222 protein-coding genes and 4 tRNA genes (1 of these 226 running past the window's edge) are annotated in these 225665 nt (G+C 66.1%); 151 read left to right on the top strand and 75 right to left on the bottom strand.

What is annotated here, in order from left to right; all coding sequences use genetic code 11:
• The first annotated feature begins 256 nt into the window (after positions 1-256).
• The 8 genes from AC5RUO_RS03720 to AC5RUO_RS03755 all read left to right on the top strand — a co-directional run bounded on the left by AC5RUO_RS03720 (position 257) and on the right by AC5RUO_RS03755 (position 8763).
• A complete protein-coding gene (locus AC5RUO_RS03720; RefSeq protein WP_494102851.1) occupies positions 257-1534 on the top strand; it encodes an ABC transporter substrate-binding protein in 1278 nt (425 codons plus the stop codon).
• A gap of 67 nt (positions 1535-1601) precedes the next feature.
• Positions 1602-2489 carry a carbohydrate ABC transporter permease gene (locus AC5RUO_RS03725; RefSeq protein ID WP_494010243.1) on the top strand — a complete coding sequence of 296 codons (888 nt, stop codon included), beginning with the start codon at positions 1602-1604 and terminating at the stop codon, positions 2487-2489.
• Positions 2489-3439, top strand: coding sequence for a carbohydrate ABC transporter permease (locus AC5RUO_RS03730; protein ID WP_494010244.1), 951 nt, complete (start codon positions 2489-2491; stop codon positions 3437-3439). The genes AC5RUO_RS03725 and AC5RUO_RS03730 overlap by 1 nt, the downstream gene beginning before the upstream one ends.
• 66 nt (positions 3440-3505) lie before the next feature.
• Positions 3506-4558: a LacI family DNA-binding transcriptional regulator gene (locus AC5RUO_RS03735; protein WP_494102852.1), complete on the top strand. Its 1053-nt coding sequence runs from the start codon at positions 3506-3508 to the stop codon at positions 4556-4558.
• A 39-nt stretch (positions 4559-4597) separates the two neighbouring features.
• Positions 4598-6181 carry a glycoside hydrolase family 32 protein gene (locus tag AC5RUO_RS03740; protein WP_494102853.1) on the top strand — a complete coding sequence of 528 codons (1584 nt, stop codon included), beginning with the start codon at positions 4598-4600 and terminating at the stop codon, positions 6179-6181.
• A gap of 35 nt (positions 6182-6216) precedes the next feature.
• The gene (locus tag AC5RUO_RS03745) at positions 6217-7158 is read left to right on the top strand and encodes a carbohydrate kinase family protein (protein WP_494102854.1); all 942 of its coding nucleotides are present in this window, start codon (positions 6217-6219) and stop codon (positions 7156-7158) included.
• A gap of 26 nt (positions 7159-7184) precedes the next feature.
• Positions 7185-8525, top strand: coding sequence for a NosD domain-containing protein (locus tag AC5RUO_RS03750; RefSeq protein ID WP_494010248.1), 1341 nt, complete (start codon positions 7185-7187; stop codon positions 8523-8525).
• Positions 8526-8625: 100 nt separating this feature from the next.
• Complete coding sequence (locus AC5RUO_RS03755; protein WP_494010249.1) at positions 8626-8763, top strand: hypothetical protein; 138 nt, start codon at positions 8626-8628, stop codon at positions 8761-8763.
• An 11-nt stretch (positions 8764-8774) separates the two neighbouring features.
• Here the strand turns inward: AC5RUO_RS03755 and AC5RUO_RS03760 are convergent, their stop codons facing one another.
• The 4 genes from AC5RUO_RS03760 to AC5RUO_RS03775 all read right to left on the bottom strand — a co-directional run bounded on the left by AC5RUO_RS03760 (position 8775) and on the right by AC5RUO_RS03775 (position 11078).
• Positions 8775-8942 carry a hypothetical protein gene (locus AC5RUO_RS03760; protein ID WP_494010250.1) on the bottom strand — a complete coding sequence of 56 codons (168 nt, stop codon included), beginning with the start codon at positions 8940-8942 and terminating at the stop codon, positions 8775-8777.
• Between the two features lie 92 nt (positions 8943-9034).
• Complete coding sequence (locus AC5RUO_RS03765; protein ID WP_494102855.1) at positions 9035-9784, bottom strand: ANTAR domain-containing protein; 750 nt, start codon at positions 9782-9784, stop codon at positions 9035-9037.
• 97 nt (positions 9785-9881) lie between these two features.
• The gene (locus AC5RUO_RS03770; RefSeq protein ID WP_494102856.1) at positions 9882-10646 is read right to left on the bottom strand and encodes an SDR family oxidoreductase; all 765 of its coding nucleotides are present in this window, start codon (positions 10644-10646) and stop codon (positions 9882-9884) included.
• 42 nt (positions 10647-10688) lie between these two features.
• The gene (locus tag AC5RUO_RS03775; RefSeq protein WP_494010253.1) at positions 10689-11078 is read right to left on the bottom strand and encodes an Hpt domain-containing protein; all 390 of its coding nucleotides are present in this window, start codon (positions 11076-11078) and stop codon (positions 10689-10691) included.
• A 309-nt stretch (positions 11079-11387) separates the two neighbouring features.
• Between AC5RUO_RS03775 and AC5RUO_RS03780 the strand changes: the two genes are divergently transcribed.
• Positions 11388-12806 (top strand): MFS transporter, encoded by a 1419-nt coding sequence (locus AC5RUO_RS03780; protein WP_494051358.1) that lies wholly within the window; start codon positions 11388-11390, stop codon positions 12804-12806.
• 228 nt (positions 12807-13034) lie between these two features.
• The gene (locus AC5RUO_RS03785; RefSeq protein WP_494010254.1) at positions 13035-13394 is read left to right on the top strand and encodes a VOC family protein; all 360 of its coding nucleotides are present in this window, start codon (positions 13035-13037) and stop codon (positions 13392-13394) included.
• Between the two features lie 39 nt (positions 13395-13433).
• Here the strand turns inward: AC5RUO_RS03785 and AC5RUO_RS03790 are convergent, their stop codons facing one another.
• From AC5RUO_RS03790 to aztA, 6 genes are all read right to left on the bottom strand, one after another.
• On the bottom strand, positions 13434-16007 hold the full coding sequence (locus AC5RUO_RS03790; protein WP_494010255.1) for an AMP-binding protein: 2574 nt from the start codon (positions 16005-16007) through the stop codon (positions 13434-13436).
• A gap of 41 nt (positions 16008-16048) precedes the next feature.
• Positions 16049-17215 carry an ABC transporter ATP-binding protein gene (locus AC5RUO_RS03795; protein ID WP_494102857.1) on the bottom strand — a complete coding sequence of 389 codons (1167 nt, stop codon included), beginning with the start codon at positions 17213-17215 and terminating at the stop codon, positions 16049-16051.
• A complete protein-coding gene (locus AC5RUO_RS03800; RefSeq protein WP_494102858.1) occupies positions 17212-18903 on the bottom strand; it encodes an ABC transporter permease in 1692 nt (563 codons plus the stop codon). The genes AC5RUO_RS03795 and AC5RUO_RS03800 overlap by 4 nt, the downstream gene beginning before the upstream one ends.
• The gene (locus tag AC5RUO_RS03805) at positions 18900-19922 is read right to left on the bottom strand and encodes an extracellular solute-binding protein (protein ID WP_494102859.1); all 1023 of its coding nucleotides are present in this window, start codon (positions 19920-19922) and stop codon (positions 18900-18902) included. Before AC5RUO_RS03805 ends, AC5RUO_RS03800 begins: the two co-directional genes overlap by 4 nt.
• A gap of 136 nt (positions 19923-20058) precedes the next feature.
• Positions 20059-22629: an Ig-like domain-containing protein gene (locus AC5RUO_RS03810; protein ID WP_494102860.1), complete on the bottom strand. Its 2571-nt coding sequence runs from the start codon at positions 22627-22629 to the stop codon at positions 20059-20061.
• 482 nt (positions 22630-23111) lie between these two features.
• On the bottom strand, positions 23112-23759 hold the full coding sequence (gene aztA, locus AC5RUO_RS03815) for a zinc ABC transporter ATP-binding protein AztA (protein WP_494102861.1): 648 nt from the start codon (positions 23757-23759) through the stop codon (positions 23112-23114).
• 57 nt (positions 23760-23816) lie between these two features.
• Between aztA and aztB the strand changes: the two genes are divergently transcribed.
• The 5 genes from aztB to AC5RUO_RS03840 all read left to right on the top strand — a co-directional run bounded on the left by aztB (position 23817) and on the right by AC5RUO_RS03840 (position 28805).
• The gene (gene aztB / locus AC5RUO_RS03820; RefSeq protein WP_494102862.1) at positions 23817-24716 is read left to right on the top strand and encodes a zinc ABC transporter permease AztB; all 900 of its coding nucleotides are present in this window, start codon (positions 23817-23819) and stop codon (positions 24714-24716) included.
• Entirely contained in the window at positions 24697-25908 is a 1212-nt protein-coding gene (locus AC5RUO_RS03825) for a hypothetical protein (protein WP_494102863.1), read from the top strand. The genes aztB and AC5RUO_RS03825 overlap by 20 nt, the downstream gene beginning before the upstream one ends.
• Positions 25905-26828, top strand: coding sequence for a zinc ABC transporter substrate-binding protein AztC (gene aztC / locus AC5RUO_RS03830; protein WP_494102864.1), 924 nt, complete (start codon positions 25905-25907; stop codon positions 26826-26828). The genes AC5RUO_RS03825 and aztC overlap by 4 nt, the downstream gene beginning before the upstream one ends.
• Positions 26829-26862: 34 nt before the next feature.
• On the top strand, positions 26863-28077 hold the full coding sequence (gene aztD, locus AC5RUO_RS03835; protein WP_494102865.1) for a zinc metallochaperone AztD: 1215 nt from the start codon (positions 26863-26865) through the stop codon (positions 28075-28077).
• A gap of 188 nt (positions 28078-28265) precedes the next feature.
• Positions 28266-28805: a dihydrofolate reductase family protein gene (locus AC5RUO_RS03840; RefSeq protein WP_494010265.1), complete on the top strand. Its 540-nt coding sequence runs from the start codon at positions 28266-28268 to the stop codon at positions 28803-28805.
• A gap of 44 nt (positions 28806-28849) precedes the next feature.
• Here AC5RUO_RS03840 and AC5RUO_RS03845 read toward each other — a convergent pair whose 3' ends face one another.
• Both AC5RUO_RS03845 and AC5RUO_RS03850 read right to left on the bottom strand, forming a co-directional pair.
• Entirely contained in the window at positions 28850-29482 is a 633-nt protein-coding gene (locus AC5RUO_RS03845) for a cation diffusion facilitator family transporter (protein WP_494103373.1), read from the bottom strand.
• Positions 29479-29805, bottom strand: a complete 327-nt coding sequence (locus AC5RUO_RS03850) for an ArsR/SmtB family transcription factor (protein ID WP_494103374.1) — start codon at positions 29803-29805, stop codon at positions 29479-29481. Before AC5RUO_RS03850 ends, AC5RUO_RS03845 begins: the two co-directional genes overlap by 4 nt.
• Positions 29806-29958: 153 nt before the next feature.
• Between AC5RUO_RS03850 and AC5RUO_RS03855 the strand changes: the two genes are divergently transcribed.
• Both AC5RUO_RS03855 and AC5RUO_RS03860 read left to right on the top strand, forming a co-directional pair.
• On the top strand, positions 29959-30795 hold the full coding sequence (locus AC5RUO_RS03855) for an alpha/beta fold hydrolase (protein WP_494010267.1): 837 nt from the start codon (positions 29959-29961) through the stop codon (positions 30793-30795).
• On the top strand, positions 30792-32576 hold the full coding sequence (locus AC5RUO_RS03860) for a sensor domain-containing protein (protein ID WP_494102866.1): 1785 nt from the start codon (positions 30792-30794) through the stop codon (positions 32574-32576). Before AC5RUO_RS03855 ends, AC5RUO_RS03860 begins: the two co-directional genes overlap by 4 nt.
• Before the next feature lie 195 nt (positions 32577-32771).
• Here the strand turns inward: AC5RUO_RS03860 and AC5RUO_RS03865 are convergent, their stop codons facing one another.
• Positions 32772-33302 (bottom strand): hypothetical protein, encoded by a 531-nt coding sequence (locus tag AC5RUO_RS03865; RefSeq protein WP_494010269.1) that lies wholly within the window; start codon positions 33300-33302, stop codon positions 32772-32774.
• Positions 33303-33308: 6 nt separating this feature from the next.
• On the opposite strand from AC5RUO_RS03865, the gene AC5RUO_RS03870 reads away from it, so the two are divergent.
• Entirely contained in the window at positions 33309-35201 is a 1893-nt protein-coding gene (locus tag AC5RUO_RS03870) for a hypothetical protein (protein WP_494102867.1), read from the top strand.
• Here the strand turns inward: AC5RUO_RS03870 and AC5RUO_RS03875 are convergent.
• Positions 35123-35467, bottom strand: coding sequence for a hypothetical protein (locus tag AC5RUO_RS03875; RefSeq protein ID WP_494010271.1), 345 nt, complete (start codon positions 35465-35467; stop codon positions 35123-35125). The genes AC5RUO_RS03870 and AC5RUO_RS03875 overlap by 79 nt on opposite strands.
• Positions 35468-35621: 154 nt before the next feature.
• On the opposite strand from AC5RUO_RS03875, the gene AC5RUO_RS03880 reads away from it, so the two are divergent.
• The 8 genes from AC5RUO_RS03880 to AC5RUO_RS03915 all read left to right on the top strand — a co-directional run bounded on the left by AC5RUO_RS03880 (position 35622) and on the right by AC5RUO_RS03915 (position 42835).
• Entirely contained in the window at positions 35622-36839 is a 1218-nt protein-coding gene (locus tag AC5RUO_RS03880) for an MFS transporter (protein ID WP_494102868.1), read from the top strand.
• Between the two features lie 85 nt (positions 36840-36924).
• Positions 36925-37629, top strand: coding sequence for an esterase/lipase family protein (locus AC5RUO_RS03885; protein ID WP_494010273.1), 705 nt, complete (start codon positions 36925-36927; stop codon positions 37627-37629).
• The gene (locus AC5RUO_RS03890; protein WP_494102869.1) at positions 37626-38537 is read left to right on the top strand and encodes an LssY C-terminal domain-containing protein; all 912 of its coding nucleotides are present in this window, start codon (positions 37626-37628) and stop codon (positions 38535-38537) included. The genes AC5RUO_RS03885 and AC5RUO_RS03890 overlap by 4 nt, the downstream gene beginning before the upstream one ends.
• Positions 38538-38677: 140 nt before the next feature.
• On the top strand, positions 38678-39217 hold the full coding sequence (locus tag AC5RUO_RS03895; RefSeq protein ID WP_494010275.1) for an alternate-type signal peptide domain-containing protein: 540 nt from the start codon (positions 38678-38680) through the stop codon (positions 39215-39217).
• Positions 39218-39285: 68 nt separating this feature from the next.
• Positions 39286-39894, top strand: coding sequence for a SipW-dependent-type signal peptide-containing protein (locus AC5RUO_RS03900; RefSeq protein WP_494102870.1), 609 nt, complete (start codon positions 39286-39288; stop codon positions 39892-39894).
• Positions 39884-40531 (top strand): signal peptidase I, encoded by a 648-nt coding sequence (locus AC5RUO_RS03905; protein ID WP_494102871.1) that lies wholly within the window; start codon positions 39884-39886, stop codon positions 40529-40531. The genes AC5RUO_RS03900 and AC5RUO_RS03905 overlap by 11 nt, the downstream gene beginning before the upstream one ends.
• On the top strand, positions 40531-41028 hold the full coding sequence (locus tag AC5RUO_RS03910) for a hypothetical protein (RefSeq protein ID WP_494102872.1): 498 nt from the start codon (positions 40531-40533) through the stop codon (positions 41026-41028). Before AC5RUO_RS03905 ends, AC5RUO_RS03910 begins: the two co-directional genes overlap by 1 nt.
• Before the next feature lie 673 nt (positions 41029-41701).
• Positions 41702-42835, top strand: a complete 1134-nt coding sequence (locus tag AC5RUO_RS03915; RefSeq protein ID WP_494102873.1) for a glutamate--cysteine ligase — start codon at positions 41702-41704, stop codon at positions 42833-42835.
• A 9-nt stretch (positions 42836-42844) separates the two neighbouring features.
• On the opposite strand, the gene AC5RUO_RS03920 is transcribed toward AC5RUO_RS03915, so the two are convergent.
• From AC5RUO_RS03920 to AC5RUO_RS03930, 3 genes are all read right to left on the bottom strand, one after another.
• Positions 42845-43750: a phosphatase PAP2 family protein gene (locus tag AC5RUO_RS03920; RefSeq protein WP_494051125.1), complete on the bottom strand. Its 906-nt coding sequence runs from the start codon at positions 43748-43750 to the stop codon at positions 42845-42847.
• 103 nt (positions 43751-43853) lie between these two features.
• On the bottom strand, positions 43854-44360 hold the full coding sequence (locus AC5RUO_RS03925; protein WP_494010280.1) for an SRPBCC family protein: 507 nt from the start codon (positions 44358-44360) through the stop codon (positions 43854-43856).
• A gap of 15 nt (positions 44361-44375) precedes the next feature.
• Complete coding sequence (locus AC5RUO_RS03930) at positions 44376-44711, bottom strand: ArsR/SmtB family transcription factor (protein ID WP_494010281.1); 336 nt, start codon at positions 44709-44711, stop codon at positions 44376-44378.
• 97 nt (positions 44712-44808) lie between these two features.
• On the opposite strand from AC5RUO_RS03930, the gene AC5RUO_RS03935 reads away from it, so the two are divergent.
• From AC5RUO_RS03935 to menD, 3 genes are all read left to right on the top strand, one after another.
• Positions 44809-45819: an o-succinylbenzoate synthase gene (locus AC5RUO_RS03935; RefSeq protein ID WP_494102874.1), complete on the top strand. Its 1011-nt coding sequence runs from the start codon at positions 44809-44811 to the stop codon at positions 45817-45819.
• A 232-nt stretch (positions 45820-46051) separates the two neighbouring features.
• On the top strand, positions 46052-48127 hold the full coding sequence (locus tag AC5RUO_RS03940; protein ID WP_494102875.1) for a PhoX family protein: 2076 nt from the start codon (positions 46052-46054) through the stop codon (positions 48125-48127).
• A 177-nt stretch (positions 48128-48304) separates the two neighbouring features.
• Positions 48305-50011, top strand: a complete 1707-nt coding sequence (gene menD, locus AC5RUO_RS03945; protein WP_494102876.1) for a 2-succinyl-5-enolpyruvyl-6-hydroxy-3-cyclohexene-1-carboxylic-acid synthase — start codon at positions 48305-48307, stop codon at positions 50009-50011.
• Between the two features lie 24 nt (positions 50012-50035).
• On the opposite strand, the gene AC5RUO_RS03950 is transcribed toward menD, so the two are convergent.
• The 6 genes from AC5RUO_RS03950 to AC5RUO_RS03975 all read right to left on the bottom strand — a co-directional run bounded on the left by AC5RUO_RS03950 (position 50036) and on the right by AC5RUO_RS03975 (position 56485).
• The gene (locus tag AC5RUO_RS03950) at positions 50036-50884 is read right to left on the bottom strand and encodes a VOC family protein (protein WP_494010285.1); all 849 of its coding nucleotides are present in this window, start codon (positions 50882-50884) and stop codon (positions 50036-50038) included.
• Entirely contained in the window at positions 50881-52095 is a 1215-nt protein-coding gene (locus AC5RUO_RS03955) for an aminotransferase class I/II-fold pyridoxal phosphate-dependent enzyme (RefSeq protein ID WP_494102877.1), read from the bottom strand. Before AC5RUO_RS03955 ends, AC5RUO_RS03950 begins: the two co-directional genes overlap by 4 nt.
• A 251-nt stretch (positions 52096-52346) precedes the next feature.
• Entirely contained in the window at positions 52347-53150 is an 804-nt protein-coding gene (locus tag AC5RUO_RS03960; protein ID WP_494010287.1) for an amino acid ABC transporter ATP-binding protein, read from the bottom strand.
• 12 nt (positions 53151-53162) lie between these two features.
• Positions 53163-53954, bottom strand: a complete 792-nt coding sequence (locus tag AC5RUO_RS03965) for an amino acid ABC transporter permease (RefSeq protein WP_494010288.1) — start codon at positions 53952-53954, stop codon at positions 53163-53165.
• 139 nt (positions 53955-54093) lie between these two features.
• Positions 54094-54897 carry an ABC transporter substrate-binding protein gene (locus tag AC5RUO_RS03970; protein WP_133345603.1) on the bottom strand — a complete coding sequence of 268 codons (804 nt, stop codon included), beginning with the start codon at positions 54895-54897 and terminating at the stop codon, positions 54094-54096.
• A gap of 181 nt (positions 54898-55078) precedes the next feature.
• The gene (locus AC5RUO_RS03975) at positions 55079-56485 is read right to left on the bottom strand and encodes an isochorismate synthase (RefSeq protein WP_494102878.1); all 1407 of its coding nucleotides are present in this window, start codon (positions 56483-56485) and stop codon (positions 55079-55081) included.
• A 127-nt stretch (positions 56486-56612) separates the two neighbouring features.
• On the opposite strand from AC5RUO_RS03975, the gene AC5RUO_RS03980 reads away from it, so the two are divergent.
• From AC5RUO_RS03980 to AC5RUO_RS03995, 4 genes are all read left to right on the top strand, one after another.
• The gene (locus AC5RUO_RS03980; protein WP_494010373.1) at positions 56613-57389 is read left to right on the top strand and encodes a demethylmenaquinone methyltransferase; all 777 of its coding nucleotides are present in this window, start codon (positions 56613-56615) and stop codon (positions 57387-57389) included.
• Between the two features lie 5 nt (positions 57390-57394).
• Positions 57395-58738: a geranylgeranyl reductase family protein gene (locus tag AC5RUO_RS03985; protein ID WP_494010290.1), complete on the top strand. Its 1344-nt coding sequence runs from the start codon at positions 57395-57397 to the stop codon at positions 58736-58738.
• Complete coding sequence (locus AC5RUO_RS03990) at positions 58735-59835, top strand: polyprenyl synthetase family protein (RefSeq protein ID WP_494010291.1); 1101 nt, start codon at positions 58735-58737, stop codon at positions 59833-59835. The genes AC5RUO_RS03985 and AC5RUO_RS03990 overlap by 4 nt, the downstream gene beginning before the upstream one ends.
• 415 nt (positions 59836-60250) lie before the next feature.
• The gene (locus AC5RUO_RS03995) at positions 60251-61072 is read left to right on the top strand and encodes an endonuclease domain-containing protein (RefSeq protein WP_494010292.1); all 822 of its coding nucleotides are present in this window, start codon (positions 60251-60253) and stop codon (positions 61070-61072) included.
• A gap of 111 nt (positions 61073-61183) precedes the next feature.
• Here the strand turns inward: AC5RUO_RS03995 and AC5RUO_RS04000 are convergent, their stop codons facing one another.
• Positions 61184-61615, bottom strand: coding sequence for a hypothetical protein (locus tag AC5RUO_RS04000; protein WP_494010293.1), 432 nt, complete (start codon positions 61613-61615; stop codon positions 61184-61186).
• Between the two features lie 13 nt (positions 61616-61628).
• The gene (locus AC5RUO_RS04005) at positions 61629-62297 is read right to left on the bottom strand and encodes a trimeric intracellular cation channel family protein (protein ID WP_494010294.1); all 669 of its coding nucleotides are present in this window, start codon (positions 62295-62297) and stop codon (positions 61629-61631) included.
• A gap of 61 nt (positions 62298-62358) precedes the next feature.
• Here AC5RUO_RS04005 and AC5RUO_RS04010 point away from each other — a divergent pair, with 61 nt between their 5' ends.
• The 12 genes from AC5RUO_RS04010 (at position 62359) to AC5RUO_RS04065 (ending at position 76504) form a co-directional block, all read left to right on the top strand.
• A complete protein-coding gene (locus AC5RUO_RS04010) occupies positions 62359-63240 on the top strand; it encodes a sirohydrochlorin chelatase (protein WP_494102879.1) in 882 nt (293 codons plus the stop codon).
• Between the two features lie 54 nt (positions 63241-63294).
• Positions 63295-65040: a nitrite/sulfite reductase gene (locus AC5RUO_RS04015; protein ID WP_494010296.1), complete on the top strand. Its 1746-nt coding sequence runs from the start codon at positions 63295-63297 to the stop codon at positions 65038-65040.
• A gap of 56 nt (positions 65041-65096) precedes the next feature.
• On the top strand, positions 65097-65828 hold the full coding sequence (locus AC5RUO_RS04020; RefSeq protein WP_494010374.1) for a phosphoadenylyl-sulfate reductase: 732 nt from the start codon (positions 65097-65099) through the stop codon (positions 65826-65828).
• Complete coding sequence (gene cysD / locus AC5RUO_RS04025) at positions 65825-66772, top strand: sulfate adenylyltransferase subunit CysD (protein ID WP_494102880.1); 948 nt, start codon at positions 65825-65827, stop codon at positions 66770-66772. Before AC5RUO_RS04020 ends, cysD begins: the two co-directional genes overlap by 4 nt.
• On the top strand, positions 66772-68175 hold the full coding sequence (locus tag AC5RUO_RS04030; RefSeq protein ID WP_494102881.1) for a sulfate adenylyltransferase subunit 1: 1404 nt from the start codon (positions 66772-66774) through the stop codon (positions 68173-68175). Before cysD ends, AC5RUO_RS04030 begins: the two co-directional genes overlap by 1 nt.
• 107 nt (positions 68176-68282) lie before the next feature.
• Positions 68283-69449: an RtcB family protein gene (locus AC5RUO_RS04035; RefSeq protein ID WP_494102882.1), complete on the top strand. Its 1167-nt coding sequence runs from the start codon at positions 68283-68285 to the stop codon at positions 69447-69449.
• Positions 69450-69579: 130 nt separating this feature from the next.
• The gene (locus tag AC5RUO_RS04040) at positions 69580-70707 is read left to right on the top strand and encodes an ABC transporter substrate-binding protein (RefSeq protein ID WP_494103375.1); all 1128 of its coding nucleotides are present in this window, start codon (positions 69580-69582) and stop codon (positions 70705-70707) included.
• Between the two features lie 26 nt (positions 70708-70733).
• Positions 70734-71459 (top strand): ABC transporter ATP-binding protein, encoded by a 726-nt coding sequence (locus AC5RUO_RS04045; protein ID WP_494010299.1) that lies wholly within the window; start codon positions 70734-70736, stop codon positions 71457-71459.
• Positions 71449-72429: an ABC transporter permease gene (locus AC5RUO_RS04050; protein ID WP_494010300.1), complete on the top strand. Its 981-nt coding sequence runs from the start codon at positions 71449-71451 to the stop codon at positions 72427-72429. The genes AC5RUO_RS04045 and AC5RUO_RS04050 overlap by 11 nt, the downstream gene beginning before the upstream one ends.
• Before the next feature lie 133 nt (positions 72430-72562).
• Entirely contained in the window at positions 72563-73504 is a 942-nt protein-coding gene (locus AC5RUO_RS04055) for a PLP-dependent cysteine synthase family protein (protein WP_494010301.1), read from the top strand.
• Positions 73505-73756: 252 nt separating this feature from the next.
• A complete protein-coding gene (gene cobA, locus AC5RUO_RS04060; RefSeq protein WP_494102883.1) occupies positions 73757-75016 on the top strand; it encodes a uroporphyrinogen-III C-methyltransferase in 1260 nt (419 codons plus the stop codon).
• Positions 75017-75037: 21 nt separating this feature from the next.
• Positions 75038-76504 (top strand): FAD-dependent oxidoreductase, encoded by a 1467-nt coding sequence (locus AC5RUO_RS04065; RefSeq protein WP_494010303.1) that lies wholly within the window; start codon positions 75038-75040, stop codon positions 76502-76504.
• 78 nt (positions 76505-76582) lie between these two features.
• Here the strand turns inward: AC5RUO_RS04065 and AC5RUO_RS04070 are convergent, their stop codons facing one another.
• The 3 genes from AC5RUO_RS04070 to AC5RUO_RS04080 are packed head-to-tail and all read right to left on the bottom strand — an operon-like array spanning position 76583 to position 78965.
• Entirely contained in the window at positions 76583-77815 is a 1233-nt protein-coding gene (locus AC5RUO_RS04070; RefSeq protein ID WP_494102884.1) for an SRPBCC family protein, read from the bottom strand.
• A gap of 28 nt (positions 77816-77843) precedes the next feature.
• On the bottom strand, positions 77844-78671 hold the full coding sequence (locus AC5RUO_RS04075) for a DUF1206 domain-containing protein (protein WP_494010305.1): 828 nt from the start codon (positions 78669-78671) through the stop codon (positions 77844-77846).
• 3 nt (positions 78672-78674) lie between these two features.
• Entirely contained in the window at positions 78675-78965 is a 291-nt protein-coding gene (locus tag AC5RUO_RS04080) for a hypothetical protein (RefSeq protein ID WP_494010306.1), read from the bottom strand.
• A gap of 156 nt (positions 78966-79121) precedes the next feature.
• Here AC5RUO_RS04080 and AC5RUO_RS04085 point away from each other — a divergent pair, with 156 nt between their 5' ends.
• Positions 79122-79658 (top strand): hypothetical protein, encoded by a 537-nt coding sequence (locus AC5RUO_RS04085; RefSeq protein ID WP_494010307.1) that lies wholly within the window; start codon positions 79122-79124, stop codon positions 79656-79658.
• A 161-nt stretch (positions 79659-79819) separates the two neighbouring features.
• Here AC5RUO_RS04085 and AC5RUO_RS04090 read toward each other — a convergent pair whose 3' ends face one another.
• The 3 genes from AC5RUO_RS04090 to AC5RUO_RS04100 all read right to left on the bottom strand — a co-directional run bounded on the left by AC5RUO_RS04090 (position 79820) and on the right by AC5RUO_RS04100 (position 83168).
• Positions 79820-80944: an AI-2E family transporter gene (locus tag AC5RUO_RS04090; protein WP_494010376.1), complete on the bottom strand. Its 1125-nt coding sequence runs from the start codon at positions 80942-80944 to the stop codon at positions 79820-79822.
• A gap of 208 nt (positions 80945-81152) precedes the next feature.
• Positions 81153-81833 (bottom strand): FadR/GntR family transcriptional regulator, encoded by a 681-nt coding sequence (locus tag AC5RUO_RS04095; protein ID WP_494010308.1) that lies wholly within the window; start codon positions 81831-81833, stop codon positions 81153-81155.
• 6 nt (positions 81834-81839) lie between these two features.
• Positions 81840-83168, bottom strand: coding sequence for an MFS transporter (locus AC5RUO_RS04100; RefSeq protein WP_494102885.1), 1329 nt, complete (start codon positions 83166-83168; stop codon positions 81840-81842).
• Between the two features lie 142 nt (positions 83169-83310).
• Here AC5RUO_RS04100 and AC5RUO_RS04105 point away from each other — a divergent pair, with 142 nt between their 5' ends.
• A complete protein-coding gene (locus AC5RUO_RS04105; protein WP_494102886.1) occupies positions 83311-84894 on the top strand; it encodes a CYTH and CHAD domain-containing protein in 1584 nt (527 codons plus the stop codon).
• 15 nt (positions 84895-84909) lie between these two features.
• Here the strand turns inward: AC5RUO_RS04105 and AC5RUO_RS04110 are convergent, their stop codons facing one another.
• Entirely contained in the window at positions 84910-86346 is a 1437-nt protein-coding gene (locus AC5RUO_RS04110; RefSeq protein ID WP_494010311.1) for a PucR family transcriptional regulator, read from the bottom strand.
• Between the two features lie 156 nt (positions 86347-86502).
• Here AC5RUO_RS04110 and AC5RUO_RS04115 point away from each other — a divergent pair, with 156 nt between their 5' ends.
• Both AC5RUO_RS04115 and gabT read left to right on the top strand, forming a co-directional pair.
• A complete protein-coding gene (locus AC5RUO_RS04115; protein WP_494010312.1) occupies positions 86503-87933 on the top strand; it encodes an aminobutyraldehyde dehydrogenase in 1431 nt (476 codons plus the stop codon).
• Positions 87934-88014: 81 nt separating this feature from the next.
• Positions 88015-89385 (top strand): 4-aminobutyrate--2-oxoglutarate transaminase, encoded by a 1371-nt coding sequence (gabT, locus tag AC5RUO_RS04120; protein ID WP_494010313.1) that lies wholly within the window; start codon positions 88015-88017, stop codon positions 89383-89385.
• Between the two features lie 83 nt (positions 89386-89468).
• Here gabT and rarD read toward each other — a convergent pair whose 3' ends face one another.
• The gene (gene rarD, locus AC5RUO_RS04125; RefSeq protein WP_494010314.1) at positions 89469-90518 is read right to left on the bottom strand and encodes an EamA family transporter RarD; all 1050 of its coding nucleotides are present in this window, start codon (positions 90516-90518) and stop codon (positions 89469-89471) included.
• A 104-nt stretch (positions 90519-90622) separates the two neighbouring features.
• Between rarD and AC5RUO_RS04130 the strand changes: the two genes are divergently transcribed.
• From AC5RUO_RS04130 to AC5RUO_RS04165, 8 genes are all read left to right on the top strand, one after another.
• Entirely contained in the window at positions 90623-91621 is a 999-nt protein-coding gene (locus AC5RUO_RS04130) for a DNA topoisomerase IB (RefSeq protein WP_494102887.1), read from the top strand.
• An 81-nt stretch (positions 91622-91702) separates the two neighbouring features.
• Positions 91703-93133, top strand: a complete 1431-nt coding sequence (locus tag AC5RUO_RS04135) for an FAD-dependent oxidoreductase (RefSeq protein WP_494010316.1) — start codon at positions 91703-91705, stop codon at positions 93131-93133.
• A gap of 160 nt (positions 93134-93293) precedes the next feature.
• The gene (locus tag AC5RUO_RS04140) at positions 93294-94631 is read left to right on the top strand and encodes a helix-turn-helix domain-containing protein (protein ID WP_494102888.1); all 1338 of its coding nucleotides are present in this window, start codon (positions 93294-93296) and stop codon (positions 94629-94631) included.
• A 270-nt stretch (positions 94632-94901) separates the two neighbouring features.
• On the top strand, positions 94902-96425 hold the full coding sequence (gene exaC / locus AC5RUO_RS04145; protein ID WP_494102889.1) for an acetaldehyde dehydrogenase ExaC: 1524 nt from the start codon (positions 94902-94904) through the stop codon (positions 96423-96425).
• A 39-nt stretch (positions 96426-96464) separates the two neighbouring features.
• Positions 96465-97487 (top strand): alcohol dehydrogenase AdhP, encoded by a 1023-nt coding sequence (gene adhP, locus AC5RUO_RS04150; protein ID WP_494102890.1) that lies wholly within the window; start codon positions 96465-96467, stop codon positions 97485-97487.
• Positions 97487-97894 (top strand): DUF779 domain-containing protein, encoded by a 408-nt coding sequence (locus tag AC5RUO_RS04155; protein ID WP_494010320.1) that lies wholly within the window; start codon positions 97487-97489, stop codon positions 97892-97894. The genes adhP and AC5RUO_RS04155 overlap by 1 nt, the downstream gene beginning before the upstream one ends.
• A 174-nt stretch (positions 97895-98068) precedes the next feature.
• Positions 98069-99634, top strand: a complete 1566-nt coding sequence (locus AC5RUO_RS04160; protein ID WP_494102891.1) for an amino acid permease — start codon at positions 98069-98071, stop codon at positions 99632-99634.
• A gap of 88 nt (positions 99635-99722) precedes the next feature.
• On the top strand, positions 99723-100325 hold the full coding sequence (locus AC5RUO_RS04165; RefSeq protein ID WP_494010322.1) for a TetR/AcrR family transcriptional regulator: 603 nt from the start codon (positions 99723-99725) through the stop codon (positions 100323-100325).
• 50 nt (positions 100326-100375) lie between these two features.
• Here the strand turns inward: AC5RUO_RS04165 and AC5RUO_RS04170 are convergent, their stop codons facing one another.
• The 3 genes from AC5RUO_RS04170 to AC5RUO_RS04180 all read right to left on the bottom strand — a co-directional run bounded on the left by AC5RUO_RS04170 (position 100376) and on the right by AC5RUO_RS04180 (position 103111).
• On the bottom strand, positions 100376-101011 hold the full coding sequence (locus AC5RUO_RS04170; RefSeq protein ID WP_494102892.1) for a DUF2461 domain-containing protein: 636 nt from the start codon (positions 101009-101011) through the stop codon (positions 100376-100378).
• A gap of 125 nt (positions 101012-101136) precedes the next feature.
• Positions 101137-102618, bottom strand: a complete 1482-nt coding sequence (locus AC5RUO_RS04175) for a catalase (RefSeq protein ID WP_494010324.1) — start codon at positions 102616-102618, stop codon at positions 101137-101139.
• A gap of 7 nt (positions 102619-102625) precedes the next feature.
• Positions 102626-103111, bottom strand: a complete 486-nt coding sequence (locus tag AC5RUO_RS04180) for a Fur family transcriptional regulator (protein ID WP_494010325.1) — start codon at positions 103109-103111, stop codon at positions 102626-102628.
• 131 nt (positions 103112-103242) lie between these two features.
• Between AC5RUO_RS04180 and htpX the strand changes: the two genes are divergently transcribed.
• Entirely contained in the window at positions 103243-104112 is an 870-nt protein-coding gene (gene htpX / locus AC5RUO_RS04185; protein WP_494103376.1) for a zinc metalloprotease HtpX, read from the top strand.
• 139 nt (positions 104113-104251) lie between these two features.
• On the opposite strand, the gene AC5RUO_RS04190 is transcribed toward htpX, so the two are convergent.
• Positions 104252-104743 (bottom strand): YajQ family cyclic di-GMP-binding protein, encoded by a 492-nt coding sequence (locus AC5RUO_RS04190; protein ID WP_009357171.1) that lies wholly within the window; start codon positions 104741-104743, stop codon positions 104252-104254.
• 190 nt (positions 104744-104933) lie between these two features.
• On the opposite strand from AC5RUO_RS04190, the gene AC5RUO_RS04195 reads away from it, so the two are divergent.
• Both AC5RUO_RS04195 and AC5RUO_RS04200 read left to right on the top strand, forming a co-directional pair.
• The gene (locus AC5RUO_RS04195; protein ID WP_494102893.1) at positions 104934-105188 is read left to right on the top strand and encodes a hypothetical protein; all 255 of its coding nucleotides are present in this window, start codon (positions 104934-104936) and stop codon (positions 105186-105188) included.
• Between the two features lie 170 nt (positions 105189-105358).
• Positions 105359-105440: transfer RNA gene (locus tag AC5RUO_RS04200), tRNA-Tyr, on the top strand.
• 66 nt (positions 105441-105506) lie between these two features.
• On the opposite strand, the gene AC5RUO_RS04205 is transcribed toward AC5RUO_RS04200, so the two are convergent.
• Positions 105507-106160 carry a hypothetical protein gene (locus tag AC5RUO_RS04205; protein ID WP_494102894.1) on the bottom strand — a complete coding sequence of 218 codons (654 nt, stop codon included), beginning with the start codon at positions 106158-106160 and terminating at the stop codon, positions 105507-105509.
• A gap of 130 nt (positions 106161-106290) precedes the next feature.
• Between AC5RUO_RS04205 and AC5RUO_RS04210 the strand changes: the two genes are divergently transcribed.
• Together AC5RUO_RS04210 and AC5RUO_RS04215 are read left to right on the top strand one after the other, a co-directional pair.
• On the top strand, positions 106291-108921 hold the full coding sequence (locus AC5RUO_RS04210; protein WP_494102895.1) for an Ig-like domain-containing protein: 2631 nt from the start codon (positions 106291-106293) through the stop codon (positions 108919-108921).
• Between the two features lie 252 nt (positions 108922-109173).
• Complete coding sequence (locus AC5RUO_RS04215; RefSeq protein ID WP_494102896.1) at positions 109174-109599, top strand: CBS domain-containing protein; 426 nt, start codon at positions 109174-109176, stop codon at positions 109597-109599.
• Between the two features lie 81 nt (positions 109600-109680).
• Here the strand turns inward: AC5RUO_RS04215 and AC5RUO_RS04220 are convergent, their stop codons facing one another.
• Together AC5RUO_RS04220 and AC5RUO_RS04225 are read right to left on the bottom strand one after the other, a co-directional pair.
• The gene (locus AC5RUO_RS04220) at positions 109681-110694 is read right to left on the bottom strand and encodes a LysM peptidoglycan-binding domain-containing protein (protein WP_494102897.1); all 1014 of its coding nucleotides are present in this window, start codon (positions 110692-110694) and stop codon (positions 109681-109683) included.
• Between the two features lie 351 nt (positions 110695-111045).
• Positions 111046-111780, bottom strand: a complete 735-nt coding sequence (locus tag AC5RUO_RS04225) for an ion channel (RefSeq protein ID WP_494102898.1) — start codon at positions 111778-111780, stop codon at positions 111046-111048.
• Between the two features lie 69 nt (positions 111781-111849).
• Here AC5RUO_RS04225 and AC5RUO_RS04230 point away from each other — a divergent pair, with 69 nt between their 5' ends.
• Together AC5RUO_RS04230 and AC5RUO_RS04235 are read left to right on the top strand one after the other, a co-directional pair.
• The gene (locus AC5RUO_RS04230) at positions 111850-112401 is read left to right on the top strand and encodes an acyl-CoA thioesterase (RefSeq protein ID WP_494010332.1); all 552 of its coding nucleotides are present in this window, start codon (positions 111850-111852) and stop codon (positions 112399-112401) included.
• A gap of 126 nt (positions 112402-112527) precedes the next feature.
• Entirely contained in the window at positions 112528-112953 is a 426-nt protein-coding gene (locus AC5RUO_RS04235) for a thioredoxin family protein (protein WP_494102899.1), read from the top strand.
• 63 nt (positions 112954-113016) lie between these two features.
• Here the strand turns inward: AC5RUO_RS04235 and AC5RUO_RS04240 are convergent, their stop codons facing one another.
• Positions 113017-113295 carry a putative quinol monooxygenase gene (locus AC5RUO_RS04240; RefSeq protein ID WP_009357160.1) on the bottom strand — a complete coding sequence of 93 codons (279 nt, stop codon included), beginning with the start codon at positions 113293-113295 and terminating at the stop codon, positions 113017-113019.
• A 93-nt stretch (positions 113296-113388) separates the two neighbouring features.
• Between AC5RUO_RS04240 and AC5RUO_RS04245 the strand changes: the two genes are divergently transcribed.
• Entirely contained in the window at positions 113389-115068 is a 1680-nt protein-coding gene (locus AC5RUO_RS04245; protein WP_494102900.1) for an AMP-binding protein, read from the top strand.
• 16 nt (positions 115069-115084) lie between these two features.
• Here AC5RUO_RS04245 and AC5RUO_RS04250 read toward each other — a convergent pair whose 3' ends face one another.
• The 3 genes from AC5RUO_RS04250 to AC5RUO_RS04260 all read right to left on the bottom strand — a co-directional run bounded on the left by AC5RUO_RS04250 (position 115085) and on the right by AC5RUO_RS04260 (position 117998).
• A complete protein-coding gene (locus AC5RUO_RS04250; RefSeq protein WP_494103377.1) occupies positions 115085-115885 on the bottom strand; it encodes an ABC transporter permease in 801 nt (266 codons plus the stop codon).
• Between the two features lie 20 nt (positions 115886-115905).
• Entirely contained in the window at positions 115906-116874 is a 969-nt protein-coding gene (locus AC5RUO_RS04255) for an ATP-binding cassette domain-containing protein (protein WP_494102901.1), read from the bottom strand.
• Between the two features lie 116 nt (positions 116875-116990).
• Positions 116991-117998, bottom strand: coding sequence for a DNA-3-methyladenine glycosylase family protein (locus tag AC5RUO_RS04260; protein WP_494102902.1), 1008 nt, complete (start codon positions 117996-117998; stop codon positions 116991-116993).
• Positions 117999-118167: 169 nt separating this feature from the next.
• Here AC5RUO_RS04260 and AC5RUO_RS04265 point away from each other — a divergent pair, with 169 nt between their 5' ends.
• The 10 genes from AC5RUO_RS04265 (at position 118168) to AC5RUO_RS04310 (ending at position 128310) form a co-directional block, all read left to right on the top strand.
• Positions 118168-118605 (top strand): VOC family protein, encoded by a 438-nt coding sequence (locus AC5RUO_RS04265; RefSeq protein WP_494010337.1) that lies wholly within the window; start codon positions 118168-118170, stop codon positions 118603-118605.
• A gap of 29 nt (positions 118606-118634) precedes the next feature.
• Positions 118635-119012 (top strand): DUF1304 family protein, encoded by a 378-nt coding sequence (locus tag AC5RUO_RS04270; protein ID WP_494010338.1) that lies wholly within the window; start codon positions 118635-118637, stop codon positions 119010-119012.
• A 34-nt stretch (positions 119013-119046) separates the two neighbouring features.
• Positions 119047-120432 carry a cystathionine beta-synthase gene (locus AC5RUO_RS04275; RefSeq protein WP_494102903.1) on the top strand — a complete coding sequence of 462 codons (1386 nt, stop codon included), beginning with the start codon at positions 119047-119049 and terminating at the stop codon, positions 120430-120432.
• Between the two features lie 9 nt (positions 120433-120441).
• Positions 120442-121605 carry a cystathionine gamma-synthase gene (locus AC5RUO_RS04280; protein WP_494010340.1) on the top strand — a complete coding sequence of 388 codons (1164 nt, stop codon included), beginning with the start codon at positions 120442-120444 and terminating at the stop codon, positions 121603-121605.
• A 45-nt stretch (positions 121606-121650) separates the two neighbouring features.
• A complete protein-coding gene (locus tag AC5RUO_RS04285) occupies positions 121651-122160 on the top strand; it encodes a winged helix-turn-helix transcriptional regulator (protein ID WP_494010341.1) in 510 nt (169 codons plus the stop codon).
• Positions 122157-123503 carry an MFS transporter gene (locus AC5RUO_RS04290; RefSeq protein ID WP_494102904.1) on the top strand — a complete coding sequence of 449 codons (1347 nt, stop codon included), beginning with the start codon at positions 122157-122159 and terminating at the stop codon, positions 123501-123503. The genes AC5RUO_RS04285 and AC5RUO_RS04290 overlap by 4 nt, the downstream gene beginning before the upstream one ends.
• A gap of 25 nt (positions 123504-123528) precedes the next feature.
• Positions 123529-124299, top strand: a complete 771-nt coding sequence (locus tag AC5RUO_RS04295) for an SDR family oxidoreductase (protein WP_494010343.1) — start codon at positions 123529-123531, stop codon at positions 124297-124299.
• 106 nt (positions 124300-124405) lie between these two features.
• Entirely contained in the window at positions 124406-125206 is an 801-nt protein-coding gene (locus AC5RUO_RS04300) for a carbon-nitrogen hydrolase family protein (protein ID WP_494010344.1), read from the top strand.
• A 108-nt stretch (positions 125207-125314) separates the two neighbouring features.
• Positions 125315-126130: a gamma-glutamyl-gamma-aminobutyrate hydrolase family protein gene (locus tag AC5RUO_RS04305; RefSeq protein WP_494102905.1), complete on the top strand. Its 816-nt coding sequence runs from the start codon at positions 125315-125317 to the stop codon at positions 126128-126130.
• Between the two features lie 401 nt (positions 126131-126531).
• Positions 126532-128310, top strand: a complete 1779-nt coding sequence (locus AC5RUO_RS04310) for an N-acetylglutaminylglutamine amidotransferase (protein ID WP_494010346.1) — start codon at positions 126532-126534, stop codon at positions 128308-128310.
• 80 nt (positions 128311-128390) lie between these two features.
• Here AC5RUO_RS04310 and AC5RUO_RS04315 read toward each other — a convergent pair whose 3' ends face one another.
• The 3 genes from AC5RUO_RS04315 to AC5RUO_RS04325 are packed head-to-tail and all read right to left on the bottom strand — an operon-like array spanning position 128391 to position 131747.
• The gene (locus AC5RUO_RS04315; RefSeq protein WP_494102906.1) at positions 128391-129911 is read right to left on the bottom strand and encodes an APC family permease; all 1521 of its coding nucleotides are present in this window, start codon (positions 129909-129911) and stop codon (positions 128391-128393) included.
• A gap of 13 nt (positions 129912-129924) precedes the next feature.
• A complete protein-coding gene (locus AC5RUO_RS04320) occupies positions 129925-131136 on the bottom strand; it encodes a glutathionylspermidine synthase family protein (protein ID WP_494102907.1) in 1212 nt (403 codons plus the stop codon).
• 2 nt (positions 131137-131138) lie between these two features.
• Complete coding sequence (locus tag AC5RUO_RS04325; protein WP_494102908.1) at positions 131139-131747, bottom strand: Tat pathway signal protein; 609 nt, start codon at positions 131745-131747, stop codon at positions 131139-131141.
• A 159-nt stretch (positions 131748-131906) separates the two neighbouring features.
• Between AC5RUO_RS04325 and AC5RUO_RS04330 the strand changes: the two genes are divergently transcribed.
• The 4 genes from AC5RUO_RS04330 (at position 131907) to AC5RUO_RS04345 (ending at position 135626) form a co-directional block, all read left to right on the top strand.
• Entirely contained in the window at positions 131907-132563 is a 657-nt protein-coding gene (locus AC5RUO_RS04330; RefSeq protein ID WP_494102909.1) for an MOSC domain-containing protein, read from the top strand.
• 407 nt (positions 132564-132970) lie between these two features.
• Positions 132971-135055 carry a DEAD/DEAH box helicase gene (locus tag AC5RUO_RS04335; protein ID WP_494010351.1) on the top strand — a complete coding sequence of 695 codons (2085 nt, stop codon included), beginning with the start codon at positions 132971-132973 and terminating at the stop codon, positions 135053-135055.
• 365 nt (positions 135056-135420) lie between these two features.
• Positions 135421-135492 (top strand) — tRNA-Thr (locus AC5RUO_RS04340).
• Positions 135493-135552: 60 nt separating this feature from the next.
• Positions 135553-135626, top strand: a tRNA-Met gene (locus AC5RUO_RS04345).
• A 62-nt stretch (positions 135627-135688) separates the two neighbouring features.
• Here the strand turns inward: AC5RUO_RS04345 and AC5RUO_RS04350 are convergent.
• Together AC5RUO_RS04350 and AC5RUO_RS04355 are read right to left on the bottom strand one after the other, a co-directional pair.
• Complete coding sequence (locus AC5RUO_RS04350) at positions 135689-136486, bottom strand: IclR family transcriptional regulator (protein ID WP_494102910.1); 798 nt, start codon at positions 136484-136486, stop codon at positions 135689-135691.
• Between the two features lie 75 nt (positions 136487-136561).
• Positions 136562-136771, bottom strand: coding sequence for a hypothetical protein (locus AC5RUO_RS04355; RefSeq protein WP_494102911.1), 210 nt, complete (start codon positions 136769-136771; stop codon positions 136562-136564).
• Between AC5RUO_RS04355 and AC5RUO_RS04360 the strand changes: the two genes are divergently transcribed.
• The 4 genes from AC5RUO_RS04360 (at position 136758) to AC5RUO_RS04375 (ending at position 140164) form a co-directional block, all read left to right on the top strand.
• Complete coding sequence (locus AC5RUO_RS04360) at positions 136758-137957, top strand: YjiH family protein (protein ID WP_494102912.1); 1200 nt, start codon at positions 136758-136760, stop codon at positions 137955-137957. The two genes, AC5RUO_RS04355 and AC5RUO_RS04360, sit on opposite strands and share 14 nt — an antisense overlap.
• A gap of 126 nt (positions 137958-138083) precedes the next feature.
• A complete protein-coding gene (gene yidC / locus AC5RUO_RS04365) occupies positions 138084-138875 on the top strand; it encodes a membrane protein insertase YidC (RefSeq protein ID WP_494102913.1) in 792 nt (263 codons plus the stop codon).
• Positions 138876-138936: 61 nt separating this feature from the next.
• Positions 138937-139494, top strand: a complete 558-nt coding sequence (locus tag AC5RUO_RS04370) for a dihydrofolate reductase family protein (protein WP_494008977.1) — start codon at positions 138937-138939, stop codon at positions 139492-139494.
• Between the two features lie 16 nt (positions 139495-139510).
• Complete coding sequence (locus AC5RUO_RS04375; RefSeq protein WP_494102914.1) at positions 139511-140164, top strand: SDR family oxidoreductase; 654 nt, start codon at positions 139511-139513, stop codon at positions 140162-140164.
• Here the strand turns inward: AC5RUO_RS04375 and AC5RUO_RS04380 are convergent.
• The gene (locus AC5RUO_RS04380) at positions 140161-141363 is read right to left on the bottom strand and encodes an ROK family transcriptional regulator (protein WP_494008975.1); all 1203 of its coding nucleotides are present in this window, start codon (positions 141361-141363) and stop codon (positions 140161-140163) included. The genes AC5RUO_RS04375 and AC5RUO_RS04380 overlap by 4 nt on opposite strands.
• Before the next feature lie 225 nt (positions 141364-141588).
• On the opposite strand from AC5RUO_RS04380, the gene AC5RUO_RS04385 reads away from it, so the two are divergent.
• The 9 genes from AC5RUO_RS04385 (at position 141589) to AC5RUO_RS04425 (ending at position 149943) form a co-directional block, all read left to right on the top strand.
• Positions 141589-143301 carry a glycoside hydrolase family 13 protein gene (locus AC5RUO_RS04385; RefSeq protein ID WP_494008974.1) on the top strand — a complete coding sequence of 571 codons (1713 nt, stop codon included), beginning with the start codon at positions 141589-141591 and terminating at the stop codon, positions 143299-143301.
• 46 nt (positions 143302-143347) lie between these two features.
• Positions 143348-144289 carry an aldo/keto reductase gene (locus tag AC5RUO_RS04390; protein ID WP_494008973.1) on the top strand — a complete coding sequence of 314 codons (942 nt, stop codon included), beginning with the start codon at positions 143348-143350 and terminating at the stop codon, positions 144287-144289.
• A gap of 163 nt (positions 144290-144452) precedes the next feature.
• Positions 144453-145316 (top strand): HpcH/HpaI aldolase/citrate lyase family protein, encoded by an 864-nt coding sequence (locus tag AC5RUO_RS04395; protein ID WP_494008972.1) that lies wholly within the window; start codon positions 144453-144455, stop codon positions 145314-145316.
• Entirely contained in the window at positions 145316-146287 is a 972-nt protein-coding gene (locus AC5RUO_RS04400) for a DUF2797 domain-containing protein (protein ID WP_494008971.1), read from the top strand. The genes AC5RUO_RS04395 and AC5RUO_RS04400 overlap by 1 nt, the downstream gene beginning before the upstream one ends.
• Before the next feature lie 32 nt (positions 146288-146319).
• Positions 146320-146544 carry a DUF3188 domain-containing protein gene (locus tag AC5RUO_RS04405; protein WP_133345727.1) on the top strand — a complete coding sequence of 75 codons (225 nt, stop codon included), beginning with the start codon at positions 146320-146322 and terminating at the stop codon, positions 146542-146544.
• Positions 146545-146612: 68 nt separating this feature from the next.
• A complete protein-coding gene (locus AC5RUO_RS04410; protein WP_494008970.1) occupies positions 146613-147074 on the top strand; it encodes an FAS1-like dehydratase domain-containing protein in 462 nt (153 codons plus the stop codon).
• A gap of 2 nt (positions 147075-147076) precedes the next feature.
• Complete coding sequence (locus AC5RUO_RS04415; RefSeq protein ID WP_494008969.1) at positions 147077-147514, top strand: MaoC family dehydratase; 438 nt, start codon at positions 147077-147079, stop codon at positions 147512-147514.
• Between the two features lie 9 nt (positions 147515-147523).
• Complete coding sequence (locus tag AC5RUO_RS04420; RefSeq protein WP_494008968.1) at positions 147524-148807, top strand: MFS transporter; 1284 nt, start codon at positions 147524-147526, stop codon at positions 148805-148807.
• A 68-nt stretch (positions 148808-148875) separates the two neighbouring features.
• Positions 148876-149943: a UDP-N-acetylmuramate dehydrogenase gene (locus AC5RUO_RS04425; protein ID WP_494102915.1), complete on the top strand. Its 1068-nt coding sequence runs from the start codon at positions 148876-148878 to the stop codon at positions 149941-149943.
• Here AC5RUO_RS04425 and AC5RUO_RS04430 read toward each other — a convergent pair.
• Positions 149924-150409, bottom strand: coding sequence for a hypothetical protein (locus AC5RUO_RS04430; protein WP_494102916.1), 486 nt, complete (start codon positions 150407-150409; stop codon positions 149924-149926). The two genes, AC5RUO_RS04425 and AC5RUO_RS04430, sit on opposite strands and share 20 nt — an antisense overlap.
• A 54-nt stretch (positions 150410-150463) precedes the next feature.
• Here AC5RUO_RS04430 and AC5RUO_RS04435 point away from each other — a divergent pair, with 54 nt between their 5' ends.
• Positions 150464-151576 (top strand): winged helix DNA-binding domain-containing protein, encoded by a 1113-nt coding sequence (locus AC5RUO_RS04435; RefSeq protein WP_494008965.1) that lies wholly within the window; start codon positions 150464-150466, stop codon positions 151574-151576.
• A gap of 234 nt (positions 151577-151810) precedes the next feature.
• Here the strand turns inward: AC5RUO_RS04435 and asd are convergent, their stop codons facing one another.
• From asd to AC5RUO_RS04490, 11 genes are all read right to left on the bottom strand, one after another.
• Positions 151811-152941 carry an aspartate-semialdehyde dehydrogenase gene (asd, locus tag AC5RUO_RS04440; RefSeq protein WP_494008964.1) on the bottom strand — a complete coding sequence of 377 codons (1131 nt, stop codon included), beginning with the start codon at positions 152939-152941 and terminating at the stop codon, positions 151811-151813.
• Positions 152942-153076: 135 nt separating this feature from the next.
• The gene (locus tag AC5RUO_RS04445; RefSeq protein WP_494102917.1) at positions 153077-153511 is read right to left on the bottom strand and encodes a hypothetical protein; all 435 of its coding nucleotides are present in this window, start codon (positions 153509-153511) and stop codon (positions 153077-153079) included.
• 1 nt (position 153512) lies between these two features.
• Complete coding sequence (locus tag AC5RUO_RS04450) at positions 153513-154175, bottom strand: hypothetical protein (RefSeq protein WP_494008962.1); 663 nt, start codon at positions 154173-154175, stop codon at positions 153513-153515.
• Between the two features lie 19 nt (positions 154176-154194).
• Entirely contained in the window at positions 154195-155157 is a 963-nt protein-coding gene (locus AC5RUO_RS04455; protein WP_494102918.1) for a hypothetical protein, read from the bottom strand.
• Between the two features lie 123 nt (positions 155158-155280).
• Positions 155281-155499, bottom strand: a complete 219-nt coding sequence (locus AC5RUO_RS04460; protein ID WP_138133130.1) for an NF038396 family protein — start codon at positions 155497-155499, stop codon at positions 155281-155283.
• Between the two features lie 4 nt (positions 155500-155503).
• Positions 155504-156088 carry a dihydrofolate reductase gene (locus AC5RUO_RS04465; RefSeq protein ID WP_494008960.1) on the bottom strand — a complete coding sequence of 195 codons (585 nt, stop codon included), beginning with the start codon at positions 156086-156088 and terminating at the stop codon, positions 155504-155506.
• Positions 156085-156888 (bottom strand): thymidylate synthase, encoded by an 804-nt coding sequence (locus AC5RUO_RS04470; RefSeq protein ID WP_494102919.1) that lies wholly within the window; start codon positions 156886-156888, stop codon positions 156085-156087. The genes AC5RUO_RS04465 and AC5RUO_RS04470 overlap by 4 nt, the downstream gene beginning before the upstream one ends.
• Positions 156889-156937: 49 nt before the next feature.
• Positions 156938-157906 (bottom strand): NUDIX hydrolase, encoded by a 969-nt coding sequence (locus AC5RUO_RS04475; protein WP_494102920.1) that lies wholly within the window; start codon positions 157904-157906, stop codon positions 156938-156940.
• A gap of 11 nt (positions 157907-157917) precedes the next feature.
• Positions 157918-160167, bottom strand: a complete 2250-nt coding sequence (locus tag AC5RUO_RS04480) for an RNA degradosome polyphosphate kinase (RefSeq protein ID WP_494008957.1) — start codon at positions 160165-160167, stop codon at positions 157918-157920.
• Positions 160168-160297: 130 nt separating this feature from the next.
• Positions 160298-161269 (bottom strand): mycothiol synthase, encoded by a 972-nt coding sequence (mshD, locus tag AC5RUO_RS04485; RefSeq protein WP_494008956.1) that lies wholly within the window; start codon positions 161267-161269, stop codon positions 160298-160300.
• A 32-nt stretch (positions 161270-161301) separates the two neighbouring features.
• Positions 161302-162000, bottom strand: a complete 699-nt coding sequence (locus tag AC5RUO_RS04490) for a winged helix-turn-helix transcriptional regulator (protein ID WP_494008955.1) — start codon at positions 161998-162000, stop codon at positions 161302-161304.
• A gap of 333 nt (positions 162001-162333) precedes the next feature.
• Here AC5RUO_RS04490 and AC5RUO_RS04495 point away from each other — a divergent pair, with 333 nt between their 5' ends.
• From AC5RUO_RS04495 to AC5RUO_RS04520, 6 genes are all read left to right on the top strand, one after another.
• Positions 162334-163101, top strand: coding sequence for a permease (locus AC5RUO_RS04495; protein WP_494102921.1), 768 nt, complete (start codon positions 162334-162336; stop codon positions 163099-163101).
• Between the two features lie 172 nt (positions 163102-163273).
• On the top strand, positions 163274-163882 hold the full coding sequence (locus tag AC5RUO_RS04500; protein ID WP_494008953.1) for a nitrobindin family protein: 609 nt from the start codon (positions 163274-163276) through the stop codon (positions 163880-163882).
• A 16-nt stretch (positions 163883-163898) separates the two neighbouring features.
• Positions 163899-164621 carry a flavodoxin family protein gene (locus AC5RUO_RS04505; RefSeq protein WP_494102922.1) on the top strand — a complete coding sequence of 241 codons (723 nt, stop codon included), beginning with the start codon at positions 163899-163901 and terminating at the stop codon, positions 164619-164621.
• A 22-nt stretch (positions 164622-164643) separates the two neighbouring features.
• Complete coding sequence (gene ygfZ, locus AC5RUO_RS04510; protein WP_494102923.1) at positions 164644-165726, top strand: CAF17-like 4Fe-4S cluster assembly/insertion protein YgfZ; 1083 nt, start codon at positions 164644-164646, stop codon at positions 165724-165726.
• Complete coding sequence (locus tag AC5RUO_RS04515; RefSeq protein WP_494051014.1) at positions 165726-166130, top strand: ankyrin repeat domain-containing protein; 405 nt, start codon at positions 165726-165728, stop codon at positions 166128-166130. Before ygfZ ends, AC5RUO_RS04515 begins: the two co-directional genes overlap by 1 nt.
• 45 nt (positions 166131-166175) lie before the next feature.
• A complete protein-coding gene (locus AC5RUO_RS04520) occupies positions 166176-167693 on the top strand; it encodes a DHA2 family efflux MFS transporter permease subunit (protein WP_494102924.1) in 1518 nt (505 codons plus the stop codon).
• On the opposite strand, the gene AC5RUO_RS04525 is transcribed toward AC5RUO_RS04520, so the two are convergent.
• The 5 genes from AC5RUO_RS04525 to AC5RUO_RS04545 all read right to left on the bottom strand — a co-directional run bounded on the left by AC5RUO_RS04525 (position 167655) and on the right by AC5RUO_RS04545 (position 171738).
• Positions 167655-168371, bottom strand: a complete 717-nt coding sequence (locus tag AC5RUO_RS04525; protein ID WP_494102925.1) for a GNAT family N-acetyltransferase — start codon at positions 168369-168371, stop codon at positions 167655-167657. The genes AC5RUO_RS04520 and AC5RUO_RS04525 overlap by 39 nt on opposite strands.
• Positions 168372-168416: 45 nt before the next feature.
• Positions 168417-169442, bottom strand: coding sequence for an ATP-dependent 6-phosphofructokinase (locus AC5RUO_RS04530; protein WP_494102926.1), 1026 nt, complete (start codon positions 169440-169442; stop codon positions 168417-168419).
• Positions 169443-169604: 162 nt separating this feature from the next.
• Complete coding sequence (locus AC5RUO_RS04535; RefSeq protein WP_009358328.1) at positions 169605-169862, bottom strand: PspC domain-containing protein; 258 nt, start codon at positions 169860-169862, stop codon at positions 169605-169607.
• Positions 169863-169865: 3 nt separating this feature from the next.
• Positions 169866-170162, bottom strand: a complete 297-nt coding sequence (locus AC5RUO_RS04540) for a hypothetical protein (protein WP_494051010.1) — start codon at positions 170160-170162, stop codon at positions 169866-169868.
• Position 170163: 1 nt separating this feature from the next.
• Positions 170164-171738, bottom strand: a complete 1575-nt coding sequence (locus AC5RUO_RS04545; RefSeq protein WP_494102927.1) for a PspC domain-containing protein — start codon at positions 171736-171738, stop codon at positions 170164-170166.
• 124 nt (positions 171739-171862) lie between these two features.
• On the opposite strand from AC5RUO_RS04545, the gene AC5RUO_RS04550 reads away from it, so the two are divergent.
• Both AC5RUO_RS04550 and AC5RUO_RS04555 read left to right on the top strand, forming a co-directional pair.
• Positions 171863-173281, top strand: coding sequence for an ATP-binding protein (locus AC5RUO_RS04550; protein WP_494102928.1), 1419 nt, complete (start codon positions 171863-171865; stop codon positions 173279-173281).
• Entirely contained in the window at positions 173278-173958 is a 681-nt protein-coding gene (locus AC5RUO_RS04555) for a LuxR C-terminal-related transcriptional regulator (protein WP_494008942.1), read from the top strand. The genes AC5RUO_RS04550 and AC5RUO_RS04555 overlap by 4 nt, the downstream gene beginning before the upstream one ends.
• Before the next feature lie 179 nt (positions 173959-174137).
• Here AC5RUO_RS04555 and AC5RUO_RS04560 read toward each other — a convergent pair whose 3' ends face one another.
• The gene (locus AC5RUO_RS04560; RefSeq protein ID WP_494008941.1) at positions 174138-175355 is read right to left on the bottom strand and encodes a pyridoxal phosphate-dependent aminotransferase; all 1218 of its coding nucleotides are present in this window, start codon (positions 175353-175355) and stop codon (positions 174138-174140) included.
• Positions 175356-175631: 276 nt separating this feature from the next.
• On the opposite strand from AC5RUO_RS04560, the gene AC5RUO_RS04565 reads away from it, so the two are divergent.
• From AC5RUO_RS04565 to rplL, 9 genes are all read left to right on the top strand, one after another.
• A tRNA-Trp gene (locus AC5RUO_RS04565) sits at positions 175632-175704 on the top strand.
• A gap of 83 nt (positions 175705-175787) precedes the next feature.
• A complete protein-coding gene (secE, locus tag AC5RUO_RS04570) occupies positions 175788-176072 on the top strand; it encodes a preprotein translocase subunit SecE (RefSeq protein WP_494008940.1) in 285 nt (94 codons plus the stop codon).
• A 115-nt stretch (positions 176073-176187) separates the two neighbouring features.
• Positions 176188-176991: a transcription termination/antitermination protein NusG gene (gene nusG, locus AC5RUO_RS04575; RefSeq protein WP_009358321.1), complete on the top strand. Its 804-nt coding sequence runs from the start codon at positions 176188-176190 to the stop codon at positions 176989-176991.
• A 128-nt stretch (positions 176992-177119) separates the two neighbouring features.
• Positions 177120-177551, top strand: coding sequence for a 50S ribosomal protein L11 (rplK, locus tag AC5RUO_RS04580; RefSeq protein ID WP_003803853.1), 432 nt, complete (start codon positions 177120-177122; stop codon positions 177549-177551).
• A 180-nt stretch (positions 177552-177731) separates the two neighbouring features.
• Positions 177732-178439 (top strand): 50S ribosomal protein L1, encoded by a 708-nt coding sequence (gene rplA, locus AC5RUO_RS04585; RefSeq protein WP_009358320.1) that lies wholly within the window; start codon positions 177732-177734, stop codon positions 178437-178439.
• 138 nt (positions 178440-178577) lie between these two features.
• Positions 178578-179675, top strand: a complete 1098-nt coding sequence (locus tag AC5RUO_RS04590) for a GNAT family N-acetyltransferase (protein ID WP_494102929.1) — start codon at positions 178578-178580, stop codon at positions 179673-179675.
• Positions 179676-179683: 8 nt separating this feature from the next.
• A complete protein-coding gene (locus tag AC5RUO_RS04595) occupies positions 179684-180802 on the top strand; it encodes a GNAT family N-acetyltransferase (protein ID WP_494008938.1) in 1119 nt (372 codons plus the stop codon).
• A 329-nt stretch (positions 180803-181131) separates the two neighbouring features.
• A complete protein-coding gene (gene rplJ, locus AC5RUO_RS04600) occupies positions 181132-181713 on the top strand; it encodes a 50S ribosomal protein L10 (RefSeq protein WP_494008937.1) in 582 nt (193 codons plus the stop codon).
• Positions 181714-181791: 78 nt separating this feature from the next.
• Positions 181792-182169: a 50S ribosomal protein L7/L12 gene (gene rplL / locus AC5RUO_RS04605; protein WP_009358316.1), complete on the top strand. Its 378-nt coding sequence runs from the start codon at positions 181792-181794 to the stop codon at positions 182167-182169.
• Between the two features lie 54 nt (positions 182170-182223).
• On the opposite strand, the gene AC5RUO_RS04610 is transcribed toward rplL, so the two are convergent.
• Together AC5RUO_RS04610 and AC5RUO_RS04615 are read right to left on the bottom strand one after the other, a co-directional pair.
• Positions 182224-182721 (bottom strand): aminoacyl-tRNA deacylase, encoded by a 498-nt coding sequence (locus tag AC5RUO_RS04610; RefSeq protein WP_494102930.1) that lies wholly within the window; start codon positions 182719-182721, stop codon positions 182224-182226.
• Entirely contained in the window at positions 182721-183920 is a 1200-nt protein-coding gene (locus AC5RUO_RS04615; protein WP_494102931.1) for an acetyl-CoA C-acetyltransferase, read from the bottom strand. Before AC5RUO_RS04615 ends, AC5RUO_RS04610 begins: the two co-directional genes overlap by 1 nt.
• A gap of 229 nt (positions 183921-184149) precedes the next feature.
• On the opposite strand from AC5RUO_RS04615, the gene AC5RUO_RS04620 reads away from it, so the two are divergent.
• From AC5RUO_RS04620 to AC5RUO_RS04660, 9 genes are all read left to right on the top strand, one after another.
• Positions 184150-184605, top strand: coding sequence for a hypothetical protein (locus AC5RUO_RS04620; protein WP_494102932.1), 456 nt, complete (start codon positions 184150-184152; stop codon positions 184603-184605).
• A 307-nt stretch (positions 184606-184912) separates the two neighbouring features.
• On the top strand, positions 184913-188422 hold the full coding sequence (gene rpoB / locus AC5RUO_RS04625) for a DNA-directed RNA polymerase subunit beta (RefSeq protein ID WP_133345782.1): 3510 nt from the start codon (positions 184913-184915) through the stop codon (positions 188420-188422).
• Positions 188423-188520: 98 nt separating this feature from the next.
• Positions 188521-192420 carry a DNA-directed RNA polymerase subunit beta' gene (locus AC5RUO_RS04630; protein WP_407709806.1) on the top strand — a complete coding sequence of 1300 codons (3900 nt, stop codon included), beginning with the start codon at positions 188521-188523 and terminating at the stop codon, positions 192418-192420.
• A gap of 376 nt (positions 192421-192796) precedes the next feature.
• Positions 192797-193171: a 30S ribosomal protein S12 gene (rpsL, locus tag AC5RUO_RS04635; RefSeq protein ID WP_009358312.1), complete on the top strand. Its 375-nt coding sequence runs from the start codon at positions 192797-192799 to the stop codon at positions 193169-193171.
• Between the two features lies 1 nt (position 193172).
• On the top strand, positions 193173-193643 hold the full coding sequence (gene rpsG / locus AC5RUO_RS04640) for a 30S ribosomal protein S7 (protein WP_003803829.1): 471 nt from the start codon (positions 193173-193175) through the stop codon (positions 193641-193643).
• 69 nt (positions 193644-193712) lie between these two features.
• On the top strand, positions 193713-195827 hold the full coding sequence (gene fusA, locus AC5RUO_RS04645) for an elongation factor G (RefSeq protein WP_494008932.1): 2115 nt from the start codon (positions 193713-193715) through the stop codon (positions 195825-195827).
• 247 nt (positions 195828-196074) lie between these two features.
• Positions 196075-197265, top strand: coding sequence for an elongation factor Tu (tuf, locus tag AC5RUO_RS04650; RefSeq protein WP_009358310.1), 1191 nt, complete (start codon positions 196075-196077; stop codon positions 197263-197265).
• A gap of 151 nt (positions 197266-197416) precedes the next feature.
• Positions 197417-201451: a hypothetical protein gene (locus tag AC5RUO_RS04655; RefSeq protein ID WP_494102933.1), complete on the top strand. Its 4035-nt coding sequence runs from the start codon at positions 197417-197419 to the stop codon at positions 201449-201451.
• A gap of 29 nt (positions 201452-201480) precedes the next feature.
• A complete protein-coding gene (locus AC5RUO_RS04660; protein WP_494008929.1) occupies positions 201481-201606 on the top strand; it encodes a hypothetical protein in 126 nt (41 codons plus the stop codon).
• Between the two features lie 51 nt (positions 201607-201657).
• Here AC5RUO_RS04660 and AC5RUO_RS04665 read toward each other — a convergent pair whose 3' ends face one another.
• Positions 201658-203097 carry a GH1 family beta-glucosidase gene (locus AC5RUO_RS04665; protein WP_494008928.1) on the bottom strand — a complete coding sequence of 480 codons (1440 nt, stop codon included), beginning with the start codon at positions 203095-203097 and terminating at the stop codon, positions 201658-201660.
• A 402-nt stretch (positions 203098-203499) separates the two neighbouring features.
• Between AC5RUO_RS04665 and rpsJ the strand changes: the two genes are divergently transcribed.
• The 23 genes from rpsJ (at position 203500) to map (ending at position 216628) form a co-directional block, all read left to right on the top strand.
• Positions 203500-203808: a 30S ribosomal protein S10 gene (rpsJ, locus tag AC5RUO_RS04670; RefSeq protein ID WP_003803825.1), complete on the top strand. Its 309-nt coding sequence runs from the start codon at positions 203500-203502 to the stop codon at positions 203806-203808.
• A gap of 17 nt (positions 203809-203825) precedes the next feature.
• The gene (gene rplC, locus AC5RUO_RS04675) at positions 203826-204476 is read left to right on the top strand and encodes a 50S ribosomal protein L3 (protein ID WP_354175172.1); all 651 of its coding nucleotides are present in this window, start codon (positions 203826-203828) and stop codon (positions 204474-204476) included.
• Between the two features lie 4 nt (positions 204477-204480).
• Complete coding sequence (gene rplD / locus AC5RUO_RS04680; protein WP_133345792.1) at positions 204481-205101, top strand: 50S ribosomal protein L4; 621 nt, start codon at positions 204481-204483, stop codon at positions 205099-205101.
• On the top strand, positions 205098-205403 hold the full coding sequence (gene rplW / locus AC5RUO_RS04685; RefSeq protein ID WP_009358306.1) for a 50S ribosomal protein L23: 306 nt from the start codon (positions 205098-205100) through the stop codon (positions 205401-205403). The genes rplD and rplW overlap by 4 nt, the downstream gene beginning before the upstream one ends.
• 29 nt (positions 205404-205432) lie before the next feature.
• Positions 205433-206272 (top strand): 50S ribosomal protein L2, encoded by an 840-nt coding sequence (gene rplB, locus AC5RUO_RS04690; RefSeq protein ID WP_009358305.1) that lies wholly within the window; start codon positions 205433-205435, stop codon positions 206270-206272.
• 12 nt (positions 206273-206284) lie between these two features.
• The gene (gene rpsS, locus AC5RUO_RS04695; RefSeq protein WP_003803803.1) at positions 206285-206566 is read left to right on the top strand and encodes a 30S ribosomal protein S19; all 282 of its coding nucleotides are present in this window, start codon (positions 206285-206287) and stop codon (positions 206564-206566) included.
• A gap of 38 nt (positions 206567-206604) precedes the next feature.
• Positions 206605-206970 carry a 50S ribosomal protein L22 gene (rplV, locus tag AC5RUO_RS04700; protein ID WP_009358304.1) on the top strand — a complete coding sequence of 122 codons (366 nt, stop codon included), beginning with the start codon at positions 206605-206607 and terminating at the stop codon, positions 206968-206970.
• Complete coding sequence (gene rpsC / locus AC5RUO_RS04705; RefSeq protein ID WP_009358303.1) at positions 206971-207804, top strand: 30S ribosomal protein S3; 834 nt, start codon at positions 206971-206973, stop codon at positions 207802-207804. It abuts the gene before it with no gap.
• Positions 207805-208221 (top strand): 50S ribosomal protein L16, encoded by a 417-nt coding sequence (gene rplP, locus AC5RUO_RS04710; protein WP_009358302.1) that lies wholly within the window; start codon positions 207805-207807, stop codon positions 208219-208221.
• A 2-nt stretch (positions 208222-208223) separates the two neighbouring features.
• The gene (gene rpmC / locus AC5RUO_RS04715; RefSeq protein ID WP_009358301.1) at positions 208224-208553 is read left to right on the top strand and encodes a 50S ribosomal protein L29; all 330 of its coding nucleotides are present in this window, start codon (positions 208224-208226) and stop codon (positions 208551-208553) included.
• The gene (gene rpsQ, locus AC5RUO_RS04720) at positions 208550-208855 is read left to right on the top strand and encodes a 30S ribosomal protein S17 (RefSeq protein WP_009358300.1); all 306 of its coding nucleotides are present in this window, start codon (positions 208550-208552) and stop codon (positions 208853-208855) included. Before rpmC ends, rpsQ begins: the two co-directional genes overlap by 4 nt.
• Before the next feature lie 638 nt (positions 208856-209493).
• Positions 209494-209862 carry a 50S ribosomal protein L14 gene (gene rplN / locus AC5RUO_RS04725; RefSeq protein WP_009358299.1) on the top strand — a complete coding sequence of 123 codons (369 nt, stop codon included), beginning with the start codon at positions 209494-209496 and terminating at the stop codon, positions 209860-209862.
• Positions 209863-209865: 3 nt separating this feature from the next.
• Entirely contained in the window at positions 209866-210228 is a 363-nt protein-coding gene (gene rplX / locus AC5RUO_RS04730; RefSeq protein WP_009358298.1) for a 50S ribosomal protein L24, read from the top strand.
• Positions 210228-210809 (top strand): 50S ribosomal protein L5, encoded by a 582-nt coding sequence (gene rplE, locus AC5RUO_RS04735; RefSeq protein WP_009358297.1) that lies wholly within the window; start codon positions 210228-210230, stop codon positions 210807-210809. The genes rplX and rplE overlap by 1 nt, the downstream gene beginning before the upstream one ends.
• Positions 210810-210889: 80 nt before the next feature.
• Positions 210890-211288: a 30S ribosomal protein S8 gene (rpsH, locus tag AC5RUO_RS04740; RefSeq protein WP_043454616.1), complete on the top strand. Its 399-nt coding sequence runs from the start codon at positions 210890-210892 to the stop codon at positions 211286-211288.
• An 18-nt stretch (positions 211289-211306) separates the two neighbouring features.
• On the top strand, positions 211307-211843 hold the full coding sequence (gene rplF / locus AC5RUO_RS04745) for a 50S ribosomal protein L6 (protein WP_009358294.1): 537 nt from the start codon (positions 211307-211309) through the stop codon (positions 211841-211843).
• A gap of 2 nt (positions 211844-211845) precedes the next feature.
• The gene (rplR, locus tag AC5RUO_RS04750) at positions 211846-212229 is read left to right on the top strand and encodes a 50S ribosomal protein L18 (RefSeq protein ID WP_133345794.1); all 384 of its coding nucleotides are present in this window, start codon (positions 211846-211848) and stop codon (positions 212227-212229) included.
• Positions 212226-212942, top strand: coding sequence for a 30S ribosomal protein S5 (rpsE, locus tag AC5RUO_RS04755; RefSeq protein WP_133345796.1), 717 nt, complete (start codon positions 212226-212228; stop codon positions 212940-212942). Before rplR ends, rpsE begins: the two co-directional genes overlap by 4 nt.
• A gap of 2 nt (positions 212943-212944) precedes the next feature.
• The gene (rpmD, locus tag AC5RUO_RS04760; protein ID WP_009358731.1) at positions 212945-213151 is read left to right on the top strand and encodes a 50S ribosomal protein L30; all 207 of its coding nucleotides are present in this window, start codon (positions 212945-212947) and stop codon (positions 213149-213151) included.
• On the top strand, positions 213152-213628 hold the full coding sequence (gene rplO, locus AC5RUO_RS04765; RefSeq protein ID WP_009358730.1) for a 50S ribosomal protein L15: 477 nt from the start codon (positions 213152-213154) through the stop codon (positions 213626-213628).
• Between the two features lie 216 nt (positions 213629-213844).
• Positions 213845-215155, top strand: coding sequence for a preprotein translocase subunit SecY (gene secY, locus AC5RUO_RS04770; RefSeq protein ID WP_494008926.1), 1311 nt, complete (start codon positions 213845-213847; stop codon positions 215153-215155).
• Positions 215156-215160: 5 nt separating this feature from the next.
• On the top strand, positions 215161-215730 hold the full coding sequence (locus AC5RUO_RS04775; protein ID WP_494009004.1) for an adenylate kinase: 570 nt from the start codon (positions 215161-215163) through the stop codon (positions 215728-215730).
• A 70-nt stretch (positions 215731-215800) separates the two neighbouring features.
• Positions 215801-216628, top strand: coding sequence for a type I methionyl aminopeptidase (map, locus tag AC5RUO_RS04780; protein ID WP_494008925.1), 828 nt, complete (start codon positions 215801-215803; stop codon positions 216626-216628).
• Positions 216629-216684: 56 nt separating this feature from the next.
• Here the strand turns inward: map and AC5RUO_RS04785 are convergent, their stop codons facing one another.
• Entirely contained in the window at positions 216685-216927 is a 243-nt protein-coding gene (locus AC5RUO_RS04785; protein WP_494102934.1) for a helix-turn-helix domain-containing protein, read from the bottom strand.
• Positions 216927-217418 carry a DUF2975 domain-containing protein gene (locus AC5RUO_RS04790; protein ID WP_494102935.1) on the bottom strand — a complete coding sequence of 164 codons (492 nt, stop codon included), beginning with the start codon at positions 217416-217418 and terminating at the stop codon, positions 216927-216929. The genes AC5RUO_RS04785 and AC5RUO_RS04790 overlap by 1 nt, the downstream gene beginning before the upstream one ends.
• Positions 217419-217525: 107 nt before the next feature.
• Between AC5RUO_RS04790 and AC5RUO_RS04795 the strand changes: the two genes are divergently transcribed.
• From AC5RUO_RS04795 to AC5RUO_RS04830, 8 genes are all read left to right on the top strand, one after another.
• Positions 217526-218452, top strand: a complete 927-nt coding sequence (locus tag AC5RUO_RS04795; RefSeq protein ID WP_494102936.1) for a P1 family peptidase — start codon at positions 217526-217528, stop codon at positions 218450-218452.
• A gap of 177 nt (positions 218453-218629) precedes the next feature.
• Positions 218630-218851, top strand: a complete 222-nt coding sequence (gene infA, locus AC5RUO_RS04800; RefSeq protein WP_009358723.1) for a translation initiation factor IF-1 — start codon at positions 218630-218632, stop codon at positions 218849-218851.
• Between the two features lie 69 nt (positions 218852-218920).
• Positions 218921-219034 (top strand): 50S ribosomal protein L36, encoded by a 114-nt coding sequence (gene rpmJ, locus AC5RUO_RS04805; protein WP_009358722.1) that lies wholly within the window; start codon positions 218921-218923, stop codon positions 219032-219034.
• A 183-nt stretch (positions 219035-219217) separates the two neighbouring features.
• A complete protein-coding gene (gene rpsM, locus AC5RUO_RS04810; protein ID WP_003803743.1) occupies positions 219218-219592 on the top strand; it encodes a 30S ribosomal protein S13 in 375 nt (124 codons plus the stop codon).
• 54 nt (positions 219593-219646) lie between these two features.
• Positions 219647-220048, top strand: a complete 402-nt coding sequence (rpsK, locus tag AC5RUO_RS04815) for a 30S ribosomal protein S11 (RefSeq protein WP_009358720.1) — start codon at positions 219647-219649, stop codon at positions 220046-220048.
• Positions 220049-220177: 129 nt separating this feature from the next.
• Positions 220178-221188, top strand: a complete 1011-nt coding sequence (locus AC5RUO_RS04820; RefSeq protein ID WP_009358719.1) for a DNA-directed RNA polymerase subunit alpha — start codon at positions 220178-220180, stop codon at positions 221186-221188.
• A 68-nt stretch (positions 221189-221256) separates the two neighbouring features.
• The gene (gene rplQ, locus AC5RUO_RS04825; protein WP_494008921.1) at positions 221257-221832 is read left to right on the top strand and encodes a 50S ribosomal protein L17; all 576 of its coding nucleotides are present in this window, start codon (positions 221257-221259) and stop codon (positions 221830-221832) included.
• Positions 221833-221864: 32 nt separating this feature from the next.
• Entirely contained in the window at positions 221865-222755 is an 891-nt protein-coding gene (locus AC5RUO_RS04830; protein ID WP_494008920.1) for a tRNA pseudouridine synthase A, read from the top strand.
• A gap of 7 nt (positions 222756-222762) precedes the next feature.
• On the opposite strand, the gene AC5RUO_RS04835 is transcribed toward AC5RUO_RS04830, so the two are convergent.
• On the bottom strand, positions 222763-224430 hold the full coding sequence (locus tag AC5RUO_RS04835; RefSeq protein ID WP_494102937.1) for a sensor histidine kinase: 1668 nt from the start codon (positions 224428-224430) through the stop codon (positions 222763-222765).
• Positions 224431-224686: 256 nt separating this feature from the next.
• Between AC5RUO_RS04835 and AC5RUO_RS04840 the strand changes: the two genes are divergently transcribed.
• Positions 224687-225475, top strand: a complete 789-nt coding sequence (locus AC5RUO_RS04840; RefSeq protein WP_494102938.1) for a response regulator transcription factor — start codon at positions 224687-224689, stop codon at positions 225473-225475.
• Here the strand turns inward: AC5RUO_RS04840 and AC5RUO_RS04845 are convergent.
• A protein-coding gene (locus AC5RUO_RS04845; protein ID WP_494102939.1) for an Hpt domain-containing protein crosses the window boundary here: on the bottom strand, positions 225472-225665 show its 3' portion. Its footprint extends 271 nt past the window's final position; the window shows 194 of its 465 coding nt (coding positions 272-465); its start codon lies beyond the right edge, outside the window; it ends in the stop codon at positions 225472-225474. The genes AC5RUO_RS04840 and AC5RUO_RS04845 overlap by 4 nt on opposite strands.

The following is a 225665-nucleotide window of genomic DNA, read 5'->3' on the forward strand; positions in this document are numbered from 1 at the left end:
GAAGAGGCTCCCGCTCCTAAAGGGACGGAAATCTTCATGCGGGTGCCAAAACGATTGGGCGTCCGGATACCTCGAGGCTAGGAGGGCGGATCAACAGCTGTCAACGCCAAAATTTTTTTCGATTTTTGGCAAAACGGTGACCCTTGACACCCGAATGTTCCGCGTTCTATGGTGAGTGCCAAGTCGTTTTGGCAAAACGATTTTTCAGACCGAGTCACTCTCACCATTCCGTTCAAGAGAAAGTGAGTCGACAGCGATGTCCACTCGTAAATTCATCAGCAGGCTCGCCATCGGCGGCATCTGCACCGCCGTCGCACTGGCCGCCTCGGCATGCGGCGCAGGGGGCCCGGCCACGTCTACCGGAAGCGCCGGCACCAACACCGTCAACGTCCTGGTCGAAGCCGGCGGCCACGCCGAACTGACCGGCGTCGCCCAGCAGTGCAAGCAGGACGCCGGCGTAGACGTCAACTTCGTCGAACTGCCGTACGACGGCATGTTCAACCGCCTTTCCAGCGAATTCTCCTCCGGCAACGTCTCCTTCGACGTGGCCGCCCTGGACTCCGTGTGGCTGCCCAGCTTCAAGGACGCGCTCCAGCCCATTGACGAGATCTTCACCGACGAGGCCAAGAAGGACATCTTCCCGGCCCTGGTCAAGGAAGCCAATGTGGACGGGCACTTCGTTGGCCTGCCCGCCTGGACCAACGCCGAAATCATCCTGTACCGCAAGGACCTTTTCGAGGACGCCAAGAACAAGGCAGATTTCCAGGCCAAGTACGGCTACGAACTGGCGGCCCCCACCACGTGGAAGCAGTACCAGGACATTTCCGAGTTCTTCACCAAGGACGGCATGTACGGCACGGACGTCAAGGGTGGCGTGGAAACCGAATGGCTGGCCCACGTCCTGCAGGCCGGCTCGCCCATGGTCCTGGACGGCGACAAGGTGGTCATCGACAACGCCGCCCACAAGGAAGCCCTGGACTTCTACGTGGGCCTGGCCAAATACGCTCCCTCCGGCGCGGCCCAGGTGGACTGGGCCGCAGCGCAGAACCTGTTCAACCAGGGCCAGACCGCCATGACCCGGTTCTGGGCCCACGCGTACCGGCAGATCCCCAAGGACTCCCCGGTGGCGGGCAAGGTGGGCGCAGCCCCCATGATCGCCGGATCCGCCGGCGTCGGCGGCGTTCCCGGCCCCTGGTACCTCACGGTCCCGAAGGCGACCAAGAACACCGAGGCAGCCAAGAAGTTCGTGAAGTGCGCCTACGACTACAACGACAAGGGCATCGAATCCAGCCTGGGCCTGGCCTCCCGCATCTCCGCGTTCGAGAAGTACCAGGACAAGGAAGGCTACGAGAGCTTCAAGCCGCTGATCGAAACCCTCAACGGTGAAGCCACCGCCACACGCCCGGCCACCGAGAAGTGGCAGCAGATCGTGGACACCGTCCTGGTGCCCATGCTGCAGAAGGCCGTGGCCGGCGGCGACTCCGCCGCCCTCCTCACCGACGCCAAGAAGCAGATCGAGGACCTCCTCAAGTAAGACCCCCGCGGCCGGCACTTGCACACACCGGTGCCGGCCGCGGCCCCAACCAGCGGAAGAGAAAACCGTGCGCATCTCCGACCGCCGCTTCGCATTGTTCCTGATGACACCAGCGGCGCTGTTCCTGGCAATATTCGTGGCCTTCCCGCTGTTCCGCCTGGTGGCGGACAGCTTCTTCAAAATCTCCCCGATCGCCGGCGGCCCCCGCGACTTCGTGGGCCTGGACAACTACTTCCGCGCCTTCGCATCGGAGGCCTTCACGGGAGCGGGCTGGCGGACCCTGGCCTACACCCTGGTGGTGGTCACCCTCGAGTTCGCCCTCGGCCTGGGCATGGCCCTGCTGTTCACTATGCTGGGCCGCAGCTCCCAGATCTGGCGGACGGTGTTCATGTACCCGCTCATGATCGCCCCGATCGTGGCAGGCCTGCTCTGGAAGTTCCTGATGATCGACAACTTCGGCCTCATCGGAACGCTCCTGCACCAGGCCGGTATCCTGGACAACCCCAACCAAATCGGCTGGCTGTCCGACCCCGGCATCGTGCTCTATTCGGTGGCCATCCCGGACATCTGGCTGACCACCTCGTTCATGTGCCTGGTGCTCTTCGCCGGACTGCAGAACATCCCCGGCGACCTCATCGAAGCCGCACGGCTGGACGGTGCCCGGGCGCCGGCCCTGCTGTTCCGGATTATCCTTCCGCTGCTGCGGCCGGTCATCGCCGTCGCACTGGTGGTCCGCGGCATCGACGCGGCCAGGGCCTTTGACACCATCCTCATCCAAACCAACGGCGGCCCGCAGTCCGCCTCGGAAACCATGAGCCTGCTGATCTACCGCACCATGATCCGCTTCGGCGATCCGGGCCTGGCCAGCGCCATGGGCACCATCTACCTGCTGGCGATGCTGGCCGTCGCGTTCGTCGCGGTGTCCACCATCTGGCGGCCAGGAAAGGACAACTGATGCGCGTCGCCGAAAAAACCACGCACGACGGCGGGACCCCGGCCAGGGCGGCTGCGGCACCTTCCGCAGCACCCGCCGTCGTCCGTCCCCGCAAGCGCCGCGGCGTTAACCGGGAAGGGCTGGAGGCCGGCCGGCGCAGCACCCGCACCCTGCTGTGGGTCCTCCTCGCGGCCGCCATGGTGCTCTACGGATTCCCGTTCCTGTACCTGCTGTTCACGTCCTTCAAAACCCCGATCGACACCATTGCGGTGCCGCCCACCATCCTTCCGCGGGAGTGGACGCTGGAGAACTACGCCAACGCGCTGGGCCGCAGCGGCGTGCCGGCGTCGTTCATCAACAGCATCCAGACGGCCATCATCAGCACCGTGCTCTCCCTGGTTCTGGCGGTTCCCGCCGCCTACGGCATCACCCGGTACAAGACGCTCAGCGGCCGGATTTTCATCATGGCCGCCCTGGTGACGCGCATGGTCCCGCCGGTGGCAATCGGCATTCCGCTGGCCTCCATGATGGGATCCGTGGGCCTGGCCGACACACCCATCGCGCTGTCCATCGCCCACACCACCATCTCCCTGCCGCTCTCCATCTGGCTAATGTCCAGCTTCTTCGAAGCGGTCCCGAAAGACCTGGAGGAGGCGGCAACCGTGGACGGGTGCAGCAGGCTCGGCGCGCTGTGGCGGGTGGTCATCCCGGTGGTCTCCGGCGGCATCGCCGTCACGGCGATCTTCGCCTTCCTGGCCTCCTGGAACGAGTTCCTCTTCGCCCTCCTGATGACGGCCATCCGCTCGCAGACAACGCCCGTGGTAATCGCGAATTTCCAGACCCAGTTCGGCCTGGACTGGGGATCCATGACGGCCCTGGCCGCCGTCTACTCCATCCCGGTCATCCTGCTGACGCTCCTCCTGCAGCGCAAGATCGTGGCGGGCATGACGCTCGGCGCCGTCAAGGGCTAGCCAGGGGAACCGACATTCGTCGGTAGCCTACTCATACCGGACAAACCATAAGGACGTGGGACACAGATGAGCAACAAGAACATCGGCATCAAGGACGTGGCCGTCGCCGCCGGCGTTTCCGTGACAACTGTCTCCCACGTGCTCAACGACGTTTCCTACGCCCGGATCAGCCCCGAAACCAGGGACAAGGTCAAGTCCGCCGCCGAGCAGCTCGGCTACGGCCCCAACCGCCTGGCCCAGGCCCTGCGCACGCAGCGGACCGGCATGCTGGGCCTGGTGAGCGAGGATATTGCCACGACGCCCCACGCCGGCCGCATCATCCTTGGCGCCGACGAGGCCGCGAAGGCCCGGGGGTACGGCCTCATGATCATCAACACCTCCGGCTCGGCGAGCCTCGAATCCCGGCAGGCCGACGTCGAAGCCCTCCTGGAACGCCGGGTGGACGGCATCCTCTACGCCACCATGTACCACCGCAACGTTGAGCTGCCGGCCAACCTCGGCAGCGTGCCCTCCGTGCTGGTGGACTCGGTGGCCAAAGGCGGAAACATCACAGCCGTGATCCCGGACGAGGACGGTGGTGCACGCGCCGCCGTGGGCGCGCTCCTCGAAGCGGGCCACACCCGGGTGGGCTTCATCAACAACACTGACGATGTCCCCGCCACCCGCCAGCGGCTCCAGGCCTTCCGGGCCATGCTGACCGAAGCAGGGCTCGACGGCGACGCGGCACCTGTCGAGTCCGAGGTTTCCGAAGTGCACGGCGGCTACGAGGCGGCCCGGCGGATCCTGGCACGCAAGGACCGCGCCGACATGCCTACGGCACTGTTCTGCTACAACGACCGGATGGCGATGGGAGCCTACCGCGCCGCCGCCGAGCTGGGACTCAGCATCCCCGGCGACCTTTCGGTAGTCGGCTTCGATGACCAGGAACTGATCGCCGCCAACCTCCACCCGGGCCTCACCACCGTGGCCCTGCCCCACTACGAGATGGGTGCCTGGGCCACCGAGCACCTGATTGACGCCGTCGAAGGGAAGACAGACCTGACCCTCATGGCATTCCACCCGACCATCCTGGGCTGCCCGCTGGTGCGTCGCGATTCCATCGCGGCTCCCCGGCCCTAGCAGCCAGCCCCTTCCACTTTCCAAGAGGACCGCACCAACATGTCCACCTTCCTTGATGCCGCACGCCCGGAAACACCTCCGGCCGGGACCGCCAGGTTCCGTCCCGCCATCCACTTCACGGCCCGGGACACCTGGCTGAACGACCCCAACGGCCTGGTCTTCCACGACGGCCTCTACCACCTCTTCTTCCAGAACAACCCGTATGGCAACGTGTGGGGGAACATGTCCTGGGGCCACGCCACCTCCCGTGACCTGCTCCACTGGACGGAACACCCCGTGGCTATTGCCTGCGACGAAACCGAGGACATCTACTCCGGCAGCGTGGTGGTGGACCACGGAAACACGTCCGGCTTCGGCACCGCGGACGCACCTGCCATCGTGGCCATCTACACCAGCGCCTACAAGGCCGCGTCCGAACACTCCGGCACACAGGCGCAGTCCCTGGCCTACAGCACCGACGCCGGCATGACGTGGCAGAAGTACGGCGGAAATCCTGTCCTCACCCGGAACTCCGCGCACTTCCGCGACCCCAAAGTCTTCCGCTACGCGGGCGGGCAAGGCCCCTGCTGGATCATGGTGGCCGTCGAAGCGCAGCACCAGAAGGTGGTCTTCTACCGTTCGGACGACCTCAAGACCTGGGACTTCCTCAGCCACTTTGGCCCCATGAACGCAGACCAGGGCGAATGGGAATGCCCCGATCTCTTTCCCCTTGCCGTGGACGGGGACCAGGACAACGTCAAATGGGTCCTGATCGTCAACGTCAACCCGGGTGCGGTGGCGGGAGGTTCCGGAGGCCAGTACTTCGTGGGCCAGTTCGACGGCGCCCGGTTCGTCCCGGACTCCTCTTCAGTTGCGGCGCCGGCCGGGGTCAGCGCCCTGGGTGATTCCGCCGCAGCCGCTGCCGCCCTGCAGCAATGCCTGTGGCTGGACTGGGGGCGCGACTGCTATGCCTCCGTCTCCTTCAGCAACATCCCCGATGGGCGGCGCATCATCATCGGCTGGATGAACAACTGGGACTACGCCAACCAGCTGCCCACCGCCCCCTGGCGGTCCTCGATGACCCTGGCCCGCGAAGTGCGCCTGTCTGCAGCCAGCGGCTCCGCCCGCCTGGTGCAGCAGCCTGTCCTGCCCGGCCACCCTGCCGTAGGGGGGCGGCCCGCAGTCGCGGAGCAGATCATCGCGGAAGCGTTCGAACTGCAGGACTCGGTCCTGCGGCTGCCGGCTGCGGCACCTGGCAGCGCCCAGGTTATCGAGGCGGAGATCCTGCCCGGCAGAGCTGAGCACGTGGCCTTCCATCTGTTCGCCAGCGTGGACGGAAGCGCGGGCACGGTGCTGGGCTACAACGCCGCCACCGGCCGGCTCGTCCTGGACCGCCGCCGGTCAGGGGACACGGGCTTCCACGAAAAGTTTTCGTCCGTGGAGTCAGCGCCGCTGGTCCTGGAGGACGGCGTGCTCAAGCTGCAGATCGTCGTCGACCATTGCTCGGTGGAGGTCTTTGCGCAGGGCGGGGCGGTGGTCCTGACCGACCTTATCTTCCCTGACGCCGGAAGCCAGGAGAACTGGCTGGCGGCCGGGGGAGGCCCGGCAACAGTCCGGAAACTCACGGTCTCAACCCTTGCCTGACGGCAGGATGGGCAATCCAGGAAAGGTCCGAAGAAATGTACACGAACGATGACCCCCAACCGGGCCTTGACGTCGTAGTAGTCGGTGAAGCCCTTGTGGACATCGTCGTCTCGTCCGCGGGCACCGTGGAGCACCCCGGCGGGTCACCGGCAAACGTGGCCTACGGGCTCGGGCGGCTGGGTGCCGCCACCGGGTTGCTGACCTCGATCGGTGACGACCCGCGCGGCGCGGCCATCGAGCAGCACCTGCACAGCGCCGGCGTCGAACTCCTGCCCGGTTCCAAGGGGCCAGGCCGCCGGACCGCCACGGCGACGGCGACCCTGGCGTCCGACGGGTCGGCGCGCTATGACTTCGACATCCGCTGGGACCTTCCGCGGATCGCCCCGGCGACGCTGCCCAAAGTCCTGCACACCGGCTCCATCGCCACCTTCCTGGCCCCGGGGGCGGCTGCGGTCAGGGAACTTCTTGAGCAGTCACACCGGCGCTGCATGGTCACCTACGATCCCAACATCCGACCTGCCCTGCTCGGCAGCCACTTCGAGGCGAAGACCATCTTCGAGGAACTCGTCCCGTTCACGGAGGTGGTCAAACTCAGCGACGAGGACGCACTGTGGCTCTACCCGCGGCTGTCCCTGGAGGACATCTCACAGCGCATCCTGGACCTGGGGGCAGGGCTCGTCGCCGTCACCAGCGGAGCTGACGGATCCCTGCTCACCACGGCAGGCGCGCAGGTGGCCGTACCCCCGGTCGCTGCGGAAGTGGCGGACACCATCGGCGCCGGCGACTCCTATATGTCAGCCCTGGTCTACGGACTCCTCATGCGCGGGGCGGACGGGCTGGCGCCGTCCGTGCTGGAGTCGCTGGGCCGGATGGCCTCCAGGGCAGCGGCCATCACGGTCAGCCGCCCCGGCGCCAACCCGCCGACGGCGGAGGAACTGCAGGCCGGGCTCCCGGCGCATCAAACGGTGGCACCATGAAAGACAGGACACAAAGGGAAGAGCCCATGCCAAGCAACAACTACTACGACGTAACCACGTGGCCGGTCGGCAATCCGGCCAAGGACGTGGGTGAAGTCATCAACAGCATCATCGCCGACATCAAGGAACGGCAGGCCGCCGCCGACGTGAATGACGGCGGCAAGCCGGGCGCGGTGATCTACCTTCCGCCGGGGGACTACCACCTTCGCACCCAGGTGCTGGTCGACGTCAGCTTCCTCCGGATCGAGGGTTCGGGGCACGGCTTCACGTCGTCGAGCATCCGCTTCAACGTGCCCGACGACGAATGGCCGGACCTGCACGAGCTGTGGCCCGGCGGAAGCCGGATCATCGTGGACCTCCCGCCGGCCGAAGACGGGGAGGAAGCCAAGGGCGCCGCCTTCTACATCGAGCGGAGCGGAAGCCCGCGGATCAGCTCAGTGGAGTTCTCCAACTTCTGCATCGACGGGCTGCACTTCACCCCGGACGGCTCGGAGCTGCATGCGGAAAACACCTACGTCAACGGCAAGACCGGCATCTATGCCGCGAGTGCCAACGACTCTTTCCGCGTCACCGGCATGGGGTTCGTCTACCTGGAGCACGCCCTCACCATCTACCACGCGGACGCGCTGTCCATCCACGACAACTTCATTGCCGAATGCGGAAGCTGCATTGAACTGCGGGGCTGGGGACAGGCCTCAAAGATCACGGACAACCTGGTGGGGGCCGGCTTCAAGGGCCACTCGATCTACGCCGAAAACCACGGCGGGCTCCTGATCACCGCGAACAACGTCTTCCCCCGGGGCGCGAGCAGCGTCCACTTCAAAGGGGTCACCCGTTCCAGCGTCACCAACAACCGCCTGCATTCCTTCTACCCGGGGATGGTGCTCCTCGAGGACAACAGCTCGGAAAACCTCGTGGCCACGAACCACTTCCTCCGCGACCACGAGCCCTGGACCCCATTCCTGGGAGTGGACAACGGACTGGACGACTCCACCGGGCTCATCAGCATCAGCGGCAGCAACAACTCCGTGGTGGGCAACCACTTCTCCGAGGTCATCGACTCGGAGAGCATCCGGCCGGCGGGTGCCACGCCTGTCATCATCCGGCTGGCCACGGGGGCAGGCAACTTTGTCTCCACCAACCATGTGGTGGCCATGGACGTCTCCGCCAAGTCGAGTGACTCCTGCTTCGCCGCCCAGGTGGACGCCCTGCTGACAACCGAAGCGTCCGAGGGCCTCGCCGTCACAACCGTCATGGTCGATCCCGCATCAGCCCGGAACACCGTCCTTGATTCCGGAAGCGACGCCCAGGTTGTCCTGGACAAAACCGCCAACGCCTTCAGGGCCACCCCGACGATCGGTTTGTAGGAGGGGAAGCCCGCAGGATGCGGGAAGTACGTAGTGGGGTTTAGTAAAACGAGTAGGCATTACGCGGGTGCCGGCCCCGGGGGCTGCATAGATTCGGGGCATGGCAGAGGTAATTAATCGCAAGCACGGGCGCCGCAGGATGGCCACAGAAGCCAAGCGGGGCGTCCCACCCTACGTCGTCGTGAACGCCGTCCTGGTGGTCGGCCTGGCCATCGCCATTTTCGTGCTGACCCGCTAGGCCGGCGGCCGTTAGCGGGGGATGCGGCGTCCCCTGGACCGGCGCAGGAGCAGCAGGAGAACTGCGACAATCAGCAGTACCGGGGCAACTCCCAGGAGGAATCGCAGTGTTTCGACTGCCAGCCCCAGGATGAAACAGATCCCGGCGAGAATGAAGATCCCAACCGCCAAATTCTTCATCCGTCCACCTTCCGGTTGCAGTGATTGGAACAGCCTACGCGGTTGTCCGGCGATGCTGCCACGGGGCTCGGGCACGCATAAGAGGTCTGGCCCTAGGCCAGCGCCGGGGGCTCGAACCGTGTTGCCGGCGAGCCGCCGCCCAGGGCTTTGAGGATGTTCTCGGCCACGGTGCGGACCTTCAGGTTCCGCTGCCGGGACACCCCGGCGAGCTTACTGAATGCCTCCGTGTAGGAGCATCGCGTCTGGCCCATGACAACCCCGCACGCCACGTCGATGGAGGTGCGGCTTTCCAGCACGGCTTTCAGGTTGTCGCCGGCGGACCGGATGCTGCGCACCTCCAAGGCCAGCTGCATGCTCTGCGACGCCACCCCGGCGAACCTGGTGGCCTCGCTGACCATGTCCGGGGTGAAGTCGAAACCTTCCGGCCCCAGGAACACCAGGGTGCAGGAAACGCGCGCCCCCACGTCCACCGGCACCGCCAGTGCAGCGCCGTAGCCGGACGCAACCAGCCGCCGTCGGTATGCATCCCACCGCTGGGAGGAACCGTCCGCTGCCACCTGCACCGGCCCCGCGTCGGCCTGCATCATGGGCCCGTCACCGTACCGCTCCTCGGAGGATGCCAGGCACTCCGCCGGGCCTGTGCTCCCTGCCGTCACCGGCGGCGTTCCCGCACGGTGCAGGGTGGCGGCGCAGTCCACGCCGGCCGAACCGCTGAGCGCCGCCGCGGCAGCCTCGGCCAGCCGCTGCACTGAATCGAGGTCCGTCTCGGCGCCGGTGACCAGGTCCAACAGAAGACCGGCGTGTCCCGTCCGCTTGCCTCCGGATACCGCCTGTACCGCCATGCTTCTTCCCCCACTCAACGTCAGGTCCCGCCCGCCGCAGCAGGCTTTAGACGAATCTAGGGGGACGCCCCAAGACAGGGCACGAGTAGTGGGTACTCTACTTTTCCTGCCGGTACTTGCCGCTACTTGCTTCCAGCCATTCCAGGAAGGTCTGGCGTCCGACGGCGGCGCCCGGCGCCGGGATCAGCGCACCGCTGCGCATGGCCTTTCCCATGGGGCCGGGAAGCGGGACTTCCACCACCTTTTTCCGCTGGCCGGTCCTGTCCAGGTACGAGCGGACCAGGCCGTCGAGCTCCTCCAGCCGCGGGCCGCCCAGATCCCTGATGCGACCCCGCGGCCCAGCCTCGGCCGCTGCCAGAAGGGCCTCGGCCACTTCGCGGGCGGCCACCGGCTGGGTGAACATCTTGGGCACCAGCACCACAGGACCGGCGGAGGCCGTCTTCACCACGCGCGGCACGAACTCGTGGAACTGGGTGGACCGCAGCAGGGTCCATGGCACGTCGCCGTGCCGGACAGTGTCCTCCTGCACCAGCTTGCCTGCGTACAGGCCTGAGGTGGCCTTGTCGATGCCCACGATCGAGAGCACCACCTGGTGCTTCACGCCGGCCTTCTTCTCCGCGGCCAGCAGGTTCTGCGAGGCGTTGGTGAAAAAGTCCACGGCCTTTTTGGTGGCCGTGCTGTTGATTCCGGACACGTCGATCACCGTGTCCACGCCCCGAAGCGCCTCATCCAGCCCGCGGGCGCTGACCAGGTCCACCCCTTCCGCACGGCTCAAGCTGGCCACGTCATGGCCGTGCTCCCTGGCGAGCTCCACCACGTGGCGCCCGACCGTACCGGTTCCCCCTGCAACGGCAATCCTCATAGGAAAAATCCTATGCCCGCGGGGTGCCTCTTGCCGTCCATGTCAGAACTGCGCACGGAGGGCATACATGGTCTGTTTGCTGCACTGCATGATCCGCCGCAGGTGGGCTGCCGCCAGGTGGGGGAGCTCAACGCCGGGATCGGCGCGGGAGGAGTCCTGGCGCAGCCCCTTTTCGAGGTTCAACGCCAGGCCGGCCAGGCGTTCGGCGCCCACCATCTGGCTGGAGGTTTTCAGGCTGAGCACTGCATCCATCGCGCCGCGCAGGTCCCCGGTGGTCAGTGTCAGCCGCAAGCGATCGGTCCTTACGGGCAGTTCCTTGATGTAGTTCTCCACGAAGACCCGCCAGATGCTCTCGTCGTCGTCCAGTTCGGCGCGCAGCCGTTGGAGTACGGACGGGTCAAGGAGGGGCCGGGGGAGGTTTTCGTCCTGCATCGGCAGTTGTCCCTTCACCAGGAGCGAGTGGCCCTCCTCCCCGTCATGAAGAAGAACCGCTGACTGCCCCCAGGCCTAGAAAGGACGCTACGGCCATGCCGTACGCAGGACACGAGTAGTGGGTACTCGAATTTTCCGTCCGGCCGGAGCTGCACCTCATGGAAGCCGTGTCCAATTTATTGGGGGCTTTTCCCCGTGTGCCGCCGGTTCCTTCTCACTACACTGGGACGCATGACTGAGCAGGAACCGGCCGGGGGCCGTGCTGCAGTTACTCCCGACGGCGGGGCAGGCTTTTCGGACGACCCCGCCATGGCTCACGCGGTGGACGGGGAAGGCGAGGCCGCGCGCCTCGCCGATCCAGGCGCCGTCGATACCTCTGTGCGGACTCCGAAGCAACGGTCCCGCACATTCCTGGGGATCCTGGTCAACACGGGGGTCGCCAACATCACCACCAGCTACCTGTGGTTCGCCCTGACGTTCTGGGTGTACCTGGAGACCCGCAACGTGATCGCCACCGGTGTGGTGGGCGGTGCGTACATGTTGCTGATTGCGCTCTCCAGCATCAGCTTTGGCACTTTCGTGGACCGGTACCGCAAGCTGGCCGTGATGCGCTTCGCCGCCGTCTTCACGCTGCTGATGTTCGTACTGTCCGGCGTGATGTTCCTGCTGACACCCGAAGCCCAGCTGCTGGACCTGGGGCAGCCCTGGTTCTGGCTCTTCACCATGATCATCCTGGTGGGCGCCGTGGTGGAGAACCTGCGCAACATTGCCCTGTCCACAACCGTCACCATCCTCATCGAACCGGACCGGCGCGCCAACGCGAATGGGATGGTGGGCATGGTGCAGGGGCTGATGTTCCTGGTCACCTCGGTGCTGTCCGGGCTGTCGGTGGGGCTGCTGGGCATGGGCTGGACCATCGCCGTCGCCGTCGTCCTCACGGCGCTCGCCTTCGCGCACCTGCTCACCCTGCACATGCCCGAGGAAGTGCGGGCGGCTGCCACGGATGCCCAGGGCGGCTTCGACCTCCGGGGCGCCCTCGCCGCAGTCCTGGCCATTGGCGGGCTGTTCGCGCTGATCCTGTTCTCCACGTTCAACAACTTCATCGGCGGCGTGTACATGGCCCTGATGGACCCGTACGGCCTGGAGATGTTCCCCGTGGAGCTGTGGGGCATCTTCCTGGCGGTTGGCTCCAGCGGGTTCCTGGTGGGCGGGGCACTGATCGGCAAGTTCGGGCTCGGCGCCAACCCGCTGCGGACCCTGCTCTTCGCCGTCGTGGCGATGGGGTTCCTCGGCGCGGTGTTCACCCTGCGCGAGTGGGCCTGGCTGTACGTTCTGGGCATCTGGCTGTATCTGACCCTGGTGCCCGTGGTGGAGGCGGCCGAGCAGACGGTCATCCAGCAGGTGGTGCCGCTGCCCAAGCAGGGCCGGGTGTTCGGCTTCGCCATGGCGTTCGAGTCGGCGGCAGCGCCCATCACCGCGTTCCTGATCGCGCCGATCGCCCAGTTCTGGATCATCCCGTACGCGCGGTCCACCGAAGGGGCGGCCCAGTTGGCACCGCTGCTGGGCGAGGGCACGTCACGCGGCATCGCCCTGGTGTTCCTGGTGGCCGGGATCATCATGGTCATCGCAGCCGTGCTGGCCTTCTTCACCCCGGTCTACCGGCGGGTCTCGGCCGAGTATGCCGAGGCGGCCGAGGAGGCCAAGGCATCCGAGCCCGCTGAGGGCTGAGGCCTCACCTTTCCAGCGAGGGACGACGCCGTGCCCCGGGCCGCCGTCGTACTTCCTGGTTCTCCGTCCTGGGGCACATTGGCTGCCTGCCGCCGGTGTTGAGATCTTGATGCCCGGCGTGTCCGTGTCAATGTGCCCCACTTTCGCCCGAAATTCTCCCCGCCACTGTCCGGCATGCCACGAAAGGACTAGGGTTCTTGCTCCAGCATGCAAACAGAGGAGGCACACATGTCCGGTGAACCTGTGTTCTTTGAAATCGGCGTGGAGGACGCCGAGCGGGGCAAGCGATTCTACGGGGAACTTTTTGGCTGGGACCTGAGCCCGGGACCGTCCGGTAACGGCTTCTCCATCCATAAGGCCGGAATCCCAGGGGGCATCCATGGCGGCGACCCCGGTGCGTCGCCTTACCTGTTCTTCCAGGTGGACAACCTGGACGCGGCGCTCGCACGGGTGCGGGAACTTGGCGGCTCCGTGGACGACACCGACCTGGGCGACAGCGACAGCAGCGCCGCGGAGTACGGCAGGTTCAAGCTGTGCAAGGACGATCAGGGCTCGGCCTTTGGCCTGCACGAACCGCCGGCAACGTGAGCGCGGGATTGGGCGGAAACGCCCGGATGTGAGCGGGCGTCAGGGACTGGTCCGGGGGAGGGCGAGCCGGCCCCCGGCCCGGGTCCTTACCGCAGTCCAGGCCCCAGGCACCCACCGGCAGAGCGCCCAGTAGCCCACCCCGAACACCAGGGATCCGGCCACCGCCAGCACCTGGCTGACCGGAAGCAGCACCGGGTAGACCAGCCAGTGGGTGAGGTAGATGTAGAGCGAGGCCGCGGCCAGCCACCCCGTCACCCGGCGGAGCAGGGCCGGCACCGGCAGCACCGGCACCCACGCGAGCAGCAGGATCCCGGCGGCCACGGTGACCTCCCGCACGGTGCTGTTGAAGAACCCGGGCAGGGTCAGCACGGTGATCAGGGATACCGTCAGCCGGTGGAGGTTGGTGCGGGCGCGTGCCAGGGCCCAGCCCAACGCGAAGATCCAGAACACGGGCGGGGGCTTGGGCAGGCCGGGATCCACCAGGTCGTACCGGCTCAGCAGCGCAACGGCCACCAGGCCCAGCGCGAAAAGGAACGGCGCCCGGCGCTCCCACCGGTCCACCCAGGGGATGGCCATCAGCGCTCCCACCGCCAGCAGGATGTACACCAGCAGTTCCACGAACCAGAAGTGCCACTGGGTGGTCACCTGCTCCGGGCCCACCATGGCGTTCAGCAGGAAGATGTTCGCCACGGTGTAGTGGTCTGTTAGCAGGTATGCCACCGCGATGAACAGCACGGACGGCCCCACGATGCGGGCCAGCCCGCGGAACTGGCGCCGCAGCCGCGGGACGCGCTCCTCGGCCAGTTGGAACCGGGCGAAGTTGTAGCCGGCCACTGCGAAGAGCAGGTGCGCTGTCTGGAAGGTGAACAGCTCCACATGCGTGGCCACCACGCACACGATGGCCGCCGCCCGGACCACCAGTGAAGTCTCCAGGAACGACAGGAAGCGCCTCTTGTTCCGTGCCGGGCGCCGGCGTTCCAGCTCCTTGACGGGCAGCAGATGCCAGTCGGAGGGCAGCTTCCCCAGCACGCCTTCCAGCCGGACGGAGACCGCCACGTAGGAGAGCGAGTCGCCGTCGAGGGAGACGAACGTGTCGTCATCTGCCACGCTGTCGCACTCCAGGGCGTCCATGAAGATCTGCCGGATGTCGGCCTGGCCCTCCGGTGCCGCCCCGGGAACGGCCGCCCTTGAAACAGTCGCGGCGGGCCGGGTGCTGTCCGGAACAAGGCTGGTCACAGGCACGCCCAGGGAGCGGACCGCCGGGTAGTCGATCTTGCCGGTCGCCAGGCGCGGGAGCTGCTCCACGGGGTGGACCACGACGGCGGCGCGCGGCAGCCCCAGGCTGCCGGCCAGGACTTTGGCGAGCATGCCGCCGTCGTGCTCGCCTTCCACGGCGGCGACGAGCAGGTCATCGGTGCCGGCCGCGGCCGCGGTGATGCCCATCCCGGCGAGGATCCGCTCCACCTGCCCCAGGTCCACGCGCAGGCCAACGATTTTCACGAACCGGCTGCGCCGGCCCACCACCTGGTAGAGGCCGTTCTCCTGCTGGCGGGCCAGGTCGCCGGTCCGCAGTTCGTGGATTTCCCGGCCAAGGGCCAGGTCCGCAGGGGACTCGGCGTAGCCGAGCATGACGTTGGGGCCCGTGTAGACCAGTTCCCCGTCCGCCAGGTCCTCCACGGGGTCGATCCGGAACGTGCCGCCCGGCACCGGGACGCCGATGGTCTCCGCGTGGTCCGCTGCCAGGTCCGGGGGCAGGTAGGCCATCCGGGCGGTGGCTTCGGTGGCCCCGTACATGACGAAGAGGTCCCAGCCGCGGCGCTGCCCGGTCTCGGCCCAGGACCGGACCTTCTCGGGCGCCAGCCGCCCGCCGGCCTGGGTGACGTAGCGCAGCCGCGGCAGCTCCTTGTCCGCGAACCCTACCCGCTCCAGGAGGTCGAACGTGTAGGGAACGGCGGCGAAGGAGGTGGCGTGCTGGTCCCGGAACAGGTCCCAGAAGCAGGGGTCCACCACGGAAAGGTCGGTGAGAACCAGCCCCGCCCCGCGGATCAGGTGGCTGTTGACCACGGACAGACCGTAGCAGTAGTGCAGGGGGAGCGTGGTGGCGGCACGGTCGTCCGAGCCGATGTGCAGGTACTCGGCGATCGCCTCGGCGTTCGCTGAGAGGTTGGTGTGCGAGAGCCGGACCAGTTTCGGCGAACCCGTTGAACCTGAGGTGCTGAGCAGCAGCGCCAGGTCCGGGTGCAGGTCATGCCGGGTGCCGGTCCGACGCTCCTGGAGCATGGGCGTGCCGTCGCCGCCGCCGGGCCACAGCAGCGCGTCGGGGTCGTAGGCGTTGACCAGGGAGGCCAGGGCCTCGGGCTTGTCGGCCGGGGCCAGCAGGAGCGGATGGCCGCCCGAGAGTGCGGCAAGGTAGCCCACCAGGGAGTCCAGGTCGTTGCCGGCGGCCAGCACCACCAGCCGGCGTTCAGTTCCCAGCCTGGCAGCAGTCTGGTCCACCAGGGCTGCAAGCTCGCTGTAGGTTACGGTGCCGTCAGCGGTGAGGACCGCCGGGCGGCCGCCGTGCCGGGCGAGGTCGGTGAACGCGACCCGGGCGAGTTCGGGCTGCGCGGTCACAGCGCAGCCCTGCTGGGGTGAAGAGACATGGAAGGGCCTAACTAAGCTGCAGGCTCGGATGAGCGCTGCCGAAGGGAACTGCCGGGAGGCGGGGAGGTAACGGCGGTGTCACCGAGCAGCAGCGTGGGCGTGGTGCCCGCCGCCACCGTCACGGCAACAGCTGTGCCCACCGGATGGCGGACGCTGTGCGGCTGCCAGGACCGCAGGGTCCGCCCGGAGGCCAGCGTCACGTAGTGCAGCACGAACGCGCCGTGGTACTCGACGGCGGACACCCGGGCCGGGGAGGCCGGATCGGGGAGCAGCGCCACCTCGTGTGGCCGCAGGACCACGTCAACATCGGCATCGGCATCGGCCCACCCGGGGACCGTGGAGACGACGCCGATCTCACAGGTCAGCAGGGCTCGGTGCACCTTGGCCGGGAGGAAATCGGCGTCGCCCATGAACGAGGCGACAAAGCGGGTGGCCGGCTGTTCAAACACCTTTTCCGGAGTGTCCGCCTGCTCGATGACGCCGCCGCGCATCACCACCACCCGGGTTCCCACGGACAGCGCCTCGGTCTGGTCATGGGTCACCAGGACGCCGGTGGTGCCGGCTTCCTTGAGCGTTGCCACGGTGTCCCGGCGGACCTGGGCCCGCAGGGATTCGTCCAGGCTGGAGAACGGCTCGTCGAGGAGTACGACGGCGGGCCGCGGGGCCAGGGCGCGGGCCAGCGCCACGCGCTGCTGCTCGCCGCCGGAAAGTTCGTGCGGGTAGCGGTCCGCCAGGTGGGAGAGCCGGACGAGGTCCAGTACTTCGCCGGTCCGGGCCCGGCGCTCGCCGCGGCCCAGCCGGTCCAGGCCGAACTCGACGTTCCCGGCCACGGTCATGTGGGGGAACAGGGCGTAATCCTGGAACACCAGGCCCACCCGGCGTTGCTCCGGGTAGACAAACCGGCGCCGGTCGGCAACCACGTCACCGGCGACCCGGATGGTGCCCGCGTTCGGGCGTTCGAGGCCCGCGGCGAGGCGGAGCGTGGTCGACTTGCCGCAGCCCGACGGGCCGATCAGGGTCACCAGTTCGCCGGCCGGGATTGACAGGCCCAGCGACTCCACGCCCACGGCCGAGCCGTAGTGCTTGCTGACGCCTTCAAACACCAGCGCAGCGGGAGCCCCGCCGTCGTTCTCGGTACGCGGTGCCTTCTGCGCCCTGATACTCGCACGGATGGTCATGGGCGGGCCTTTCGGTCAATCTCAGCCCGGCGGGCCTGCCTGACAAGGACGAGGACGGGGAGGACGGCGGCCGCGACAATGACCAGCGCGGGCAGCGAGGCCTTCTCCCAGAAGTTTTCACGCGCCAGCTCATAGACCCAGACGGAGGCTGTGGTGAAGCCGAAAGGGCGCAGGAGCAGCACGATGGGCAGTTCTTTGACGGCGTCGATCGCCACCAGCATCAGGGCGACGGCAATTCCGGAGCGGGCCAGCGGGAAGTGCACGCGCGCCAGGATGCGGCGCGGGCCGGCGCCGAGGCTGAGGGCGGAGGAGGTGATGGTTGCCGGGATCTTCGTGAAGCTGGCGTCCACGGCCTGGTAGGCAGGGGCGAGGAACCGGATCACGTAGGCGTAGAGGATGCCCAGCACGGAGCCCGTCACGAGCAGTCCGGTGCCGCCGGGAACGCCAGCGCCCTCCAGGGCCGTATCCAGCGAGGCGAAGGAGATGAGCACGCCGATGCCCACCACGGCGCCGGGGACTGCGTAGCCGAACGTGGTCACCTGTGCCGCGGAGGAGGCGAAGCGTCCACCGTTCAGGCGCACTCCGTGTCCCACCGTCATCGCCAGGACAACGCAGGCCGCGGCGGTGACCGCGGCGACCAGGAGCGTGTTGATGATGTACTCGCCGAAACGGGGATCTGCCAGGAACCCAGGGTTCTTGGCCGCTCCGCCAACGGCCCAGGCCAGGAGCTGGATGACGGGGATCAGGAAACCGGTGCTGACCGCTGCCGTGCAGAGGGCCGCGGCTGCCCAGCCGCGGCCTCCCTCGAGCCGCTTGGGCTGCAGGCCCTGCCCGCGGCCGCCCTGCCGGTGGTAGCGGGCCCGGCCGCGCAGCGCCCGCTCGGCAGCCAGGACCGCGACGGCGAACAGCAGGACCAGGACCGCCAGCTGCGTGGCCGCATGGAAGTTGAAGGTGCCCTTCCAGACCAGGTAGACGCCCACGGAGACGGTCTGGACGTTGAAGTACTGCACCGTGGCGAAGTCCGTCAGCGTTTCCATCATCACCAGGGACATGCCGGCGGCCAGCGACGGCCGGGCCAGCGGGAGCAGGACCCGGCGCAGCGTCCTGGCCTGCCCGGCGCCGAGGGTGCGGGCCGCGTCATAGGTGCCGGGGGAGTGCTCCAGGAGCGCCGTGCGCGCCAGCAGGTAAACGTAGGGGTAGAGGGACAGCGACATCACCAGCACCGCGCCCGGAAGGGATCGGACTTCGGGCACCCAGATGTCCGCGCCCAGGAAGCCGCGGAGGGCCGACTGTACCGGTCCGGACACGTCGAAGACGGACAGGAATACGAAGCCCAGGATGTAGGCGGGCACGGCCAGCGGCAGGACCAGCAGCCAGACAAATACATTGCGCAGCGGGAAACGGTAGGCGGTCACCAGCCAGGCCAGGCCGCCACCCACCAGCAGCGATCCCGCGGCCACGCCGCCCATCAGGAGCAGGGTGGTGGCCACCATGCCGGCAAGCCCGCGCGGGGGCGCGGTGCTGCCCAGGCTGCCGAGGCCGTCGAGGACCACGGCGAGTACGGGGGTGGCAACCACGGCGGCCACCAGGGCCACCAGGGCGGACCACGCCGGGCGGCCGGCACCGGCCGTCCGGCCGGGACGGCGCTTCGGCGCCCTCGACTGCGCGAGGACCGCCGTTTCGGTCATTTGTATCCGGCCTCGGCGAGCAGGTCGACTGCTTCGGCGTTGAGGTCGCCGTAGGCTTCAGCGTTCAGCGGCATCCGCTTGAACTCGCCGAATCCTGCGATGACCGGTTCGGGCTTGGCCGCGGGGTTGACGGGGAACTCGTGGTTGGCGTCCACGAACGCGTTCTGTCCCTTGGTGGCGAGCCATTCGATGAGCCGCTGGGCGTCCTCGGCGTTGTCCGAACCCGCGACGAGGCCGGCGCCGGAAATGTTGACGTGGGTGCCTGCGCCCTGCTGGCTGGCCCAGTGGAGGTCCACCTTGAAGTCCGGCTTCTCCTCCAGAGTGCGGGCCAGGTAGTAGTGGTTGTTGATGCCCACGTCACAGGTTCCGGCGTCGATGGCTTCCAGCAGCAGGACGTCGTTGCTCATGATCTGCACCTCGTTGGCCACCCAGCCCTTGGCGATCTCCAGGGCGTTTTCACGGCCGTGCAGGTCGATCAGGCTGGCCACCAGCGACTGGGTGTAGGACGAAGTGGAATCGCGCATGCACAGCCGTCCCTTCCACTTGGGATCGGCGAGGCCGGCGTAGGTGTCCGTGGCGTCGAACTCGGCGGGATCCACGTTGTCCGGGTTGTAGGTGACGGTGCGGGCCCGCATGGCCAGGCCGAACCACCGGCCCTGCGGGTCGCGGAGGTCCCCGGGGACGGCCTCGTTGAGCGCGGCGGAGTCGACGGCGGCGAGCTCGTCCTGGCGGGCGGCGTTCCACAGGTTGCCGGCGTCCACGGTCATGAATACGTCCGCCGGGCTGTCCTCGCCCTCGGCCTTGAGCCGCTCCAGGAGCTCTGCGTCATCGCCGGTGATGAACTCCACGGAAATGCCGGTCTCGTCGGTGAAGTCGCCGAATGCGCCCTCGAGGTCATAGTGGCGGGCGGAGTAGATCTGGAGATCGGCGGGCTGCCCGCCGATGATGCCGCAGCCTGTCAGGGCGGCCGCGACGGCGGCAAAGCTTGCGGTGGCTGCGATCAGGCGTCGAATGGGCACGGAGGGGAGCTCTTCTCACATGGGGGCGGGTTTCCCGCAAGGTAATTTAGCAAGGTAAGGCTATCTTAATTCGGCGTTTCACCTTGAAATTATTAACTTGCGGGACCCTCCGTGCTGCTTGGAGCCTCCCTAGCGCTTACCGCCAGGCAATGTGGTAACCGCTCGGGCCCACATGGATGACGCCACCCTGGTAGTCCTGGGCCACGCTTCCGTCATTGCCTGTGGCGTATTCACCACTTGTGGGGTAGCCGAGGCGGCCTGACTCGTACCCTGTGGAGGCCCAGATGGTGCGGATGGCCCCGACGGAGATCTGGGCCCCGGTCTTCGCTGACCAGATGATGGCGCCGCCCTGGTAATTCTGGAAGACCCCGCCATCCTTGAGGCCGCCTATATCGTCGGTGACCGGGTAGCCGAGCCTGCCGTTTTCGAAGCCTGTGGCCGCCCACCGGTCGCGGATTGCCCCAATGGAGATGTGGGCACCTGTTGTCGGCGAGTAGATGATGGCGCCCCGTTCGTAGTTCTGGAAGACCCCGCCGTCCTTGAGGCCGCCAATTTCGTCGGTGACAGGGTAGCCGAGCCTGCCGTTTTCGAATCCTGTGGACGCCCACTTCTCGCGGATTGCGCCGATGGAGATGTGGGCCCCTGCCGTCGGCGAGTAGATGATGCTGCCGCGCTGGTAGTTCTGGAAGGCCCCGCCGTCCTTGAGGCCGCCTACGACGTCGCTGACCGGGTAGCCCAGCGCGCCGTTCTCAAACCCTGTGGACGCCCACTTCTCTCGGATTGGCCCGACAGAGATGTGGGCCCCGGTTGCCGGCGAGTAGATGATCGAGCCGCCCTGGTAGTTCTGGAACACCCCGCCGTCCTTGAGCCCGCCTATTTCGTCAGTAATCGGGTAGCCGAGCCTGCCATTCTCGAATCCTGTAGACGCCCACAAGGCACGGATCGCGCCCAGGGTGACATGCGCCCCTGATGCGGGCGAGTACATGATGCAGCCGCGTTCAAAGCACTGGTATCCGCCGTTGTCCTTGAGGCCGTAAACCTCAGGTGTGGTGGCTGCTCCGAGGGCGCCGTTCAGCGACTCCGCCTTGGCTGCAATGGCGGACTGCACGGGCTGGGCTGCGGCCGTGGTGAAAGTCCACGTCCTGTCCGCCGCCAGCGCGTTGCCGGCGGCATCCTTCACACCGCTGCTGCCACCCTTGATTGTCGCCGTGTATTGAGTGTTTGCTGCCAGGTCAGCACCGGGGTCCAACGTAGCTACCCTGTCGGCGCTGCTGTACGTCACAGTGGCCGGCACCGCCGTCGTGCCCGCATGCAATAAGAACGTGCTCGACGAAATCGTCGACGCGTCCATGCCCTCCGAGAACGTCGCCGTCACATTCGCCGAAACCGCCACGCCGGTGGCACCGGCAGCGGGAGCCGTCGTCGTCACCGTCGGAGGCGTGGTGTCAGTGCTGCCGCCGCCGCCCCCGGTGGGGTCAAAGTAGTGCCAGTACCGGCTTGTGGCATTCACATCGGCGAGCACCAGCAGGCCGCTGTTGGCAGTTCCCCAGGCCGCGCTGTTGACGTTCTGCTTGGTCGAGGTCACGTTGTGCACATACTGGTCGGCATCCACGATGCGGGCCGTCTTCTCAGTAGTAAAGCTGATGCTGTCCAGCGGCGAGGACTTCTCGTAGATCGCGCCGCCCGTGGTGGAGCACACCCCGGCGTCCAGGACGCCACTGGGCTTCGGGTAGGTGGCGAAGGTGCGGACCTTTTGCGCGTGTTCATCGATCAGCACGATGACCCGGTTGGGACATTCGGAGACCGTCGCAATTGTGTGTGCGCTCCAGGTCGTGCCGTTCAACGCCAGCAGCTGGATCAACGGCTGGGACGCGGACGTGTTGGACGTTTTTATGGCAGCAAACACTCTTCCGCCCGCGGACGCATCCAGCCATTTCAGGTAGATGTGGTCGTCACCGCTTCGCAGCCCGGACACGGCTGCTACAGGAGCGGTCCACTCTGAGTCCGCCGCTCCATCCAGGTGGTAGCTCCAGTAGACGCCGTCGGTGGCATCCCCGATTTGCCGGCTCCACATCAGGCCCATCTTGTTTCCGTCGAACGCGATCAAAGCCGAGGTGTCGTCCACGGAAACGTTGCCGAACGCCGACGGATGCGCGAAGGGGGTTCCCCACGTGGCGCCGTCTGTGCCGGTGGCGTTGAGGTAGATCTGGTTGCCCTGCTGCCAGGTGGCCCATACCCGTCCGGTTGAATCCTTGTCGATGCTCAGGAGTTCAACTTTGGAGTTGTTGATTTGCGTGGAACCCAGCAGCGTGTACTTGTCTGCGCCCGGGTCGTAGCTGTAGCGGCGCATGTTCGTGGGAAATCCCGGCTCCGCCGGCAGCCCGTCGTTTACGAACCGGTAGCTGGCGACGTACAGGGTTTTCCCGTCCCACAGCACGTCATGATGCGTATTTGCCCGCGTTTCGGTCATCACTCCGGTGCTGGCCCACGAGCTCGTCGCCGGATCGAACCGGAAGATCTCGAAATCCGAGGTGGCAGCGTTCCACAGGTTCCCCCACCAGGTCCCGTCGTTGAACCACAGGGAACTGTTGGCCCGCTTTGTACCCGTCGGCGTTCCCGTTCCCGAATGCGAGGGACCTTCAACCCCCACATCCCCCGTTTCAGCACTCGCCGGAACGGGTGCCACCAGGACGCCGCCCAGGACCACCAGGAGCGCTGTGAGTAACGTGTAGAGCCGCAGATCCGGGACCCGGCGCCGGCGATGACCGGCCGGACGATCGACTCCCCGCCTTACCTGGCGCCAGGAAGTCCTGGAGCCTCTGCCACCCATGTTCCTGCGAATAAATTGAAAGTCCATCAATTTTGCTCCCAAGCCTAGAACTGCCACCGCCGATTTCCAGTTCGTACAGTGTCATTGCCCAGGGCGTCCGAAACAATCCCGGCCTTTCCCTGCTCGATGCCCCTATATCGCCCTGAACAGGCAAAACGCTGGTGCACGGTTCAGAAGACTCGCCAAACCTTGCGTGCACCTTGACCGTTTCTTGAGGAGCAGGGGCGACAGTATTGGCACGCCGTGTAGCAGTGTGCGGCACTGCCCGGCCAGCCGGGCTGGGGGGACAGTCAACGGGAATCATCCCGAGGTCTCAAAACGTCCGCCGGCGCCTCCCCCGGGGCGTCGGCGGATACTTCTTAACGGCCTTGGCCCGCCTGCGAATCCGCGGCGACCCGGCCGCCGTCGAGCATCACCACCCGGTCCGCCCTGCCGATGTCCCCGGCGTCGTGGCTCGATTCCAGCACGGTCACTCCGCGCCGCAGCTCATCCTGGACAGCCGTGCGGATCAGCCCGTGCGCCCTGCTGTCCAGTCCCGCCGTCGGCTCATCCAGGATCAGGATGCCGGACTCCTGCGCCAGCCCCTGCGCAATCAGGGTCCGTTGCCGCTGCCCGCCGGAGAGCTCCTGCAGCTGCCGGCCTGCCAGGTCCGTAATTCCCATCCGTTCCATGGCGTCGAAAACCTTTTGCCGGTCCGTCCGCAGCAGGGGGAGCAGTCCGCGCCGGTGCGGCCACCGTCCCATCTCCACTGCCTGGCGGACGGTGCACGGCATGGACTCAGGCGTCCTGGTGTGCTGGATGACGAACGCCGGACGGGCGGCGGCCTGCACCGTGCCCCGCCCAGGCTTGAGGACCCCGGCCGCCAGGGCCAGCAGCGTTGACTTCCCGGATCCATTCCGGCCTGTCAGGACCATGTGGGTTCCCGGCGCGAGGGCCAGCGACACGTCCTCCAGCACCTGCCTGTCGGGGTACGCAAACCCCACTCCGCTGAGTGTCAGCGTCTGCACGGCGCCGCCTTTCGTTATTGCGAATGAGTCTCATTTAATACTGTACGATGAACCGCGATGGAATGGTTACTTGATCCCCTGAATGCCTCATTCGTGCAGCGCGCCCTGCTGGGCGGCGGCCTGGTGGCGGTGGTGTGCGCCGTCGTCGGAACCTGGGTGGTAGTACGCGGCATGGCGTTCCTGGGCGATGCCATGTCCCACGGACTGCTGCCCGGCATCGCCATCGCGGCGCTGGTGGGCGGAAACCTGATCGCGGGCGCGGCCCTCAGCGCGGCGGCGACGGCGGCCGGCGTCTCCGCCATTACCCGGAACCGGCGCATTTCACAGGACACCGCCATCGGCCTGCTGTTCGTCATCATGCTCTCCGCGGGGGTGATCATCGTGTCCGCCTCCGGCTCCTTTGCCGTGGACCTCACCGGGACTTTGTTCGGCGACGTCCTGGCCGTCGGAACGGACGACATCCTGGTGCTCGCCGTCGTCGGCCTTGTGGTCCTGGCGCTCGCGGCCGTGTTCCACCGGGCCTTCCTGGCGGCGGCGTTCAACCCGCAGAAGGCCGCCAGCCTGGGGCTGCGTCCCCGGTTGACCCACTTCGTGCTGCTTTGCCTGGTCACCCTGGCCGTCGCCTCGTCCTTCCAGGTGGTGGGCACGCTGTTGGTGTTCGGGCTGCTCATCGCCCCGCCCGCGGCCGCGCTGGTTTGGGCCACGTCCATCAGGACCGTGATGATCCTCGGCTCCCTCATTGGCGCCGCCAGTGTTGTGGCTGGCCTCTGGATCTCCTGGTACGCATCCACAGCCGCCGGCGCCACCATCGCCCTGGTGGCCGCCCTGTCCTACTTCGTCTCCGCCCTGACCCGCGCCGCAGTCCGCCGCAGGCCCGGCACCGGGCCTGCGCCCGCCGTCGAACCAGTCCCCTCGCTAGAAATGGAACCGCTTCCCCGTGCCCCGCACCACGCCTAAACTGTCCGCCCTCCTGCTCGGCCTTCCACTGCTGCTGTCCGCGTGCGCCCCGACCGGCGCCGAACCGCAGCCGGACGAAACCGCCACCCCGCACGGCTACGTCGCCGGGGCGCAGGAGAACCCCGAGCCGCAGACCGGCCTGCTCACCTTCAACCGGGAAACGGGGGAGGGGCAGTTGCTATCCCTCCTCACCGGGGACACGTCCCCCGCCGGCACCTCCGGCCCCATCGGCGCCGCTTACCAGGACGGCCGCTACGCCCTGCTCACCGGGGCGGCTGACGTCCAGGTGTTCGATACCGGTGCCTGGACTGTGGACCACGGCGAGCACAAGCACTACTACAGCGCCGAACCCGGCCTGGTGGGGACGGCCGCGGTGCCGCGCGCCGGCGCCGTGGCCGGGGACGGGAAGGCCATCGCCGTCTTCTCCAAGTCCGGCGGCTACGCGTCAGTGTTCAGGCACAAGGACCTCGACGCCGGGACCGTTCTGGAGTCCGCGCGGATCACCAGCTCCCCGCACGACGGACTGGTGGTGCCGTACGAGGGGCACTTCCTGGCATCCGTTGCGTCCGGCCCTTCCGCTGCGGCCGGCGGGGTGGAGGTCCGCGACGGAGAGGACCGCACAGTCCTGCCGGCGCAGGACTGCCCGGGCCTTTCCGGGCACGCCGCCACCAGGGTGGGCATGGTCTTCGCCTGCACGGACGGTGCCCTGCTGGTCACCGAGGATGACGGCGCCTTCGCCGCCGAAAAGATCCCTTATCCCGACACTGGCGCGGGCCATTCGGCGGCGGCAAACCTCGGGAACCGTCCCGGCTCCAACGAGCTCGCCGGGCCCGCGGGGGAGGACGGCGTCTGGCACCTTGACGTGTCCAAGCGGATCTGGACCCACCTGGTTACTCCGGTCCCGGTCGCCGCTGCGGCGGCCGTCGGGGACGCGAAACGGGTGCTGGCTGTTGGTGTGGACGGCTCACTCATCAACTTGAACCCCGGCACCGGCGAGGTGGCCGCCCAGGTGCCGCTGCTCGAGGCGCCAGCCGGGAATGGGATTCCGCAGCTGCGGATCGACGCCTCGCGCGCCTACGTCAGCGACCCCGCCCGCCGGCTTGTCCATGAGATTGACTACGCGGACGGGCTCCGTGTTGCGCGGACCTTCGAGGTGCCTGCCGCGGACTTGATGCTGGAGACCGGGCTGTGAGGCGCGTTGTCCTGGCGCGGCTGGCCGGCGCACTGGTGGTGCTGGGCCTGGCGCTGAGCGGATGCTCCGCCGTCGCCGCCGAACGGGCCACAGTGGTGGTCACCACCAACATCCTGGGCGACATCACCCGCAACCTGGTGGGGGACCAAGCCGAGGTGGTGGTGCTCATGGAGGCCAATGCTGATCCGCACTCCTTCGGCATCTCGGCCAGGCAGGCCGCGGTGATCGAGAACGCGGACCTGATCGTCCACAACGGCGGCGGGCTGGAGGAGGGGATCCTCAACCACGTGGAGGCAGCCGCCGCGGAAGGCGTGCCGACGGTCGCGGCGATGGACGCCGTCGAACCCCTGGCATTCACGCACGGTGACGACGGCGGCGGCGACGCGGAGGACCCGCACTTCTGGACTGACCCCGCCCGGGTGGCGGAGGCCGCCGAAGCCATCGCCGGCAGCGTGCTGGAACATGTCGACGGCGTGGACCCGGACGCCGTGCGCGCTCACACAGGCTCCTACGTGCAAAAGCTCGGCGAGCTCGAAGCGTCCATGGAGGCCAGTTTCGCCGCAATCGAGCCGGCCAAGCGGAAGCTCATCACCAACCACCACGTGTTCGGCTACCTGGCCGCGCGGTTTGGTTTTGAGGTGATCGGCGCGGTCATCCCCAGCGGCACCACGCTCGCCTCGCCCAGCTCAGCGGACCTCAACGACCTGACCGGCAAGATCCGCTCCGCCGGCGTGGTGGCCATTTTCGCCGACTCCTCCCAGCCGGAGCGGCTGGCCCAGGTCCTCGCCGCCGAAGCCGGCCAGGACATCGCCGTGGTCCCGCTGTTCACCGAATCGCTGGGGGCCGAAGGGTCCGCCGGGACCACCTACCTGGACATGATGCGCGCCAACACCGAAAGCATCACCCAAGCATTGTCGTAAGTCCCACCCGCACCCCTGACGAAAAGGAAACTCCATGCAACACCCCACCCCGCCCGTACGCCTGCTCGCTGCACTGGCCGCCGCCGGCCTGATGCTCACCGGCTGCGCCGGAGCCAGCCCGGCCGTTAGCACATCATCCACCGCCTCCGCTGCCGCAACGGTTGACGCGGCCACCCCGCGGATTGTCACCACGTACGACGGCGGCGTCCAGGTCCTGGATCCCGAAACCTTCGAGGTGCTCGGCGACTTTCCCATCGAGGGCTTCAACCGGATCAACCCGGCCGGCGACGGGCGCCACGTCATCATCTCCACGGCCAAGGGCTTCGAAGTCCTGGACACCGGCGTCTGGTCCGACGGCGGCAAGCACTTCGCCCAGGGCCCGGCCATGACGGACATCGAGTTCCCCACCAGCAAGCCCGGACATGTGGTCCGGCACGAGGGCAAGACCATCCTGTTCAGCGACGGCACCGGCGAGGTGACCGTGTTCGAATCCGACGATCTTGCCTCGGGACAGCCGGAGGTTGAAACCCACCGGGCGGAAGAAGCCCACCACGGGGTCGCCGTCGAACTCTCCAACGGCGAACTGGTCCTCACACTCGGGAACGACGAGGAACGCCCCGGCATCGTGGTGCTGGACGGGGACGGCAAGGAGATCGCGCGGAATGAGGACTGCCCGGGCGTCCACGGCGAAGCAACCGCGGCCGGCGAAGCTGTGGTGATCGGCTGCCAGACCGGCGTCCTCATCTACGCCGACGGCGCCATCACCAAGCTGGACAGCCCCACCGAGTACGGCCGGATCGGCAACCAGGCCGGCTCGGACGAGTCTCCGGTGACCCTGGGCGACTACAAGCAGGACAAGGACGCGGAACTGGAGCGGCCCGAGCAGATCTCGCTGATCAACACCGAAACCAAGTCCTTGACGCTGGTTGACCTCGGAACCAGCTACAGCTTCCGCTCCCTGGCCCGCGGTCCGCACGGCGAGGCCCTGGTGCTCGGCACGGACGGTGCCCTGCACGTGATCGACCCGGAAACGGCGAAGGTGACCAACAGCTTCCCGGTCATCCCGGCCTGGGAGGAGCCCTTGAAGTGGCAGGAGCCTCGGCCCACGATTTTCGTCAACGGCCACACGGCGTTCATCACGGACCCGAAGACCAACAGCATCCACGCCGTGGACGTCGAGTCCGGCAAGGTCATTGGAACCGGCACGCTGGAGGACACCCCGAACGAACTGACGGGCGTCACCGGCTGACCCCTGCGACGCTCTCTCACCTTTCGCGCCTAAACCCGTGACGCCCTCTCACTTTGATTTCAGTCTCCTGGAGCAAAGTTGAGCAGGCGTTGGCCTGAAGACGCAGGCAGGGGAGCCGGCGGAGTATCACAACGCCGCAATGCTTGTCCTCTTGACCGTGAAGGCAGCAGTGCCTAGCGTCTGCAGATGTGACCATTGTGTTCGGCGGAATGGCAGCCAGCCTCGACGGGTACATCCGCTCGGCCAGCGGCAACCTGTCGTGGCTGAATGACGCCATGTCGAAGACTGAGGACTATGGTTTCGCGGCCACGGAGCAGCGCACAGGCGCCTACGTCATGGGCGCCAACACTTACCGTGAGGTGGCCGGCATGGGCGTCGGAGGCTCCGCCGTTCCCAGCTATGTGGTCACGCACGACGAAACCCTTGCCACACCCAAGAACACACACCTGTTCAGTGGCGACCCGGGCGACCTGGTGGCGCAGCTGAAGGCGACGCTTCCGGCGGACAAGGATATTTGTGTCTATGGTGGCGGGCAGCTTGTAACCGAGTTCATCGAGGCCGGGCTGCTGGATGAGCTGGGGATTGCGGTCATCCCGGTCATCCTGGGCGGCGGCGTCCCGTTCTTCGGCAGCCTCGGCCAATGGACAAGGCTGGAACTGGCGGAGTGCCGGCCTTATCCCTCGGGCATCGTGCTGCTGAACTACCGCCTGCGGACCGGCGCCGTCTGAGGGCCGGAGGTGCCACAAGTGAGCGGGCGTATCCAGAAGGCAGGTCAGGCGCAGCCCGCGCAGCAGGCCTCGCCCCGCCACGCGTTGATGCCCTCCCGGGCGGCGATGCCGGCGATGGCCAGGGCCGCCACGGAATCGGCCCACCACCAACCGAGCGTGCTGTTCAGGACCAGGCCCACCAGGAGGACGGCCGAGAGATAGGTGCACAGCAGTGTCTGCTTGGAGTCGGCAACAGCCGTCCTGGATCCCAGCTCGCGGCCGGCCCGGCGCTGCAGCCAGGACAGCACCGGCATCACGGCCAGGCTCAAGGCGGCGATGACGAGTCCCGGCGTCGAATGCTCAGCTGGTTCGCCGCTGAGCAGGGCCCGGACGGCATCGAAGGAGACGAACGCGGCGAGGGCAAAGAAGGACAGCGCGATGATCCGCAGGGTCAGGTGCTCGCGGCGTTCCGGGTCCTTCGAGGCGAACTGCCAGGAAAGTGCGACGGCGGACGCCACCTCCATCACGGAATCCAGCCCAAACCCGATCAGCGCCGCAGAGCCTGCGATGCCGCCGGCCCACAGCGCAACGGCGGCCTCAACGGTGTTGTAGGTGATGGTGGCCGCCGCGAGGAACCGGATGTGCCGGGTGAGGACCGCGCGCCGGGCGGGTGCCGGTGACAGCTGGAGGCCAATCATGATGTGCACGTCCCGTCCGGGGCGCAGCAGGCCGGATCAACAGCCAGCACCACGCCCAGCAGGTCGCGGATGGCGTGGCCCAGCCGGCCGTCTGCCAGTTCGTACCTGGTCCTTCGCCCGTCCGGGGCCGCCACCACCAGGCCGCAGCCGCGCAGGCAGGTCAGGTGGTTGGACATGCTTTGGCGGGATACGCCCAGTGATTCGGCGAGGTCGGAAGGGTAGGCGGGGCCGTCTGCCAGTGCCAGCAGGATCCGGGCCCGGGTGGGGTCGGACACCGCGTACCCGAAGCGCGCCAGGACCGGTGCATGCGTCAGCGTTTCCACGCTCATGAATGTACAGTGAAGAATGTATTCAGGTCCAGCTGTATCCAGAGCGGGTGCTGCACCTTGGGCAATTGTGGCCGATTCACGTTCTGCCGCCGCTACTATCTGAGGTAGGAAATCACCCTGCTTACTAACCCTGGGGGGCCGGTACGGATGGTCACAGCAGCAACCGAGGCAGCTTCGCGGCTGATCCGCCGGAACAACATCACAGTCTCCGGGCGCGCTGACGGGCCCGTGATGATGTTCGCCCACGGCTACGGCTGTGACCAGGACATGTGGCGGCGGCTGCTGCCCTACTTCGCCGATGACTACCGGCTGGTGCTCTTCGACCATGTGGGAGCGGGCCGCTCCGATGTGGACGCCTATGACCGGGACAAATACGGGACCCTGGACGGCTATGCCGAAGACCTGCTGGAAATCTGCGCCGCCCTGGACCTGCAGGACGTCATCCTGGTGGCCCACAGTGTGAGCGCCATGATCGCGCTGATCGCCGCCGTCCGGGAACCGGGCAGGTTCTCCCGGCTGGTCCTGGTGGCCCCGTCGCCCCGCTACACCAACGACGCCGCCGACGGGTACGTGGGCGGGTTTTCCGAGGAGGACATCGAGGGCCTGCTCGCCTCGCTGGACAGCAACTATGTCGCCTGGGCCGAAGCCCTCGCGCCGATGGCCATGGGCAACCCGGACGCCCCGGAGCTTGCGGAGGAACTCCGGAGCAGCTTCTGCCGCACCAACCCCTCGATCGCGCGGCATTTCGCCAGGGTCACCTTCCTCTCCGACAGCCGGCCGCTGCTGGACAAGGCCGGCTGCGAGTGCCTGATCCTGCAATGTTCCGATGACCTGCTCGCACCGCAGGAGGTGGGCGCCTACGTGCACCGGCACCTAGGGCAGAGCACACTGGTGCAACTGACGGCAACGGGCCACTGCCCGCATGTCAGTGCGCCCGAGGACACGGCCCGCGCCATCCTGAGCTATCTTGAGTCCCGCCCGTGACGGACGCCCCAGGCCCGCCCGCGGGCCACGACGAAACGCCGAACGACTTTGAGGCGCTGTTCCACCAGGCGCCGTGCGGATACCTGGTAGCGGACGATGGCGGCAGCATCATCGCGGTCAACGACACCTTTGTGCGGTGGACTGGTTTCGCCCGTCCCGACCTTCTCGGCCGCAGGCTGCAGGACCTCATGCCCGTGGGTGACCAGATCCTCTACTCAACCCACTGCATACCGCAGCTCGGCATCAACGGCTCAGTTTCGGAAATTGCGGTGGAGATCATCGACGCCGGCGGCGAACGCCGCGCCGCGCTGCTCTCGGCGCAGCGGATTCCCGGCTCCGGGCAGGAGCCCGCCAGTGTCCGCGTCATCATCTTCAGCGCCCATGAACGCAGGATGTTCGAAAAGGAACTGGTCGCCGCCCTCCGGGCCGCAGAGGAATCGGAGGCCAGACGGGGACAGGCGGAGAAGGAGCTGCAGCGGCTCGCCCTGCACGACTCCCTGACCGGACTGCCCAACCGCGCAGGGCTGAGAATGGCGCTCGAGCCTTTCCTGGACGGCAGGGCCAAGGCGACGCTGGCCGTCCTGTTTTTGGACCTGGACCACTTCAAAGCCGTCAACGACAGCCTGGGGCACTCGGCGGGGGATGAGCTGCTGGTGGCCGTGGCGGAGCGGCTGCGGGCCGCGGTTTCGGGAACGGGCAGCATTGCCCGGCTCTCCGGTGACGAATTCCTGGTGGTGCGGACCGCCGTCGACACCCCGGAGGCCGTGGCACTGGCCGCCGGCCTGCTGGATGTCCTTCGCGCGCCAATGCAGATTGAGGGCCTGGAAATCGTAACTTCCGCCAGCATCGGGATTGCGGTGGCGGACAACGCGGATGAAACGCTGGAAGACCTGATCCGTCGCGCGGACATCGCCATGTACCGGGCCAAGGAACGGGGGCGCGGCCGGTGGGTGCTGCACGAGCCCGCCGAAACGGATCCAACCGTGGACCGCCTCCGCGCACTGGGCGAACTGCGCCGAGGTATCAGGGACGGCGCCCTCCGGGTCCATTACCAGCCCCAAATTGACCTGCGGACCGGCACCGCCAGCGGCGTGGAGGCCATGGTCCGGTGGCAGCACCCTACGCGCGGGCTGCTGCCGCCGTCGGAATTCATCACCATGGCCGAGGAATCAGGGCTGGTGCGCCCCCTGGGTGCCTGGGTGCTGAACGAGACGCTGAAGCAGGCGGCAGCCTTGCGGCAGGACCCTCGGAACGCGGGCCTGGAATTCGCCGTCAACCTTTCCGCCCGGCAGCTGAACGATCCCGAACTGGTGGACGAAGTAAAGGGCGCCCTTCAGCTCTGGACGCTGGATCCGGCGCTCCTGCAGCTGGAAATTACGGAAACAGCCCTGATGTCCGATCCGGCGGCCGCGCTTGAGTCGCTGACTGCCCTGAAGAACTTGGGCGTCGGCCTGGCTGTTGACGACTTTGGTACGGGCTATTCGAGCCTGACGTACCTGAAGAAGTTCCCCATCAACGAACTGAAGATCGACATGTCCTTCATCGCGGGACTCGGCTCGGACTCCGGTGACTCCGCCATCGTGGGCAGCTGCATCGACCTGGCCCACGCCGTGGGCATCCGTGCCGTTGCCGAAGGCGTGGAAACGTCCGGGCAGGAGCAGGCACTGAGGGCCATGGGCTGTGACCTTGCGCAGGGGTATCTGTATGCCCGCCCGCTGCCGGCCCCGCTCCTGGAGGAATGGCTGCAAGCCAACCGGGGCGGCCGGCCGGTCAGTGCCTGATCATCCCTTCTGGTCTCGGGCGGCCGGACATCAGGAGGGAAAAGTAAAGTTCACTATTTCGCCCTGCCCGGCACGGCTACCCGGATAGGCGGGTACAACCGTGGTGGAGGGCAGGGCGAAAGACTGTAAATCGAAGGTTGAGGTGGCAGGCTCTGGGGCCCCGTACTGGGCGCTGGGAGTTGCCTTGGCGGTGGCCTATGCGGCCATTGCGGCTGCCGGAACGGCGGCCTTCCTGCGCGGCGCCAGCACGCTGATGGTGCACGGCGCCTGCTGCGGATCGATCAGGGTTGGAAGATGATGCGTCTCCGATGAGGTCCGAAGCATCTCAAGCGCCGCGTCATCAACACGGGCATGTGAGATATCCAGTTCCAGATCCAGGCCTTCCCGAAGGGAATTGGCCCGCTTTGCCACTACGTAAAGGGCGTTGACGCTATGGACGGTGATATGCCCCTTTGCAATCACCTTGGCTCGTGCTTGGTCGAGATCGATACGGACAACAATGTTGAGCTTTGAGTTCAAAATGTAAAGCCTTCCCCGGCATTGGCTGCGACGCTGCAGCTTCTTGCTATGGCCGTTTGCATCAGCCTCATCCAGAGTAGGGGCAGAATGTGACGCACGCAACATGAGGATGTTTATTACATCGATTGTTGTTTCATGACGCAGAGTTCCGCCGGTGGCGCCGCGCCAGCTTCGAAGTTTCCTTCCCGCCGGGTGCAGGTCCATCATTAGCCCATGGGCAAGCGCGCAAGCGACGGCCTGGGGGACGCGAACACGGATAACAGCGGCGGTGCCGGCGAACATGCCCGGAACCGCCCGGACCACGCGGTGGTGTTTGTCCACGGCATGGGCCGGGCCCTGAAAGGCGGGACGCTGCAGGAGTGGGCCCAGCCGCTGATGCTCAGCCTCCACGATCTTTCCCTGGACATGGCGCCGAACGCCCCGCACCCGCACCTGGTAATCACCAAAGCCAACGCAGTGGGCGATGCACCCGAGGTATGGGTGAAGGTGCTGCGCGGCTATGCCGGCGCAAAGCCGGACTACCTTACGGTGCTCATGACCGAGGCGTCCTGGGGCAGGGACTTTGAACCGGCGTCGGCCGCGTCCACGTACTCCTGGGCCCTGCGCACCGCACTGCGGGTGTACAAAAGGTCCCTGCAGCTGATCAGGTGGAACCTCTATCCGGGCCGGCGGCGGGCCAGCCTCGCATGGCTGGGTGCCCGGCTGCGGCAGGCGATCCTGACCTTCCTGGCGGCGTGTGCCGGGTTCTTCATCCTGCTGGCCGTGCTGGTGGTGCTGCTGCTGACCATCGTCCTGGCCTGGATTCCCGGGCCGGGCCGGTGGATCGGCAAGATCGTCTCCCTGTTCGCCGAATTCCTGGGCGATCCCCAGGTGTGGAAGCGCAAGCCCCTGCAGGCTGCCGCGATGCGGCAGCGGGTGGTGGACACGCTGCAGCGCTGGGACCACGACGGCGGGACGCAGGTGACGGTGGTGGCGCACAGCCAGGGTGCCGCGATCACCGGGCAGGTCCTGTTCCAGAACCAGGCGCGGGCCACAAACTTCGTCAGTGTGGGCAGCGGGCTCGACCTGCTGGGGTACGCCCAGTGGGGCGGCGGAACGGGGGAGGACCCGGTGACCGACTGGCTGGCGAACCCGGACCGGCCCCGGTGGATCAATGTCTGGGGCAAGTTCGACTTCGTTCCGGCAGGCCCCATTTCAACCCACGCCAACGGCAGACTGCCCGTCTTCGGCAAGATCTATGCCCGGGACACCGCGGGCGACGGCGGCCCCGGCCCGGAGGAGCATCCCGTCTATAACCGGTCCGCCCTGATCTATGACCACATCGTCTACTCCAGCAACAGGGTGGAGGTGCTGGATCCGCTGGCACGGCTGATCCTGGACCCGCCCTCCGACCCTCACGGCCTTGCCTTGCGGGGGCTCGACGGCGACCGGCGCCTCCGTCCGCACCGCGTCATGGTCAAGAGCCTGGGCGTAACGCGGCTTCTCTCGGTACTCACCGCAGCGCTCAGCGCCCCGGCGGCCCTGGCCTGGCTGGGCTCCCAGGGGTGGGCGAGGAACCTGGTGCAATGCGGCCCGCCCGGGGCCGGCCAGGACCCATGGTGGTCCTCCTGGCTGTGTTCCGGCCCTTCCTACCACTGGGGGCACTGGCAGAACTGGGGCGTGCTGGCGGTGACCACGGCCGTGTTCGCCGGTGTACTGGTGGGACTCCTGAACGGGCCGGTGTGGGGAGTGCTGCACAACCGGCTCCAGCGCAGGCGGAAACCGTCCGTCCGGCAATCAAGCGACCCCGCGCGCAACCGGCCGGCAAACCCATGGTGGTACGTCGCCTGGTACCTGCTGATTGTGACCGTGGTGGCGGTGGCCGTGCCGTTCATCCTCGCCTGGCCGGACCTGCCGTGGGTCCTGGTGGTGGTGCTGGTTGTCGCACTCTGGGCGCTGTGCTTCACGCGCACCAGCATCAGCGGGCTGCCGGCACGGACATCAGATTTTCGGGCGCAGGGTTCCCCGGCCGCGGGTTTACGGCAGGGTCAGCCGACTACCTCGGGAAGCCTGCCGGTTAACTCCGCCACCGGCGCTGAAGACCAGCGCTCGCGTTCGGGCTCGTAGGAGATCACCACGGAGGCGTCGCTGGCGCGGGCCTCGTCCATGGCGAGCAGCAGGGCGTCCTCCATGTGGCGGGCGTACTCCAGCCGCTCAGCCAGGCTGCCCTGAAGTTCGGCGTCGTCGATCAGGACGTGGCCTTTCCCGTCCACGACGACTTTCAGGGAGTACCCCTGGTCCTCGTGGAGTGATCCCCGGGTGGATGAAATTTCGGTGACTCTTGCTGCCCGGACCAGCCCGTTGCCGAGCGTTCGGATCCACACTTCACCCATCAGATGACCTCCCCTTGGCTATGGGCGCGGATCAGCGCCCCATAAGGCGAACGCTACTCCTGTACAGGCCGTTTGTGACCCCCGAATTTTGGTCGATGTGGGGGAAACGGCAGCGGGGAAATTTGCATAGCGGCGCCGCCATAGGATGAATCCGATGACTTCCCCGGACGACCCCCAGCCCTTCAGCCTTCGCAGCATTGCGGTTGCCGCTTTCGGGCCAACGCTCCTCTTCGGGATCGGGCAGGGGGCCATCCTTCCGGTGGTGGCGTTGACGGCCCGGGACCTCGGCGCATCCGTTGCCATCGCAGCCCTGATTGTCACCCTGATGGGGCTCGGTTCATGGCTTTTCAACCTGCCCGCCTCCCTGCTGACCCTCAAATTCGGTGAGCGATGGTCCATCGTGGGTGCCGCCGTCGCCGCCGCTGCGGCAATGGCCGCAGGCGGGTTGTCCTACGTGGTGCCCAGCGGGCTGTGGCTGCTCGCGGCGGCGATGGCCGTCGTCGGCATGTCCGGCAGCGTCTTTGGCCTGGCACGGCAGAAGTACCTCACCGAGGCGGTGCCCGTGGAATTCCGCGCGCGGGCGCTGTCCACCCTGGGCGGGGTCAACCGGATCGGTGTGTTCATAGGCCCGTTCCTGGGCGCAGCCGTGATGCAGTTCGCCGGCATCGGCGGCGCGTACTGGGTGGGCGTGGTGGCGATGGCGGCCGCGGCGCTGCTGTCCCTCACCATCCCGGACCTGGCCGCGGCGGAAACGCACGACGGCGCGACGGCTGGCCCCCAGCCCACGCTCCGCAGCATGGCGGTATCCCACGCGGGGGTCTTCCTTTCGCTGGGCGTGGGCATCCTGCTGCTGAGCGCGCTGCGTTCCTCCCGGCAGGTGGTGATCCCGCTGTGGGCGGACCACCTGGGCATGGACGCCACCTCCGCCTCCTTGATCTACGGGCTGTCCGGGGCCATCGACATGCTGGTGTTCTACCCGGCAGGCAAGCTCATGGACCGCAGGGGCCGGCAGTTCGTAGCCGTCCCGTCAACCCTGCTCATGGGCATGGCGCTGCTGCTGATTCCGCTCACCGGATCCTTCGTGGGGCTGCTGCTCGCGGCGCTGCTGATCGGTTTCGGCAACGGCATCAGCTCCGGACTGGTGATGACCCTTGGCGCCGACTTCTCACCCGACCGCGGCAGGGGCCAGTTCCTGGGGTTGTGGCGATTCATGGCTGACGCCGGCTCCACCAGCGGGCCAGTGCTCCTGTCCGGGGTGACGGCCCTGGCCTCGCTGGGCGCCGGAATCTCGGCCACGGGCATCCTGGGGTTCGCGGCGGCAGCCGTGTTCGCCGTCGTGATTCCCCGCCTGAAGCACCGCCGCAACTACTGACTTGCCCTATCACTTGAGGTGGCTAAAACGCCGGTTTAGGGACCAGAAGTGATAGCACAGCGGAAGAGGCGGTTATCCTCGACAGATGGGTGAAACGGGGATTCCCACGCGAATCAGTGGGCTGCAGAAGGGCCTGTGGTGGCTGCAGGACTACGTGTATGCGGCGGTGTGCCAGGTTGAGGGCATGCTGTCCCGCGTGCAGCCGGGCTCGTTCCACCAGGGGCACCGCAGTCCTGTGGTGATCATCCCTGGCGTGTACGAGAACTGGCAGTTCATGCTGCCCCTCATCCAGTCCGTCCACGACGCCGGCCATCCCGTCCACGTAGTCACGGTGCTGCAGCGGAACAAGCTGAAGGTGCCGGCGGCGGCCAGGCTGGTGGCGCAGCACATCGAGGAGGCCGGGCTGCGGGACGCCGCCATCGTGGCCCACAGCAAGGGCGGGCTGATCGGGAAGTACGCCATGCTCAACCTGGACCCGGAGCAGCGGATCTCCCGGATGATCACCGTGTGCACGCCCTTCTCCGGCTCCACCTACGCGCGCTACATGCTGCTGCCCAGCCTGCGGATCTTCTCGCCGCGCAACGCCCTGACCCTGGAGCTGGCCCGCGAGGAAACCATCAACAGCCGGATCACGTCCATCTACGGACCCTTCGACCCCCACATCCCGGAGGGCAGCATCCTGCCGGGTGCCACCAACATCGAGCTGCCCACGGCCGGGCACTTCCGCATCCTTGGGGATTCGGAGACGGCCCGGATCATCGTGGAGCAATTGACCCCCGACGAGCCGTGAGTTCTGTGGAAAGGAATTACGACGCCGGGCGGCCGGCTCCGCAGGAGCCTGACCATTCGCGTGCGGAGACTTCGAGCGAGCGGCGGCAGAGCCGCTGGGCCACGGTGCTGGCGGTGCTGCAGCGGCTCCTGTACCTGCTGGTGACCATCGCCGTCGGATGGGCCGTGTGGTTCTTCCTGCTCTCGCGGCTGTCCCGCGGTCCCGAACAGGCATGGGTATTCCTGCCGGTGTGGCTGATCCTGGCCTACGCCCTGCTGCCGCGCATCCACAAGATCCTCAGCAGCCTCTACATTCCGGACTACTTCATCGGCCGGACCAGGACCGGCGACGGCGTGCTGGGCGACCCCGTGAACCTGGCGGTGGTGGGGACCGGGGACGAGCTGCGGCGGGCGATGCGTTCCGCCGGCTGGGTGGAAGCGGACCCCATCACGCCGGCTACGGCCTGGCGCACCCTGACGTCCACCGTGCTGGGGCGCAGCTACCCGGAAGCGCCGGTCAGTTCCCTGTACGTGTTCGGCAACCGGCAGGACCTGGCGTTCCAGCGCGAGATCGACGGCAACCCGCGCAAGCGCCACCACGTCCGGTTCTGGAAGTGCCCGGAGGGCTGGATGCTGCCCGGCGGAATTCCTGTCGATTTCGTGGGTGCCGGCACCTATGACCGGAGCGTGGGACTGTCCCTCTTCACGTTCCAGATCACGCACAAGATCGCCGACCGCACGGACGAGGAACGGGACTTCATCATCGAGACGCTTCAGGCCGCCCGCGCCGTGGAGTCGGTCCACGTCATCCTCAACTACTCCACGGGTTACCACCACCGCAACGGCGGCGGCGACGCCATCCGCACGGACGGGCACCTGCCCATCATCGACCTCTATGAGCCGGGTCATCCAGGGGCCGGTGAACGGTAAAAGCGCAGGTCAGAGGCGATTTTAATTTTTCAGATAACTTGAGCCTTCTTTGACCCTTTGACCCCATAGGTCCTGAGTTTCGCCATGCAGAGTGGTCCCCAGCTAGACAACACGCACATCAAAGTCTGAGGGGACACGTCATGAAGAACAGCACTCTGATCAAGGGCACCGCAGCCATCGCCGTGGGTGCAGCACTGCTGCTGGGCGGCGGCGGAACGCTCGCTAACTGGAATGCTTCCGCCACGGCTACTCCCGGCACCATCGTGGCCGGTGACCTGAACGTCGAAAACACCACCGCCGGCGTGTGGAAGGACCGCAACAACGCCACAATCAACATCGCCACCTACAAGGTGGTTCCGGGTGACAAGCTCACCTTCACACAGGACCTGGCGGTGACACTCAAAGGAAACAAAATGGCCGCTGAGATCGACACCACTGGCATCAGCGAAACCAGTGGTTTCAGCGCCACGAATGTTGCTGTTTCGGAGCCCGAGCTGACGGTGGGCGGCGTCGGCGTCGCCAACCCGCTGGTTGCCTCAGCCGGAACTCAGACGGTCACCGCCACTATCACCTTCGAGTTCCTGTCCAGCACCGCGGGCCGGGCGGACGTAAACGCCACTTACAACTTCAACAACGTCGGATTCACCCTGACGCAGGTCACTCAGTCCGGCCTCTCCTAACCAACACGGCGGGTGGCTGAGCAGCCACCCGCCCGCAGGACCAGGAAAGAGGACCAGGAGGAAAATAAATGCGCACCAAGCGCTCACTGCAGGCGGCGGTGATCATCGCCGCGGCAGTGCTCCTGGGACTCTTGACCGTGCAGGGCACGTACGCCCTCTGGAGCGCCAGCGCGTCGGCCGCCCCCGGGACTGTTGCCTCGGCGTCGTTCGATGTGGCGCTCAGTGCAGTTCCGTCCGGACAGGTCACGAACATGACGCTGGCCACCGGGCAGTCGGCAAACCTGGCCATCACCCCGGCGGCCACCCTCTCGCCTGGAACCTCGGTGTACGGGGGCGTGGCAGTCACCAACAACACCAACGCCGGCGGTACCTTCAACACCACCGTCACTGTAGGGCAGCCGGTCGTGGCGAATGCGTCCGGCGGAAACCTGGCCCAGTACGTGACAGTCAGCGCCAAGGCCGCGGCCACCAGCGCGGAGTGCGGCGCCACCGGCAGCTATGCGCCGGTGGGCTCCGCGGGACTTGTTTCGCCGGCTGTCGCCAAAGGCGGGTCCACCGTCTTCTGCTTCCAGGCCAGCCTCAGCGCGGCCGCCCCCACCACCGTGAAAGGACAAGCAGTGAACATCACCCTTCCGCTCACCGCCCGTCAGTTGTGCGGGGTGCCCGGTGGCTGCTGACCTGACAGAACGCACCGTCGTCGGCCACACCCCGGATGGGGAGGACACGCATCCCGCGGAACTGCCGCTGACGGAAGCGGCACCGGGCCGGGGCAGGCGCGCCGGTACGTGGACCGCCGTCAGGCGCATCGCCAGCATGTCCGCCATGATGACTGCGTTGTTCGCCGCGCTGGTCCTGATCGTGCTGCCGGTGGCAACGGGCTCGCAGCCCTACACAGTGCTCACCAACTCCATGGCGCCCAAGTTCCCACCGGGCACGTTCCTGGTGATGAAGCCGGTTGCCTTTGACCAGATCCGGTACGGCGACGTGGTGACGTTCCAGCTGCACTCGGGACGGCCGGAGGTGGAAACGCACCGGGTGGTCGGTTTCGGCGCCACGCAGAACGGGGAGAAGGCGCTCATCACCCGGGGCGACAACAACGGCGTGAACGATCCTGAACCCGTCAGGGATATCCAGGTCAAGGGCAAGCTGTTCTACGCAGTCCCGTTCGTCGGCTTCGTGGCCAACGCGCTGGGAAACTCCGACCGCGGCACCTGGAGCACCATCGCTGCCATCGGCCTCATCGGCTACGGCGCCGTCACGGTCTTTACGTCCGTCCGCAAGTCCCGCAAGTCCCGCATGGCTGGGGCATCGTGATGGGCAAGTTCCGGGACCTCCCGGGTGCCGGGGCCGCCGTCGGCGCCTTCGCACTGACGGTGACGCTGGGCGTGGGCGGCGCGTCGGCGTCGGCCCTTTGGCAGCAAAGCGCGACGGCGACCATGACCGTGAGTGCCGCAGCCACCTGGCCCGGCGATGTCCTCACCGGCTTCACGTGCACCAACAACAACAACCGGACCCACGCCACCCTGACCGCCACCGGGACGAAAACGCCTGCCTCCCTTACCTACGCGGCCCTGCAGGCCGACGGCAGTTACGGTCCCTCGTACAACCAGTCCGTGACGTTGGGAGCGTCCAGCACCATCAGCCTGGACATCACGTCGCCGATCGTGGTCGTGAACCGTTCCACGGCACGGCTGACCATTCGCGTGACTGCCACCTACAGCGACCAGTCAACGGGCAGTGCCACGGCGGTGGTCGACCTGGAACAAGGCAACAACAGCAATAAGGTCACCTGCGTGTCCACGGCACTGTAGGCACCGCGCCAGCTCGGCGGAAGCAGGCGCCGCTATGTCCCCCCACATAGTGGCGCCAGCTCCTGCCGAGCTGGTGTGCGTTGCGTTCAGCGGGGATCCGCAGCGGAAGGGCGGCCGCCGCCAATTCGCCGGAGCCCTGCAGGATCGCTGTTCCGATACAGCGAATGCGCAGCGTTCCAGCGAATTGGGGGCCGCGGGGCGCTCAACAGCTGGGAGCGGCGAGGAAAAGTGGGGTTCGGAGCGCAAGAGGTGCGGGCCGGAACCGGGTACCTGGCGGCGCCCACTTCAAGACGCCGCCAGGAGAGTGATGGCTTGCAGGAGAGCCATCCGGCCGGGGCCTTTCGGCCTGGCAAGAGCAACTATTCAGTGTGTGGATCAATAAAGGGCCCTCGGGGCCATCAAGAAACGGTCAAATTCCCCACAGGAATTGCCGGTGCCGGACGGACCCCGCGCATCCAGGCCCGGCCGTCGTCGGACGTTCATGGAAACTTAAGCTGCCCGCCACCTTCCGGCCCGCCTGCAGCCATGGGTAGTGTGTGACGATGCTGCGAGGCTAAGCAGACGCCCGCCGGACCGACGGCGAGGAGCGCCGTGGCTTACTTTTCCGGGATGGTTGTGCATTAGGAATGGGACGGATGCCGGTTATGGATACCTGCACGTTTGAAGGCGCGCGATGACGCGCCGGCTGGGTGTTGAGGAAGAGTTCCTGATTGTCGACGACGGCGGCAACCCCGTGCCGCTGGGTGCGGTCCTTGACCAGCTCAGCGATTTCCCCCGCCTCACCAGCGAGATGAAGCAGGAGCAGATCGAAACCTGCACCCTGCCGCGCATCAGCCTTGCCGAGCTGGCCCACGACATCACGGACGGCAGGAAGAGCGCGGACGCCGCGGCCAGGCGCGTGGGCGCGCGGGCCGGTGCGCTGGCAACCTCGCCAGTGCCCGTGCAGTCCACCCTGGCGCCGGGGGAGCGCTGCTCCCGGCTGATGGAGAAGTTCGGGCTCACCGCGGTGGAGCAACTGACCGGCGGCTGCCACGTGCATGTGGAGATCGAGTCGGAGGAGGAGGGCGTGGCCATGCTGGACCGCATCCGGATCTGGCTGCCCGTCCTGCTGGCCATCAGCGCCAATTCGCCCTACTGGCAAGGGACGGACACGAGCTACGCGAGCTACCGTTCCCAGGCCTGGAGCCGGTGGCCCACCACAGGGCCTGCCGAGATTTTCGGTTCCGCCGCCGCCTACCGGCACGAGCTGGAACAGATTCTCAGCTCAGGGGTCCCGCTGGACCAGGCCAACCTCTACTTCGACGCGCGGCTGAGCCACAAGCATCCCACCGTGGAAGTTCGGGTGGCGGACGTGTGCCTGTTTGCCGACGACGCCGTCCTCATGGGAGCCCTGGTGCGGGGCCTGGTGGAGACGGCGGCACGGCAGTGGCGGGAGGGGATCATGCCGGTGCCGGCCTCGGCCACGCAGTTGCGGCTTGCGTCCTGGCAGGCCAGCCGCTACGGGTTGGACGGCAATTTGGCGGACCCCTTCACCGGTACGCCGAAGGGCGCCTTCGAGGTGGTGGTATCCCTCCTGGACCACCTCCGCCCGGTCCTGGAGGAGCAGGGTGAATTCACTGTTGTGGAGTCTTTGCTGTTCCAGGTCTTGCACCGGGGGACCGGTGCCGCAGTGCAGCGGAACTCCTACGCAGGGGCCCTGAACCTGCGCACAGTGGTGGCCGACGCCGTCACCGCCACCTGTTTGCCCGCCACGGCGCCACCGGAATCTGGAAGGGCGGCTGCGTTGAACCGCGGCCTGGTGCTGTAACGGTTCCTACTAGCGGCGCGGGGAGCCCCGGCGTCGTGCCGCGAAGGCGAACAGCGAGGTGGTGGCCACCGTGGCCAGGTACCCCGCTATGACAATCAGCGAGATCCCGGCCCAGAAGTAGTTGGTGGTGCTGGCCTCCTGCCAGGGGCTCGGCGCGATCCGGATCAGCGAGTATATGGCCACGGCCGCCGAGGCCAGTCCGAGCAGAACCGGCAGCGTCAGCCAGATCCGGGCCGAGCCGATGTGCCCGCCGAAACCGTCCCAGGCGTTCCAGGCGCCCCGCCGCACGATGAGCCAGCCGGCAGGGATCATGAACGCGCCCACCAGCAGGAACGCCGCCACCACGTCCGCGGGCCGGTGCCACTGGTTGATCAGCGTCGAAACCCCGGAGGCTATGGCGAACGTGCCGCCCACAAAACCGGCCATCGGTCGCCAGCGCGGGGACGCCATCAGGAACACCGCGGCCGCCGCCGAGGCCGCCAGCGTGGTGTGGCCGGACGGGAGGGAGTTAATGTCCAGCGTCACCACGCCCTTGTCCGGCCGGGCCGGCAGCAGGGCCTTGAGCACCTGGGTGGCCACGTTGGCGCCGATGCACGCAGCCACCGCGATCCCGGCCTCCGCCCAGCGCTTGCGGATCACGGTCACAAACAGCACCACGACGGCGGCCATCACCAGCGAGATGGTGGGCAGCAGATCCAGGAACCTGGTGCTCGCCTTGCCTGCCGGGCCATGGAGTTCCACGGCCTCCACCAAAGCGGACTCGTCGATGAACTGCCCCGTTGTGGTCTGGACAAAGTAGTAGTAGGTGGCGACCAGCCCGGCCACGCAGGCCAGGGTTGCCAGCATGAACAGGAATCCCGAGCCCGGAGCTGGTCGGGATGCGGTCCTGATGCCTGCCTGCCGTGAAATTGTCATCGGCTTAAGGGTGTCACAGAAAGCTGGGAGACCGCTTGGACTTGACGGGCGTGCCGCCGCCCCGGGGAGGGCCGGGCCTCTGCCCCGGGGGAGGCAGCCGACGTCAGGCGGGGGCCGCTGCCAGCTCTTCGATGATCTCGAACTGCTCGCGGACGCCGCCCTCCATGCCGGACTGGGCAATCATGTCGCGGACCTCCCTGCTGCCCGCGTTGGTGCGGATGCTGACCGTGGTGCCGCCGCCGTCGGCCTCCTCGAAGGTGACGGTGTTCACCACGGCCCCTTCCTCGCTGTCCGGTGCCGCCTCCGGCATCTCCATCACCTCGGTGTGCACGATCCGCTCGTTGGGGACGATCTCCCGGTACGTGCCGTGGAAGGCGACTTCGAACCCGCCGTGGGCCACCATGACATACCGCCATGTACCGCCCACCCGGAAATCCATGTCCGCGACGGTCATCTCGCCCCGGCGCCCGGGCCACCACTTCCGGACCAGCTCGGGGGTGGTCCAGGCCCGGTATACCAGGTGCCTGGGCGCGTTGACCGTGCGGGTGATCAGGATTTCCTCGTCGCTGGGGAACGTGACGTCCATGGTGCTGCTGCCTGTTTCTGCCACTGTCCTGCTCCTTATCTAGCTGTCCTGCTGTTTCAGTTCGTCAAGCACGTCCTCAAGCAGGTCGAACCGCTCCGCCCAGAGGTGCTCATAGCCCGCCACCCACGCGTAGATGGGCTTCAAGGCCTCTGCGTTGAGCGAGTAGATGCGCTGCCTGCCCTCGTCCCGAACGTGCACGGCGCCCACTTCGCGGAGGACCCGGAGGTGCCTGGACACGTGCGGCTGGGCAAGATCAAGCCGGTCCACAAGTTCACCTACCGTGCGCTCGCCGGCTGCCAGGGCGTCCAGGATTTCCCGGCGCCGCGGTTCGGCTACCGCATTGAAGGCGTCCTCTGTGGTAGCTGCGCGTGCCATGGAGCAATCATATATCCATATTGATATGTTTTGAAGACCCCTTACCAAGCCGTCGCCGTTCCGCGGGAGGGTTTCCACCGACGGTAGGGTGAATGCCATGCCTGCCAGCGCCTCGCCTCTGCCGGACCTGCCCCCGCTGCAAGACCTTTTGGCCAGCGCGCACGTGGTCAGCCTGCCCATGCGGGTGAAGTTCCGCGGCATCCTGGAGCGCGAATCGCTGCTGCTGCGGGGCCCGGCCGGGTGGGGGGAGTTCTGCCCGTTCCCCGAGTACGGCGATGCCGAGGCCTCCCGCTGGCTTGCCTCCGCCATCGAGGCCGCCTGGCTCGGGTTCCCCGTACCGCTGCGGACTGCCATCCCGGTGAACGCCACCGTGCCGGCTGTTCCCCCTGAACTGGTGGCAGGGGTGCTGGCCCGGTTCGGGCGGGTGGACGCCGTCAAGGTCAAGGTGGCCGAGCGGGGCCAGGCCCTCGACGACGACGTAGCGCGCCTCGCCGCCGTACGGGCCGCCCTGCCGGATGCCGCCCTGCGCGTGGACGCCAACGGCGGTTGGGACGTGCCCACGGCCGTCAAGGCACTCACCCGGCTGTCCGCCGTCGGGCTCGAATACGCCGAGCAGCCCGTGCCCACCATCGAGGGCCTCGCGGAAGTGCGCACGCAGCTGCGTGCGGCCGGCATCCCTGTGCTTATCGCCGCCGACGAAAGCGTCCGCAAGGAGGACGACCCGCTGCGTGTGGCCCGGGCCGGCGCCGCCGACCTGGTGGTGGTCAAGGTGGCGCCCCTCGGGGGAGTGCGGCGTGCCCTGGACATCGTGGCGCAGGCCGGCTTGCCTGCCGTCGTCAGCTCCGCGCTGGACACCTCGGTGGGCATCAGTGCAGGCCTGGCCCTGGCCGCGGCGCTGCCGGATCTGCCCTACGCGTGCGGGCTGGGGACGGTGTCCCTGTTTGAATCGGACGTCACCCTGGACCCCCTGACGGCCGACGGCGGCGCCATCCGCCTGCGCGGGGTCACGGCCGACCCCGGGCTGCTGGAGCGGTATGCGGCCTCCCCGGAGCGGCGGGACTGGTGGCTTGCCAGGCTGCGCCGTGTCCACGCCGTCCTCGCCGCCTGAGACCCTCTCTCACTTCCCGCGGCTTCCCCAGGGACGCCCGCTCACTTGTGGCGGCTTTCCCCGGGACGCTCTCTCACTTGTGGCGGCTTTCCCCGGGACGCCCGCTCGCTTCCGCAGACGTTCCTGCAGGTCACATGCGGTTAATCTTGGCTTCACCTGTCTGATGTTTCCCCGTAGAAAGCACCTGACAGGGTGGCACGGACCCCAGAGGAACATTTTGGAAGGCACCCTCATGTCTGAAACGCCCACCCGCAAATTCACGCTGCTGCCGATGCTCGGCCATACCAAGGGCAAGCGCAGTGCCGTCACCTGCGCCCTGAAGTGCGACAACGCCTGCGCCGGCGATGTCTGCAACACCAGCTCCAACAGCTACTTCCGCGACATTGCCTCCGCCACCATGTCCCGCCGCGCCGCCCTGGGCTTCGGCGCCGCCGGTGCGCTCGCCGTCGTCCTCGGTTCAGCAGTGACCTCGCCTGACTCCGCCTCCGCCACGGGCCTGTCCAAGGCAGCGAAGGAAGGCTTCGGCAAGTCCAAGCTCCAGTTCACCGCCATCCCGTCCATTGACGCCATGGTTGACGCGGTCACCGTTCCCGAAGGCTTCACCTGGCAGCCGGTCATCCGCTGGGGCGACCCCATGTTCAACGACGCGCCGGAGTTCGACCTGGCCAACCAGACGGCGGCGGCGCAGGAGAAGCAGTTCGGTTACAACAACGACTACACGGACATCCTGGAGATCCCGGGCAGCAAGGGCCGCCGCGCGGTGCTGTTCTCCAACCACGAGTACACCAACGACGCCATCATGTTCCCGCCCACCATGCCGGCAGACCAGATGCGCGCTGTGGGGGCAGCTGCGCACGGCCTGTCCGTGGTGGAGCTGGAGCGCCAGAACAAGAACAAGCCGTGGACCTACGTCAAGGGTGCGGAACTGAACCGCCGTTTCCTGAACTCCACGGTGTACGAGCTCACGGGGCCGGCCGCAGGTTCACCCCTGGTTAAGACCGTGGAAGACCCTGCCGGCCGCTTCATCAAGGGCACGCTGGGCAACTGCGCCGGCGGCACCACCCCGTGGGGCACCATCCTGTCCGGTGAGGAAAACTTCCAGGGCTACTTCGTGGGCAACGGCACGTCCGCCGGCGACAGGCGCTACGGCATCACGTCCAAGCCCACCGCCCGCCGGTGGGAGCTGGACGAACCGCGCTGGGACACCCGCAACCCCGGCTACGAGAATGAAGCCAACCGCTTCGGCTACATCGTGGAGGTGGACCCGTTCGACCCCACCTCCACCCCGAAGAAGCACTCCATGCTGGGCCGCTTCAAGCACGAGGGCGCCAACGTCATCATCGCGAAGTCCGGGCACGTGGTGGCCTACTCCGGCGACGATGAGCGCTTCGATTACCTGTACAAGTTCGTCTCGAAGGACAAGTACCGCGAGGGCGACCGCAAGCACAACATGACCCTCCTGTCCGCCGGCAGCCTCTACGTGGCCAAGTTCACCGGAAACTCGCCCGCCGCCGAAATCACCGGCACCGGTGCGGTTCCCTCGGACGGTGCCTTCGACGGCACGGGCGAGTGGCTGCCGCTGGTGCTTGACGGCAAGTCCGCCGTGCCCGGCATGTCCGTGGAAGAGGTCCTGGTGTACACCCGCCTGGCCGCCGACAAGGTTGGACCCACCAAAATGGACCGCGCCGAGGACGTGGAACCAAGCCTGCACACGGGCAAGGTCTACGTGGCCTGCACCAACAACTCCAACCGCGGCACCGGCACGAACGAGGGCGCCACGGAGGTGAACCCGCGAAACCAGAACCGCGACGGCCACATTGTGGAGATCACCGAAACCGGCGACCAGACCTCCACCACCTTCACCTGGAACCTGCTGATGGTCTGTGGCGACCCTGCCCAGGGCGACGTCACCTACTTCTCCGGCTTCCCGGTGGACAAGGTTTCGCCCATCTCCTGCCCGGACAACCTGGCGTTCGACTCCGTTGGCAACCTCTGGATCTCCACTGACGGCGCCCCCTCCGGCATCGGCCGGGCGGACGGCCTGTTCAAGGTCACGCTGGAGGGCGCCGAGCGCGGCAAGGTTGAACAGTTCCTTGCCGTCCCGCGCGACGCCGAGACCTGCGGCCCCATCATCCACGACGAGGAGCGCACCGTGTTCGTCGCCGTGCAGCACCCGGGCGAGGACGGAACCTTCGAGAACCAGGTGTCCTTCTTCCCCGACTACGTTGCGGCAGGCACGACGCCGGCCCCAGGCCAGGCGCGCGCCCCGCGTCCGTCCGTGATCCAGGTGTTCCGCATCCGCGACTGACCCTTCTGACGCTCTCTCACTTACGGCGCCTTTTGGATCAACGCTCTCTCACTGTCTGTCTGCTGGGGCGGCGGACAGTGAGAGAGCGTACCCCTTTAAGCCGCGGTAGGTGAGAGAGGGTTTGGGTTGTGGCCGCGGTAGGTGAGAGAGCGTCCGGGGGGGTGGCAGACTGGACCAGTGCCTTCTGAGAACCTCCTGACGTCCCTCGCCGCTGCCCGGATCATTGTCAATACCTTGCTCGACGGCGGGGTGCGGCACGTGGTGGTTTCGCCCGGTTCCCGGTCGGCCCCCCTGGCGTATGCGCTGGCCGAGGCGTCCGCAGCGGGCCGGGTGGAACTGCTGGTCAGGATCGACGAGCGTGCCGCCGGGTTCACGGCCCTGGGCCTTGCCCTGTCCACCGGTTCCCCGGCCGCCGTGCTGACCACGTCCGGAACCGCCGTCGGAAACCTGCTGCCAGCCGTGATGGAGGCCAACCACGCCGCCGTCCCGCTGATTGTCTTGTCCGCGGACAGGCCGGACGAACTCCGCGGAACAGGCGCCAACCAGACCACCGTCCAGCCGGACCTCTTCGGCGAACAGGTCCGGTTCGCTGCCGACATCCCCGCGGGCAGCAACCCCGAACGCGCCATCCAGACCGGGCTTTCCGCGGCGACAGGCGCCTTCGCCGAGATCCCGCCAGGGCCGGTGCAGCTCAACCTCGCATTCCGGGATCCGCTGGTCCCATCTCCGGAAGAGGGGCTCCCGACGGCGGTGGAGCGGCAGCGCTACCGGATCGGAACAGAGCCGCTGGTCATGAACCTGCCGCCGGTGGCGGATGAGCTGCCGGAGCGGCGGACCGTTGTCCTGGCCGGGCACGACGCCGGACCGGTGGCCGAGGCGTTCGCCCGCGCCCACAACCTGCCGCTGCTCGCCGAGCCGTCGTCCAACTCCCGGTTCGGCCCCAACGCCGTGGGCCCGTACCGGCTGCTGCTGGAACATTTCGGGCCGGATTCAAGGCAGCCCATCGAGCGGGTGGTGCTGTTCGGCCGGCCCACCCTCTCCCGCCCCGTCGCCGCACTGCTGGCCCGCGCCGACGTGCAGTCAGCCCTGTACCAGCCCGTTCCGGTGGCCTGGTACGAGCCCGGTCGCCGCACCGAACTGCCGCTGGAGAACCTGTCCGACCTCGCCGACTTTGCCGGCCGCGGCACCTCCGCCTGGCTGGACACCTGGCTGCTCGCCGGGTCCGCCGCACAACACGCCCTGGACGGCGTTTTGGCCGCGGAGGCTGCGGCCACCGGTCCTTCCGTGGGGGCGTTGGTGTGGCGCCACGCCCGCGGGCAGCTGCTGCTGGGGTCGTCCAACGGCATCCGCGACGTGGACCTCGCCGGCCTGCCCGCGCCGGAGCCGGCCGCCACCGTCTACGCCAACCGGGGCCTGGCCGGGATCGACGGCACCATCTCCACCGCCACGGGCATCGCGCTGGGCGGGCGGCAGGAAACCACTGTCCTGCTCGGTGACGTCACCTTCCTGCACGACGCCGGCGGCCTCCTCCTCGGCGCGGGGGAAGAGCAGCCGGATCTGCGGATGGTGGTCCTCAACGATGCCGGCGGCGCCATCTTCGGGCTGCTCGAGCACGGCGCGGTGGAGGAAGGCGGGAAGTACGGAGACGCCGTCGAACGCCTCTTCGGCACCCCGCATTCGGTGGACATCGCGGCACTCGCCGCGGCGTACGGCGTGGGGCATTCGTTGATCAGCACGACGGCGGGACTCGCCGAGGCACTCGCCCGGCCGGTGTCCGGACGCACCATCGTGGAAGTGCGCACCGACCGTCATTCCCTGCGGCAGCTGCACGCGCGGATCAAGGACGCCGTCGCGGCCGCTGTCGGGGGAGTGCTGGTGCCGTAGGCCGTAGGTCCCCCGCCGGACCGGTCAGCCCGTGGGCGGCGTGAACTGGCTGGCGGTGAAGACCGCCCCCTGCGGGTCCCGGATCACGGCCTCAAGGGTCCAACCGGTGTCGTCCTGCCGAAGGACCTGGGCACCGAGCCGTTCGGCGTCGAGGGCTGTCCGGTCCCGGTCGGCGACAGCGAACGTGACATGCCAGTGCGGCATCCGGTCGGGTCCAATCGGGACGATCCAGGCGACAGCGTCCGCAAATCCGGGAGGAGCTGCGAACTCGGACTGCCGCGCCCTGATCTCCGGATCCACCGTCTTTTCAAGGTGCTCGCCGTACCCGGGCACGCGGACCATCAATCCGAAGTCGGCGTCGTCTGCTCCGAAGCCCACCCTGTCCACCTGCCAGCCGAACGCGCCCTGGTAAAAGCCGACGGCGGCCTCCGGGTTGCGCGTGTGGAGGTCGCTGAAGTTCCAGGTCCCGGGCTGGTTGACGGCGTGTGCCCCACCTTGCCGCTTCGGCTGCCAGAGGCGGAATTCGACGCCCTCCGGATCAGTTAGCGCCGCGCTGCGGCCGTCCTCTCCCGCGTTTGTTGCCGGTGCCCGCAGCCCGGCACCGGCAGCGACCAGCCGATCCACTGCGGCATCTGCGTCCTCGACCGCGATGTAGGTGCTCCAGGCCGTTGTATCTTCGCGGCCGCTGGCGATCCCTGCCACGTCCGCGCCGTCCAGCTGGGCCACCAGGTAGCGGTCCGTCCCGCCTCCCGGAGCTGCCTCCCGAAACGTCCAGCCGAAGAGTCCGGCATAGAAGGTAGCTGCCGCGTCGATTCCAGGCTGGGTCGTGTCGATCCAGCACGGCACCCCTGGAGGGTACGCCCGTCCGTTCATGTTCCGCTCCTGCTTTCCTTGATCGCTGCTTCGAATGTGGGCAGGCTCCGCTCGATCATGTCCTCGTTGGCTGTCAGGGACATCCGGAAGAACCCGGGCGTCTCGAACAGCGTGCCAGGGAAAACGAAGACGTCGCGGCGGGCGAGGGATTCGGTGAAGGTTTCGTCGTCCGGGCCGGGGGTGCTGACGAACAGGTAGAACGTGCCCTCCGGCGGCTGCATGCGGTAGCCCATGCTGCCTAGCGCGTCCACCAGGCGGTCCCTGCGCCGCTCCAGCTGGCCGACGTCGATGGAGAACTTCTCCAGCTCGGGAAGCGCGTGCTGCAGCAGCGCATTCGGGTACACCCAGCCCATCGCCACCTGCAGGCCGCTGATGGCCGGTGCCATCTCTTCCCGGTGCGGCATGGCCGGGGGCAGGGCCAGGTACCCCACCCGCTGGCCGGGGGAGAGGTGGGTCTTGCCGTAGGAGTAGGCCAGCAGCGTGTACGGGTAGTACTCCGCCGGGCTGTGGAACCGCGCGCCGCCGAACACAATCCGGTTGTAGGCCTCGTCCGAGATGAGGTAGATGCGCCGCCCAATCCTCGCAGACGCAGTTTCCAGCAGGTCGGCGAGCCGGAGCAGCAGTTCCGGGGGATAGATCCGGCCGGTGGGGTTGTTGGGAGAATTGACGATCACAACCCGCGTCCGCGCCGTGATGGCCGCTTCGATGGCGGCGAGGTCAAGATCGAACGTGGCAGTGTCGACCTTCACCTTCACCGGTATCAGCCCGGCTTCGAGGATCAGCGGCTCGTACAGGAACCACGGCGGCAGGCTGTAGACCACCTCGTCGCCGGGATCCGCCACGGTCTTCAGCGCCAGGGCGATCGCGGCGAACCCGCCGGTGGTAAGGAAGATGTCCTCTGTCCTGAAGGGCACGTCCAGCAGCCGTTCAAGGGACTGTGCGGCCGCCTCCTGCGCAGTCGCCACGTTGGTTTTATAGGCAAACCATTGATCATTGCGGGGAACCAGGGCATCCCGCAAAGTGTTGACGTAGCGGTCCGGCGGCATCTGGTGGGGGTTGCCGAACGTGAAGTCGCAGACGGTGCGCTGGTCCTGTCCCCGGCTAAGGTACCGCCGGATGAAGGAGTCAACCCGCTGGAACGATGCTACCGATGCCAGCCGTGCAGCGCGTTCGGATACTGCCGCCGGCGGTGGTGTGGCTTGGGGATTCATATCTGCGCTCCTGGATGCGCCGCCGGGTGGGACGGCGGCCGGACGGGCAGCGCGCTGCTGAGCCAGGGCTGTGGTGGGACCTATTGTGTGCCCCGGCACCGCGGAAGTAAATGCCCGCACAGAAGGCGCGTGCCGCCGTCGTACACCTCCTTCAAATACGGGCCGCAGAGTGCCCTGTAACGCACAAAATCCCCGGCGCTGCGGAAAGATACATAGCGCCGGGGAGTGTGCGTAGCGAAAGCGGGGAGGGCCTACTCCTCGATGTCGATGTGTGTCGGATCGAGCACGCGGCGCAGGAACTCCTTGGTGCGGGGCTGGGTGGGGGAGCTGATGACCTGCTCGGCCGCGCCTTCCTCCACCACAACGCCGCCGTCCATGAACACTACGCGGTCGGCCACTTCCCGGGCGAAGCCCATTTCGTGGGTCACCACCAGCATGGTCATGCCCTCCTTGGCCAGGTTCCGCATGACGGAGAGGACATCGCCCACCGTCTCGGGGTCCAGGGCGGACGTGGGCTCGTCGAAGAGCATTAACTCGGGGTCCATGCTGAGCGCGCGGGCGATGGCCACACGCTGCTGCTGGCCGCCGGAGAGCTGGTCGGGGAAACGGTCCGACAGGTGCCCGAGTCCCACGCGCTCCAGGTTGTGCATGGAGACCTTGTCCGCCTCGGCCTGGGAGCGCTTGAGGACCTTGGTCTGGGCGATGGAGCAGTTGCGCTTGGCGTCCAGATGCGGGAACAGGTTGAACTGCTGGAACACCATGCCCACCTTGCGGCGCATCTTGTCGATGTCCACGTCCGGGTCGGTTGCCTCGAAGCCTCCTACCTGGATGGTGCCCTGGTTGGGCTGCTCCAGCAGGTTGACGCAGCGGAGGAGGGTTGATTTGCCCGAGCCGGAGGGCCCGATCAGGCACACCACTTCACCCGGAGCCACGTCCAGACTGATGCCTTTCAGGACCTCGTTGGCTCCGTAGGACTTGCGCAGGTCTTTGATCGCTACGCCGGCGGCGTGGATGGTACTGGTGCTGCCGCTGGAGGAATGTACGACGTCGTTCATTGTCTTCCCTGCCTATCGCTTGGTCCGCGCGGAGCGGCTTTCGAACTTCCGGGCCAGGAGGCTCAGGGGGATGGTGATGACCAGGTAGAAGGCACCGGCTACCAGGAGCGGCGTCAGGCCTGCGCCCAGGCTGGAGATGCCGTCGCGGCCGAACTTGGTGAGCTCGTACTGCGAGGCGGTCAGGCCCAGGACGTAGATCAGTGAGGAGTCCTTGGTCAGCAGGATGATCTCGTTGGTCAGCGGCGGCAGGACGATCTTGAACGCCTGCGGGATCACGATGGTCACCATGGCGCGCCACTGCGGCATGCCGAGGGAACGGGCGGCTTCGAGCTGGCCCTTGGGGACAGCCTGCAGACCGGCCCGGAGGGTTTCGGCGATGTATGCCGATGCAACCATGCCAAGCGAGATCATCACGATCACCGTGACGTTCCACGAAACGCCGAAGGCCAGCGGAACACCGTAACCGAAGGCGATGAACACGAGCAGGGCGGGGATGCCGCGGAAGAACTCGATGTAGCCCGTGGCGATCCAGCGGTACAGCGGGAAGCTGGAAAGCTTCATCAGGGCCAGCAGCAGGCCGCCGGAGAGTCCCACGATGAAGCCCAGGAAGGTGTAAATCAGGGTGTTGACCAGGCCGGTGATGAAGATGCCCGGGAACATCGGTCCGATCTTGGCGAAGTTGAAGACGCTGTTGCCGATGGTCTCCCAGTCGGTGGCCAGGATCAGCGCGGCGACGGCCACAACAAAGATTCCGGCCTGGACGTACAGGCTTACTCTGGCGCGTTGACGTGCTGTCATTGCCATTGCCATGGGTTGCTCACATTCGTTATGCGTGGCAGAGGCCCCGGACGGACTGCGTACAGCTTGTCCGGGGCCCCGGCTGCGTGGTTCTCAGGGCTGGAAAGGATCCAAGGCTACGGACGCCTTGGGCCCATGCTCTGGTTTACTTGGCGGTCTCGCCGAACCAGGTGGTCTTGAACTTCTCCAGTGAGCCGTCCTCTTCCAGGCGCTCAAGGGTGCCGTTGACCTTCTCCAGCATGGCGGTATTGCCCTTCTTGACGGAGATGCCCAGCTGTTCGCCGGTGGCGAAGTCTTCAACGCTCTTGAACTTGGGGTCGTCCTTGATTGCGTAGCCCAGGACGGACTGGTTGCCCAGTGCGGCATCGATGGTGCCGGCCTGGAGTGCCTGGACCAGGAGGCCGGTGTCCTCGAACTGCTGCGCCTCAAGGCCCTGTTCCTGTGCGTAGTCGGCGCCGGTTGTTGCCTGCTGGACGCCCACCTTCTTGCCCTTGGCGTCGTCCAGGCTGCTGATGCCGGAGTCCTCGCTGGCAACGAGGGCCAGGTCGTCATCCAGGTAAGGGGTGGAGAAGTCCATGACGGACTTGCGGGTGTCCGTGATGGAGATCGAGGAGATGCCCAGGTCGCACTGGGTCAGGGCGGTGCCGGTTTCGATTGCTTCGAAGGAGCTGTCCACGATGCTGAGTTCAGCGCCGAGGTCCTTGGCAACTTCCTTGGCGATGTCGATGTCGTAGCCGACCGTCTGGCCGTCCTTCTCGAACTCGAATGGCTCGTAGGGGATGTCGGAGCAGACCGTGAGCTTGCCTGCGTTGATCAGCTGGATGCCGCCTTCGGACGCGGCGGGCGTGGAACTGCCGCCACCGCACGCCGTGAGGGTAAGGGCGCCGACGGCGAAGACTGCTGCTGCCTTGGCGGTGATCTTGGCCGTGGCCAGGGACTTGAGCTGCATGTTTCTTTACCTTTTGTTGCAGGGGTATGCGGTTCTAAATCGGTTCATAGTGTAGCCCCGATTATGAGATGTGCATCACAGGAAACTTAGTTTCACTATTGGATAACTAAATCACACCAGAAATCAAGCGTGTCGGGCGGTGACTTGTCTCCTATTCCAGACTCGGGGCTTGAAGGCCAGCTCAGGTGCTGATGCCGAGGGACTCCAGCATCGGGCGGAACTTGGCCCACGTTTCAGCCAGCTCGGCCTCCGGCTGGGAGCCGTCCACGATGCCGCACCCGGCATACAGCCGCACGGTGTCCGGCGCCTCGATCACGGCACCGCGGAGGGCAATGCCCCACTCGCCGTTGCCTGCCGCGTCCAGCCAGCCCACCGGACCCGCGTAGGGTCCGCGGTCCAGGTGCTCCAGCTTGCGGATCAGCGCGCCCGCCACCTGCGTGGGCGTTCCGCAGACGGCGGCGGTGGGGTGCAGTGCGTTGATCAGTGCCAGGCAGGTGGGGACGTGGCCTTCCACCTCGGTGAGTTCGGCTTTGACGTCGGAAGCCAGGTGCCAGACGTTGGGCAGCTCGAGGATGAAGGGCTCATCGTGCGCGTTCATGGCCTCCGAGAACGGCGCCAGCTGTTTGGTGAGAGACTGGATGGCAATCTCGTGCTCGTGCCGCTGCTTCTCGGAGCCGGCCAGCACCCGGGTGGCGTAATCCATCGGCAGGCCGTCCTCGCCGTGCGCGTCGCGCCGGTCCAGCGTTCCAGCCAGCACGCGCGCCTGGGCTGTCCGGCCCTCCACCTGGATGAGCATCTCGGGGGTGGCGCCCACCAGCCCGTCCACGCCGTAGGTCCAGCATTCGCGGTACCGCGCGGCCAGTTCCCGGAGCACCTGCGCCGCGTTCACGCCGGTGGGGATGGTTGCCACCACGTCGCGGGCCAGCACCAGTTTCTCCAGCGCCCCGGTGCGGATTTCAGCAACCCCTGCGGATACCGCGTCCATCCAGTCTTCCTCGCTCAGTGACCCGGTGTGGAGTGTAGCGCCGGCGGCCAGGGGGAGGGGGCGGACGACGGCGGCGCCCGCCCGGGCGGGAAGGGGACCCTGCTGCGGGTCCGCGGCGGAGTCCGCTGCCGCTGTCGTGATGGTTGCGCTGGCGAAAGCTGCGGACGGAGAGCCGTTGCCAAGCCAGCGGTCCAGGGCGGCGAGGGCGCTCTGTTCGGTGAGCTCGCCGTCGTCGAGCGTCAGCTGGGTGACCCAGACCTTGCTGTCCCGCACGCCCACCACGACTTCCGGCACGATCAGCCGGGACTCGTGCGCGGAGGTCTTGGAGAAGGCGAAGGACCCGAAAGCCACCGGGCCGGTGCCGGGCAGCTCCACGTGGTCGGTGACGTCGGCTTCGATCACCAGGTGCCGCCACCAGATATCGGCCTCGAGGAACCGTTCCGGGCCGGTGGCCGTGAAGCGGGCGATCTCGCCGAAGCCCGCCAGGCCGGCCTCACGGCGGGTCCAGCAAAGGACATCGTCCCGCACCAGAAACGAAGGCAGCCCCCCGGGGAATGCGGTGCCATCCAGGGGGACTGTCAGGGTGCGGATCGTGCTCGTCATGATGAGACAACACTACTCCCGACCGCAAAGCCGGCTTCAGGGGAGGGATCTTAGGGCATCCCGGGAAGGGCCGGGAGTCAAAGGGCTGGTGGTCCGGGGCCTGCCGAACATTTGAGACAATGACATGGTGAACCGAGCATCCTTGGACAAGCGTCCGGACGAAGTAGCCACCATGTTTGACGACGTCGCACCGAAGTACGACGTCGTCAACGATGTCCTGTCCATGGGGCAGACCCGCCGCTGGCGCAAGGTTGTGGTGGAAGCGATGGAAGTGTCCAAGAACCAGCGCGTCCTGGATCTGGCTGCCGGAACCGGCACGTCCAGCGAGCCATATGCCGATGCAGGCATAGATGTAGTGGCATGCGACTTCTCCCTCGGAATGCTCAAGGTGGGCAAGCGCCGCCGCCCCGACATCAACTTCATCGCCGGCGACGCCACCAACCTGCCGTTCGCTGACGACACGTTTGATGCCACCACCATTTCGTTCGGACTCCGCAACGTGAACGAGCCCAAGAAGGCACTGCAGGAGATGCTCCGCGTCACCAAACCGGGTGGCCGCCTGGTCATTGCCGAGTTCTCCCAGCCCGTGGTTCCGCTCTGGCGCACCATGTACACCGAATACCTCATGCGCGCGCTTCCGGCCATCGCCGTAAAGGTTGCCTCCAACCCGGACGCCTACGTCTACCTTGCCGAGTCCATCCGCGCCTGGCCGGACCAGGACCACCTGGCAGCCTGGCTGCAGGACGCCGGCTGGGAAAACGTCACCTACCGCAACCTCACGGGCGGGATCGTGGCGGTGCACCGCGCCTTCAAGGCGGTTGACAAAACGCCCGGCGACGCGGCTGCCGCCATCGCCGCGCACAAGGGTCCGGTGGCCAAGCTCCGCCGCAACATCACCCGCTGACCCGCGTGAAGGTACTGATTGTCGGCGCGGGTCCCGCCGGATCCACCGCTGCTTATTACCTCGCCAGGGCCGGGCTCGAGGTCACGGTCCTGGAGAAGACCAGCTTCCCGCGCGAAAAGGTTTGCGGCGACGGGCTGACCCCGCGTGCCGTCCGGGAGATCCAGAAGCTCGGCCTGCCGCACCCGGAAAACGACGGCTGGCGCCGCAACAAGGGCCTGCGCCTGATCGCTGGGGGGCGGACCATCGAGCTGCCGTGGCCCGAGGTGTCCGACTTCCCCCAGTACGGGTTGATCCGCACCCGGCTGGGCTTCGACGAGGAACTGGCCCGGCACGCCCAGGCCGCGGGTGCCACCATCCTTGAGCGGCACAGCGTCACCGACGCCCTGCATGCGGAGGATGGCCGCGTGACAGGGGTCCGCGCAGCGCTCCTGGACGAGTCCGGACGCAAGACGGGGGAGACGCGCGACTTTCCTGCCGACGTCGTACTCGCCGCGGACGGCAACTCGACGCGCACTGCTGTGTCCCTCGGGATCCAAAAACGTGACGACCGGCCCCTCGGCGTGGCGGTCCGCACCTACTTCACCTCCCCGCGCACGGACGACGACTGGATGGAAGGCTGGCTGGAGCTTCCCGGCCGCGAGGGCAAGCTGCTGCCCGGCTACGGCTGGGTGTTCGGCGTCGGCGACGGAACGTCCAACGTTGGGCTGGGCATCCTGAACTCCTCGAAGGAATTCGGCAAGCTCGACTACAAGCAGGTGCTCCGCGAATGGACTGCCGGCATGCCCGCCCACTGGGGCTTCACGCCGGAAAACCAGGTGGGCGACATCCGCGGCGCTGCCCTGCCCATGGGCTTCAACCGCACCCCGCACTACTCACCCGGCCTGCTCCTGCTCGGAGACGCCGGCGGCATGGTGTCCCCGTTCAACGGCGAGGGCATCTCCTACGCGATGGAATCCGCGCGCTTCGCCGCCGAGTTCATCATCGATGCGTCCGCCCGCCTGGCCTCCTCGGGCGGAACGTACGACGCCGACAGTCATCTGGCGCGCTACGCGGACTACGTGCGGGGCCAGTGGGGCTCGCACTTCACCCTGGGCCGGGTGTTCGCCGCGCTGATCGGGAAGCCGGCCGTCATGAAGCTCGCGCTGGGCACCGGAATGCCCATCCCGGTGCTGATGCGGTTCGTGGTGCGGCTGCTGGCCAACCTGACGCACCCCACCGCAAAGGGCTTTGAGGACAGGGTGATCCGGGTCCTGGAGTCGCTCGTCCCGGCCACATCCAATACATTGACGCCCACCCCGGCAGTCTCCAACCAGCGGTATCCGCAACAAAAAGTTAGGGTTAACCCGTGACCAAACCCGCAGAGCACAGCTGGACCCACGCCGGACACGGCATGACCGACGCTGAACCAAGCCTCAACACCAGCGCCATTGCCACCGGACTCCAGCTCCCCGCGGGATTCGCCGCCATCGCCGAAGATGCAGAACTGGGCCCGGCCATCACCAACAACCTGGCCAAGGTGGAGAAGAAGCTCCGCGAGGCCATTGCCAACTCGGACCCGCTGGCTGACGCAACGTCGCGCCACCTGGTGGAGGCCGGCGGCAAGCGCATCCGGCCGCTGCTCACCCTGCTGTGCGCCCACCTGGGCGATGCCTCCTTGCCTGCAGTGGTGCAGGCCGCCGTCGTGGTGGAACTGACCCACCTGGCAACGCTGTACCACGACGACGTCATGGACTCCGCTCCGTTCCGCCGGGGCGCACCCACGGCTCACGAGGTCTGGGGCAACTCGGTGGCGGTCCTTACCGGCGACCTGATTTTCGCCCGTGCCTCCATCCTGGTGTCCGAGCTGGGCTCGCGCGCGCTGGGCATCCAGGCCCGCACCTTCGAGCGGCTCTGCCTCGGGCAGCTGCATGAAACCGTGGGCCCGCGGCCGGACGAGGATCCGGTGGAGCACTACCTCTCGGTGATCGCGGACAAGACCGGCTCGCTTGTTGCTGCTTCCGGGCAGCTCGGTGCCATCTTCTCCGGCGCCGACGAGGCTTATGAAAAGGTGCTGGTGGAATACGGCGAGAAGGTGGGTGTGGCCTTCCAGCTCGCGGACGATGTCATCGATGTCACCGGGGTGAAGGTCAAGTCTGGCAAATCGCCCGGAACGGACCTCCGCGAAGGGGTTCCCACCCTGCCCGTGCTGCTCCTGCGGAAGGCTGCCGAGGACGGCGACCAGTCCGCCGTCGAACTGCTCAAGCTGGTGGACGGGGACCTGAGCTCGGACGAGGCGCTGGCCGACGCCGTTGCCGGGCTGCGCGCGCACCCCGTGACGGCCGAGTCCTGGGTGGTGGCCCGTAGCTGGGCCAACGAGGCGATCGCCGCGCTGGCACCGCTGCCCGAGGGCGTGGTCAAGGAATCGCTGTCCAACTTCGCGCTGGCTGTGGTGGACCGCGCCAGCTAGTTCTCAAAGCAGAAGCCCGGCTCCCCCCAGGCGCCGGGCTTCTGTTGTTTGTGGCGCCGCCAGCCCACAATCCGGCAGCGCCAGTTAAACGGGACAGCCCCGGCCCGCTGCAACTTGCATTGCTTTGAACCGGGACTATCTCTCCGTTCGCATCAGACCCGCCGGAGGCGTTTAGCGGATCCGGAAACAGTCTATGACAGATCTGTCACAAAAGGCAACCTACTTGTTAAAACAGGTGTCACACCTTTTCTGCGCCTGGATTCCCCACCTTCGGCAGCAGTAAGCGGAAATGTGTCGGCGGGATTCGGGGACACACCGGTACGCCTGGTCAAAGTTGGGGAGATTCTGCGGAACCTTGTGCACATAACCGTTCCCGAACCTGTCGCCACCGCGGGATATTGAGTGAGCTGGGCCCATGGACCTTCTCCGATTCCTGCAGTACGCCGGATCTGTGAGCCGTACTTCCACCCTCCTACGGGCAGGATTCAAGGACCGTGACGTCCGCAATGCGGTGGCTGGCGGCGAGATTCTCCGACTACGGCACGGCGTTGTGGCGCTGCCGGGTGCTGCTCCCGATATGACGGCAGCTGTTATGGGCAATGGGCTGCTGACGTGTGCCTCAGCTGCCAGCCACCGGCAACTCTGGCTGCTGCATGAGCCCAGGGCATTCCACCTGCTGTGCAAGCACGCGGGTCCCCGTGGGGCTGTGGTCCACCGGGAGTCCCTGGTGCCCGCCAAGGGGCCCAAACCGGTGGCCAGTACCACCGATGTCTTGATCCACAGCCTGCGGTGCCTTCCCGCTGTGGAGGCTGCAGTTATGGTGGAAAGCGCGCTGCGGCAAGGGGTGACCACCCTGGCTTACCTGCGTGAGCGGTTGCCCGGTAACCGGAATGGCTGTGCCAGGAGCGTGCTGGACCTGGTGGACGGGACGGCCGACTCGGCTATCGAGGTGGTGGCCCGGCTACTCTTTCGCAGGGAAGGAATCCACACTGAGACCCAGGTTGAGCTGCCCGGGATTGGGATCGTGGATTTCCTCCTGGAAGGATTCCTGATCGTCGAGATCGACGGCGGCACGCACCTGGAGCCGCGGCAGGTGAAGAAGGACAGGATCAGGAATAACGCGAGCACCCTCACCGGCTACGCGGTGCTCCGGTACGGCTACGCGGACGTCGTCTACAACCCGCAAAAGATCACTGATGAGGTGTGGCAGGTGCTGCGGGGCAGGGTAGTGCGCTGAGATTCCCCAGGTTTGTGCGGCCAGATCCCGGACACTCCCGCTAAATTCGGGGACACGCCGTCGGACTGCTCCAGAGGTGGGGAAACTCAGCGCCGAACCAGGAGAGAAACCCTAGTCCTCGTGCTCGTCGTCCTCGAAGGCCCACTCGAACATGTCGAACACGAACTCGGAGAAGGTGCCCTCTTCGGACTTCCACTGGCCGCGGGCGTTGTTGCGGCGGTACACGATGGGGTCCGGGACGGTGAGGTCGCCCACGCGGAAGCCCCAGGTGTACTCCTCGTCCTCGTCCTCGAGGAACATGAGGAAACCCTCGTCGTCCACCTCGAGCTCGTCCGGGTCCCAGAAGTAGTGGTAGGCCTCCATGAGGTCCTCGCAGCCGCCCACCGCCAGGTAGAACTCGCGCAGGACCAGCGGAATCTGGAACTGGTGCTCGGCCAGGGCCTTGTCCAGTTCCTCCTCGGACAGCCCGTCCGCTTCCTGCCATTCATCCTCGAGATACTTCGGAACAAGCGCGCGGAACTTCTCGAGGAACATGTCAGTCATGCTCATATCCTAGCTAATGGCCGCCCCGCGATTCGCCGCCGGTGGAGCCATTGCGCTGCCACCCCCGCACAGCCAGCGGAACGTACCAGTAGCGGCGCCATGCAATGACCCGGAAGGCAAAAACCACAGCCGCCACAAAGAATGCGGTCACGGTATTGAACAAGCCCGACACCCACAGTAGGGAAGTCAGCGCCGCTCCGCTGAATGCCGGCAACGCGTACAGCTCCCGGGCGTTGAACAGCTGGGGCACCTCGTTCGCGGTGATATCGCGCAGCAGCCCGCCGCCCACGGCGGTGGCCACGCCCAGCAGGACGGCCGCGTACGGGTTCATGCCGAAGGAGAGTGCCTTCAAGGTGCCCGTGATGCAGAACAAAGCCAGCCCGCCGGCGTCGAACAGGACCAGCAGTGAGGTGAAGCGCTGGACGCTGGAGAAGAGGAAGTACACCAGGACTGTGGCCAGCAGCGGCGGCACCAGGTAGGCGGGGTTGGTGAAGGGGGCCGGCACGATGTTGAGGATGATGTCGCGGATAACGCCGCCGCCCAGGGCCACGAGCGAGGCCAGGAGGAGCGAGCCCAGGATGTCGAACCGCTTCCGCGCCGCCAGCAGGGACCCCGAGACCGCGAAGAAAAAGACACCGGCCAGGTCCAGCCAAACCAGGGCGATGTCAAAAGCGAATGTCATGGAGCGTCCCGGCAATTCAAAGTGGTTCGGACAGGGCGGCTCCAACGTTACGCTAGCCCCTATGAACAGCCCCATCATGATCGCCTGCGCCCATGGGACGTCCAACGCACAGGGAGCGGCGGACGTCAACGCGCTGCGTGCCGCCATCGCTGAACTCCGCCCCGGCCTGGACGTTCGGGAAGCGTACGTGGACGTCCAGCAGCCCGATCTGGTGGATGTGGTGGCGGGACTGCCGGCGGGGGAGTCCGCCGTCGTGGTGCCCTTGCTGCTAAGCGTCGGCTACCACGTGAAGGTGGACATTGCGCGCGCTGTGAAGAGCCGGCCGGGAAGTGCCGCCGCCGCGCCCCTGGGCCCGGATCCGCGCCTCGCGGCGCTGCTTGACCAGCGGCTGCGCGAAGCAGGCGTCACGGACAACGACGTGGTAGTGCTCGCCGCCGCCGGCTCGTCCAACCCGAACGCGGCCAAGAGCGTGGAGGAGCTGCTGGGGCAGTTGCGGCAGCTGCGATCCAACCGGATGGTGGCCGCCTACGGTGCCTCTGCCAAGCCGTCCGTGCCCGACGCCGTCGCAATGCTTCGCGAGGAGCTGGCAGGAGGTGCCGGGGCGGGGGAGTCCGCGGGAGGTGTCGACGTCGGCGGGCGGGTGGTGATTGCCTCCTACCTCCTGGCGCCGGGCTACTTCCACGACCAGCTGGCCAAAGCCGGGGCCGACCTGGTGACCGAGCCGCTGCTGCCGTCCCCCGTGCTCGCCGAAATCGCCTTGGAGCGGTACGACGCCGCCGTCGCGAAGGCCCAAAATTCAGCCGCCGCTGCACCCGCGGCTGCACCCGCCGGGGCGCCCGCCGGGGCGCCCTCGGACCCCCGGCGAACAGCGGAATCCGATGCACAGCAGGATGGCTTCTTCAAGGCCGTCCGGCGTTTCGTGACGAAATATTTCCCTAGGTGACTTAGCGTTTCCGGGCCTTTGTGACGCCATTCCGGGGGGACCTACAGTCGATGCATGACTGATACAGCTCTAGCCGGAGCGTCCGCGGACTCCGCTTCCACCAAGCGCCCCGCCCGCGCGTCCCGTCCCGCTGCAAAGCCGCACGGGCAGTGGAAAGTTGACGGCAAAACGCCCCTGAACGCCAACGAAACCTGGAAACAGGAAGACGACGGCCTCAACGTGCGCGAGCGTATCGAAACCATCTACGCCAAGGAAGGCTTCGACGCCATCCCCGGCCAGGACCTGCACGGCCGCTTCCGCTGGTGGGGCCTCTACACCCAGCGCAAGCCCGGGATCGACGGCGGCAAGACCGCAACCCTTGAACCGCACGAGCTCGAAGACAAGTACTTCATGCTCCGCGTGAGGATCGACGGCGGCGCGCTCACCACCGAGCAGCTGCGTGTCATCGGCCAGATCTCCGTGGACTTCGCCCGCGATTCGGCCGACCTCACCGACCGCCAGAACATCCAGCTGCACTGGATCCGCGTGGAGGACATCCCCGAGATCTGGAACCGGCTGGAGGCTGTGGGCCTGTCCACCACCGAGGCCTGCGGCGACGTGCCCCGCGTCATCCTGGGTTCGCCCGTGGCCGGCATCGCCAAGGATGAAATCATCGACCCCACCCCGCTCATCGAGGAGCTGGGGGAGCGGTTCATTGGCAACCCGCTCCTGTCCAACCTGCCGCGCAAGTACAAGTCCGCCATCACGGGCCACCCCAGCCAGGACGTTGTCCACGAGATCAACGACTTCGCGCTGGTGGGCGTCCGCCACCCGGAACTGGGCGTCGGCTACGACCTCTGGGCCGGCGGCGCGCTGTCCACCAACCCGATGCTCGGCAAGCGCCTGGGCGCGTTCGTGAAGCCCGAGCAGGCCGCAGACGTGTGGCTCGGCGTCACCAGCATCTTCCGCGACTACGGTTACCGGCGCATGCGCACCAAGGCCCGCCTGAAGTTCCTGATGGCCGACTGGGGTCCGGAGAAGTTCCGCCAGATCCTGGAGGACGAATACCTCGGCTACAAGCTGGCCGACGGTCCGGCCGCGCCCAAGCCCACCACGCCCGGCGACCATGTTGGCGTGCACGAGCAGAAGGACGGCAAGTTCTTCATCGGCGCCACCCCCGTGGCCGGCCGCCTGTCCGGCGCTGCGCTGGTCAAGCTGGCGGACACCCTTGAGGCCCGCGGGTCCTACCGGCTGCGCACCACCCCGCACCAGAAGCTCGTTGTCCTGGATGTCGAGAAGGACCACGTGGAGCCGCTGGTGGCCGAGCTGGACGCCCTGGGCCTCTCTGCCCGCCCGTCCGTGTTCCGCCGTGGCACCATCGCCTGCACCGGCATCGAGTACTGCAAGCTGGCCATCGTGGAGACCAAGCACACCGCCGCCACCGCGGTCGCCGAGCTGGAGCGCCGCCTGGCGGACCTCGCCGAGTCCGGTGAACTGCCGCAGGCGCTGTCCCTGCACATCAACGGCTGCCCCAACTCCTGCGCGCGCATCCAGACGGCGGACATCGGCCTCAAGGGCATGATGCTTCCCACGCCCGACGGCGATCCCTCCCCGGGGTTCCAGGTCCACCTGGGCGGCGGGCTGGCCAACAACAACCGCGAGGAAGCCGGCCTGGGCCGGACCGTCCGCGGCCTGAAGGTGTACGTCGACGACCTGCCGGACTACGTGGAGCGCGTTGTCCGCACGTTCGTGGCCCAGCGCTCCGAAGGCCAGACCTTCGCAGAGTGGGCCCACGCGGCAGACGAGGAGGCACTCCAGTGAGTAAGCATGCACTTGGTGTAGATCCGGTGGCTGCGCCGGCAGAGGCCTCCGCCGAGGTGGACGCCACCGTGGCGGCAGCAGCCCCCAAGCTTCGTTCCAAGGAAGAGCTGAAGGCCCTCGCCGAAGCCGGTGCCGCCGAACTCGGCTGGGATGCCCCCGCCCGCGATGTCATCGCCTGGGTTGAACGCAACTTCGAGATGCCGGCGGTCGCCGTCGCCTGCTCCATGGCCGACGCCGTCCTGCCCGCCCTGGTCGCGGACCAGATGCCCGGCGTCGACGTCCTGTTCCTGGAGACCGGCTACCACTTCCCGGAAACCTACGCCACGCGTGACGAGGTGGCAGCGAACCTCCGCGTCAACGTGGTGGACGTGCTCCCGGAGAACACGGTGGAGCAGCAGGACCGGCTCCTGGGCAAGGACCTGTTCGCCCGTGACGCCGCCCAGTGCTGCGCCCTCCGCAAGGTGGCGCCGCTGCAGCGCACCCTGGCCGGCTACGAACTGTGGTTCACCGGTGTCCGCCGCGACGAAGCCCCCACCCGGACCAACACGCCGCTGGTGGGCTGGGACGACAAGAACGGCCTGGTCAAGGTCAACCCGATGGCCGCGTGGACGTTCGACCAGCTGGTCCAGTACTCCGACGACAACCTCCTGCCCGTCAACCCGCTCCTGTCCCAGGGCTACCCGTCCATCGGATGCCAGCCCTGCACCCGCAAGGTGGCTCCCGGCGAGGACCCCCGCGCCGGCCGCTGGGCAGGAACCAACAAGACAGAATGCGGACTACACGTATGAGCACTTCACTGACCGAGGAGACCACCCAGGTGACTGACGCCGCCGTTTCCACGCGCCTCTCCAGCCTGGACACCCTCGAATCCGAGGCCATCCACATCATCCGCGAGGTTGTTGCCGAGTTCGAGAAGCCCGCGCTGCTGTTCTCCGGCGGCAAGGACTCGGTGGTGATGCTGCACCTGGCCACCAAGGCATTCTGGCCGGGCAAGGTCCCGTTCCCCGTGCTGCACGTGGACACCGGCCACAACTTCCCCGAGGTCATCGATTTCCGCGACCGGACCGTTGAGCGCCTGGGCCTGAAGCTCGTGGTGGGCTCCGTGCAGGAGTTCATCGACCGCGGCGAACTGGCAGAGCGCGCCGACGGCACCCGCAACCCGCTGCAGACCGTCCCGCTGCTGGACGCCATCCAGCAGAACAAGTTCGACGCCGTGTTCGGCGGCGGCCGCCGTGACGAGGACAAGGCCCGCGCCAAGGAGCGCATCCTCAGCCTCCGTGACGAGTTCGGCCAGTGGGACCCCCGTAACCAGCGCCCCGAGCTGTGGAACCTGTACAACGGCCGCCACACCGTGGGCCAGCACGTCCGTGCGTTCCCCATCAGCAACTGGACCGAACTGGACATCTGGCGCTACATCGAGCGCGAAAACATCGAGCTTCCCGCCCTGTACTACGCCCACGAGCGAGAGGTCTTCGCCCGCGACGGCATGTGGCGCGCAGTGGGCGAGGTCTCCCAGCCGCTGCCGCACGAGGAAGTCATTACCAAGACCGTCCGTTACCGCACGGTGGGAGACATGTCCTGCACCGGCGCCGTCGAGTCCAACGCCTTCACCGTGGCCGACGTCGTGGTTGAAGTCGCCGCCTCCACCCTGACCGAACGTGGCGCCACCCGCGCAGATGACCGCATCTCCGAGGCTGCCATGGAAGACCGCAAGAAGGACGGGTACTTCTAATGAGCACCGATATTTTGGCTGCCGACCTCGAGACGGCCCTGCCCACCACTTTGTTCCGGTTCGCCACCGCAGGATCGGTCGACGACGGCAAGTCCACCCTGGTGGGCCGCCTCCTGCACGATTCCAAGGCCATCCTGGCTGATCAGCTCGACGCCGTTGCCCGCACCTCCGCGGACCGCGGCTTCGGCGGGGACAAGGGCGGCATCGACCTGGCCCTGCTGACCGACGGTCTGCGTGCCGAGCGCGAGCAGGGCATCACCATCGACGTGGCCTACCGCTACTTCGCCACCGACCGCCGCAGCTTCATCCTGGCCGACTGCCCCGGGCACGTGCAGTACACCAAGAACACGGTGACCGGCGCGTCCACGGCGGACGCCGTCGTCGTGCTCATCGACGCACGCAAGGGCGTCCTGGAGCAGACCCGCCGGCACCTGTCCGTGCTGCAGCTGCTGCGCGTGGCGCACGTGATCGTGGCCGTGAACAAAATTGACCTGGTGGACTTCAGCGAGTCCGTGTTCCGTGACATCGAGGCGGACGTGCAGCAGGTGGGCCGCGAACTGGGCCTCGGCTCCGACGGAATCAGCGACCTGCTGGTCATCCCCGTGTCCGCCCTCGACGGCGACAACGTGGTGGACCGTTCCGAGCGCACCCCCTGGTACACGGGTCCGGCGCTGCTGGAGGTCCTGGAGACCCTCCCGGCCGCCGACGAACTTGAGAGCCACCTGGAGAGCTTCCGCTTCCCGGTGCAGCTGGTCATCCGGCCGCAGGGCGCCCTGGCACCCAACGCCGTCGCTGCCGGCCTGGACGTGGAGGCCTACCGCGACTACCGCGCGTACGCCGGCCAGATCACCGAAGGCTCGGTCAAGGTGGGGGACAAGGTCTCCGTCCTGACCCCCGGCCAGGACCCGCGCACCACCACCGTGGTGGGCATCGACTTCGCCGGCTCCTCGCTGGAGGAAGCCGCCGCCCCGCAGTCCGTCGCCATCCGCCTGGCCGAGGAGTTCGACGTCGCACGCGGTGACACCATCGCTGCTGCCGGCACCGTCCGCGAAGCCTCCGCAGACCTGTACTCGGCCCTATGCTGGCTGTCCCCGAAGCCGTTGCGCGAAGGCCAGAAGGTCCTGGTGAAGCACGGCACCCGCACCGTGCAGGCCCTTGTCCGCAACGTCTCGGGAAAGCTGGACCTCGCGTCTTTCAAGCTGGAGCCGGCCTCAAGCCTGGAACTTAACGACATCGGGCACGCGCAGCTCCGGCTCGCCGCGCCGCTGCCGCTTGAGAACTACCTGCACCACCGCCGCACCGGCGCGTTCCTGGTGATCGACCCGCTGGACGGCAACACGTTGGCCGCCGGCCTGGTCAAGGACCACCCGGGCGACCACGAGGACGAGCGCTACAGCATCTAGCTTCCGCCTTCGAAACCGCGGCTTGTTCGCAAATCCGAACCTTCAAGGGACGGAGATGCGAATAAGCCGCGGTTTTGTCGTCCTGTATTCCGGGTAGGAGGCGGAGCATGGAAACCATCAGCCCGAAGCTTCTGAACTGGGCCTCGATCCTGGACAGCCAAACCCGCGAGCAGGCCGTGAAGACAGCCAGCCTGCCGTTCATCTACCCGCACCTGGCGCTGATGCCCGACGCGCACCTGGGCAAGGGCGCCACGGTCGGTTCGGTCATTCCCACACTGCGCGCCATCATCCCGGCCGCGGTAGGAGTGGACATCGGCTGCGGCATGATTGCCGTCCGCACCCAGTACTCGGTCAAGGATCTTCCAAAGGACCTCAAGCGGATCCGGGAGGACATCGAGCGCGTCATTCCGCTCTCCGCCGGGCACAACAACAAGAAGGTGCTGCCCACCGCGGAACCCCGGATCGCGGAGCTGAAGGCACTGGCAGCGAAGGCCGGCTTCAGCCCCGCGCAGTACGTCGACAAGTGGGACCTGCAGCTGGGCTCCCTGGGCTCCGGCAACCACTTCATCGAGATCTGTGCCGATGAGAACCAGGCCGTCTGGCTGTTCCTGCACTCCGGTTCCCGGGGAATCGGCAACAAGATCGCCCAGCACCACATCGGCGTGGCGCAGCATGTCAGCCGGAAGAACCAGGTCTACCTGCCGGACCCGGACCTCGCGTATCTGGACGAGGGCACGCCGCAGTTCGAGAGGTACATTGCCGAGCTGCGCTGGGCCCAGCACTTCGCGCTGCTGAACCGCGAGGAAATGATGGACCGCGTCAGTGCCCAGTTCGGCCGCTGGGTGGGCGGCCAGGTGCAGGAGCGCGAGCGGATCAACTGCCACCACAACTTCACCCAGCAGGAGACCCACTACGGCAAGCCGGTCTGGGTCTCCCGCAAAGGCGCCATCAAAGCCGAGCCCGGCGATCCCGGGCTCATCCCCGGATCCATGGGCACGGCGTCGTACGTGGTGGAGGGCCTGGGCAACCCGGCGTCGCTGAACTCTTCCCCGCACGGCGCGGGCCGGGAATACTCGCGCAACGCCGCCCGCAAGGCATTCAGCCTGGAGGAACTCAAACGGGCCATGCGCGGCATCGAATTCCGTGCGTCAGAGGCATTCATCGACGAAATTCCCGCGGCATACAAGCCGATCGACCAGGTGATGCAGGACGCCGCGGACCTCGTGACCGTGCGGCACAAGCTGCGGCAGCTGGTCAACGTGAAGGGCCACTGAACCGCGCAATCCCGGTGCCACCGCGTCCGAATGTGACGCTAGATGAACGTGCGTGACCCCCCGTTTAGGCTTCGTTGAACGCGAATATGTCACTCCCTATGGTGAAACAATGACTAGTTCCAAGCCCGGGATGACCCGCATCGTGGCAGGCGAAAGCGCGGTACCCAAGCGCAAGCGTGCCATCGAGGCCGTCCTGGCCATCGGACTGGTCCTGCTCCTCGCCGTCGGTGCGGTGGTCGCGTCCACCGTCTCGCGCAACTCTGAGGCGCAGGCCGTTGCCCCCACCCCCGCCGCCGAGCTGAAGCTCGGTTACTTCGGCAACGTCACGCACGCCCCGGCGCTGGTGGGGATCAAGGAAGGCCTCCTGGCCGAATCGCTGGGCAGCACCAGCCTCAGCACCGAGACCTTTAACGCGGGCCCGGCAGCCATCGAGGCATTGAACGCCGGCGCCATCGACGCCGCCTACATTGGACCCAACCCCGCCATCAACTCCTTCGTCAAGAGCCAGGGCGAATCCGTCCGGGTCATCGCCGGTGCTGCGGCAGGCGGTGCCCAGCTGGTGGTCAAGCCGGAGATCAACTCCGCTGCCGACCTTAAGGGCAAGACCATCGCGTCCCCGCAGCTTGGCGGTACCCAGGACGTGGCCCTCCGCGCCTGGCTCGCCCACCAGGGCTACAAGACCAACGTGGACGGCAGCGGCGACGTGGCCATCAACCCGACCGAAAACGCCCAGACGCTCAAGCTGTTCCAGGACGGAAAGCTCGACGGCGCGTGGTTGCCTGAGCCGTGGGCGTCACGCCTGGTGCTTCAGGCCGGAGCCAAGGTGCTTGTTGACGAGAAGGACCTGTGGGACGGCACCGGGACCGGCAAGCCGGGCGAGTTCCCCACCACCATCCTGATCGTGAACCAGAAGTTCGCGGCCGAACACCCGGACACCGTGAAGGCCCTCCTCGCCGGCCACGCGAAGTCGGTGGCATGGCTGAACGAGGCCCCCGCGGACCGGAAAGCAGCGGTCATCAACTCAGCCCTGCAGGAATCCGCCGGCGCCGCACTGGCCGACGACGTGCTGGCCCGGTCCCTGGCCAACATCACCTTCACCCTTGACCCGCTGGCAGGTGCCTACCCCCGGCTCCTGCAGGACGGCGTCGATGCCGGCACCACGAAGCAGGCAGACATCAGCGGGCTCTTCGACCTCCGGGCACTCAATGAAGTCGCCGGCACCAGCAAGATTTCAGCGGCCGGCCTCGGCCAGGACTGACCAACCAACTACCTAAGGACGGCACCATGCCAGTCGTACTGGAACACCTGGGCAAGCGCTTCGGCGACGGCGCCCCGGTACTGGACGACGTCAACGCCAACATCGAAAAGGGCGAGTTCGTTGCCCTCCTCGGTGCCTCCGGCTGCGGCAAGTCCACCCTGCTGAACATCATTGCGGGGCTGGAGGCGCCGTCGTCGGGCGCCCTGGAAGTACCCAGCGACGGTGCAGCCTTCATGTTCCAGGACGCAGCACTCTTCCCCTGGCTCACGGCCCGCGAAAACATTGAGCTGGCGCTGAAGCTGCGCGGCGTGGGCAAGGCGGAGCGGCGCACCAAGGCCCAGGAGCTCCTGGAACTGGTGCACCTCGGCGCCGCCGGCGACAAGCGTCCGCACGAGCTGTCCGGCGGCATGCGCCAGCGCGTGTCCCTGGCCCGATCGCTCGCCCAGGACCGGCAGCTGCTGCTCATGGATGAGCCGTTCGCCGCCCTTGATGCGATCACCCGCGACCTCCTCCACGACGAGCTGGAGCGCATCTGGAAGGAAACCGGGCGCACGATTGTCTTCGTCACCCACAACGTCCGTGAAGCCGTGCGGCTGGGCCAGCGCGTACTGCTGCTGTCCTCCCGCCCCGGCCGCGTGGTCCAGGAGTGGGCCGTCACCGAGGAACACCGAACCGACGCCGGGCTCGCCGGCCAGCTGACCGGGGTCATCACCGCCCGGCTGCGGGAGGAGATTCGCCGCCATGCCAAGTAACCCCACCCCCCTCGAGGACAGGGCCCCGGTGGTTGAGCCTCTCGAAACCAGGGCGGCAACCGGCGCTGCACCAGCCCCTCACGTGCATGCCGCTTTGACGCGGACTTCGACGGGGAATGAGGACCTTCGGGAGCTTGAGTCCGGGCTGGACTCGCTGCAGTCCGACGCCGAGCGCAAACACCGGATCGACTGGAGCCGGATCCTGCTGCCCATCGCCGCCCTGGTGGTCCTGGTGCTCATCTGGCAGTTCTACGTCTCGCTTGGGGTCAAGCGCCGCGACCTGGTGCCCGGGCCGCTGGACGTTGTGGCCCAGATGGGCCTTCTCTGGAATGAAGGCAAGCTGCAGGAAGCCATGTGGACCTCGCTGCAGCGCGGCGTGGTGGGTTTCATCATCTCCGTCGCCATCGCCACACCGGTGGGCCTGCTGCTCGCCCAGGTGGCACCACTGCGCCGGGCTTTCGGCCCCCTGATCTCCGGCCTGCAGGTGCTGCCGTCCGTCGCCTGGGTGCCTGCGGCCATCATCTGGTTCGGCCTGACGGACGCCACCGTCTACTTCGTGGTATTCATGGGCGCCATCCCGTCCATCATCAACGGACTCATCTCCGGGGTGGACCAGATCCCGCCGCAGTACCGCCGCGTCGGCACCGTCCTGGGAGCGTCACGGCTGCAGATGGCACTTCAGGTCATCCTCCCGGCCGCCCTTCCGGGATACCTCGGCGGACTGAAACAGGGCTGGGCCTTCTCCTGGCGCTCACTCATGGCCGCCGAAATCATCGCCGTGGGCGGCACCATCGGCTTCGGCCTGGGCTCGCTGCTGGACCAGGGCCGCATCCTGTCGGACATGTCTGTAGTGATGTCGGCCATCCTGCTGATCCTGGCCGTCGGCATCCTCATCGAACTGCTGGTGTTCGCCCCCATCGAGAAGAAGCTCCTGCGCAGCCGCGGCCTCCTCGCCGGCAGCACACGCTAGCCCCTACCCACCTTCTGCAGAGCCCGACGGCGACCTCCCGCCGTCGGGCTCTGCTGTGCTTCCCTTCCCGACAGGTATACCTTGTTCCTTACCGGACCGCTCCGGCCGGAGGCGCTCAGCGTGAGGCGGATACATGGAACACGGACTGGAACCGGGTCAAGGAATACTGGCGGGCATCGGTTCCACCCCGCTGATCGAACTGCGGAAAGTGGTGCCGCCGGGGTCAGCGCGTGTGCTCGCAAAACTGGAGTATGCGAACCCCACCGGGAGCATGAAGGACCGAATGGCTGTGGCTGCGATCAGCGCCGCCGAAGCCCGGGGCGACATCAGCCCGGGCGATACGGTTGTTGAGTACACCGCCGGAACAACAGGCATCTCGCTCGCCTTGGCCTGTGCGGCCAAGGGCTACCGGCTGCATGTCGTTTTCTCAGACGCTTTCAGCGACGAGAAACGCCGCACCATGGAGGCCCTGGGGGCAACGGTTGAGGACGTACCAAGTGACCAGGGCCGCATCACCGAATCCTTGATCAGGGCCATGATCGCCCGCGCAGGCGAGCTGAGCGCGCAGCCGGGCTACTGGGCCTGCGACCAGCTCAACAACCACGACGCCGTGACCGGATATCTGGCCTTGGGCGAGGAAATCTGGCAGCAATCGCACGGTCTCGTGGATGCCTTAGTACAGTCTGTCGGAACTGCCCACTCCATACACGGCGCTGCGCGCGCCCTGCGCCGCCACCTGCCAACGCTTAGGGTCGTGGCCGTCGAGCCGGCTGAGTCGTCCGTACTTTCCGGAGGCCCTACCGGCTCCCACCGGATTGAAGGAATCGGAATCGGCTTCCTGCCGCCGCTGTGGGAACCCGAGGAGGTGGACTCCATAGAGCCGGTCAATTCCGAGGATGCGATGGCGATGAGCCGCCGCCTTGCGCGGGAGGAAGGCATCTTCGCCGGTACCTCCTCGGGAGGAAATGTTGTTGCCGCGCTGCGCGTCGCCGAACAGCTTGGCCCGGACGCAACTGTGGTCACCATCATGGTTGACTCCGGGTTCCGGTATCTCAGCACTGGGCTGTACGGATAGAAGCGCGGCGCCGGTACCTGCAGCGGCTGATCCGGGAGCGCGGCCGATTCCTCACTACGGTCAGCAGCCGAAACGGGGGACTATGACACGGACGCACCGGCTTTCATGGCGAGCACCGCCGCATTCCCCGCCAAAGTGCCCCGCTATGGAGCACGACGGCGGCCCGCCGGGTTTGTGACGCAGCGTTACCTTGCGTGAACTGGTGTTGCTCGGCCTTTGTGGGCGATTGTGACGCGGCCCTACCGTTGATTCATGGCAATTCAGGATATCTACCCCACGGCGCTGCGGCTCCTCGGCCGTCCCGTGTTGGTGGTGGGCGGCGGCCCGGTGGCTGCCCGCCGCGCCAAGGGCCTGCTCGACGCCGGTGCCGTGGTCACCGTGGTGGCTCCCGTTGCCTCTCCCGCGCTCCAGGACATGGCCGACGCCGGCCTGCTCACCTGGGCAGCGCGCCCCTATGACTCCAAAGACGTCGACGGCGTCTGGTTCGTCCAGACGGCCACCGGCGATGCCGCCGTGGACGCCTTGGTATCGGCCGACGCCGAGGCGCAGCGCATCTGGTGCGTCAACGCCTCGGATCACGAAGCCTCCGCGGCCTGGACGCCCGCCGTCGCCGAGGTGGATGACGTCAAGATCGCCGTGAACGCCGGGGGAGACCCGCGCCGCGCCATGGCCGTCCGCGATGCCGTGGCCACCGCCCTGGAAACCGGTGACCTTCCGCTGCGCCGCCGGCGTCCTGCGGCCACCGGCTCGGTTGCCCTCGTGGGCGGCGGTCCCGGCGATACCGGCCTCATCACCGTCCGTGGCCGCCGCCTCCTGGGCCAGGCCGACGTGGTGGTTGCCGACCGCCTCGGCCCCCGCGAACTCCTCAACGAACTGGCCCCTGACGTCCGCGTCATCGAGGTCGGCAAGACGCCCGGCCACCACCCCGTGCCGCAGGCCGAAATCAACCGGATCCTCGTGGACGAGGCCCTGCAGGGCCACCGCGTGGTCCGGCTCAAGGGCGGCGACCCCTACGTGTTGGGCCGCGGCGGCGAGGAAGCCGAGTACTGCCGCCGGCACGGCGTCGAGGTCGAGGTCGTTTCCGGCGTAACCTCAGCGATCTCAGTCCCCGCCGCCGCGGGCATCCCGGTGACCCACCGCGGCCTGGCCAAGGGCTTCAGCGTGGTCACGGGCCACGAGGAACTGTCAGAGGTTCCCGCTCGCGCCGACCACACCATCGTCCTGCTCATGGGCGTAGGCCAGCTCCGCGAATCGGCGTCCGCGCTGGGCGAAGCCGGCCTGCCCGCCGGCACCCCCGTTGGTATTGTGGAGAACGGATACCTGCCGGACCAGCGCGTGACAATCGGCACGCTTGGTTCCATAGCTGACCAGGCCGAGGCCGCCGGCGTCGCGAATCCCGCAGTGATTGTCATCGGTGACGTGGTGCGCGTGAGCCCTTTCGCGCCGTCGCACTTCAAAACCGCTGACTACAGCACCACCACCCCGAACAAGCCCCGAGTCCTCACCTCCTAGCCGAACAAAAGGAACACAGCCGTGTCATCAAGCACCTCCGTAGGTTCTGCCGAACGTCCGCTGCGCGTTGCCGTCGTGGGCTCCGGCCCCGCCGGCGTCTACGCCGCGGACATCCTCACCAAGAGCGAAGCCGTCAAGAGCGGCGAGCTGACCGTGAGCATCGACCTCTTTGACCGCTACCCGGCACCCTACGGCCTGATCCGCTACGGCGTGGCCCCGGACCACCCCCGCATCAAGGGCATCGTCAATGCCCTGCACAAAGTCCTGGACCGCGGTGACATCCGCTTCTTCGGCAACGTGGACTACGGCACGGACCTCACCATCGAGGACCTGCGCACCCACTACGACGCCGTCATCTTCGCCACCGGCGCCATTAAGGACGCGGACCTGAACATTCCCGGCATCGAGCTTGACGGTTCCTTTGGCGGCGCGGACTTCGTCTCCTGGTACGACGGCCACCCGGACGTCCCGCGCGAATGGCCGCTGGACGCCAAGGAAATCGCCGTCCTCGGTAACGGGAACGTGGCCCTGGACGTGGCCCGCGTCCTGTCCAAGCACGCCGACGACCTGCTCAGCACCGAGATCCCGGACAACGTCTACGCCGGCTTGAAGAATTCGCCCGTCACCGACGTGCACGTCTTCGGCCGCCGCGGCCCCGCCCAGGTCAAGTTCACCCCGCTGGAGCTGCGCGAACTCTCCCACTCCAAGGACGTGGACATCATCCTGTACCCGGAGGACTTCGAGTTCGACGAGGAATCGGACCGCCAGATCCAGACCAACAACCAGACCAAGACCATGGTGGGCACGCTCACCAACTGGATTGCCGAGCAGCCCGAGGACCTCTCCGAGCTCAAGGCCTCCCGCCGCCTGCACCTGCACTTCCTGCACAGCCCTGTGGAGATCTACGACGACGCCGAGACCCCGGGCAAGGTTGCCGGCATCAAGTTCGAGCGCACCGAACTGGACGGAACGGGCAACGCCCGCGGCACCGGCGAGTTCGTGGACTACCCGGTCCAGGCCGTGTACCGTGCCATCGGCTACTTCGGCTCCGCGCTGCCGGACGTGGAGTTCGACCACAAGAAGGGCGTTGTCACGAACGACGGCGGCCGCGTCCTGGATGCCGACGGCCAGCACGTGCCGGGCCTCTACGCCACCGGCTGGATCAAGCGCGGACCGGTGGGCCTGATCGGCCACACCAAGGGCGACGCCCTCGAGACCGTGACCTACCTGCTGGAAGACCGCGAGAACCTTCCGGTTGCCAGCGTGCCTGCCGAGGACGCCGTCGTTGACCTCCTTGACGCCCGCGGCGTGAAGTTCACCAGCTGGGAAGGCTGGCTGGCACTGGACGCCCACGAGCTCGCCCTGGGCGCCGCTGCCACCGAGGCCGGCGGCTCGCACGGCGTCGAGGTCAAGCGTGAGCGCATCAAGGTGGTGCCGCGCGAGGACATGGTGGAGATCTCCCGCGACGGCGTTGCCGCCCAGGTCTGACACACCACCAAAGCGAGGTCATCCCGCGCCGGCCCGGAAGGGTTCCCGGCGCGGGATGGCCCCTTTTTGGTTAAGCCGTTACCGCCCCGCGCCGCCGGCCGCCATGAGCTCAAGGCGCCGGAGGGTTTCGCGGTTCCGGATGCCGATCATGGCGTCCCGCAGGAACTTGGGCATGAGCTTGCCGGGTCCCTTGATGGCGTCCTCGACGATGGTCACCTGGCACTGGTTGCCCCGCTCCTCGAGGGTGATCACCACCTTGGCCTCACCCATCGGCCAACCGCGAGCCACGAGCTCCAGCAACCGGCCGGGCTCGGAGTTCACCACCTTGCTGCTGTCGTTGATGACGAACGGCCAGGCACCCACGGAGTGGTGAAGCTGGGCGCCGGTCCGGGGCCATGCGTCATCCACTGCCCGGATCCTGGAGGCTCCCACCACCCATCCGGAATACAGCCAGCCATCGGAGAGGACGCGCCATACGTCGCTTGCGGGGGAGTTGAAGAGCTGGGACACGGTGGACATGGTCTTCCTTCCTTCTGCGGTGCCGGCGTGGTTGTTGCCAGGACGCCCGACGGCGGCGGGTGCCTTGCGCTGCGCGGTGCGGTAGGAGCGCTCGCGCAGCCGCCTGGTCCAAGCGTAAATCTGCGCCCCCGGCGGCGGGTTTTCCAGCGGGTTGAAGCGCAGGTTGGTGTCGCCGGGCGGGGCGCCTGCATGGAGCCGGAGCTCGCCGCACTGGCGCCAGCGTCCCATCGGCCTTGCCCAGAACAAGCCCAGCACCCATTCACCCGAGGACAGCGAACCCGGCGGCAGGCTGATGGTGCGCAGGCCGAGCAGCACCGGGCCTTTCCGGCCCCGGTACGGCATGAGCGTGGTCATGGTGGCGCCGTCAACGTCGAGCCGGGGCTGCAGGAGGAACCGGCCGGGGACGCGCCAGCCGGTGGAGGCGAACAGGACGTCCGCGCTGCCGCCGGGCACTCCACCGGGCACCCCACCATGGGAAGGCCGGGCCCGGACAGCCAGCCCCAGGACGTCCGGCAGTGCCTGCGGAAGGCCGACTGACCGGGAAAACCTCGCCTCCACCGCGTCAGTGCCCGGAGAATCCAACCAGTCGAGGCCGCTTGGTTCGAAGGGATTGCCGGTCCGGTTCAGCTCGCCGGTCAGGCCCAGGCCTTTCGGGTGGATCGGCCGGCCGGGACGCACCACCTTGAGCAGCCGGAACAGGCCGGCAAAGGACTGCCCCGTCGCTTCGGTGAAGGGCGCACCCAGGCCGCGGGCGCCGTCGTCGGCCGTCTGGTCCGTTGTCAGGTGCGTCATGTTTCCTTCCTACCCAAAACCGCGGAAACTACATGCGGCCGAAACGGGAGCGGATCAAGGCAAAGATGCCGTAGGCGATGAAGCCGGCTCCGATCGCAACCAGCAGGGTGGGGCCGAAGGGGTGGTCGCGGAGCGCCTTGAGGCTGCCGTCCAGCCCGGTGGATTCCGCGGGGCGGTGCTTGGCGGCGGCAATGACGAACAGGAGTCCGGTGAGGTTGAGGGCGGCGCCTTTGGCGATGTGCCCGATCACGCCGAGGCTGTCGATCAGCCGGCCGCGGCGCGTCCCATCGAAGTGGAAGAGCTCCTCCTTGAACCCGCGCCGCGCGCCCTTGAACACGAAGTAGATGCCGATCCCGATGATCGTCAGGCCCAGGGCCACCAGCACCCAGAGGCCCAGCGGGTTGGCCATCAGCGAGGCGCTGAAATCCCGGGCACTGTCCCCGGAGTCCCCGCGCAGCCCCAGGGCGAAGCCGGCGAAGCTGAGCCCCACGCTGCCGTAGGCGATGGCCAGGAATCCGGACGAAATCAGCTTGGCCAAGCGCTCCTTGCGCGGCTTGCCCCGCATCCGGAGCGTGGCCTCGCTGGCCTGCCACAGCGACAGTCCCGCGCAGGCGGCAACGCAGGCCCACATCACAACCGGGCCCCACGGGTTGGCCGCGAGCTGCTCAATGGCACCGGTGGCATCCGCTTCACCCGGCTGCCCGAAGGCCACGGCGACGGCGATGCCCCCGACAATGACGTGGAGCAAGGCCATGACAGCGAACCCGGTGCGCGCCAGGACATCCAGGGCCTTGTGGTTGGAAGCCTCCTCGACGGCGTCCGCCGCCTGGCTCAGCGTAGATTCCCCGTCCGACATGGATCAGCCGTTCATGGGCCCTTCGGCACGCAGCTTCTCCGCGCCCGGTCCCTCCACGTGGATGGTGCAGCGGACCACCAGCCGGCCGGGGGCGTTGCCCAGCTCCACCAGGGAATCGTCGCCACTCAACACAGTGAACACTTCCGAACCTGCAACGGCGCTGACGCCCTTGGCTTCCGCCGTCTCCCGCGCGTTGCGCAGGGCCTCGCGCTGGAGCCCGTCCACGTAGGTGCGGTCATCTTCCCGCGCCGGGTCCCCGAAGGCCCAGCCGAACAATGTTCCTGTGTTTCCCATGGCGACGATATTACGCGTTCCCGTGGCTGAAAGACGGGCTTTCGTAACATTAGTAAGTGTGCTTACCATAGGCGGACCATGACCTTGAGGGGACACGGAAATCGAAGTCCGCAGCAGCGGCATCCCGAAACCAGTTCAACGTTAGGAATGCACATCATGGCAGGAAATCTCATTGCCCGGTCGGTACACGATCTGACGGCAGCGGCGTGGTTCGGCGGTTCCCTGATGGGTGCCATCGGCCTCAACGGTGCAGCCGCGGAAGCCAGGGACCCCTCCGAACGGACCCGGCTCTCAAGCGCCGGCTGGATGAAGTGGGCGCCGATCCAGACGGCGGCGTTCGCCTCGCACTTGGTGGCTGACCTCGCCATCGCCTGGGAGAACAAGGGCCGCATCGCCAAGCAGGAAGGCGTGGCGCGGGACACCGCAATCAAGACGGCGGTGACGGTGGCCGGCGCGGCGGTAACCCTGTACTCGGGCATCCTGGGCAAGAAGGTGGAAAAGCTCGCCGACGAGGGCTCCGAGGGTGCCACCGAGCCACGGGCGGGTGCCTCGGAGGAACTGCAGGCGGCCCAGCAGCAGCTCAAGGCGCTCCAGTGGGTCATCCCCGCCTTCGCTGGTCTGGTGATCATCCTTGGCGCCAAGCACGGTGAGATGCAGCGTCCCAAGAACGTGTTTGTGGGTCTGCGCTCCTAGCCGTCTTTCGCTACCCGGGCGGCGGCAAGGCGGAACATACGACGGCGGTCCGGCACCTGGCCGGACCGCCGTCGTGCGTCTGCCTGCTGGAGTTTTTGTCCAGATATGGAGGCCAAAACGCACTTCAAGTCCCCATATCTGGACGAAAACTCCAAGGGTTACTAGACCGGTTTGGTTCCCGCCGCCGGCAGGTCCGGATTCATGTCCTCGAGGTTCGGGTCCTCGGCCGTCCACACCTGGATGATGGCCCATACGACGGCGGCCAGCGGGACGGACAGCACCGCACCCACGATTCCTGCAAGGATTGTGCCAGCGGTCAGTGCCATCAGGATGACCAGCGCATGAAGCTTCAGGGCGTTGCCCATGACGATGGGCTGCAGCAGGTCGCCCTCCAGCTGGTTGACCGCGATGACCACCGCCACCACGATCAGCGCCACCACAGGGCCGTTCGCCACCAGGGCCACCAGGGCGGCCAGGATCCCGGCCACGGTGGCACCCACCAGCGGAATGAAGGCGCCGATGAACACGATGATCGCCAGCGGGAACGCCAGCGGAACCTGCATGATCAACAGGGCGGCGCCGATGGCCACCGTGTCCACGAGCGCCACGATGGCGGTGCCGCGGACATAGCCGCCCAGGACCTCAAGGGTGCGGCGGCCCACCCGGCGCAGCTTGGCTTCGCGCTGCCCGCTGAAGGGGCGGAGCAGGAAGTTCCAGATCTTGGCGCCGTCCTTGAGGAAGAAAAACAGGATGACCACCATCAGGGCGGACCCGGCGAGGAATTCCGTGACCACGGAGAGTCCGGTGATCGCGCCGGAACGGGCCTGGCTGCTGGTGGCGAAGTCAATGATGCCCTGCCGCGCCTGGTTCAGTTGCTCCTGGTCAATGGGGATGGGGCCGGTGCGGAGGAAGTTCTCCAGCTCGTCCAGGCCGGACGAGGCCTGGGCTGCCAGCTCGCCCCACTGGTTCCGGACCGAGAAGTAGATCACCGTGAAAACGCCGCCCAGCAGCAGGAGGAGCCCGATGAAGGCGATGCCGGTGGCCAGCCCGCCCCGCATTCCGCGGCGCCGGAGCATGTTGACGAACGGACCGATGGCCGCGGCCAGGATCAGTGCGATCAGGATCGGGATCACCAGGAGCTTGATCTGCATCAGGGCATAGACGGACACCACGGCCACCGTCAGGATCAGCAGGATCTGGGCGGACCGGATGCCCACGCGTCCCAGTCCGTCGGCCCACAAGGCGCCGGCCGGCTTGGTTTCGCCCTGTTTCCCGCCCCGCTGCAGGTCGGACTTTCCAAGGGGTTGACCCTGCCGGGGTGCACCTTCCGCGGGCACGGCCTCCGTGCCCGGTTTCGACTGTTTGGACTCGTTGCCCAGCTCGTGTTCGGTCAGGCGTGTTGATCGCGCCACGGGAACTCCTCATCATCGGCCGCGCCCGCCCGCGGGCGGGGCAGGCTTACTACCTACGTCAGATAGTAAGCCTACTGACTGACTAGGCGCCGAGCCACTCTGCGCAGGAGTTCAGGTTTCTGTTGACGGTGGCGACGGCGGCCTCTTCGTCGTGCCGTTCGATAGCCTCCAGCAGGACTTCGTGGCCCTCCAGCGGCAGCCCCTCGAATCCCGGCCGGGCCTGCTGAGTCAGGAGATCCCGGTGGAGCGCGGGCCCGAAACTGATGTAGAGCTCGTGCAGCAGGGGGTTGCCGGAGGCCTGCGCCACCCGTTCATGGAAGCCCCAGTCGGCACGCGCCCAGGTGTCGTAGTCGCCGGCGTGCCAGGCCTGGTCCCGGGTGGCGAGCAGCCCGCGCAGGGCCGTTACGTCGTCGGCGGTGGCGTTCCGGGCCGCGAGCCGCGCCGCCTGCGTGTCCAGCCCCAGCCGGACCTCCAGGATGTGCTGCTCGGTGTGGTCCTGGTACATCCGGCGGGCGGCGCCGGAGATTTCGCTGGTGGCGCGGACATAGGTGCCGTCGCCGCGGCGGACCTCCAGCATGCCGCTGTGGGCCAGGGCCTTGACGGCCTCGCGCAGGGTGCCGCGGGAAACGCCCAATCCGGCGATCAGCTCGGTTTCGGACGGGATGCGCTGGTTCAGGGGCCACTCGCCGGAGTGCACCATGGACCGCAGCTTGGCGGTCACTTCGTCGGCCAGGGGCGCGCGGGTGGAGGGGCTCAGTGCCATGGCGTCCTACTTTATCTTCTGCTTGCCGGTCATTGCCGGGCCGGTGATCAGGTGCGCCACCACAACCTGGACCAGCGCCAGGGCCAGGAGCAGCGAGAGGGGCAGGGTCCAGCTGCCGGTTGCGCCGTGCAGCAGCCCCATGCCGAAGGGGCCCACGGTCGCCAGCAGGTAGCCGGTGGACTGGGCCAGGGTGGACAGCGCAGTGGTCTCGGCGGTGCTCGAGCCGCTGCGGCTGATCATCACCATCACCAGCGGGAAGATGCCCAGGCCGAAGCCGACCAGGATCGCCGAGACGAAGGCAAGCTGCACGGGCAGAGCCAGGAGTGCTACGAGGCCCAGGACCATGACGATGCTGACCAGGTAGAACGCCGGGCGCAGCATCCTGGGCCGGGAACCGATGGCGATCAGGGCCATGCCGGCCGGTACCGAAACGAGCTGCATCAGCCCGAACATCAGGCCGCTGTCCGTCGCGCTGAGGCCCAGGGTGGTGAGCATATAGGGGTACCAGCTCATCAGGGCGTACGCGAGCAGGGCCTGGAGGGTGAAGATTGCCGTGAGGAGCAGGCCCTTGCGGGTGCGCAGCAGCGGCCAGGGTGTTACCGGCCCGCCGGTGGCACGGCGGCTGTTGCGGTGGGCGTGCAGCGCCACCGGCAGGAAGCCCAGGAAAGCAGCGACGGCGGTGATCCCGATAGCTCCGACGGCGGCGGACGGTGAGCCGAGGGACTGCGCCAGCGGGACCACCGCCACGGAGGTGACGGTTGCCCCGGTGGTCATGGTCACCGTGTACAGGCCTGTCATCAGCGAGGTCCGGGAAGCAAAGTGTTCGCGGATGAAGGACGGCATGGCCACGTTGCAGACCGCCAGCCCGGACATGCCGAGCACGCTACCGGCCAGCAGCATCCCGGTGGCCGGAATGCCGCGCAGCAGGAGCCCGCCGGCGAGCATGGCCAGGGCCAGGAGGATGGCCTTCTCCACGCCCAGCCGCCCGGTCAGCCAGGACGTTCCGGCGCCGGCCAAGGCAAAGCAGAGGGTGGGGATGGACGGAATGACGGCCGCCACCAGCGCGCCGTATCCGAGTACCGCCTGCAGGTCGTGGAGCAGGGCCGACGCCCCGGTGATGCCCGCGCGCAGGTTCAGTCCGATCAGCACCAGCGCTATGACGCCGAAGACGACGGCGGAGCGTGGCCGGGCCTGGACGGCTGCCACCGGCGACGCCGCAACAGACGGCGCAGCCGCCGTGGCCGGAACAGAAGCCGCAGCGCGGGCAGGGGCCGGCGCGGCAGGAGCGGAGCAGGGCGTGGACGCGAGGGCGGAAGGGGGTGGAGTTGCGGACATACGTCCAGACTAAACGTTAGACGTTTGATGTCTAGGGTTTTGTGGGCAAGCTCTCCCGGCCGCGCACCGGCAGGTCATAGACTGCCTAAGCCGGGTGCGAACCACCCGGACTACGCAATGCAGCGGATGTGGAAGGACGGCTGTGGAGGCTTCCCAAGGACTCGAGGTCGAGAAGAAATACGACGTCGGCAAGGACGCCACGGTGCCGCCGCTGGATGGCCTGCCGGGTGTGGCGCGCGTGGACGAGCCGCATACCGCCAAGCTGGAAGCCGTGTACTTCGACACCGCTGACCACACGCTGGCCTCCCGCCGCATCACCCTCCGCCGCCGGACCGGCGGAAGCGATGCAGGCTGGCACCTGAAGCTGCCGCCCGAAGCAGCCGGGACCGGGGACACCGAACCCCAGCAGCGCCGCGAGCTGCACGCCCCGCTGGGCCAGGCCGACGTCGTGCCCGACACCCTCCTGGACCGGGTCCAGGCATACCTCCGCGGAGCCGAACTGGTTCCGGTGGTGAAGCTGCGCACCAGGCGGACAACCCACGCCCTCTACGGGGACGACGGCGTCCACCTGGCCGACCTGGCGGACGACCGGGTCACGGCGGAACGGCTGCCGGGTCCGGACGGAACTGATGGCGGGCACAAACAGCAGTGGCGGGAATGGGAGCTGGAACTCGTCAACGGCGACGCCAGCCTCTTCGCCCCCGCCGAGCAGCTGCTGGTGGGGGCCGGAGCCCGCCCGGCGGCCCACGCCTCGAAGCTGGCCAAGGCGCTTGGCGCACCGGCCGGGGACCAGGACGAAGCCGATGCCGCCCCCGACGAAGCCATCCCCGCCCTGCCGGCCGGCAAGAAGTCGCCGGCTGCCGCCGTCGTCACCGTTTATGCTGCAGCCCAAATCAAGGAGCTCCTTGCCCAGGACGCCGCCATCAGGCTCGAAGAGCCGGAGGCAGTGCATGACATGCGCTCCGCCACGCGCCGGCTCCGCTCCGTCCTGGCTGCCTACCGCAAGCTGTACAGGGCATTGCCTCTACGCCGGTTGCGGGACGAACTCAAATGGCTGGGCCAGCTCCTGGGCGAGCCGCGGGACGCCGAGGTATTGCAGGCCAGGCTCCGCGGGCACCTTGATGACCTGGGGCAGGGCCCCGGCCCTGACGCTGCCCGGGACCGGGTGGAGCGCCAGACCGGTGCTACCTACGACGCGGGATACCGCCGGCTCCAGGAGGCCCTGCGCACGGACCGCTACTTCCGGCTGCTGGACAGCCTGGAGGAGTTCCGGGACAACCCGCCCGTCCGCGCGGAAACGGTGGCGCCCGGACGCCGTGCGGCTGCCAATGCGGTGGACAGGGCGGCGAAAAAGCTCCGGCGCTCCCACCGGGCGGCCGTCCGCGCCCGCCGCGGTACAGACCATGAGAACGCCCTCCACCGGGTGCGCAAGGATGCCAAAAAGCTCCGGCATGTGGCGGAGTCCGCCGCCCTGGTCAAAGGGAAGCGGGCCCGCAAGGTGGCGAAGGCAGCCCACCGGCAACAGAAGATCCTGGGCGACTACCACGATGCGGTGGTGGCCCGCGACCTGCTGGCGGGCCTGGGCTCGGACCGGGACCGGCTGCCCGTCAGTGAAACCTACGCCGCCCTGTTGCAGCGGCAGGAGGAACTGATGGCCGCCGCCGAGGCCAAGTACCGGAAGGCCCGCAAGAAGTCCCGGGACCTGCTGCGGCGCGGGGTCATCTGAGGCGGGGGAAGCCGCCTATTTGCCCTGCCGCGCGGACAGCCGGGCCACAGCCAGCGCCAGCCACAGCTGCACCCGGTCCGGGGTCACAGCGGGATCGTATCCGGTCAGCTCGGTGATCTGGGCCAGCCGGTACCGGACCGTGTTGCGGTGCAGCGTCAGCTGCTCGGCGACGGCGGCCACCGAACCGTTGTTGTTCAGGTAGCTTTCCAGCGTGGTCATCAGCTCCGCGCCATGGGCGGCGTCGAACGCCCGGAGCGGGTTCAGGGACTCATGCGCCATGTCAGCCAGCGGCACGTCCTCACTGGCCAGCAGCAGCGAGGTCAGGCTCAACCTCTCCGGCTCATTGACCGGCAGGCCGTGGCTCGCCGCATCCCGCGCCTCGAAATAGCTCCAACGCAAGCCGTTCGGCTTGGTGTAGGCCCCACCGATGCCGATGGTGGCGTGGATGCCCGCCTCCGCCAGATGGTCGCTGAGCTTCCGCGCCAAAGCCGGCGCCGCCGCGCCGTCGTCATTGACCACTAGTACCAGGTCCTTGCCCACGACGGCGGCCACCGAGTTCTCGAGTTCCCGCGGCACCGCGGTGCTGCCCAAGGCCTTGTTGTGCGCGGCGGAGACCGCCAGCAGCACCACGTTCTTCCGGGTGCTGTTGATGCCCACGCCGGCCAGGCGGCGTTGGGCCTCGCTCGTCTCCAGGGCGCCGTGGATGACGTCCTCGAGCACCTGGCCGCACAGGGCGCGCTGGGCCTGGCGCTGCTTGACCATGTTGTTCAGCTCCACGCTGATCAGGTTCTGGGCGTAACCGATGATGCCGGAGTCCTCGAACGGCTGCCGGACCCAGAGGGTGCAGGCGTCCCGCCGGCCGGTGGGGATCGGATAGGTGGACCAGGAATCCGCGGACGGGGCTGCGCTGCTGCTGTTGTACAGCTGCGCCGTGAACTGGGTCAGCGCGATATCGGTGCGCAGCATGCTGCCCAGCTGCTTGAGGAGTTCGGCCAGCCCGCCGCCGGTGAGCAGGGCGCGGGCCAGGACCTGGTGGCCCGCGATCAGGCGCTCCAGCTTGGCGTAGTGGTCCGCGGACTGGGCATCGGCCACGAGTTTGGTGATGGCGATGAAGGGCGTCTCGTAGGGGACTTCCACCACGGGCAGGGCCCACCGGTTGGCCTCGGCCAGCAACGCCGGCGGCACCGCCTCATGCGAAAGCCCGACGCCGAACCCAATGCCCACCGCGCCCGCCCGCTGCACCTGGCGGACAAAGCGCCGCTGCTCCGGCGCGGACTTCAGCCGCAGGCCGGTAGTCAGGATCAGCTCGCCGCCGTTGAGGAACCGCTGCGGGTCCTCCAGCTCCGTGACCGCCACCCAGTTGATGTCCTGGTGCCAGGTGGTCTCGGCGACTCCCGCCTTGGACAGCTTGAGGGAGTTCACGCCCAGCAGGGCAGCGAGGGAAATGGCCATGGATCAAGGATAAACGCCTGCTGGACAACCGCACTAAACACCGCGCGGAAGGGTGTGCAGGTGGCTATTCACTGCGCTGGGGTGCTGGCATAGGCTCAAACCAGTTCCATCCATCCGCCTGTCGCTGATGGCCGCTCAGAGAAGAGGTTGCACACCGTGGTCCAAACCTTGCAGAACTTCATTAACGGTGAGTTCGTCACGCCCGCCGGCACCGGCCGGCTGGACATCATCAACCCCACAAACGGGGAAGTGGTGGCGCAGTCACCCATCTCGGTGCAGGCCGACGTGGACGCCGCCATGGCCGCTGCGCAGGACGCTTTCAAAACCTGGAAGCACGTCACCCCGGGCCAGCGGCAGCTCATGCTGCTCAAGCTGGCTGACGCCGTCGAGGCCAACAGCGACGAACTGGTTGAAGCCCAGCACCGCAACACCGGCCAGGTGCGCTCGCTGATCGCTTCCGAGGAAGTGGCCGCCGGTGCCGACCAGCTCCGCTTCTTCGCCGGCGCGGCCCGCATCCTTGAGGGCAAGTCAGCCGGCGAGTACTTCGAGGGCCACACCTCCTACGTCCGCCGCGAACCCATCGGCGTGGTGGCCCAGGTGGCCCCCTGGAACTACCCGTTCCTGATGGCCATCTGGAAGATCGGGCCCGCGCTGGCCGCCGGCAACACCGTTGTCCTCAAGCCCTCGGACACCACCCCGGAATCCACCCTGGTCCTGGCCCGCCTCGCCAAGGACATCTTCCCCGCCGGCGTCCTGAACGTCATCCTGGGCACGGGTGAAACCGGCGCCATGATGGTAGACCACCAGGTCCCCGGCCTGGTGTCCATCACCGGTTCCGTCCGGGCAGGCATCGCCGTGGCCTCCGGCGCGGCCAAGAGCCTCAAGCGCGCCCACCTGGAGCTCGGCGGCAAGGCTCCGGCCATCGTCTTCAAGGACGCCGACATCAAGAAGAGCGCCGCCGCCATCGCCGAATTCGCCTTCTTCAATGCCGGCCAGGACTGCACCGCCATCACCCGCGTGCTGGTGGAGGATTCGGTGCACGACGACGTCGTGGCCGCCATGGTGGAACACACCCGGACCCTGCACACCGGTTCGCAGAACGATGAAGACAACTACTTCGGCCCGCTGAACAACGTCAACCACTTCAACGCCGTGACGTCCGTGGTGGAAAACCTTCCCGCCAACTGCCGGATCGAAACCGGCGGCCACCGGGCGGGGGAGAAGGGCTACTTCTTCGAGCCCACCATCATCACCGGCGCCAAGCAGACGGACGACGTGGTCCAGAAGGAGACCTTCGGCCCCGTCATCACCGTGCAGAAGTTCAGCACCGAGGAAGAAGCCGTTGAACTGGCCAACGGCGTGGAATACGCCCTGGCCTCCAGCGTCTGGACCAGCAACCACGGCACCGCCATGCGCCTCAGCCGCGACCTGGACTTCGGCGCCGTCTGGATCAACACGCACATCCTCCTCACCGCCGAAATGCCCCACGGCGGCTTCAAGCAGTCCGGTTACGGCAAGGACCTCTCCATGTACGGCGTGGAGGACTACACACGCATCAAGCACGTCATGAGCGCACTCGACGCCTAGTCCCCACCGGCCCCCTAACCTCGCTTCGCTTCGGCCAGGGAACCCTGCCGGCGTGGGCCCATTAGTAAAGAAAGAACCCCAATGACCGCAACAGCATCAGAAATCACCTACCGGCTGGAGCAGAAGCGCAGCGTCCAGGCCGACTTCCCCGGCCCCAAGTCCGCTGCCCTGGCCGAACGCCGCAAGTCCGTGGTGGCTGCAGGCGTCGCCTCCGGCGTTCCGGTATACGTTGCCGACGCGGACGGCGGCATCATCAAGGACGTGGACGGCAACTCGTTCATCGACCTCGGCTCGGGCATTGCCGTGACCAGCGTGGGCGCGTCCGATCCCGCCGTCGTCGGTGCCGTCAAGGAAGCCGTGGAGCACTTCACCCACACCTGCTTCATGGTGACCCCCTACGAAGGCTATGTGGCTGTCGCCGAGCAGCTGAACCGGCTCACCCCCGGCGACCACGAAAAGCGCACCGTGCTCTTCAACTCCGGTGCCGAAGCCGTGGAGAACGCCATCAAGGTGGCACGCCTCGCCACCGGGCGCGACGCCGTCGTTGCCTTCGACCACGCCTACCACGGGCGCACCAACCTCACCATGGCGCTGACCGCCAAGGCCATGCCGTACAAGACCAACTTCGGCCCGTTCGCGCCCGAGGTCTACCGCATGCCCATGAGCTACCCGTACCGCGAGGAAAACCCCGCCATCACGGGCGCCGAGGCAGCCAAGCGCGCCATCACCATGATTGAGAAGCAGATCGGCGGGGACCAGGTTGCCGCGATCATCATCGAACCGATCCAGGGCGAGGGCGGCTTCATCGTCCCGGCTGAGGGCTTCCTCCCGGCGCTGGCCGCCTGGGCCAAGGAAAAGGGCATCGTCTTCATCGCGGACGAGGTGCAGTCCGGGTTCTGCCGCACCGGCGAATGGTTCGCCGTCAACCACGAGGGCATCGTCCCGGACATCATGACCATGGCCAAGGGCATCGCCGGCGGCATGCCGCTGTCCGCCATCACCGGCCGCGCCGACCTGCTCGACGCCGTCCACCCCGGCGGCCTTGGCGGCACCTACGGCGGCAACCCGGTGGCCTGCGCGGCAGCGCTGGCTTCCATCGGTTCAATGGAGGAGTACGACCTGGCCGGCCGCGCCCGCCACATCGAATCCCTCGCCACCGGCCGCCTCCGCGAGCTGCAGGCTGAACTTGCCGACGCCGGAACCGCCGTGATCGGTGACGTCCGCGGCCGCGGCGCCATGCTGGCCATCGAACTGGTCCAGGCCGGTTCGAAGGAACCCAACCCGGAGCTGACCAAGGCGGTTGCCGCCGCCTGCCTCAAGGAAGGCGTCATCATCCTCACCTGCGGCACCTACGGCAACGTCATCCGGCTGCTCCCGCCGTTGGTCATCGCCGACGAGCTCCTGAACGACGGCCTGGACGTCCTGGCCGCCGCCATCAAGGCGAACGCTTAACCGGAACGACTCCCTCCGGCAACGCCGGGAAGGCGGGCCCAGTTCTTGTGAACCGGGCCCGCCTTCCTTGGTTAATGGTGCGCCTACGCCGCGGTGCGGAGGGCGGCCTTGCGGGCCACGGAATTCCTGCGGGCGTTGCGCAGCATGTCTACCGTCAGCACCAGAAGGGCCAGCCACACCACACCGAAACCGATCCAGCGTTCCAGGGTCATGGCCTCGCGGAACACCAGCAGCGCCACGATGAACTGCAGCAGCGGAGCAAAATACTGCAGCAGGCCGATGGTGGTCATCGGCAACCGCCGGGCGGAAGCGCCGAAGAAGAGCAGCGGGACGGCGGTGATCACGCCGGAAGCCAGCAGCAGCCAGAAGTGGCCGGGACCCTGGGTAGTGAGGGTGGCCGCCCCGGCCACGCCGAGGTAGACCATCGTCGCCGCTGCGACCGGTGCCAGCACCATCGTCTCCACGCTGAGGCTGGTCACAGCGTCCACCCTGGAGCCCACGCGCTTCTTCACGAAGCCGTAGAGGCCGAAGCTGAAGGCCAGCGTGAGGGCAATCCACGGCAGCTTGCCGTAGGAGTAGGTAAGCACCCCCACCGCCACGAAACCGATGCCCACGGCGGCCCACTGCAGCGGGCGCAGCCTCTCCTTGAGGACCAGGACGCCCAGGAGGACCGAGACCAGCGGATTGATGAAGTACCCCAGCGAGGTTTCCACGGCCTGGTTGGTGGTCACGCCGTAGGTATAGGTCAGCCAGTTGACGGCGATGAGGAGTGCCGCGAGGGCCAGGCTGCCAAAGACTGCCCGGTTCCGGAAAGCCGCGATGAGGGCCGGCCAGGCGCGTGTGACGGTGATCAGCAGGGCGCAGAACAGCAGCGACCACACCACCCGGTTGGCAACGATTTCGACGGCGCCGGCCGGCTGGAGCACGAAGAAGTACAGGGGGAGCAGCCCCCACAGCCCGTAGGCGCCGACGCCAAAGAGGATTCCCGCCGTCGTGTCTTTGTCCACTGCCTTCGGTGGCCCCGGAGGAGTGCGCCCTCCTGGCCCCGTCGAAGCGCGCCGGGCCGGGGATGTGGCGGCGGGGGCGGAGAGGCTGGCGGACTGGGCTCCATCGGGGATTGGCACGACACCCATAACACCAGCCTCCGGCGAGGTATTCCAAGCATTCGGGCGGGAAAACCCAAAATAGTCAGTAGGCTTGCTTTTATGACTTGTGCCGAACTGCCGGAGTCCGCCCCATGAGGCTCCGGCGCAGCAACGCCTCGGGCCGGGGCTACCGGCGGATACCGGCAGGAAAAGGGTTCAGCTACCGGGACCTGAACGGCTCCACCGTGCCCGCTGGCCCGGTTCGGGAACGGCTGGAGAGCATCGGGATTCCCCCGGCCTGGACCGACGTCTGGATCGCCCCGTTCGAAAACGGGCACATCCAGGCCACCGGCGTGGACGCCGTGGGCAGGCGCCAGTACATCTACCATCCCGAGTGGCGCGCGCGGAAGGACCGGCTGAAGTTTGACCGGTCCCTTCAGCTGGCGGAGTCGCTGCCGACCGCCCGACGCCGGGTGACCATGGACCTGCGCAGCGAAGGATTCACCCATGACCGCGTCCTGGCCGGGGCGTTCCGCATGCTGGACAGCGGCTCCCTGAGGGTGGGGTCCGAGCGGTACACGAACGAAAACGGCAGCCGCGGCCTGGCGACCCTCCTGTGCGCGCACGTCCAGGTACGGAAGGACCGCATTCTGCTCCGGTTCCCCGGAAAAAGCGGCAAGGACTGGGAATCCGAAATGCGGGACCCGGACCTTGCCGTCCTGCTGCGCCTGCTCAAGCGCCGGGGACCCAACGCCAGGCTCCTGGCCTACAAGATCGGCCGGACCTGGCACCCGGTGACGAGCGCTGAGATCAACGCCTACGTGAAGGAACGGACGGGCTCGGACTTCACGGCCAAGGACTTCCGGACCCTGCGCGGTACTGTTGCGGCAGCCGTCAGCCTCGCCCGCACCGGCCCCCAGCGGACTGTTGCCAAGCGGAAGCGGGCCATCAGCCGCGCCATGATGGACGCCGCCGAAGTACTGGGGAACACGCCGTCGATCGCCCGGAAGAGCTATGTTGACCCGCGCGTGGTGGACCACTACAACGACGGCGAAACCATTGATCCCAAGCGGACGGATTCCGCGGAGGCGGAGCTCCGGGCACTGCTTTACCGCGAAGGCAAGTTGGTCCCGCTGGCCAAAAGCGGCTGAGGCCTAGAATAAGGAACTGTGCGCTACTTCAACCGGCGCATCCTCATTGTGCAATGACGGACCAGTTCAGAAGGGCTCCAGGTGTCCAACTCCAGCGAATCAGCTTCCACCCGTCCACTCCGCGTCGCCATTGTGGGCGCAGGACCGGCAGGAGTCTACGCTGCGGACATCCTCACCAAGTCCAGCGGAGTCAAGGACGGGGACTTCGAGGTGAGCATCGACCTTTTCGAGGCCTACCCCGCACCCTACGGTCTGATCCGGTACGGCGTTGCCCCGGACCATCCCCGGATCAAGGGCATCGTCAACGCCCTGCACAAGGTCCTGGACCGCGGCGACATCCGGTTCCTGGGCAACGTCACATACGGCCGGGACCTGACCCTGCATGATTTCCGGGCCTTCTACGACGCCGTGATCTTCTCCACCGGTGCGGTCAAGGATGCGGACCTGAACATTCCGGGGATTGAGCTGCAGGGCTCCTTCGGCGGCGCCGACTTCGTCTCCTGGTACGACGGGCACCCGGACGTTCCCCGTGAGTGGCCGCTGGATGCCAGAGAGATCGCCGTGATCGGCAACGGGAATGTGGCCCTGGACGTGGCCCGCATGCTGGTCAAGCATCCGGAGGAACTGCTCAGCACCGAAATCCCGGACAACGTCTATAAGGGGCTGAAGTCCTCTCCGGTGACTGACGTCCACGTGTTCGGCCGCCGCGGCCCTGCCCAGGTGAAGTTCACCCCGCTGGAACTACGCGAGCTCAGCCACATGAATGACGTGGACATTGTGCTCTACCCGGAGGATTTCGAGTTCGACGAGGCCTCCGACGAAGCCATCCGCAGCAACAACCAGATCAAGACCATGGTGAACACCCTCACCAACTGGCTGGTGGAAGAGCACGCCGAGTCCGAGAACCCGTCCTCCCGGCGCCTGCACCTGCACTTCCTGCACAGCCCGGTGGAAGTGCTCGACGACGGCACGGGCAAGGTGGGCGGCATCAAGTTCGAGCGGATGCAGCTTGACGGCACGGGCAACGCCAAGGGCACGGGCGAGTACATCGAATACCCTGTGCAGGCCGTGTACCGGGCCATCGGCTACCACGGTTCGGCCCTGGACGAGCTGGAGTACGACGCCAAGCGCGGCGTCATCCCCAACGAGGGCGGCCGGGTCCTGGACGCGGACGGCAAGCCGGTTCCGGGCATCTACGCCACCGGCTGGATCAAGCGCGGACCGGTGGGCCTCATCGGCCACACCAAGGGCGACGCCCTGGAGACCATCGGCTTCCTCCTCGAGGACCGGCTCACCCTGCCGCCGGCCGAGAACCCGGACCCGCAGGCCATCATCGACCTGCTTGAAGAGCGCGGCATCGAGTACACCACGTGGGAGGGCTGGATCAAGCTCGATGCCCATGAGGCTGCCCTCGGTGCCGAATGGGTGGCCAACGAAGCCGAAGAGGCTGTTCTGCGCGAACGGATCAAGGTGGTCCCGCGCGAGGAGATGATCCGCATCTCCCGCACCTAACCCCCAAGAGTTTTTGTCCAGATAAAGCGACTTCCGTGCCCCGGAGGTCGCCATATCTGGACAAAAACTCTTGACCCGTGCTGGGCGCGCGGGGGTTAGAATTGCGACCACCCCTTGGCCGGCGTCATGAGGCCGTGCCCGCAGGCAGTACAGGAGTTCGATGCAGAACCTGATCCAGCCCGGCCCGCTGCAGCTCAGCGCTTTGGCCGCCCACGAACAGCTCGACGGCGGCGCCCTCCAGGACCCCAACGGCCTGCGCAGCCTGATCCGTGAGTCGTGGCAGCGGTCCGCAGGCTTCAAGGCGAACCCCGACAATCCCGCTGCCCCGCTGGCCATGGACCGCGAGGAGCTGGAGGACTACCGGAGCCAGCACCCGCTGGCGGCCATCATGCCGGTGATTAGTAAACTCCTGGTCCAGCCCAGCCACGACAGCGGCCTGCTGGTGGCGGTGGGTGACGAGGTGGGCCGGCTTCTGTGGGTGGAGGGTGACCCTGTCCTGCAGCGCCGCGCCGAGGGAATGATGTTCGTGGCCGGTGCCGACTGGTCCGAGGCCTCCGTGGGCACCAGTGCACCGGGCACCGCCCTGGCACTGGGCCGGGGGATCCAGATTGCCGGGGCCGAGCACTACCAGCGGGCGGTCCACCCGTGGAGCTGCACCGCCGTCCCGTTCCACGACCCCGATTCCGGCGCGGTCCTGGGCGTCGTGGACATCACCGGGACAGACACCGCCGTTGCGCCGCACACCCTGTCCCTTGTGGAAGCAACGGTTGCCGCTGCCCAGGCGCAGCTGCGCGTCGAGCGGCTGCAGCTTGCCGCCGATCTCGCCGGTAGGCCCGCAGGACGCCGGTCCACAGCTTCCGCGTCCCGCGCACCCCGCGCTGGAGGCAAGGAAGGCAGCCTGTACAGGAACAGCCTCCAGCTGCTGGGACGCGACCAGGCGCTGCTCAGCCTTGAGGGCAAGACGGTGGTCCTGTCTGCCCGGCACAGCGAGATTCTTGCATTGCTCAGCACGCACCCTGACGGGCTCACAGCGGAGGAACTCAGCGTCCTGCTCTATCCCGGTGACGGCTCCACCATCACGCTCCGCGCCGAGATGGTCCGCCTGCGGAAGGTCCTCCAGCAGCTACATCCGGATGCCGTCCCCGGTTCCCGGCCCTACCGCCTTTCCCTTGACTTGGTGCCGGACAGCGGCCAGGTGTTGAGCTGCCTGCAGCGCGGCGCCCACCGCATCGCCCTGGAGATCTATCGCGGTGCCGTCCTTCCGCGGTCGGAAGCGCCCGGCATTATCGAACTGCGGAACAGGGTCTCGTCCCTGCTGCGGGAAGCGGTCCTGACCGATGGGAGCGCCGAGTCCCTCCTGAAGTACGCGGACCTTCCCGAGGCAAGGGACGACGTCGGCGTCCGCCGTGCCGCGCTCCGCCTCCTTCCCGCCCGCTCACCCAAGCGGGCCGCCGTCGTCGCGGACCTGGAAAGGCTGGAAGCCGAACTCCGCGCCTAGTCCCCACCCGCTCCCTAACCTCGCAAGTCCACCCGCTCCCTAACCTCGCAAGTCCGCCCGGCGCCCTGCCCTCGCAAGCTCGGGCTGGGGCCCTCGCCGGGCGGCTCCACGGCCAGGGAACCCGGCGGGCGTGGGCCCACGTACGACTAGCTCTATCTAGTGACCTGTGACACAGGGTTGCAACCTGGCTGCAACCTGCGTGCTCCTACGCTGGCTCCAACGGCAAGCGCCCGAACCGGGCCGCCTTCTGCACAGCAAAGGAGCTAGCAAATGACCGTTTACGCACAGCCCGGAACCGAGGGCTCGAAGGTCACCTTCAAGGACCGCTACGAGAACTGGATCGGCGGCGAGTGGGTTGCCCCCGTCAAGGGCCAGTACTTCGAGAACATCACGCCGGTGACGGGAAAGGCCTTCTGCGAGGTGGCCCGCGGCACTGCCGAGGACATCGACCTCGCCCTTGATGCGGCCCACAAGGCAGCCCCGTCCTGGGGCAAGACCTCCGTGGCGGAGCGGGCCGCGATCCTCAACAAGATCGCCGACCGCATTGACGAGAACCTGGAGATGCTCGCCGTCGCCGAAACGTGGGACAACGGCAAGCCCGTCCGCGAGACACTCAACGCCGACCTTCCGCTCGCCTCGGACCACTTCCGCTACTTCGCCTCCGCCGTCCGAGCCCAGGAGGGCACCCTTTCCCAGCTGGACGACGACACCACCGCCTACCACTTCCACGAGCCGCTCGGCGTCGTGGGCCAGATCATCCCCTGGAACTTCCCCATCCTGATGGCAGTGTGGAAGCTGGCACCGGCACTCGCCGCCGGCAACGCCGTCGTCCTCAAGCCCGCCGAGCAAACGCCGTCGTCCATCCTGGTGCTGATGGAACTCATCGGTGACCTGCTGCCCGCGGGCGTGGTCAACGTGGTCAACGGCTTCGGCGTCGAGGCCGGCAAGCCGCTGGCCTCCAGCCCGCGGATCCGCAAGATCGCGTTCACCGGGGAGACCACCACGGGCCGCCTGATCAGCAAGTACGCCAGCCAGAACCTGATCCCCGTCACGCTCGAACTCGGCGGCAAGAGCCCCAACATCTTCTTCAACGACGTCGCGCAGGAAAACGACGCCTTCTACGACAAGGCCCAGGAAGGCTTCGCGCTGTTTGCCTTCAACCAGGGCGAGGTGTGCACCTGCCCGTCCCGCGCCCTGGTCCAGGAGGACATCTACGACTCCTTCATGGCCGACGCCGTGGCCCGGGTGGAGAAGATGGTGCAGGGCGATCCGCTGGACACCGACACGCAGGTGGGCGCCCAGGCCTCCAACGACCAATTGGAGAAGATCCTCTCCTACATCGACATCGGCAAGCAGGAAGGCGCCAAGGTGCTCACCGGCGGCGGACGTGCCGAACTGCCCGGTGATTTGGCCGGCGGCTACTACGTCCAGCCCACCGTGTTCGAGGGCCACAACAGGATGCGGATCTTCCAGGAGGAAATCTTCGGGCCCGTTGTCTCGGTGACGAAGTTCAGCGACTACAACGACGCCATGGGCATCGCCAACGACACCCTCTACGGCCTGGGCGCCGGCGTGTGGTCCCGCAACGGCAACATCGCCTACCGGGCCGGGCGCGAAATCCAGGCCGGCCGCGTCTGGGTCAACAACTACCACGCCTACCCGGCGGGCGCCGCGTTCGGCGGCTACAAGTCCTCGGGCATCGGGCGCGAGAACCACGCCATGATGCTGGACCACTACCAGCAGACCAAGAACCTGCTGGTCAGCTACAACGAGAACAAGCTCGGCTTCTTCTAAACGCTCCACTTCCGCTACAACGACGCAAGGATTTCGCCAATGACGACGACAATGCAAGCAGCAGTAGTAAACGAATTCGGCCAGGACCTCCAGGTCCAGGACATCGCCGTTCCCACCCCCGGCCCGGGGGAGGCACTGGTCAAGGTGCTCACCACCGGCGTCTGTCACACGGACCTCCACGCCGCCGAGGGTGACTGGCCGGTCAAGCCCGCGCCGCCCTTCGTTCCCGGCCACGAGGGCGTGGGCGAAGTAGTGGCCCTCGGCGAGGGCGTCACCAACCTCGCCGTGGGCGACCTGGTGGGCAACGCCTGGCTGTGGTCCGCCTGCGGCGACTGCCAGTACTGCCGCACCGGCTGGGAAACCCTGTGCGAAGCACAGAAGAACGGCGGCTACAGCGTGGACGGCTCCTTCGGCGAATACATGCTGGTGGACTCGCGCTTTGCCGCCCGCATACCGGCGGGCTCCGACCCCGTCGAGGTGGCACCGGTGCTCTGCGCCGGCGTCACGGTCTACAAAGGCCTGAAGATGACCGAAGCCAAGCCCGGCCAGTGGGTCACCATCTCGGGCATCGGCGGCCTGGGCCACATTGCCGTCCAGTACGCCGTGGCGATGGGACTGCGGGTGGCCGCCGTCGACATCGCCGATGACAAGCTGGCCCTCGCCAAGGCCCACGGCGCTGAACTGGCCGTCAACGCCCTGCACGAGGACCCCGTTGAAGTGATCCAGCGCGAAACCGGAGGTTGCCATGGAGTCCTGGTCACTGCGGTGCACCCGTCAGCATTCGGCCAGGCCATCGGCATGGCCCGCCGCGGCGGCACCATCGTATTCAACGGCCTGCCGCCGGGAGACTTTCCGGCACCGATCTTCGAGATTGTGCTCAAGGGCCTCACCGTGCGCGGTTCCATAGTGGGCACCCGGCAGGATATGGAGGAGGCGCTGGACTTCTACGCCCAGGGCAAGATCCATCCCACGGTCTCGGTCCGGGAGCTTTCCGAGGTCAACGCGGTGTTCGACGAGATGAAGCACGCCAAGATCGACGGCCGCGTGGTCCTGAGGTTCTGATGGCACCGGACCGGCTCCATGCCGCAGTGACACTGCCCGGGGAGGACTTCTCCCGGGTGGCGCTGACCCCGGCGGCCGCGGACCTGCTCCGCTCGCTGTGGCTCCGGCACGGGCCGCTCATGTTCCACCAGTCCGGAGGGTGCTGCGACGGGTCATCGCCCATGTGCTATCCCGTGGGCGACTTCCTGACCGGTGACTCCGACGTCCTGCTGGGGCTGTTTGACCTGTCCGGCGGGGTGGAACCACGGCCGCTGGAGTTCTGGATGTCCCGGGAGCAGTTCAACTACTGGAGCCACACCCACCTGACCGTTGACGTGGTCAACGGCCGGGGGAGCGGCTTCTCGGTGGAGGCGCCCGAGGGCAAACGCTTCCTGATCCGGTCCACCCTGATGGGCTGGCCTTGCTAGCTAGTTCGGTCTAAAAGCACTTGGGGCTCTTCATCGGAAGGGCCCCAAGTGCTTTTACGGAACAAAGTTCGGTAAAACCAGCGTCTCAGCATTCGGAACAATTGGGACCGTCCAGTGGATGGACACTATCGTGGATAAGTCTGTTTCCATCCGAAATCAGGATTGTGATCCCCTATGAACCTTCTCCGGACCAAATCCATCGAGCAGTCGATAGCCGACGCCGATGAGCCCGGACGCAAGCTCAAGCGCTCCCTCAGCACCTGGGACCTCATGATCATGGGCGTCGCCGTTGCTGTCGGCGCCGGTATCTTCTCGGTGGGCGCCAAGGCCGCAGCCAACTTCTCCGGCCCCGCCGTCACCGTGTCCTTCGCCGTCGCCGCCATCACCTGCGCGCTGGCGATCATGTGCTACGCCGAATTCGCCACCGCCATCCCGGTGGCGGGCTCCGCCTACGTCTTCACCTACGCCACTATGGGCGAACTCCTTGCCTGGATCATCGGCTGGAACCTGATCCTGGAGCTCTTCACCGCCGCTGCCGTGATCGCCAAATACTGGGGCATCTACCTCAGCAAGGTGTTCGCCCTCATGGGGGCAAACATTCCGCCGGCCGTCTCGCTGGGCGGCGTGGACCTCTACTGGGGCGCGTTCCTCATCGTTGCCGTCTTCACGGTGCTGCTGGTGCTCGGCACCAAGCTGTCCGCCCGGGTGGGAAACATTTTCACGCTCATTAAGATCGGCGTCGTCCTGTTCGTGATCGTGGTGGGTTTCACCTATGTGAAGTTCGAAAACTACGCCCCGTTCATTCCCGCGGCCGAGCCCACGGGCGGCACCGGTGCCGCCGACGTCCTGAAGCAGTCGTTCTTCGGGTTCCTCACGGGCGCGGCCCCGGCCCAGTATGGCACCTTGGGGATCTTCGCCGGCGCAGCCCTGGTGTTCTTCGCCTTCATCGGTTTTGACGTGGTGGCCACCTCCGCCGAGGAAGTGAAGAACCCGCAGAAGACCCTGCCGCGCGGCATCTTCGGCGGACTGGCCCTGGTGACCCTGCTCTACATCCTGGTGTCGCTGGCGCTGACCGGCATGGTCTCCTACACCCAGCTGGCCGAGGCGGAAAACCCCACCCTCACCACCGCGTTCGAAGCCGTGGGCGACACCTCCGCCGCGAAAATCATCGCGTTCGGTTCCCTGGTGGGCCTGACCACCGTGATCATGGTGCTGCTGATGGGCCTGTCCCGCGTGGTCCTGGCCATGAGCCGCGACGGACTCCTGCCCCGGGCGCTGTCCAAGACCAGCGAGAAGCGCGCGACGCCGGTCCGCCTCCAGGTCATCTGCGGCGCCGCGGTTGCCCTGGTGGCCGGGCTGACCAACGTGGACCTGCTCGAGGAAATGATCAACATCGGCACCCTGTCCGCCTTCGTTGTGGTCAGCCTGGGCATCCTGGTGCTGCGCAAGAAGCGGCCGGACCTGAAGCCCGCCTTCCGCGTCCCGTTCGGCAAGGTCCTTCCGGTCGTTTCCGCAGTGCTCTGCCTCTACCTGATGACCAACCTGGCCGTGGAGACCTGGATCTTCTTCGCCATCTGGCTGGCCATCGGCATGGCGATCTACTTTGCCTACGGCCAGCGCCACTCGCGCCTCAACGAACGCTTCGGCGCAGCCAGCAGCGCCGTCAACGGCGCGGCTTTATCAGGTAGCGATGCGGACCAGCGCGACTCCGATAACGAAGACGAGTACTCGCGGGCCTGAGAGCCCTGATGATGCCCGCCCGGGCCGGCCCCGGGCGGGCATTTCCATGCCCGGCTTCCGGAACGGCGCCGGCTCGTAGGATGGATTCATGGCACGCCCGACACGAACCGAACGAAAAGCCGAGCTGCTGGGCGCCATCCTCGACTACCTGATGGACAAGACCCTGGCGGAGCTGACCTTCCGGAGCCTCGCGGAAGGGCTGGGCATGAGTGCCTACGTGCTGGTCTACCACTTTGGAAACCGGGAGCAGCTGATCAATGACATCGTGGTGTCCATCGAATCCCGCCTGGACAGGATGCGGAACACCGATGTCGGGGACATCGACCGCGCAGCCTGGCGGGAGTTCCTGCTTGAGTCCTGGCAGTGGACCATGGCCCAGCGGAACCGCCACCTGACCCGGCTCGAATTCGAGGCCACCGCCCAGGACATCGTGGCGGCAGAACCCCGCGGAACCTCGCAGGAACACTTCCGGATGCTCCACCACAAGACCCGCGACTGGCTGGTGGTGCAGGGCATCCCCGAGGAATACGCGGACACCGACGCCCGGCTCTTCACCTCAACCTTTTACGGGCTGCAGTTCGACTTCGTGGTCATGAATGAGCCGGAGGCGGCCACCAAGGCTTTCGAACTGATGCTCTCGGTCTTTTTCAACAACCTCGAGACCCGCCTGGCCGCAGCGCATGAAGCCTGACCAGGTCAGCCCACCGCAGCCCAGCGAAAATCCGGAACAGTCGCCGGCTGCTACGGGGCGGCGTGGCGGCCCACCCAGTCAACCAACGGGCGCAGCTGGTCCCACAGCCCGGAGATTTCGCCGACTGCGGCAGGAGTTTCCAGCCAGGCAGGCTGGCCCAGGTCTACGCTCGCCGCAAGTGACTTGTGCTTAAGGAGTTCGGCCCGCGGGTGGTCGCGGCCATAGCCCCGCGGCACCGTCTTGAGTTTCTCTCCCTCCACCGCGAAGCCCGCGGTGGCCACGGCGTCCACAATATGCCGCAGCGACTCGCCCGTGCCCGAGGCGTCCACCGCGTTCCGGTACCTCACCAGCTGGGCAGGGGAGTGGGAGTGGTAGCCGCCGCCCACCAGCAGGCCCTCCGCGCTGACCTGGAGGTAATAGCCCACGCCTTCCTGCACGGAGGCGAACGCGCCCTGGGCCGTTTTGTAGGGGGACTTGTCCAGTGAGAACCGGATGTCCCGGTTGGGGCGGAACAGCCGGCCAGGCCCGAACCGGGGCTCCAGTTCCGCCAGGAGCGAGGCGAGCGGATCACGGACCAGTGACTGGTAGCTGTCCTTGTGCTCCAGCCACCACTCCCGGTTGTTGTTCTCCTGCAGGTCGGCATAGAACCCGAAAGCGGCGGCAGTTATGCCCTGGAAAGTTTTCATACAGCGATCCTAGGGAGCGCCCAGGCCGGCGGGCCAGAGATCCTGCTGCTATGTGGACAGAGCAAAAAACCACCCCGCCACGGACATCCGTGACGGGGTGGTTTCAATGCTCAGCGAGCGGAGAATCAGCCGATCTTGTTGGCTGCCTCAGCGTCGGAGAGGGGTGCTGCGCCGAGGTTGGCGCGCAGCTTGGCGCCGAGTTCGGCGTCAACGTTGGTCCAGTACTGGATGGCGCGTTCCTTGATGTCGGAGCGCTTGACGCCGCCCACCGCGCCGGTGATGGTCTCGAGGAAGCGGGCCTTGGCAGCTTCGTCGTAGACCTCGCGGTACAGGGTGCCGGCCTGGACGAAGTCGCCGTCCTCGGCGTGCAGGGAGTGCGCGGCGAGGGTCAGTTCGCCGTCGTTCTCCCAGCCGCCTGCCGGGTTCTGCGGTTCAAGTGCAGCCGGGCCACCGAAGGTGTTCGGGGCGTAAACCGGAACGGACGGGGCGTTGAACAGGTAGCGTCCGGCGCCGTCCTGGCTGTAGTTGTTGACCTGGCTCTTGGGCTGGTTCACCGGGATCTGGGCGTGGTTGGTGCCCACGCGGTAGCGGTGTGCGTCCGCGTAGGAGAAGATGCGGGCCTGCAGCATCTTGTCCGGGGAGGCGGCGATGCCCGGCACGAAGTTCGACGGCGCGAAGGTGGCCTGCTCGATCTGCGCGAAGTAGTTCTCCGGGTTCCGGTTCAGCTCCATGGTGCCCACCTTGATCAGCGGGTAGTCGGCGTGCGGCCAGACCTTGGTCAGGTCGAACGGGTTGAAGCGGTAGGTCTTGGCGTCCTCGTAGGGCATGACCTGGACGTGCAGGTCCCAGGAGGGCAGGTTGCCGGCTTCGATGTTCTCGTGCAGGTCGCGGATGTAGAAGTCCGCGTCCGAACCGGCCAGTGCTTCGGCCTGCTCGGACGTCATGTTCTTCACGCCCTGGTTGGAGTGGAAGTGGTACTTGACCCAGAACCGCTCGCCTTCGGCGTTGATCCACTGGTAGGTGTGCGAGCCGTAGCCCTGCATTTCGCGCCAGGAGGCGGGCAGGCCGCGGTCACCCATCAGCCAGGTGACCTGGTGGGCAGACTCGGGGGACAGGGTCCAGAAGTCCCACTGCATGTCAGCGTCGCGCAGGTGCGTGCCGGGAAGGCGCTTCTGGGAGTGGATGAAGTCCGGGAACTTGATGCCGTCGCGGATGAAGAACACCGGGGTGTTGTTTCCGACGAGGTCGTAGTTGCCCTCGGAGGTGTAGAACTTCACGGCGAAACCGCGGGGGTCGCGCCAGGTGTCCGGGGAGCCGTTCTCGCCGGCCACGGAGGAGAAGCGGATCAGCATCTCGGTCTCGACGCCCGGCTGCAGGAACGCGGCCTTGGTGTACTTCGAGACATCCTCGGTGGTCTTGAACGTGCCGAATGCACCGCCGCCCTTGGCGTGCACCACACGCTCCGGAACCCGCTCGCGGTTGAACTGGGCGAGCTTTTCCACCAGGTAGTGGTCAGTCAGGATGATGGCACCATCGGCACCAACTGACTTGGAGTGCGCGTCGGATGTGACGGGGGCACCAGACTGGGTTGTCGAAACGACAGTCATTATTCTCCTATTTCTCTGTTACTTGCGAGGGACGATTGGAAGGAAGTTGTTGGGACTGCTGGCAGTCCTGGCAGATGCCCTGGTACATGACGTCTGCGATCTGGATGGTCATCGGCTTGGCGTTCTCATCCCAGTGGGGCGTCAGGCACGGCGCGTGCCCGACGGCGCAATCCACGTCCTCCACGCGGCCGCAACTGATGCAGATGGCGTGGTGGTGGTTGTCGCCTACCCGGGTTTCGTACAGCGCGGGGGAGTGCGGGGGTTCGAAACGCCGCAGCATGTGCAGGTCGGTGAGGTCCCCAAGGACCACGTAAACGGACTGCGCGGTCAGCTCGGGGAGTTCTGCCCGGGCAGCAGCAAGGATGCTTTCCGCAGGGGAGTGGGGGTGGCGTTCGACGGCGGCCAGCACGGCAAGCCGCTGCTTGGTCACCCGGCGGCCGTGGGCGCGCAGGGCTCCAGCCCAGTCCTCGTGGCCGTCGTAGTGCTCCGTCATGGCTCCATTGAAGCACTTATTATGAATATCTCACAATAAGGATTGGCTAACCTCGGAAAAGGGGGCTGGAACTATGGGGCCGGCCGCCCAGTTCCTAAGCTGTAACAGCGAAAAGACAGAGGGGAATGGACGTGCATCGGCATCACAATGGACTTAAGACTGCGGCGCTGTTCGGCGTGCTCTGGGCCGTGCTTCTCGGCCTGGGCGCCCTGATTGGTGCGAGCATGCGCAGTTCCGCGCCTATTTGGATCATGGCGCTGGTGGGCGTCGGCACCACGGCCTATGGCTATTGGAACAGCGACAAAATTGCCATCCGGTCCATGGCCGCCTATCCCGTCAGCGAGGGGCAGGCGCCACAGCTTTACCAGATAGTCCGGGAGCTGTCCGCGCGGGCCGGCCAGCCCATGCCGCGCATCTACATCTCACCCACCACGAACCCGAACGCCTTCGCCACCGGGCGCAACCCCCAGAACGCGGCCGTCTGCTGCACGGAGGGGATCCTGCAGCTCCTGGACGCGCGGGAGCTCCGCGGCGTCCTGGGCCACGAGCTCATGCACGTCTACAACCGGGACATCCTCACTTCGTCCGTGGCGGCCGCCGTCGCCGGTGTCATCACCTCGGTGGGCCAGATGCTGCTGTTCTTCGGCGGCAGCGACCGCCGCAACGCCAACCCGCTGGCAATGATCGCCATGGCCCTGCTGGCACCGTTCGCGGCGTCGCTGATCCAGATGGCCATCTCGCGCACCAGGGAGTACGACGCCGACGAGGACGGCTCGCAGCTCACCGGCGATCCGCTGGCGCTCGCCTCAGCCCTGGCCAAGATCGAGCGGGGCGTCAGCATCGCACCGCTGCCGCAGGACCAGCGCTTGGTTAACGCATCCCACCTGATGATCGCCAACCCGTTCCGGGGCGGCGCGATGACCAGGCTGTTCGCCACCCACCCGCCCATGCGGGACCGGATTGCGCGGCTGGAGCGGATGGCCAGCCGCCCGCTGCGGTAGCCGGGTGCCGCCGTCGGGCCCTGGACGCCGTAGCTGTTCCCGACACGCAAAGAGGCCGCGGACCCCATCTTCCGGGTGCGCCGGCCTCTTTCCGTAGCGGCAGGTATATTGCGCGTCGAAGGACGACGGCGAACCGCCGTCAGCTGCGGAAGTTCACGAACTGCAGGTCGGCTTCGTCGAAGTCCTTCAGCAGTGCCATGGTGGCCTGCAAGTCGTCGCGGGACTTGGACGAGACGCGGAGCTCGTCGCCCTGGATCTGGGACTTGACCGACTTGGGCCCTTCGTCGCGGATGAGCTTGTTGATCTTCTTTGCCAGGTCCTGGGCGATGCCTTCCTTGATGGAGGCTTCAAGGCGGTACTCCTTGCCGGAGGCGTATGGCTCGCCGCTGTCCAGGGACTTCAGCGAGATGCCGCGCTTGATCAGCTTGGACTGGAACACATCCAAGACGGCCTTGACTCGTTCTTCCGAGTTGGCCTTCATGAGGATTTTTTCGCCGCTGAAGTCGATCTCGGCGCCAACGCCTTTGAAGTCGTAGCGCTGGGCGATTTCCTTTTGGGACTGGTTTAGGGCGTTGGCGACTTCCTGCTTGTCCACCTTGCTTACGACGTCGAACGTTGACTCGCCTGCCATGACTCTCCTTCTAAGGGTGGGAGCCCTGCGCACAATCAGGGCTTGGGATCACTGCCTTCAAGCCTAGTACGGATGCACCGCGCGGCGGACTGGAGGATTCACAGTTCCCTGTCAGCGGACGTCAGGAGGGAACCAAGGAGCGCGGTGGAAGGTTGTACCTGTTGGACAGCAGCTCGAAAGGGAAATACCAATGCACCGCAAAGCCGTCTCGTACGTCACGAGAACCACCACAGCCGTAGCCGGGGCGGTGGCAACGGCGGCAACATCGGTGGCTGCGGCTGCCGTGGCCGCGTCCGTCATCTTCAGCCCGGTAGCCGATGCCTCTTCCCGGTTGGAAGGAGTCCACGCGGATCTGCAGCGGGCGGTGCAGCTGAACCAGATCACCGAGGAACAGGCCGAAAAGTTCGAGGCGAAACTTGCCGGGAGGATCCTGGGCGAGGCGTGATTGCTCCCCCAAATTCCGCGAAGTACAGGGGTTTGAACGCCTGGCTGGGGCTCGATTCGATTCTTCGGCAGAAGTTCTGTAAAGTTGTCTTGCCCGCGGTTACTGGAAGCGGAACGGCCCGGAAACGGACGTTCTGAAGACTGCAGCCGGGGTCTTCTTTTGAGAAGTTCGGCAGATTACCCGAGCGGCCAAAGGGGGCTGACTGTAAATCAGCTGGCAACGCCTACGGGGGTTCGAATCCCTCATCTGCCACAACGGACCCGTCCGGATCTTGTACGAGATCCGGGCGGGTCTTTTTTATGCTCCGGTCCCCGGGAGTCAGGACGCCGGCGTGGCCTCCAGTTCAACTTCCATGCCGAAGGGCTGCACGGTAACCCGCACGAACTCGGAGGGCAGATGGGCGTCGTGCGCCGCCAGAACAATCCTGGACTGCTCAGCCACACCCACGTTGTTGTTCGAGTTGGCGCTGTGCAGGTCGGTAGCCTCGCGCTTGAGCCTGCTGGCCGCAGCCTCCTCTACGGCGCTGCCATCGCCCATCTTCCAGCCGAAATCGTAGCTGTAGGTCGGCCCCCAACTGTGGATTACGTCGGCAACACTGGAGAACGTGACCTGGCGTCCTTTTGTATCAAAGGCGCTGACCGCGTACAGGTTGACGGGTTCAGTCCCTCTGCGGTTGTCAACATCCACTACAAGATATGAAACGGGGGCCGCGCCGGCCTTGACCCGGTAAGCCTCGATTGCGGCGATCCCAGTGTCAGCGGCAGTCGCGGGCAGCAAGAAGTTGATCTCGGCACCAGATCCAGTGGTGACCCGGTAGGGACGGGCCGCAAGAGCCGTCGGGGATGATGGCGCCGAAGGCGAGGCAGCCGCTTCGGTGGCCGCTCCCGAGGAGGGACCATCCGGGGTGGGTGGGGGCGAGGTGCAGGAGGCAAGCGTCAGGAGGAGAACCGGTATCAGGCAGAAAGGCTTCATGATGTCCCCGAAGAGAAAATGGTAGCCACACTCTATGTCACACCTTGCTGCCAAGCCACTGCTTGCAAGCGACTCTGGTAGGGGTTCGAGGAGTGGAAAATTAGGGGGGTTACGTAGCCGCGGTTAGGGATTGCTTTCCATTTTGGAGCGCCTGAGACTGGACGAACTTGAGGATTATTTGACATTCCGGGGAGCAATCATGATGTACCCTTCGTCCTTTTCCATGAGCGGCTTCGGTGATGGCCGCAGGACCAAGCAGGCCGGCGCGAAGCAGGATGATCGACGCAGAACAACTCTCCGCCCAGGCAGGTTTCGAGCCCTGAGATTCCATGGATTGCTGACAGCGCTGCTGCTCGCCGTTGCTGCCCTGGTGGTGCCGGTTCCGGCATCGGCGGCGACGGGTGATGTGGGGGTGGAGGGTCCATCGCATTCCGGGACGGGAACGCCGACTGGGACGAAGCGGTCCACGAGCGGCTTATGGTTCCACGACGGGATCTGGTGGGGGAACATGTGGGACACGGCAAGCTCGGATTTTGAGATTTTCCGGTTCAACCCTTCAACGAGCTCGTGGGCCAGTACGGGTGTGACGACGGAAACGCGTGCGAGCACCCATCACGACGTGCTCTGGGACGGAACCACCCTGCATGTGGCGAGCTACCGGTTCGTCAACGACGGCGTAGCGGCTGAACCGAACTACCCGACGACGCTGCGCCGCTACAGCTACAACTCGAGCACCAAGACGTATACCAGCCTGGGCTCATCTCAAATCAACAACTACCGCGTCGAAGCCCTGTCCATCGACAAAGACTCCACAGGCCGGGTGTGGGCCACGTGGCAGCAGGGGAACCGGATCTACCTGAATGTCACTGCAACGGATGGCAAGACGTGGGGGACACCGTTCCCGCATCCTGCATCGTTGAGCAACGTGTCCATTGACGACACGTCGGCTGTGATTGCATTCGGCGGAAACAAGATCGGCGTGATGTGGAGCCGCCAGGTCGGGGACTCTACCGATGGCATGTACTGGAGCTATCGCGCTGATGGAGCGGCGAACACAACTTGGTCCACTCCGGTCGCGGCGGTTTCGGGACAGCGCAGCGGTGATGACCATATGAACCTTAAGTGGCTGGATTCTTCGTCTGACAAGGTTTTCGCCGCCATCAAGACCTCGTTTACGTCTTCGTCCCAGCCGCTGATCCAATTGTTGGCTTTGAACGTTTCGACGGCGGCGTGGTCGGCGCACACGATCGCTACCGTGGCGGAGTGCCCCAACCGGGTGATTGTTTTGATTGATGAAGCCGCCCAGAGGCTGCGTACATTCGCCACGTATCCGAAGCCGAGCGGCACGACAAACGCCGGTGCCTGCACCAGTTCGGGGGGAGCGATTTACGAGAAGTCCACCCCGTTGGACACCATCAGCTTCACCACCACAAAGACGGCCCGGATTGTGGATGCGGACCAGTATGTCCACAACGTCACATCAACCAAGCAGAACCTCAACAGTTCTGCACGCGGCACGGCGAACAGCGGCCTACTGTTGCTCGCCGATGTGAACTCCACCAGCCGGTACTGGCACTTTTACGAGGGCAGCAGCGGCAGTGGCGGGACTACGGACACGACCCCTCCGACTGTGACAAGTACTTCTCCGGCTGCCGGAGCGACCGGTGTGGCAACAACGGCGAATGTGACGGGCACGTTCTCAGAGCCGATGAGCGGGTCATCGGTGACATCCTCCACGTTCACGCTGACGCCGGCGGCGTCAGCGGCTGTGTCGTTGGATAGCACCGGCAAGATTGCCACATTAAACCCTGGTGCGGACCTTGCAGCCGGTACGGTCTACACGGCCACGATCAAGGGCGGCGCCAGTGGAGTCAAGGATGCCGCCGGTAACGCGCTTGCGTCGGACAAGACGTGGACGTTCACCACGGCTCCCGCGGGCACTGCTGATACAACGGCGCCGACTGTGACGAGCACTTCTCCGGCTGACACTGCCACAGGCGTGGCAGTTACGTCGAACGTGACGGCGACCTTCTCGGAAGCGATGAACGGATCGACGGTTACGCCGTCATTCACGTTGAAGAATGGCACCAACGCGGTGTCGGCCAATGTGGTTCTGGACAGCACGGGCAAAGTCGCGACCCTGGATCCTACGGCCGATCTGGCAGCCGGCACGACCTACACCGCGACGATCTCCACCGGAGCGAAGGACCTTGCCGGCAACGCCCTAGCATCGGCCAAGACCTGGACCTTCACCACGGCTGCCGCGAGCGGCGGCACGTCCCAGACCGTCACACTCCAGGCCACGGCTGACACCTACGTTTCCAGTGGGACGCCCACGACAAACTACGCCGCGAGCACGATACTGGGCTCCGACACCAGCCCCGTAGAGGTCGCTTACTTTAAGTTCGACCTGACAGGGCTTGCTGGGAAGACACTGGAGAGTGCCACACTGCAGCTGCGCAGCGCCGGCAGTGGGTCCACGGGTACGCAGAACGTCAAGCTGGTCACTGACGACAATTGGACTGAAACGGGGATCACGTATAACGTCCGTCCGGCTCTCGGATCCGGCGTCGGCACACTCGGCCCAACAGCGACCAACACGAACTACAGCATTACGCTCACGGTCGGCGCTCTGGCCGGTGAGCTCGGCCAACAGCTCTCTCTAGGTATGGACGCCAACAGCAGCGACGGCCTGGATCTCAACTCCAAGGAAGCGTCCAGCGGCGCATACGCACCCAAGCTGGTGCTCACGTACAGGTAGGCCAGGTTTGCTGAGAAGCCTCCGGAACCACCAGGTTCCGGAGGCTTTTTCGTGCCCGCGAAATGTCCCCGCACCATAGTCAATTCCCCCTGAAACGATGAGGGGAGTAGTCCCTCCGCGGGGGACAACCGGGCAGCTCCGTACATACAAAATCCGCCATCGACACCTGCACCGGCCCGGCGTAGGCTGGCGATATCGGCGCTGGTGCCCCGATGCCTTGCGTCGATAAATCCATCGATGAAGGAGGATTCAATGAGTGCTGTACGTGAATTCATGACCACGGATGCACGATGTATTACCGAAGACCAGACCCTGGTGGACGCAGCCCGGATGATGATGGACCTTGACTGCGGCTCGCTGCCGATTTGCGGTGATGACGGCAAGTTGAAGGGCATGATCACCGACCGCGACATTGTGCTCAAGTGCGTCGCCGCCGGGCGCAACCCGGCCGACATGATGGCCCGTGAACTGGAAACCGGAACGCCCTACTGGGTAGATGCCGACGCCAACGTGGACGAAGCCATCGACATGATGGAACGGCACCAGGTTCGGCGTCTGCCGGTGATCTCCGACCACAGGATGGTCGGCATCATCAGCCAAGGCGACATCGCCCGCAACTACTCGGAACAGCGGGTTGGCGAACTGGTGGAGCACATTTCAGAGCGGCACCACGTGTAGCGCCAACGCGGCAGCAACCTGCCCCTTGTCCGCGGATCCAGCCCTTGAGGGTCCGGACCCGCGGACAAACTTTTGAAAAGGTCAGTTCAGCGCGATCAGGAGCATCTGGCTGGTCCCCGGGATGCAGGTCTGCAGGATGGCGCGGGGGAAGCCGCCGAAGACATTCAGCACGTCGTTGGTGGTGCCCGGGTTGGGGACCTGGCCCCTGGCCGTCACCGTGTAAGTGCCGTAGCCGGGGATGCTCACGGTTTCGCCTACTCCGATCCCGGAGAAACGTGCCCAGCCGCCGCAGTAATCATGCTCGGTGATGAAGAGTGAGTACGCATCGCCGGGGGTGTAGTGGATGGGGCCGATGCAGGCGTCCACCATTGCCTGGCCACCGGCGCCGGCCACATAGATGGTCCGGACTGGAGGTGCTGCGGGAACCAAGGCAGGAGCGGGTGCCGCAGCAGGAGCAGGTGCAGGAGCCGGAGCCGGCGCCGCGGCGGGGACGGCCTCGGGTGCGGCGGCCGCCGGGGCTGCCACCGGCGGGCCGGTCAGGACGAGAGTCTGGCCCGGGACGATGATGCTGTACGGGCTCAGCCCGTTCGCGGCGAGCATGGCATTCGTGTCCACTCCATGCCTGGCTGCGATGCTCCCAACCGTGTCGCCGGCCACCACCGTATAAAGATTTTGGTCTGCGGGGGCGGGCGCAGGTTCCGGTGCGGGCGGCGGTGCCGGTTCGACAGCCGCAGGTTCCGCGGGGGTCGCTTCTGCTGGTGCAGGTTCTGCAGGAGCGGGTGCTTCGGCCGCCGGGGCTGCCTCTGCCGGGACGGCAGCAGCAGGTTCCTGGCTCGCAGCATCCACTGCGGGGGCAGCGCCCTCCGCGGGTGCCACCGCGCCGGCAACCTGGCCGGACGCCGTCGTACTTTCGGTCAGGGAAGCGGGCGCCGCGAGGGCTCCAACGCCCACGGCTGCAACCACGGCGGCTGTGGCCATGCCCGCCCACAACCGGTTGCTGATGGCCGGACGGACTGCAACAAGGTCGGTTCGGGGTTCGTCGGTGGCGAAGCTTCTGCTCTCGGCTTCGGGGTTGGTGAGGTAAGGCTGGTTCATGGGTGGCCCATCCGGAGTCGGTCCCGGCCAGGCACGCAGGAACAGCGGCAGGCGGGACGGATCGAGGTGCAGCGCTCCGACGGCTCCGGTGTGTAACCGGGCCGCAAGCAGCGCGGGATGGAGGCGTCCGCATACCCAGAAAATACGGAGGCTCCGCGAGGAAGCGGACACCCCCTGGAAGCCAACCCGGGGGCCCCGCCAGCGCGTATTTGGTCCTAGGAATCCCGAGTCTAGGAAGTGCGTACAGGTCCTGGCACCAGTAGGAAATACCCGAATTTTCGGGGCCGGTACTTGCCGGCGGCGGCGCTGCTACGCAAAGCGGCGGGTGCCCGATACTTGCTCGGTGAGCGCCTAGAGCGTGCGCTGCTCCTTGAGTTCCGCAACCTCCCGGCGGAGCGCGGCAATCTCTGCCACCAGCTCCGCCACTTCAACCCGGACCGGCTCCTCCACTGCCTCGGCCACGGTCTCGGCGGTATCCTCCACGCGCTGGACCAGCCACGAGGCGATGGACGCGGTCACCACGCCAAGGACGGCAATGCCGCTCATCATGAGGGCGGCTGCCACCAGCCGGCCGATGGGGGTCACCGGATACATGTCCCCGTAACCCACCGTGGTGATGGTTGTGATTCCCCACCACAGCGCATCGCCAAAAGTGACAATCTTGGCATCCGGCGCGGACTGTTCCACATCGAGGACAGCGAGCGCGCCGACGAAAACCAGCAGGGCGGCAGAACCGGCAACGTACGTGACCACGCGGCCCCTCAGGGTCTCGCCGATGGTCCGGTGCAGGACGGACAACAGTGTCACAAGCCGCAGCAGGCGCAAGGGACGGAAGAGCGGCAGGGCCACTATAAGGAGCTCGTGCAGGTTCCGGACGAACCAGTTCCACCGGTCCCGGGCGAGCCACAGGTTTGCCGCATAGTCCACGACGAAGATCCCCCAGGTGGCCCACATGACGGCCTCCAGCCAGATGGCTCCGCCGCCTTCGACCCGCCCGATGACCTGCCAAGCATAGGCCGCCAGGAACACGAGCGCGGTTGCCATCAGCGGCCACTCCGCCAGGTCCCGGTAGCGTTGTTGGGTCATGGACGAAATCCTAGCTCGCCGTCGGCACCCGGTCCCGGCCCCTATGTTACCCACGGGTAGCATAGGGGGATGCACCTGCTCCTGAGAACCCTCCTCCTGCTGTTCACCTCCGTCCGCCGGCAGCCGATCACCGTGTGGGACAGCTCTTCGCTGCCGCTGCGGGTGCTCCCAACAGACATCGATATCGCCATGCACGTCAACAACGGCATGTACCTGTCCCTCATGGACTTGGGCCGGTTCGACCTGATGGTGCGCAGCGGCGTGTGGAAGCACATGCGCCGCCGCGGCTGGGGCCCCGTTGTGGCCGCCGAAACCATCAGCTTCCGGAAGTCGCTGCAGCTGTGGCAGCGGTACAGCATTGAAACGCGCATTATCGGGCTGGATGCCAAAGCCGTCTACTTCGAGCAGCGTATGGTGGCCGACGGCGAAATTTACGCGCGTGCGTACATCGCCACCCGCCTGGTCACCAAGGCCGGGCCGGTGGGTCTGGAGGAGATCCTGCGCGAATTCGGCGCACCACCTGCGGACCTGGTCCTGCCGGACTGGCTCCACGATTGGCGTGCAGCCAGTGCCCTGCCCGGCAGCCGTACACCCGCCCCGCATCTTTGGGCCAGGGGCTGATCCCCCAGACTAGGTGCCCCGGTGCTGCATGAATATGATCGCGTTCCGGGTTATTCCCGATGACGCGGGGAGCGAACAGGGGCCCTTGGCCGGGACTTTGGTGGCGATCGCGCGTAGCGTGGACACATGGCTACCCTTGACATCACAGGTGAACAGTTCGCGTCAACCATTGAGGGCAACGATATTGTCCTGGTCGATTTCTGGGCTGAATGGTGCGGGCCCTGCAAGCAGTTCGGCCCCACGTACTCGGCTGTTTCCGAGAACCACCCGGATGTCCTCTTCACGAAGGTGGACACGGAGGCCGAGCAGCAGCTGGCCGCCGAGGCCGGCATCACGTCCATCCCCACCCTGATGGCCTTCCGCGAAAAGGTGCTGGTGTTCTCGCAGCCCGGCGCCCTGAACGCCCAGCAGCTCGAACAGGTGGTGGACGCGGTGAAGGCGCTGGACATGGAGGAAGTCCACGCCCACGTGGCACGCCAGCGGGAAGAGGCCGCGGCTGCGGCCAGCAAGCCGGCGGGCCCCCAGGACGGTTCCCAGATCCCCGACCTCTAAGTCTTCTTTAAACAGCGAAGCGGGACCCCTCAGAAGGGTCCCGCTTCGCTGTTTAAGGCTGCGCTAGATGCGCTCCACCTTGACGGGTTCGGCGAGCAGTGCGCTCAGCGATTCGTTCAGGTCCTGCACGGCGATGCCCTTGGAGTGCTTCTCCAGGTCCTCTTCCGAGGCCCATTGTTCGGTCAGGACCAGCTTCTCCTCGGTGGCTTCCGTCAGTTCGTAGCGGATGCAGCCCGGCTCGTTCACCACCTCGTCAATGGCGATTTCCAGCGCGAGCTTCACGCGGAAAAATTCGCCTTCGTTGGGGATGAACGTTGCCTGCAGGTCGATCGGTGCACTCATGGATTTCACAATACCGGCCCGCGCACCAGCTCCCGTTCTGTTGCGCGGGCGGGGATGCTTCATTTGCACCGGACCTGTTGGTAGCGTGCCAGCATGCGTGCTTATACAGCCGGGGACACTGACGTTCCGCTGCTCGAGGAGACCCTCGGCGCCAACTTTGAGCGGGCGGTGGCGAGGTTTCCCTACCACGACGCGCTGATAGAGGCAGGCCCGGTTCCGGGCGCGGATGCCCGGCGGTGGAGCTACACCAAGATGAACGACGACGTCGACCGGCTGGCCCGCGGGCTCCTCGCCCTGGGCATCAGCAAGAGGGAGCGGGTGGGGATCTGGAGCCCTAACTGCGCCGAGTGGACCCTGCTGCAGTATGCCACCGCCAAGGTGGGCGCCATCCTGGTCAACGTCAATCCGGCGTACCGCAGCCACGAACTGGAATTCGTGGTGAAGCAGAACGGCATGCGGATGCTGGTTACGGCCCCGTCGGACCGGAACAGCGACTATGTGGGCATGGCGCGCCGGGCGCTCGCCGAAAGTCCGGACCTGCGTGAACTGGTCTTCCTTCCGGCCCCCGGCGGTGAGGGGCCCGACGGCGGCGTGGCCCCACTGGGTGCGGCGGAACTGACGTATGCCGAACTGCTGAAGGGCGCGGACGCCGTCGCGCATTCCACCCTGATTGCCCGAATGGCGGAACTGGGCCCGCACGACCCCATCAACCTGCAGTACACGTCCGGCACCACCGGGTTCCCCAAGGGCGCCACCTTGACCCACCACAACATCCTGAACAACGGCTATGCCATCGGGGAACTGCTCGGGTACACCGAGCACGACCGGGTAGTCATCCCGGTGCCGTTCTACCACTGCTTCGGCATGGTCATCGGGAACCTGAACGCCCTCAGCCACGGCGCCGCCACCATCATCCCGGGCAGGGGATTCTCGCCGGCGGCAGCCCTGGAGGCCGTGCAGGACTTCGGCGGGACGTCCCTCTACGGGGTCCCCACCATGTTCATCGCCGAGCTTGCCCTGCCGGACTTCGCCACCTATGACCTGTCCACGCTGCGCACCGGTGTGATGGCCGGTTCCCCGTGCCCGGTCGAGGTCATGAAACGGGTCATCTCGGACATGCACATGAAGGATGTGGCCATCTGCTACGGCATGACCGAAACCTCGCCGGTGTCCACCATGACCCGGCAGGGGGACACGCTGCAGCACCGGACGGAGACGGTGGGCCGCACCATGCCGCGGCTGGAAAGCCAGGTTATCGATCCTGCCACGGGCAACGTGCTGGAGCGGGGCGAAATCGGGGAACTGTGCACGCGCGGCTACGCCGTGATGGCGGGGTACTGGAACCAGCCGGAGAAGACAGCGGAGGCCATCGACGCGGACGGCTGGATGCACACCGGGGACCTTGCCTACATTGACGACGACGGGTACGTGGTGATCGAGGGGCGGATCAAAGACATGGTGATCCGCGGGGGCGAGAACATCTACCCCCGCGAAATCGAGGAGTTCCTCTACACCCATCCTGCGATCCAGGACGTGCAGGTGATCGGAGTGCCGGACGAGAAGTACGGCGAGGAACTGATGGCCTGCATCATCCTCAAACCCGGCGCAGAACCGCTGGACGCGGATGCCCTTGCCGGATTCTGCCGCGGGAACCTGGCCCACTACAAGATCCCGCGCTACGTGGAGGTGCGGGACAGCTTCCCCATGACGGTTTCCGGCAAGATCCGGAAGGTCCAGATGCGCGAGGAGGCCGTGGCCCGGCTGGGGCTGTGACCTGCGCTGCCGGGCCCTAGCGGATGTCGCGGCTGATGGTCCTGATCCCCACCGCCAGGCCGACGGCGGCCGTCACCGCCGCTGCCACGAGTCCCCACAGCGTGTGCTCCCCGATTGTTCCCGCGAACAGCTCCCTCTCGGAGTTCACCAGATAGGTCAGCGGGTTGAACAGGCTGGCGGTCTTCATCCAGGCAGGACCGGCTTCGATGGGCAGCATGATCCCGGACAGGATCATCAGCGGAAAGAGCAGGGTCTGCTGCACGCCCCAGAAGATCCACTCCTTGTTCTGCGACACCAGCGCCAGGGCGTAGGAGAGTGCGCCCAGGCCGATGCCGAAGATTCCCAGGATCACCAGGCCCAGCAGCACATGCAGCGGGTGGAAGACGAACCCGAACGGGATGCAGACCAGGGCGATGAGGAGTCCCTGGAGCACCAGCGGCGCCCATTCCTTGAGTGCCCGGCCGATCATCAGTGAAGAGCGGGACAGGGGAGTGGCGAGGATCCGCTCGTAGGAACCGGTCATTAGCTCGTACTGCAAATTGGAACCGGTCATCGAGGTGCCGAACAGGGCGATCATTACCACCACGCCGGGCAGGAACCACTGCAGGGTGGATTGGCCGCCGAAGGCCGGGGCTCCCACCGAGGCACTGAGCAACGGGCCGAACAAACCGAGGAACACCAGCGGCTGGATCAGGGAGAAGATCAGGGAAAACGGGTCGCGCAGCGGCAGCAGCATCTCGCGCCAGAAGACGTACCTTGTGTCCCGCAGGACCCGTCCCAGGCCTGGCGTCCTCGTGGCGTCCCCGGTGCCGGCGATGTGGCGGAGCGATTGGGTGCTCACTGGTTGGCTCCTTCCCGGAGGTTGCGGCCGGTCAGTTCGAGGAAAACGTCGTCCAGGGTGGGCGGCTTCAGCTCGATTGACTGGGCGGGAGCGCCGGCGTCGTTCATGCCCTTCAGGAGGGACGGGGCGATCCGTGCACCTTCCGGCAGGCGCAGCCGGAACGTCACCACGCCGTCGAGCCTGTTTTCCTGCACTTCGCCGCCTGCCGCCGCCCGGCCCAGGAGTCCCCGCACGGCCGGGGCGGACTCGGCCGCCACTTCGACGGCCAGCAGGTCGCCGGCGAGGTTGGCTTTCAGGCGCGCGGCCGTGTCATCGGCGATGATCCGGCCGTGGTCGATGACGATCACCCGCTCGGACATCGAGTCCGCTTCGTCCATGTAGTGCGTAGTGAGGACGATCGTGGTGCCGTGTTCCTGGCGCAACCGCATGATGTGGTCCCAGAGGTTGGCCCGGTTTTGCGGATCCATCCCGGTGGACGGTTCGTCGAGGAACAGCAGCCTGGGGGAGTGCATCAGGCCGAGTGCCACGTCCATCCGGCGCCGCTGGCCTCCGGAGAGCTTGATGACCGTGCGTTTGGCCAGGTCTGCTAGGTCCAGGGAGTGCAGCAGTTCCTGCGCGCGGGCCGCGGCGTCGGATGTGTTCATGCCGTAGAAGCGGCCCTGCATCACCAGTTCGTCGATCACGCGGAAGCTGTGCCCGCCGCCGTTGCCCTGGCCGATGTAGCCGATCCGTGCCCGTACGCCGGCGGGGTCGGCGGCCACGTCCACTCCGGCTACGGTGGCGGAGCCGGAGGTGGGGCGGAGCAGGGTGGTGAGCATCCGCAGTGTGGTGGATTTGCCCGCGCCATTCGGTCCCAGGAACGCCACCAGTTCGCCGGGGGCAACATCGATGTCCACGCCCTTGACGGCTTCTACAGTTTCCTTCTTGACCTGGAAGGTCTTGGTGAGTTTTTCCGTATGGATCATCGCCGGCTCCAAAGGATGCATGCGGGGCACTCGGGTAGGGGTCCCTTGCGCCACGCTATACCCGCCGGACCTGCCAGTCCACGCCCTCTACCCCGGCGGCAGTCCCAGTCTCCAGGTCAGTGCCGGCGGTGGTCCTGGATGGTCATCCGCGGACCGAAGGTGGGCTTGCGGAAACCGCTGGCTTGGATCATGCGGACCACGCGCTGCCGGTGCCCCGTCCACGGTTCCAGCAGCCGGAGCATCCCGGCGTCGTCGGTGCGCCGGCCGGTCAGCGCCGCACCCACGTACGCCGCCAGGTGGTAGTCGCCCACCGAGATGGAATCGGGGCATCCGTGGGTCCGCTGCACCACCTCGGCGGCAGTCCAGATACCGATGCCCGGGATGGTCTGCAGCTTAGTCCCGGCCTCGGCGGCCGGCAGGGCTGCCAGCCGTTCAAGCGCGACGGCGGACCGCAGCGCGCGCATGACAGTCGCCGAACGCTGTGGCCCCACACCCGCCCTGTGCCACTCCCAGCTGGGAACCTGCAGCCACTGGGATGCGGTGGGTCCCACCACCAGCCCGGCAGGTGTGGAGGAGCCGGCCGCCGGTGCCGGCGTTCCATAGCGGTGCACCAGGTACCGGTACGCCCGCCGCGCCTCGATCACCGTCACCTTCTGCTCCAGAATGAGGGGCACCAACTGGTCCACCATCCGGCCGCTGGCGGGAAGGCGCAGCCCCAGGCTCCGGCGCCGCGCTTCACGGACCATGCGGGGCAGGGTTGCGCTAAAGTCCGCCTCGTCAAAGCCCCGCCAGTCGTCGTCGGCGCCCAGGAGCCGGGGCGCAGTCTTCACGGCCGCGGCGGCACCGGGACCCCAAGCCTGGATATCCACGAAGGGGTCCACCCCTATCCCCGCGCCGGGCCCGCCCTCCGTGCCCTCGACGGAGGTCAACCGGAGCGTCACCGGGCCCTCCGCCGTCGTGAACGCGTTCCAGATGGCACCGCCCTGGACACTGAAGGACGGATCGCTGTTGCCGCGCAGGAGCGGTCCCAGCGTCCTGCCCAAGTTGTACGGGCCGCCCGGATACCACCGGAGTGAGGCGTCCGCGGCGGCTGCCAGCCGGGGAGGTGCCTCAGTAATGGTCATGTCCCCAATCGTCCCACGCCCCTGCGACATCCGCCTGCCTTCAGCCCTCCCCGCGGTGGCATCCCGGGGGCAGGAAAATGACCCTTAACCTGCACTGATACCAGGACTAGACTCCAGCGTGTGGTGCGGAAAACACCGCGCCGGAAGCTCGAAAGACCAGGAGGAAACAGTGGGTGGAGTAGTGCATTTCGAAATCCCCGCGGACGACCAGGAACGGGCCCGGAAGTTCTACCAGGAGGCCCTTGGCTGGCGGATCGACCCCGTCCCGGGCATGGACTACAACATGGTGGTCACCACGCCGATGGACGAATCAACGGGCGTGCCCACGGAACCCGGCGCCATCAATGGCGGCATGTTCGCCAGGGATCCTGACCTCAAGACCCCGGTGATCACGGTGGACGTGGCGGACATCAACGCCACCCTGCAGACAGTGGAGTCGCTGGGCGGTGCCGTGGTCAAGGGCAAGGAAACCATTCCCGGGATGGGCTCCTTCGCCTACTTCAAGGACACCGAGGGCAACGTGATGGGCCTCTGGGAGAACCTGCCCGCAGACGAGGCAGGCCAGGCCGCGGACACCGGGGCCACCGCGGACGGCGCCCCCGCCTAGCCGTCCGGCAGCCAGGGCAAAGCGTAGCCATGAGTATCCCCGTGCAGGTGCTGGCCGTCCTTACCGGGCTGGTCCTGATCACCGTCGGACTGCTGGAAGCCTTCCGCTACAAGGACCAGCGGCTCCACCCAATCTTCCTGATCAACCCGGAGGACACCGCTGCCGTCCGGCTCTGGACGGTCAACGTCGGGTTCTACAACATCGTCTGGGGCCTGTTCGGCATTGCCGGCGTGGTGCTCGCCAACGTTGGCGAGGTCACCGCGGGCCGCACCACGGTTACTTTGATGTGCATCGCGCACTTCATCCTGGGCATCGTGCTGATCATCAGCGAACCCCGGCTGTGGGTCAGCGGCATCGGACAGTCGCTCTTCCCGGCGGTAATCCTCCTGCTGATGTTTGCCGCCTGAAACCGGCGGGGCAGGAAGCGGTAGCTTTGTACCTATGAAGTACGCCCAGTCCATCCTGGACCTCATCGGCAATACCCCGCTCATCAAACTCAACCACGTGACTGAGGGCATCAAAGCCACGGTCCTGGTGAAACTGGAGTACCTGAACCCGGGCGGATCCATCAAGGACCGGATCGCCGCCCAGATGGTGGAGGACGCCGAGCGGGACGGCAAGATCCAGCCCGGCGGGACCATCGTTGAGCCCACTTCGGGAAACACCGGGGTCGGCCTGGCGCTGGTGGCCCAGCAGAAGGGCTACAAGTGCGTGTTCGTGGTGCCGGACAAGGTGGGCGAGGACAAACGCGCCGTGCTCCAGGCCTACGGCGCCGAGGTGGTGGTGACGCCCACCGCCGTGCCCCCGGACAGCCCGCAGAGCTACTACGGCGTCTCGGATCGGATCGTCCGTGAAACTCCCGGGGCGTACAAGCCGGACCAGTTCTCGAATCCCGCAGCCCCCGAGAGCCACTACCGGACCACCGGCCCGGAAATCTGGCGGGACACCGACGGCTGGGTCACGCACTGCGTCATCGGCGCCGGCACCGGCGGCACCATCACCGGCACCGGCCGCTACCTGAAGGAGGTCTCGGCCAACCGGCCGGAGTCCGACGGCGGCGTGGTCCGGATTATCGGCGCCGATCCGGAAGGTTCGGTCTACTCGGGCGGCACCGGACGCCCTTACTTCGTCGAAGGGGTGGGCGAGGACATGTGGCCGGCGAACTACGACAAGTCCGTCCCGGACCAGGTGATCGCCGTCAGCGACGCCGATTCCTTCGCCATGACCCGCCGCCTGGCCCGCGAGGAAGGCCTCCTGGTGGGCGGCTCCTCGGGCATGGCCGTGGTGGCCGCGCTGCAGGCGGCGCGGGACCTGCCGGAAAGTGCGGTCGTCGTCGTGATCCTGCCCGACTCGGGCCGCGGCTACCTTGCCAAGATCTTCAACGACCAGTGGATGCGCTCCTACGGCTTCCTGTCCGGCGGCGAGGAGACCTCCGTGGGCGAGGTGATCAAGTCCAAGAACGGCGAGCTGCCGGACCTGGTGCACATCCACCCGAACGAGTCCGTCCGCGACGTCATCAACATCATGAACGAGTTCGGCGTCAGCCACATCCCGGTCCTGTCACAGGAGCCGCCCGTGGTCATGGGCGAGGTCCTGGGCGCCGTGGACGAGCGCAGCCTGACCGCCAAGCTCTTCCGCGGCGAAGCCAGGCTGACGGACAAAATCTCCGAACACATGGGTCCCAAGCTGCCCGTGATCGGCTCGCTGGAAACCATCAGCGCCGCCCGCGAGCTGCTGTCGGACGTGGACACCGTCATGGTCACGTTCGTCGGCGCCCCGATCGGCATCCTGACCCGCCACGACCTTCTGGCCTACCTCAGCAACTAAAGGAGCACCATGTCAGCCTCTGCAAACCAAGGTTTCAACACCCGCGCCGTGCACGCCGGGCAGGATTTCGAGCCCCGCACCGGTGCCGTGGTGCCGCCCGTGCACTTCGCCACCACCTATGCCCAGGACGGCATCGGGGGACTCCGGGACGGCTACGAGTACGGCCGCGGCGGCAATCCCACCCGCGACTCCCTGCAGGAGCAGCTGGCCGCGCTGGAGCTCGGCACCCACGCCTACAGCTTCGGCTCCGGCCTCGCCGCGGAGGACGCGCTGATCCGGGCGCTGACCCGCCCGGGGGACCACATCGTGCTCGGCAACGACGCCTACGGCGGGACCTACCGTCTCATCAGCCGCGTGCTGGGTGAGTGGGGAATCGGCAACACACCCGTGGACATGGCCAACCTGGACACCGTCCGGCAGGCTGTGGCCGCGAACAAGACCCGTTTGCTGTGGGTGGAGACGCCCTCCAACCCGCTGATGAAGATCACCGACATCGCCGCGCTCGCCGGGATAGCGCACGACGCCGGCGCCCTCCTCGTCGTCGACAACACCTTCGCGTCCCCCTATCTTCAGACCCCGCTCGCCCTGGGCGCCGACATCGTGATCCATTCCACCACCAAGTACATCGGCGGGCACTCGGACGTGGTGGGCGGCGCCGTCGTCGTCAAGGACGCGGAGCTGGCCGAAAAGATCGGCTTCATCCAGTTCGCCGTTGGAGCGGTGTCCGGGCCCATGGACGCCTTCCTTACCACGCGAGGCCTGAAGACCCTGGGCGTGCGGATGGACCGGCACAGCGTCAATGGCCAGGCCGTTGCCGAGTGGCTGCTGGAACGCCCCGAGGTGGAGGCCGTCCTGTACCCGGGCCTGCCCACGCACCCGGGCCATGAGCTGGCAAAGCGGCAGATGCGCAGCTTCGGCGGCATGGTGTCCGTCCAGTTCAAGGGCGGTGAGGCCGCTGCCCGGAAGGTGGCCGAGTCCACCAGGGTGTTCATGCTGGCCGAGTCGCTCGGCGGAATCGAATCCCTGATGAACTACCCCTCCGAAATGACCCACGCCTCGGTCAAGGGCACCGAACTGGCCGTTCCGGTGAACCTGCTCCGGCTCTCCTGCGGCATCGAGGACGTGGAGGACCTGATCGCGGACCTGGAGCAGGCGTTCACCTCCATTCCCTAGCTGCGCTAGCTGGCTTTCTTCAAGGAAGCCAGCTAGGCTCCTTGCATGGCACTTCGATCCGACTGGTCCGGGCACAACTGCAGCATTGCCCGCGGCGTGGATATCCTAGGCGACCCCTGGACCATCCTCATCCTCCGCGAACTCTTCTTCGGCAACGGCCGCTTTGACGCCATCCGTGCCCGCCTGAACGTGGCGGACTCCGTGCTCACCAAGCGCCTGGCCGGCCTGGTGCAGGCAGGACTGCTGGAGAAAAGAGCCTACGACGACGGCGGCCGGACCCGCCAGGAGTATGTCCTCACCTCCATGGGGGAGGACGTCCTGCCGGTCCTGAACGCGGTGACCCTATGGTCGGAGAAGCACCTTGCGGCTCCGTCCGAGCAGGCCCACCTGCACGTCATCCACTCCGGCTGCGGCCAGCGCACCACATCCGCCGATACCTGCACCGCCTGCGGGGAGCGGCTGACTGCCGCCAACACCAGCTGGCACAGCGAGACCAGGTCCGAGCACCCCATCAAACTTTCCACCGCTGTGTCCGGTGCGGGAGCCGCCGCGTGAGCACCCTTCCCGATGAGGCCGCTGTTCCTGATGAACGGGAAGCGGTAGCCGTTCCGCCACCGGCGTCCCGGCGCTGGCTGCACCCGGCCTGGATCGTCGCCGCCGTCGCGTTCCTGGCCTTGGTGGGGGCGGCAGGATTCCGGGCTGCCCCCGGCGTGCTGATGGTTCCGCTGCGGCAGGAATTCGGCTGGTCCACCACGGTGCTGTCGGCGGCCGTCAGCATCAACCTGGTCCTGTTTGGCCTGACCGCACCCTTTGCTGCGGCCCTGATGGAACGCTTCGGGATCCGAAGGATCACAGCACTGGCCCTGGTGCTGATTGGCATGGGCAGTGCCCTGACCGTCCTGGTCAACCAGTCCTGGCAGATCCTGCTGACCTGGGGCCTGCTTATCGGGCTTGGCACCGGGTCCATGGCCCTGGTGTTCGCCGCCACCATCGCCAACACCTGGTTCGTCAAGAGCCGGGGCCTGGTCATCGGCATCCTGACCGCCGGCAGCGCGGCGGGCCAGCTGGTCTTCCTGCCTTTCATTGCCATGCTCGCGCAGGATCCCGGCTGGAGGCAGGCCTCGCTCCTGATTGCGGCCGGGGCCCTGGCAGTGGTCCCGCTCGTGCTGAAGTTCCTCAAAAACTCCCCGGCCGACGTCGGGGTCCTGCCATACGGCGCGGAACCCGGCACCACTGCCCAAGCTGCAGCCACCGGCCCCCGGGCCAATGCCGCCATCCGGGCACTCCAGGTGCTCCGCCGGGCGAGCCGGGTCAGGACGTTCTGGGCACTCGTGGCCGGCTTCGCCATCTGCGGTGCCACCACCAACGGGCTCATCGGCACCCACTTCATCCCCTCCGCCCATGACCACGGCATGCCGGAAACCACCGCCGCGGGCCTGCTCGCCGTCGTCGGCATCTTCGACATCGTGGGGACCATCGCCTCCGGATGGCTCACGGACCGCTTCAACCCGCGCATCCTGCTGGCTGTCTACTACCAGTTCCGGGGCATCGGCCTGCTGGTGCTGCCCCTGCTCCTGAGCGCCGAGGTGCAGCCGAGCATGATCGTGTTCGTGGTGATCTACGGCCTGGACTGGGTGGCCACTGTTCCGCCCACGGCCGCCATCTGCCGGGAAACCTTCGGCGCCGACGGCAACGTGGTGTTCGGCTGGGTTTTTGCGGCGCACCAGCTGGGCGCGGCCGCTGCAGCCCTCGCTGCCGGCGCCGTGCGCGACGCCACGGGCCACTACACGTACGCCTGGCTGGGGGCTGCCGCCATGTGCACTGTTGCCGCGGTCATCAGCGCGACCATCCGCCGGCACAGCGGGGCACGGGAAGCCGCGCCATCCGCGGTCTCCTAGCAGGGCCGCCCATTAGGCTGGTTGTATGGAGACCCCACAACAAGGTGCCGCGCGCAGCACTGCCCTGGTCACGGGTGCCGGCCGGCTGGCCTCGATTGGCGCCGGCATCGCCCGGCAGCTCGCCGCCGACGGCTGGGACCTGGTCCTGTCCTACTGGCAGGACTACGACGAGCGGATGCCGTGGGGGAGTGAGCCCGAGGACGTCGTCCGCCTGACCGCGGAGCTTGAGGCCATCGGCGCTCGCGTCCACGTCCTGTCCGCCGACCTGCAGGATCCGGGCGTGCCGGACCGGCTCGTGGCCGAGGCCGCGCAGCTGGTGGGCCCTTTGCAGGGGCTCGTGCTCAGCCACGCGGAGTCCGTTGACTCCGGAATCCTGGACACCAGCCTGGAATCCTTCGAGCGGCATTTCGCCGTCAACACCCGGGCCAGCTGGCAGCTGATTGCCGCGTTCGCCCGGCAGGCAACGGACGACGGCGGCGCGATCGTTGCGCTGACCAGTGACCACACAGCCTTCAACCTGCCCTACGGCGCCTCGAAGGGGGCGCTGGACCGGATCGTCATTGCCGCCGCCCGCGAGCTGGGCCCCCGGAACATCTCGGCGAATGTCCTCAACCCCGGGCCGGTGGATACGGGCTGGATGGATGACGCCATCCGGGACGAGGTTCTCCAGCGCCAGCCCACCGGCCGGCTCGGGACACCCGCGGACGTCGCGGGGACGGCGGCATTCCTGCTCTCGCCCGCAGGCCGCTGGGTGTCCGGCCAGCTCATCAAGGCCGACGGCGGCTTCTCGGCCTGACTGCCCGTTATCCACCCTCCGGGCTTGGGGGCCGGGCATCTGTTTGGACAGCCGCGGCTGTGCGAATCTGTGTTGGGGAGCCGTTTCAAGTGGCAGGAGGGCTGCAATGAGGATCGCCTCCGGACAGTTCAGCGCCGGCAGGGAACCAGGTGAGAACCTGCTGCAGGTCCAGCGGCTGATGGAAGCCGCAGCACTGGGCAATGCGGAGCTGCTGGTGCTGCCCGAATCCAGCCTGTATGCGAGCACCGAGCCGCCCAGTGTCCTGGCGAAGGTGGCCGAGCCTTTAACAGGCCCGTTCATCCGCTCCATCGCCGCACGCGCAAAAGAGCTCAGCCTTCCCGTGGTGGTGGGTACCGCTGAAGCCAGCCCGGGCAATCTGCCCTTCAATACGCTCGTGGCCATCGGTTCCGACGGCACGGTCCAGGGCTCTTACCGGAAAATCCACCTCTACGACGCCTTCGGCTACCGCGAAAGCGACGGGACCAGCCAGGGATCCATTGGCGCGCCCTTCCTGCTCTCCTTCGGCCAGCTGCGCCTGGGTATGCTGACCTGCTACGACCTCAGGTTCCCGGAGAGCGCACGGTACCTGGTGGACGCAGGAGCGAACGTCCTGCTGCTGCCAGCGATGTGGATCGTGGGCCCTGGAAAGGAGGACCACTGGAGCACCCTGGTCCGCGCCCGCGCCATTGAGAACACCTCCTATGTGGTCACCGCCAACCAGTGCGGCCCCCTGGCCACAGCCTTCTCCATCGTCGTCGACCCCTTCGGCGTGGTGATCGCCAACGCCGGGGAGGGGCCCGGCGTCATCTTTGCGGAGCTTCAACCGGAACGGATCGCGGCTGTGCGCACCCGGGTTCCGTCGCTGAGGAACCGCCGGTTCAGGGTGCTGCCAAATGAAACCGAATGAGCCAATCAAGTGTGACCTTCTCGACACCTCGAATTGACAGGGACGAAACATTCCGGGCCTTCCGCAGCCATAAAATTGTAGGCAGCCCAATCTGCTGGAAGGACCACTGTGCACGCGACCGACGCCGCGATGAAACCCATCATCGGACTCACCACCTACCTGGAGCAGGCGGATACCGAGGGTTGCGGCACGGTTAATGCCGCCTTCCTGCCCGCGACTTACCTGAAGCCCATCATCGCCGCGGGCGGCGTTCCCGTCCTTTTGCCGCCCCAACCGATCATGGCTGGCATGGTGGAGCAGCTCGTGAACAGGCTCGACGGCTTGGTCATCCCCGGCGGCTGGGACGTGGATCCGCACCTGTACGGCCAGGAAGCACACCCGAAAACAGACGAGCCCCGGACCGAACGTGATGCCTGGGAGCAGGCGCTGATCCAGGAATCCCTCCGCCAGGATCTTCCGCTCCTGGGTATATGCCGCGGGGAGCAGTTGCTGAACGTGACCCTTGGCGGCACCCTCCACCAGCACCTGCCGGACGTGGTCGGCAACGGGCAATACCAGCCAGGAGGCTACAACTTCAACCGCATTCCGGTGGAGGTCAAGCCCGGCTCCCGCCTTGAGCAGCTGATTGGCGCCAACTCCGGACCGGTTCCCGTAGCCCATCACCAGGCCGTAGACAAGCTGGGCGAGGGGCTGATCGCCTCTGCCTGGAGCGACGACCAGGTGGTGGAAGCCATCGAGTACCCGGCCAACACCTTCACCATGGGCATCCAGTGGCATCCTGAGGAACTCCCCGAGGACTTCGGCCTGTTCCGCGGCCTTGTGGAAGCAGCCCGCGGGAAGTTCCTGTCCCGCCTCCTGCCGGCTGCAACGTCGTCCGTTACTGCGGAGATCAATGCCAGCCTTGCCGGGCCGCCTCGCGGCTAGCGTGCCGTCCCGCCAGCAGAGGGCAAAGATTCCCGCAAGGACCTCGGACCCGTTCCTGATAGCCCCGCAAGGCCCCTCTTTCCGGGGCGTTTTCCCGGGCCGCGCCTTGCGGCCCGGAAATAAGCATGCTTAGTATGAAGGCATCTGAGGTTAAGAAATTGCTTCACGGTTAGATCCGAGGAGCAATAATGGCTGGCCTCCATGACAAGTCCAACACCGTCCAAGAACGTATCCCTCCTGGGGGAGACGCCTTTTCCATGGGGCCGGCGCCAGTGCGCCGGCTCCCGGTGTTGGTGTCGCCGCGTGCAAACTCCCCCCTACTGCAAAGGCGTAGACACCGGCTATTCCAGCTATCGTTCCCAGGCCTGGAACAGTAAATTGCAGGAACGAGGGACAGCACCATGTGCGGTATAGCCGGCGAAATCGCCTTCAACGGGAGAACGGCCTCCCCGGAGCCGGTATTGGCAATGATGGGGGCAATGGCGTCGAGGGGGCCGGACGGGCGGGGGAGCTGGGAGTCGGGCTGGGTGGCCCTCGGGCACCAGCGCCTGAGCATCATTGACCTTTCCGAGGCAGGGGCGCAGCCCATGCTGGACGACGGCGGCCTGGCCATCACGTTCAACGGCTGCATCTACAACTACAAGGAATTGCGCAGGGAACTTGAGTTAGAGTTCACCTTCCGGACCACCAGCGACACCGAGGTAATCCTGAAGGCCTACCGGAAATGGGGCCAGGAGTTTGTCCACCACCTGGTGGGAATGTTCGCCATTGCCTTGTATGACGCGCCTCGCGGGGAGGTCCTGCTGGTGCGGGACCGGCTGGGCATCAAGCCGGTGTACGTTTCCCATGTGCCCGGCAGGTTGCGCTTTGCATCGAGCCTGCCCGCGCTGGTGGCTTCCGGCGGGATTGACACCACCATCGATGAGACCGCCTTGCACCATTACCTGAGCTGGCACTCGATCGTGCCGGCACCGCGGACCATCCTGCGCGGCGTCCAAAAACTACCAGCCGCCACCATCCGTACCGTCCGTGCCGACGGCAGCTGGCACGACCGCGAGTACTGGAAGCCTTCCTACACACGGAATCCGGACCGTGCGGGGTGGTCCGCGGTGGATTGGCAGGACGCGGTCCGCGAGTCGCTGAAGACGGCTGTGCGACGGCGGATGGTTGCCGACGTGCCGGTGGGCGTCCTGCTCTCCGGGGGCCTGGATTCGAGCCTCCTGGTGGCCCTGCTTGCGGAGGAAGGCCAACACGGGCTCTCTACCTTCAGCATCGGGTTCGACGGGGCCGGCGGTGATACGGGCAATGAGTTCGCCTACTCAGACCTCATCGCCCGCGAGTTCGGAACCCGGCACGAACGCCTCCACATCAGCACCTCCGAATTCGCGCCGTCCATTGACGGTGCCGTGGGTGCGATGTCGGAGCCGATGGCCAGCCACGACGTCACGGCCTTCCACCTGCTCTCCAGAAGCGTGGCGCAGCACCTGAAAGTGGTGCAGTGCGGGCAGGGGGCTGATGAAGTCTTCGGCGGATACGCCTACCACCAGCCTTTGTCCACGGTGGGGCGTGCCGAAGCGCAGGCAGCCTTCACTGCCGGTTTTGTGGACCACAGCCATGAAGGGCTGCTGAACATCCTCGAGCCGGAGTGGTACTCCGGTTCTGATGTCAGCAGTGAGGTCCTGTCCGCCAACCTGGCCGCACCCGGCGCGCAGACAGCCCTGGACGCCGTGCTCAGGCTGGATACCCATCTGCTGATGGTGGACGACCCCGTCAAGCGCCTGGACAACATGAGCATGGCATGGGGCATCGAAGCGCGCGTCCCGTTCCTGGACCACGAATTGGTGGAGCTGGCCGCGTCCTGCCCGCCCGAACTTAAGGTGTCCCAGGGCGGAAAGGGCATCCTCAAGGACCTGGGCCGGCAGATGCTGCCCGCGGCCGTGGTGGACCGGCCTAAAGGATACTTCCCGGTCCCCGCCCTCCGGCACCTCGAGGAGCCTTTCACCACCATGGTGCGCGATGCCCTGCATGCGCCTGAGGCAAAGCAGCGCGGACTCTTCCAACCGGCCTACATCAACAACTTGCTCGCGGACCCCAACACGCAGCGGACCGCCGTGAACAGCAATGTCCTGTGGCAGCTGGCCCTATTGGAGATGTGGCTCCAGCACCACCGGGTGGGCTGACCGTTGACACTGGCAGGCACGCACACCACTTGGGGGATTTCGAGAACGCATCCTCACCGGGGCCCTGTTGGTTGCGGGCCTCAATTCGCCCGGGTGACCTCCCCCTTTTGCGCCGGGACGGTGAAGTAGCCGCGGGTCGAGGGCAGGAAGCGGCACACCACAGCCAGGACCACGCCCAGCGCGAGCAGCACCACGCCGCTGATGAACGCGCCGCCGACGCCGAAGATCTCGGTGTCGCCATAGGCGGGGTCCCACATCTGCACCGCGGAGATGAAGAACGCGGCGGTCAGGAGCAGCGCGCCAGCCAGGGGCAGGATGCCGCGGAACCACAGGTTGCGGGCCGACGTCCGCAGGGTACCCCGGAAGTACCAGAAGCAGGCGAAGCCGGTGAGGGCGTAGTAGAAGGCGATGAACAGACTGATAGCGCTGATGGAGTCCGAGAGCAGGTTCTCGCTGAGGAAGCTCATGGCCACGTAATAGCCGATCGCCGCCGCACCCATCACCTGGGTGGAGAACCCCGGGGTCTGGTTCCGCGGGTGCACCTCGCCGAACTTTGCCGGCAGGGCTCCGTGGACGCCCATGGACAGTGTGCCGCGGGCGGTGGGCAGGATGGTGGTCTGCGTGGAGGACAGCACCGACGCCAGGACCGCGACGACGATCAGCCAGCCCCAAGGCCCCAGCACCACGTCCTTCATGGCCACGAACACGTCGTCCTGGTTTGCCTCGTTCCCCAGGCCGATGCCCTCGCTGCCCACGGTGGCGTACATCATCACCAGCAGGGCGACAGACACATAGATCGCCACCAGGAGGAACGCGGAGATCACAGCGCCGCGGCCCGGCGTGGTTCTCGGGTTTTCGGTTTCCTCGTTCACCGCCAGGCAGGTGTCCCAGCCCCAGTAGATGAACAGGGCCAGGAGCGCGCCGTGGACCACGGCCCCGGGATCGGTGAAGGCGCCCACCGGGTTGAACCACTCAAAATCGAACGCCTGGCCCTCGGGCGGGCCCCCAACAATCCGGACAATGATCGCCAGCGCAAAGATGCCGAGCGCGATGTACTGCACATAGGTCAGTACCCGCTGGACGTGTTCGCCCAGCCGGATGCCGCGGTAGTTGACCAGGGTCATCACGGCGATGAACAGCACCCCGGTGGCGGTGACCAGCACCTTGTTTTCCGCCAATGAGCCGTCGCCGGCCAGCAACCACAGGTACTGGCCGGCCACCTGGGCCAGGTTGGCCAGGACCACGATGCCGGCGAGTGCCACGCCCCAGCCTCCCAGCCAGCCCGCCCAGGGGCCGAAGGCGCGGCGGGACCAGGTGAACGTGGTGCCGCAGTCCGGGATGGCACTGTTCAGCTCGCGGAAGGCGTAGGCGATGAACAGGACCGGGATGAAACCCAACAGCAGGATCAGGGGAGTGTAGTTCCCGTTCACCGCCACAATCAGTCCGAGTGTTGCCGCCAGCGAGTACACCGGCGCCGTCGAGGCCAGGCCGAGCATCACGGAGTCGCCAAGGTCGAGGATCCCGGCGCGGAGGCCCTTTGCCGGGACCGGGGCGCCGGGCGCGCCTGCCGGGCCTCCCGCCGTCGTCATGTCTGTGCTCATGCTGTCACCGGATTCATAATGCGATACCTGCTTTGCTGGAGGAGGCCGCGGCCGAGAGCGGCGCCGGCGCGTCGATGGTGTTGGGCACGAAGCGGCAGAAGTAGTCCGTGACGGGGCCGTCCGATTCGCGGATGCCGCAGCCCACGGACTCGCCGTCCACCACCCACAGGCCAAGGACCGGGTGGTTGCCGTCGAAGTCGGGCAGCTGGTGGTACTGCTGGTAGCACCAGCCCTCGCGGCCGTACCCGCCGGGCTGTTCCAGGCTGACGCCGTCGGCATGGATCCGGATGTTGTCGCCTTCACGGCCATGGAGCGGCTTGGCCACCCATTCCTTCAGCGGCCCCGGCCCGTCAAGGTAGGCCGGGAGCAGGTTGGGATGCTCCGGGTACAGGTGCCAGAGGGCGGCGAGGAGGGCCTTGTTGGAGAGCAGCATCTTCCAGGCCGGCTCCACCCAGCGCGGGTTGTGCGCGCGTTCCAGGAGGCGGGGACCGAACGGTTCCTTCATCATCAGCTCCCAGGGGTAGAGCTTGAAGATGGTGCTGATGATGAAGTTGTCCAGGTCCACGAAGCGGTTGAGGTTGGGGTCCCAGCCGATATCGGACATGTTGATCCCGATGGTGGTCCACCCGGCCTGGCCAGCCACGTCCCGCATGTAGGCGGCGGTCATCCAGTCCTCGCCGGACTCCTCCACCTCGGAGTGGGCCACGTGCAGGGTGCTCATGCCGGTGCGGTACTGAAACTTCTTCCACTGCCGGATCAGTGCCTCGTGGATCCCGTTCCACTGGTCCTTCCCCGGGAAGACGTCCTGCAGCCAGAACCACTGGGCCACGGCAGCCTCGATCAGGCCGGTGGGGGTATCGGCGTTGTATTCGAGCATCTTGGCCGGGCCGCCCTGCCCGTCATAGATGAAGTCGAAGCGGCCGTAGACGTCCACGTCGCCGGCCTGCAGGGATTCGGCGGCCAGTTCCAGCGCCTGCGGTCCGATCCCGATGGTGCCCATGGCCCCGGTGGCAAGGAACTTGGCAGCCTCCAGGCACATCCGGTGCATTTCCTCGGCGGTCTCCTCGAGGGTTTCCACCTCGTCCATGCTGAACTCGTAGTAGGCGGATTCGTTCCAGTACTCGATCTTCCGGCCGTCATCCATGGTGGTGGTGGAAAAGACCAGGCCCTGTTCCTCGATCTTCTGCTTCCAGTCGGGGCGGGGTTCGCTCAGCAGCCGCTTCACGTTCAGCCCCCTGAAACCTTGCCGCCGCCGCCACTGGTCCCGCTCTTGGCGCTGGTACCGAAGCCGCCGCGGCTGACGGTTCCGCCCTGGGTGCTGTATCCGGTGGAGGCCTTCGCGCCGCTGGGAACGTTCTTGGTGTAGTTGGGGGCGGTGGACCGGTTCTGCCCCAGCGGCGGGACATAGGCGCCGCGGGAAAAGAAGTACCAGGCGTACACGCCGCCGGCCCGCCCGGCGGAGCTGTCGCAGTTGCGGTCTTCCACGCGCTCGCCGGTTTCGTCGTTGAAGCACACCTGCGCGTATTCGGGCTCATCCTGGTTGCTGGCCACCACGGCGGTGATGGTACCGGCGAGCAGCGCTGTCACGCCCAGGCCAACGACGATGGTGCGCCGCTGGGATCGCTTCTTATGGGCGGCCGCCTCGTTCAACTGCCTTTCCCGGTCACGGGCGAACGGATCCACCGGGGTGACGGGTTCATTGAGCAGTTCGGGGCGGAGTTCAGGCTTGGGCCCCTGCCAGGGGGGTGGCTTCGGACTGTCCCCGGCCGGCTGGGCGCCGCCGGTGGGCTGGCGCTCCGGATCCGGCTTGTTCGGGTCCTGCTTGTCTGGGTCCACGGCGTCCCCCTCAGTTATCCACGTGAATTGGGCACAGCGCTGCACCCCCAAATGCAATCCTCGAATCAGCCTAGTCCCTGCCGGCCCCGGCGGCGAGCACGCCGCAGGGGAGGGCTGCCCATCTCTTCCGCGCGCGGAGCGTGACCCTACACTGGAGCCATGGAAACCGCGTCCCTGCTGGCCGTCTGCCGTGTTCACCAGTTGCTTCCGGATGCCTCGAGCGTGGGGGTGACCGCCATCGACAAGCGCCCGGTGGAGGGGCCGGTCAGGGTGCACCGGCTGGGCCTGCAGGGCGACATCCAGGCGAACCGGGTCCACCACGGCGGCCCGGACCAGGCCATTTACGCGTACTCGCAGGCCGACGCCGACTACTGGGCCGCACAGCTGCAGCAGGACCTGCCGCCGGGCTCGTTCGGCGAGAACCTCCGGGTGTTCGGGATAGACGCCACGTCCGCCATCATCGGGGAGCGGTGGAAGATCGGGCTCGACGTCGAACTTGAGGTCACCTCGCCGCGGACACCCTGTGCCACCTTCCAGCGGCGGCTGGGAGAGCGGCAGTGGGTCAAGCGCTTCACGGAAGAGGGGCGCGTGGGGGCATACCTGAGGGTCATCAGGACCGGCAGCATCCAGGCCGGAGACCACATCCACCGGACCTACGTTCCAACACACGGCATCACGGTGGGGCAGTGGTTCAGCGAGCCCAGTGTTGAGCTGATGGAGGCGCTCAAGGACGCGGACGCCGACGGCGAAATCCGGCTGCAGCAGCCCGAATTCAACAATAAGTTCGCGGCCCTGCAGCGGCAGCTGCGCGGCTGATACGCAGGGGAATTCCGACGGCGGAGGTGCCGGATGTGCCCAAGCTCACCGCCGCCGTCGGGCCATTGATTTAGGGGACGCGGCCCCGGTGCCTTACACTTGAAACATCCCCCACTCCGGAAATCCCTTATTCCTGCCCAATTCTTGAGGCAGGACTGGCAAGTGTTGGGGCCCGCAACTGTGATGCGGGCAGTTTCATAGGGAGAGCCGGCTGAAGAAAACGCTGTACAGACTGCTGGGATAGCAGCCAAGAGATGCAGCGCGAAGTCCTGCCACGGGATTGCGAAAGCGCCGGACTTCTGTGACCGGCCGGTCAATGTTTGCCCGGCATCCACGGCACATGTACTGCGGCTCCGCTCACCCTGGGTAGTGCCGCCTGGCCCCCTATGGATGAGGAATATTTCCCTATGCCCGAAAACCAGAACGAAACCATCGACGCCGCGACTTCCGAAACCGTCGCCGTCGAATCCGCTGAGGCCGCTGCCCCCGCAGCAGAGCCCGCTGCCACTGACTCCGCAGCCGAAGCTGCTCCCGCGGGCAAGGCCCAGGAAACCGAAGAAGACGGCGTCAAGTTCGCCGACCTCGGCATCGACGGCCGCGTCCTCGCCGCCCTGCAGGATGTCGGCTACGAGAAGCCGTCACCCATCCAGGCAGCCACCATCCCGCTGCTGCTCGAAGGCCGCGACGTGGTAGGCCTGGCACAGACCGGCACCGGCAAGACTGCAGCATTCGCAGTGCCGGCCCTGTCCCGCCTGGCCGAACTGCATGACCTGAACGGCCCGTCCCGCAAGACCCAGGCCCTGGTGCTCGCCCCGACCCGTGAGCTGGCGCTCCAGGTTGCCGAGGCCTTCACCTCCTACGCCAAGCACATCGACGACTTCACCGTCCTCCCCGTCTACGGCGGCTCCGCCTACGGACCCCAGCTCGCCGGCCTGCGCCGTGGTGCCCAGGTTGTCGTTGGTACCCCCGGCCGCGTGATCGACCACATCTCGAAGGGTTCCCTGGACCTGTCCGAACTCCAGTACCTGGTGCTGGACGAGGCTGACGAGATGCTGCGGATGGGCTTCGCCGAGGACGTGGAGCAGATCTTCCAGCAGACCCCGTCGGAGCGACAGGTGGCGCTGTTCTCGGCAACCATGCCGAGCCAGATCCGCCGGATGTCCAAGCAGTACCTGAACGACCCCGCCGAGATTTCGGTCAAGTCCAAGACCACCACCGGCGCCAACACCCGCCAGCGGTACCTGCAGGTCATGGGCCCGCACAAGCTCGATGCGATGACCCGCATCCTCGAGGTTGAAGAGTTCGACGGCGTCATCGCCTTCGTGCGCACCAAGATGGCCACCGAGGACCTCGCAGACAAGCTGAAGTCCCGCGGCTTCCAGGCCGCCGCCATCAACGGTGACATCCCGCAGCAGCAGCGCGAACGCACCGTGGACGCACTGAAGGAAGGCCGCATCGACATCCTGGTGGCCACCGACGTCGCGGCCCGCGGCCTGGACGTGGAGCGCATCAGCCACGTCATCAACTACGACATCCCGCACGACACCGAGTCCTACGTCCACCGCATCGGCCGCACCGGCCGTGCAGGTCGTTCCGGTGACGCCATCCTCTTCATGACGCCGCGCGAGAAGTACCTGCTGCGTTCCATCGAGAAGGCCACCCGCCAGCCGGTGGAGCAGATGCACCTGCCCACGGCCGAAACCGTGAACACGCTGCGCCTGGGCAAGTTCGCCGAGCGCATCACGGAGACCCTCGCCTCCGAGGATGTGGCTCCATTCCGCGACCTCATTGCGTCCTACGAGGAAGAGCACAACGTTCCGGCCTCGGAGATCGCTGCCGCCCTTGCCGTGATGGCGCAGGGTGGACAGCCGCTGCTGGTGAAGGAGCTGCCGGCAGCTCCCGAGTTCCAGAAGCGTGAGCGTTCCAAGGACGGCTTCGGCTCCCGTGGACCCACCCGCGCCCTGACCGAGGGCAACGCCACCTACCGGATCGCGGTGGGGCGCCGCCAGCGCGTCATGCCCGGCTCCATCGTGGGTGCCATCGCCAACGAGGGCGGCATCTCGTCCTCGCAGATCGGCGGCATCGACATCCGGTCGGACCACTCCCTGGTGGAGCTTCCGGCGGACCTGAGCGCCGAGCAGTTGCGCGCCCTGTCCCGCACCCGGATCGGCGGCGAGCTGATCCACCTCGAGCTGGACAACGGCCGCAAGCCCTCCGGGGAACGCGGCGCCTACCAGGGCAACCGTGGCGGCGAGCGCGGCGGCAACTTCAAGGGCAGCGGGGGGTTCAAGAAGGAGTTCCGGAAGAACGACGGTGAGCGGTCCTCTGCTGACCGTGGCGGCCGCTCCTACAGCGAGCGCTCGGAGCGCAGCTTCAGCGACCGCGGACAGGCCGGCGACTCCCGCTTCGGCGGCCACGGTGACGGCTCCCGCAAGCCCCGCCACGGCAACGACGGCGGACACCGCGACTATAACCGCAAGGGCAAGTGGTAAACCCTCCGTTGAGTGATTGCCACCCCGGGTAATTGACGACGGCGATGGGCCGGCTTTCGAGCCGGCCCATCGGTATTTAACCTCCTGGAGTTTTTGTCCAGATATGGCGACTTCAGGGCCGGCCAAGTCGCCATATCTGCCCAATAACTTCAAGGGTGTGGGGCTTGCCACATTTTCCGTTCAGCTGTGGCGCCCTGGCCAGTGTGACCCTGCCTGTTTCGCCTCTGGATGGTGCCCGTAACCCCAGTAATGGCGCGGAAACTGGGGCTAAGGAGGCGGCGAAAAGCATGTGTTTCACCGCTTGCCGGGGCCGCCTTGTGCCGATTTGTTGGGAGCTGAATCTTCCGGTAGAGTATTTACTCGTTGCCCCCCTAGCTCAGTGGTAGAGCGCGTTCTTGGTAAGAACGAGGTCACCGGATCGATTCCGGTGGGGGGCTCTGAATGAGGGCCTGTGTCAAGGCGGTTTGACCGGCTTGACACAGGTTTTTCTCATTCGTGGCGGTGTAGCTCAGTTGGTTAGAGCGCACGACTCATAATCGTGAGGTCGGGAGATCGAGCCTCCCCACCGCTACAGGACAAGCCCCCGGAATCCCCGAGATTCCGGGGGCTTTTTGTTGCCTGCTGAGATTGTCCTCACCCCCTGCGATCCGGATCCCACCCCAGCCTGCGGCTGAGCTCCACAGTCGCGCGTTCCAGGGCAGCCAGGATTAGGTCCTCCTGCGTGCCCTCAATGGCGGGCGGAACTGGGGCTGCTTGTGTGTCGTAAGTGTGGGTCACGGCAATTGAAGCCACTACCCGCCCGCTCCTGTCGTGGACAGTTTTGGCAACGGACGTCAGCCCTTCAGTCACCTCCCCAAACTCGCGCGCGAACCCCTGCCTGCGGACAGCAGCCAGCTGCTGGGCCAGCTCGGCGTAGGTCCCCGGGCCCCGGCCGGTCCGTTGGATAAAGGCAAAATTAGACGGGAACAGCGCCCTCAGCTGGTCATGACCGAGGCTGGCGAGAATCGCCCTTCCCGACGCCGTCAGGTGCGCTGGCAGGCGGACGTCCTTCGCGGTGACTAGCGGCGCCCGCAGGGGAGCGGTCTGTTCGTGGATGTAGAGCGTTTCGTGGCCATGAAGGACCGCCAGGTGTGCCGTTTCACCAACACTGGCAACTAAACGGGCCAGGACTGGACGGCCGTACCTTGCCAACGGGGCCTGGATCGCAAAGGCCTGGCCGATTTCCAGGGCCGCGACACCCAAGGCGTAGGCCTGCTCCTCAGGGATGTGGGCTACATAGCCCAACGTCTGCATTCCGCGGAGAAGCCGGAAGGTGGAGGACCTTGGTGAGCCAACAGCCTCGGCGATCCTGGCGGCAGGAACAGGGTTTGCCTGCGTTGCGAGGTAGCTCAGGATCCGGAGCGATCGCAGAGAACTCTCTGGTTCACCCATTTAAAACACCACCCGTGACCCGAATCTCATATATGGGACTGCTATGCCGTGGATTCCATTGTCCTTGTCCTGGATTCACGGTGCGATGGTTCTATTCAAGAAAATGCCGCGCCGGTACGGGCCGGCAAGAATGTCAGGAGACAGACCCATGGCCATCACTTCTGAGGCCCCACGCACTGCATCACGCCACATCTGGAAGCTATTCGTGTACAGCGGCATAGGTGCATTCATGTTTTTTGTGCCGGTGACGATAGCAGGAAAAAACACGATCATGCTGGACCACATCGTCTCCTTTCTCCAGGCGAGCATCGGCCCGGTTTTGCCCTTTTATGCCCTGGCCGTGATTGTTGCGGGCGCCGGTTACCCGTTCGTTGCCGGAACGTGGAAGAGGTCCGCGGTGGAGGTGGTTTTCTCGCTACTGAAAGTGGTGGGGATGGTGGTGGGTTTCATGATGGTCTTCCGGGTGGGGCCGGCGTGGCTGTTTGAACCCGGCATGGGGCCGTTCCTGTTTGAAAAGCTGGTAATCCCCGTCGGGCTCCTTGTCCCCATCGGTGCCGTGTTCCTTGCACTGCTGGTCAGCTATGGCCTGCTGGAGTTCATTGGTGTCCTCGTCCAGCGCGTGATGCGTCCGATCTGGCGGACGCCGGGGCGGTCCGCGATCGATGCCGTTGCATCCTTCGTGGGCAGCTATTCGCTTGGCCTCCTGATCACCAACCGGGTCTACAAAGAGGGCAAGTACACGGCCCGTGAGTCTGCCATCATTGCCACAGGATTCTCCACTGTTTCCGCCACCTTTATGGTTATTGTGGCCAAGACCCTGGACCTGATGGGCCAGTGGACCGCCTACTTCTGGATCACCTTCCTGGTCACATTCGCGGTCACGGCCATCACGGTCAGGATCTGGCCATTGAACAGCATCCCGGACGAATACCATCCCGAAGCCGTACCGCAGCCTGAAGAGGACGTTTCCGGACGCCGCCTCTCGGTCGCCTGGCGTGAAGCCCGCCAAACTGTGGAAGCTGCACCCTCGCTCGCGGTCAACGTATGGACCAACGTCAGGGATGGCCTGCTGATGGCGATGGCTATCCTCCCCTCCATCCTTTCCATTGGCCTGGTGGGGCTGGTCCTTGCGACCTACACCCCGGTCTTCGACTGGCTGGGCTTCCTCTTCTATCCCTTTACTTGGGCGCTCCAGCTGCCCGAACCCATGCTCGTAGCAAAGGCCAGCGCCGTTGGTGTTGCAGAAATGTTCCTTCCCGCGCTCCTTGCGGCGGAGGCGGTCCCAGTGGTCAAGTTCGTGGTAGGCGTTGTGTCCGTGTCCGGAATCATCTTCTTCTCCGCCCTGGTTCCCTGCATCATGGCTACGGATATTCCCATCCCGGTCTGGAAGCTGGTGGTTATCTGGTTCCAGCGGGTCGCTTTGACGCTGATCCTTGTGACCCCCATAGCGTTCCTGCTGTTTCCGTCCTAGAGCACGGTCCCGGCTCCATCCGCAGCTTCGGTTGGGGCCGATGACCCTCGCCGGCCCCGCTTCCCATCCGTGACAACTTCCCCGTTTCGCCGTAGTTTTGCAGCAGGCGGCGGACGGGGGACTGTGGTGGACTTTTTCAATGAGGTGATGGAACCCTTCCGGTGGCTCGTTTCCGTCGTCATGCTGGCGTTCCATGGCGGCCTGACTGCCATCGGTATGCCGGCAGGGAGCGGCTGGACGTGGACGCTGGCCATCGTCGGGCTGGTACTGGTCATCCGCGCGGCCCTGATCCCCGTGTTCCTTGCGCAGGTCCGGGCCCAGCGCCGCATGCGGCTCCTGCAGCCGGACCTGAAGGAGCTCCAGGAAAAGTACCGGGGCAAAACTGACCAGCTGTCCCGGCAGGCCATGGCCCAGGAACAGATGGCCCTCTACAAGAAGCACGGCACCAATCCGTTTTCTGCCTGCCTTCCCCTGCTGATCCAGGCGCCGTTCTTCCTGGCCCTGTTCCAGGTCCTCTCCGGCATTTCCGGCGCGGCGGCCAGAGGTGAGGGCATCGGAACCCTGAACTCCGCCCAGGCCGCCCAGTTTGACGCCTCCAGCATTTTCGGCGCACCGTTGTCCGCGTCCCTGCTGCACGGCGGAGGCGGTAACCAGGCCGCAGTGGCCATCCTCGCCGTCGCCATGATCCTGGCCATGACGGCCTGCCAGTTCGTCACGCAGAAACTCGTCATGGCACGCAGCCTGGCCAGCCAGGACCCGGACAATCCCTTGCTCCGCCAGCAAAAAATCCTCCTCTACATCCTGCCGGTCATCTTCGGAGCCGGCGGGATCATCTTCCCCATTGGTGTCCTCATCTACTGGACTGTCTCCAACCTCTGGACCCTGGTACAGCAGTACCTGGTGACGCGCACAGCGTGAGGAGGCGCCCCGGCCGCCAGACTCCTGTCATGGGGACGGGATTCACGGGCAGAATGACTCCATGGCCCAGCTGATCTATTCCGGCATCACCTCCTTGGATGGCTACGTCGCGGACCGGAACGGCAGGTTCGACTGGAGCGCACCCGACGAGGAGGTCCACGCCTTCGTGAACGATCTCGAGCGCGGCGTCGGGACGTACCTGCTCGGCCGCAGGATCTACGAGGTCATGTCCGTCTGGGAAACAATGGGCACCGCCGGTGACCCGCCGGTAATCCAGGACTACGCACGCATCTGGCAGGGGGCGGACAAGGTTGTCTACTCCACCTCCCTGGCCGGGGTGTCCGCGGCGCGGACCCGGGTGGAACGGGCATTCAGCCCCGACGCCGTCCGGGCCCTGAAAGCGAACACCGACCGCAATATCGGCATCGGCGGCCCCACCCTGGCTGCCCGGGCGCTCGAAGCCGGACTGGTGGACGAATGCCAGCTCTTCCTCAACCCCATTGCCGTAGGCGGCGGCCTGGGCTTCTTCCCCGACGGACTGGAGACAAGGCTCGAACTCCTGGATGAGCGGCGGTTCCGCAACGGCGTGGTCTATTTGCGCTACCGCTGCCTGGCCTGAGGGGCAGAATGGGTCCATGACCCGAATCGCAATCATCGGCGGCCACGGCAAAGTGGCCCTCCGCCTGTCAGCCCTCCTCACGGACGAGGGGCACAGCGTCACCTCTTTCATCCGCAACCCGGACCACGCTGCGGATGTGGCGCAGACGGGAGCAACGCCGTCGGTCCTGGACGTGGAACATGCGACGACGGCGGAACTCGCCGAGGCGCTGCAGGGCCATGACGTGGTGGTCTGGTCCGCCGGTGCCGGCGGCGGCAACCCGGCGCGCACCTATGCGGTGGACCGGGACGCGGCCATCCGCTCCATGGAGGCCGCAGCCCACGCCGGGGTGGACCGGTACGTCATGGTCTCCTACCTGGGGGCCGGCAAGGGCCATGGAGTGCCCGAAAGCAACAGCTTCTTCCCCTACGCGGAGGCAAAGGCGGCAGCTGACGACTACCTGCGGGGCACGAGGCTGGCATGGACCATCCTGGGACCGGGGTCGCTGACGGACAATCCGGGCACCGGGCGCATCGACGTGGACCCGCCCCGGGACGGCGGCGCGGCAACGTCCCGTGACAACACTGCCAGCGTGGCCGCAGCCGTGATTGAGATGCCGGAAACGGCCGGCCGGACCATCGAGTTCCGCGACGGCTCGCTTCCGGTCGCCGCCGCCCTGGGTTCTTCCTAGCCGGCGGCCGTGAGCTCCAGGTCCAGGGAGTTTTGCTCCACGTAGTCGAGGGCCCGGCGCACGGCGCCGACCGTGACCATGGAGTCGCCCAAGGGTGAGACGGCCACCCGCGGGGGAGTGGCGGTGAACTGCGCCAGGCGTTCGGTAATGGCCTCAAGCAGCATGTCCGCCGAATTGGCCACGGCCCCGCCGATCACCACGAGCTCCGGGTTCAGCAGCGTGGCGACGGCGCCCACTACCCGTGCCATCCGGCCGGCGAGGCGGTCGAGGATCTGCCGGGCGACGGCGTCGCCGGCAGCGGCCGCGGCGAACACCTGTTCCGCCTCGACGCCGCCCGCTGCGTACTTCCGCAGCGCTGTCCCGGCTTTGCCTGCGAGCGCCTCCGCGGCCCAGTTCCGGGCGAGGAAGGCGATACCGTAGGTGTCGCCAACGCCTTCCACCCACTCCAGGAAGGCAAGTTCGCCGGCGCCCCCGTCGCGCCCGTGCAGCAGCCGCCCGTTGTCGATGATGCCGGCACCCAGGCGTTCGCTGGCCAGGATCACCACCACGTCGTCCACTCCGGCTGCCGCTCCCTGCCAGCGGTCCCCAAGTGCGGCCAGGTTGGCGTCGTTTTCCAGCAGTACAGTCCAGCCCCGCATCTCCAGCAGTGCTGTCTTCAGGCCGACGTCGAACAGTTCCCAGAAGTGCTGCTTCACCAGGACGTCCCCGTGGCGGTCCACTGGCGCGGCGATGCCGGCGCACACGGCAAGGACTGCATCCGGGGAGGCGCCGCTGCCCTCCAGCGCCAGCAGGGCGGCCCGGTCGACGACGGCGACGCGTTCTTCGGCTGGGATGTCCGCCCGGGAAAACGCCTGGGTAGCCCTGCCCAGCATCCTGCCGCGGAGATCGGCGACCACCACCGTGGCCTTGGAGACACCCACATCCATGCCCAGGACGTAGCCCGCGCGCTCGTTGAGCTCGAACCGGCGGGCGGGGCGGCCCTTCTGGTATCCGCCAAAGGCGCGCTGGTTCTCCAGCTCCCGGATCCAGCCCCGCGCCATCAGATCCTCGCAGACGGAGATGGCGGTGGCCCGGGTCAGGCCGGTGGCCTCCATGACCTCGGTGACGGTCACCGCCCGGGATGCGCGCAGGAATTCCAGGACTGCTCCTGCGCTGACGCGACGGAGCAGCTGGGGTGTGGCCGGCGTGGGTTCCGTCATGGGTGTTGACCTCTCTCTCGCTGCCCTCCATAATAACTTGTGGTACTAAATTTAGATTCAATATAAACATGTCCGATTGGGCGCCTCGTTTGCTATGGCACCCATACTGGTGGTTTACATCCTGGCGCGACGGTGGGTACTGTCCGAAGTAAATGCGCGGGGCCGCCAAGTAGACCCAAAAGACCTTGACCAGCCATAACCAACGCACAGAAAAGGAAGATCCCTTTGTCCACCACCGCCACGCTGGCAACCCTCTCCGACTCCGACCGCCTCGCTGATCCGAACTGGTGGCGCCAGGCAGCGGTCTACCAGATCTATCCGCGCAGCTTCGCCGACTCCAACGGCGATGGCATCGGCGACCTGAAGGGCATCACCGCGAAGGTCCCGTACCTGAAGGCGCTGGGCATCGACGCCGTGTGGCTGAGCCCCTTCTACCCCTCGGCACTCGCCGACGGCGGCTACGACGTGGATGACTACCGCGACGTGGACCCCAAGCTGGGCACGCTGGCGGACTTTGACGAGATGGCCAAGGCCCTGCACGGCGCCGGGATCAAGCTGATCGCGGACATCGTCCCCAACCACTCCTCCGACCGGCACCAATGGTTCAAGGAGGCACTGGCCGCGCCCAAGGGTTCACCCGCCCGCGATCGGTACATCTTCCGTGACGGGAAGGGCCCCAACGGCGAGTTCCCGCCGTCGGACTGGGACTCGGTGTTCGGCGGCCCCGCCTGGGAGCGCATCACCGAACCGGACGGCACTCCCGGCCAGTGGTACATGCACATCTTTGCGAAGGAGCAGCCGGACCTGAACTGGTCCAACCGGGAAGTCCGCGACGACTTCCTCAAGACCCTCCGCTTCTGGTCCGACCGCGGCGTGGACGGCTTCCGCGTGGACGTGGCCCACGCCCTCACCAAGGACCTCACCGAACCGCTGCTGTCCAAGCTGGAACTGAGCGCGGCCAACACCGGCGTTGACGGGTTCGACGACGGCACGCACCCGTTCTGGGACCGCGACGAAGTGCACGAGATCTACGCCGAATGGCGCGAGGTGTTCAACGAGTACAACCCGCCGCGGACCGCCGTCGCCGAGGCCTGGGTGCACGCCACCCGCCGCGCCCGGTACGCCAGCCCGCAGGGCCTGGGCCAGGCTTTCAACTTCGACCTGCTGCAGGCCGATTTCGACGCCGCCGAGTACAGGGAGATCATCACCCGCAACCTGGCCGAGGCAGCCGCCACCGGAGCGTCCTCCACCTGGGTGTTCTCCAACCATGACGTGGTCCGGCACGCCACCCGCTACGGACTGCCCCAGGTGTCAAAGGGCAAAGCGGGCAGCAAGGGCCAGGACGGCAAGGACTGGCTCCTCGCCGGCGGTCCCAAGGACCAGCTGGACGTGGAACTCGGGGAACGCCGCGCCCGCGCCGCCACGCTGCTGATGCTGGCCGTCCCGGGTTCCGCCTACCTGTACCAGGGTGAGGAACTGGGGCTCCAGGAAGTGTCAGAGATTCCCGAATCCGAGCGCCAGGACCCGTCCTTCTTCCGCAACAAGGGCGTGGAGATCGGCCGTGACGGCTGCCGCGTGCCCCTGCCGTGGAAGGTGGAGGGAACGTCCTTCGGCTTCGGTGAGGGCGGCTCGCACCTGCCGCAGCCGGACTGGTTCAGCAAGTACGCCGTGGAAGCCCAGGACGGCACGCAAGGTTCCACCCTGGAGCTGTACCGTGCGGCCCTGAAGCTGCGCCGTGAGCTGCAGACGGACGAGGAACTCGAGTGGGTGGAGACCGGCAACCCTGAGGTCCTGCACTTCCGCCGCCCCAACGGATGGCAGTCCGTCACCAACTTCGGCGGCACCGCCGTCGAGCTTCCCGCGGGGAAGGTGCTGCTCACCAGCGGACCCCTGGAAGACGGCAAGCTGCCCGCCAACACCACCGCATGGCTGCGCTGATGCCCGCACCCGGCACAGGCCGGCAGGCCTTGCAGAAACAGCCCTGATGCAGGAGCTCATCTACGGCTGCATGGGATTGGGCGGCAGCTGGTCCGACGAGCCGCATGGCAGTGCCCAGGTGGACGAGGCCGCTGCCGCCGTCCAGGCAGCCCTGGACGCCGGCATCACCCTGTTCGACCACGCGGATATCTACCGAAGCGGCAAGTCCGAGGCCGTCTTCGGCGAGGTGCTGGCCGGCACGCCGGGCCTGCGGGGCCGGATCCGGCTGCAGACCAAATGCGGGATCAGGCTGAACGAACGCGGCCTGCAGACGCATTACGACCTGAGCCGGGAAGCCATCCTGGAACGGGTCAACGGGAGCCTGAAGCGGCTGCGCACTGACTACGTGGACATCCTCCTGCTGCACCGCCCGGACCCGCTGGCAGACCCCGCAGAGGTGGCGTCCGCCGTCGGGCAGCTGATGGCGGAAGGCAAGGTCCGGCAGCTGGGCGTGTCCAACATGTCCGGGGCGCAGATCGAGGTGCTGCAGGACCGGCTGGAAACGCCCGTGGTGGCCAACCAGCTGGAGATGAGCCTGTTGAAGCGGGCCTGGCTGGAAAGCCAGGTGCTGGTGAACCATCCGGAACACCTGGACTACAGCTTTCCGCACGGCACCGTGGAGTACTGCACCCGCCACTCCATCACCCTGCAGGCCTACGGTTCCCTGGCCCGGGGCGTCTACACCGGCGCGGAACCGGAAAGCCCCACGTCCGCGGATGCTTCCACCGCGGAGCTCGTGGCGCAGCTGGCGGGGGAGTACGGGACGTCCGGGGAGGCGGTCCTGCTCGGCTGGCTGATGAAGCACCCGGCCGGCATTGCACCGGTGATCGGCACGGTCAACCCAGGCCGCATCCGCGCCTGTGCCGACGCCGCGAAGGCCGCCGCCGCCATGTCCCGCGCCGACTGGTACCGGCTCTGGGTGACCGCGCGTGGCAGCAACATCCCCTGACCACCAGTTGCGCAGCAGCACGGGCCGTTCCGGCCGCCGGAACGGCCCGTGCTGCTGCGTCTTTTCCACCCGGCGGGGTCACATCCCGTTTAGTTCGTATTGATCCTCACAAGCTGGCCATTTTCGTCGCCGCGCCGCTTGCAGGGCGGATACTGTAGAAAGCATGACGTCTACCATCGCCACCGAGACCGTAAGGCCGGAACGCAATATCCCCGCAGAAATCGCCCGCTCCTGGCTGCTGGTCAATGCCATGAAGACCGAGCTTTTTGACCAGTCGGCAGTTTCCCGCGCCGACTCGATCATCCTGGATATTGAAGATGCAGTGGACCCCTCGCAGAAAGACCAGGCGCGCGGCAACGTCGTCGACTGGCTGACCGCCGGCGGCAAGGCCTGGGTCCGCATCAATGACGCCACCAGCCCGTTCTGGGCCGACGACCTCGCAGGCCTCCGCGGCACCCCCGGGCTCCTGGGCGTCATGCTCGCCAAGACCGAATCCGCGGACCAGGTCACCGAAAGCTTCCACCGGATGGACGGCAAGACGCCCGTCATCCCGCTGGTGGAATCCGCCGTCGGCATTGAGGAAGCCAACAACATCGCCAAGGCCCAGGGCGCGTTCCGCCTGGCTTTCGGTTCCGGCGACTTCCGCCGCGATACGGGCATGGCTGCCACCCCGGAGGCTATGGCCTACCCCCGCGCCAAGCTCGTGGTCGCCAGCCGCGTGGGCAACCTCCCGGGCCCCATCGACGGCCCCACGGTGGGCACCAACCACCCCATCCTGCGCGAACAGACCGGCATCACGGTGATGATGGGCATGACTGGCAAGCTGTGCCTGGCCATCGACCAGACTCCGGTCATCAACGAGGTCATCAGCCCCACGCCGTCCGACGTCGCCTGGGCTACCGACTTCATGACCGACTTCGAAGCCAACGGCCGCGTCATCCGCGACGGCTCCGATCTTCCCCGCCTGGGCCGCGCCGAAAAGATCATGAAGCTCGCAGTGGCCTTCGGAGTCCAGCCCGCGCTCTGATGCCCCACCCGCTTTCCTCCGGGACCCCGTTGGCCGATACCCGTTATCTGGTCCACGGGGTCTCTTGGGATGGGCCGCCGGCCTCAACGGCAGCGGACGACGGCGGCGCGCCCGTCCTGCGCCTCCAGTCACCGTCCGGGGACTTCCGGCAGGTCAGCCTCCACCCGGAGGCCAGGCTCGGCTTTCGCGTCGAGGACCCGGCAAAATCCTGCCTGGGGCACCTGCGCGTCCACTCCTCGACACGCCGCGACCACGTCCTGTGCGCGGCGGGCGCCCCGGCGGCCCGGGGCAAGCAGTGCGAGCGCTGCTTTATGCTGGACGAATCGCGGCTCATCCACGACTTCCACCGGGGCGGCCGCGTCACCCCCGGGCTGCGCGAGTACCTTATGCAGGAACACTGGCTGTATGTGGCCACCTTCGCGGGCGGTGCCAGCAAGGTGGGAACAGCATCCGGACCGCGGAAGTGGAACCGGCTGGCAGAGCAGGGCGCCGCGGCGGCCCGGTATGTGGCCCGCGCCCGGGACGGCAGGGTGGTCCGGATCCTCGAGGACCTGGTCACGGCCGAAGCCGGCCTGCCCCAGCAAGTCAGGTCCGCCGCCAAAGCCGAGGCACTGCTCCGGCCGCTGCCCGATCCCGAACTGGATGCTACCAACGCCCGCCGCGCCGCCGAAGCCCGTGCACTGCTGGCGCATACCGCCGTCGACGGGTTCACCGTGGTGGACGAGCCCTGGATCCGTCCCAGGCAGGCGTCCGTCCTGCACGGCCCGGGGGCCCGGCACCCGTACCCGCACCCGCTGGACAGCGGTGGGCACGGCTTCGAGATCATGGGCCTGAGCGGGCACAACGCCCTGGCCCGGTTGGACGGCACGGATGCCGCCTTCGTGGTGAACCTTGCCCAGCTGGGCGCCCGCACCCTCATCCTGGGCGACTTCGCCTCCGAGGTCCCGGCCCTGCAGGAAGCCCTGTTCTGAACCGTTGCACCGAGGCCCGGTAAACTGGCTGGGTGCTGAACGAATTCTGGGCCACCGCGCCAACCCGCTACAAAGTCCTGGTTTTCAGCGCGATGGGGCTCATCGCCGTCGGCATCATCCTGAACCTGGTGGGCAACACCAGCGGCAACCAGGGGCTGGCCATGGCCTCCCTCCCGCTGATCGGGCTGGGCCTGGTCCTGCACGTGGCCGGAATGGTGGTCCGCGGCCAGGCCATCCGCAAGCGGCTGCGCCGGTAGGGTTCCCTGCCTCCTTGGCCGGGACCCGCTTTTCTGCCCTCCAGCAGGCGGGCGATAGGCTGGAGGCCATGACTATCAATCCGGACCTGCAGGGCCGCAGCTACCCTGCCGCTGAGGTGTACGACGTCGGCCGCGAGAAAATCCGCGAGTTCGCCCGCGCCGTGAAAGCCACCCATCCTGCGCACTTCGACGTCGACGCCGCCAAGGCCCTGGGCCACAATGACCTGGTGGCCCCGCCCACCTTCGCCATCATCATCGCCCAGCGCGCCGACGCCCAGCTCATCGAGGATCCGGAAGCCGGCATCGACTTCTCCCGCGTGGTCCACGCGGACCAGCGCTTCACCCACCACCGCCCCATCTTCGCCGGCGACCGGCTGGTGGCCGAACTCCACGTGGACGGCGTCCGTGCCATGGGCGGCGGTGCCATGATCACCACCCGTTCCGAAATTTTCGCCCTGGCCGCGGACGAGTCCCGTGAGCAGGTCACCACCACCACGTCATCCATCCTGGTCCGCGGAGAGGGACAGTAGCCATGAGCCCCAGCATCCACGAACTCAGCGCCGGCCAGGAGATCGGCAGCCGCACCGTCGAGGTCACCCGCGCCGACCTGGTCAAGTACGCCGGCGCCTCCGGTGACTTCAACCCCATCCACTGGAACGAGGCCTTCGCCACCAGCGTGGAACTGCCCGGCGTCATCGCCCACGGCATGTTCACCATGGGCTCGGCCGTCCAGCTGGTGACCGACTGGGCAGGCGACCCGGCCGCCGTCGTCGACTTCCAAACCCGCTTCACCAAGCCGGTCCTGGTCACGGACACCACCGGCACGGAGCAGCCCGGGGCCACCATCGAGGTAAGCGGCACCATTGGAAAGCTCGACGCCGAGGCCGGCACTGCACGCGTCGACCTCACCGTTGTCTCGGCCGGCCAAAAAGTCCTGATGAAGGCCCAGGCCGTCGTCAGGCTTTCCTGAGCGGGCACGTTGACACCCAGGCAAGGCACAGGGGCAACTGTCACCGCCGGTGAAGTCACCCGCTGGCGCAACGCCGTGGTGGTGGCCTACGCCGCCAGCGGGCTGGCGTTTGCCTCCTGGGTGTCCCGCCTCCCGGCCATCCGGGACGCGCTGGACCTCACCCCGGGCAACGTGGGGGTACTCCTGCTCTGCATGACGCTCGGTTCCTTCGCGTCCGTTTCAGCCTCCGGGCTGATCGTGCTCCGCCTGGGTTCGAAGCGGACCATCCGGACCGGCAGCATCATGGTGGGCGTGGGCCTGCTGTTGACCGGTGCCGGTACCTCGGTCCTGGCCAGCCCGGTGGCCACCGCGCTGGGCCTGGCCGTCATCGGGCTGGGCACCGGCAGCTGGAACACCGCGTCCAACGTTGAGGGCGCGGCGGTTGAGCGGGCCGTTGGCCGGCACATCATGCCGCGGCTTCACGGCGCGTTCAGCCTGGGGACTGTGGCCGGCGCAGGGCTGGGTGCGGCAGCGGCCGCCGTGTCCCTGCCGGTGGCGTGGCATCTGGCCGCTGCCGGCGTGGTGGTTGCCGTCTCCGTAGCGACGGCGGCCTCCTGGTTCCGTGCGGACATCACTCCGGTTGCCGGGGAGCGGACTTACACGCCGGACAATTTTGAGGACCCCATCACGGGTCCCATTCCCGTTATCCCTGCAAACAGCGGGGCCCCGGATGAGCCCCTGGACAATAAACGCAAGATCGCCCAGGCGTGGCGGGACCGGCGCACCCTCCTCCTGGGTGTGCTCGTGCTGGGCCTTGCCCTGGCCGAAGGCGCGGCGGGGGACTGGGTGGCGCTGGCCCTGGCCGACGGCCACGGCCAGAGTGACGCCGCCGGCGCCGCCGGGTACGGGCTCTTTGTCACCTTCATGACCATCGGGCGCTTCGCCGGGACCCTGGTCCTGGACCGCTTTGGCCGGGTGCCGGTGATGCGCTGGTGCGCGGCAATGGCCGTCCTGGGGCTGGGCCTGTTCGTCTATGCGCCGGCGCCCTGGCTGGCGTTCGTCGGCCTGGCGGTGTGGGGCCTGGGAGCATCCCTGGGGTTCCCGGTAGGCATGTCTGCCGCTGCGGATGATCCCGCAAAGGCCGCCGCCCGGGTCTCCGTGGTGTCCACCATCGGGTACGGGGCCTTCCTGTGCGGGCCGCCCCTGCTGGGACTGCTGGCCGAGCACGTGGGTATCCTGCATTCGCTGCTGGCCGTGATGGTGATGCTGGCGGTGAGCTTCCTGCTCTCGCCGGTGGCCCGGAAGGTTGCCTGAAGTCCACTGCTGACACCGTTTTACACACGCGCGGTGTAAAACGGTGTAACTTCAAGTACTGTTGTTCGGTGCATTCCACGCTGCTCTCCTCCCTGACCACGTCCGCCGTCGGCGGTCCTGCCGGCAGCTTTATCGAGGTACGGACTGAGGCCGAAATCATCGACGCCATCCGCACAGCGGATGCGGCCGGCGAGCAGGTGCTGATTATCAGCGGTGGCTCCAACCTTCTGATTTCCGACGACGGGTTCCCCGGCACGGTCGTAAAGATTGCCTCCGAAGGGTTCACCGTGAATGCCGAGGACTCGTGCGGCGGCGTGGCCGTGGTGGTCCAGGCGGGTCACAACTGGGACATACTGGTGGAGCACGCCGTCCGCCATGCCTGGTCCGGGATCGAAGCGCTTTCCGGCATACCCGGTTCCACGGGTGCGACTCCCGTCCAGAACGTGGGTGCCTACGGCGCCGACGTCTCCCAGACAATCGCAGCGGTGCGCACCTGGGACCGCGAGCGGAACGCCGTGAAGACCTTCACCAACTCCGAGCTGCAGTTCGGCTACCGCGACTCCATCCTCAAGCGGACCACCGTCAACGGTTCACCCCGCTACATCGTGCTCACCGTCGAATTCCAGCTTCCGCTCGGCCGGATGAGCGCACCCATCCGCTATGCCGAACTTGCCCATGCCCTGGGAGTCGAGCCCGGCAAGCGCGCCTATGCCACGGACGTGCGCCGCGAGGTGCTCCGGCTGCGGGCCTCGAAGGGCATGGTGTGGGACGCCGCTGACAGGGACACCTATTCCACGGGCTCGTTCTTCACCAATCCCATCGTTCCCGCGGAGGTGGCTGAGGCGTTGCCGGAGTCCGCGCCGCGTTACCCGGCGGGAGCCGACGGACTGGTGAAGCTTTCGGCTGCGTGGCTCATCGACCAGGCAGGCTTCGGGAAAGGCTTCGGCCTGGAACAGGACAGTGTGTCGGGCGGACGGGCGTCGCTGTCCACCAAGCACACGCTGGCTATCACCAACCGCGGCGCAGCCCGGGCGGCAGATGTGGTGGCCGTGGCCCGCGAGGTGCGGGCCGGCGTCGAACGCCGCTTCGGCATTGAACTGCACCCCGAGCCGCTGCTTATCGGGCTGGAGCTGTAGCCCGTTCAGCGTCCCGCCCGTCCTGCCGGAGCACTTCCGCGGCGCCCATGAGGGCTGATGCCCAGCCGGTGAGGGCCAGGTAGATGCCCATGAACAGCCAGACCAGCAGGCCCGGTGCCTGCGGATTTGCCGCCCCGGTGGTGACGCAGGCGGCCAGTCCGGCGCCTGCCACGGCGAGTGACAGGATCCAGAGGAGCCGGGCTGCCCGGGGGTGCTGCCGCCAGTCCCGATGAATGCGGACGCCGTTGCGGCTGACCGCGATTGCGGGGAACAGGACGGCGTAGCCGCCGCCCAGGCTCAGGGCGAGGGAGGGGAGCAGCAGCAGGGGATCTAACCGGCCCGCGCTGAGGAACGCGGAGAGGGAAATGAGTCCCAGCGCAGTTCCTGCCAGGACGCCCACCGTCCCGCCGATCATCCATCTCCTGGTTTTACGCGCAGGCACCTGCCACAAACTCCCCAAAGTCATGGTTCTACCCTAGCCGCCGTGTTGTGTGCTCCGCCGCGACCGTAGGATGAGGGCATGGCTGCGCAGGTGCGAAACCGTGGTGACCGCAGGGTGCTGGGCCGGCTGCGGCTGGTGTCCCAGGGGCTTCTTGACGGGCGGAAGCGGGCGGAATCACCGGCCGACGTGGTGCGCCGGATGACGGCCATACAAGCGCAGGACCTGCAGGCGGCGCTCTGGGCGGTAGGCGTCCGGCTTCCGGGCTCCGGTGTCAGCCGCGTGCGGGCAGCCCTCGACGCGGGAACCATAGTGAGGTCCTGGCCGATGCGGGGAACGCTCCACCTGGTTGCGCCGGAGGACCTGGGCTGGATGCTGGAGCTCACCGCGGACCGGCTGACCAAGGGCATCGCCGCCCGGCACCGGGAACTCGGCATCACTTCGGCGGATATCGAAAAGTGCCGCGACCTCGCCCTTGGCCGCATCGCCGCCGCCGGTCCGGCCAGCCGCACTGACCTGTTCGGCGTTTTCGATGCCGCGGGCCAGCCCACGCAGGGGCAGCGGGGCATCCACATCCTCGGAACCCTCTGCCGGCACGGCTGGCTGGTGCAGGGGCCACTGGCCGGGAACCAGCAGCTGCTGGTGGCGTTCGATCAGTGGATTCCGCAGTCCCGGCGCCTGGAACGTGCGGAGGCGGTTGCCGAGTGGCTGCTCCGTTACTTCCGCAGCCATGGCCCTGCCACCGTCCGCGACTTCGCCTGGTGGACCCAGATTCCCCTGACCGAGGTCCGGTCCGCCTTGGAGGATATCCGCCGCGAACTGGTGGAACTCGAGTTTGACGGTACGGGCTACTGGATGTCCCCGGAGACGGCGGCGTTGCTGGAGGGCCGGGTTCCGGGCGGCCGCTCCGTCCTGCTGCTGCCCGGCTTCGACGAGTTCCTGCTGGGCTACACCGACCGGAGCCTTGTCCTGCCGCCCGAGCATGCCAACCGGATTGTTCCCGGCGGCAATGGGGTCTTCAAGAAGACGATTGTTGCGGCAGGCGAGGTGATCGGCACCTGGGCCGTTGCGGGCAAAGGCCAGCGCGCCGCCGTCGCACCCGAACTCTTTGACGGCGACCGCCCGCTTGGCCCGGCAGCGCAGGCAGCCTTCGACAAGGCTTCCCGGCGGTACCGGGATTTCCTCGCCACCTGAGCCAGCCCCACCCCCCGCGACGCTCTCTCACTTATGGCGGCTTTCCGGCCGACGCCCTCTCACCTGTGGCGGCTTTCCGGCCGACGCCCTCTCACTTATGGCGGCTTTCCGGCCGACGCTCTCTCACTTATGGCGGCTACCCGGCCGACGTCCTCTCTCTTTCGGCGAGGGACAGCCGGTTAAGCAGGAGCGGCCCCGCCCCAAACGGGGCAGGGCCGCTGTGACGGCAGCTGTCTACAGGTTGCCGGTGGCGATGTTGAGCATGCGGCGCAGCGGCTCGGCGGCGCCCCAGAGGAGCTGGTCGCCCACGGTGAAGGCGCTGATGTACTGCGGTCCCATCTCCATCTTGCGGATGCGGCCAACCGGGATGTCCAGGGTGCCGGAAGCGGCCACCGGGGTGAGCTCGGCCATGGACGCTTCCTTGGTATTGGGGACCACCTTGGCCCACTCGTTGTCCTCGGCCAGAAGCTTCTCAATCTCGGCGACGGACAGGTCCTCGCGGAGCTTGAGCGTCAGCGCCTGGGAGTGGGAGCGCATGGCGCCGATCCGGACGCACAGGCCGTCCATGATGACGTGGTTTTCCTCGGAGGTGCCCAGGATCTTATTGGTTTCGACCCCGGCCTTCCACTCTTCCTTGGACTGTCCGTTGCCCAGGTCGGCATCGATCCAGGGGATCAGGGAGCCGGCCAGCGGCACGCCGAACTGGGTGGCGTCGATGTCGGTGCGCTGGTGGGCCAGGACCTTGCGGTCGATGTCCAGGATGGCCGACGCCGGGTCGTCCAGTTCCGTGCTGACCTCAGCATTGAGCGTGCCGAACTGGCTGAGGAGCTCGCGCATGTGCCGGGCCCCGCCGCCGGAGGCTGCCTGGTAGGTCATGGAGGTGCCCCACTCCACCAGGCCGTTCTTGAACAGGCCGCCGAGGCCCATCAGCATGCAGGAGACGGTGCAGTTGCCGCCGATGAAGTCCTTGGTGCCGTTGACCAGGCCCTTGTCGATGACGTCGCGGTTGATCGGATCCAGCACGATGATCGAGTCACCGTTCATGCGCAGCGTGGAGGCGGCGTCGATCCAGAGGCCGTCCCAGCCGCGGCTGCGCAGATCGCCGTGGACCTGCTTGGTGTAGTCGCCGCCCTGGGCGGTGACGATAATGGGCAGCTTCGCCAGGGTGTCGAGGTCAAACGCGTTCTCGAGCTTGCCGGCGCCGTCAGCAAAGGACGGCGCGGCACCTCCCGCGTTGGAGGTGGAGAAGAACACCGGGTTGATGTTGGCGAAGTCGCCCTCGTCCTGCATGCGCTGCATGAGGACGGAACCGACCATGCCGCGCCATCCGACCAGGCCGACGGAAGGGGTAGCTGCTGTAGTCATTCGTCCATTTTAGACGTCGGAACCCGCGGGGCGCAGTCGGTTACGTCACGTCGGGCGGGCAGCTACACGGACCTGAGGGCACGACGACGGCCCGCGGCTAACAAGGCAGGCCCCTTTTGTCAGGAGGGCTGCCCCTTAGCGGTCGAACTGCCGGGCCGTCGGTTCCGGGATCCCCCGTTCCGCCCTCAGCCTTTTGGCCTTGGCGGCGACGCCCGCCATCCGTGCTGCGTAGAGGACGCCGGCGGCCCCGGCGACAGTGAGGACCAGGGCTCCCCACATCGGATCTTGGCCCCTGCTGGTGGGCCCGGCCACCAGCATGATCGAGAAAACCGCCAAGGCAGCGAAGAACACAGCCATCATGAGGAACCCTCCGGCGGACCGCACCTGCGGGTGGGAACTGGCGGTGACCACACCGAGTTCGTCCTTCTCATAGCTGTGGAGCGCGCCCTCCACCGTCCGGAACAGGACACGCTTTTCCCCGCGCGCCAGGGCCTGCTCGTGAAAGGCACGGACCTGGTCGTCGGATGTGGGTGCGCTGCCGGGAGTACTGCCCGGATTGCCGTTCTGCATGCTAGTCCTGTCGGATCGATCGGATGTGGTCCAACACCTGGCCGTCGCTGAGGCCTGAGATTTCCCGGATCGGCTCGGAAGGGGCATCAAGATGGCCGTAGCCCACGGTCCAGCCCTCCCCGCTGCGTTTGACCAGCAGTTGCTTGCCGTCGGAACCGTCGAGCAGGCGGATGGTGGCTCCGCCGTCGGGGTTGTCCTCAAGATGCTTGCGCAGGATAAAGAAGTTGGCTTCTGCCGGTGTTGTATCCGGCCGCTGCGCCATCGCGAACCAGCTGAGGTAGGCACGTGGCTGCAGCAGGATCCGGTATTCGGGTGACTCGACGGACAGGACGTTGTCCACGGAGCCGGCCGTGAGGAGGTTGATCTGCACCAGCTTCTCGGTCATCGTCAGGGCATTGGTAACGGCTGCCACCGGACCCGCAACCGACAACTCCTTGTCCGCACCCACCGTGGCTGCACCGCGGGCCACCAGGGAGGACGCTCCCGCCGAGAGCAGGGAGGCGTCGTCGAGTTCATCTTCCAGCCGGAGTGCCTTGGCAGAGGCTTCGGCGGCCGGTCCGCGCCGCAGGTTCAGGAGCACCAGGAGCTCGGCGAAGCCAAAACCGATCGCGTCCGGAAACCCTTGGCCGGGGCTGGAGGACCTGGCTGTGGTTGTTTCAGTCACTGGTTGTTCTCCTCAGTTCTCAGAAGCCAAAAAAGTCGCCGACAGCGTCCACGCCGTCACTGATAGCGTCGCCAACGGCCTCGGCCCCATCGGCGATCTTATCCCCGACGTAGTTCACGGAATCATGGATGACGGGGACGTTGTCGTAGAGGGCAAGGGCACCGCTGGCCACCATGCACGCAGTGCCGGCGGGCGGCGGAAGGAACGAGCCGGCGCCCAAGAGGGCCTTCGTGGTGGAGTAGGCGGCGGAGCCGTAATCGCCCTCTTGGAAGTTGTTGAAGGCGTCCAGGCTGTCCAGGCCAACGCCCACAACGCCCAAACCCTTGCTGAATCCGTCGAGGTACCTGAAGGCGTTGGATCCCTCGGCGAGGTTCAGGACCTCGTGGAACTTGCCCTCGAACAGGCTGTTGGACATGTTGAAGAACTTGCTGAACTCGTTGGAGTTCTGGAAGGCCCGCCAGGCTGCCGGGTCCAGGAAATCAGAGATGCGGGACTTCTGCAGCATGGCGGCGATGTCGAACAGGCCCGCCCGGAGGTTCGGGAAGGCCTTGGTGAGGCCGTAGATGTCCCAGCCGCCACGGAACGGCGAATCAGGGTGTGCGAGCCAGTCCGGTCCCCAGGGGTTGTTGCTTCCCTGCCCCGGGACTTGTCTGCCCGGTCCGTTTCCGCCCGCTGTCCCGGTGCCGGGCCCGGAATTGCCGGCACCCCCGGTGGCAGACGCCTTCTCCTGCTCATCCGCGTGCGTGAGGAGGAGCTTCGACTCCTGCTGGAGCCGCGCCGCCGTCTTCTGCAGCAGTGCACGGTGGTTGCCGTTCCAGTCGGACCGGAAGCGCGACGCGTCCTGGCCTCTCCACACGGGGCTGTTGTTGATATGGCCGCTCAGCTGCTGCGACTGCTGTTGCAGCATGTCGGCGGTCTTGCTGAACTGCCGCGCCAAGTTGCGCAGCTGCTCGACGTCGGCGCCCCACAAAGTTCCTGCCACCCGCATCCCCCCAATATTGTCCAAACAGCAGTCCGTCAGGCTGCAGGCTTCAGCCTAGGCCAGGCCCCCGCCAAGCCGCGATGGGGTGAGCTCCCCATGCAGAGCCGGCACAGCCACAATGAGCTAGCCCCGCTTGGACTCCTCCACCACAGCTGCCTTGCGGGCCCGCAGGGCAAAGAAGGCGCCGAAGGCGAAGACCTGCGTGACAACCACCAGCACAATGGCGCCGGCGATCTTGTTGCCGCCCAGGATCATGGTCAGTCCCACGATGGCGGACAACAGCGCAAGCAGCGGCAGCAGCATGTACCCCAGGACGAAGAGGGTTTCCGGTTTCTTCAGCATGTTCCTAGCCCTCGGTCCTTGACCACTTAGTGAATCGGTAGCGCGTGCCGTTGGCGGCCGTCAGCCAGCCGTCCGGAGGAACGGAGGCGGTGGCCTCCCAGCTGGTGCCAAGCTCGGGGGCGAACGTGTCGCCGTCGGCCTCCACGTCGATGGTGGTGACCACCGCTACGTTGGCCAGGTCCGTGGACTGGCGGAAAATCTCCCCGCCGCCCAGGATCCAGACGGTGTCTCCGCCGTCGACGAACTGCGATTCCAGCAGCGCATCATCCAGTGACGGAACCACGACGGCGCCCTCCGCTTCAGGCGTGTCGGCCCAGTTCTTCTGCCGGGTGATGACGATGTTCGTCCGCCCGGGCAGCGGACGGTACTTGTCCGGGAAGGACAGCCAGGTCTTGCGGCCCATGATGACCGGGTGCCCGGTGGTCAGGCGGGTGAAATGCTTGAGGTCCTCGGGCAGGTGCCAGGGCATGTCCCCGCCCTTGCCGATGACGCCGTCGGGCGTCTGCGCCCAGACCAGGCCGACGCCCGTGATTGAGGCAGCCAGTTCCTCCGTGAAGGACTGTGGATCGGTGAAGTTCTCGGTGCTCATACGGCGATCGGTGCCTTAATCGTCGGGTGGTGCTTGTAGCCCACCACTTCGAAATCCTCCAGCGTGTAGTCGAAGATCGATGCCGGCTTCCGGTTGATCTTCAGCTGCGGGTATTCGTAGGGCTCCCGCTCCAACTGCTTGAGGACCTGGTCCATGTGGTTTTCGTAAATATGCACATCGCCGCCGGTCCAGACGAACTCGCCGGGCTCCAGCCCCACCTGTTGGGCGAGCATGCAGGTCAGCAGGGCGTAGGAGGCGATATTGAACGGCACGCCCAGGAACATGTCCGCGGAGCGCTGGTACAGCTGGCAGGACAGCCTGCCGTTGGCCACGTAGAACTGGAAGAACGCGTGGCAAGGCGGCAGGGCCATGTCGCTCAGCTCGGAGACGTTCCACGCCGAGACGATGTGGCGGCGCGAGTCGGGGTTGTTTTTCAGGCCCTCCACGAGCGCGGCGATCTGGTCGATGTGGCCGCCGTCCGGGGTGGGCCAGCTGCGCCACTGGACGCCGTAAACCGGCCCCAGGTCGCCATCCGCGTCTGCCCATTCGTCCCAGATGGTGACGCCCTGGTCCTGCATCCACTTCACGTTGGTTTCGCCGCGCAGGAACCACAGCAGCTCCACCGCGACGGATTTGAAATGCACCCGCTTGGTAGTGATCAGCGGGAAGCTCTCCGACAGGTCAAAACGCAGCTGCCGCCCGAAAACGCTGGTGGTTCCGGTTCCGGTCCGGTCGGATTTGTGCGTGCCGGAAGCCAGGACATCGCGCAGGAGGTCTTCATAAGGCGTTGGGATGTTCACGCCCCAAGTCTATCGGGGTTGCTTGTCGCCTTTCTGAATCCCGGCCGGGTCAGTCGTCGAACGGTTTGAACTGCTCGACGGCGACCACGTGGTTTTTTGCCTCGGGCGCCACATGGCAGACCACCAGTTCGCCGGGCGAGAGGTACGGCTCATCCGAGGGCAGGAGGCTGCTCAGCCGGCCCGGCATGTGCTTCGCCAGTTGCGCGAAGACCGTCGGCAGCGCGGGCCGGTGGGTGCAGACCACCACAGGCCGCTGCTTGTCGAACAGGGCCTCGACGACGGCGGCGGTCTTCTTCGGGCTGCGGTGGTGGCGGTGCTCAGTGAGGGCTTCCGCCATCCGAACCTTCGCCCCTGCTGCCTTCGCATAGGGCGCAACGGTCGCCACGCACCGGAGCCAGGGGCTGGTGACCACGCGCCGGGGCTGCCAGACCTGCAGCAGCCGCCCCACTGCCTGTGCCTGCCGTGTCCCAGTGGCGGCCAGCGGCCGTTCACCTTCGGCTTTGGTCCAGGAGGAGCGTGGCTTCGCTTTGGCGTGCCGGAGGACTATGAGCGGCCAGGTGTTCAGCTCGCCGTCCTCGTGGGCTTTGCGCAGGTATTCCAGCGGCACGACGTCGGTGGGGTTGGAGAGCAGCTTGGCCGCCTTCTCCGGGGTGCACCACATGACGCTGTCCACCTCCTTGCCGTCCGGAACCAGCCGGGTCCCATTGGCCTTGACCGCCCAGTAAAAAACCACCTTAAGGCCGGACGCGACGCGGTAGTGGATGGCCGGCAGCGGACGGCCCAGGGGCGCGTCCAGGCCGATCTCCTCCCGCACCTCGCGGAGGGCGCATTCGGGGATGGTCTCGCCGTCGTCAATCTTCCCTTTGGGCCATGACCAGTCGTCATAGCGGGGGCGGTGGATCAGCAGGACTTCAAGCCTGTCATTTGTCACCCGCCATGGGAGGGCGCCGGCAGCGGTAACTGCAACTGGTTCCCCGGGATGGTCTGTCTGGTCAGCTACGAGTGCATCGCTCGACAAAACGGCTGCCCTTACCGCCGGCTGAGGCTGCGCTGCCGGGGGCGCGAGGCGAGCAGCCAGGACTGCACGTCCTCAAGCGGCCGGCCGTCCTCGGCCAGGTGGTGCCGGGACCAGTCGCCCTCGTTGTCCAGGTGCCAGCTGGCGGTTTCGGGTGCCATGTACCGCTTGAGCAGGTCCAGGACGTAGTTGATGTCGTCGGCGCTTGCCAGCTGGACCAGGGCCTCCACGCGGCGGTCCAGGTTGCGGTGCATCATGTCCGCGGAGCCGATGTACACCACGGGGTCGCCGCCGTTGGCGAACGCGAAGACCCGGGAGTGCTCAAGGAACCTGCCCAGGATGGAGCGGACGGTGATGTTTTCGCTCAGGCCCGGTACACCCGGCCGGAGGGAGCAGATGCCGCGGACCACCACGTCCACCTTCACACCGGCCTGGGAAGCCCGGTACAGGGAATCGATAACGGCTTCATCCACCATGGAGTTCACCTTGATCTGCACCCGGCCGGGTACCCCGGCACGGGCATTGCGGATTTCGGTTTCGATCCGGTCGATGAGCCCTGACCGCACCGAGCGCGGCGCAACGAGCAGGCGTTTGAAGGTGGACTTCGGGGCGTAGCCGGAGAGCTGGTTGAACAGCTTGGACAGGTCCTCGCCCACCTGGTCGTTGGCGGTCAGAAGGCCAAGGTCCTCGTAGTACCGTGCGGTACGCGGGTGGTAATTGCCGGTGCCGATGTGGCAGTACCGGCGCAGCCCGTCCACTTCCTGCCGGACCACCAGGGACAGTTTGCAGTGCGTCTTCAGGCCCACTATCCCGTAGACCACGTGCACGCCGGCCTGCTCGAGCTTGCGCGCCCAGGAAATGTTGGCCTGCTCGTCGAAGCGGGCCTTGATCTCCACGAGCGCCAGGACCTGCTTGCCGGCTTCGGCGGCGTCGATCAGGGCGTCCACAATGGGCGAGTCGCCCGACGTTCGGTACAGCGTCTGCTTGATGGCCTGGACCTTGGGGTCCGCAGCTGCCTGCTCCAGGAACGCCTGGACGGAGGTGGAGAACGAGTCGTACGGGTGGTGCAGCAGGATGTCGCGGCGGCGCATGGCCGCGAAGACGTTTGCGGCCTTGGAGGTCTCGGACTCGTTCAGGTACCGGGAAGTGTGCGGGACGTGCTTGGGGTAGTGGAGATCGGCACGGTCAATGCCGGCAATGACGGACAGGCCGCGGAGGTCCAGCGGAGCCGGCACCGAGTACACCTCGGATTCCTCCACCCCCAGTTCGCGGATCAGCAGCGCACGGATGTTGGGGTTGATGTCATTGGTGACTTCCAGCCGCACGGGAGGGCCGAAGCGGCGGCGCAGCAGTTCCTTCTCCAGCGCCTGCAGGAGGTTTTCGGCGTCGTCTTCCTCCACCTCCACGTCCTCGTTGCGGGTGACCCGGAAGGTGTGGTGTTCCAGGACCTCCATGCCGGGGAAGAGCTTGTCCAGGTGGACGGCGATGACTTCTTCAAGGGCGATGAACCGTGCCACCCGGCCTGCCACTGCGCCGGCGCGGGGACCGTCGATGGAGATCAGGCGCGGCAGCTGGTCCGGCACCTTGACACGGGCGAATAGCTCCTTGTCGCTGACCGGGTTCCGCACCACCACGGCCAGGTTCAGGGAAAGCCCGGAAATATACGGGAACGGGTGGGCCGGATCCACCGCCAGCGGCGTGAGGATGGGGAAGACCTTCTCGGCGAACATTGCGCTCAGCTGCTGCTTGGCGGCGTCGTCCAGTTCGTCCCAGTGCATCAGGTGGATGTGCTCATAGGCCAGGGCCGGGCGGATCTGGTCTGCGTACACCTGCGCGTGCCGCTGCTGCAGCCGGTGTGCTTCCTCACTGATCCTTTCCAGAACCTCCACCGGGCTCAGTCCAGCAGGGGAGGGGACGGCCAGGCCCGTGGCGATGCGGCGCTTCAGGCCCGCCACCCGGACCATGAAGAACTCGTCCAGGTTGGACGCAAAAATCGACAGGAAGCTGACGCGTTCCAGCAGGTGCAGGGAGGGATCTTCGGCAAGTTCCAGGACCCTGGAGTTGAAGGCGAGCCAGCTCAGTTCACGGTCCAGGAAGCGGTCGGGGCGGATGTCACCCTCGGGCTGCAGGTTCGGCGCAAATTCCGGAATGTCAATGCGGTCCTGGGTGGCACGGGAAGCCGGTACTTCGGAGGAACCGAAGCGGGCGCGTACAGGAACCGCAACATCCTGGGACGTGGCTGTTCCGGAAGGTTCCGGGTTCATGGCATCTCCTTTACCTGGCGCTTGGTGCTGGTGCTTCCGGCCCGCGCGGTCTTGTTTCAACCTTACAAGCATTCATTGCCGCGAAACCCTCGATTTCCGGGTACTCCGGCGCACATGTCAGTGGACTGGACTAACCGGCCGCCGCCGGCCCGTACATCACATCCATGTCCCAGCGGGTGAACCCCAGGCGGCGGTACAGGGAAACGGCGGGTGCATTCTCCGCGTCGGTGTACAGCATCACGGCGTGCAGCCCCTGCTCCTGGAGGTGCCGGATCCCCGCGACGGTGAGCGCCTTGCCCAGCCCCATGCCCTGTGCCTCGGGCGCCACGCCCACCACGTACACTTCGCCGATGGCAGGGTGCGGGCCGTGCTGCGGGTGCACCTTGGTCCAGTGGAAGCCCAGCAGCCGCCCGCCGGCATCCTCGGCCAGGAGGAAACCCGCGGGGTCGAACCAGTCCTCGGCCATGCGTGCCTCAAGGTCCGCCCGCGTGAGTGTGCCCTGCTCCGGATGGTCTGCGAAGGCCGCCCTGTTGACCTCCAGCCACGCCTCCTCATCCTGCCCGGGCACAAAGGCACGGAGCGTTACCCCCTCCGGGAAGCCGGCGTCGGGAAGGTCAGCGCCCGCCGTCGTCATCCGCATCTTCCACAGTTCACGCATGGGCGTGTAACCGTACCGGGCGGCGAGATCCGCGGCGGCCTCATGGTTGCCGTGGGACCAGGCCTTCAACCCGTCCAGCCCCCGGGTTTCAACCAGGGCGCCCACCAGGCGGTCGGCCACGCCCTGGTTGCGGTAGGAGGGGTGGACGGCGATCTCCAGGATTCCGCTGCCGTCCGCTTCCTCGACCACGACGGCGAAGCCCGCCAGATCCTGCCCCGTGGCGGGATCCGAGTCCTCATCAGGGGCGTACAGCGCCAGGGTCAGCAGCGAGTGTCCTGTGGAATCGCCGGCGCGCATGGTCACCAGGGTCTGTTCCGAGATGGACGGATTGCCATCGGACTCTTCGGCCGCGGCAAGCAGGTCGCGGCAGTCTTTCAGGAGCTGCTGGTCAATGCCGCCTCGGACAACATGGACGGGCCACTTCTCGGGATGCGCAGGAGTCATGAAGCAAGGCTATACGGGTTGGGGCCCGCCACTCAGGCCTCGGTGAGCTCGTCTTCCTGCTGCCGCACCAGGGTGAGGCGATACCCCACGTTGCGGACGGTGCTGATGAGGTTCTCATGGTCGGCGCCCAGCTTGGCGCGCAGGCGCCGGACGTGGACGTCCACGGTGCGGGTGCCGCCGTAGTAGTCGTAGCCCCACACCTCGGTGAGGAGCTGCTGGCGGGTAAATACCCGGCCGGGATGCTGGGCCAGGTATTTCAGGAGTTCGAACTCCTTGAAGGTCAGGTTCAGCGGAGCACCGTTCACGCGGGCGGTATAGCTGGCTTCGTCGATGACCACGCCGGCGGCGCGGATTTCGCTTGGCGCGTCTTCCTGTTCAGGCACGGCCCGGGCCACCGACAGCCTGATGCGCGCTTCCACCTCTGCGGGGCCGGCCGAATCCAGGACGATATCGTCCACAGCCCAGGCAGAGGAAACGGCCGCCATGCCGCCTTCAGTGAGGATCAGTACCAGCGGGGCGCTCAGGCCGGTGGCCTTCAGGAGCTGGGTGAGCGAGCGGGCGCCCACCAGGTCCTTCCGCGCGTCCAGCAGGACGATGTCGCAAGGGTCTGTTTCGAGCAGGGCCGTGGGCTCGGCGGGGAGGATATGGACCCGGTGGTTCAGCAATTCAAGGGCAGGCAGGATGTCGACCGAAGTGCCGGTGCTGTTCGTCAGTAACAGGATGTGCGACATTGTTCCTCCAAGGGCCGTCCGCGCATCATTGGGCGACTGAACCGGATTTCCACCGGCGGGTACTGGCTCCCGTAAGGGTTTCCGGCCGGCGTGGAAAGCTGCCGGCCAGCCACCCGGCAGGGCGCTTAGCTGAACCTTGAGTATACCCGGCACCCCCTGCGGTACCAGAGATTTACGCGCTGCAACGGGACGTTTTGCGACATATCCCGTTCATATAAGGCAGGATTGAGCCAGGGCCGGACGCCCTGACAGGAAGGGGCTCTGCCCCAGGTCGACGCCAGGATGGGATTGCAGCGCAGTGAGTGCAGACGCTAAGCAGAGGCAGGGTCCCGCATGACGGCGGATCTGCAGGCACCCGTTCGTTCACTCCGCTCCTGGACCATCGGCATCGTGGGAATCGCAGGTCTCGCGGCCATCATCGCCGGTGTCTACACCACCAGGGAAGCCCTGGTGGTCGTGGCGGTCCTGATCGCCGCCACGGTGGGCGTCGGCTGGCCCCACTTCCTGCGGATTCCGGCCAAGAAGACGCTCGCAGCAGTTATTGCCCTGCCCGGCGCAGCTTCCGCAATCGCCGCTGCGGTGGTGCCCGCACCCGGTTTCCTCGACTGGACGCCCGGATTCATTGCCCTGGGAATGATGGCAATCTTCGTGGTGCAGCTCATCCGGGGAACCGGCCAGGCGCAGCGGCTTGAGTCCACGCTCGGCTGCTGCGTGGGCGTCCTGCTGTCCTGCCTCGGCTCAGGATGGGTTGCCGGAGCCAGGTTCAACGGTGTGCGCGAGATGCTCCTGGTCGCGGCCATCAGTGCCGCAGTGGCATTGATCACAGGACTCATCCGGTGGCCCGACAGTGTGGTGGCGCCGCTGGGCATGGTCCTGGCCGGGCTGGCGGGGCCGCTCGCGGGCCTGGTGCTCTCTGACATAGAAGTCCTTCCCGCCGCCATTTTCGGCGTCGTGGTAGGTGCCGTGCTGGCCAGTTTCCGCCGGATGGCCACCCTCCGCGGCGCCCCGCTGAACGTTCCTGCGGCGCTCAGCATGGGGCTGGCGCCCGTCTCCGCGGTGGGTTCCCTTGCCTACTTCATAGACAAACTACTCATCTACTAACGCGTTAGGATGGCATCATGTCCGTACTTGCTTTTGAAATCTTCTTCCTTGTCCTGCTCGGCATCGCCAGCCTCGCCATGGCCTGGTTTGCCGGCTTTGTGGTCTACCGCCTCTTCAAAGGCCAGAAGTAGACAGAACTTTCCGGAGCTAGCTGTATCTCGAGGTAATTGCCGTGCCCATTGAGATTCCTACGGATCTGACCCCTGAACTCGTTCCCCTTTCCTGGCTCATCGGCGAGTGGGAAGGCCGCGGCCGGCTCGGCAGCGGGGACGAGGACTCGGAGCATTTCCTGCAGCACGTTTCCTTCACCCACAACGGCCTGCCGTACCTTCAGTACCGTGCGGAAAGCTGGCTGACCGACGACGAAGGCACCCGCCTGCGGCCGCTCACCGTCGAGACCGGCTTCTGGGCGCTGGAGCGCAAGCAGTTGGACGCCGATGGCGGGCCGGGCCTGATCCCGGCGGACATCGTGCCTGCCTTGAAGAGTGCCGATGAGGTGGAGGCCCTGCGCAACAGCGAGGGCGGCTTCGACATCTCGGTGTCCATCTCCCATCCGGGCGGCATCTCGGAGCTGTACTACGGGCAGATCAAGGGCCCCCAGATCCAGCTCACCACCGACATGGTGATGCGGGGCAGCCATTCCAAGGACTACAGCGCCGCTACCCGCATCTTCGGACTGGTGGACGGCAACCTGCTGTGGCGCTGGGACGTGGCAACCGGGGGAGAAGGCGGCAAGGGCCTGGAAGCCCACGCCTCGGCCTTCCTGAAACGGGTTTCGTAACCAAAGGAGCGCTGCCGTGGGAACAGTCGAAAGCCTGAAGGAATACAGCGACCTGAAGGCCGTCTTCTTCAACGGCACGCTCAAGAAATCCCCGCAAACGTCCAACACCGACGGCCTGATCAACATCAGCCGGCGGATCATGGAAAAGCAGGGTGTCAGCACCCGGGTGATCCGCACGGTGGACCACGATATTGCCAGCGGGGTCTACCCGGACATGAGGCAGTACGGCTGGCAGGCGGATGAGTGGCCCGAACTTTACCCCGCCGTCCAGGCGGCGGACATCGTGATAGTGGCTGGGCCCATCTGGCTTGGCGACAACTCCTCACAGACCAAGAAGCTGATTGAACGCCTGTACGCCCATTCCGGCGAACTCAATAGCAAGGGCCAGTGGGCGTTCTACCCGAAGGTGGGCGGCTGCCTGATTACCGGCAACGAGGACGGGATCAAGCACTGCTCCATGAACATCCTCTACAGCCTGCAGCACATCGGTTTCAGCATCCCGCCGCAGGCCGACGCCGGGTGGATCGGACCCGTGGGGCCCGGCCCAAGCTACCTGGAAAAGGGTTCGGGCGGCCCCGAAAGCGACTTCACCAACCGGAACACGACGTTCATGACCTGGAACCTCCTGCACCTGGCCCGGATCCTCAAGGACGCCGGCGGCCTGCCCGCCTACGGCAACCTGCCGCAGGAATGGTCCGCCGGGACCCGGTTCGATTTCGAAAACCCGGAATATCGCTAGCCTCCAAGGACTTCTACTTCATATGACTATTCCCAGCCCTCTGTTGTCGCGCCCCGGCGCCGTTGAGGCGGCCGGCGCGGACGCCGGCGTCGCGGCCCACTACGGCGAGCCCCTGCGCGAACAGCGCGCCCTGGCCGCCGGAACCGCCGTCGTCGACCTCTCCCACCGCGGCGTAGTGACCGTCACCGGTCCGGATCGGCTGAGCTGGCTCAACACCCTCTCCTCGCAGCAGGTCACCGGCCTGGGGCCGGGCGAGTCCAGCGAGTTGCTGCTCCTGAGCGTGCAGGGGCGGATTGAGTTTGATGCGCGGGTGGTGGACGACGGCGGGACCACCTGGCTGATTGTCGAGGGCGCCGAGGCAGCGCCGCTGGCGGAGTTCCTCAACAGGATGAAGTTCATGCTGCGGGTTGAAGTGGCGGACGTCTCCACCGGGTGGGCCGTTGTGGGCAGCACCAGGGCGGTCCCGGAATGGTCCGGCCTGCTCGCCTGGCAGGACCCGTGGCCGCATGTCAGCGCCGGCGGCTTCTCCTATGCCACGGTTGCCGAGACCGACCATCCGGGACTGGAGCGTCCCTGGTTTGAATACCTTGTCCCCGCGGCAGCCCTGGAGGAGACGCTCGCAGGGCGCCCCCTCGCCGGTACCCTCGCAGCCGAGGCCCTGCGCGTGGCCGCCTGGCGGCCCCGGATCGGTGCCGAGACGGATGACAAGACCATCCCGCACGAACTTGACCTCCTCCGCACCGCAGTGCACCTGGCCAAGGGCTGCTACAAGGGGCAGGAGACCATTGCCCGCGTCCACAACCTGGGACATCCGCCGCGGCGCCTCGTGTTCCTGCAGCTGGACGGATCGCAGCACACCCTGCCCGCCGCCGGCAGCCCCGTCCTGGTGGGCGACCGGACGGTGGGGACGGTGACCTCGGTGGCCCAGCACTACGAAATGGGCCCGGTCGCGCTGGCGGTCATAAAACGTTCGGTGGCCCCGGATGAGATACTGACGGTTCTGGACGGGGACGAGCCATACCCCGCCAGCCAAGAACTCATCGTCGCCCCCGACGCCGGCCAGGTGGTGGGGCGCCAGACCGGATTCCTCAGGGGGCCACGCTGATGACTGACAACGCCGCACCAACCGCCGGGACCGATGACGACGCCGTCGCCCTGGCCCACACTCTCTTCGAGGCGGCCAGGGAGGGCAACACCGACCTGTTGCGCGCCTACCTTGAGGCAGGCGCACCGGCCAACCTGACCAACTCCGCCGGGGACTCCCTCCTGATGCTGGCCGCGTACCACGGCCATGCGGATGCGGTGCGGCTGGTCCTCCAGCACGGCGCAGACGCCAACACGCCCAATGACCGCGGCCAGACACCGCTGGCGGGGGCGGCATTCAAGGGCTACCCCGAAGTAGCCCGTGTGCTGCTGGACGCCGGCGCCGATCCTGACGCCGGCTCCCCTTCCGCCCGCGCCGCGGCACAGATGTTCGCGCGCCAGGAGATCCTCGACCTCCTCGGCTAGCCATTTTTCCGGGTCTGCCCGGCCAACACCCTGAAAGATGACCGAGTGGAAAACGTAGCAAAGCCCTGGCCTGCCCTGTGGTCCCTGGTGATCGGGTTCTTCATGATCCTGATCGACAGCACCATCGTCTCCGTGGCCAACCCCGTGATCATGGAGGGCCTGGGCGCGGATATCAACTCGGTGATCTGGGTGACCAGCGCCTACCTGCTGGCGTACGCGGTGCCGCTGCTGATCACCGGCAGGCTCGGCGACCGCTTCGGACCCAAAAAGCTCTACCTTCTGGGCCTGGTGGTGTTCACCCTTGCTTCGCTGTGGTGCGGACTGGCCGGGAACGTGGAGACCCTCATCGCCGCACGCGTGCTGCAGGGCCTGGGTGCGGCCATCATGACGCCCCAGACCATGGCCGTGATCACCCGGATCTTCCCGCCCGACCGGCGCGGGGCAGCCATGTCGGTCTGGGGAGCCACCGCCGGGATGGCCACCCTTGTGGGACCCATCCTGGGCGGCGTCCTGGTGGACGGGCTGGGCTGGCAGTGGATCTTCTTCATCAACCTGCCCGTCGGTGTCGTGGGCTTCATCCTGGCGCTGCGGAACGTTCCCGCCCTCAGCACCCACCAGCACAGGTTCGACATCCCGGGCGTGGTGCTCAGCACCGTCGGACTCTTCCTCCTGGTCTTCGGCATCCAGGAGGGCGAGACGTACAACTGGGGCACCATCATCGGACCCGTCAGCGTGTGGAGCCTGATCATCGCCGGCCTGGTTGTGCTGACGGGCTTTGTGGTGTGGCAGCGGTACAACAAGGGCGAGCCGCTGCTGCCGCTGGGGCTGTTCCGCGACCGGAACTTCTCGCTCGCCAACCTGGGGATCACCATGGTGGGGTTCACCGTCACGGCATTCATGCTGCCGCTGATCTTCTACTACCAGATGGTCCGCGGCCTGACACCCACGCAGTCAGCCCTGCTGATGGTGCCCATGGCCCTCATCTCGGGCGGGCTGGCACCGGTGGTGGGGAAGGTGGTGGACCGGATCAACCCCAAGTACCTGGCCGCGGCCGGCCTGACCCTGATGGCCGTTGCCTTGGCCTGGAACGCGCTCCTGATGCAGCCCGGAACGCCCATCCTGCTCTTCCTGCTGCCCAGCGCCGTCCTGGGGTTCGCGAACGCCGGCATCTGGGCGCCGCTCAGCACCACTGCAACCCGTAACCTTCCGCCCCGCCAGGCCGGGGCTGGCTCAGGTGTCTACAACACCACCCGGCAGTTCGGGGCGGTGCTGGGCAGTGCAGCCATCGCCGTGCTGATCCAGGCACGGCTCGCGGCTGAACTGCCCGCTGGAGGACCGGCCGGCACGGCCGGCGAAGGGATGGCCCTCAGCGGCACCCTGCCGGAAGCCCTCCACAGCGGATTCTCGACGGCGATGGGCCAGTCCATCCTGCTGCCCGCCGCGGTGGTCCTGGCCGGCGCTGCGGTTGCGCTGTTCTTCGCGAAACCCCAGCCGGTCCAGGGCTGGGGCACGGCAGCGCCAGCATCAGCCAAGGTGGACGCTGGTCTGGATTCCGCCGGCTGAAAGGCCAAGTCTCCGGGCAAGCGCCAGCGCTCCGGTGTTGCTGACGTCCGTCCGCCACTGCAGCGTCAGCCCGGCTGCCAGTGCTTCATGGGCCGCGATGGAAGCGGCCAGCGTCCCGAGGCCCTGGCGGCGCCATTCCGGGTCCACCAGGACACCCAGGTGCGCCAGCAGGCCCTCCCACTCCGTGTAGGCCCCGCAGGCAAGGGGGATTCGCCGTCCCCCAACCTCGTGGACGAGGGTGTAGCGGTTTTCCAGGTCCGAAAGGCCAACTTCGTTGACGTCGTCCGGCGGGCACCGGCCCTCCAGCTCGATGGCCTCGGGGTTGCCGTGCGAAACGGTCATCTCCCCGGCCGGCTGCTTGAGCGGCAGGTCGTCGGCGAAGAATAGGGCTGCGGCGCCCAGGCCGTGCCCGCCGTGGGAGCGGGTCAGGGTCAGGAGGGTTACGTGCTGCGCCATCTCCTCGTCCGGGATGCCCGCCGCGGCGTCAATGACCCACTGCGGCCCCACCAGGGCGGAACTGCCGAAGAGGCGGAGGAACTCCACGGTCCGGGCCGATTCGTCAGCCCGGACCACGCGTTGGCCGGAAGCGAGGGCTTCCCCGAAGGCGTCGTCGTCCAACCCGAGGCGTCGTGCCCACGCAAGCTGGATGATGGCAGCGGAACCGGGGTCAAGTGTCATGTTCCCAGCCTAGGGCGGCCAGACCGCTCAACCGGGCAGGACAGCTCAGCCGAAGAGGACGGCGGCTTCGTCGTAGCGCCGCTGGGGGACGGTCTTGAGCTGGCCCAGGGCATCCTGGAAGCCGACGTGTTCGATGTCCGTTCCCTTCAGGGCCACCATCGTGCCCCAGTAGCCTTCCACCACGGAGTCGATGGCGGCCATGCCCAGCCGGGTGGCCAGGACACGGTCGAAGGCCGAGGGTACGCCGCCGCGCTGGATGTGGCCGAGGATGGTGGCGCGGGTTTCGATGCCGGTGCGGGCTTCAAGCTCCGGGGCCAGCTGATCTGCAATGCCGCCCAGCCGGGGACGGCCGAACGTGTCCAGGCCACGTTCGGAGTGCGGGGTTTCCATGTGCTCGGGAACGAACCCTTCGGCCACCACCACCAGCGGCGCGCGGCCGCGGGCGTGGGCTTCGTTCACCCACTCGGTGATCTGGTCGATGCTGACCTTCTGCTCCGGGATGAGGATGGCGTGCGCACCGGCGGCCATGCCGGCATGCAGCGCGATCCACCCCACGTGCCGGCCCATGACTTCGGCGATCATGCAGCGGTGGTGGGATTCGCCGGTGGTGCGGAGCCGGTCGATGGCTTCGGTGGCGATTTGCACGGCGGTGTCGAAACCGAAGGTGTAATCGGTAGCGTCAAGGTCGTTGTCCACCGTCTTGGGAACGCCCACGATTTTCAGCCCGGCGTCGGTGAGCCGCTTGGCGGCGGCCAAGGTTCCCTCACCGCCGATGGCGATGATGGCGTCGATGCCCAGGCGGTCCATGTGGGCTTTGATGACCTCGGGGCCGCCGCCGTTCTCGAACGGGTTGGTGCGTGAGGTGCCAAGGATGGTGCCGCCCTGTTTGGCGATGCCGCGGACCATGGTGCGGGGGATGTCGATGATGTCACCCTCCACCACGCCGCGCCAGCCGTCGAGGAACCCGACGAACTCGTGGCCGTGGATGGCGATGCCTTTCAGCACGGCGCCGCGGATCACCGCGTTCAATCCGGGGCAGTCGCCACCGCTGGTGAGGATTCCAATTTTCATGTTTGGCTCAAATCCTGGGAGAGGGTTTACAGGCAGAGCGCCACGCTGAGCTCATCTAGAAGTGTAGTGGGAGGTGTGGGGTACGACACAAACTGGTTACAAAGCGCCCGTCCGCCGGCAACACAACAGCCCCTGCCCGGTAGGGGCAGGGGCTGCAGTGAGTCAGGGACGGTTCAGTGAGCGCCGGTCCAGGAAGGTCTGGAGCGGGATCACGTTGCGCTGGTCCGGAAGGACCGCCCACGCCAGGAGGTAGAAGACGACGGCGGGTCCTGGCAGCAGGCAAAACACCAGGAATGCGATCCGGACGTAGGCCACATCCACGTTCAGCTTTGCCGCGATGCCGCCCAGGACCCCGCCGAGCCAGCGCTGCGGGCCGCGTTTCAGGCCGAGGCCCCTGACGATGCTGAAAAACTTGTCCATGGTTCAAGACTTCCCTGTTGTTGGTTCGTTGTCACGTTTGCGGGCCGACAGCAGGCCGCCCACTACCAGCGCGGCGCCGGCTCCGATCATAAGGCCGATCAGGACGTAGGTGCCGTTGAGGGTCACGATGCCCAGTTGTGCCACGATGATCAGGGCCGCCAGGGCCAGGACAATGAGTCCCCACACCACCGTGCCCACCCGGGCCGGTGCCGTTCCTGCATCGGTGCTTGCCGCCGTCGGGACATCCGTGGAGTAGGAGCCAGGGGTCCGGGGCTCGGGGGCCTGGTTGCTGTTGCTCATTTCAGTTGCCTTCCTCGATGGTGACGTTGCTGAACGTGCCGTCGATCTGGACCACCAGGCGGCTGCCGGGCTCGTCTGCGTTGTAGCTGCTTTCGCGGGTAGTGGTGCCGCCGCGCTGTCCGGTCGCCTCATTGAGGTTTCCCATGGTCATGTCCGCCTTGATGTCCACGGGCACGTTGTCCGGGATGACCACAGTCACGTTGCTGGCGGTGATGTCCAGCGGGATGACGACGTCGGACGTCAGCGGGGCGTCGTCGGCCAGGTTGGTGAGGTCCACGGTTCCCCGTCCGGCCGTGACGTCGTACCCGTCCCGGGCCTCCGCGATGGTTGCCGGGCTCCAGTTGACCTGCTGGAACCGGACCCGGTCGCCGTCGCCCACCACGTTGTACACACCGCCGGTGACCAGCGCGATGACGGCGAAGAGGCTCAGGACCCCTGCCGTCCTGCCGCGGATGCCGGCCAGCAGGATGCCCAGACCCAGGACGGCGGCTGCACTTGCCCAGACGATAGCGTTGGCCGAATCGCCCAGGTCGATCACGTTGGTGACGTCCAGGGCCTTGAGGCCGCCGCCCACCAGCAGTGCCGCGCCGGTTGCGATGGCGACTGCCGGGGCGCCGGGACCCGCAGGCCGGGGCTTCGGCGGCCGCGGAGGAGTGGGGGTGCCGTAAGCCGGTGTACCGGTGCCGCCGCCATAGGTGCCGTCCCCGTAGGAACCGGTGCCCGAGCCGCCGCCGTAGGACGGCATGGAACCTGACCCGGGGGCGCTGCCGTAGGTTGTTCCGGTGGCGGAGAAGGAGGAGGCGGCGGCAGTTCCGGGGTACCCGGCGTCGTACGTGCCGCTGTAGGTACCCGGCTGCTGTCCGGCCATCGCCGGCCTCGCGCCCTTGCTGCGCTGGGACAGGTAGTAGACCAGGTAGATCGCGCCGCCCACCCAGAAGACGGTCCAGAGGAAGCCGCCGAAACCGTTATGGCTCCATCCCCAGAATCCGCCGCCGAGGCCCGTGAGGCCGACGATCGTAGCGATGAGCGCACCGGTCATGCCGGTGGTCCAGCGGCCTGCCCCGGCTTCCTGCACGTGGATCCGCCCGTCCGGTTCGGGGAGGAATGCCCACGCCAGGCCGTAGAGCAGCACGCCGATGCCGGCGAAGAGCGCGAGGACGATGAAGACGCCGCGGATGATCAGCGGATCCACGCCCAGCCGGTTGGCGATGCCGCTGGAGACACCGCCCATCCAGCGGTCGGCGCCCCGGTGGATGCCATGGCTCCGGACCCAGGTGAAGAAGTCCGTGGACTGGGAAGTGACAGTGGAAGCGTACTGCGGGCCGGGAAGCGCGCCGGACGCGGCCGCATGGCTGCCGGAAGCATTGCTGGCTCCGGGCTGGTAGCCGGAACTGTTCCGGCCGTCGCCGGTCCCGGCGTCATTCCTGTCCGCGTCCTGCGGGGCGGAAGGGCCCGCGGACGGGTCCGGAGTTGATGGCACGGAGGACGGCAGGGGCTCGGTGGGCCGCTGGCTGCCGGGACCCGGAAGGGGCTCGGTGGGCTGGCCGTCGTCGGGGGAGGGGGTCTGCGAGTTCATACCTAAATCCTCGCGTTTGGGCTGGTCGCGCTCTACTGGGGGATACCCTGAACCGTCCCTGAGTCACCCCCGGTTGCCGCCGGAATCCGGTCCGGGGAACCCTGATCCGTGCTTGGATTGAACCATGACGATCCTCCCGGCACGGCCACCCCTGGCGCGCAGCAGCGACCGCGTGATCGCCGGGGTGTGTTCGGGCCTGGCGGTCCATCTGGGCTGGCCCGTGAAGAACGTCCGGGTTGCCATGGCGCTCGCCACCCTCGCCGGCGGCGCCGGACTGGTCTTCTACGCCTGGCTGTGGATCATGGTTCCTACCGCAGACGAGGCCGCTAGGCGCAATGCCCGCCGCCCGGCGTCGCCCATTGCGCCGGGGGTGAGCCAGCCGGCGGGTTCCCCGGCCGGGATGCCGGCTCCTGGTCCTGACCTTTCCGCCCGGGGGATGGGCGCCGGACCGTCGGCATCGCCGGGCGCTGCTGCCGTCACGGCTGCAACACCGTTCGACGGCGGCGGCCGCGGCAGCGGAGCCTCCGGCCCCGTCCAGCCCCCGCCATGGTTCCGCTTCGGCACGATGAAGTACGGCAAGGAAATCCTGCTGGGCTCCGGCCTGCTGCTGGTGGCCGGCATCATGATCGCGCAGCTGCTGGGGGTGGACGTTCCGCTCGGAACGCTGATCCCGGCAGCGGCGGTCCTGGGCGGCGCCTCTATTGCATGGATTCAGCTGGATGAGACACGGCGCGCCGGCCTTGTGGACAAGACGAAGGCCGACCAGGCCGGCGGCTGGGCGCGCCTGGCCGCCGGACTTGCCCTGGTGGTGGCAGGTGTGCTGGTGATGGTCTCCGGCTCCGGTTCCTGGGAGCAGACCTGGCTTGCACTGTTGGCCTCGGTGGCTGTGCTGGGCGGCGTGGTGCTGGTCCTGCTGCCGTGGGCGCTCAAGTTTTGGCGGGACCTGGAGGCCGAGCGGGCCGGCAGGATCCGTGAAATGGAACGGGCGGAGATTGCTGCGCACCTCCATGATTCCGTCCTGCAGACGCTGGCCCTCATCCAGCGCCGGGCCGGCAACGAGCACGACGTCGTCCGGCTGGCCCGTGCGCAGGAGCGTGAACTTCGCGGCTGGCTGTTCCAAGACCCCGGCCGGGAAGCGGGGCAGCTGTCGGACCGTATCAAGGCAGTCGCCGCGGAAGTGGAGGACCTGCTGGGCAACGCCGTCGAGGTTGTCACCGTGGGGGACACCTCGGTGACGGAGGCGCACGAAGCCCTGGTCCAGGCCAGCCGTGAGGCGATGCTCAACGCCTCCCGGCACGGCGGCGGCACGGTATCCGTCTACCTCGAGGCCTCCGACGGGCAGGCGGAGGTCTTCATCAAGGACCGTGGCCCGGGCTTTGAACTCTCTGATGTTCCCGAGGACCGGCTGGGTGTGCGGGAATCGATCATCGGCAGGATGAAACGGCACGGCGGCACCGCGACCATCCTCAGCACCGGCACCGGCACGGAAGTGCGTTTGCGGCTGCAGACGGCAGGCGCGGACAACCCGGAAGGAAACTCATGAACACCAGCCAGGGGGCGGCCTCCCGTCCAGCGAACTCCGTCCGCGTGGTCATCGTGGACGACCACGCGATCTTCCGGTCCGGGCTGAAGGCTGACCTTGACGCCAGCATCCAGGTGGTGGGCGAAGCAGCCACCGTGGAGCAGGCCATTGCTGTGATCGCGGAGCAGCGCCCGGACGTGGTGCTGCTGGATGTGCACCTGCCTGGCGGGCTGGGCGGCGGCGGACGCGAGGTGATCGCCGGTTCCGCCCCGCTGCTGGGTTCCACCCGGTTCCTGGCCCTCAGCGTCTCCGACGCCGCCGAGGACGTGGTGGCCGTGATCCGCGCCGGCGCCCGCGGGTACGTCACCAAGACCATTTCCGGCGCCGAAATTACTGATGCGGTGTTCCGCGTGGCCGGCGGCGACGCTGTGTTCTCGCCCCGGCTGGCGGGGTTTGTCCTGGACGCGTTCGGCACCGCCCCTGCCGAGATCGCCGACGACGAACTGGACAAGCTCTCGGCCCGGGAACTGGAAGTCATGCGCCTGATTGCCCGCGGCTACAGCTACAAGGAAGTGGCCAAGGAGCTGTTCATCAGCATCAAAACGGTGGAAACCCATGTCTCGGCGGTGCTGCGGAAGCTGCAGCTTTCCAGCCGGCATGAGCTCACAAAGTGGGCCGCCGAACGCCGCCTCCTCTAACCGTGACGCTCTCTCACTTATGACAGCGAAATCCCCAACGCCCGCTCATATCCCGCGGTCATTTTCCCGACGCCTGCTCACATCCGGCGGCTAAAACCAAAACGCCCGCTCACTTCCCCAAAGAAAGCGAGCGGGCGTTCGGATTTAAGCCGCCATAAGTGAGCGGGCGTCGGGGGAGGCTACTGGGCTTTGCCGAGGAAGTCCTGCAGGCGCTGCACGCCGGTAGCCAGGTCCTCGTCACCCAGGGCGTAGGACAGGCGCAGGTACCCGGAGGGCCCGAAGGCCTCGCCGGGCACCACGGCCACCTCCACCTCATCCAGGATCAGCGAAGCCAGTTCTGCGGAGGTCTGCGGCGTGGCGGTGCCGGACGCCGTCGGGAACTCCTTGCCCAGCAGTGCACGCACGTCCGCGTAGACGTAGAAGGCACCCTTCGGCGTCGGGCATTCCACGCCCGCGATCGCATTCAGGCCGGCGACGATGGCCTTCCGGCGGCGGTCAAACGCGACCTTCATCTCGTCCACGGCGGTCAGCGGCCCGGAGACTGCGGCGAGGGCCGCGACCTGCGGAATGTTGGACACGTTGGAGGTGGCGTGCGACTGCAGGTTGGTGGCTGCCTTGATGACGTCGGCCGGGCCGATCATCCAGCCCACGCGCCAGCCGGTCATGGCGTAGGTCTTGGCCACACCGTTGAGGATGACAACCTTGTCGCCCAGCTCGGGAGCGGCGGTGGCGATGGAGGTGAAGGGGACACCGTCGTACGTCAGGTGCTCGTAGATCTCGTCGGTGACGACCCAGAGGCCCTTCGCGGCGGCCCACTTGCCGATCTCAGCCACCTGTTCGGGGGAGTACACCGAGCCAGTGGGGTTCGACGGCGAGACGAACAGCAGGATCTTGGTCCGGTCCGTGACGGCGGCTTCGAGCTGCTCAACGGTCACCAGGTAGTCCTGCTCCGGGCCGGCAAAAACCTCGACCGGAACGCCGCCGGCCAGCCGGATGGCCTCTGGGTAGGTGGTCCAGAAGGGGGTGGGGACGATAACCTCGTCACCCGGATCCACCAAGGTGGCGAACGTGTTGTAGACCGCCTGCTTGCCGCCGTTGGTGACCAGCACCTGGGACGGGTCGACGGCGTAGCCCGAGTCGCGGAGCGTCTTCTTGGCAATGGCCTTCTTCAGCTCGGGCAGCCCGCCGGCAGGGGAGTAACGGTGGTACTTCGGCTGGGTTGCGGCGTCGATGGCTGCCTGCACGATGTAATCCGGGGTGGGGAAGTCGGGTTCGCCCGCCCCGAAGCCAATCACCGGCCGGCCAGCTGCCTTGAGTGCCTTCGCCTTGGCATCAACGGCAAGGGTTGCGGATTCGGCAATAGCGGAAATGCGCTGGGAAACGCGGGCGGCAGACATGGCAGGTCCGTTCTTCGCTTGCAGCCGTGAGGCTGGAATGTGGGATTCGACGAGTTCTACTCTATGCTGTTCACCGGACCCTTCGGGTGGCCCGTTTTGAATTGTGACTGCCCCGGCAGCCGATCCCAGGACGCGGCGCTGATGGGCCGGAACGGGCTGGTTTTACGAACGTGCAGATGTTGCGTAGACTGGTTCACCGGTGTTGAAAACACGGATGATGGCGTGCGCCCCAGTTCAAGCTGGCGGATCGTCGTCGGAGGGTGAAATTCACTCCATAGGGTAGTGGCGCAATTGGTAGCGCAGCGGTCTCCAAAACCGCAGGTTGCAGGTTCGAGTCCTGTCTGCCCTGCGCAAGCTGCCCCGGGGCAAAATCCCGGGGCAAGCGCAGCAACCATGGTTCTGTTCAGGGCCGGGTAATCCAGCATTGCAAAGATGAGCGAGGACCAGGTGACCGAAACAGCTGCCAGCAGCTCCAAGGGCCGCCCAGCTAAGAAGGACGCCAAGGCAAACTTCTTCGCCCGCATTGCGCTCTTCGTCCGCCAGATCATCGGCGAACTGAAGAAGGTTGTTGCACCAACCCGCAAGGAACTGATCAATTACACGCTCGTGGTGCTGGTGTTCGTGGCCATCATGATGGTCATCGTCAGCCTGCTGGATATCGGGTTCGGATCCGCGATGGGCTGGCTCTTCGGCGGTACCGGCTCCACGGACAGCTAAGGCTGCAGGGTCCGCAGGCCGCGTGTTTTATTCCGGATTACCGGAATGAAACAGTGGCGTGCGGAATTGAGCCATTTAAATAGGCATGTTAGGCAATGAGGAAGCAGGAGACCAAGTGTCTGAGCAGGAGCTCGGGGTAACCGAGACTGAGCTGGAAGAGTCCGCGGACATCACGGCAGAAGCCGGTGACGAGTCTGAGGTTGAGTCCGCCGCGCCCGAATCCGACGCCGCCGGCTCCGACGTTGCCGAGACCGAAGGCGGGGAGGGCGACGACGAGCCCGCCGACGCCCTCGCTGCTGCCGCCGCCACCGCGGCCGCCGACCCGGCCGAGGAGTTCAAGGCCAAGCTGCGCCGCCAGGAAGGTGACTGGTACGTCATCCACTCCTACGCCGGCTACGAAAACCGCGTGAAGGCCAACCTCGAGACCCGCATCCAGACCCTGGACATGGAAGATTACATCTTCGAGATCCAGGTGCCCATGGAAGAAGTCGTTGAGATCAAGAACGCCCAGCGCAAGATCATCAACCGCGTCCGCATCCCCGGCTACGTCCTGGTCCGCATGGACCTGACCGACGCCTCCTGGGGCGCCGTCCGGCACACCCCCGGCGTTACCGGCTTCGTGGGCAACGCCCATAACCCTGTGCCGCTGCGCCTGGACGAGGTCTTCTCCATGCTGGCCCCGGTCTTCGAGGAAGAGCAGGCCGAAAAGGGCAAGCCGGTCAACAAGCAGAACCAGGCTCCCGTTGCTGTCGACTTCGAAGTCGGCGAGTCGGTCATCGTCAAGGAAGGCCCGTTCGAGACCCTTCCGGCTACCATCTCCGAGATCAAGCCCGAGTCCCAGACCCTCGTGGTGCTGGTCTCCATCTTCGAGCGCGAAACGCCGGTCACCCTGGCGTTCAACCAGGTCACCAAGATCTGACCACCCAAGAATTCGTCCCGGCGCTGCCCGCTTAGCGGCACCGGAACGGCCGGCCGCCTTGCCATGGCGGCCAAAAACCTGAGGCACGCTCCTGTGCCCCAGGACGTTATTGAGAGAAGGACCCTACATTGGCTCCCAAGAAGAAGGTCACCGGCCTCATCAAGCTGCAGATCCAGGCAGGTGCCGCTAACCCGGCCCCGCCGATCGGTCCTGCGCTTGGCCAGCACGGTGTCAACATCATGGAATTCTGCAAGGCGTACAACGCTGCTACGGAAGCCCAGCGCGGAAACGTCATCCCCGTGGAGATCACGGTCTACGAAGACCGTTCCTTCACGTTCATCACCAAGACCCCGCCGGCTGCAGAGCTCATCAAGAAGGCTGCAGGCGTTGCCAAGGGTTCCGCCACCCCGCACACCGTCAAGGTTGCAAAGCTGACCCAGGCCCAGGTCAACGAGATCGCCTCCACCAAGATGGAAGACCTCAACGCCACCAGCCTCGAGGGTGCAGCAAAGATCATCGCCGGCACCGCCCGCTCCATGGGCATCACGGTCGAGGGCTAATAGCCCGTCCAGCCATCCGGATCGGGCACTTGACGACGACGGACGGCGCCGCCGGGAAACCGGCACCATCAAAAAATTGAAATGTCGGGCATCCGGTCCGAATAACGAGACCGGACCACCGACTGTGGCAGGGCCCAGCGCGGTCCGCAGACCACAACTGCACAAGGAGAAACAAGCAGCATGGCAAAGCGCAGCAAAGCATATGAGGCAGCAGCCGCCAAGATCGACGCGGAGAAGTTCTACGCGCCGTTCGAGGCAGTAACGCTCGCCAAGGACACCAACCCGTCCAAGTTCGACGCCACGGTTGAGGTTGCCTTCCGCCTCGGCGTGGACCCCCGCAAGGCTGACCAGATGGTCCGCGGCACGGTCAACCTGCCCCACGGCACCGGCAAGACCGCCCGCGTCCTGGTGTTCGCCACGGGCGACAAGGCTGAGGCAGCAATCGCCGCCGGTGCCGACTTCGTTGGTTCCGACGACCTGATCGAGAAGATCGCCGCCGGCTGGACCGACTTCGATGCTGCCGTCGCCACCCCTGACCTCATGGGCAAGGTTGGCCGCCTCGGTAAGGTCCTGGGTCCGCGTAACCTGATGCCGAACCCGAAGACGGGCACCGTGACCCCGGACGTCACCAAGGCCGTCAACGACATCAAGGGTGGCAAGATCGACTTCCGCGTCGACAAGCACTCCAACCTGCACTTCATCATTGGCAAGGTCTCGTTCGACGCCGTCAAGCTGGCCGAGAACTACGCCGCAGCCCTGGAAGAGGTGCTTCGCCTGAAGCCGTCCGCTGCCAAGGGCCGCTACATCCAGAAGGCTACGGTTGCCACCACCTTCGGTCCCGGCATCTCCGTCGACCCCAACGTCACCAAGGTGCTCATCGAGGCCTAGCCTTACAAGCATTCCCGTGCCACTCCGGCACACAGGAAGGGACCGTCCGGCAGCAGCCGGGCGGTCCCATCCGCGTTAAGCCGCGACTTTCCCTCACACCGCCCTCGACAGCCGGCCAGGGCTGGCTAGGCTATGGTCATGACGCAGCCAAATGGCTTGGTGATAACCGCCGTCGTGATGCCCGGGTCCCTGGACGGGGCGCAGGATGCCCGGGACTTCCTTGACTGCCAGGCAATGCGGCAGGCGCACGAACTGGAGACCTGGGGGAACCTTGACCGCGGGTACACCTTGGCCGAGGAACTGGAGCATTGGCGCGGCACTCCCTATGAGGCCCGCCAGCTCTTCGTGGGCCGGATCGGCGGGGAAACCGTGGGCATGTGCTCGGTGACGCTGCCACTGCGGGAGAACCTCTGGACGGCGGGCATCAACGTCCTGGTATCACCCGGGCACCGGCGGCGCGGACTGGGCCGCCGGCTCCTGCAGTTTGCCGAGGACGTGGCGCACCAGCACAGCCGTACCTCGCTGGATGGCTATTTCGAACTGCCGGCACAGGCGGTGGAAGGCGCCGGACCGCTGCTGCCCGCAAAGTCCGGGGCGGGCGGGCTGCCGGCTGGGGAGCCTTCCACCGCCTTCGCGGCAGCCGGCGGCTACGAGCTCGAACAGGTGGAGACGTCCAGCCGCCTTGGCCTGCCCGTGCCGCCTGATCGGCTGGCCGCACTGGAAGCAGCGGCGTCTGCCCATGCCGGGGACTACGCGCTGCTGGGCTGGGCCGATGCCTGCCCCGAAGAGCTGGTGGACAACTACGCCATCCTGAATGCCCGGATGAGCACTGATGTACCCACGGCAGGCCTGGACTGGGAAGGCGAAATCTGGGATGCGGCCCGCGTCCGCCGCGACGAGGAAACCCTTGCCCGCAGCGGAATGCAGTCCGTGGTGTCGGCGGCGATGCACCGGCCCTCTGGCCAACTGGTCGCGTATACCGTTCTGAACTGGCGCCCTGAAGTTCCGGCTACCGTGCTCCAGCAGGACACCCTCGTGTCCGCCGAACACCGGGGGCACCGCCTGGGGATGCTGATCAAGATCAGGAACCTGCGCATGGCCCAGGCCAGGTGGCCCGCGGCGCGCTCGGTGCTGACATGGAACGCCAGCGAAAACCAGCATATGCTGGCGATCAATATCGCGCTTGGATTCACACCTGCAGGCTATGAGGGTGAGTGGCAGAAACGGCTGGGATGATGCCCAATATGGCAAAAGACGTGAAGATCGAGCAGCTCTGGATCCCCGACTCGCTGGACTCTCCGGACGCGGCGGACTTCCTGGCTGCCGTCGAGGTGGGCCGCAAGGTCAGGATGCAGACCTGGGGGAGTGACGACCTCGCCTATGGGCCGCTGGAGAAGCTCCTCGAGTTTGAGGACCCGTTTGAGCGCCAGCTCATCCTGGTGGCAAAAGTCGACGGCGAAATCGTGGGCACCGTGGATATCGCCCTTCCCATGACGGACCACTTGGACCTTGCGGAGTTCACCCTGGACATCCTGCCCGAGTTCCAGCGCCAGGGCGTGGGCCGCCGCCTGCTCGAAGCCGCCGAACACCTGGCGCGGGCTGAGGGGCGCACCATGATCCTGGTGGACACCAACCATCCGGGTGCTTCCCTGCACGAGTTTGAGAAGGCGCAGCTGGTCCCGGGTTCGGGGCTGGGGTTCGTCCCGCTGGAGAGCCGTGAAGTTGAGTTCGCCCAGAAGACGGGCTACACGCTGCAGCACATCGAGCAGTTCAGTTCGTGTTCACTCCCGCTGGATTCGAAGCTCGTGGCCGACCTTCAGGCAGAGGCCGATGAGGCGAACAACGGCCGGTACCGGCTGCACCACTGGACCGACCGCTGCCCGGACCGGTGGCTGGAAGCTGTCGCCGTCCTTGAGAACCAGGCGGGCGCGGACGTCGACCCCTCACTGGACGTGCCGGTGGAGCAGGACATGGTGTTCGACGGCGGCATCCTCCGGGAAGCCGAGGACGTCGCCATCGCGCAGGGCCGGCGGACGGTGGTCACCGCCGTCGAGCACCTCGCCACCGGTTCGCTGGTGGGGCTGACCACCATCACGGTGCTGGCGCACCGCACGGACGTGGTGTTCCAGGACGACACACTGGTGCTGCAGGAACACCGGGGCAACAAGCTGGGGCTGCTGATCAAGGTGGCCAACATGGAACGGCTTACAGAACAGTTTCCCGATGCCCGCGTGATCTACACCTGGAACGCCCCGGAAAACCGGTACCTGCTGACCGTCAACCAGCAGCTGGGCTTCCGCACCGCCGGGGTGACAGGCATCTGGCAGAAGGAACTCCCCAAGCTGCACACCCGGAACAGCTAGGGATCCGCCACGCCGGGCCTGCGGGAGGGCCCGGGGCACGATTTGGTGGTCCGCCATGGCCTCCCGTAGACTGGGATGACCAAAGACCGTCGGTTATTGGAAATCCACTCTCCCGGACATGGCGCAACTCTGCTGTCCTGCGCGGGAGGTGCCGTGGTTTTCCTTACGAAGGACCCTGAACATAGGGCGGCCGGCGCAGGTGAACGAAGCAAAGCTCCATGGAGAACCGTGTTGAGCCAAGCCCCGTGCATCTGCGCGGGGCGTTTTTAGTTTGAGCTCACCTGAGCGGGGACCGTCGAATACCCGGCACTATCCCCGGAAGGAGGGTTATGGCAACGCCTACCAAGGTTTCAGCAGTAGCTGAGATCACTAACGATTTCAAGGAATCGAACGCCGCTGTCCTGACCGAATACCGCGGGCTCACCGTTGCACAGCTCAAGCAGCTGCGTGTTTCTCTCGGCCAGGACACCAAGTTCGCGGTCGTCAAGAACACCCTGACCGCCATTGCAGCCAAGGAAGCCGGCGTCGAAGCATTCGACGGCCAGCTTGCCGGCCCCACTGCAATCGCGTTCATCAAGGGTGACGCAGTTGCCGCTGCCAAGAGCCTGACGGATTTTGCCAAGGCCAACAAGCAGCTGATCATCAAGACCGGCTACTTCGAGGGCAAGGCTCTGAACGCCAGCGAGGTTGCCGAACTGGCAGCGCTCGAGTCCCGCGAGCTGCAGCTCGCCAAGGTTGCAGGCGTCCTCAAGGCTCCCGCCGCCGCAGCTGCACGCATCATTGACGCACTGCGCCTCAAGCTTGAAGAAGAGAACGGTGCTCCGGCTGCTGCCGAGGCGCCCGCCGCTGAAGAAGCTCCCGCCGCCGAAGCCGAAGCACCTGCTGAGGCTCCCGCAGCCGAAGAGAACTAATTCTCTTTACCCCACAAGACTCAGGTGCACGGCCGGGCGATGAGCCTGCCGCACACCACAACAGGAAGGACGCCTACCATGGCGAAGCTCAGCAACGAAGAGCTCATTGAAGCTTTCAAGGAACTGACCATCATCGAGCTCTCCGAGTTCGTCAAGCTCTTCGAAGAGACCTTCGAAGTTACCGCTGCTGCTGTTGCAGTTGCTGGCCCCGCTGCCGGCGGCGCTGCAGAAGAGGCTGAAGAGAAGACCGACTTCGACGTCATCCTCGAAGCTGCTGGCGACAAGAAGATCGCAGTCATCAAGGAAGTTCGCGCCATCACCTCCCTCGGCCTCAAGGAAGCCAAGGACTTGGTTGACGGTGCCCCCAAGGCTGTCCTCGAAGGTGCCAACAAGGAGGCCGCCGAGAAGGCCAAGGAGCAGCTCGAGGCTGCAGGCGCCACCGTTACCCTCAAGTAACAGCGCATACTCCTGGAAAACCCCGTCCACTCCGGTGGGCGGGGTCTTCTGCGTTTAAAGGGGGTCGGAGATGTCCGCCACTACGGCGTCCAGGGCGGATGTCAAGGCATCTGCGTCAACGAAGGCACTGTAGCCGTGGGCCCCGGCACCCATGGAGATCCGCCTGCCGGTGATGGTGGCATCCGCATAGACAGGCCACGGGGTGGTGCTGCCCAGCGGGGTGATGGTGCCGCGCTCATACCCGGTCGCATCCAGGGCCATGTCCGCCGGCGGCAGTGACAGCTTGTTGACTCCCACGAGGGTGCGCAGCTTCGGCCAGGAGATCTGCCGGTCACCCGGAACCAGCGCGAACAGGAAAGTCCCGTCCTTGTGCTTGACTACCAGCGACTTGACGATGTCCGCGGGACTGATTCCCAGGATGCCGGCCGCTTCCTCGAGGCTGCGGGCGGCCGGGCGTTCCACAATTTCGACTTTCAGGCCGCGGGCGGCGGCACCGGCCAGGAACCGTTCCTGCCCGGCGCCGTCCGCTCCGTTTGAGGCTGGCACGGCCATCAGTCGCGGTACAGCAGGAGCGCCTCGCCCTGCCCGCCGCCCCCGCACAGGGACACAGCGGCCTTTCCGGTTCCCCGGCGCTTGAGCTCGTGGGCTGCATGGACCGCCAGGCGTGCACCGGAAGCCCCGATCGGATGCCCCAGGGCGATGGCCCCGCCGTGGATATTGCACTTCTCCAGCGGATAGTCCAGGTCCTTGAGCGACTGCACCGCTACGGATCCGAAGGCCTCGTTGATCTCTATGAAGTCCAGATCCGCCGTGGTCCACCCTGCCCGGCCCAACGCGTTCATGATGGCGTTCGACGGCTGCGAGTGCAGCGAGTTGTCCGGCCCGGCCACCTGGCCCGGCTTGCCCACCACGGCCAGGTACTCCAGGCCGTGGGCCTCGGCATAAGCGCGCGAGGAGAGCACCAGGGCGGCGGCGCCGTCGGACAGGGGCGACGAGTTGCCGGCGGTGATGGTGCCGTCAGTGACGAACGCAGCCCGCAGCCCGGCCAGGGACTCGATGGAGGCGTTGGGGCGCACGCCCTCGTCCGTGTCCACCACGAGGGGATCTCCCTTGCGCTGCTTCACGCTGAGGGGGACGATCTCGTCGTCGAATGTCCCGTTCTTTGCCGCCAGCGCCGCGCGCTGGTGCGACTGCGCAGCCACGTAGTCCTGTGACGTCCGGTCGATGCCCAGGCTTAGGTTCCGGGTCTCCGTGGACAAGCCCATCGACTGGCCATCAAAAGCGTCGGTCAGTCCGTCGTGGGCGGCGGCGTCCAGGGCCTGGATGGAACCGTAGGTCCAGCCCTGCCGCGAGCCGGGCAGCAGGTGCGGCGCCCGGGTCATCGACTCCTGGCCGCCGGCCACCACCACGGCGGCCTCGCCCGCCCGGATCATCCGGGCGGCGTCAATGACTGCCGTCAGCCCTGAGAGGCATACCTTATTGACCGTCACTGCCGGAACGTACCAGCCGATGCCGGCACCGATGGAGCTCTGCCGGGCGGGATTCTGGCCGGCACCCGCCTGCAGGACCTGGCCCATGATCACCACTTCGACATCGCCCACATCCACGCCGCTGGCATCCAGCGCGGCCCGGATCGCGTGGGCGCCGAGGTCTACCGCGGAGAAGCCCGCCAGCTGGCCGTTGATGCGGCCGGTGGGAGTACGCGCTGCCCCGAGGATAACAACGTCATTGCTGTCATGAGAGTTGGCCATGGTTGTCTCTTCCACTCTGATTCGATGTAAGCCACCAAGGCTATCGTGACCCTGGTCACCTAACTATTCAAACGCCGGGGCCGCCATGTGCATTCCGGCCTTTGCGTATTGCGGCAGGGGAGGAGTCCCCATCGGTTCGGGATGCACGACGGCGGCGGCGTGCGTAGGGTGGGCGCCGGACAGTTTTTGCCGGTGAGCACCCCGGACGCGGGGCGGACGGAGAAGTAACGTGAAGAAGACCCTGGCCCTTGTGGGCGCTGCCGGCCTGGCGGCCTTGACCGGCTGCTCCGTCTCATCCCCGGCACCTGCCGGTGCGTCGCCGTCGGAATCCCCCGCGCAGTCTGCCGGCGGGATCGAACCGGCGCCATCGACTTCCGGCGCTGCAGCCGGAGGCGCAAGGGAGGCGTGCGAGCGTTTCAACTCCCTGTTCGCCGAGTATGCAGCCGTCCCGGCCGACGACCCCGGCGGCTATGAGGAAATCTACCTACAGGCGGAGGATGCCAAGGACACCGTGGCGGGGGACCTTCGGGGCTTGTTCGCTTCCCTCAGCCTTCTGGCTATCGACCATTCGTCGGCCGCCGAATCGGGCAGCGCGCCGGCCCAAAAATCCAAGGACGCCGTGCGCGACGCGGTGTTCGCGAACTCCGGAACCTGCACGGCGGAAGGGGTCACCCTCCGGCTCTGAATGGTGCCGGGAGGGTATCCGGCGCCCCTAAAACAAGTGCTTGCATTCCGGACGGATGTGGGGTAGACACGTAGGATATTTTGCCGTATCGTAGATATTTGCGTCTTCCCTGTTTACCTTCAGCCTTCATATAGCGGTGGGCTTTGCCTGGCAGCTGACAATCAACGTGCCGTAACAACGTCACAGCATAGTCGGTGCCGGCCCCGGGTCATATAGCGGAACCGGATGGTAGCGCTGCGGACTCTGTCTGCAGGGTGCACAGCGGGGGAGATCTGAAAACGCCTGAAGGTCTGTGGAAGGATCCCTCTTGGTCGCCTCGAGCACCTCTAATAACGAAACCGCTAACACCGCCGACAGCACTGATGGTGCCACTCGCCGGCTTTCATTCGCAAAGATTCACGAACCTCTAGACGTTCCGAATCTGCTTGCCCTGCAGACGGACAGCTTTGACTGGCTGGTCGGCAACGAACGCTGGCAGGCACGCGTAGCAAAGGCTGTCGAAGAAAACGATCTCAGCGTCGCCACCACGTCCGGCCTCTCGGACATCTTCGAAGAAATCTCCCCGATCGAGGACTTCCAGGGCACCATGTCCCTGAGCTTCTCCGATCCGGAGTTCGCCGACCCCAAGTACACCATGGCCGAGTGCAAGGACCGGGACGCAACGTACTCGGCTCCGCTGTACGTCAAGGCCGAGTTCATGAACAACAACACGGGCGAAATCAAGCAGCAGACCGTGTTCATGGGCGACTTCCCGCTGATGACCGAGAAGGGCACCTTCGTGGTCAACGGCACCGAGCGTGTCGTCGTCTCCCAGCTGGTTCGTTCCCCGGGCGCCTACTTCGAGCGCGCCGCTGACAAGACCAGCGACAAGGACATCTTCACTGCCAAGATCATCCCGTCCCGCGGTGCATGGTTCGAGCTCGAAATCGACAAGCGCGACCAGGTCGGTGTCCGCCTCGACCGCAAGCGCAAGCAGTCCGTCACGGTCCTGCTGAAGGCCCTCGGCTGGACCGAAGGCCAGATCCTCGAAGAGTTCGGCCAGTACGACTCCATGCGCGCCACCCTGGAGAAGGACGCCACCGAGACCCGCGAAGACGCGCTGCTGGACATCTACCGCAAGCTGCGTCCGGGCGAGCCGCCCACCGTCGAGGCTGCCCAGTCCCTGCTGGACAACCTGTACTTCAACTCGAAGCGGTACGATCTGGCCAAGGTCGGCCGCTACAAGATCAACCGCAAGCTGGGCATCGACCGTTCCCTTGGCGACAAGGAAGCCTCGGTCCTGCACGTTGAAGACATCGTCGCCATGATCAAGTTCCTCGTCGCGCTGCACGCCGGCGAGAAGACCATCAAGGGCGTCCGCGACGGCCAGGAAGTTGACCTGCGCGTCGAGATCGACGACATCGACCACTTCGGCAACCGCCGCATCCGCGCCGTCGGCGAGCTCATCGAGAACCAGGTCCGCACCGGCCTGTCCCGCATGGAGCGCGTTGTCCGCGAGCGTATGACCACCCAGGACGTCGAGGCCATCACGCCGCAGACCCTGATCAACATCCGCCCCGTGGTTGCAGCCATCAAGGAGTTCTTCGGAACCTCCCAGCTGTCGCAGTTCATGGACCAGAACAACCCGCTCTCGGGCCTGACCCACAAGCGCCGCCTGTCGGCCCTTGGCCCCGGTGGTCTGTCCCGTGACCGCGCCGGCATGGAAGTCCGTGACGTGCACCCGTCCCACTACGGACGTATGTGCCCCATCGAAACCCCTGAAGGCCCGAACATTGGTCTGATCGGTTCGCTGGCATCCTACGGACGCATCAACCCGTTCGGCTTCATTGAGACCCCGTACCGCAAGGTCAAGGACGGCGTCGTGTCCGACGACGTCCAGTACCTGACGGCCGACGACGAGGCCGAGGTGCTGATCGCCCAGGCCAACGCGCCGCTGGACGAGAACAAGCGCTTCGCCGAAGAGACCGTCCTGGTCCGTGCCCGTGGTGGTGGAGGCGAGCCCGTCCTGGTCCCGGCTGAAGACGTCGAGTTCATGGACGTTTCCCCGCGCCAGATGGTGTCCGTGGCTACGGCCCTGATCCCGTTCCTCGAGCACGACGACGCCAACCGCGCACTCATGGGTGCCAACATGCAGCGCCAGGCCGTGCCGCTGGTCCGTTCCGAGGCCCCGTTCGTGGGCACCGGCATGGAGCGCGCCGCTGCCGTGGACGCCGGCGACGTGGTCATCGCCAAGAAGGCCGGTGTGGTCACCGAGGTCTCCGCCGAGCTCGTCATCATGCTTAACGACGACGGCACGGAAACCAACTACCGCATCAACAAGTTCGCCCGCTCCAACCAGGGCAACTGCTACAACCACCGTGTCCTGGTGAACGAAGGCCAGCGCCTCGAGGTCGGCGGCATCATCGCCGACGGCCCGGCAACGGACCAGGGTGAACTTGCCCTCGGCAAGAACCTGCTCGTGGCATTCATGTCCTGGGAAGGCCACAACTTCGAGGACGCCATCATCCTCTCGCAGCGCATCGTTGCCGAGGACGTCCTTTCCTCCATCCACATCGAGGAGCACGAGATCGATGCCCGCGACACCAAGCTTGGTGCCGAGGAAATCACCCGTGACATCCCCAACGTGTCCGAGGAAGTCCTGGCAGGCCTGGACGAGCGTGGCATCATCCACATCGGTGCCGAGGTGGAAGCCGGCGACATCCTGGTCGGAAAGGTCACCCCGAAGGGTGAAACCGAGCTGACCCCGGAAGAGCGCCTGCTGCGCGCCATCTTCGGTGAGAAGTCCCGCGAAGTGCGCGACACCTCCCTGAAGGTGCCCCACGGCGAGTCCGGCACCGTCATCGGCGTCCGCGTCTTCGACCGCGACAACGACGACGAGCTGCCCCCGGGCGTCAACCAGCTGGTCCGCGTCTACGTGGCTGCCAAGCGCAAGATCACCGACGGCGACAAGCTCGCCGGCCGCCACGGCAACAAGGGTGTCATCTCCAAGATCCTCCCGGTCGAGGACATGCCCTTCCTTGCCGACGGAACCCCCGTTGATATCGTCCTGAACCCGCTGGGTGTTCCGGGCCGTATGAACGTCGGCCAGGTGCTCGAGACGCACCTTGGCTGGGTCGCCAAGACCGGCTGGAAGATCGAAGGCGAGCCCGAGTGGGTCAAGCAGCTGCCCAACCTGCCGCGCGAGAGTGGCCCCACCACCGTTGCCACGCCGGTGTTCGACGGCGCCCGTGAAGAGGAAATCACGGGCCTGCTGGACTCCACCAACGTGACCCGCGACGGTGAGCGCCTGATCAATTCGTCCGGCAAGACCCGCCTGTTCGACGGCCGCTCCGGCGAGCCGTTCCCGGATCCGATCTCGGTCGGCTACATGTACATCCTGAAGCTCCACCACCTGGTGGACGACAAGATCCACGCCCGCTCCACCGGCCCGTACTCCATGATCACGCAGCAGCCGCTGGGTGGTAAGGCACAGTTCGGTGGCCAGCGCTTCGGTGAGATGGAAGTGTGGGCGCTTGAAGCCTACGGCGCCGCCTACACGCTCCAGGAACTCCTCACGATCAAGTCCGATGACATTCACGGCCGCGTGAAGGTCTACGAAGCGATCGTCAAGGGCGAGAACATCCCGGAGCCGGGTGTTCCCGAGTCCTTCAAGGTGTTGATCAAGGAAATGCAGTCGCTGTGCCTGAACGTGGAAGTCCTCTCCACGGACGGAACCACAATTGAAATGCGTGACTCTGATGACGCAGTCTTCACGGCTGCGGAGGAACTGGGCATCGATCTGTCTCGTGCAGAGCCCAGCTCCGTAGAAGAGGTCTAAGGAGTCCGACGACGGCGGGCCCCGTCCGCCGTCGTCCTCCTTCCTTCTCCCGCACCCAAGACTTCAGAATTTAGAGAACAAGAGAGAACAGGGACCATATGTCCAGCGAATCCTCCTTCGGCCTCATGCAGATCGGCCTCGCCACCGCGGAAGACATCCGTGGCTGGTCTTACGGCGAGGTTAAGAAGCCGGAAACCATCAACTACCGCACGCTCAAGCCCGAGAAGGACGGCCTCTTCTGCGAGAAGATCTTCGGCCCGTCCCGCGACTGGGAATGCTACTGCGGCAAGTACAAGCGCGTGCGCTTCAAGGGCATCATCTGTGAACGCTGTGGCGTCGAAGTCACCCGCGCCAAGGTCCGCCGCGAGCGCATGGGCCACATCGAGCTGGCCGCACCGGTCACGCACATCTGGTACTTCAAGGGTGTTCCGTCCCGCCTGGGCTACCTCCTTGACCTGGCACCAAAGGACCTCGAAAAGGTCATCTACTTCGCTGCCTACATGATCACCAGCGTCGACGAGGCCGCCCGCCACGAGGAACTGCCCAACCTGCAGGTTGAGCACGACATCGAGAAGAAGCAGCTGATTGACAACCGCGATTCCGATATCGCGGCGATTGCCCGCGACCTCGAAGGCGAAATCGCCCGCCTGGAGGCCGAAGGCGCCAAGGCTGCCGACAAGAAGAAGGCACGCGACTCCGCCGACCGCCAGATGGCGAACGTGCGTAAGCGCGCCGATGCCGATATCGAGCGCCTCGAGCAGGTCTGGGACCGCTTCAAGAACCTGAAGGTCGCCGACCTCGAAGGTGACGAGGGCCTGTACCGCGAACTGCGCGACCGCTACGGCATGTACTTCGAAGGCTCCATGGGTGCCGAAGCCATCAAGAAGCGCCTTGAGAGCTTCGACATGCAGGCCGAGTCGGACCTGCTCCGCGATGTCATCGCCAACGGCAAGGGCCAGCGCAAGACCCGCGCCCTCAAGCGTCTCAAGGTGGTCAACGCGTTCCTGACCACCAACAACAGCCCGCTTGGCATGGTCCTCGACGCCGTCCCGGTGATCCCGCCGGAACTGCGCCCCATGGTCCAGCTGGACGGTGGCCGCTTCGCGACCTCCGACCTCAACGACCTGTACCGCCGCGTGATCAACCGCAACAACCGCCTCAAGCGCCTGCTTGACCTGGGTGCCCCGGAGATCATCGTCAACAACGAGAAGCGCATGCTTCAGGAAGCTGTTGACAGCCTCTTCGACAACGGCCGCCGCGGCCGTCCGGTCACCGGTCCGGGCAACCGTCCGCTGAAGTCCCTGAGCGACATGCTCAAGGGCAAGCAGGGCCGTTTCCGCCAGAACCTCCTCGGCAAGCGGGTCGACTACTCCGGCCGTTCGGTCATCGTCGTCGGCCCGCAGCTGAAGCTGCACCAGTGCGGCCTGCCCAAGCAGATGGCGCTGGAGCTCTTCAAGCCGTTCGTGATGAAGCGCCTGGTTGACCTCAACCACGCCCAGAACATCAAGTCGGCCAAGCGCATGGTGGAGCGTTACCGTCCGCAGGTCTGGGACGTGCTCGAAGAGATCATCACCGAACACCCGGTGCTGCTCAACCGTGCACCTACCCTGCACCGCCTGGGTATCCAGGCGTTCGAGCCGCAGCTTGTTGAAGGCAAGGCCATCCAGCTGCACCCGCTGGTTTGTGGCGCGTTCAACGCCGACTTCGACGGTGACCAGATGGCAGTCCACCTGCCGCTGAGCCCCGAAGCCCAGGCTGAGGCCCGCATCCTGATGCTGTCCTCGAACAACATCCTGAAGCCCTCGGACGGACGCCCGGTCACCCTGCCTTCGCAGGATATGATCATCGGCCTCTACCACCTGACCACCAAGCGGAAGGGTTCGGCCGGCGAAGGCCGCATCTTCGGTTCGGTCTCCGAGGCCATCATGGCGTTCGACGCCCGCGAGCTGCACCTGAACTCGCAGGTCAAGATCCGCCTCGAGGGCTTCGTTCCGTACGCCGGCTGGGAAGCCCCCGAGGGCTGGGAGCCGGGCCAGCCCGCGCTTGTCCAGACCTCCCTGGGCCAGGTGCTCTTCAACGAGACCCTGCCTGAGGACTACCCGTGGGTTGAGGCTGTTGCCGACAAGGGCGAGCTGTCCCGCATCGTCAACGACCTCGCCGAGCGCTACCCGAAGGTCGTCACGGCTGCCACGCTGGACAACCTGAAGGATGCCGGTTTCTACTGGGCCACCCGTTCGGGCGTCACCGTCGCCATCTCCGACATCGAGGTCCCGGCTGCCAAGCCGGAAATCCTTGCGGGGTACGAGGAGCGGGCCGCCAAGATCCAGGGCCAGTACGACAAGGGCCTGATCGACGACGACGAGCGCCGCCAGGAACTGATCGAGATCTGGAACAAGGCAACCAACGAGATCGCTTCGGTGATGCGTGAGAGCCTGTCCCCGATGAACACCATCAACCGCATGGTGTCCTCCGGCGCACGTGGTAACTGGATGCAGGTCCGCCAGATCGCGGGTATCCGTGGCCTGGTGGCCAACCCGAAGGGTGAGATCATCCCGCGCCCCATCAAGTCCTCCTACCGTGAGGGCTTGTCGGTGCTGGAATACTTCATCGCCACGCACGGTGCCCGTAAGGGCCTCGCCGATACCGCTCTGCGTACCGCCAACTCGGGTTACCTGACCCGTCGTCTGGTGGACGTGTCCCAGGACGTCATCGTCCGCGAAGAGGACTGCGGCACGGAGCGCGGCCTGGTCACGCCCATCGCCGTCGCCGATTCCAACGGCGAGCTGGTGCTGGACGAGAACGTGGAGAACAGCGCCTACGCACGTACGCTGGCTGTCGACGTCGTGGACTCCGAGGGCAAGGTCCTCGCCGCGGCCGGCACCGACTGCGGCGACGTCGTCATCGACGAGCTGTTCAAGGCAGGCATCACCGAGGTCAAGGTCCGCTCCGTCCTCACCTGTGAGTCCAGCGTCGGCACCTGCGCCCTGTGCTACGGCCGTTCGCTGGCCACCGGCAAGACCGTGGACATCGGCGAGGCCGTGGGCATCATCGCCGCGCAGTCCATCGGTGAGCCCGGTACCCAGCTGACCATGCGTACGTTCCACACTGGTGGTGCAGTCTCCGCCAGCGGTGGCGACGACATCACCCAGGGTCTGCCCCGTATCCAGGAGCTCTTCGAAGCCCGTACTCCGAAGGGTGTTGCGCCGATTGCCGAGGCAGCCGGCCGCATCACCATCGAAGAGTCCGAGCGCCAGATGCGTCTGGTCATCACCCCGGATGACGGAACCGAAGAGATCGCGTATCCGGTCCTGCGCCGTTCACGCCTGCTGATCGAAGACGGCGACCACGTCACCGTCGGCCAGAAGCTGATCAACGGTCCTGTGGATCCCAAGCAGGTCCTGCGCATCATGGGTCCCCGTGCCGCTCAGAAGTTCCTGGTGGACGAGGTCCAGGGCGTGTACCGCAGCCAGGGCATCGGTATCCACGACAAGCACGTCGAGGTTATCGTCCGCCAGATGCTGCGCCGCGTCACGGTCATCGAGTCCGGCGAATCGGATCTGCTCCCCGGCGAACTCGCCGAGCGCAGCCGCTTCGAGGACGCCAACCGCCGCGTTGTATCCGAGGGCAAGACTCCGGCATCCGGACGTCCCGAGCTCATGGGTATCACCAAGGCGTCGCTGGCCACCGAGTCCTGGCTGTCCGCGGCTTCCTTCCAGGAGACCACCCGCGTCCTGACGCAGGCGGCCATGGAAGGCAAGAGCGATCCGCTGCTTGGCCTCAAGGAGAACGTCATCATCGGTAAACTGATCCCGGCCGGCACGGGCCTCCCGCGCTACACCGAGGTCACCGTCGAGCCCACTGAAGAAGCGAAGGCCAATCTGTTCACAGGCCCCAGCGCGTTCAGTGACTTCTCGTACGACACCCTGGGCGGCGACGGAGCTCCTGAGTTCCACGCCATCCCGCTGGATGACTACGACCTGGGCAACGACTTCCGGTAGGCGCTGCCTATAAAGGGATGGTCCCGCACCCCACGGTGCGGGACCATCCGCGTTTAACGGACCGATTAAGGCATGGAGGCCGTCCATGCTAGACTTGTTACCAATTGTTATTGTGGCAGTGGATGAGTGCGCCGGCCCCAGCTGAAAGGCTGAGCCAGAGCGACGTTTCCGGTTTGCAGGGTTCTTGTGCAACGTATGCCACATTTTCGCATGCCTAGGGACATTTTGACGCGAGTCGGGTCATGGGCATGGGATCCGACTATTAAGGCTTCGCCTTCGCCGCCTTCGGAGATTCCTCCAAGGGCCCGGGCGGCGGGGCAACGCAACAAGAGAGCGGCCGGAAGCGGCTGTTCCGGATAAAACGGAGAACACGAGAGTGCCTACGATTAACCAGCTGGTCCGCAAGGGCCGCACGCCTAAGGTCTCAAAGACCAAGGCTCCCGCGCTTAAGGGCAGCCCGATGCGCCGCGGTGTTTGCACCCGCGTCTACACCACCACCCCCAAGAAGCCGAACTCGGCTCTGCGTAAGGTGGCACGTGTGCGCCTCAACGGCGGCGTGGAAGTAACCGCCTACATCCCCGGTGTTGGCCACAACCTGCAGGAGCACTCCATTGTGCTCGTTCGCGGTGGTCGTGTTAAGGACCTCCCGGGTGTCCGCTACAAGATCGTCCGTGGCGCCCTCGATACCCAGGGCGTGAAGAACCGTAAGCAGGCCCGCAGCCGCTACGGCGCAAAGATGGAGAAGAAGTAATATGCCTCGCAAGGGTCCGGCCCCCAAGCGGCCGCTCGTTTCGGATCCGGTTTACGGCTCCCCGCTGGTAACCCAGCTCATCAACAAGGTGCTCGTTGACGGCAAGAAGTCCACGGCAGAGCGCATCGTCTACGGTGCCCTCGAAGGCGCACGCGCCAAGTCCGGCGGCGACCCCGTTGCAGCCCTGAAGAAGGCCATGGACAACGTCAAGCCTTCCCTCGAGGTCCGCTCCCGCCGCGTCGGTGGCGCAACGTACCAGGTTCCGGTTGAGGTTAAGCCGGGCCGCTCCACCGCACTCGCCCTGCGGTGGCTGGTGGGCTACTCCAAGGCCCGCCGTGAGAAGACCATGACCGAGCGCCTCCAGAACGAAATCCTGGATGCCTCCAACGGTCTCGGTGCCGCTGTGAAGCGTCGCGAAGACACCCACAAGATGGCCGAGTCCAACAAGGCCTTCGCACACTACCGCTGGTAATACTCCCCGGACGCCGCCGGCTCAAAAGAGCCGGCGGCGAACGCGTAGTCCATCCCAAAAGGAGACCCCGTGGCACAGGACGTGCTTACCGACCTTAGTAAGGTCCGCAACATCGGCATCATGGCCCACATTGATGCCGGCAAGACCACCACAACCGAGCGCATCCTGTTCTACACGGGTGTGAACCACAAGATCGGCGAAACGCACGACGGCGCTTCGACCACTGACTGGATGGAACAGGAAAAGGAACGCGGCATCACCATCACGTCTGCCGCCGTGACCTGCTTCTGGGAGAACAACCAGATCAACATCATCGACACCCCCGGCCACGTTGACTTCACCGTTGAGGTAGAGCGCTCTTTGCGCGTCCTTGACGGCGCCGTTGCCGTCTTCGATGGCAAGGAAGGCGTTGAGCCGCAGTCCGAGACCGTGTGGCGCCAGGCTGACAAGTACAACGTCCCGCGTATCTGCTTCGTCAACAAGATGGACAAGCTGGGTGCTGACTTCTACTTCACCGTAGACACCATCATCAGCCGCCTCGGTGCCAAGCCGCTGGTCATGCAGCTCCCCATCGGTGCCGAGAACGACTTCATCGGCGTCGTGGACCTGCTCTACATGCGTGCACTGGTGTGGCCCGGCGATGCCAAGGGTGACGTGACCATGGGCGCGAAGTACGAGATCCGTGAGATCCCGGCTGACCTCCAGGAAAAGGCTGAAGAGTACCGCGCGAACCTGGTTGAGACCGTCGCGGAGTCCTCCGAGGAACTCATGGAGAAGTACCTCGAAGGTGAAGAGATCTCGATCGACGAGCTCAAGGCCGGCATCCGCAAGATGACGATCAACTCCGAGCTCTACCCGATCTTCTGCGGTTCCGCGTTCAAGAACCGTGGCGTTCAGCCGATGCTCGATGCAGTTGTCGATTACCTGCCGAACCCCCTCGACGTCCCCCCGATGGTCGGCCACGACCCTCGCGACGAAGAGAAGGAACTGACCCGCAAGCCTTCCGCCGAAGAGCCGTTCTCCGCACTGGCCTTCAAGATTGCTGCGCACCCCTTCTTCGGCCAACTCACCTTCATCCGCGTGTACTCCGGTCACGTGGAAGCAGGTGCCCAGGTGGTCAACTCCACCAAGGGCAAGAAGGAGCGCATCGGCAAGCTGTTCCAGATGCACGCCAACAAGGAAATGCCTGTTGAGGGCGCTACCGCCGGCCACATCTACGCAGCCATCGGTTTGAAGGACACCACCACCGGTGACACCCTGTGCGATGCCAACCACCAGATCGTGCTCGAGTCCATGAGCTTCCCTGAGCCCGTGATCTCTGTCGCCATCGAGCCGAACACCAAGGGTGACCAGGAGAAGCTGTCCACGGCCATCCAGAAGCTCTCCGCTGAGGACCCCACCTTCCAGGTGTCCCTCAACGAAGACACCGGCCAGACCATCATCGCCGGCATGGGCGAGCTCCACCTGGACATCCTGGTGGACCGCATGCGCCGCGAGTTCAAGGTCGAGGCAAACGTGGGCAAGCCCCAGGTCGCCTACCGCGAGACCATCAAGCGGGCCGTGGAACGCCACGACTACACGCACAAGAAGCAGACCGGTGGTTCGGGCCAGTTCGCAAAGATCCAGATTGCGATCGAGCCGCTGGACACCGCCGAGGGCGAGCTGTACGAGTTCGAGAACAAGGTGACCGGTGGCCGCGTTCCCCGCGAGTACATCCCGTCTGTTGACGCAGGTATCCAGGATGCACTGAACGACGGCGTCCTGGCCGGTTACCCGGTTGTGGGCATCAAGGCCACGCTGGTTGACGGCGCGTACCACGACGTTGACTCCTCGGAAATGGCGTTCAAGATCGCTGGCCGTATGGCTTTCAAGGAAGCTGCGCGGAAGGCGAACCCTGTCCTGCTCGAACCGCTGATGGATGTTGAAGTCCGCACCCCTGAGGAATACATGGGTGAAGTTATCGGTGACCTCAACTCCCGCCGTGGCCAGATGCAGTCCATGGAGGATGCACAGGGTGTCAAGGTTGTTCGTGCGCACGTTCCGCTGTCCGGCATGTTCGGCTACATCGGCGACCTGCGTTCGAAGACCCAGGGCCGTGCTGTTTACTCCATGACGTTCAACAGCTACGCCGAGGTCCCGAAGGCTGTTGCCGACGAGATCATCCAGAAGAGCCGCGGCGAGTAGTCCTCACGGATTCTCAAAGCGAACATCCCGGGTGCGCGGGCCGGAAACGGAAAGCGCAGCCAGTACAGGTGGCCGGCCTGGTCCCGGCCGGATCCGGCCACCTGTACGAACAGGCTCAAGGGACTAGTATTAGTTCCTGAATCTGCAATTTCACCAATCCAAAGCCCCCAAGTAGACTTGCCTGAGTTTCTGCCGCGAGAAGCGCGGTTAGAGGGCAAGCCATTTGAAATCGTTCTAGGAGGAACCTGTGGCAAAGGCAAAGTTCGAGCGGACTAAGCCGCACGTCAACATCGGCACCATCGGTCACGTTGACCACGGTAAGACGACGCTGACGGCCGCCATTTCCAAGGTGCTGTACGACAAGTACCCGGATCTCAACGAGAAGCGCGACTTCGCGTCGATCGACTCTGCTCCCGAAGAGCGTCAGCGCGGTATCACCATCAACATCTCCCACGTGGAGTACCAGACCGAGAAGCGTCACTACGCACACGTTGACGCCCCCGGTCACGCTGACTACATCAAGAACATGATCACCGGTGCTGCCCAGATGGACGGCGCAATCCTCGTGGTTGCTGCTACCGACGGCCCCATGGCACAGACCCGCGAGCACGTTCTGCTCGCCCGCCAGGTTGGTGTTCCCTACCTGCTGGTCGCGCTGAACAAGGCTGACATGGTTGAGGACGAGGAACTCCTCGACCTCGTTGAAATGGAAGTTCGTGAGCTCCTGAGCTCGCAGGGCTTCGATGGCGACGACGCTCCGGTTGTTCGCGTTTCCGGCCTGAAGGCCCTGGAAGGCGATCCCGAGTGGGTCAAGTCCGTTGAGGACCTGATGGCTGCTGTGGACGAGTCCGTTCCGGACCCCGTTCGTGACCGCGACAAGCCGTTCCTGATGCCGATCGAAGACGTCTTCACCATCACCGGTCGTGGAACCGTTGTTACGGGCCGCGCCGAGCGTGGAACCCTCGCCATCAACTCCGAGGTCGAGATCGTCGGCATCCGCCCGGTCCAGAAGACCACGGTTACCGGTATCGAGATGTTCCACAAGCAGCTCGACGAAGCATGGGCCGGCGAGAACTGTGGCCTCCTGCTCCGCGGTCTGAAGCGCGACGACGTCGAGCGTGGCCAGGTTGTCGTCAAGCCGGGTTCCATCACCCCGCACACCGACTTCGAGGCCAACGTCTACATCCTCTCCAAGGACGAAGGCGGACGCCACAACCCGTTCTACTCGAACTACCGCCCGCAGTTCTACTTCCGTACGACGGACGTTACCGGCGTTATCACCCTGCCCGAGGGCACGGAAATGGTTATGCCCGGCGACAACACTGAGATGACCGTTGCGCTCATCCAGCCCATCGCTATGGAAGAGGGCCTCGGTTTCGCTATCCGCGAAGGCGGCCGCACCGTTGGTTCGGGACGCGTCACCAAGATCATCAAGTAGTCCTTGCTGATCAACGGATCATTGGGGCACCACCCCGCATAATCCACAGAAAGCCCCGCTGCCATGTGCAGCGGGGCTTTCTCTTGCTAGGATTAATCCAGTCATTGGATAAATTGCAGTCGTACAGCACTGCCTAGTGGGAGGTCACGGCATGAGGGATGCATCCTATGAGGCGGGGTACCGGGACGGCCACCTGCAGGGGTGGCGGGATGCGATGGCGAAGGTCACCCAGGAGCAGCAGTGGAAGTCGGCGCCGCCGGCCCAGCCCGTGCCCCCGATGTCCGCACCAGTCACTGGAGGAACGCCGCCCCCGCCCCAGCCGCCTGCCCGGCAGCAGCCTGCCGGGAAAGTGCTGCCGCCGGCCCGGCAGCGGGCATATCCTGCCAGGCCAGCACGTCCCGCCGAGTCCGACGAAGAACGCAAGGCCCGCCGGGAGCGCCGGGACCGGCAGAACATCAACGTCACCCTATACGTTGCCAGCCTCCTGCTTGTTGCGGCAGCGGCGCTGTTCGTGGGGACCGGGCTGGCGCCGCTGTTCCGCTTCGCCGGCGTCTGCGTGGTGGCGGCCCTGTTCTATGCCTCGGGACTGGTCCTTCACCGCAGGGTACACCGGCTCAGGCCAGCCGCCGTGGCGTTCACCGGTACGGGCCTCGCGCTGATTCCCGTGATCGGCCTGGCCCTGTATAACTTCGTGTTGTTCCACGGACCCGCGGTGTGGCTGCTGACGTCCCTCGCCGGAACCCTCGCCTACATCGCCGCCGCCCTTCGGCTCGAGAGCAGGGTCCTGGTGTACTTGTCCTTGACGTTCGTCGTTTCAACAGCGTGGTCCGGCGTTGCCGTACTGGGCGGGGCCCTCGTATGGTACTTCGTTGCACTCACGGGCGTGGCCGTGCTGTTTACAGTGGTGTCCCTGCTGCGGCCGGGTTGGCTTCCTCCCGTCTTCACCCGGCCCTTGGCCACCCTCCACCCTCTGGTAGTTCCGGCGGTTGCCCTGGCATCCACCTTCTTCCCGCTGCTGCTGGCGAGGTGGGAGTACGCCCTGGTCCTCGGTTTCTGCGGGGTGTACTTCGGGGTGATGACCGCCGTCCGGGGCGCCCCGTTCAGGCTGTTACATTTCTATGCCGCGCGGCTGGCACTGACTGTGTCCGGCAGCGTGGTGGTGTGGGAACTCACGGGCCACGGGGCAGATGCCTTGTTCGCCGCTGGACTGCTCCTGGCGCTGCAGTCCACCGCAACCGCGTTTGGCGGCCGCGTCCTGGCCGACTGGTTTCCAAGCGAGGCCGCCAGGACAGGACGGCTGGCCAGGCAACAAAAGGCGCCCGACGACGGCACTTTGCGGGGTGCCGGGTGGTGGCGCTTTGACGCGCTCCTGACACATGCAGCGCAGATCGCGCTGACGACGGTCTTCGCCGCGGTCATCGCGCTTCCGGGAACAGCGGTTACTTCCCGGCAGGGCGACGGCCCGGTAGCGCTGTGGCTGCCGCTCCTGATCCTGCTGCTGGCCAGCTTCGTGCTGGCTGCAAGGTTCCGGGGCGGCGCTGAACTGGCACCGTTCGCCCCCTTGGGGCTGGCATGGTTCTTCAGCCCAGTGCTGGGGGAGTGGGCGTTTGCGGCGGTGCCCTTGCTGGCGTCGCTCATCTGGCTGGGGAGAGCGCTCCGGAAGGGGGAGGAACGGCGGGGGCTGCTGGTGCTGAACGGAAGGGTTGCCGCTACCTTGGCGGTTCCTGCAGCGGCAGCGGCGCTCACCGAGGGGGCTCTGCAGAACCACGCAGTGTGGTTCGGCGTCGCTGCGGCGGCCGTTTGCCAGCAGTTGCTGTCCGCGGCACTGCAGCGCCTGGAGCACAGTGTCCCCGCTTCCCAAGCCACGCTGGCCGTTTTTTCAGGCCTCGGTGTCGTGGGGATCGCCGTCCTGGCGTCGGTCGACGCCACCCGTGGAAATCTCCTGACCATGGTGGCGATCCTGTTGCAGTTGCTGGCAGCTGTCGCCACCGGTCTGATGTTGATCCGGCGTCCTGCCAGTCCGGGCGGCTGGCGTCCCGCCGTTGGGGAGCTGCTGCCGCTGGTGGTCTCTGCGGTCATGGTGGAGTTCGCCTTCCGGTTGGTTTCCACCGGCGCGGGAAACATTGCGCTGGTGCTGATGCTCGCGTATCTGGCCGCTACCGCATTGACGCTGCCCGGCCGCCTGCACCGCTGGAGTTACTGGTGGCTGGCGAGAGTGACGGGCACAATCCTGGTGCTGACGGTGTTCGGGCAGCTGGCGCAGAGTGGGGCCGTGCCCGTCCTGGCCGGGGAGCAGATTCTGCCGGCCACCGTGCTGGCCGTGGCTCTGGGACTCCAGCTGGCCCTTGTCCTGGGTGCATACCTCCTGCGGCGCACGCCGGGCGGTACAACCGCTGATGTCGGCCTGGTGCTCGTGGTGCAGCTGATAGGCGCCATGATGGCTCCGCTGGGAGGGGGCACCTGGCAGGCCGTCTTGGTGCCGGCCGTAGCAGCCGGATCGGCCGTGCTGGCCGGGTACGTGTTGCGGCGTGAGGGTGGTGCTGAATGGTTTGCGCCGGCGTCATTCGTTGTCCTGGTCTACCTCTCGTCCGGTGACCTGCTCCTCATAGAGGTGTTGCTGGGCATTTTCGCGCTGTTCGCTGCGGTCATGGTGCCGGTTGCGTCCTCCCCGCTGCAGAAAGGGTGGTACTTCGTAGCAGCCCGTGTGTTGACGGCTGCGCTGGCGGTGGTCCTCAGCTACGACATCACTGCTTCGCCGGCAGCGGTGTCCCTGACGTTCGCCTCAGTCCTTGTGGCCCAGCATGTGATGCGGTGGGTCCTGCGGTCCAGCCTGCAATCGGTGCCGTTCCAGCAGGCAGCCGTGTGGATTACGCTGGCCGGGCAGGCCCTGCTGCCCCTGGGGTACGCCCTCCGCTACGGCCAGGCGGGCGAAAGCGGGGGCCGCGGCGTCCTGTTCCTGGAGCTGGCGCTGCTGCTGGTATCCGCTGCGCTGGCCCGCCGTCTGTTTGTTGCCCGCGGTGCGCTGTACTTCGGCCTCTACGCCCTGTTGTTCGGGGTGCTGGCGCTCGGTCCGTTCGCTACCTTTGGGGCAGGGCCACTGCTCGGATACACGGAAACCTCAGTGGTGCTCATGCTCCTGGGCCTCCTGGCAGCGGGGGCAGGCGTGCTGGGGAACCGGCGCAACGCTGCACCCGCCGGTGTGGAGCACTGGCTGTGGCTTGTTGCAGCAGTATTTTTCACGGGCACAGCCCTGCTGGTTGCAGCGGAGGCGGCGGGCTGGGTTTCCGGGGCCGCCGTCCTTGCCCTGGCCGCTGTCCTGTTTATTGCCTCGCATGTTGAACGGATCCCGGTACTGTACCCGCCCGCGGCGGCAGCGCTGCTCACCGGCGCCTTCATGCTTGCAGGCTCAGTATTTGGCGGACTTGGTGGGGACTGGGGCCGCTATCTTCCGTGGCTGGCCGGCCCCGGACTGGCGGCCGCAGCCCTGTATGCGCTGCGCCAGGCCCGGGCCTCCCGCCTGGTCGAGGAGCCGTTGCGCCGCTGGTCTGTGGCGGGCGCATCCTTCCTGGGATTCGGCACCGCCGCGTTGGCCGGGCTCCCGGCGGATTCAACAGCGTGGTGCGCTGCTGCCCTGCTAACCTGTGCTGCCGGAGTCGCCGTGTGTGAAGTGCCGGCAACAGTGCGCCGGGTAGCGGCGGAAATGGGGTCGGTGGCAGTGGCCGCCGCGATCCAGAGGGCGGCCCTCTTCCGCCTGGACACGGGGGGGCTGCCGGACCCCTTCTGGGCAGCCCAGTGGTACGTGGTGCTGGGAGCCTTGCTCGCCGCCTTGCGGTACCTGGCAGGGCAGCACGGGCCTGGCCGGGTATATGCAATGGCATCGGCTGTCCTGCTCACCCTGTCCGGCGCCGGCGTGGTTGTGAGCGGGGCGGGGGGCCAGCAGTTGTGGCTCCTGCTCCTGCTGGCCGCGCTGCTGGTGGCAGGCCTGGTCCTTGGGGACCGGTTCTTTGTCCGCTGGGGCGCCGGCGGCATTGCTGCGTGCCTCTTGTGGGCCATGCGGGAGTACACCTTCGCGCTGCTGGCGATTGTCGCCGTCGGACTGATTGCCTTTGCCGTGTGGCGCCTCAACCGTAGCGCGGGCACTGAATCGGCTGGCGGGCAGGACGGCCCCGCACGGAAGCTCCCCTGATACTGTGGCAGCATCGAGAGGAGATCATCATGGGATGGCTTATTTTCCTGATCATCGTGGTCGCGGTGGTGGCAGGCGTGTTCTGGGCCAAGAAGCACTTCCGCCACGAGATCGACCGTGCCAAGCGGATCAACCGGGCAAACAAGAACCAGTAGCAGGCCGCTCTGCCGGCCTCGGCTGATAAGGAAATACCGTGCGGGCCCGGGCTACTGGCCGGCCCGGGTTTTCCGCGCCCGGGAAAGGGCCTGGTACCAGTAGAAGGACTGTTTCGGGGTCCTCTGCTGCGTTTCAAAGTCAACGTGGACCAACCCGAACCGTTGGGAGTAGCCGGCAGCCCACTCAAAGTTGTCCATCAGTGTCCACACGTAATAGCCCCGAAGGTCAACGCCTGAAGCCATGCCGCCCGGGGAGGTTGCATCGAGGGCAGCGCGCAGGTGGGTGGCCAGGTATTGCACCCGCTCCTCGTCCTGGAGGGTGCCCTCAACCTTGTCCGGCTCCGGAAAACTCGCACCGCCTTCCGTGATGTAGACAGGCGGGAGGGCGTCCCCGTACCGGTCCTGGAGTTCCTTGAGCAGGATGCCCAGATGTTCGGGGGCCACGGGCCAGCCGAATCCCGTGCTGCTGAACTCGGGGTACCCCACCTCGTGGAAGGGCAGCCGGGCAACAGCCTTGTGCATGTTGGCCGGGATGGGGGTCACGCCGCGGCCGATGGCCACCTTTACCGGAAAGTAGTAGTTCAAGCCGTAGAAATCCAGTGGCTGGTGGATGGTGCGCAGGTCTGCGTCGGAGATCTTGCCGATGGACCGCAGCCACGGCCGGGCGTACACCGGAAGCGTGGGGTAGCGGCCCAGCAGCACGGGGTCGGCGTAGATCCGGTTCATTAGCAGGTCATACATCCGGGCCACCATCCGGTCGCCGATGCTCCGGCTGGCGGGCCGGACGGGGGCATGGAGGTTGGTCACCCCAACGCCGCCGGTTACGCCGGCAGCCCGGAGTGCCTGAACGCCCATCCCATGCGCCAGCAGCTGGTTGTGGATGGACGGGAGGGCATCGAACATCAGCGTGCGACCGGGGGCATGAACGCCGAGGGCGTAGCCGTTCAGCGTTACCGAGAGAGGCTCGTTGAGCGTGACCCACTGGGCCACGCGGTCGCCGTAGCGCGTGGCGGCCGCGGCGGCGTACTCGCCAAAGCGTTCGGCGGTCTCCCGGTTGAGCCAGCCGCCGCGGTGCTCAAGGGGCAGGGGGGTGTCCCAGTGGTATAGCGTGGCCATGGGGGAAACGCCAGCCTCCAGCAGCTGGTCGATCAGCCGGTCGTAGAAGTCCAGTCCTTCCGGGTTGAAACTGCCCCGGCCGTCCGGCTGGATCCGCGGCCACGAAAGCGAGAAGCGGTAGGAATCCACGCCCAGGTCCTGCAGCAGCGCCAGATCCTCCGGCAACCTGTTGTAATGGTCGCAGGCCATGGCAGGGGAGTGGCCGTCCACAATGGCGCCGGGTTTCTCCGCGAACGCGTCCCAGCCGGAGGGCCCCCGGCCCCCTTCACCGAGGGCGCCTTCTATTTGGAAGGCGGCCGCAGCCACGCCAAGGGTGAACGACGGCGGCATCCGGCCCGCCAGTTCCGTCACCGATTCAGTGCTTTCCAGCGTCATGTCCTTATCATCCATTCGGATGCAATCAAGGGCAATGATCCCGCCGTGCCCCGGCCCCACGAGGGACGATTCGCATCTGCCAGGGATTTCCGGCATACTAGATGAGTTGTTCAAGCGCTTCTTCGCGTCCCGATCCGGATAATGCCGGATGCAGGGTCCAAGTTGAAGACCAAACATAACCCACCCCAATGGAATTGCGGATTTGTATGCGTGTTGAGCGCGACACGCCCGACCGCGGGGGTCGGTTACGCCGGCAAGGTGAGGAACCCGGATTCATCCGGATTCAGTTTGTGCGGCGGGTGGTAGTTACGACTTCAAATGCTTCGGCAGCCACATACAACAGGAAAGTGAACAGGGCAGCCCTAAACCGGGGAAGCACAGACTGAAAGAGAGTCAGGCGACATGGCGGGACAAAAAATCCGCATCCGGCTGAAGTCATACGACCACGAGGTCATTGACGTTTCAGCACGGAAGATCGTTGAGACGGTCACGCGCGCAGGCGCAACGGTAGTGGGCCCCGTGCCGCTGCCGACGGAGAAGAACGTGTACTGCGTTATCCGCTCTCCGCACAAGTACAAGGACAGCCGCGAGCACTTCGAAATGCGCACGCACAAGCGTCTTATCGACATCATCGATCCCACGCCGAAGGCTGTTGACTCGCTCATGCGTCTCGACCTGCCGGCTGACGTGAACATCGAAATCAAGCTGTAGGGAGGTGCTGAGAAACTATGACCGCAACCCGTAACGTAAAGGGACTGCTGGGCACGAAGCTCGGCATGACCCAGGTCTGGGACGAGAACAACAAGCTCATCCCCGTCACTGTGGTCCAGGCAGACTCGAACGTCATCACCCAGCTGCGCAACGCAGAAGCTGATGGCTACGTCGCCGTTCAGATCGGCTACGGCCAGATCGATCCCCGCAAGGTCACCAAGCCGCTGGCTGGTCACTTTGAAAAGGCAGGCGTCACGCCTCGCCGTCACGTCGTCGAACTTCGTACCGCAGATGCTGCCGAGTACAAGCTGGGCCAGGAGCTCTCCGTAGAGCTCTTCGAAGCCGGCCAGAAGATCGACGTCGTAGGCACCACCAAGGGTAAGGGCTTCGCCGGTGTTATGAAGCGTCACGGCTTCCACGGCGTTGGAGCTTCCCACGGTGCCCACAAGAACCACCGTAAGCCCGGTTCAATCGGTGGTGCATCCACCCCGAGCCGCGTCTTCAAGGGCATGAAAATGGCCGGCCGCATGGGCGCCGTTCGTCACACCACGCTGAACCTGACGGTTCACGCGGTTGACGTCGAGAAGTCGCTGCTCCTGATCAAGGGTGCCGTTCCCGGCGCCCGCGGCCAGGTCGTACTCGTACGCACCGCCGTGAAGGGAGCCTAGTTCAATGGCTAACACTGTCCAGGTTGACCTGCCTGCAGAGATCTTCGACGTCCAGACCAACGTGCCGCTGCTGCACCAGGTTGTCGTTGCCCAGCTCGCTGCTGCTCGCCAGGGTACCCACAAGACCAAGACCCGCGCTGAAGTTTCCGGTGCAGGACGCAAGCCGTTCAAGCAGAAGGGTACCGGCCGCGCCCGCCAGGGTTCGATCCGTGCTCCGCACATGACCGGCGGTGGCATTGTCCACGGTCCCACCCCGCGTGACTACAGCCAGCGCACCCCCAAGAAGATGATTGCTGCTGCCCTGCGCGGCGCACTGTCTGACCGGGCCCGCAACGGACGCATCCACGTTGTCTCCGAGCTGGTTGCAGGCGACAAGCCTTCGGCCAAGACCGCACTGGCAACGCTCCGCGGTGTTTCCGACCGCAAGAACCTGCTGGTTGTCATCGAGCGCGCCAACGACGTTGCTGCACTGTCCGTGCGCAACCTCGCCGGTGTTCACGTTCTGTACGCAGACCAGCTGAACACCTACGACGTTCTCGTGTCTGATGACGTTGTCTTCACCAAGGCTGCCTACGACGCATTCGTTGCCGCCAAGGCAGCTAAGAACGAGGAGGATGCCAAGTGAGCGCAGCCACCATCAAGGATCCCCGCGACGTCGTGCTTGCACCCGTCGTGTCGGAAAAGAGCTACGGCCTGATCGACGAGGGCAAGTACACCTTCCTGGTGGACCCCCGGTCGAACAAGACCGAGATCAAGCTGGCCGTGGAGAAGATCTTCTCCGTCAAGGTCGAATCGATCAACACCATCAACCGTGCCGGTAAGCGCAAGCGCACCAAATTCGGATGGGGTACCCGCAAGAACACCAAGCGTGCGATTGTCACCCTCAAAGAAGGCACCATCGACATCTTCGGCGGTCCGCTCTCGTAGCGGAGACCACTTTAACGAGGAAATAAATTATGGGAATCCGTAAATACAAGCCGACTACCCCGGGCCGTCGTGGCTCGAGCGTAGCGGACTTCATTGAAATCACGCGGTCGACGCCGGAAAAGTCGTTGGTACGTCCGCTGCCCAAGAAGGGCGGCCGTAACAACACCGGTAAGATCACCACCCGTCACAAGGGTGGCGGACACAAGCGCCAGTACCGTCTGATCGACTTCCGTCGCCACGACAAGGACGGCGTTGACGCCCGCGTAGCCGAAATTGAGTACGATCCGAACCGTACGGCCCGCATCGCGCTCCTGCACTACGTTGATGGCACCAAGCGTTACATCATCGCCCCGAACAAGCTGTCCCAGGGTGACTTCGTGGAAGCAGGTGCCAACGCTGACATCAAGCCCGGCAACAACCTGCCCCTGCGCAACATCCCCGTGGGTACCGTTATCCACGCAGTTGAACTGCGTCCGGGTGGCGGCGCCAAGATGGGCCGCTCCGCCGGTGCATCCATCCAGCTCGTTGCCAAGGAAGGCCGCTTCGCCCAGCTGCGCCTGCCTTCCGGCGAAATCCGCAACGTTGACGTGCGCTGCCGCGCAACCGTCGGCGAGGTCGGCAACGCCGAGCAGTCGAACATCAACTGGGGCAAGGCCGGCCGTATGCGGTGGAAGGGCGTTCGCCCGACCGTCCGTGGTGTCGCCATGAACCCGGTTGACCACCCGCACGGTGGTGGTGAAGGTAAGACCTCCGGTGGTCGTAACCCCGTCAACCCGAACGGTCAGCGGGAAGGCCGCACCCGGCGCCCCAACAAAGAGAGCGACAAGCTTATTGTGCGTCGCCGTCGTACTGGCAAGAACAAGCGATAGGAGCCTGGACACATGCCACGCAGCCTGAAAAAAGGTCCTTTCGTTGACCAGCACCTCTTTGTGAAGGTAGCAAGGGAAAACGAAAAGGGCACCAAGAACGTCATCAAGACCTGGTCCCGCCGTTCGATGATCATCCCCGACATGCTCGGACACACGATCGCCGTACACGACGGACGCAAGCACATCCCGGTGTTTGTCACTGAGTCGATGGTCGGGCACAAGCTCGGCGAATTCGCTCCCACGCGGACTTTCCGCGGCCATGTCAAGGACGACCGTAAGGGCAAGCGCCGCTAGGCGCCTGCGCTTACGTCATAGACGAGAGAAGGAAAGCAATGGAAGCCAAGGCAATTGCGCGCCACATCCGCGTAACGCCTATGAAGGCCCGGCGCGTCGTCAACCTTGTTCGTGGATTGCAAGCGAATGAGGCTCTGGCAATTCTGAAGTTTGCCCCGCAGGCAGCTTCGGAGCCGGTATTCAAGGTAGTACAGTCGGCAATCTCCAACGCCCGGGTCCTCGCGGACCGCGACGGCGTGGCGTTTGACGAAGGTGACCTCATCATCAGCGAAGCGTTTGTTGATGAAGGCCCGACCATGAAGCGGTTCCAGCCGCGCGCCCAGGGTCGTGCATTTCAGATCAAGAAGCGCACCAGCCACATCACCGTGGTAGTCGCTACCCCGGAGAAAGAGGAGGCTCGCTAAGTGGGACAGAAAGTAAACCCGCACGGGTTCCGACTCGGCATCACCACCGATCACGTATCGCACTGGTTCGCTGACAGCACCAAGGCTGGCCAGCGGTACAAGGACTTCGTTCGCGAAGACATCCGCATCCGCCAGCTCATGTCCACGGGCATGGAGCGCGCCGGCATCGCGAAGGTCGAGATCGAGCGCACCCGTGACCGCGTCCGCGTGGACATCCACACGGCCCGTCCCGGCATCGTCATCGGCCGCCGTGGAGCAGAAGCAGACCGCATCCGCGGCGAGCTCGAAAAGCTCACCGGCAAGCAGGTCCAGCTGAACATCCTCGAGGTCAAGAACCCCGAGATGGAAGCCCAGCTTGTTGCCCAGGGCGTTGCAGAGCAGCTGACTTCGCGTGTGGCATTCCGCCGCGCCATGAAGAAGGCCATGCAGTCCGCGCAGCGTGCCGGTGCCAAGGGCATCCGTATCGCCTGCTCGGGTCGACTGGGTGGCGCTGAAATGTCCCGCTCGGAGTTCTACCGCGAAGGCCGTGTGCCCCTGCACACCCTCCGCGCGAACATCGACTACGGCTTCTACGAAGCCAAGACCACCTTCGGCCGCATCGGTGTGAAGGTCTGGATCTACAAGGGTGACGTCACCGCCAAGGAACTGGCCGCCCAGGCTGCTTCCGCCCCGTCCCGCGGCCGGTCCGGCGACCGTCCGGGCCGCCCGGGTGGCGCTGACCGTGGCGATCGCCGCCGTCGCAACGACCGTCCGGCCGCTGACGCAGCTCCTGCTGCCGAAGCACCGGCAGGTGAGGCTGCACCCGCTGCAGCAGTAGAAGGAGGACAGGCTTAAATGCTTATCCCACGTCGAGTCAAGCACCGTAAGCAGCACCACCCGGGTCGTTCCGGCGCTGCCACGGGCGGCACCAAGGTCTCGTTCGGTGAGTACGGCATCCAGGCCCTGAGCCCGGCATACGTCACCAACCGTCAGATCGAGTCCGCTCGTATCGCGATGACCCGCCACATCAAGCGTGGCGGTAAGGTCTGGATCAACATCTACCCGGACCGTCCCCTGACCAAGAAGCCTGCCGAAACCCGCATGGGTTCCGGTAAGGGTTCGCCGGAATGGTGGGTCGCCAACGTCAAGCCGGGCCGGGTTCTCTTCGAACTCGCCGGTGTCAATGAAGAGGTAGCTCGCGAGGCCCTGCGCCTGGCAATCCACAAGCTGCCGTTGAAGGCACGCATCGTGCGTCGCGAGGGTGGTGAATAGAAATGGCAGTAGGATCCAAGGATCTGGCTCCCGCAAAGCTGGACGGTTTCGACAACGAGCGTCTCGTTGAAGAACTCCGCAAGGCCAAGGAAGAGCTGTTCAACCTGCGTTTCCAGTCCGCCACCGGTCAGCTGGAGAACCACGGTCGCCTGCGTGCGGTAAAGAAGGACATCGCCCGCATCTACACCGTTCTCCGTGAGCGCGAGCTGGGCATCCGTGCCGAGGTTGCCGCACCGGTTGTGGAAGCCAAGGAAGAGAAGAAGTCCAAGAAGGCTGCAACCAAGAAGGCCGAGAAGGCTGAAACGGTTGAAACCGAGGAGGATGCCAAGTGAGTGAAAAGGACCAGAACGTGACGGAAACTGCTACCGCAGCCACGGCTGAGCAGCGCGGTTACCGCAAGACGCGTCGCGGCTACGTGGTCTCGGACAAGATGGAGAAGACCATCGTTGTCCAGGTTGAGGACCGCGTGAAGCACGCCCTGTACGGCAAGGTCATCCGCCGTACCTCCAAGGTCAAGGCACACGATGAGAACAACACCGCCGGCATCGGCGACCTGGTTGTCATCGCCGAGACCCGTCCGCTGTCCGCCACCAAGAACTGGCGGCTCGTGGAAATCCTCGAGAAGGCCAAGTAGCACCTGCTGCTTCGCTGTTGCAGCCCCTGCTCCCACCGGGAGCGGGGGCTGCCTCGTTTAACGCAACCCTGCGTCACGCGGTGCACGCGTCTGGTGGGCTTACGACGGCGGTGCCGCGGCTTTCCGGGGAGCGGCACCTTCGGCGGGCCGAAAGGCTGCCGTGCGTGACGCCGTCGTGCACCCCGACGCCCTTCACTTACGGCACCTGGACCCAAACGCCCGCTCACTTCTGGTTGCTTTCGAGCCGACGCTCTCTCACTCTTTTCAAGCGAGTGAGAGGGCGTTGGAAGAATGCGCACTATAAGTGGGAGAGCGTCGGTGGTGACGTCGTGTTGCTTGCGGGGGAGCGGCCTGGGGTGATATGGGGAACGGCCCAATCTGTGCTAAGATTTTGAGTTTGTATGGCGCCTTTCGTGCGCCGTTCACCAAACTCGTAAACAAGCGTGCCACAGCATAGTGCTCCTGTGCGCCCGGGATCCGTCCTGGACAGATGGGAGCAACTGCTTCTGGCACGGGCGTTTAGGCCTGGTCTGGCAAAATCCAGGCAGGTCAAGAGACACCCCGATCAACCGTTCCGCAAGGCTCATTCCGTAGGAAGATTTTCGGTCTGAGAACCGGCGCGACGCAAGGAGTAAATAGTGATTCAGCAGGAGTCGCGACTCAAGGTCGCCGACAACACGGGTGCTAAGGAAATCCTTACCATTCGCGTTCTCGGTGGATCCGGCCGTCGCTACGCAGGCATCGGTGACGTCATTGTCGCCACCGTCAAGGATGCAATCCCGGGCGGCAACGTAAAGAAGGGCGATGTTGTCAAGGCAGTCATCGTCCGTACCAAGAAGGAACGCCGCCGTGCGGATGGTTCCTACATCAAGTTTGACGAGAACGCAGCTGTGATCCTGAAGGGCGACGGCGACCCCCGCGGTACCCGTATCTTCGGACCGGTTGGTCGTGAACTCCGTGACAAGAAGTTCATGAAGATCGTTTCTCTGGCTCCGGAGGTGCTCTAGTCCATGGCTGCAAAGATCAAGAAGGGTGACCTGGTCCAGGTCATCACTGGCGCCAAGGCTGAGCGCGGCGGCGACCGCGGCAAGCAGGGCAAGGTCCTGCGCGTGTTCACCGACACCAACCGCGTGTTGGTTGAAGGCATCAACCGCGTCACCAAGCACACCAAGGTCGGTCAGTCGCAGCGCGGCACCAAGACCGGTGGCATCGAGGTTGTTGAAGCCCCGATCCACATCTCCAACGTGGCGCTGGTTGACCCGTCGACCAAGAAGCCGACCCGCGTGGGCTTCCGCCTCGACACCGTAGAGAAGGACGGCGTCAAGAAGACCGTCCGCATCCGCGTGTCCAAGAGCACCGGGAAGGACATCTAATGACTGAGACTCTCGAGACTCCGGCAACGAAGATCGTTCCTCGTCTGAAGACCAAGTACGCAGAATCCATCAAGGCCCAGCTCCAGGATGAATTCAAGTACGCGAACGTGAACCAGGTTCCCCGCCTCGTCAAGGTTGTTGTGAACATGGGTGTTGGAGATGCCGCCAAGGACTCCAAGCTGATCGACGGCGCCGTCCGCGACCTCACCCAGATCACCGGCCAGAAGCCGCAGGTTACCAAGGCCCGCAAGTCGATCGCACAGTTCAAGCTGCGCGAAGGCATGCCCATCGGTGCACACGCTACCCTGCGTGGCGACCGCATGTGGGAATTCGTGGACCGTCTGGTCACCCTGGCGCTGCCCCGTATCCGCGACTTCCGCGGCCTCAGCGGCAAGCAGTTCGATGGCAACGGCAACTACACCTTCGGTCTGACCGAGCAGGTTATGTTCCACGAAATCGACCAGGACAAGATCGACCGCGTCCGCGGTATGGACATCACGGTTGTGACCACTGCCAAGACCGACGACGAAGGCCGCGCGCTGCTCAAGGCGCTTGGTTTCCCGTTCAAGACCGAAGCTTAATTACTACGTAAAAGGTCCGGCCGCCGGCTTCATCAGAAGCAGACGGCGGAAACCGTTACGAGGAAGGGCAAGAGCCCACCATGACAATGACAGATCCTGTCGCAGACATGCTTACGCGCCTGCGTAACGCAAACTCGGCATACCACGACACCGTGTCTATGCCTTACAGCAAGCTCAAGGCTCGCGTTGCCGACATCCTCAAGGCCGAAGGCTTCATCGCCGGCTGGAAGGAAGAGGACGCAGAGGTCGGCAAGAAGCTGACCCTCGAGCTCAAGTTCGGTCCGAACCGCGAGCGTTCCATCGCCGGTGTTCGCCGCATCTCCAAGCCGGGTCTCCGCGTTTACGCGAAGTCCACCAACCTGCCGCACGTGCTGGGTGGCCTGGGTATCGCAATCCTGTCCACCTCTTCCGGCCTCCTGACTGACAAGCAGGCCGGCAAGAAGGGCGTGGGCGGCGAAGTCCTCGCGTACGTCTGGTAACGGGAAAGGAAGAGAATAATGTCACGTATTGGACGTCTCCCCATCACCGTTCCTGCCGGCGTTGAGGTCAAGGTTGACGGCTCTGTCGTCAGCGTCAAGGGTTCCAAGGGCGAACTGAGCCACACTGTGGCCAGCCCCATCGAGGTTGCCCTGGAAGACAACACCCTGACCGTCACCCGCCCGAACGACGAGCGCGCCTCCCGTTCGCTCCACGGCCTGACCCGCACCCTGATCGCCAACATGATCCAGGGCGTCACCGCAGGCTACGAGAAGAAGCTTGAAATCGTCGGTACCGGTTACCGCGTTCAGGCCAAGGGATCTGACCTGGAGTTCGCTCTGGGCTTCAGCCACCCGGTCAACGTGTCGGCTCCTGCCGGCATCACCTTTGCAGTAGAGGGACCGACCAAGCTCTCTGTCTCAGGCATCAACAAGCAGCAGGTCGGCGAAGTTGCTGCCAACATCCGCAAGCTGCGGAAGCCTGACCCGTACAAGGGCAAGGGCATTCGTTACGCCGGCGAGGTTATCCGCCGCAAGGTCGGAAAGGCTGGTAAGTAACCATGGCCATCGCCATTAACAAGAAGCGCACGAACAAGAGCAAGGCTGCCGCCCGCAGCCGCCGCCAGCTTCGTATCCGCAAGCGCATTGCAGGAACGGCCGTTCGCCCCCGCCTGGTGGTCAACCGGTCCGCCCGCCACGTATTTGTCCAGGTTGTCGATGACAGCATTGGCCAGACCGTAGCAAGCGCGTCCACTCTGGAAGCCGACCTCCGTGCATTCGACGGTGACAAGACCGCCAAGGCCAAGCGCGTTGGCGAGCTCGTTGCCGAGCGTGCCAAGGCTGCCGGCGTCGAGGCAGTTGTCTTCGACCGTGGTGGTAACAAGTACCACGGCCGTATTGCCGCCGTCGCTGACGGTGCACGCGAAGGTGGGCTGTCACTGTGACCGAAGCAAACAAGGAAAAGGACACTGTGTCTGCAGATCAGAAGGCTCCCGAAGCCGCAGCTGCTGAGACCACTGCCCCCGCTGCCGACGACCGCCGTGGTGGCGCCCGTCGTGGCGAGCGTGGCGACCGCGGCCAGGGCCGCGGCGACCGCGGTGGCCGTGGCGGCCGCGACGGTGGCCGTGAAGCCGAAAAGAACCAGTTCGTAGAGCGCGTTGTCACCATCAACCGCGTTTCCAAGGTGGTCAAGGGTGGTCGTCGCTTCAGCTTCACCGCACTGGTCGTCGTTGGTGACGGTAACGGCATGGTCGGCGTGGGCTACGGCAAGGCCAAAGAAGTTCCCGCTGCTATCGCCAAGGGCGTTGAAGAAGCCAAGAAGTCCTTCTTCCGCGTTCCCCGCGTTGGCAACACCATCCCGCACCGCGTTCAGGGTGAAGCCGCTGCCGGCGTCGTAATGCTGCGTCCGGCTTCCGCCGGTACCGGTGTTATCGCCGGTGGCCCGGTCCGTGCAGTACTGGAGTGCGTGGGCATCCACGACATCCTCTCCAAGTCGCTCGGTTCCTCCAACGCCATCAACATCGTCCACGCGACCGTTGATGCCCTGAAGCGCCTCGAAGAGCCCGCATCCGTAGCAGCACGCCGCGGCCTGCCGCTGGACGAGATCGCTCCGCAGGCACTGGTGAAGGCCCTCCTGGCTCCGAAGGCAGGTGTTTAGTCATGGCTAAGAACCTGGTCCCCTCCGACGCACAGTTGGAGATCACTCAGATCAAGTCCGCCATTGGCGGCAAGCAGAACCAGCGCGACACCCTGCGGTCCCTCGGCCTGAAGCGGATCGGACACACTGTTGTCCGCACCGCCGACGCCGTGACCGTCGGGATGCTCAACACGGTTCCGCACCTGGTAAAGGTAGAGGAGGCGAAGTAAATGGCAGAGAACGAAAAGGCTCAGGCTGAAAAGCAGAACGCCCTGAAGGTTCACCACCTGCGTCCCGCCCCGGGTGCAAAGACCGCCAAGACCCGTGTTGGTCGTGGTGAGGCATCCAAGGGTAAGACCGCCGGTCGCGGTACCAAGGGTACGGCAGCCCGCTACCAGGTGAAGGCTGGCTTTGCCGGCGGCCAGCTGCCGCTGCACATGCGCCTGCCCAAGCTGCGTGGCTTCAAGAACCCGTTCCGGGTTGAGTTCCAGGTTGTGAACCTGGACAAGCTCAACGAGCTGTTCCCCGAAGGTGGCACTGTCACCGTGGAGAACCTGGTCGAAAAGGGTGCCGTTCGCAAGAACCAGCCCGTCAAGGTGCTGGGCACCGGCGACATCACAGTCAAGGTTGACGTCACCGCCCACGCATTCTCGGCCAGCGCCGCTGAAAAGATTGCAGCAGCAGGCGGAAGCACCACCGCTCTCTAGAGCCGGTGGGCGACAGCCCGTTGTTCAACTCCCGATGACCGGGGCCAACGCCCCGGTCATCGGGAGTTTTTCACATCCGCATGCCGTATTTTTCCCGCCATCCGGCGCAGCAGCGCTTCCCCGGATTGTTCGCATGGCGCATCCAACCGTTAGACTCGGTTGTTGGGATTTATTGGGCCCCATCACACCACTCTTATAAACACCACAGGAGGACGCTTGCTTAGCGCATTTGGCCGGGCCTTTCGCACGCCTGATCTGCGACGCAAGTTGTTGTTCACGCTGGGAATCATCACCATTTTCCGCTTGGGTGCTTTCATTCCCTCGCCTGGTGTGGACTACCAGAATGTCCAGCAATGTTTGCAGAACGGTCAGACGGCCGGCGGGCTGTACCAGCTCGTCAACCTGTTCAGCGGCGGCGCGTTGCTCCAGGTGTCCATCTTCGCCCTGGGCATCATGCCGTACATCACGGCCAGCATTATCGTCCAGCTGCTCCGGGTGGTCATTCCCCGTTTCCAGCAGCTGTACGAAGAAGGCGCCTCGGGCCAGTCCAAGCTGACCCAGTACACGCGGTACCTCACCATCGCCCTGGGCCTGCTTAACGCCACCACCCTGGTGTCCCTGGCACGATCGGGCCAGCTGCTGCCCGGCTGTGCGCTGCCCATCATCCCTGATGACAGCATCATCACCACCATCCTGATCATCATCACCCTGACCGCCGGCACCGGCCTGATCATGTGGCTGGGCGAGCTGGTGACCGAGAAGGGCGTGGGCAACGGAATGTCCCTGCTCATCTTCACCTCGATCGCAGCGACGTTCCCCACGTCCCTGGGTGCCATCTGGACCTCGCAGGGACCGGCCACGTTCTTCACCGTCCTGGCCATTGGCCTGCTGACCGTGGCGCTGGTGGTCTTCGTGGAGCAGTCACAGCGCCGCGTCCCGGTACAGTACGCCAAACGGATGATCGGCCGCCGCACCGTGGGCGGCACCAGCACCTACATTCCCATCAAGGTGAACATGGCCGGTGTTATCCCGGTAATCTTCGCTTCCTCCATGCTCTACCTGCCCGGCCTGATTGCGCAGTTCAACCAGCCGCAGCAGGGGGAGCAGCTCCAGCCGTGGGTCGAATGGATCAACAACAACCTGGTCCGCGGCGACCAGCCGATCTATATGGTTCTGTACTTTGCCATGATCGTCTTCTTTACCTACTTCTATGTCGCGATCACCTTCAACCCTGAAGAAGTGTCCGACAACATGAAGAAGTACGGCGGCTTCATTCCAGGTATCCGCGCCGGCAAGCCGACCGCTGACTACCTGCAGTACGTGCTCTCCCGGATCACCCTGCCCGGCGCCCTGTACCTGGGCTTCGTTGCACTGATTCCGCTGGTGGCACTGGTACTGATCAACGCAAACCAGAACTTCCCGTTCGGTGGCACCTCGATCCTGATCATGGTGGGCGTTGGCCTGGAGACCGTAAAGCAAATTGATGCGCAGCTACAACAACGTCACTACGAAGGGCTTTTGCGATGACGAGAATGCTGATTATTGGACCTCCCGGTTCCGGCAAAGGAACGCAGGCGGAGCGGATTTCAGAGCGCCTCGGCGTTGTGGCGATCTCCACCGGCGACATCTTCCGCGCCAATGTAAAGGGCGAAACGCCCCTTGGCATCGAGGCCAAGAAGTACATGGACAACGGGGATTTCGTTCCGGACAGCGTGACCAACAAGATGGTCCGGGACCGCCTCAGCGAGGCCGACGTCGAAAACGGCTTCCTGCTGGACGGCTACCCGCGCACGACGGCGCAGGTGGACTACCTCGACGAGATCCTCGCCAAGGGCGACGAGAAGCTCGACGTCGTCCTGCAGCTCACTGCCGACGACGAGGAACTGGTGCACCGCCTGCTGGGCCGGGCCAAGGAAACGGGCCGGAGCGACGACAATGAAGCCGTCATCCGCCACCGCCTTGACCTCTACCACGAGCAGACCGAAGCTGTGGTGGCCAAGTACGCCGAGCGCGGCATCCTCACCCAGGTCGACGGCATCGGCGCCATCGATGACGTGACCGACCGCGTGATGCAGGCCATCAAGGCGGCACAGGCAGCCTGATCCAGGCGCCGTTTTTCTGAGGCTCCTCCCGGAACAGGGGAGGAGCCTCAGCCATTTGAAAGGACACACCATGGGCTTCCGCCAGCCCCGCATCGAACTCAAGAACAACGCCCAGATGCGCACAATGCATGAGGCCGGGCTGGTCCTGAGCCGAGCCCTTGATGCAGCCGTTGCCGCCGCCGTGCCGGGCGTCACCACCAAGCACCTCGACGACGTCTTCGCTGCCGTGCTCAACGAGGCCGGTGCCAAGTCCAACTTCCTCGGCTACCACGGCTTCCCTGCCACCATCTGCACGTCCGTGAACGAGGAAGTGGTCCACGGCATCCCGGGCAGCCGCGTGCTGCAGGACGGCGACATCATCTCCATCGACGGCGGTGCGATCGTCAACGGCTGGCACTCCGACTCGGCCCGGACCGTCATCGTGGGCACACCCGATTCGGAGGACCAGCGGCTCTCCGACGTCACCCGCGCGGCCATGTGGCGTGGGATCGCAGCCCTGGCCACCGGGACGCATGTGGGCGACATCGGGGCCGCCATCGACGACTACGTCTCGTCAGTGCCCGGCAAGCCGCTGGGCATCCTGGAGGACTACGTGGGGCACGGCATCGGCTCCGAGATGCACATGGCCCCCGACGTCCTGAATTACCGCACCAGCCACCGCGGCCCCAGGATCAAGCCCGGCCTGTGCCTGGCCATCGAGCCGATGCTGGTCCGCGGCGGCATTGAAACCGCAGTGCTCGAGGACGACTGGACAGTGGTCACCACCGACGGCAAGCGCTCCTGCCAGTGGGAGCACTCCGTGGCGGTGCACGAGAAGGGCATCTGGGTGCTGTCAGCACCCGACGGCGGCGCGGAGCACCTTGTCCCGCTCGGCGTCACCCCAGTGCCGATTCCGTAGCCCAACCAACTCGCACTTAACGTCGTGAAAACCCGTTTCGCGACGTTAAGTGCCAGTCAGTTGGGGGAGTGGGGGTCTTCCTCAGCCGAGGCACCGTCAGGTTCCCACCGGAGCAGATCGCCGGGCTGGCATTCCAGCACCTCGCACAGCGCCTCAAGCGTTGTGAAGCGCACGGCCTTGGCGCGTCCGTTCTTGAGCACCGCCAGGTTGGCCGGGGTGATGCCCACTTTTTCCGCCAGCACCCCCACGGGCATTTTTCGCTTGGCCAGCAGCACGTCGATGTCCACGATGATGGCCATCAGATCACCTCGTCGAGTTCGTCGCGCAGGTGCTTGGCCTCGGCATCACGCGCCACAGCCTGGGCCAGGAGGGTCCGGAGCACCAGGACAATCAGTGCCACGCCGCCAATCATCAGGGCAGCGCCGCAGATCAGCAGCACGATGCCGGGCGCGACTTCCCCGGGAGCCAGCAGCACGGCAATCCCGAAGACAAGGACGGCCGCCGCGGCGATAGCCCAGAAGATGATGTCCACATAGCGGAAGGCCCCGTGGGAGAAGACCGTTCCCCGCCGGACCATGGTCAGCAACTGCCAGACACATACCGCCGTGGTCTGTACGCAGATGATCCCCAGGACCACAATGGCCAGGAACGCGATGCGCAACCCGTCCGGGGCCCCGGCTTCCTGGAGGTCGATGGACACCAGCGGCACCATCCACACTTGGACGAACAGTGAACCAGCCAAAACCAGCGCGATGACGATGCGCAGCGCGAGGACCGCCAGCTTTCCCATGAACTCTCCTTTATCGAGCAACAGCCTGATTCTATCGATATTCAATAGCTTAAGTAAATGCAGCTCGCTTGCCGCGGCTAAGCAGCATGCGGAGGCAGAATTGGCGCATGGGTTCTTTGACTGACGTACCGGGTATACGAGTGGGGCAGGTCTCCAAAACGGGCGCCGGCTGGCTGACTGGCGTAACCGTTGTCCTGCCCCCTGCGGGCACTGTCGGCTCGGTTGACGTCCAGGGCGGCGGACCCGCAACCCATGAGACGGACGCGCTCGATCCCACCAGCCTTGTCAGCCAGGTGGACGCGGTGGTCCTCACCGGCGGAAGCGCCTACGGCCTCGCCGCCGCCGCCGGCGTGCAGCGCTGGTGCGAGGAGAACGGCCGGGGGTTCGCCGTCCCAGGGGGAGTGGTGCCCATCGTCCCGGCCGCCGCGATTTTCGACCTTGGCCGGGGCGGCGACTTTTCAGCCCGTCCGACGCCGGAGATGGGCTACGCCGCAGCGGCGGGGGCGGCCACCGAGAATGACGGGCACGACGTCGGACGCGGCAACGTGGGCGCCGGCACCGGCGCGCTCATCGGCCGGGCATTCAAGGGCGGGGTGGGTACCGCGTCCGTGACCCTGGAAAGCGGCGTTGTTGTGGGGGCGCTGGCGGTCGTGAATGCCTTGGGGCTGCCGTTCATTGAGCACTCAGTGCTTGAGGAGACTGTTGTCCCACCTCCGCTCAACACAACTCTTGTTGTGGTGGCGACTAACGCCGTGCTCGATGTTGCCGAGTGCAAGAGAACGGCCGCTGCCTCGCATGCAGGGATCGCGCGGGCACTAAATCCTTCGCATACCCTCGCTGACGGGGACACTGTCTTCTGTCTTTCCACTCGTGCCGTGGCACTCGACCGCTCGGACGAAACCGCCCGGCAGATCAGTCTTGTGACGATGCAAAGTGCGGCAGCCGACGTCGTACGCCTGGCCATCCTGGACGGCGTGGCCAGCGCGGAGCCGGTCAGCACTCCTGCGGGCGACTATGGTGCGTACAGCGGGTAGATGCGCTAGCATGGGCGGATTTAACTTTCGCCGCACAATGGCGTAGTGTTGTTTGTTGGTTGTCTGGACTGCCGCGCCCTTTTGGGTCCTGGAGCAGACAATCGATCCAACAAAAACGTTCGTGGCAATGCCCGGTGCAATCCGGCAGGGCTGCGGCAACAACAGTTAGCGGAGGGTATGGCCAAGAAGGACGGGGTCATTGAGATCGAAGGCGTTGTGACCGAGGCGCTGCCTAACGCGATGTTTCGCGTTGAGCTCACCAACAAGCACATCGTCCTGGCACACATCTCTGGAAAGATGCGTCAGCACTACATCCGGATCCTCCCCGAGGATCGCGTAGTGGTGGAGCTGAGCCCGTACGACCTCACCCGTGGTCGTATCGTCTACCGCTACAAGTAAATTGCTGGGCGGCGTCAGTGTGAACTGGCTGCTGCTCCAGTTGACCACTGTTACACGCAAAGGAATGCCATGAAGGTCAAGCCGAGCGTCAAGCAGATCTGCGAAAAGTGCAAAGTGATCCGCCGTAATGGCCGGGTCATGGTGATCTGCGAGAACCCGCGCCACAAGCAGCGCCAGGGCTAATTCCCTCCATCGGGGATTTCCTGGGTTGCTAACCCACGCAAGTAAATAAAGGCAGCACAAGCTGATCTGGAACATTGAGCTCGACAGAGTCCGGACAGCTAACCCCCGGTCGGAGGCTGGGGCCGTACAGAACGTGCGGGTGTACTGCCTACGACCTCCGGTTTATCAAGGAGTACTGCCACTATGGCTCGTCTCGCTGGCGTAGACATTCCCCGCGAAAAGCGGCTGGAAATTGCGCTTACTTACATCTACGGCGTGGGCAAGACCCGTGCACACGAAACCCTGGCTGCCACTGGCATCAGCGCTGACGTCCGCGTTAAGGACCTCACTGACGCCCAGCTGGTTGAACTGCGTGACTACATCGAAGGCAACTACAAGGTTGAGGGTGACCTTCGCCGCGAAGTAGCAGCCGACATCCGCCGCAAGGTTGAAATCGGCAGCTACGAAGGCCTGCGCCACCGCAAGGGCCTGCCCGTACGCGGTCAGCGTACGAAGACCAACGCACGTACCCGTAAGGGCCCGAAGCGTACCGTCGCCGGCAAGAAGAAGGCCCGTTAAAAATCCCGTCAGGGATTTACGGCCTTTCCCCAATAACTTTCTGTAGGAGAAAAAATGCCCCCGAAGACTCGTGGCGCGGTACGCAAGCCGCGTAAGAAGGACAAGAAGAATATCGCGCTGGGCCAGGCGCACATCAAGAGCACCTTTAACAACACCATCGTTTCCATCACGGATCCGACCGGCGCTGTTATTTCCTGGGCTTCCTCTGGTGAGGTCGGCTTCAAGGGCTCGCGTAAGTCCACCCCGTTCGCTGCCCAGATGGCTGCCGAAGCCGCTGCAAAGCGTGCGCAGGAGCACGGCATGCGCAAGGTAGACGTTTTCGTCAAGGGACCGGGTTCCGGACGCGAAACCGCAATCCGTTCGCTGCAGGCCGCAGGCCTCGAGGTTGGCTCCATCCAGGACGTCACCCCCGCAGCCCACAACGGCTGCCGCCCGCCGAAGCGCCGCCGCGTCTAATTCTTTTCCGCAGCAGGAGCTTGCCCGGACCAGCAATGGTCCGGGCAAGCCCAGCGCGTTAAGTCTCAGACCGAATTTCCACCACCTGTGTTGCGTCATATAGCGGATGCTCGCCGAAAGGAAACCTAAGTGCTCATTGCACAGCGCCCCACCCTCTCCGAAGAGGTAGTCTCCGAAAACCGTTCCCGGTTCGTCATCGAACCGCTGGAACCGGGCTTCGGCTACACCCTCGGAAACTCCCTCCGCCGTACCCTGCTCTCCTCCATCCCCGGTGCTGCCGTAACCAGCATCCGGATCGATGGCGTGCTGCATGAGTTCACCACGGTTCCGGGTGTCAAGGAAGATGTCACCGAAATCATCCTGAACATCAAGAACCTGTCGGTTTCCTCCGAGCACGACGAGCCTGTTGTGGCTTACCTGCGCAAGCAGGGTCCCGGAGTCGTCACCGCCGCGGACATCGCTCCGCCGGCCGGCGTCGAATTCCACAACCCGGATCTGCACATCGCCACGCTGAACTCGAAGGGCAAGTTCGAGCTCGAACTGACCATCGAGCGCGGCCGCGGCTACGTTTCGGCAGCTCAGAACAAGTCCGGCGATGCAGAGATCGGCCGCATCCCGGTCGACTCCATCTACTCGCCGGTGCTGAAGGTTACTTTCCGCGTGGAAGCAACCCGTGTTGAGCAGCGCACCGACTTCGACAAGCTGATTGTCGACGTCGAGACCAAGCAGGCCATCGCCCCGCGCGACGCCGTTGCTTCCGCAGGCACCACCCTGGTGGAACTGTTCGGTCTGGCCCGTGAGCTGAACACCGCAGCTGAAGGTATCGAGATTGGCCCGTCGCCCACCGACGCTGCCCTGGCAGCCGACATGGCACTGCCGATCGAGGATCTGGACCTCACCGTCCGTTCCTACAACTGCCTCAAGCGTGAGGGCATCCACACCGTGGGTGAACTCGTTGCCCGCTCCGAGGCTGACCTGATGGACATCCGCAACTTCGGTGCCAAGTCCATCGACGAGGTCAAGGCAAAGCTGGTTGAACTGGGCCTGTCCCTCAAGGACTCGCCTCCCGGTTTTGACCTCGCAGCACGCGCCGCAGCAATCGAAGAGGACGACGCCGCTTTCGGCGACGACGAACTCTAAACCAGACCTTGGCCGGCGGGCAGCACCATGGTGTGCCGCCCACGGCTTCCACATGAGGAGAAACAATTATGCCTACCCCCACTAAGGGTCCGCGCCTCGGAGGCGGCCCGGCTCACGAGCGCCTCATGCTCGCGAACCTGGCATCTTCCCTGTTCGAGCACAAGCGGATCACCACCACGGTGACCAAGGCCAAGCGCCTGAAGCCGTACGCAGAGCGCCTGGTGACCTTCGCCAAGCGTGGCGACCTGGCTTCCCGCCGCCGCGTCCTGGGCCTGATCAGCAACAAGGGCGTTGTCCACGAGCTGTTCACCGACATTGCCCAGGCAGTGGAGAACCGCGACGGCGGCTACACCCGCATCACCAAGATCGGCAACCGTAAGGGCGACAACGCTCCCATGGCTGTCATCGAGCTGGTTCTTGAGCCGGTTTCCGCCAAGCAGGCCGTCGTTGCCGAGGCTACCCAGGCTGCTGCCAAGGCTGCTCCGGCTGCCGAGGAAGCTCCCGAAGCTGAGGAGACCACCGAGGCTCCCGCCGCTGAAGAAGCTGCAACCGAAGAGGCCGCTGCTGAAGAGGCTCCGGCCGCTGAGGAAGCTCCTGCAGAAGAGGCTGAGGCCCCCGCTGCCGAGGAGAAGGACGCGAAGTAATTCGCTGACCGGCTTCGCATAGACTTGGGTCTATGAACGACCAAAAACCCGCGGCCCCCGCTTTAGGGGGCGGCGGGTTTTTGCGTGTCCGGCTTGATCTTTCGTACGACGGCGGCCCTTTCAGCGGGTGGGCCGTGCAGCCGGGCCTGCGCACGGTCCAGGGTGTCCTCGAGGAAGCCCTGGAGCTGCTGATCCGGCGTCCCGTCCGGGTGACCGTCGCCGGCCGGACCGACGCCGGGGTGCACGCCCGCGGGCAGGTGGTCCACCTGGACCTTTCCGAAGCAGAGTGGCTGGGACTGGCCCGCGGCCACGAACTGGATCCCGCTGTCGCCATGATGCGGCGGATCCGCGGGGCGCTGAACCGCGTGCTGGGGGACCTGCACGGCGCAGTGGAGGTGCACCGCGGTGCGCCCGCGCCGGAGGGGTTCGACGCCCGCTTCTCCGCCCTTTGGCGGCGCTACAGCTACCGCATTGCGGACGGCCCGGCCCTCTGGGACCCGCTGGGCCGGTACTCCACGCTCTGGCACAAGAATCCGCTGGACGTCGCACTGCTGAACGAGGGCGCCGCCCAGCTGCTGGGACTGCAGAACTTCCTGGCCTTCTGTAAGCCGAGGGAAGGCGCCACCACCATCCGCGACCTGCAGCGGTTCGAGTTCGCACGCGGGGAGGACGGCGTCATCGTTGCCACCGTCCAGGCCGACGCGTTCTGCCACAACATGGTCCGTGCCCTGGTGGGTTCGGCGCTGTACGTGGGCGAAGGAGTAGTGGAGCCAGGCTGGCTTTATGAACGGCTGCTCGCCCAAAAACGTGACGCGAAATCCGTGCTGGCCGCGCCGCACCCACTGGTCCTGGAGGAAGTGGCCTACCCGTCCGACGGCGAGCTGCTGGCACGCGCCGAACTCACCAGGGCGCTGCGGGAGTAGCCTCAGCCTAGAAGGACGGCGGGGGTCCGTCAGCGGGCAGGGTAAGCGTAAAGGTGCTGCCTTCGCCCTGGCCGCTGACGCAAGTGATACTGCCCCCGTGGCGTTCCACAATCATTTTGGTGATGGACAGCCCCAGGCCGGCGCCGGGGATGGCAGCCTCGCGCGCCGCGTCAGTGCGGAAGAAGCGCCGGAACACCTGGCCGGCGTCGGCGCTGTTCATGCCCATCCCCGTATCGCTGACGCTCAGCTGGACCCAGTCGCTGCCGGCGCTGGCGCTGATCCGGACGCGGCCGCCGTCGGGGGAGTACTTGATGGCGTTGGACACCAGGTTGTCCAGCGCCTGGCCGATCCGGATGGGGTCCGCGTAGGCCCACAGCGGCGAGGGAACGTCCGCGGTGAGTTTGATGTGCGCCTGCTCGGCCTGGGCCTGCGCCGAGCCCATGCTGGTTTCCACCAGGCTGGCCAGATCCGTGCGCTTCGGGTGCACGTTCAGGGCTGCGGACGCAGAAGCGGTCAGGTCTGCGACGAGGGCCAGCATCCGCTCTGCATTGCGCTGCACCACAGTGAGCCGCCGTTCCACCTCCGGCGGCAGGCCAGCGGCGTCGTCCAGGACCAGGTCCACGTTGCCGATGATGGAGTTCAGGGGCGTCTTGAACTCGTGCGAAACGTTGGAGATCAGCTCCTGGTGGGCCGCCAGGGCCTCCACCCAGCCGGTGACGTCGCTGTAGACCACCACGGCGCCGGTGAGGCTGCCGTCCTCGCCCACCAGCGGGCGGGCAGCGGTGGACATCGCCCGCTGTTCCGGTCCCTCGCCCGCCCAGACCAAGTAGTCCGCGAAGGATTCACCGGCCATTGCCCGGCTGATGGGTCGCCTCTCGGGCGGGAGCAGGGATCGCCTGTCCGGACCGAAGATCAGCTGGTGCCCCTGACCGGGGGCGGCGTCGTCGGCGCCCGTTACCCGGCGGAAGTCGCGTTGCCGGTCGTTCGCAACAAGGAAGCGCCCGGAACGGTCGACGGCAGCAATGCCGACGTCGGTGGCTTCCAGCACCGTCTCCAGCAGCTTCTCCCGTTCCCGGCTTTCGCGCAGGAGTTGCCTCAGTTCACGGTCCTTCTCGGCCAGTTCGCGCTGCTGCAGCCGCAGGTTCATGCTCGCGAACCGGATGGCCAGCGAGACGGCCAGCATCATCAGCGGGAAGAGGAGGACGGGGGTGATGTCCGAGGCCGTGAGATTGGGGAAGCGCCCCGCGGCTGTTGGCAGCATGATCAACATCGGGCCCGTGAAGCTGAGCACCAGGCTGCTCCGCGCCAGCATCCCTGAGGCGGACAGCCAGATCACCGGGAAGACCACCAGCACAGCGAGGCCGGGAAGGAGCGGGGCGGCGCCATTGCGCAGCAGCCCGATGGCCAGGAAGTCTAGGACGGGAATGAGGAGGTAAGGCTGGTGCGGCAGGCGCTCCCAAGGAACCAGGAAGCAGGCTGCGAACAGGACGGCATGCAGGACGATGCCGGACATGTAAAAAGGATTGTGCAGCAGCGTTGGCCAGGCGAACGGCGTGGCCACGGCAAGGGCAGCCACCACCAGTGTCAGCGGCAGCTGGCAGAGTGCGACTTGTGCGCGGGTCCCCAATTCCCGAAAAAAGCGCAGCGGACCGCGCCGGAACAGGGGATCAGCCATGGAAGCCTTTCAGCACTCCCGCCCCGGCAATGGAGGCAAAGTTCCCCTTTGGTGCCGAATTCCTGCAGGTCACCGTCATGCACATCCTTTCCCAGCCGATAATGCACATGTCTTGTCATGATAATTGACTTTTGAAGATGAATGTCGAATCAGATGTGATCAGCCCGGCTTACTAGTAGCGTATAAATGGTTGGAGCGGATATGGCATTGGCGCTGGGCCGATGGGGGGTCATATCCGCCTGGCGCGGGGATAGCAATGGACGACGATCTTGGTGTAGCTGTGGTCATCGAAGACGATGCCGACGTTCGGAACCTCCTTGAAGGGGTCCTGAGCCAGGCCGGCTTCGAAGTCCATACAGCATGTGACGGGCGGGCCGGGGTTGAGGTGGTCCGCAGCAAGCAGGCCAACGTGGTGACCCTGGACATCGGCCTGCCGGATATTGACGGGTTTGAGGTCCTCCGGAGGATCCGCCATTTCAGCAACGCCTATGTGGTGATGCTGACGGGCAGGACCGAGGAGCCGGACCTGCTCTCCGCGCTGAATGCCGGGGCCGATGACTACATCGCCAAGCCCTTCCGGCCCAGGGAGCTTCGGGCGCGCGTTGCCGCAATGATGCGCCGGCCGCGGCATGAAGCCACCGGACAGAGGCCCGCCACGTGGGCGTCCGCGCCCGCTGCCGCCGCAACGCGGACGCATGACGCGGCCGTCCTGCAGCACAACGGCCTGGTCCTGAACCACCGGACCAGGACCGTGGAGGTGAACGGCCAGCCCCTGGCACTCACTCGCAGCGAGTTCGACCTTCTCCATGTACTGCTGAAAGGCGGCGGCGCCGTATGTACCAGGGCGGACCTGGTGAAGGCGGTGCGCGGTGACTTTTATGATGAGGACACCTATATCAGCGAGGCGGACGAACGCGCGGTGGAGGTGCATATCGGCAACCTGCGGCGGAAGCTCAAGGAGGACCAGGTGCAGCCACGCTGGCTGCAGACGGTGCGCGGGGTGGGCTACCGGCTGGCACCGGCAAGGCAGGTGGGGAAGGCCTAGTCCGTTTCCAGGATGTACGTGGCCTGGAGCTCGGTGATGGTCAGGCCGCCGTCCTTGGCCACGCGCTCCATCAAGACCTTTCCCTGGCCAAAGTCGCCCAGGCGGATCAGGGTTTCCAGCAGCTCCGCCAGTTTGGCCAGGCGCATGCCGCCCACCATGGCGGAGCTGATCTTCAGGCTGATGACTGCAT

The organism is Arthrobacter sp. Y3221087, from assembly GCF_059089905.1.

Excerpts from the sequence above, each read along its gene's own strand:
- AC5RUO_RS03720 (WP_494102851.1), top strand. The coding sequence starts at position 257 with ATGTCCACTCGTAAATTCATCAGCAGGCTCGCCATCGGCGGCATCTGC.
- AC5RUO_RS03730 (WP_494010244.1), top strand. The coding sequence starts at position 2,489 with ATGCGCGTCGCCGAAAAAACCACGCACGACGGCGGGACCCCGGCCAGG.
- AC5RUO_RS03735 (WP_494102852.1), top strand. The coding sequence starts at position 3,506 with ATGAGCAACAAGAACATCGGCATCAAGGACGTGGCCGTCGCCGCCGGC.
- AC5RUO_RS03740 (WP_494102853.1), top strand. The coding sequence starts at position 4,598 with ATGTCCACCTTCCTTGATGCCGCACGCCCGGAAACACCTCCGGCCGGG.
- AC5RUO_RS03745 (WP_494102854.1), top strand. The coding sequence starts at position 6,217 with ATGTACACGAACGATGACCCCCAACCGGGCCTTGACGTCGTAGTAGTC.
- AC5RUO_RS03750 (WP_494010248.1), top strand. The coding sequence starts at position 7,185 with ATGCCAAGCAACAACTACTACGACGTAACCACGTGGCCGGTCGGCAAT.
- AC5RUO_RS03755 (WP_494010249.1), top strand. The coding sequence starts at position 8,626 with ATGGCAGAGGTAATTAATCGCAAGCACGGGCGCCGCAGGATGGCCACA.
- AC5RUO_RS03760 (WP_494010250.1), bottom strand. The coding sequence starts at position 8,942 with ATGAAGAATTTGGCGGTTGGGATCTTCATTCTCGCCGGGATCTGTTTC.
- AC5RUO_RS03765 (WP_494102855.1), bottom strand. The coding sequence starts at position 9,784 with ATGGCGGTACAGGCGGTATCCGGAGGCAAGCGGACGGGACACGCCGGT.
- AC5RUO_RS03770 (WP_494102856.1), bottom strand. The coding sequence starts at position 10,646 with ATGAGGATTGCCGTTGCAGGGGGAACCGGTACGGTCGGGCGCCACGTG.
- AC5RUO_RS03775 (WP_494010253.1), bottom strand. The coding sequence starts at position 11,078 with ATGCAGGACGAAAACCTCCCCCGGCCCCTCCTTGACCCGTCCGTACTC.
- AC5RUO_RS03780 (WP_494051358.1), top strand. The coding sequence starts at position 11,388 with ATGGCTCACGCGGTGGACGGGGAAGGCGAGGCCGCGCGCCTCGCCGAT.
- AC5RUO_RS03785 (WP_494010254.1), top strand. The coding sequence starts at position 13,035 with ATGTCCGGTGAACCTGTGTTCTTTGAAATCGGCGTGGAGGACGCCGAG.
- AC5RUO_RS03795 (WP_494102857.1), bottom strand. The coding sequence starts at position 17,215 with ATGACCATCCGTGCGAGTATCAGGGCGCAGAAGGCACCGCGTACCGAG.
- AC5RUO_RS03800 (WP_494102858.1), bottom strand. The coding sequence starts at position 18,903 with ATGACCGAAACGGCGGTCCTCGCGCAGTCGAGGGCGCCGAAGCGCCGT.
- aztB (WP_494102862.1), top strand. The coding sequence starts at position 23,817 with ATGGAATGGTTACTTGATCCCCTGAATGCCTCATTCGTGCAGCGCGCC.
- aztD (WP_494102865.1), top strand. The coding sequence starts at position 26,863 with ATGCAACACCCCACCCCGCCCGTACGCCTGCTCGCTGCACTGGCCGCC.
- AC5RUO_RS03845 (WP_494103373.1), bottom strand. The coding sequence starts at position 29,482 with ATGATTGGCCTCCAGCTGTCACCGGCACCCGCCCGGCGCGCGGTCCTC.
- AC5RUO_RS03855 (WP_494010267.1), top strand. The coding sequence starts at position 29,959 with ATGGTCACAGCAGCAACCGAGGCAGCTTCGCGGCTGATCCGCCGGAAC.
- AC5RUO_RS03865 (WP_494010269.1), bottom strand. The coding sequence starts at position 33,302 with ATGATGGACCTGCACCCGGCGGGAAGGAAACTTCGAAGCTGGCGCGGC.
- AC5RUO_RS03870 (WP_494102867.1), top strand. The coding sequence starts at position 33,309 with ATGGGCAAGCGCGCAAGCGACGGCCTGGGGGACGCGAACACGGATAAC.
- AC5RUO_RS03875 (WP_494010271.1), bottom strand. The coding sequence starts at position 35,467 with ATGGGTGAAGTGTGGATCCGAACGCTCGGCAACGGGCTGGTCCGGGCA.
- AC5RUO_RS03880 (WP_494102868.1), top strand. The coding sequence starts at position 35,622 with ATGACTTCCCCGGACGACCCCCAGCCCTTCAGCCTTCGCAGCATTGCG.
- AC5RUO_RS03885 (WP_494010273.1), top strand. The coding sequence starts at position 36,925 with ATGGGTGAAACGGGGATTCCCACGCGAATCAGTGGGCTGCAGAAGGGC.
- AC5RUO_RS03895 (WP_494010275.1), top strand. The coding sequence starts at position 38,678 with ATGAAGAACAGCACTCTGATCAAGGGCACCGCAGCCATCGCCGTGGGT.
- AC5RUO_RS03900 (WP_494102870.1), top strand. The coding sequence starts at position 39,286 with ATGCGCACCAAGCGCTCACTGCAGGCGGCGGTGATCATCGCCGCGGCA.
- AC5RUO_RS03910 (WP_494102872.1), top strand. The coding sequence starts at position 40,531 with ATGGGCAAGTTCCGGGACCTCCCGGGTGCCGGGGCCGCCGTCGGCGCC.
- AC5RUO_RS03915 (WP_494102873.1), top strand. The coding sequence starts at position 41,702 with ATGACGCGCCGGCTGGGTGTTGAGGAAGAGTTCCTGATTGTCGACGAC.
- AC5RUO_RS03920 (WP_494051125.1), bottom strand. The coding sequence starts at position 43,750 with ATGACAATTTCACGGCAGGCAGGCATCAGGACCGCATCCCGACCAGCT.
- AC5RUO_RS03930 (WP_494010281.1), bottom strand. The coding sequence starts at position 44,711 with ATGGCACGCGCAGCTACCACAGAGGACGCCTTCAATGCGGTAGCCGAA.
- AC5RUO_RS03935 (WP_494102874.1), top strand. The coding sequence starts at position 44,809 with ATGCCTGCCAGCGCCTCGCCTCTGCCGGACCTGCCCCCGCTGCAAGAC.
- AC5RUO_RS03940 (WP_494102875.1), top strand. The coding sequence starts at position 46,052 with ATGTCTGAAACGCCCACCCGCAAATTCACGCTGCTGCCGATGCTCGGC.
- AC5RUO_RS03950 (WP_494010285.1), bottom strand. The coding sequence starts at position 50,884 with ATGAACGGACGGGCGTACCCTCCAGGGGTGCCGTGCTGGATCGACACG.
- AC5RUO_RS03955 (WP_494102877.1), bottom strand. The coding sequence starts at position 52,095 with ATGAATCCCCAAGCCACACCACCGCCGGCGGCAGTATCCGAACGCGCT.
- AC5RUO_RS03960 (WP_494010287.1), bottom strand. The coding sequence starts at position 53,150 with ATGAACGACGTCGTACATTCCTCCAGCGGCAGCACCAGTACCATCCAC.
- AC5RUO_RS03965 (WP_494010288.1), bottom strand. The coding sequence starts at position 53,954 with ATGGCAATGACAGCACGTCAACGCGCCAGAGTAAGCCTGTACGTCCAG.
- AC5RUO_RS03970 (WP_133345603.1), bottom strand. The coding sequence starts at position 54,897 with ATGCAGCTCAAGTCCCTGGCCACGGCCAAGATCACCGCCAAGGCAGCA.
- AC5RUO_RS03975 (WP_494102878.1), bottom strand. The coding sequence starts at position 56,485 with ATGACGAGCACGATCCGCACCCTGACAGTCCCCCTGGATGGCACCGCA.
- AC5RUO_RS03995 (WP_494010292.1), top strand. The coding sequence starts at position 60,251 with ATGGACCTTCTCCGATTCCTGCAGTACGCCGGATCTGTGAGCCGTACT.
- AC5RUO_RS04000 (WP_494010293.1), bottom strand. The coding sequence starts at position 61,615 with ATGACTGACATGTTCCTCGAGAAGTTCCGCGCGCTTGTTCCGAAGTAT.
- AC5RUO_RS04005 (WP_494010294.1), bottom strand. The coding sequence starts at position 62,297 with ATGACATTCGCTTTTGACATCGCCCTGGTTTGGCTGGACCTGGCCGGT.
- AC5RUO_RS04010 (WP_494102879.1), top strand. The coding sequence starts at position 62,359 with ATGAACAGCCCCATCATGATCGCCTGCGCCCATGGGACGTCCAACGCA.
- AC5RUO_RS04015 (WP_494010296.1), top strand. The coding sequence starts at position 63,295 with ATGACTGATACAGCTCTAGCCGGAGCGTCCGCGGACTCCGCTTCCACC.
- cysD (WP_494102880.1), top strand. The coding sequence starts at position 65,825 with ATGAGCACTTCACTGACCGAGGAGACCACCCAGGTGACTGACGCCGCC.
- AC5RUO_RS04030 (WP_494102881.1), top strand. The coding sequence starts at position 66,772 with ATGAGCACCGATATTTTGGCTGCCGACCTCGAGACGGCCCTGCCCACC.
- AC5RUO_RS04035 (WP_494102882.1), top strand. The coding sequence starts at position 68,283 with ATGGAAACCATCAGCCCGAAGCTTCTGAACTGGGCCTCGATCCTGGAC.
- AC5RUO_RS04040 (WP_494103375.1), top strand. The coding sequence starts at position 69,580 with ATGACCCGCATCGTGGCAGGCGAAAGCGCGGTACCCAAGCGCAAGCGT.
- AC5RUO_RS04045 (WP_494010299.1), top strand. The coding sequence starts at position 70,734 with ATGCCAGTCGTACTGGAACACCTGGGCAAGCGCTTCGGCGACGGCGCC.
- AC5RUO_RS04050 (WP_494010300.1), top strand. The coding sequence starts at position 71,449 with ATGCCAAGTAACCCCACCCCCCTCGAGGACAGGGCCCCGGTGGTTGAG.
- AC5RUO_RS04055 (WP_494010301.1), top strand. The coding sequence starts at position 72,563 with ATGGAACACGGACTGGAACCGGGTCAAGGAATACTGGCGGGCATCGGT.
- cobA (WP_494102883.1), top strand. The coding sequence starts at position 73,757 with ATGGCAATTCAGGATATCTACCCCACGGCGCTGCGGCTCCTCGGCCGT.
- AC5RUO_RS04070 (WP_494102884.1), bottom strand. The coding sequence starts at position 77,815 with ATGACGCACCTGACAACGGACCAGACGGCCGACGACGGCGCCCGCGGC.
- AC5RUO_RS04075 (WP_494010305.1), bottom strand. The coding sequence starts at position 78,671 with ATGTCGGACGGGGAATCTACGCTGAGCCAGGCGGCGGACGCCGTCGAG.
- AC5RUO_RS04080 (WP_494010306.1), bottom strand. The coding sequence starts at position 78,965 with ATGGGAAACACAGGAACATTGTTCGGCTGGGCCTTCGGGGACCCGGCG.
- AC5RUO_RS04085 (WP_494010307.1), top strand. The coding sequence starts at position 79,122 with ATGGCAGGAAATCTCATTGCCCGGTCGGTACACGATCTGACGGCAGCG.
- AC5RUO_RS04095 (WP_494010308.1), bottom strand. The coding sequence starts at position 81,833 with ATGGCACTGAGCCCCTCCACCCGCGCGCCCCTGGCCGACGAAGTGACC.
- AC5RUO_RS04100 (WP_494102885.1), bottom strand. The coding sequence starts at position 83,168 with ATGTCCGCAACTCCACCCCCTTCCGCCCTCGCGTCCACGCCCTGCTCC.
- AC5RUO_RS04110 (WP_494010311.1), bottom strand. The coding sequence starts at position 86,346 with ATGGCCATTTCCCTCGCTGCCCTGCTGGGCGTGAACTCCCTCAAGCTG.
- gabT (WP_494010313.1), top strand. The coding sequence starts at position 88,015 with ATGACCGCAACAGCATCAGAAATCACCTACCGGCTGGAGCAGAAGCGC.
- rarD (WP_494010314.1), bottom strand. The coding sequence starts at position 90,518 with ATGGGTGTCGTGCCAATCCCCGATGGAGCCCAGTCCGCCAGCCTCTCC.
- AC5RUO_RS04130 (WP_494102887.1), top strand. The coding sequence starts at position 90,623 with ATGAGGCTCCGGCGCAGCAACGCCTCGGGCCGGGGCTACCGGCGGATA.
- AC5RUO_RS04140 (WP_494102888.1), top strand. The coding sequence starts at position 93,294 with ATGCAGAACCTGATCCAGCCCGGCCCGCTGCAGCTCAGCGCTTTGGCC.
- exaC (WP_494102889.1), top strand. The coding sequence starts at position 94,902 with ATGACCGTTTACGCACAGCCCGGAACCGAGGGCTCGAAGGTCACCTTC.
- adhP (WP_494102890.1), top strand. The coding sequence starts at position 96,465 with ATGACGACGACAATGCAAGCAGCAGTAGTAAACGAATTCGGCCAGGAC.
- AC5RUO_RS04155 (WP_494010320.1), top strand. The coding sequence starts at position 97,487 with ATGGCACCGGACCGGCTCCATGCCGCAGTGACACTGCCCGGGGAGGAC.
- AC5RUO_RS04160 (WP_494102891.1), top strand. The coding sequence starts at position 98,069 with ATGAACCTTCTCCGGACCAAATCCATCGAGCAGTCGATAGCCGACGCC.
- AC5RUO_RS04165 (WP_494010322.1), top strand. The coding sequence starts at position 99,723 with ATGGCACGCCCGACACGAACCGAACGAAAAGCCGAGCTGCTGGGCGCC.
- AC5RUO_RS04170 (WP_494102892.1), bottom strand. The coding sequence starts at position 101,011 with ATGAAAACTTTCCAGGGCATAACTGCCGCCGCTTTCGGGTTCTATGCC.
- AC5RUO_RS04175 (WP_494010324.1), bottom strand. The coding sequence starts at position 102,618 with ATGACTGTCGTTTCGACAACCCAGTCTGGTGCCCCCGTCACATCCGAC.
- AC5RUO_RS04180 (WP_494010325.1), bottom strand. The coding sequence starts at position 103,111 with ATGACGGAGCACTACGACGGCCACGAGGACTGGGCTGGAGCCCTGCGC.
- AC5RUO_RS04190 (WP_009357171.1), bottom strand. The coding sequence starts at position 104,743 with ATGGCAGGCGAGTCAACGTTCGACGTCGTAAGCAAGGTGGACAAGCAG.
- AC5RUO_RS04195 (WP_494102893.1), top strand. The coding sequence starts at position 104,934 with ATGCACCGCAAAGCCGTCTCGTACGTCACGAGAACCACCACAGCCGTA.
- AC5RUO_RS04205 (WP_494102894.1), bottom strand. The coding sequence starts at position 106,160 with ATGAAGCCTTTCTGCCTGATACCGGTTCTCCTCCTGACGCTTGCCTCC.
- AC5RUO_RS04215 (WP_494102896.1), top strand. The coding sequence starts at position 109,174 with ATGAGTGCTGTACGTGAATTCATGACCACGGATGCACGATGTATTACC.
- AC5RUO_RS04220 (WP_494102897.1), bottom strand. The coding sequence starts at position 110,694 with ATGAACCAGCCTTACCTCACCAACCCCGAAGCCGAGAGCAGAAGCTTC.
- AC5RUO_RS04225 (WP_494102898.1), bottom strand. The coding sequence starts at position 111,780 with ATGACCCAACAACGCTACCGGGACCTGGCGGAGTGGCCGCTGATGGCA.
- AC5RUO_RS04230 (WP_494010332.1), top strand. The coding sequence starts at position 111,850 with ATGCACCTGCTCCTGAGAACCCTCCTCCTGCTGTTCACCTCCGTCCGC.
- AC5RUO_RS04235 (WP_494102899.1), top strand. The coding sequence starts at position 112,528 with ATGGCTACCCTTGACATCACAGGTGAACAGTTCGCGTCAACCATTGAG.
- AC5RUO_RS04240 (WP_009357160.1), bottom strand. The coding sequence starts at position 113,295 with ATGAGTGCACCGATCGACCTGCAGGCAACGTTCATCCCCAACGAAGGC.
- AC5RUO_RS04245 (WP_494102900.1), top strand. The coding sequence starts at position 113,389 with ATGCGTGCTTATACAGCCGGGGACACTGACGTTCCGCTGCTCGAGGAG.
- AC5RUO_RS04255 (WP_494102901.1), bottom strand. The coding sequence starts at position 116,874 with ATGATCCATACGGAAAAACTCACCAAGACCTTCCAGGTCAAGAAGGAA.
- AC5RUO_RS04260 (WP_494102902.1), bottom strand. The coding sequence starts at position 117,998 with ATGACCATTACTGAGGCACCTCCCCGGCTGGCAGCCGCCGCGGACGCC.
- AC5RUO_RS04270 (WP_494010338.1), top strand. The coding sequence starts at position 118,635 with ATGAGTATCCCCGTGCAGGTGCTGGCCGTCCTTACCGGGCTGGTCCTG.
- AC5RUO_RS04275 (WP_494102903.1), top strand. The coding sequence starts at position 119,047 with ATGAAGTACGCCCAGTCCATCCTGGACCTCATCGGCAATACCCCGCTC.
- AC5RUO_RS04280 (WP_494010340.1), top strand. The coding sequence starts at position 120,442 with ATGTCAGCCTCTGCAAACCAAGGTTTCAACACCCGCGCCGTGCACGCC.
- AC5RUO_RS04285 (WP_494010341.1), top strand. The coding sequence starts at position 121,651 with ATGGCACTTCGATCCGACTGGTCCGGGCACAACTGCAGCATTGCCCGC.
- AC5RUO_RS04295 (WP_494010343.1), top strand. The coding sequence starts at position 123,529 with ATGGAGACCCCACAACAAGGTGCCGCGCGCAGCACTGCCCTGGTCACG.
- AC5RUO_RS04300 (WP_494010344.1), top strand. The coding sequence starts at position 124,406 with ATGAGGATCGCCTCCGGACAGTTCAGCGCCGGCAGGGAACCAGGTGAG.
- AC5RUO_RS04310 (WP_494010346.1), top strand. The coding sequence starts at position 126,532 with ATGTGCGGTATAGCCGGCGAAATCGCCTTCAACGGGAGAACGGCCTCC.
- AC5RUO_RS04315 (WP_494102906.1), bottom strand. The coding sequence starts at position 129,911 with ATGAGCACAGACATGACGACGGCGGGAGGCCCGGCAGGCGCGCCCGGC.
- AC5RUO_RS04330 (WP_494102909.1), top strand. The coding sequence starts at position 131,907 with ATGGAAACCGCGTCCCTGCTGGCCGTCTGCCGTGTTCACCAGTTGCTT.
- AC5RUO_RS04335 (WP_494010351.1), top strand. The coding sequence starts at position 132,971 with ATGCCCGAAAACCAGAACGAAACCATCGACGCCGCGACTTCCGAAACC.
- AC5RUO_RS04350 (WP_494102910.1), bottom strand. The coding sequence starts at position 136,486 with ATGGGTGAACCAGAGAGTTCTCTGCGATCGCTCCGGATCCTGAGCTAC.
- AC5RUO_RS04360 (WP_494102912.1), top strand. The coding sequence starts at position 136,758 with ATGCTGGACCACATCGTCTCCTTTCTCCAGGCGAGCATCGGCCCGGTT.
- AC5RUO_RS04355 (WP_494102911.1), bottom strand. The coding sequence starts at position 136,771 with ATGTGGTCCAGCATGATCGTGTTTTTTCCTGCTATCGTCACCGGCACA.
- AC5RUO_RS04370 (WP_494008977.1), top strand. The coding sequence starts at position 138,937 with ATGGCCCAGCTGATCTATTCCGGCATCACCTCCTTGGATGGCTACGTC.
- AC5RUO_RS04375 (WP_494102914.1), top strand. The coding sequence starts at position 139,511 with ATGACCCGAATCGCAATCATCGGCGGCCACGGCAAAGTGGCCCTCCGC.
- AC5RUO_RS04380 (WP_494008975.1), bottom strand. The coding sequence starts at position 141,363 with ATGACGGAACCCACGCCGGCCACACCCCAGCTGCTCCGTCGCGTCAGC.
- AC5RUO_RS04390 (WP_494008973.1), top strand. The coding sequence starts at position 143,348 with ATGCAGGAGCTCATCTACGGCTGCATGGGATTGGGCGGCAGCTGGTCC.
- AC5RUO_RS04395 (WP_494008972.1), top strand. The coding sequence starts at position 144,453 with ATGACGTCTACCATCGCCACCGAGACCGTAAGGCCGGAACGCAATATC.
- AC5RUO_RS04400 (WP_494008971.1), top strand. The coding sequence starts at position 145,316 with ATGCCCCACCCGCTTTCCTCCGGGACCCCGTTGGCCGATACCCGTTAT.
- AC5RUO_RS04410 (WP_494008970.1), top strand. The coding sequence starts at position 146,613 with ATGACTATCAATCCGGACCTGCAGGGCCGCAGCTACCCTGCCGCTGAG.
- AC5RUO_RS04415 (WP_494008969.1), top strand. The coding sequence starts at position 147,077 with ATGAGCCCCAGCATCCACGAACTCAGCGCCGGCCAGGAGATCGGCAGC.
- AC5RUO_RS04430 (WP_494102916.1), bottom strand. The coding sequence starts at position 150,409 with ATGACTTTGGGGAGTTTGTGGCAGGTGCCTGCGCGTAAAACCAGGAGA.
- AC5RUO_RS04435 (WP_494008965.1), top strand. The coding sequence starts at position 150,464 with ATGGCTGCGCAGGTGCGAAACCGTGGTGACCGCAGGGTGCTGGGCCGG.
- asd (WP_494008964.1), bottom strand. The coding sequence starts at position 152,941 with ATGACTACAGCAGCTACCCCTTCCGTCGGCCTGGTCGGATGGCGCGGC.
- AC5RUO_RS04445 (WP_494102917.1), bottom strand. The coding sequence starts at position 153,511 with ATGCAGAACGGCAATCCGGGCAGTACTCCCGGCAGCGCACCCACATCC.
- AC5RUO_RS04460 (WP_138133130.1), bottom strand. The coding sequence starts at position 155,499 with ATGCTGAAGAAACCGGAAACCCTCTTCGTCCTGGGGTACATGCTGCTG.
- AC5RUO_RS04465 (WP_494008960.1), bottom strand. The coding sequence starts at position 156,088 with ATGAGCACCGAGAACTTCACCGATCCACAGTCCTTCACGGAGGAACTG.
- AC5RUO_RS04480 (WP_494008957.1), bottom strand. The coding sequence starts at position 160,167 with ATGAACCCGGAACCTTCCGGAACAGCCACGTCCCAGGATGTTGCGGTT.
- mshD (WP_494008956.1), bottom strand. The coding sequence starts at position 161,269 with ATGACTCCTGCGCATCCCGAGAAGTGGCCCGTCCATGTTGTCCGAGGC.
- AC5RUO_RS04490 (WP_494008955.1), bottom strand. The coding sequence starts at position 162,000 with ATGTCGCACATCCTGTTACTGACGAACAGCACCGGCACTTCGGTCGAC.
- AC5RUO_RS04495 (WP_494102921.1), top strand. The coding sequence starts at position 162,334 with ATGACGGCGGATCTGCAGGCACCCGTTCGTTCACTCCGCTCCTGGACC.
- ygfZ (WP_494102923.1), top strand. The coding sequence starts at position 164,644 with ATGACTATTCCCAGCCCTCTGTTGTCGCGCCCCGGCGCCGTTGAGGCG.
- AC5RUO_RS04515 (WP_494051014.1), top strand. The coding sequence starts at position 165,726 with ATGACTGACAACGCCGCACCAACCGCCGGGACCGATGACGACGCCGTC.
- AC5RUO_RS04525 (WP_494102925.1), bottom strand. The coding sequence starts at position 168,371 with ATGACACTTGACCCCGGTTCCGCTGCCATCATCCAGCTTGCGTGGGCA.
- AC5RUO_RS04530 (WP_494102926.1), bottom strand. The coding sequence starts at position 169,442 with ATGAAAATTGGAATCCTCACCAGCGGTGGCGACTGCCCCGGATTGAAC.
- AC5RUO_RS04535 (WP_009358328.1), bottom strand. The coding sequence starts at position 169,862 with ATGGACAAGTTTTTCAGCATCGTCAGGGGCCTCGGCCTGAAACGCGGC.
- AC5RUO_RS04540 (WP_494051010.1), bottom strand. The coding sequence starts at position 170,162 with ATGAGCAACAGCAACCAGGCCCCCGAGCCCCGGACCCCTGGCTCCTAC.
- AC5RUO_RS04545 (WP_494102927.1), bottom strand. The coding sequence starts at position 171,738 with ATGAACTCGCAGACCCCCTCCCCCGACGACGGCCAGCCCACCGAGCCC.
- AC5RUO_RS04550 (WP_494102928.1), top strand. The coding sequence starts at position 171,863 with ATGACGATCCTCCCGGCACGGCCACCCCTGGCGCGCAGCAGCGACCGC.
- AC5RUO_RS04555 (WP_494008942.1), top strand. The coding sequence starts at position 173,278 with ATGAACACCAGCCAGGGGGCGGCCTCCCGTCCAGCGAACTCCGTCCGC.
- AC5RUO_RS04560 (WP_494008941.1), bottom strand. The coding sequence starts at position 175,355 with ATGTCTGCCGCCCGCGTTTCCCAGCGCATTTCCGCTATTGCCGAATCC.
- secE (WP_494008940.1), top strand. The coding sequence starts at position 175,788 with ATGAGCGAGGACCAGGTGACCGAAACAGCTGCCAGCAGCTCCAAGGGC.
- rplA (WP_009358320.1), top strand. The coding sequence starts at position 177,732 with ATGGCAAAGCGCAGCAAAGCATATGAGGCAGCAGCCGCCAAGATCGAC.
- AC5RUO_RS04590 (WP_494102929.1), top strand. The coding sequence starts at position 178,578 with ATGACGCAGCCAAATGGCTTGGTGATAACCGCCGTCGTGATGCCCGGG.
- AC5RUO_RS04595 (WP_494008938.1), top strand. The coding sequence starts at position 179,684 with ATGGCAAAAGACGTGAAGATCGAGCAGCTCTGGATCCCCGACTCGCTG.
- rplJ (WP_494008937.1), top strand. The coding sequence starts at position 181,132 with ATGGCAACGCCTACCAAGGTTTCAGCAGTAGCTGAGATCACTAACGAT.
- rplL (WP_009358316.1), top strand. The coding sequence starts at position 181,792 with ATGGCGAAGCTCAGCAACGAAGAGCTCATTGAAGCTTTCAAGGAACTG.
- AC5RUO_RS04610 (WP_494102930.1), bottom strand. The coding sequence starts at position 182,721 with ATGGCCGTGCCAGCCTCAAACGGAGCGGACGGCGCCGGGCAGGAACGG.
- AC5RUO_RS04615 (WP_494102931.1), bottom strand. The coding sequence starts at position 183,920 with ATGGCCAACTCTCATGACAGCAATGACGTTGTTATCCTCGGGGCAGCG.
- AC5RUO_RS04630 (WP_407709806.1), top strand. The coding sequence starts at position 188,521 with ATGTCCAGCGAATCCTCCTTCGGCCTCATGCAGATCGGCCTCGCCACC.
- rpsG (WP_003803829.1), top strand. The coding sequence starts at position 193,173 with ATGCCTCGCAAGGGTCCGGCCCCCAAGCGGCCGCTCGTTTCGGATCCG.
- AC5RUO_RS04655 (WP_494102933.1), top strand. The coding sequence starts at position 197,417 with ATGAGGGATGCATCCTATGAGGCGGGGTACCGGGACGGCCACCTGCAG.
- AC5RUO_RS04660 (WP_494008929.1), top strand. The coding sequence starts at position 201,481 with ATGGGATGGCTTATTTTCCTGATCATCGTGGTCGCGGTGGTGGCAGGC.
- AC5RUO_RS04665 (WP_494008928.1), bottom strand. The coding sequence starts at position 203,097 with ATGACGCTGGAAAGCACTGAATCGGTGACGGAACTGGCGGGCCGGATG.
- rpsJ (WP_003803825.1), top strand. The coding sequence starts at position 203,500 with ATGGCGGGACAAAAAATCCGCATCCGGCTGAAGTCATACGACCACGAG.
- rplC (WP_354175172.1), top strand. The coding sequence starts at position 203,826 with ATGACCGCAACCCGTAACGTAAAGGGACTGCTGGGCACGAAGCTCGGC.
- rplD (WP_133345792.1), top strand. The coding sequence starts at position 204,481 with ATGGCTAACACTGTCCAGGTTGACCTGCCTGCAGAGATCTTCGACGTC.
- rplB (WP_009358305.1), top strand. The coding sequence starts at position 205,433 with ATGGGAATCCGTAAATACAAGCCGACTACCCCGGGCCGTCGTGGCTCG.
- rpsS (WP_003803803.1), top strand. The coding sequence starts at position 206,285 with ATGCCACGCAGCCTGAAAAAAGGTCCTTTCGTTGACCAGCACCTCTTT.
- rplV (WP_009358304.1), top strand. The coding sequence starts at position 206,605 with ATGGAAGCCAAGGCAATTGCGCGCCACATCCGCGTAACGCCTATGAAG.
- rplP (WP_009358302.1), top strand. The coding sequence starts at position 207,805 with ATGCTTATCCCACGTCGAGTCAAGCACCGTAAGCAGCACCACCCGGGT.
- rpmC (WP_009358301.1), top strand. The coding sequence starts at position 208,224 with ATGGCAGTAGGATCCAAGGATCTGGCTCCCGCAAAGCTGGACGGTTTC.
- rplX (WP_009358298.1), top strand. The coding sequence starts at position 209,866 with ATGGCTGCAAAGATCAAGAAGGGTGACCTGGTCCAGGTCATCACTGGC.
- rplE (WP_009358297.1), top strand. The coding sequence starts at position 210,228 with ATGACTGAGACTCTCGAGACTCCGGCAACGAAGATCGTTCCTCGTCTG.
- rpsH (WP_043454616.1), top strand. The coding sequence starts at position 210,890 with ATGACAATGACAGATCCTGTCGCAGACATGCTTACGCGCCTGCGTAAC.
- rplF (WP_009358294.1), top strand. The coding sequence starts at position 211,307 with ATGTCACGTATTGGACGTCTCCCCATCACCGTTCCTGCCGGCGTTGAG.
- rplR (WP_133345794.1), top strand. The coding sequence starts at position 211,846 with ATGGCCATCGCCATTAACAAGAAGCGCACGAACAAGAGCAAGGCTGCC.
- rpmD (WP_009358731.1), top strand. The coding sequence starts at position 212,945 with ATGGCTAAGAACCTGGTCCCCTCCGACGCACAGTTGGAGATCACTCAG.
- rplO (WP_009358730.1), top strand. The coding sequence starts at position 213,152 with ATGGCAGAGAACGAAAAGGCTCAGGCTGAAAAGCAGAACGCCCTGAAG.
- AC5RUO_RS04775 (WP_494009004.1), top strand. The coding sequence starts at position 215,161 with ATGCTGATTATTGGACCTCCCGGTTCCGGCAAAGGAACGCAGGCGGAG.
- map (WP_494008925.1), top strand. The coding sequence starts at position 215,801 with ATGGGCTTCCGCCAGCCCCGCATCGAACTCAAGAACAACGCCCAGATG.
- AC5RUO_RS04785 (WP_494102934.1), bottom strand. The coding sequence starts at position 216,927 with ATGGCCATCATCGTGGACATCGACGTGCTGCTGGCCAAGCGAAAAATG.
- AC5RUO_RS04790 (WP_494102935.1), bottom strand. The coding sequence starts at position 217,418 with ATGGGAAAGCTGGCGGTCCTCGCGCTGCGCATCGTCATCGCGCTGGTT.
- AC5RUO_RS04795 (WP_494102936.1), top strand. The coding sequence starts at position 217,526 with ATGGGTTCTTTGACTGACGTACCGGGTATACGAGTGGGGCAGGTCTCC.
- infA (WP_009358723.1), top strand. The coding sequence starts at position 218,630 with ATGGCCAAGAAGGACGGGGTCATTGAGATCGAAGGCGTTGTGACCGAG.
- rpmJ (WP_009358722.1), top strand. The coding sequence starts at position 218,921 with ATGAAGGTCAAGCCGAGCGTCAAGCAGATCTGCGAAAAGTGCAAAGTG.
- rpsM (WP_003803743.1), top strand. The coding sequence starts at position 219,218 with ATGGCTCGTCTCGCTGGCGTAGACATTCCCCGCGAAAAGCGGCTGGAA.
- rpsK (WP_009358720.1), top strand. The coding sequence starts at position 219,647 with ATGCCCCCGAAGACTCGTGGCGCGGTACGCAAGCCGCGTAAGAAGGAC.
- rplQ (WP_494008921.1), top strand. The coding sequence starts at position 221,257 with ATGCCTACCCCCACTAAGGGTCCGCGCCTCGGAGGCGGCCCGGCTCAC.
- AC5RUO_RS04830 (WP_494008920.1), top strand. The coding sequence starts at position 221,865 with ATGAACGACCAAAAACCCGCGGCCCCCGCTTTAGGGGGCGGCGGGTTT.
- AC5RUO_RS04835 (WP_494102937.1), bottom strand. The coding sequence starts at position 224,430 with ATGGCTGATCCCCTGTTCCGGCGCGGTCCGCTGCGCTTTTTTCGGGAA.
- AC5RUO_RS04840 (WP_494102938.1), top strand. The coding sequence starts at position 224,687 with ATGGACGACGATCTTGGTGTAGCTGTGGTCATCGAAGACGATGCCGAC.